Origin of the sequence: Mycobacterium sp. Aquia_216, from assembly GCF_026723865.1 — a bacterium.
In the GTDB taxonomy this organism is placed as follows: domain Bacteria; phylum Actinomycetota; class Actinomycetes; order Mycobacteriales; family Mycobacteriaceae; genus Mycobacterium.
In genome coordinates this window covers 4,936,921-5,164,664 of the sequence record NZ_CP113529.1, presented here as the reverse complement: position 1 = coordinate 5,164,664, position 227,744 = coordinate 4,936,921, and the positions used below count along the sequence as shown (strand labels likewise).

Annotated in this window: 214 protein-coding genes, 1 tRNA gene, 6 pseudogenes and 1 riboswitch (2 of these 222 only partly in view); of the genes and pseudogenes, 121 read left to right on the top strand and 100 right to left on the bottom strand. The window is 66.5% G+C overall.

The window, feature by feature from the left end:
• From kdpB to OK015_RS24040, 9 genes are all read right to left on the bottom strand, one after another.
• Window positions 1-709, bottom strand: the 5' portion of a protein-coding gene (gene kdpB / locus OK015_RS24080) for a potassium-transporting ATPase subunit KdpB (RefSeq protein WP_442791325.1). Its footprint begins 1,424 nt before the window's first position; 709 of the gene's 2,133 nt are visible here — the first part of the coding sequence; the start codon lies at window positions 707-709; the stop codon falls past the left edge of the window.
• Between the two features lie 14 nt (window positions 710-723).
• Window positions 724-2,394, bottom strand: a complete 1,671-nt coding sequence (kdpA, locus tag OK015_RS24075; RefSeq protein ID WP_268126789.1) for a potassium-transporting ATPase subunit KdpA — start codon at window positions 2,392-2,394, stop codon at window positions 724-726.
• On the bottom strand, window positions 2,394-2,483 hold the full coding sequence (locus OK015_RS24070) for a K+-transporting ATPase subunit F (protein ID WP_108924426.1): 90 nt from the start codon (window positions 2,481-2,483) through the stop codon (window positions 2,394-2,396). Before OK015_RS24070 ends, kdpA begins: the two co-directional genes overlap by 1 nt.
• Window positions 2,484-2,787: 304 nt before the next feature.
• The gene (locus OK015_RS24065) at window positions 2,788-4,296 is read right to left on the bottom strand and encodes a sensor histidine kinase (RefSeq protein WP_268126782.1); all 1,509 of its coding nucleotides are present in this window, start codon (window positions 4,294-4,296) and stop codon (window positions 2,788-2,790) included.
• On the bottom strand, window positions 4,293-5,066 hold the full coding sequence (locus OK015_RS24060) for a response regulator transcription factor (RefSeq protein WP_268126780.1): 774 nt from the start codon (window positions 5,064-5,066) through the stop codon (window positions 4,293-4,295). Before OK015_RS24060 ends, OK015_RS24065 begins: the two co-directional genes overlap by 4 nt.
• Before the next feature lie 281 nt (window positions 5,067-5,347).
• The gene (locus tag OK015_RS24055) at window positions 5,348-5,632 is read right to left on the bottom strand and encodes a WXG100 family type VII secretion target (protein ID WP_268124020.1); all 285 of its coding nucleotides are present in this window, start codon (window positions 5,630-5,632) and stop codon (window positions 5,348-5,350) included.
• Window positions 5,633-5,682: 50 nt separating this feature from the next.
• Window positions 5,683-5,979 carry a WXG100 family type VII secretion target gene (locus tag OK015_RS24050; protein ID WP_268126778.1) on the bottom strand — a complete coding sequence of 99 codons (297 nt, stop codon included), beginning with the start codon at window positions 5,977-5,979 and terminating at the stop codon, window positions 5,683-5,685.
• A 151-nt stretch (window positions 5,980-6,130) separates the two neighbouring features.
• On the bottom strand, window positions 6,131-7,312 hold the full coding sequence (locus OK015_RS24045; RefSeq protein ID WP_268126777.1) for a PPE family protein: 1,182 nt from the start codon (window positions 7,310-7,312) through the stop codon (window positions 6,131-6,133).
• Between the two features lie 60 nt (window positions 7,313-7,372).
• On the bottom strand, window positions 7,373-8,320 hold the full coding sequence (locus OK015_RS24040) for a PE family protein (protein WP_268126774.1): 948 nt from the start codon (window positions 8,318-8,320) through the stop codon (window positions 7,373-7,375).
• A 358-nt stretch (window positions 8,321-8,678) separates the two neighbouring features.
• Here OK015_RS24040 and OK015_RS24035 point away from each other — a divergent pair.
• A tRNA-Leu gene (locus tag OK015_RS24035) sits at window positions 8,679-8,752 on the top strand.
• Window positions 8,753-9,214: 462 nt separating this feature from the next.
• Here OK015_RS24035 and OK015_RS29335 read toward each other — a convergent pair.
• A pseudogene (locus OK015_RS29335) lies at window positions 9,215-9,457 on the bottom strand (hypothetical protein); the annotation flags it as partial.
• Window positions 9,458-9,518: 61 nt separating this feature from the next.
• Here OK015_RS29335 and OK015_RS24025 point away from each other — a divergent pair.
• Window positions 9,519-9,764 (top strand): hypothetical protein, encoded by a 246-nt coding sequence (locus OK015_RS24025; protein ID WP_268126769.1) that lies wholly within the window; start codon window positions 9,519-9,521, stop codon window positions 9,762-9,764.
• Window positions 9,765-9,827: 63 nt separating this feature from the next.
• On the opposite strand, the gene OK015_RS24020 is transcribed toward OK015_RS24025, so the two are convergent.
• Together OK015_RS24020 and OK015_RS24015 are read right to left on the bottom strand one after the other, a co-directional pair.
• Complete coding sequence (locus tag OK015_RS24020; RefSeq protein ID WP_268126768.1) at window positions 9,828-10,157, bottom strand: DUF732 domain-containing protein; 330 nt, start codon at window positions 10,155-10,157, stop codon at window positions 9,828-9,830.
• A 141-nt stretch (window positions 10,158-10,298) separates the two neighbouring features.
• On the bottom strand, window positions 10,299-11,531 hold the full coding sequence (locus OK015_RS24015; RefSeq protein ID WP_268126767.1) for a class I SAM-dependent methyltransferase: 1,233 nt from the start codon (window positions 11,529-11,531) through the stop codon (window positions 10,299-10,301).
• A 96-nt stretch (window positions 11,532-11,627) separates the two neighbouring features.
• On the opposite strand from OK015_RS24015, the gene OK015_RS24010 reads away from it, so the two are divergent.
• From OK015_RS24010 to OK015_RS23970, 9 genes are all read left to right on the top strand, one after another.
• Entirely contained in the window at window positions 11,628-12,419 is a 792-nt protein-coding gene (locus OK015_RS24010; protein WP_268126765.1) for a hypothetical protein, read from the top strand.
• A gap of 63 nt (window positions 12,420-12,482) precedes the next feature.
• Window positions 12,483-14,066, top strand: a complete 1,584-nt coding sequence (locus tag OK015_RS24005) for an esterase-like activity of phytase family protein (protein ID WP_268126762.1) — start codon at window positions 12,483-12,485, stop codon at window positions 14,064-14,066.
• Between the two features lie 101 nt (window positions 14,067-14,167).
• Entirely contained in the window at window positions 14,168-14,935 is a 768-nt protein-coding gene (locus OK015_RS24000) for a dienelactone hydrolase family protein (RefSeq protein ID WP_268126760.1), read from the top strand.
• A 12-nt stretch (window positions 14,936-14,947) separates the two neighbouring features.
• Window positions 14,948-15,220, top strand: coding sequence for a DUF6295 family protein (locus OK015_RS23995; protein WP_268126758.1), 273 nt, complete (start codon window positions 14,948-14,950; stop codon window positions 15,218-15,220).
• A gap of 7 nt (window positions 15,221-15,227) precedes the next feature.
• Window positions 15,228-15,998, top strand: a complete 771-nt coding sequence (locus OK015_RS23990) for a DUF427 domain-containing protein (protein ID WP_268126756.1) — start codon at window positions 15,228-15,230, stop codon at window positions 15,996-15,998.
• 409 nt (window positions 15,999-16,407) lie between these two features.
• Window positions 16,408-17,559, top strand: coding sequence for a YncE family protein (locus OK015_RS23985; protein WP_268126754.1), 1,152 nt, complete (start codon window positions 16,408-16,410; stop codon window positions 17,557-17,559).
• 127 nt (window positions 17,560-17,686) lie between these two features.
• A complete protein-coding gene (locus OK015_RS23980; protein WP_268126751.1) occupies window positions 17,687-19,318 on the top strand; it encodes a long-chain fatty acid--CoA ligase in 1,632 nt (543 codons plus the stop codon).
• Window positions 19,319-19,421: 103 nt separating this feature from the next.
• On the top strand, window positions 19,422-20,294 hold the full coding sequence (locus tag OK015_RS23975; protein WP_268126750.1) for a class II glutamine amidotransferase: 873 nt from the start codon (window positions 19,422-19,424) through the stop codon (window positions 20,292-20,294).
• 16 nt (window positions 20,295-20,310) lie between these two features.
• On the top strand, window positions 20,311-21,180 hold the full coding sequence (locus tag OK015_RS23970; protein ID WP_268133037.1) for a patatin-like phospholipase family protein: 870 nt from the start codon (window positions 20,311-20,313) through the stop codon (window positions 21,178-21,180).
• Window positions 21,181-21,246: 66 nt separating this feature from the next.
• Here OK015_RS23970 and OK015_RS23965 read toward each other — a convergent pair whose 3' ends face one another.
• A complete protein-coding gene (locus OK015_RS23965; RefSeq protein WP_268126748.1) occupies window positions 21,247-22,284 on the bottom strand; it encodes a patatin-like phospholipase family protein in 1,038 nt (345 codons plus the stop codon).
• Between the two features lie 103 nt (window positions 22,285-22,387).
• A complete protein-coding gene (locus OK015_RS23960; protein ID WP_442791154.1) occupies window positions 22,388-22,843 on the bottom strand; it encodes a lipoprotein LpqV in 456 nt (151 codons plus the stop codon).
• A 114-nt stretch (window positions 22,844-22,957) separates the two neighbouring features.
• Here OK015_RS23960 and OK015_RS23955 point away from each other — a divergent pair, with 114 nt between their 5' ends.
• Window positions 22,958-23,557 carry a cysteine dioxygenase gene (locus OK015_RS23955; protein WP_268126744.1) on the top strand — a complete coding sequence of 200 codons (600 nt, stop codon included), beginning with the start codon at window positions 22,958-22,960 and terminating at the stop codon, window positions 23,555-23,557.
• On the top strand, window positions 23,554-23,985 hold the full coding sequence (locus tag OK015_RS23950) for a rhodanese-like domain-containing protein (protein ID WP_268126742.1): 432 nt from the start codon (window positions 23,554-23,556) through the stop codon (window positions 23,983-23,985). The genes OK015_RS23955 and OK015_RS23950 overlap by 4 nt, the downstream gene beginning before the upstream one ends.
• On the opposite strand, the gene OK015_RS23945 is transcribed toward OK015_RS23950, so the two are convergent.
• The 3 genes from OK015_RS23945 to OK015_RS23935 form a co-directional block, all read right to left on the bottom strand.
• Window positions 23,986-25,659, bottom strand: a complete 1,674-nt coding sequence (locus OK015_RS23945; protein WP_442791324.1) for an alpha/beta hydrolase — start codon at window positions 25,657-25,659, stop codon at window positions 23,986-23,988. It lies immediately after the preceding gene.
• Window positions 25,660-25,777: 118 nt separating this feature from the next.
• Window positions 25,778-26,572: an enoyl-CoA hydratase gene (locus tag OK015_RS23940; RefSeq protein ID WP_268126738.1), complete on the bottom strand. Its 795-nt coding sequence runs from the start codon at window positions 26,570-26,572 to the stop codon at window positions 25,778-25,780.
• A 13-nt stretch (window positions 26,573-26,585) separates the two neighbouring features.
• Window positions 26,586-27,623: an enoyl-CoA hydratase/isomerase family protein gene (locus OK015_RS23935; protein ID WP_268126737.1), complete on the bottom strand. Its 1,038-nt coding sequence runs from the start codon at window positions 27,621-27,623 to the stop codon at window positions 26,586-26,588.
• 252 nt (window positions 27,624-27,875) lie between these two features.
• Here OK015_RS23935 and OK015_RS23930 point away from each other — a divergent pair, with 252 nt between their 5' ends.
• Window positions 27,876-28,736, top strand: a complete 861-nt coding sequence (locus OK015_RS23930) for a Bax inhibitor-1/YccA family protein (protein WP_268126736.1) — start codon at window positions 27,876-27,878, stop codon at window positions 28,734-28,736.
• A 148-nt stretch (window positions 28,737-28,884) separates the two neighbouring features.
• Here the strand turns inward: OK015_RS23930 and OK015_RS23925 are convergent, their stop codons facing one another.
• Together OK015_RS23925 and OK015_RS23920 are read right to left on the bottom strand one after the other, a co-directional pair.
• Window positions 28,885-30,102, bottom strand: coding sequence for an acetyl-CoA C-acetyltransferase (locus OK015_RS23925; protein ID WP_268126733.1), 1,218 nt, complete (start codon window positions 30,100-30,102; stop codon window positions 28,885-28,887).
• A gap of 90 nt (window positions 30,103-30,192) precedes the next feature.
• Window positions 30,193-31,140, bottom strand: a complete 948-nt coding sequence (locus OK015_RS23920; RefSeq protein WP_268133036.1) for an SGNH/GDSL hydrolase family protein — start codon at window positions 31,138-31,140, stop codon at window positions 30,193-30,195.
• A gap of 242 nt (window positions 31,141-31,382) precedes the next feature.
• On the opposite strand from OK015_RS23920, the gene OK015_RS23915 reads away from it, so the two are divergent.
• The 4 genes from OK015_RS23915 to OK015_RS23900 all read left to right on the top strand — a co-directional run bounded on the left by OK015_RS23915 (window position 31,383) and on the right by OK015_RS23900 (window position 35,990).
• Window positions 31,383-32,450: an alpha/beta hydrolase gene (locus OK015_RS23915; protein ID WP_268126730.1), complete on the top strand. Its 1,068-nt coding sequence runs from the start codon at window positions 31,383-31,385 to the stop codon at window positions 32,448-32,450.
• Window positions 32,451-32,536: 86 nt separating this feature from the next.
• A complete protein-coding gene (locus OK015_RS23910) occupies window positions 32,537-33,931 on the top strand; it encodes a cystathionine beta-synthase (protein WP_268126728.1) in 1,395 nt (464 codons plus the stop codon).
• Between the two features lie 99 nt (window positions 33,932-34,030).
• Window positions 34,031-34,708 (top strand): RDD family protein, encoded by a 678-nt coding sequence (locus tag OK015_RS23905; RefSeq protein ID WP_268126726.1) that lies wholly within the window; start codon window positions 34,031-34,033, stop codon window positions 34,706-34,708.
• 103 nt (window positions 34,709-34,811) lie between these two features.
• Window positions 34,812-35,990 carry a cystathionine gamma-synthase gene (locus tag OK015_RS23900; RefSeq protein WP_268126723.1) on the top strand — a complete coding sequence of 393 codons (1,179 nt, stop codon included), beginning with the start codon at window positions 34,812-34,814 and terminating at the stop codon, window positions 35,988-35,990.
• 7 nt (window positions 35,991-35,997) lie between these two features.
• Here the strand turns inward: OK015_RS23900 and greA are convergent, their stop codons facing one another.
• Both greA and OK015_RS23890 read right to left on the bottom strand, forming a co-directional pair.
• Window positions 35,998-36,492, bottom strand: coding sequence for a transcription elongation factor GreA (gene greA / locus OK015_RS23895; RefSeq protein ID WP_268126721.1), 495 nt, complete (start codon window positions 36,490-36,492; stop codon window positions 35,998-36,000).
• Between the two features lie 214 nt (window positions 36,493-36,706).
• Complete coding sequence (locus OK015_RS23890; protein WP_268126718.1) at window positions 36,707-37,141, bottom strand: DUF4307 domain-containing protein; 435 nt, start codon at window positions 37,139-37,141, stop codon at window positions 36,707-36,709.
• 124 nt (window positions 37,142-37,265) lie between these two features.
• Between OK015_RS23890 and mca the strand changes: the two genes are divergently transcribed.
• The 3 genes from mca to OK015_RS23875 are packed head-to-tail and all read left to right on the top strand — an operon-like array spanning window position 37,266 to window position 40,448.
• On the top strand, window positions 37,266-38,138 hold the full coding sequence (gene mca / locus OK015_RS23885; RefSeq protein ID WP_268126717.1) for a mycothiol conjugate amidase Mca: 873 nt from the start codon (window positions 37,266-37,268) through the stop codon (window positions 38,136-38,138).
• Window positions 38,135-38,437, top strand: coding sequence for a hypothetical protein (locus OK015_RS23880; protein ID WP_268126715.1), 303 nt, complete (start codon window positions 38,135-38,137; stop codon window positions 38,435-38,437). Before mca ends, OK015_RS23880 begins: the two co-directional genes overlap by 4 nt.
• Window positions 38,424-40,448: a thioredoxin domain-containing protein gene (locus tag OK015_RS23875; RefSeq protein WP_268126712.1), complete on the top strand. Its 2,025-nt coding sequence runs from the start codon at window positions 38,424-38,426 to the stop codon at window positions 40,446-40,448. Before OK015_RS23880 ends, OK015_RS23875 begins: the two co-directional genes overlap by 14 nt.
• A 7-nt stretch (window positions 40,449-40,455) precedes the next feature.
• On the opposite strand, the gene trhA is transcribed toward OK015_RS23875, so the two are convergent.
• Complete coding sequence (trhA, locus tag OK015_RS23870) at window positions 40,456-41,193, bottom strand: PAQR family membrane homeostasis protein TrhA (RefSeq protein ID WP_268126709.1); 738 nt, start codon at window positions 41,191-41,193, stop codon at window positions 40,456-40,458.
• A 155-nt stretch (window positions 41,194-41,348) separates the two neighbouring features.
• Here trhA and OK015_RS23865 point away from each other — a divergent pair, with 155 nt between their 5' ends.
• The 6 genes from OK015_RS23865 (at window position 41,349) to OK015_RS23840 (ending at window position 47,632) form a co-directional block, all read left to right on the top strand.
• Window positions 41,349-42,137 carry a (2Z,6E)-farnesyl diphosphate synthase gene (locus OK015_RS23865; RefSeq protein WP_268126706.1) on the top strand — a complete coding sequence of 263 codons (789 nt, stop codon included), beginning with the start codon at window positions 41,349-41,351 and terminating at the stop codon, window positions 42,135-42,137.
• Between the two features lie 86 nt (window positions 42,138-42,223).
• Complete coding sequence (locus OK015_RS23860) at window positions 42,224-43,594, top strand: hypothetical protein (RefSeq protein WP_268126705.1); 1,371 nt, start codon at window positions 42,224-42,226, stop codon at window positions 43,592-43,594.
• A gap of 169 nt (window positions 43,595-43,763) precedes the next feature.
• Entirely contained in the window at window positions 43,764-44,852 is a 1,089-nt protein-coding gene (locus tag OK015_RS23855; RefSeq protein WP_268126703.1) for a methyltransferase, read from the top strand.
• A 30-nt stretch (window positions 44,853-44,882) separates the two neighbouring features.
• The gene (locus OK015_RS23850) at window positions 44,883-45,971 is read left to right on the top strand and encodes a methyltransferase (protein WP_268126701.1); all 1,089 of its coding nucleotides are present in this window, start codon (window positions 44,883-44,885) and stop codon (window positions 45,969-45,971) included.
• A 23-nt stretch (window positions 45,972-45,994) separates the two neighbouring features.
• Entirely contained in the window at window positions 45,995-47,083 is a 1,089-nt protein-coding gene (locus OK015_RS23845) for a methyltransferase (RefSeq protein WP_268126699.1), read from the top strand.
• A gap of 153 nt (window positions 47,084-47,236) precedes the next feature.
• Complete coding sequence (locus OK015_RS23840) at window positions 47,237-47,632, top strand: hypothetical protein (RefSeq protein ID WP_268126696.1); 396 nt, start codon at window positions 47,237-47,239, stop codon at window positions 47,630-47,632.
• Between the two features lie 29 nt (window positions 47,633-47,661).
• On the opposite strand, the gene coaA is transcribed toward OK015_RS23840, so the two are convergent.
• Window positions 47,662-48,600 carry a type I pantothenate kinase gene (coaA, locus tag OK015_RS23835; protein ID WP_268126695.1) on the bottom strand — a complete coding sequence of 313 codons (939 nt, stop codon included), beginning with the start codon at window positions 48,598-48,600 and terminating at the stop codon, window positions 47,662-47,664.
• A 115-nt stretch (window positions 48,601-48,715) separates the two neighbouring features.
• Here coaA and glyA point away from each other — a divergent pair, with 115 nt between their 5' ends.
• From glyA to OK015_RS23810, 5 genes are all read left to right on the top strand, one after another.
• Window positions 48,716-50,005 carry a serine hydroxymethyltransferase gene (glyA, locus tag OK015_RS23830; protein ID WP_268133035.1) on the top strand — a complete coding sequence of 430 codons (1,290 nt, stop codon included), beginning with the start codon at window positions 48,716-48,718 and terminating at the stop codon, window positions 50,003-50,005.
• Between the two features lie 69 nt (window positions 50,006-50,074).
• Complete coding sequence (locus tag OK015_RS23825; RefSeq protein ID WP_268126693.1) at window positions 50,075-50,902, top strand: acyl-ACP desaturase; 828 nt, start codon at window positions 50,075-50,077, stop codon at window positions 50,900-50,902.
• Window positions 50,903-51,153: 251 nt separating this feature from the next.
• The gene (locus tag OK015_RS23820; RefSeq protein WP_268126691.1) at window positions 51,154-52,455 is read left to right on the top strand and encodes a PhoH family protein; all 1,302 of its coding nucleotides are present in this window, start codon (window positions 51,154-51,156) and stop codon (window positions 52,453-52,455) included.
• A 99-nt stretch (window positions 52,456-52,554) separates the two neighbouring features.
• Complete coding sequence (locus OK015_RS23815; protein WP_268126688.1) at window positions 52,555-53,430, top strand: polysaccharide deacetylase family protein; 876 nt, start codon at window positions 52,555-52,557, stop codon at window positions 53,428-53,430.
• 126 nt (window positions 53,431-53,556) lie between these two features.
• Window positions 53,557-55,017: an adenylate/guanylate cyclase domain-containing protein gene (locus tag OK015_RS23810; protein ID WP_268133033.1), complete on the top strand. Its 1,461-nt coding sequence runs from the start codon at window positions 53,557-53,559 to the stop codon at window positions 55,015-55,017.
• A 22-nt stretch (window positions 55,018-55,039) separates the two neighbouring features.
• Here OK015_RS23810 and OK015_RS23805 read toward each other — a convergent pair whose 3' ends face one another.
• Genes OK015_RS23805 through glpX form a run of 3 tightly spaced genes read right to left on the bottom strand, consistent with a single transcriptional unit; the run spans window position 55,040 to window position 58,591 of the window.
• Window positions 55,040-56,050, bottom strand: coding sequence for a hypothetical protein (locus OK015_RS23805; protein ID WP_268126685.1), 1,011 nt, complete (start codon window positions 56,048-56,050; stop codon window positions 55,040-55,042).
• Between the two features lie 16 nt (window positions 56,051-56,066).
• Window positions 56,067-57,470 carry a class II fumarate hydratase gene (locus tag OK015_RS23800; RefSeq protein ID WP_268126683.1) on the bottom strand — a complete coding sequence of 468 codons (1,404 nt, stop codon included), beginning with the start codon at window positions 57,468-57,470 and terminating at the stop codon, window positions 56,067-56,069.
• A 35-nt stretch (window positions 57,471-57,505) separates the two neighbouring features.
• On the bottom strand, window positions 57,506-58,591 hold the full coding sequence (gene glpX, locus OK015_RS23795) for a class II fructose-bisphosphatase (RefSeq protein ID WP_268126682.1): 1,086 nt from the start codon (window positions 58,589-58,591) through the stop codon (window positions 57,506-57,508).
• A 107-nt stretch (window positions 58,592-58,698) separates the two neighbouring features.
• Here glpX and OK015_RS23790 point away from each other — a divergent pair, with 107 nt between their 5' ends.
• On the top strand, window positions 58,699-59,343 hold the full coding sequence (locus tag OK015_RS23790; RefSeq protein WP_268133032.1) for a DUF4245 domain-containing protein: 645 nt from the start codon (window positions 58,699-58,701) through the stop codon (window positions 59,341-59,343).
• A gap of 11 nt (window positions 59,344-59,354) precedes the next feature.
• Window positions 59,355-60,152: a dienelactone hydrolase family protein gene (locus OK015_RS23785; protein ID WP_268126681.1), complete on the top strand. Its 798-nt coding sequence runs from the start codon at window positions 59,355-59,357 to the stop codon at window positions 60,150-60,152.
• Here the strand turns inward: OK015_RS23785 and OK015_RS23780 are convergent.
• From OK015_RS23780 to OK015_RS23755, 6 genes are all read right to left on the bottom strand, one after another.
• Window positions 60,133-61,284 carry an AI-2E family transporter gene (locus tag OK015_RS23780; RefSeq protein ID WP_268126679.1) on the bottom strand — a complete coding sequence of 384 codons (1,152 nt, stop codon included), beginning with the start codon at window positions 61,282-61,284 and terminating at the stop codon, window positions 60,133-60,135. The two genes, OK015_RS23785 and OK015_RS23780, sit on opposite strands and share 20 nt — an antisense overlap.
• Window positions 61,285-61,555: 271 nt before the next feature.
• Window positions 61,556-62,806 carry an HNH endonuclease signature motif containing protein gene (locus OK015_RS23775; RefSeq protein ID WP_268126676.1) on the bottom strand — a complete coding sequence of 417 codons (1,251 nt, stop codon included), beginning with the start codon at window positions 62,804-62,806 and terminating at the stop codon, window positions 61,556-61,558.
• Between the two features lie 413 nt (window positions 62,807-63,219).
• A complete protein-coding gene (locus OK015_RS23770; RefSeq protein WP_268126673.1) occupies window positions 63,220-64,320 on the bottom strand; it encodes a 3-beta-hydroxysteroid dehydrogenase in 1,101 nt (366 codons plus the stop codon).
• 62 nt (window positions 64,321-64,382) lie between these two features.
• Window positions 64,383-64,631, bottom strand: coding sequence for an exodeoxyribonuclease VII small subunit (locus OK015_RS23765; RefSeq protein WP_268126670.1), 249 nt, complete (start codon window positions 64,629-64,631; stop codon window positions 64,383-64,385).
• On the bottom strand, window positions 64,621-65,880 hold the full coding sequence (gene xseA, locus OK015_RS23760) for an exodeoxyribonuclease VII large subunit (RefSeq protein ID WP_268126669.1): 1,260 nt from the start codon (window positions 65,878-65,880) through the stop codon (window positions 64,621-64,623). The genes OK015_RS23765 and xseA overlap by 11 nt, the downstream gene beginning before the upstream one ends.
• Window positions 65,877-66,461 carry a lipid droplet-associated protein gene (locus OK015_RS23755; protein WP_268126667.1) on the bottom strand — a complete coding sequence of 195 codons (585 nt, stop codon included), beginning with the start codon at window positions 66,459-66,461 and terminating at the stop codon, window positions 65,877-65,879. Before OK015_RS23755 ends, xseA begins: the two co-directional genes overlap by 4 nt.
• An 89-nt stretch (window positions 66,462-66,550) precedes the next feature.
• On the opposite strand from OK015_RS23755, the gene OK015_RS23750 reads away from it, so the two are divergent.
• Window positions 66,551-67,558, top strand: coding sequence for a 4-hydroxy-3-methylbut-2-enyl diphosphate reductase (locus OK015_RS23750; RefSeq protein WP_268126666.1), 1,008 nt, complete (start codon window positions 66,551-66,553; stop codon window positions 67,556-67,558).
• Here OK015_RS23750 and OK015_RS29330 read toward each other — a convergent pair.
• The gene (locus OK015_RS29330; RefSeq protein ID WP_442791153.1) at window positions 67,555-69,216 is read right to left on the bottom strand and encodes a PPE domain-containing protein; all 1,662 of its coding nucleotides are present in this window, start codon (window positions 69,214-69,216) and stop codon (window positions 67,555-67,557) included. The two genes, OK015_RS23750 and OK015_RS29330, sit on opposite strands and share 4 nt — an antisense overlap.
• Window positions 69,217-69,998: 782 nt before the next feature.
• On the opposite strand from OK015_RS29330, the pseudogene OK015_RS29115 reads away from it, so the two are divergent.
• Window positions 69,999-70,094, top strand: a pseudogene (locus OK015_RS29115) (hypothetical protein); the annotation flags it as partial.
• A gap of 44 nt (window positions 70,095-70,138) precedes the next feature.
• Here the strand turns inward: OK015_RS29115 and OK015_RS29325 are convergent.
• Window positions 70,139-73,114 carry a PPE family protein gene (locus tag OK015_RS29325; protein ID WP_442791152.1) on the bottom strand — a complete coding sequence of 992 codons (2,976 nt, stop codon included), beginning with the start codon at window positions 73,112-73,114 and terminating at the stop codon, window positions 70,139-70,141.
• 831 nt (window positions 73,115-73,945) lie between these two features.
• Here OK015_RS29325 and OK015_RS23735 point away from each other — a divergent pair.
• On the top strand, window positions 73,946-74,428 hold the full coding sequence (locus OK015_RS23735; RefSeq protein ID WP_268126664.1) for a DUF6941 family protein: 483 nt from the start codon (window positions 73,946-73,948) through the stop codon (window positions 74,426-74,428).
• A 239-nt stretch (window positions 74,429-74,667) separates the two neighbouring features.
• Here OK015_RS23735 and OK015_RS23730 read toward each other — a convergent pair whose 3' ends face one another.
• Window positions 74,668-75,861 (bottom strand): DUF6542 domain-containing protein, encoded by a 1,194-nt coding sequence (locus OK015_RS23730; protein WP_268126662.1) that lies wholly within the window; start codon window positions 75,859-75,861, stop codon window positions 74,668-74,670.
• A 134-nt stretch (window positions 75,862-75,995) separates the two neighbouring features.
• On the opposite strand from OK015_RS23730, the gene ychF reads away from it, so the two are divergent.
• From ychF to OK015_RS23675, 11 genes are all read left to right on the top strand, one after another.
• Window positions 75,996-77,069 (top strand): redox-regulated ATPase YchF, encoded by a 1,074-nt coding sequence (gene ychF / locus OK015_RS23725; protein ID WP_268126660.1) that lies wholly within the window; start codon window positions 75,996-75,998, stop codon window positions 77,067-77,069.
• A 100-nt stretch (window positions 77,070-77,169) separates the two neighbouring features.
• Window positions 77,170-77,535 carry a nuclear transport factor 2 family protein gene (locus OK015_RS23720; RefSeq protein WP_268126658.1) on the top strand — a complete coding sequence of 122 codons (366 nt, stop codon included), beginning with the start codon at window positions 77,170-77,172 and terminating at the stop codon, window positions 77,533-77,535.
• Window positions 77,536-77,586: 51 nt separating this feature from the next.
• A complete protein-coding gene (locus tag OK015_RS23715; protein WP_268126656.1) occupies window positions 77,587-78,411 on the top strand; it encodes a MerR family transcriptional regulator in 825 nt (274 codons plus the stop codon).
• A gap of 20 nt (window positions 78,412-78,431) precedes the next feature.
• The gene (locus OK015_RS23710; protein ID WP_268126654.1) at window positions 78,432-79,235 is read left to right on the top strand and encodes an SDR family oxidoreductase; all 804 of its coding nucleotides are present in this window, start codon (window positions 78,432-78,434) and stop codon (window positions 79,233-79,235) included.
• A gap of 67 nt (window positions 79,236-79,302) precedes the next feature.
• Window positions 79,303-79,986 carry an O-methyltransferase gene (locus OK015_RS23705; protein WP_268126651.1) on the top strand — a complete coding sequence of 228 codons (684 nt, stop codon included), beginning with the start codon at window positions 79,303-79,305 and terminating at the stop codon, window positions 79,984-79,986.
• A gap of 116 nt (window positions 79,987-80,102) precedes the next feature.
• Window positions 80,103-80,501, top strand: a complete 399-nt coding sequence (locus OK015_RS23700) for a VOC family protein (RefSeq protein ID WP_268126648.1) — start codon at window positions 80,103-80,105, stop codon at window positions 80,499-80,501.
• A gap of 86 nt (window positions 80,502-80,587) precedes the next feature.
• Window positions 80,588-80,950 carry a hypothetical protein gene (locus OK015_RS23695; protein WP_268126647.1) on the top strand — a complete coding sequence of 121 codons (363 nt, stop codon included), beginning with the start codon at window positions 80,588-80,590 and terminating at the stop codon, window positions 80,948-80,950.
• 28 nt (window positions 80,951-80,978) lie between these two features.
• Complete coding sequence (locus OK015_RS23690) at window positions 80,979-81,407, top strand: hypothetical protein (protein ID WP_268126645.1); 429 nt, start codon at window positions 80,979-80,981, stop codon at window positions 81,405-81,407.
• 21 nt (window positions 81,408-81,428) lie between these two features.
• The gene (locus OK015_RS23685; protein ID WP_268126644.1) at window positions 81,429-81,938 is read left to right on the top strand and encodes a nitroreductase/quinone reductase family protein; all 510 of its coding nucleotides are present in this window, start codon (window positions 81,429-81,431) and stop codon (window positions 81,936-81,938) included.
• 97 nt (window positions 81,939-82,035) lie between these two features.
• Window positions 82,036-82,614: a peptidoglycan endopeptidase gene (locus OK015_RS23680; RefSeq protein ID WP_442791151.1), complete on the top strand. Its 579-nt coding sequence runs from the start codon at window positions 82,036-82,038 to the stop codon at window positions 82,612-82,614.
• Window positions 82,615-82,977: 363 nt separating this feature from the next.
• Window positions 82,978-83,301: a putative quinol monooxygenase gene (locus OK015_RS23675; protein WP_268126641.1), complete on the top strand. Its 324-nt coding sequence runs from the start codon at window positions 82,978-82,980 to the stop codon at window positions 83,299-83,301.
• On the opposite strand, the gene OK015_RS23670 is transcribed toward OK015_RS23675, so the two are convergent.
• Genes OK015_RS23670 through OK015_RS23660 form a run of 3 tightly spaced genes read right to left on the bottom strand, consistent with a single transcriptional unit; the run spans window position 83,298 to window position 84,560 of the window.
• Window positions 83,298-83,978 (bottom strand): guanylate cyclase, encoded by a 681-nt coding sequence (locus OK015_RS23670; protein ID WP_268126639.1) that lies wholly within the window; start codon window positions 83,976-83,978, stop codon window positions 83,298-83,300. The two genes, OK015_RS23675 and OK015_RS23670, sit on opposite strands and share 4 nt — an antisense overlap.
• 12 nt (window positions 83,979-83,990) lie before the next feature.
• Window positions 83,991-84,362 carry a carboxymuconolactone decarboxylase family protein gene (locus OK015_RS23665; RefSeq protein WP_268126638.1) on the bottom strand — a complete coding sequence of 124 codons (372 nt, stop codon included), beginning with the start codon at window positions 84,360-84,362 and terminating at the stop codon, window positions 83,991-83,993.
• 27 nt (window positions 84,363-84,389) lie between these two features.
• Complete coding sequence (locus OK015_RS23660) at window positions 84,390-84,560, bottom strand: hypothetical protein (protein WP_268126636.1); 171 nt, start codon at window positions 84,558-84,560, stop codon at window positions 84,390-84,392.
• A gap of 21 nt (window positions 84,561-84,581) precedes the next feature.
• On the opposite strand from OK015_RS23660, the gene OK015_RS23655 reads away from it, so the two are divergent.
• Window positions 84,582-84,752, top strand: coding sequence for a hypothetical protein (locus OK015_RS23655; RefSeq protein WP_268126634.1), 171 nt, complete (start codon window positions 84,582-84,584; stop codon window positions 84,750-84,752).
• On the opposite strand, the gene OK015_RS23650 is transcribed toward OK015_RS23655, so the two are convergent.
• A complete protein-coding gene (locus OK015_RS23650) occupies window positions 84,710-85,537 on the bottom strand; it encodes an adenylate/guanylate cyclase domain-containing protein (RefSeq protein WP_268126632.1) in 828 nt (275 codons plus the stop codon). The genes OK015_RS23655 and OK015_RS23650 overlap by 43 nt on opposite strands.
• Before the next feature lie 124 nt (window positions 85,538-85,661).
• Between OK015_RS23650 and OK015_RS23645 the strand changes: the two genes are divergently transcribed.
• Window positions 85,662-87,071 carry a glucose-6-phosphate dehydrogenase gene (locus OK015_RS23645; RefSeq protein ID WP_268126631.1) on the top strand — a complete coding sequence of 470 codons (1,410 nt, stop codon included), beginning with the start codon at window positions 85,662-85,664 and terminating at the stop codon, window positions 87,069-87,071.
• Between the two features lie 13 nt (window positions 87,072-87,084).
• Window positions 87,085-88,113 (top strand): phosphogluconate dehydrogenase (NAD(+)-dependent, decarboxylating), encoded by a 1,029-nt coding sequence (gnd, locus tag OK015_RS23640; RefSeq protein ID WP_268126628.1) that lies wholly within the window; start codon window positions 87,085-87,087, stop codon window positions 88,111-88,113.
• Here the strand turns inward: gnd and OK015_RS23635 are convergent, their stop codons facing one another.
• A complete protein-coding gene (locus OK015_RS23635; RefSeq protein WP_268126625.1) occupies window positions 88,114-88,983 on the bottom strand; it encodes an alpha/beta fold hydrolase in 870 nt (289 codons plus the stop codon). It lies immediately after the preceding gene.
• 130 nt (window positions 88,984-89,113) lie between these two features.
• On the opposite strand from OK015_RS23635, the gene OK015_RS23630 reads away from it, so the two are divergent.
• The 3 genes from OK015_RS23630 to OK015_RS23620 all read left to right on the top strand — a co-directional run bounded on the left by OK015_RS23630 (window position 89,114) and on the right by OK015_RS23620 (window position 91,865).
• The gene (locus OK015_RS23630) at window positions 89,114-89,602 is read left to right on the top strand and encodes a VOC family protein (protein WP_268126623.1); all 489 of its coding nucleotides are present in this window, start codon (window positions 89,114-89,116) and stop codon (window positions 89,600-89,602) included.
• A 114-nt stretch (window positions 89,603-89,716) separates the two neighbouring features.
• Entirely contained in the window at window positions 89,717-90,619 is a 903-nt protein-coding gene (locus OK015_RS23625) for an alpha/beta fold hydrolase (RefSeq protein WP_268126620.1), read from the top strand.
• A gap of 4 nt (window positions 90,620-90,623) precedes the next feature.
• Window positions 90,624-91,865, top strand: a complete 1,242-nt coding sequence (locus OK015_RS23620) for a WS/DGAT domain-containing protein (protein ID WP_268126618.1) — start codon at window positions 90,624-90,626, stop codon at window positions 91,863-91,865.
• 28 nt (window positions 91,866-91,893) lie between these two features.
• Here OK015_RS23620 and OK015_RS23615 read toward each other — a convergent pair.
• A pseudogene (locus OK015_RS23615) lies at window positions 91,894-92,112 on the bottom strand (pyruvate, phosphate dikinase); the annotation flags it as partial.
• Between the two features lie 37 nt (window positions 92,113-92,149).
• Between OK015_RS23615 and OK015_RS23610 the strand changes: the two are divergent.
• Window positions 92,150-92,662 carry a DoxX family protein gene (locus OK015_RS23610; RefSeq protein WP_268126615.1) on the top strand — a complete coding sequence of 171 codons (513 nt, stop codon included), beginning with the start codon at window positions 92,150-92,152 and terminating at the stop codon, window positions 92,660-92,662.
• On the opposite strand, the pseudogene OK015_RS23605 reads toward OK015_RS23610, so the two are convergent.
• From OK015_RS23605 to OK015_RS23595, 3 genes and pseudogenes are all read right to left on the bottom strand, one after another.
• A pseudogene (locus OK015_RS23605) lies at window positions 92,659-93,123 on the bottom strand (GGDEF domain-containing protein); the annotation flags it as partial. The gene OK015_RS23610 and the pseudogene OK015_RS23605 sit on opposite strands and share 4 nt — an antisense overlap.
• 134 nt (window positions 93,124-93,257) lie before the next feature.
• A complete protein-coding gene (locus OK015_RS23600) occupies window positions 93,258-94,622 on the bottom strand; it encodes a flavin monoamine oxidase family protein (protein WP_268126611.1) in 1,365 nt (454 codons plus the stop codon).
• Window positions 94,623-94,743: 121 nt separating this feature from the next.
• Window positions 94,744-96,168: a short-chain fatty acyl-CoA regulator family protein gene (locus OK015_RS23595; RefSeq protein WP_268133031.1), complete on the bottom strand. Its 1,425-nt coding sequence runs from the start codon at window positions 96,166-96,168 to the stop codon at window positions 94,744-94,746.
• A 110-nt stretch (window positions 96,169-96,278) separates the two neighbouring features.
• Here OK015_RS23595 and prpD point away from each other — a divergent pair, with 110 nt between their 5' ends.
• Genes prpD through OK015_RS23580 form a run of 3 tightly spaced genes read left to right on the top strand, consistent with a single transcriptional unit; the run spans window position 96,279 to window position 99,840 of the window.
• Window positions 96,279-97,796 (top strand): 2-methylcitrate dehydratase PrpD, encoded by a 1,518-nt coding sequence (gene prpD, locus OK015_RS23590; protein WP_268126608.1) that lies wholly within the window; start codon window positions 96,279-96,281, stop codon window positions 97,794-97,796.
• Complete coding sequence (prpB, locus tag OK015_RS23585) at window positions 97,796-98,710, top strand: methylisocitrate lyase (protein ID WP_268126606.1); 915 nt, start codon at window positions 97,796-97,798, stop codon at window positions 98,708-98,710. The genes prpD and prpB overlap by 1 nt, the downstream gene beginning before the upstream one ends.
• Window positions 98,707-99,840, top strand: coding sequence for a bifunctional 2-methylcitrate synthase/citrate synthase (locus tag OK015_RS23580; RefSeq protein WP_268126604.1), 1,134 nt, complete (start codon window positions 98,707-98,709; stop codon window positions 99,838-99,840). The genes prpB and OK015_RS23580 overlap by 4 nt, the downstream gene beginning before the upstream one ends.
• Before the next feature lie 6 nt (window positions 99,841-99,846).
• Here OK015_RS23580 and OK015_RS23575 read toward each other — a convergent pair whose 3' ends face one another.
• Entirely contained in the window at window positions 99,847-100,047 is a 201-nt protein-coding gene (locus tag OK015_RS23575; RefSeq protein ID WP_268126603.1) for a hypothetical protein, read from the bottom strand.
• A 121-nt stretch (window positions 100,048-100,168) separates the two neighbouring features.
• Here OK015_RS23575 and OK015_RS23570 point away from each other — a divergent pair, with 121 nt between their 5' ends.
• Window positions 100,169-101,962, top strand: a complete 1,794-nt coding sequence (locus tag OK015_RS23570) for a DUF3556 domain-containing protein (protein WP_268126601.1) — start codon at window positions 100,169-100,171, stop codon at window positions 101,960-101,962.
• 168 nt (window positions 101,963-102,130) lie between these two features.
• Here the strand turns inward: OK015_RS23570 and metE are convergent, their stop codons facing one another.
• From metE to OK015_RS23535, 7 genes are all read right to left on the bottom strand, one after another.
• Entirely contained in the window at window positions 102,131-104,401 is a 2,271-nt protein-coding gene (gene metE / locus OK015_RS23565) for a 5-methyltetrahydropteroyltriglutamate--homocysteine S-methyltransferase (protein WP_268126599.1), read from the bottom strand.
• A 143-nt stretch (window positions 104,402-104,544) separates the two neighbouring features.
• A riboswitch (cobalamin riboswitch) is annotated at window positions 104,545-104,761 on the bottom strand.
• A 49-nt stretch (window positions 104,762-104,810) separates the two neighbouring features.
• Window positions 104,811-105,452 (bottom strand): SDR family oxidoreductase, encoded by a 642-nt coding sequence (locus OK015_RS23560; RefSeq protein WP_268126597.1) that lies wholly within the window; start codon window positions 105,450-105,452, stop codon window positions 104,811-104,813.
• Between the two features lie 19 nt (window positions 105,453-105,471).
• Window positions 105,472-106,314 (bottom strand): SDR family oxidoreductase, encoded by an 843-nt coding sequence (locus OK015_RS23555; RefSeq protein WP_268126595.1) that lies wholly within the window; start codon window positions 106,312-106,314, stop codon window positions 105,472-105,474.
• A 112-nt stretch (window positions 106,315-106,426) separates the two neighbouring features.
• The gene (locus OK015_RS23550) at window positions 106,427-107,722 is read right to left on the bottom strand and encodes a TetR/AcrR family transcriptional regulator (protein WP_268126593.1); all 1,296 of its coding nucleotides are present in this window, start codon (window positions 107,720-107,722) and stop codon (window positions 106,427-106,429) included.
• Window positions 107,723-107,876: 154 nt separating this feature from the next.
• Window positions 107,877-108,986, bottom strand: a complete 1,110-nt coding sequence (locus OK015_RS23545) for an acyl-CoA dehydrogenase family protein (RefSeq protein WP_268126591.1) — start codon at window positions 108,984-108,986, stop codon at window positions 107,877-107,879.
• Entirely contained in the window at window positions 108,983-110,137 is a 1,155-nt protein-coding gene (locus OK015_RS23540) for an acyl-CoA dehydrogenase family protein (RefSeq protein WP_268126589.1), read from the bottom strand. Before OK015_RS23540 ends, OK015_RS23545 begins: the two co-directional genes overlap by 4 nt.
• A gap of 38 nt (window positions 110,138-110,175) precedes the next feature.
• The gene (locus OK015_RS23535; protein WP_268126586.1) at window positions 110,176-111,192 is read right to left on the bottom strand and encodes an SDR family NAD(P)-dependent oxidoreductase; all 1,017 of its coding nucleotides are present in this window, start codon (window positions 111,190-111,192) and stop codon (window positions 110,176-110,178) included.
• A 130-nt stretch (window positions 111,193-111,322) separates the two neighbouring features.
• On the opposite strand from OK015_RS23535, the gene OK015_RS23530 reads away from it, so the two are divergent.
• From OK015_RS23530 to OK015_RS23490, 9 genes are all read left to right on the top strand, one after another.
• Window positions 111,323-112,993: a nitric oxide reductase activation protein NorD gene (locus tag OK015_RS23530; protein ID WP_268133029.1), complete on the top strand. Its 1,671-nt coding sequence runs from the start codon at window positions 111,323-111,325 to the stop codon at window positions 112,991-112,993.
• A 133-nt stretch (window positions 112,994-113,126) separates the two neighbouring features.
• On the top strand, window positions 113,127-113,978 hold the full coding sequence (locus OK015_RS23525; protein WP_268126584.1) for a CbbQ/NirQ/NorQ/GpvN family protein: 852 nt from the start codon (window positions 113,127-113,129) through the stop codon (window positions 113,976-113,978).
• Window positions 113,979-114,072: 94 nt separating this feature from the next.
• The gene (locus tag OK015_RS23520) at window positions 114,073-115,191 is read left to right on the top strand and encodes an ABC transporter substrate-binding protein (protein ID WP_268126582.1); all 1,119 of its coding nucleotides are present in this window, start codon (window positions 114,073-114,075) and stop codon (window positions 115,189-115,191) included.
• Window positions 115,192-115,196: 5 nt separating this feature from the next.
• Window positions 115,197-116,333 carry a spirocyclase AveC family protein gene (locus OK015_RS23515; RefSeq protein ID WP_268126580.1) on the top strand — a complete coding sequence of 379 codons (1,137 nt, stop codon included), beginning with the start codon at window positions 115,197-115,199 and terminating at the stop codon, window positions 116,331-116,333.
• Window positions 116,326-117,324, top strand: a complete 999-nt coding sequence (locus OK015_RS23510) for an SDR family NAD(P)-dependent oxidoreductase (RefSeq protein WP_268126578.1) — start codon at window positions 116,326-116,328, stop codon at window positions 117,322-117,324. The genes OK015_RS23515 and OK015_RS23510 overlap by 8 nt, the downstream gene beginning before the upstream one ends.
• 2 nt (window positions 117,325-117,326) lie before the next feature.
• On the top strand, window positions 117,327-118,544 hold the full coding sequence (locus tag OK015_RS23505; protein ID WP_268126576.1) for a cytochrome P450: 1,218 nt from the start codon (window positions 117,327-117,329) through the stop codon (window positions 118,542-118,544).
• Between the two features lie 134 nt (window positions 118,545-118,678).
• Window positions 118,679-120,163 (top strand): aldehyde dehydrogenase family protein, encoded by a 1,485-nt coding sequence (locus OK015_RS23500; protein WP_268126573.1) that lies wholly within the window; start codon window positions 118,679-118,681, stop codon window positions 120,161-120,163.
• Window positions 120,164-120,363: 200 nt separating this feature from the next.
• Window positions 120,364-121,521, top strand: a complete 1,158-nt coding sequence (locus OK015_RS23495) for a thiolase family protein (RefSeq protein ID WP_268126571.1) — start codon at window positions 120,364-120,366, stop codon at window positions 121,519-121,521.
• The gene (locus tag OK015_RS23490) at window positions 121,518-122,321 is read left to right on the top strand and encodes a crotonase/enoyl-CoA hydratase family protein (RefSeq protein WP_268126569.1); all 804 of its coding nucleotides are present in this window, start codon (window positions 121,518-121,520) and stop codon (window positions 122,319-122,321) included. The genes OK015_RS23495 and OK015_RS23490 overlap by 4 nt, the downstream gene beginning before the upstream one ends.
• Before the next feature lie 2 nt (window positions 122,322-122,323).
• On the opposite strand, the gene OK015_RS23485 is transcribed toward OK015_RS23490, so the two are convergent.
• The 3 genes and pseudogenes from OK015_RS23485 to OK015_RS23475 form a co-directional block, all read right to left on the bottom strand.
• A complete protein-coding gene (locus tag OK015_RS23485; RefSeq protein ID WP_268126568.1) occupies window positions 122,324-123,343 on the bottom strand; it encodes an NAD(P)/FAD-dependent oxidoreductase in 1,020 nt (339 codons plus the stop codon).
• The gene (locus tag OK015_RS23480) at window positions 123,340-123,840 is read right to left on the bottom strand and encodes an isoprenylcysteine carboxyl methyltransferase family protein (protein WP_268126566.1); all 501 of its coding nucleotides are present in this window, start codon (window positions 123,838-123,840) and stop codon (window positions 123,340-123,342) included. Before OK015_RS23480 ends, OK015_RS23485 begins: the two co-directional genes overlap by 4 nt.
• A 24-nt stretch (window positions 123,841-123,864) precedes the next feature.
• Window positions 123,865-124,060 (bottom strand): annotated as a pseudogene (locus OK015_RS23475) (type III polyketide synthase); the annotation flags it as partial.
• 115 nt (window positions 124,061-124,175) lie between these two features.
• Here OK015_RS23475 and OK015_RS23470 point away from each other — a divergent pair.
• Together OK015_RS23470 and OK015_RS23465 are read left to right on the top strand one after the other, a co-directional pair.
• Window positions 124,176-125,324, top strand: coding sequence for an NAD(P)H-binding protein (locus OK015_RS23470; RefSeq protein ID WP_268126565.1), 1,149 nt, complete (start codon window positions 124,176-124,178; stop codon window positions 125,322-125,324).
• Window positions 125,321-126,043, top strand: a complete 723-nt coding sequence (locus tag OK015_RS23465; RefSeq protein WP_268126564.1) for a CPBP family intramembrane glutamic endopeptidase — start codon at window positions 125,321-125,323, stop codon at window positions 126,041-126,043. Before OK015_RS23470 ends, OK015_RS23465 begins: the two co-directional genes overlap by 4 nt.
• 7 nt (window positions 126,044-126,050) lie before the next feature.
• On the opposite strand, the gene OK015_RS23460 is transcribed toward OK015_RS23465, so the two are convergent.
• Window positions 126,051-127,388 carry a DUF2867 domain-containing protein gene (locus tag OK015_RS23460; protein WP_268126563.1) on the bottom strand — a complete coding sequence of 446 codons (1,338 nt, stop codon included), beginning with the start codon at window positions 127,386-127,388 and terminating at the stop codon, window positions 126,051-126,053.
• An 80-nt stretch (window positions 127,389-127,468) separates the two neighbouring features.
• On the bottom strand, window positions 127,469-128,275 hold the full coding sequence (locus OK015_RS23455; RefSeq protein ID WP_268126562.1) for an enoyl-CoA hydratase: 807 nt from the start codon (window positions 128,273-128,275) through the stop codon (window positions 127,469-127,471).
• A 114-nt stretch (window positions 128,276-128,389) separates the two neighbouring features.
• Here OK015_RS23455 and OK015_RS23450 point away from each other — a divergent pair, with 114 nt between their 5' ends.
• Together OK015_RS23450 and OK015_RS23445 are read left to right on the top strand one after the other, a co-directional pair.
• A complete protein-coding gene (locus OK015_RS23450; RefSeq protein ID WP_268126560.1) occupies window positions 128,390-129,469 on the top strand; it encodes a CaiB/BaiF CoA transferase family protein in 1,080 nt (359 codons plus the stop codon).
• Between the two features lie 49 nt (window positions 129,470-129,518).
• Window positions 129,519-130,283 (top strand): 3-hydroxyacyl-CoA dehydrogenase, encoded by a 765-nt coding sequence (locus OK015_RS23445; protein ID WP_268126558.1) that lies wholly within the window; start codon window positions 129,519-129,521, stop codon window positions 130,281-130,283.
• Between the two features lie 138 nt (window positions 130,284-130,421).
• Here OK015_RS23445 and OK015_RS23440 read toward each other — a convergent pair whose 3' ends face one another.
• The gene (locus OK015_RS23440; RefSeq protein WP_268133182.1) at window positions 130,422-130,577 is read right to left on the bottom strand and encodes a hypothetical protein; all 156 of its coding nucleotides are present in this window, start codon (window positions 130,575-130,577) and stop codon (window positions 130,422-130,424) included.
• Between the two features lie 279 nt (window positions 130,578-130,856).
• Here OK015_RS23440 and OK015_RS23435 point away from each other — a divergent pair, with 279 nt between their 5' ends.
• Together OK015_RS23435 and OK015_RS23430 are read left to right on the top strand one after the other, a co-directional pair.
• Window positions 130,857-133,181 (top strand): MMPL family transporter, encoded by a 2,325-nt coding sequence (locus OK015_RS23435; RefSeq protein ID WP_268126556.1) that lies wholly within the window; start codon window positions 130,857-130,859, stop codon window positions 133,179-133,181.
• Between the two features lie 107 nt (window positions 133,182-133,288).
• Window positions 133,289-133,930, top strand: a complete 642-nt coding sequence (locus OK015_RS23430; RefSeq protein ID WP_268126554.1) for a class I SAM-dependent methyltransferase — start codon at window positions 133,289-133,291, stop codon at window positions 133,928-133,930.
• Between the two features lie 9 nt (window positions 133,931-133,939).
• Here OK015_RS23430 and OK015_RS23425 read toward each other — a convergent pair whose 3' ends face one another.
• Complete coding sequence (locus tag OK015_RS23425; RefSeq protein WP_268126551.1) at window positions 133,940-134,656, bottom strand: SIR2 family NAD-dependent protein deacylase; 717 nt, start codon at window positions 134,654-134,656, stop codon at window positions 133,940-133,942.
• Window positions 134,657-134,694: 38 nt separating this feature from the next.
• Between OK015_RS23425 and OK015_RS23420 the strand changes: the two genes are divergently transcribed.
• Window positions 134,695-135,069 carry a GntR family transcriptional regulator gene (locus tag OK015_RS23420; RefSeq protein ID WP_036470905.1) on the top strand — a complete coding sequence of 125 codons (375 nt, stop codon included), beginning with the start codon at window positions 134,695-134,697 and terminating at the stop codon, window positions 135,067-135,069.
• Here the strand turns inward: OK015_RS23420 and OK015_RS23415 are convergent.
• On the bottom strand, window positions 135,066-135,902 hold the full coding sequence (locus OK015_RS23415; RefSeq protein WP_268126545.1) for a class I SAM-dependent methyltransferase: 837 nt from the start codon (window positions 135,900-135,902) through the stop codon (window positions 135,066-135,068). The two genes, OK015_RS23420 and OK015_RS23415, sit on opposite strands and share 4 nt — an antisense overlap.
• A gap of 33 nt (window positions 135,903-135,935) precedes the next feature.
• A complete protein-coding gene (locus tag OK015_RS23410) occupies window positions 135,936-136,469 on the bottom strand; it encodes a DUF1697 domain-containing protein (RefSeq protein WP_268126543.1) in 534 nt (177 codons plus the stop codon).
• Window positions 136,470-136,504: 35 nt separating this feature from the next.
• On the opposite strand from OK015_RS23410, the gene OK015_RS23405 reads away from it, so the two are divergent.
• Window positions 136,505-136,948 carry a PPOX class F420-dependent oxidoreductase gene (locus OK015_RS23405; protein WP_268126540.1) on the top strand — a complete coding sequence of 148 codons (444 nt, stop codon included), beginning with the start codon at window positions 136,505-136,507 and terminating at the stop codon, window positions 136,946-136,948.
• A gap of 18 nt (window positions 136,949-136,966) precedes the next feature.
• Window positions 136,967-137,167, top strand: coding sequence for a DUF5302 domain-containing protein (locus OK015_RS23400; protein ID WP_268126537.1), 201 nt, complete (start codon window positions 136,967-136,969; stop codon window positions 137,165-137,167).
• 20 nt (window positions 137,168-137,187) lie between these two features.
• Here the strand turns inward: OK015_RS23400 and OK015_RS23395 are convergent, their stop codons facing one another.
• A complete protein-coding gene (locus OK015_RS23395) occupies window positions 137,188-137,691 on the bottom strand; it encodes a nuclear transport factor 2 family protein (protein WP_326498558.1) in 504 nt (167 codons plus the stop codon).
• Between the two features lie 109 nt (window positions 137,692-137,800).
• Between OK015_RS23395 and OK015_RS23390 the strand changes: the two genes are divergently transcribed.
• Both OK015_RS23390 and OK015_RS23385 read left to right on the top strand, forming a co-directional pair.
• Window positions 137,801-138,382, top strand: a complete 582-nt coding sequence (locus tag OK015_RS23390; protein ID WP_268133028.1) for an HhH-GPD-type base excision DNA repair protein — start codon at window positions 137,801-137,803, stop codon at window positions 138,380-138,382.
• Between the two features lie 27 nt (window positions 138,383-138,409).
• Window positions 138,410-138,556 (top strand): DUF1059 domain-containing protein, encoded by a 147-nt coding sequence (locus tag OK015_RS23385; protein WP_268126531.1) that lies wholly within the window; start codon window positions 138,410-138,412, stop codon window positions 138,554-138,556.
• Between the two features lie 31 nt (window positions 138,557-138,587).
• Here OK015_RS23385 and OK015_RS23380 read toward each other — a convergent pair whose 3' ends face one another.
• The gene (locus tag OK015_RS23380) at window positions 138,588-139,691 is read right to left on the bottom strand and encodes an Rv1157c family protein (protein ID WP_268126528.1); all 1,104 of its coding nucleotides are present in this window, start codon (window positions 139,689-139,691) and stop codon (window positions 138,588-138,590) included.
• 45 nt (window positions 139,692-139,736) lie between these two features.
• Window positions 139,737-140,432: a hypothetical protein gene (locus tag OK015_RS23375; RefSeq protein ID WP_268126526.1), complete on the bottom strand. Its 696-nt coding sequence runs from the start codon at window positions 140,430-140,432 to the stop codon at window positions 139,737-139,739.
• A gap of 171 nt (window positions 140,433-140,603) precedes the next feature.
• Between OK015_RS23375 and OK015_RS23370 the strand changes: the two genes are divergently transcribed.
• Window positions 140,604-141,941 carry a mannosyltransferase gene (locus OK015_RS23370; RefSeq protein WP_268133026.1) on the top strand — a complete coding sequence of 446 codons (1,338 nt, stop codon included), beginning with the start codon at window positions 140,604-140,606 and terminating at the stop codon, window positions 141,939-141,941.
• Here the strand turns inward: OK015_RS23370 and OK015_RS23365 are convergent.
• Window positions 141,938-142,222, bottom strand: a complete 285-nt coding sequence (locus tag OK015_RS23365) for a 4a-hydroxytetrahydrobiopterin dehydratase (protein ID WP_268126523.1) — start codon at window positions 142,220-142,222, stop codon at window positions 141,938-141,940. The two genes, OK015_RS23370 and OK015_RS23365, sit on opposite strands and share 4 nt — an antisense overlap.
• 144 nt (window positions 142,223-142,366) lie before the next feature.
• Here OK015_RS23365 and OK015_RS23360 point away from each other — a divergent pair, with 144 nt between their 5' ends.
• From OK015_RS23360 to OK015_RS23340, 5 genes are all read left to right on the top strand, one after another.
• Complete coding sequence (locus OK015_RS23360; protein WP_268126521.1) at window positions 142,367-143,233, top strand: cyclopropane mycolic acid synthase family methyltransferase; 867 nt, start codon at window positions 142,367-142,369, stop codon at window positions 143,231-143,233.
• A 78-nt stretch (window positions 143,234-143,311) separates the two neighbouring features.
• The gene (locus OK015_RS23355; RefSeq protein WP_268126520.1) at window positions 143,312-144,244 is read left to right on the top strand and encodes a TIGR03619 family F420-dependent LLM class oxidoreductase; all 933 of its coding nucleotides are present in this window, start codon (window positions 143,312-143,314) and stop codon (window positions 144,242-144,244) included.
• 7 nt (window positions 144,245-144,251) lie between these two features.
• Window positions 144,252-144,656: a (deoxy)nucleoside triphosphate pyrophosphohydrolase gene (locus OK015_RS23350; RefSeq protein WP_268126518.1), complete on the top strand. Its 405-nt coding sequence runs from the start codon at window positions 144,252-144,254 to the stop codon at window positions 144,654-144,656.
• Between the two features lie 102 nt (window positions 144,657-144,758).
• A complete protein-coding gene (gene typA / locus OK015_RS23345; protein WP_268126516.1) occupies window positions 144,759-146,648 on the top strand; it encodes a translational GTPase TypA in 1,890 nt (629 codons plus the stop codon).
• 61 nt (window positions 146,649-146,709) lie between these two features.
• Entirely contained in the window at window positions 146,710-148,608 is a 1,899-nt protein-coding gene (locus OK015_RS23340) for an ABC transporter family substrate-binding protein (RefSeq protein WP_268133024.1), read from the top strand.
• Window positions 148,609-148,627: 19 nt separating this feature from the next.
• Here the strand turns inward: OK015_RS23340 and OK015_RS23335 are convergent, their stop codons facing one another.
• The gene (locus OK015_RS23335; RefSeq protein WP_268126514.1) at window positions 148,628-149,242 is read right to left on the bottom strand and encodes a TetR/AcrR family transcriptional regulator; all 615 of its coding nucleotides are present in this window, start codon (window positions 149,240-149,242) and stop codon (window positions 148,628-148,630) included.
• Between the two features lie 94 nt (window positions 149,243-149,336).
• On the opposite strand from OK015_RS23335, the gene mshB reads away from it, so the two are divergent.
• From mshB to OK015_RS23320, 3 genes are all read left to right on the top strand, one after another.
• Window positions 149,337-150,251, top strand: coding sequence for an N-acetyl-1-D-myo-inositol-2-amino-2-deoxy-alpha-D-glucopyranoside deacetylase (gene mshB / locus OK015_RS23330; RefSeq protein ID WP_268126511.1), 915 nt, complete (start codon window positions 149,337-149,339; stop codon window positions 150,249-150,251).
• 92 nt (window positions 150,252-150,343) lie between these two features.
• Complete coding sequence (locus tag OK015_RS23325) at window positions 150,344-150,808, top strand: hypothetical protein (RefSeq protein ID WP_268126509.1); 465 nt, start codon at window positions 150,344-150,346, stop codon at window positions 150,806-150,808.
• A 61-nt stretch (window positions 150,809-150,869) separates the two neighbouring features.
• Window positions 150,870-153,497: a bifunctional FO biosynthesis protein CofGH gene (locus tag OK015_RS23320; protein ID WP_268126507.1), complete on the top strand. Its 2,628-nt coding sequence runs from the start codon at window positions 150,870-150,872 to the stop codon at window positions 153,495-153,497.
• 82 nt (window positions 153,498-153,579) lie between these two features.
• On the opposite strand, the gene OK015_RS23315 is transcribed toward OK015_RS23320, so the two are convergent.
• The gene (locus OK015_RS23315; protein ID WP_268133022.1) at window positions 153,580-153,912 is read right to left on the bottom strand and encodes a hemophore-related protein; all 333 of its coding nucleotides are present in this window, start codon (window positions 153,910-153,912) and stop codon (window positions 153,580-153,582) included.
• A 436-nt stretch (window positions 153,913-154,348) separates the two neighbouring features.
• On the opposite strand from OK015_RS23315, the gene fdxA reads away from it, so the two are divergent.
• Genes fdxA through OK015_RS23295 form a run of 4 tightly spaced genes read left to right on the top strand, consistent with a single transcriptional unit; the run spans window position 154,349 to window position 159,560 of the window.
• Window positions 154,349-154,675 (top strand): ferredoxin, encoded by a 327-nt coding sequence (gene fdxA / locus OK015_RS23310; protein WP_268126505.1) that lies wholly within the window; start codon window positions 154,349-154,351, stop codon window positions 154,673-154,675.
• A gap of 42 nt (window positions 154,676-154,717) precedes the next feature.
• Complete coding sequence (gene dapC / locus OK015_RS23305; RefSeq protein WP_268133021.1) at window positions 154,718-155,818, top strand: succinyldiaminopimelate transaminase; 1,101 nt, start codon at window positions 154,718-154,720, stop codon at window positions 155,816-155,818.
• A 50-nt stretch (window positions 155,819-155,868) separates the two neighbouring features.
• On the top strand, window positions 155,869-158,307 hold the full coding sequence (locus tag OK015_RS23300) for an amino acid permease (protein WP_442791150.1): 2,439 nt from the start codon (window positions 155,869-155,871) through the stop codon (window positions 158,305-158,307).
• Window positions 158,304-159,560: an alpha/beta hydrolase gene (locus tag OK015_RS23295; RefSeq protein ID WP_268126501.1), complete on the top strand. Its 1,257-nt coding sequence runs from the start codon at window positions 158,304-158,306 to the stop codon at window positions 159,558-159,560. The genes OK015_RS23300 and OK015_RS23295 overlap by 4 nt, the downstream gene beginning before the upstream one ends.
• Window positions 159,561-159,581: 21 nt before the next feature.
• Here the strand turns inward: OK015_RS23295 and OK015_RS23290 are convergent, their stop codons facing one another.
• From OK015_RS23290 to OK015_RS23255, 8 genes are all read right to left on the bottom strand, one after another.
• On the bottom strand, window positions 159,582-160,274 hold the full coding sequence (locus OK015_RS23290) for a GAP family protein (protein WP_268126500.1): 693 nt from the start codon (window positions 160,272-160,274) through the stop codon (window positions 159,582-159,584).
• Window positions 160,275-160,371: 97 nt separating this feature from the next.
• Window positions 160,372-161,520 (bottom strand): YeiH family protein, encoded by a 1,149-nt coding sequence (locus OK015_RS23285; protein WP_268126498.1) that lies wholly within the window; start codon window positions 161,518-161,520, stop codon window positions 160,372-160,374.
• Window positions 161,495-161,617 (bottom strand): hypothetical protein, encoded by a 123-nt coding sequence (locus OK015_RS23280; RefSeq protein ID WP_268126497.1) that lies wholly within the window; start codon window positions 161,615-161,617, stop codon window positions 161,495-161,497. Before OK015_RS23280 ends, OK015_RS23285 begins: the two co-directional genes overlap by 26 nt.
• Before the next feature lie 55 nt (window positions 161,618-161,672).
• Window positions 161,673-163,592: an adenylyl-sulfate kinase gene (gene cysC / locus OK015_RS23275; protein ID WP_268126495.1), complete on the bottom strand. Its 1,920-nt coding sequence runs from the start codon at window positions 163,590-163,592 to the stop codon at window positions 161,673-161,675.
• The gene (gene cysD / locus OK015_RS23270) at window positions 163,592-164,506 is read right to left on the bottom strand and encodes a sulfate adenylyltransferase subunit CysD (RefSeq protein ID WP_268126493.1); all 915 of its coding nucleotides are present in this window, start codon (window positions 164,504-164,506) and stop codon (window positions 163,592-163,594) included. Before cysD ends, cysC begins: the two co-directional genes overlap by 1 nt.
• A gap of 52 nt (window positions 164,507-164,558) precedes the next feature.
• On the bottom strand, window positions 164,559-165,362 hold the full coding sequence (gene stf0 / locus OK015_RS23265) for a trehalose 2-sulfotransferase (RefSeq protein WP_268126492.1): 804 nt from the start codon (window positions 165,360-165,362) through the stop codon (window positions 164,559-164,561).
• A gap of 79 nt (window positions 165,363-165,441) precedes the next feature.
• Entirely contained in the window at window positions 165,442-166,947 is a 1,506-nt protein-coding gene (locus OK015_RS23260) for an HNH endonuclease signature motif containing protein (RefSeq protein WP_268126490.1), read from the bottom strand.
• Window positions 166,948-167,131: 184 nt separating this feature from the next.
• Entirely contained in the window at window positions 167,132-168,739 is a 1,608-nt protein-coding gene (locus tag OK015_RS23255; RefSeq protein WP_268133019.1) for a PucR family transcriptional regulator, read from the bottom strand.
• Between the two features lie 84 nt (window positions 168,740-168,823).
• On the opposite strand from OK015_RS23255, the gene pruA reads away from it, so the two are divergent.
• On the top strand, window positions 168,824-170,455 hold the full coding sequence (gene pruA, locus OK015_RS23250) for an L-glutamate gamma-semialdehyde dehydrogenase (RefSeq protein WP_268126488.1): 1,632 nt from the start codon (window positions 168,824-168,826) through the stop codon (window positions 170,453-170,455).
• Window positions 170,455-171,423, top strand: coding sequence for a proline dehydrogenase family protein (locus tag OK015_RS23245; RefSeq protein ID WP_268126487.1), 969 nt, complete (start codon window positions 170,455-170,457; stop codon window positions 171,421-171,423). The genes pruA and OK015_RS23245 overlap by 1 nt, the downstream gene beginning before the upstream one ends.
• Before the next feature lie 11 nt (window positions 171,424-171,434).
• Here OK015_RS23245 and OK015_RS23240 read toward each other — a convergent pair whose 3' ends face one another.
• From OK015_RS23240 to OK015_RS23210, 7 genes and pseudogenes are all read right to left on the bottom strand, one after another.
• Complete coding sequence (locus tag OK015_RS23240) at window positions 171,435-172,055, bottom strand: TetR/AcrR family transcriptional regulator (protein ID WP_268126486.1); 621 nt, start codon at window positions 172,053-172,055, stop codon at window positions 171,435-171,437.
• A 21-nt stretch (window positions 172,056-172,076) separates the two neighbouring features.
• Window positions 172,077-173,243 (bottom strand): lipid-transfer protein, encoded by a 1,167-nt coding sequence (locus tag OK015_RS23235; RefSeq protein ID WP_268126483.1) that lies wholly within the window; start codon window positions 173,241-173,243, stop codon window positions 172,077-172,079.
• Window positions 173,240-173,707: a MaoC family dehydratase gene (locus OK015_RS23230; RefSeq protein WP_268126481.1), complete on the bottom strand. Its 468-nt coding sequence runs from the start codon at window positions 173,705-173,707 to the stop codon at window positions 173,240-173,242. Before OK015_RS23230 ends, OK015_RS23235 begins: the two co-directional genes overlap by 4 nt.
• Complete coding sequence (locus OK015_RS23225; protein WP_268133181.1) at window positions 173,704-173,865, bottom strand: hypothetical protein; 162 nt, start codon at window positions 173,863-173,865, stop codon at window positions 173,704-173,706. The genes OK015_RS23230 and OK015_RS23225 overlap by 4 nt, the downstream gene beginning before the upstream one ends.
• A gap of 10 nt (window positions 173,866-173,875) precedes the next feature.
• Window positions 173,876-174,274: a Zn-ribbon domain-containing OB-fold protein gene (locus OK015_RS23220; protein WP_268126478.1), complete on the bottom strand. Its 399-nt coding sequence runs from the start codon at window positions 174,272-174,274 to the stop codon at window positions 173,876-173,878.
• On the bottom strand, window positions 174,274-174,822 hold the full coding sequence (locus OK015_RS23215; protein ID WP_268126476.1) for a MaoC family dehydratase: 549 nt from the start codon (window positions 174,820-174,822) through the stop codon (window positions 174,274-174,276). The genes OK015_RS23220 and OK015_RS23215 overlap by 1 nt, the downstream gene beginning before the upstream one ends.
• A 101-nt stretch (window positions 174,823-174,923) precedes the next feature.
• Window positions 174,924-176,138 (bottom strand): annotated as a pseudogene (locus OK015_RS23210) (cytochrome P450); the annotation flags it as partial.
• A gap of 169 nt (window positions 176,139-176,307) precedes the next feature.
• Between OK015_RS23210 and OK015_RS23205 the strand changes: the two are divergent.
• The 4 genes from OK015_RS23205 to OK015_RS23190 all read left to right on the top strand — a co-directional run bounded on the left by OK015_RS23205 (window position 176,308) and on the right by OK015_RS23190 (window position 181,719).
• On the top strand, window positions 176,308-177,777 hold the full coding sequence (locus OK015_RS23205) for an aldehyde dehydrogenase family protein (RefSeq protein ID WP_268126474.1): 1,470 nt from the start codon (window positions 176,308-176,310) through the stop codon (window positions 177,775-177,777).
• Between the two features lie 39 nt (window positions 177,778-177,816).
• The gene (locus OK015_RS23200; protein WP_268126472.1) at window positions 177,817-178,725 is read left to right on the top strand and encodes an alpha/beta fold hydrolase; all 909 of its coding nucleotides are present in this window, start codon (window positions 177,817-177,819) and stop codon (window positions 178,723-178,725) included.
• 36 nt (window positions 178,726-178,761) lie between these two features.
• Window positions 178,762-180,192: an acyl-CoA synthetase gene (locus OK015_RS23195; protein ID WP_268126469.1), complete on the top strand. Its 1,431-nt coding sequence runs from the start codon at window positions 178,762-178,764 to the stop codon at window positions 180,190-180,192.
• Between the two features lie 270 nt (window positions 180,193-180,462).
• Window positions 180,463-181,719, top strand: coding sequence for an MFS transporter (locus tag OK015_RS23190; RefSeq protein WP_268133017.1), 1,257 nt, complete (start codon window positions 180,463-180,465; stop codon window positions 181,717-181,719).
• An 8-nt stretch (window positions 181,720-181,727) separates the two neighbouring features.
• Here OK015_RS23190 and dapD read toward each other — a convergent pair whose 3' ends face one another.
• Window positions 181,728-182,681 carry a 2,3,4,5-tetrahydropyridine-2,6-dicarboxylate N-succinyltransferase gene (gene dapD, locus OK015_RS23185; RefSeq protein ID WP_268133015.1) on the bottom strand — a complete coding sequence of 318 codons (954 nt, stop codon included), beginning with the start codon at window positions 182,679-182,681 and terminating at the stop codon, window positions 181,728-181,730.
• A gap of 112 nt (window positions 182,682-182,793) precedes the next feature.
• Between dapD and dapE the strand changes: the two genes are divergently transcribed.
• A complete protein-coding gene (gene dapE, locus OK015_RS23180) occupies window positions 182,794-183,882 on the top strand; it encodes a succinyl-diaminopimelate desuccinylase (RefSeq protein WP_268126467.1) in 1,089 nt (362 codons plus the stop codon).
• On the opposite strand, the gene OK015_RS23175 is transcribed toward dapE, so the two are convergent.
• Window positions 183,855-186,014 (bottom strand): AAA family ATPase, encoded by a 2,160-nt coding sequence (locus OK015_RS23175; RefSeq protein ID WP_268126465.1) that lies wholly within the window; start codon window positions 186,012-186,014, stop codon window positions 183,855-183,857. The genes dapE and OK015_RS23175 overlap by 28 nt on opposite strands.
• 100 nt (window positions 186,015-186,114) lie before the next feature.
• Between OK015_RS23175 and OK015_RS23170 the strand changes: the two genes are divergently transcribed.
• From OK015_RS23170 to OK015_RS23140, 7 genes are all read left to right on the top strand, one after another.
• A complete protein-coding gene (locus OK015_RS23170; protein ID WP_268126462.1) occupies window positions 186,115-186,678 on the top strand; it encodes a TIGR00730 family Rossman fold protein in 564 nt (187 codons plus the stop codon).
• 33 nt (window positions 186,679-186,711) lie between these two features.
• Window positions 186,712-188,496 (top strand): long-chain-acyl-CoA synthetase FadD6, encoded by a 1,785-nt coding sequence (fadD6, locus tag OK015_RS23165; protein ID WP_268126459.1) that lies wholly within the window; start codon window positions 186,712-186,714, stop codon window positions 188,494-188,496.
• A gap of 255 nt (window positions 188,497-188,751) precedes the next feature.
• A complete protein-coding gene (folP, locus tag OK015_RS23160; protein WP_268126457.1) occupies window positions 188,752-189,576 on the top strand; it encodes a dihydropteroate synthase in 825 nt (274 codons plus the stop codon).
• Window positions 189,573-190,568: a glucosyl-3-phosphoglycerate synthase gene (locus tag OK015_RS23155; RefSeq protein ID WP_268126455.1), complete on the top strand. Its 996-nt coding sequence runs from the start codon at window positions 189,573-189,575 to the stop codon at window positions 190,566-190,568. The genes folP and OK015_RS23155 overlap by 4 nt, the downstream gene beginning before the upstream one ends.
• Before the next feature lie 47 nt (window positions 190,569-190,615).
• Window positions 190,616-190,981 carry a DivIVA domain-containing protein gene (locus OK015_RS23150; RefSeq protein ID WP_268126453.1) on the top strand — a complete coding sequence of 122 codons (366 nt, stop codon included), beginning with the start codon at window positions 190,616-190,618 and terminating at the stop codon, window positions 190,979-190,981.
• Complete coding sequence (locus tag OK015_RS23145) at window positions 190,978-191,556, top strand: DNA-3-methyladenine glycosylase I (protein WP_268126451.1); 579 nt, start codon at window positions 190,978-190,980, stop codon at window positions 191,554-191,556. The genes OK015_RS23150 and OK015_RS23145 overlap by 4 nt, the downstream gene beginning before the upstream one ends.
• A 214-nt stretch (window positions 191,557-191,770) precedes the next feature.
• Entirely contained in the window at window positions 191,771-191,938 is a 168-nt protein-coding gene (locus OK015_RS23140; RefSeq protein ID WP_003406247.1) for a DUF3117 domain-containing protein, read from the top strand.
• A 22-nt stretch (window positions 191,939-191,960) separates the two neighbouring features.
• On the opposite strand, the gene glgA is transcribed toward OK015_RS23140, so the two are convergent.
• Window positions 191,961-193,124: a glycogen synthase gene (gene glgA / locus OK015_RS23135; protein WP_268126449.1), complete on the bottom strand. Its 1,164-nt coding sequence runs from the start codon at window positions 193,122-193,124 to the stop codon at window positions 191,961-191,963.
• A gap of 216 nt (window positions 193,125-193,340) precedes the next feature.
• Here glgA and glgC point away from each other — a divergent pair, with 216 nt between their 5' ends.
• Entirely contained in the window at window positions 193,341-194,555 is a 1,215-nt protein-coding gene (glgC, locus tag OK015_RS23130; RefSeq protein ID WP_268126448.1) for a glucose-1-phosphate adenylyltransferase, read from the top strand.
• Here the strand turns inward: glgC and OK015_RS23125 are convergent.
• From OK015_RS23125 to OK015_RS23105, 5 genes are all read right to left on the bottom strand, one after another.
• Window positions 194,552-196,234, bottom strand: coding sequence for a CocE/NonD family hydrolase (locus OK015_RS23125; RefSeq protein WP_268126445.1), 1,683 nt, complete (start codon window positions 196,232-196,234; stop codon window positions 194,552-194,554). The genes glgC and OK015_RS23125 overlap by 4 nt on opposite strands.
• Before the next feature lie 128 nt (window positions 196,235-196,362).
• Complete coding sequence (locus OK015_RS23120; RefSeq protein ID WP_268126444.1) at window positions 196,363-198,003, bottom strand: ABC transporter permease; 1,641 nt, start codon at window positions 198,001-198,003, stop codon at window positions 196,363-196,365.
• Window positions 198,000-198,920, bottom strand: a complete 921-nt coding sequence (locus OK015_RS23115; RefSeq protein WP_268126443.1) for an ABC transporter ATP-binding protein — start codon at window positions 198,918-198,920, stop codon at window positions 198,000-198,002. Before OK015_RS23115 ends, OK015_RS23120 begins: the two co-directional genes overlap by 4 nt.
• Window positions 198,910-199,548, bottom strand: coding sequence for a TetR/AcrR family transcriptional regulator (locus tag OK015_RS23110; RefSeq protein WP_268126442.1), 639 nt, complete (start codon window positions 199,546-199,548; stop codon window positions 198,910-198,912). The genes OK015_RS23115 and OK015_RS23110 overlap by 11 nt, the downstream gene beginning before the upstream one ends.
• A gap of 102 nt (window positions 199,549-199,650) precedes the next feature.
• Window positions 199,651-200,319, bottom strand: coding sequence for an O-methyltransferase (locus OK015_RS23105; protein WP_268126441.1), 669 nt, complete (start codon window positions 200,317-200,319; stop codon window positions 199,651-199,653).
• Window positions 200,320-200,521: 202 nt separating this feature from the next.
• Here OK015_RS23105 and sigE point away from each other — a divergent pair, with 202 nt between their 5' ends.
• The 4 genes from sigE (at window position 200,522) to tatB (ending at window position 203,861) form a co-directional block, all read left to right on the top strand.
• The gene (sigE, locus tag OK015_RS23100; protein ID WP_268126439.1) at window positions 200,522-201,277 is read left to right on the top strand and encodes an RNA polymerase sigma factor SigE; all 756 of its coding nucleotides are present in this window, start codon (window positions 200,522-200,524) and stop codon (window positions 201,275-201,277) included.
• Window positions 201,278-201,395: 118 nt separating this feature from the next.
• Window positions 201,396-201,791, top strand: a complete 396-nt coding sequence (rseA, locus tag OK015_RS23095) for an anti-sigma E factor RseA (protein WP_268126436.1) — start codon at window positions 201,396-201,398, stop codon at window positions 201,789-201,791.
• Window positions 201,792-201,947: 156 nt separating this feature from the next.
• A complete protein-coding gene (gene htrA / locus OK015_RS23090; RefSeq protein ID WP_268126434.1) occupies window positions 201,948-203,474 on the top strand; it encodes a serine protease HtrA in 1,527 nt (508 codons plus the stop codon).
• A complete protein-coding gene (gene tatB, locus OK015_RS23085) occupies window positions 203,475-203,861 on the top strand; it encodes a Sec-independent protein translocase protein TatB (protein ID WP_268126432.1) in 387 nt (128 codons plus the stop codon).
• 59 nt (window positions 203,862-203,920) lie between these two features.
• On the opposite strand, the gene OK015_RS23080 is transcribed toward tatB, so the two are convergent.
• The 5 genes from OK015_RS23080 to OK015_RS23060 all read right to left on the bottom strand — a co-directional run bounded on the left by OK015_RS23080 (window position 203,921) and on the right by OK015_RS23060 (window position 209,075).
• On the bottom strand, window positions 203,921-205,066 hold the full coding sequence (locus OK015_RS23080) for an Mrp/NBP35 family ATP-binding protein (RefSeq protein WP_268126429.1): 1,146 nt from the start codon (window positions 205,064-205,066) through the stop codon (window positions 203,921-203,923).
• 45 nt (window positions 205,067-205,111) lie between these two features.
• A complete protein-coding gene (locus OK015_RS23075; protein WP_268126427.1) occupies window positions 205,112-206,449 on the bottom strand; it encodes a lytic transglycosylase domain-containing protein in 1,338 nt (445 codons plus the stop codon).
• Window positions 206,450-206,620: 171 nt separating this feature from the next.
• Complete coding sequence (locus OK015_RS23070) at window positions 206,621-207,130, bottom strand: DUF1003 domain-containing protein (RefSeq protein WP_268126426.1); 510 nt, start codon at window positions 207,128-207,130, stop codon at window positions 206,621-206,623.
• Window positions 207,127-208,437 (bottom strand): magnesium transporter MgtE N-terminal domain-containing protein, encoded by a 1,311-nt coding sequence (locus OK015_RS23065; protein WP_268126424.1) that lies wholly within the window; start codon window positions 208,435-208,437, stop codon window positions 207,127-207,129. Before OK015_RS23065 ends, OK015_RS23070 begins: the two co-directional genes overlap by 4 nt.
• A 59-nt stretch (window positions 208,438-208,496) precedes the next feature.
• A complete protein-coding gene (locus tag OK015_RS23060) occupies window positions 208,497-209,075 on the bottom strand; it encodes a DUF4190 domain-containing protein (protein WP_268126422.1) in 579 nt (192 codons plus the stop codon).
• Window positions 209,076-209,152: 77 nt separating this feature from the next.
• Here OK015_RS23060 and OK015_RS23055 point away from each other — a divergent pair, with 77 nt between their 5' ends.
• The 6 genes from OK015_RS23055 to OK015_RS23030 are packed head-to-tail and all read left to right on the top strand — an operon-like array spanning window position 209,153 to window position 214,624.
• A complete protein-coding gene (locus tag OK015_RS23055; RefSeq protein ID WP_268126421.1) occupies window positions 209,153-209,680 on the top strand; it encodes a general stress protein in 528 nt (175 codons plus the stop codon).
• Between the two features lie 15 nt (window positions 209,681-209,695).
• Complete coding sequence (locus tag OK015_RS23050; RefSeq protein WP_268126420.1) at window positions 209,696-211,108, top strand: extracellular solute-binding protein; 1,413 nt, start codon at window positions 209,696-209,698, stop codon at window positions 211,106-211,108.
• Window positions 211,105-212,007 carry a carbohydrate ABC transporter permease gene (locus OK015_RS23045; RefSeq protein ID WP_268126417.1) on the top strand — a complete coding sequence of 301 codons (903 nt, stop codon included), beginning with the start codon at window positions 211,105-211,107 and terminating at the stop codon, window positions 212,005-212,007. Before OK015_RS23050 ends, OK015_RS23045 begins: the two co-directional genes overlap by 4 nt.
• Window positions 211,997-212,836 (top strand): carbohydrate ABC transporter permease, encoded by an 840-nt coding sequence (locus OK015_RS23040; RefSeq protein WP_268126415.1) that lies wholly within the window; start codon window positions 211,997-211,999, stop codon window positions 212,834-212,836. Before OK015_RS23045 ends, OK015_RS23040 begins: the two co-directional genes overlap by 11 nt.
• Window positions 212,837-212,840: 4 nt before the next feature.
• Window positions 212,841-214,022 carry an ABC transporter ATP-binding protein gene (locus OK015_RS23035; protein WP_268126413.1) on the top strand — a complete coding sequence of 394 codons (1,182 nt, stop codon included), beginning with the start codon at window positions 212,841-212,843 and terminating at the stop codon, window positions 214,020-214,022.
• The gene (locus OK015_RS23030; RefSeq protein WP_268126411.1) at window positions 214,019-214,624 is read left to right on the top strand and encodes a suppressor of fused domain protein; all 606 of its coding nucleotides are present in this window, start codon (window positions 214,019-214,021) and stop codon (window positions 214,622-214,624) included. The genes OK015_RS23035 and OK015_RS23030 overlap by 4 nt, the downstream gene beginning before the upstream one ends.
• A 22-nt stretch (window positions 214,625-214,646) precedes the next feature.
• On the opposite strand, the gene corA is transcribed toward OK015_RS23030, so the two are convergent.
• On the bottom strand, window positions 214,647-215,744 hold the full coding sequence (corA, locus tag OK015_RS23025; protein WP_268126409.1) for a magnesium/cobalt transporter CorA: 1,098 nt from the start codon (window positions 215,742-215,744) through the stop codon (window positions 214,647-214,649).
• A 228-nt stretch (window positions 215,745-215,972) separates the two neighbouring features.
• On the opposite strand from corA, the gene OK015_RS23020 reads away from it, so the two are divergent.
• Genes OK015_RS23020 through OK015_RS23010 form a run of 3 tightly spaced genes read left to right on the top strand, consistent with a single transcriptional unit; the run spans window position 215,973 to window position 219,046 of the window.
• Window positions 215,973-216,962, top strand: a complete 990-nt coding sequence (locus tag OK015_RS23020) for a malate dehydrogenase (protein ID WP_268126407.1) — start codon at window positions 215,973-215,975, stop codon at window positions 216,960-216,962.
• A 36-nt stretch (window positions 216,963-216,998) separates the two neighbouring features.
• Entirely contained in the window at window positions 216,999-218,171 is a 1,173-nt protein-coding gene (locus OK015_RS23015; protein ID WP_268126405.1) for an NAD(P)-dependent malic enzyme, read from the top strand.
• Window positions 218,168-219,046: a glycine betaine ABC transporter substrate-binding protein gene (locus OK015_RS23010; RefSeq protein ID WP_268126403.1), complete on the top strand. Its 879-nt coding sequence runs from the start codon at window positions 218,168-218,170 to the stop codon at window positions 219,044-219,046. The genes OK015_RS23015 and OK015_RS23010 overlap by 4 nt, the downstream gene beginning before the upstream one ends.
• A gap of 4 nt (window positions 219,047-219,050) precedes the next feature.
• Here the strand turns inward: OK015_RS23010 and OK015_RS23005 are convergent, their stop codons facing one another.
• The 4 genes from OK015_RS23005 to OK015_RS22990 all read right to left on the bottom strand — a co-directional run bounded on the left by OK015_RS23005 (window position 219,051) and on the right by OK015_RS22990 (window position 225,633).
• Window positions 219,051-219,881: an SDR family NAD(P)-dependent oxidoreductase gene (locus tag OK015_RS23005; protein ID WP_268126402.1), complete on the bottom strand. Its 831-nt coding sequence runs from the start codon at window positions 219,879-219,881 to the stop codon at window positions 219,051-219,053.
• A gap of 100 nt (window positions 219,882-219,981) precedes the next feature.
• Window positions 219,982-220,848 (bottom strand): SDR family NAD(P)-dependent oxidoreductase, encoded by an 867-nt coding sequence (locus OK015_RS23000; protein WP_268126401.1) that lies wholly within the window; start codon window positions 220,846-220,848, stop codon window positions 219,982-219,984.
• A 78-nt stretch (window positions 220,849-220,926) separates the two neighbouring features.
• Window positions 220,927-224,661 (bottom strand): multifunctional oxoglutarate decarboxylase/oxoglutarate dehydrogenase thiamine pyrophosphate-binding subunit/dihydrolipoyllysine-residue succinyltransferase subunit, encoded by a 3,735-nt coding sequence (locus OK015_RS22995; protein ID WP_268126399.1) that lies wholly within the window; start codon window positions 224,659-224,661, stop codon window positions 220,927-220,929.
• 189 nt (window positions 224,662-224,850) lie between these two features.
• On the bottom strand, window positions 224,851-225,633 hold the full coding sequence (locus OK015_RS22990) for a hypothetical protein (RefSeq protein ID WP_268126398.1): 783 nt from the start codon (window positions 225,631-225,633) through the stop codon (window positions 224,851-224,853).
• Window positions 225,634-225,897: 264 nt separating this feature from the next.
• Here OK015_RS22990 and OK015_RS22985 point away from each other — a divergent pair, with 264 nt between their 5' ends.
• Window positions 225,898-227,744, top strand: the 5' portion of a protein-coding gene (locus OK015_RS22985; protein WP_268126396.1) for an MDR family MFS transporter. The gene runs 37 nt beyond the window's last position; the window shows 1,847 of its 1,884 coding nt (coding positions 1-1,847); it begins with the start codon at window positions 225,898-225,900; its stop codon lies beyond the right edge, outside the window.

Sequence of the window (227,744 nt, the reverse complement as noted above, 5' to 3'; positions counted from 1 at the left end):
TCAGCGCGGCCAGCAGGATGTTCAGCGCGATCTCGTTGGGCGTCTTCTGCCGGTTTGCGCCCTCGACGAGTGCGATCATCCGATCCACGAAGCTTTCGCCCGGTTTCTGGGTGATCTTGACCACGATGCGGTCGGAGAGCACGGTGGTGCCACCGGTCACCGCTGAGCGGTCGCCGCCGGACTCCCGGATCACCGGCGCCGATTCACCGGTGATGGCCGACTCGTCAACCGAGGCAATGCCTTCCACAACATCACCGTCACCGGGAATGACCTGACCGGCGATGACCACCACGACGTCGCCCTGCTGCAGTAGCGGCGCCGCGATCTCCTCGAACGTCCCTTCCGCGCCGGGCTTCCAATCCTTGAAGCGGTGGGCGACGGTGTCGGCTTTGGACTTGCGCAGCGCATCGGCCTGTGCCTTGCCACGCCCTTCGGCAACGGCCTCGGCGAGGTTCGCGAAAAGCACTGTCAGCCAGAGCCAGAACACGGTGAGCCAACTGAACCAGCTGCTCTCGCCGATCGCCAGCACCGTCGACCAGACGGCGCCGATCTCGACGATGAACATCACCGGGTTGCGCCACAGGGTGCGCGGATCAAGCTTGCGCAACGCGTCCGGCAGTGCCTTCAGCAGGAGGGCGGGGTCGAGCAACCCGCCTTGCAGCTTTTCGCCGGGTGCGTGGGCGGTATGCCGGCGGACGTGTGAATCCAAGGTAGTGGTCACTTTCAGTGAATCCCTTCGGCGAGTGGCCCGAGCGCGAGCGCGGGCAGGAAGGTGAGGGCTACCAGAATGACCGTCACACCCACTACAAGTCCCACGAACTGAGGCTTATGGGTGGGCAGCGTGCCACTCGACTCCGGTGTCATGCCCTGGCTTGCCAGCGAACCGGCAAGCGCGAGAACCAGAATCATCGGCAGGAATCGGCCGAAGACCATCGCCAGTCCCAAAGCGGTGTTCCACCAGACCGTGTTGGCCGAGAGGCCGGCGAAGGCCGAACCGTTGTTGTTGGCCGCCGACGTGAACGCGTACAGCACCTCGGACAGGCCGTGCGGGCCCGTGTTGGCCATGCCGGCGCGCTCGCCCGGCAGCGCCATCGCGGTCGCCGTGCCGAGCAGCACGATGAGCGGGGTGATCAGGAAATAACCTGAGGCCAGCTTCATCTCGCGCGGATTGATCTTCTTGCCGAGGTATTCCGGTGTCCGGCCGACCATCAAGCCGGCGACGAACACCGTGATCACCGCGAGAATCAAGATGCCGTACAGACCCGAGCCGGTACCGCCGGGTGCGACCTCACCGAGCTGCATGTTGAACATCGTCATCATGCCGCCCAGGCTGGTGTACGAGTCGTGGGTGGAATCGATTGCGCCCGTTGAGGTCAGCGTCGTCGCGTCGGCGAAGACCGCGGAGTCGGCGACACCGAAGCGCTGCTCGACCCCTTCGGACGCGGCGCCCACCGCCGAGGGCACGGTGCCGTGGTGCTGCAACTGGAACAGCATCATGAAACTCACGCTGAGCACGGCCAGGATGCTGACGATCGCGACGATCGCGTAGCCCTGCTTCTTACTGTTCACCATGCGGCCGAACGTGCGCGGCAGCGAGAAGCCGATGACCAGAAGGAGGAAGATCTCGATCCAGTTGGTCCACGCGGTCGCGTTCTCGAACGGGTGCGCCGAGTTGGCGTTGTAGAAGCCACCGCCGTTGGTGCCCAACAACTTGATCGCTTCTTGGCTGGCGACCGGACCACCGGGCAGGGTCTGCGGGGTGCCGGCCAGCGTCGTGACGACCTGGTCGTTGAGGTGGAAGTTCTGGACGACGCCCCCGGCCACCAGCAGCAGTGCGCCGATGATCGAGATCGGCAACAGGATGCGCAGCGTGCCGCGGGTCAGGTCCACCCAGAAGTTGCCCAGTTCGTTGGTGCGGTGACGGGCGAATCCGCGGACCAGCGCGACCGCGACCGCCATGCCCACCGCGGCGGACACGAAGTTCTGTACCGCCAGACCGGCCATCTGCACCAGATGGCCCATTGTCGACTCGCCGGCGTAGGCCTGCCAGTTGGTGTTTGTGACGAAGCTGATCGAGGTGTTCCACGCCAGCGCCGGTGTCATCGTCGTGCCCCGGTCGTGCAGATGCAGCGGCAGCTTGTCCTGCACCAGCTGCAAGACGAACAGGAACACGACGCTGACCGCCGAAAAGGCCAGCACGCTACGGGCATACGTTTTCCACGTCTGCTCCGAGTCCGGGTTGGCGCCGATCAATCGGTAAACGAATTTTTCGGTGCGCGAATGCTTTTGAGCACTGTAGACCCGATACATGTAGTCGCCCAGTGGTACATGGACGACTGCCAGCGCGACAATCATCAGGGCGAGGAACATCACACCCGCCGCGGTGCCGCTCATCAGAACCGCTCCGGAAACATCAGGGCAGCACCGAGTAACAGTGCAATCAGGACGGACAGAATGAGGCCCACCGTGTTGGCGGTGCTCACGATCCCAGCCTCAGCGTGAGGCCGAGCGCGGCGAACACTGCCACAGTCAGCAGGAGGTAAATCACCACAGACATTTTTTGTCTCTCGTTTGACGACCGAATTGATGCTGGTCGTTCTGGGGCAACAGTAACTTGACCTCGGGTGAGGAGGACAGGTTTGAGGCTAGGCCCGATCGCGGTCCACGACGTTCGCCCTTAACGTTTTCTTTACGACTTGACCGCCACTTTTGCGGTCTTCCTGACCTTTGCCGGCCTCGTCTGTGTCGCGTGTCTCACCAACCCCGGTTTGCACCGGGATGGGCGCGCTAGTCGACGCCCGGTTTGTCGATCATCGGCAGCCGCACCCGGAAGACCGTTCGGCCGTTCGCGTATTCGGCGCTGACCGAGCCGTGGTGGGCCTTGACGATCGAACTGACGATGGCCAGGCCCAGTCCGATGCCCGACCCGTCGGACCGGGAGGTGCTCGCGCGGACGAATCGCTCGAACAACCGGGGGAGCAGATCCGCGTCGATGCCGGGCCCGTCGTCGGCGACGGTCAGTTCGGCGTGCGGCACGTCGGGATCGCTGCGCTGACAGGTGATTGCGGTGGTGACCGTGACGCCGGGCGGCGTGTGCAACCGGGCATTGCTGTGCAGATTGCTGACCAGCTGATGCAACCGGGCATGATCCCCACGGACCCAGACCGGTTCGTCGGGCAGGTCTTTGACCCAATGGTGTGTCGGCGCCGCGGCCGCGGCGTCGTTCACCGCGTTGATGACCAGCTCGGCCAGGTCGACATCTTCGCTCTGCAGGTCCTCGCCCTCGCCCAGGCGCGAGAGCAGTAGCAGTTCCTCGACGAGCAAGGCCATCCTGCGTGCTTCCGATTCGATGCGCGCCAGCGCGTACTCGGTCGTCGGCGGTAACGCCGAACTGTCCTGGCGGGTCAGCTCCGCGTAGCCCTGAATCGCCGCCAGCGGGGTCCTCAGCTCGTGGCTGGCGTCGGTGAGGAATTGCCGCATCCGCATGTCGGAATCGACCCGATGCGCCAGCGCGCCATCCACGTTGTCCAGCAAGCGGTTCAGCGTGTGTCCGACGATCCCGACTTCGTTGTCCGGGTCGGTGTCTTCCTGCCGGACCCGGACGCTGATCCGGTGTTCGTCGCCGGTGAGGGGCATCGCCGCGACTTCCGCGGCGGTCGCGGCGACCCGGCGCAGCGGGCGAAGTGTGTAGCCGACCACCCACACCGTGAGTCCCGCGGTGATCATCAGCGCGGCCGCGACCAGCAGGCTGGTGGTGATGTACTTGCGGGCCATGATCTGGTCGGCCAGCTTCACCGACATGCCGACGATCAGCAGGTCGGATCCGTCGGCGCGGCTGTCGACGCGGTAGGCGCCGAGGCTGCCGAGCCGTACCGTGCGGGGCGGCGCATCGGCCCAGGACTGCGCTTCGATGGCGCGAATGACGTCGGGCGGCGCGGGTTTTGGTTGGTCCTCGGAGAACACCGCGGAGCCGATGACGACGCCGTTGTGCACAACGGCGATCAGGTTGCCCGGCGTCTGCCCGGTGAACTCGAGCATCGCCTCGGCTATCGGCGGAGTGCGGCGATGTGCCGAGGTGTGCTCGCCGTTGTGGTATCGCGTGTACGAGTTGTGCAATGCGTCAAGGGATTCGGCGACGTCGGCGTCGCTGAGCGCGGTGACGTAGCCGCGCAGGCTGAGTACCGAGACCACACCCACGGACACCAATACCACTGTGACAACGCCCAATACACCGATCAGCAATTGACGGCGAAGCGACCGGGGCAACCAGAAAGGGGTGTTGCGTTGGCCCGTCATTCCGAGGGCCGCAGCATGTATCCAACACCTCGGACGGTGTGGATCATCGGCTCGCGGCCGGAGTCGATTTTCTTTCGCAGGTACGAGATGTAGAGGTCGACGATGCTGGTGCGCCCGGCGAAGTCGTAGTTCCAGACCCGGTCGAGGATTTCGGTGCGGCTCAGGGCGCGGCGCGGGTTGCGCATCAGGAAGCGCAGCAACTCGAACTCGGTCGACGACAGCGATATCGGCGTGCCGTCTCGGGTGACTTCGCGGCTGGCGGTGTCGAGCCGAAGATCGCCGACCTTGAGTGCTTCGGCGGCCGGTGGCGACAGTTGGCTGGAGCGGCGCAGCAATCCGCGCAGGCGTGCGACCAGCTCTTCGAGACTGAACGGCTTGGTCATGTAGTCGTCGGCGCCCGCGGTGAGGCCGGTGACCCGGTCCATGACCGAATCGCGCGCGGTCAAAAACAGCGTGGGGGTGTAGACGTCGGATTCGCGGATCCGCTGCAGAATGCGCAGGCCATCCATGTCGGGCAGCATGATGTCGAGGACCAGCACGTCGGGCGTCACCCGGTCGAATTTGGCCAGCGCTTCGCGTCCGTTGTGGGCGATTTCCACCACCCAGCCCTCGTAGTGCAGGGCCATCTTGACCAGATTGGTCAGCGCCGGCTCATCGTCCACCAGCAAAACCCGGATCGGTGATCCGTCAGCACGATAGATCCTGGGCAGCTGCCCAAGAATGGCTTGGCGCGGTCGCTGGCTACCCGCGTATCCCGACATTGCGGTCATGTTCTTGAATTCTCGCAAAGCGCATATGCACTTGTCACGGGGTTCATAGAGTTCTCAAATCTTGCGAAGTCTTGAATCCCGTGCCGCGCGGCCTTGCTTGAAAATCATGTTGTCTACCAACGAGTCTCGCCGACAACCGGATTCGGCTCGCGAAAGAAGGCGCCCGGGCCCTCGTTGGGGTGCCCGTCGCCGGCGACCAGGTTGCGCCGGCTGGGGTGTGTCGCACAAACACCGGGGCCGCACACCAAGAGGTGTGCGGCCCCGGTTGAAACGAGGGGGTGTCAGGCCCAGCTGGACCCGACGGCGCTGTCAGTGCTGGCCATGTTGTTGCCGGCGCTCTGCACCTTCTGCCCGTGCTGGTTGGCCTGCTCGTAGATCACCTGGAAGTTACGACCCAACTGGGTGATGAACTCCTGGCAAGCCACCGAACCGGAACCGCCCCAAAAATCACCGGCAGCAAGCACATCGCGGACGATGGCCTGGTGCTCGGCCTCCAACGAAGCGGCCTGCGCGCGGATCAGCGCGCCGTGCGCATCGACGTCTCCGAACTGGTAATTGATCGACATTGTCTACTTCCTCCTGAGTTAAAAGTGTTGGGAAACTGCGAGTTTCGCGATTAGTGGCTGAGGGACTGCTGCGAGGCCTGCTCTTGCGTCTCGTAGTTGTTCGCGTCCCGGATGAGTCCGTCACGCACGCCGTGAAGCATGTTGACGATGTTGGTGAACGCCTGGTTCATCTGACCCATGGTGTCGTAGGACGTCGCCTGGGCCTGACCACTCCAGCCCGCGCCGGCGATGTTCATCGAGGACGCCCACATCTTGCGAGCCTCGTCGGACACCGTCTGGGCGTGCATCTCGAAGCGGCCTGCCATTGCCCGCATCGCGTGCGGGTCAGTCATGAAACGTGTAGCCATGGTGCTTTTCTCCTTTGTTGGTTGATGCCTTCGGACAGTGGAAGTTTTGGTGATTGGTCTCGGTGCGGTGGTAGCCGCGCAGCGGATAGATTACGGCTTAGCGGTTAACTGCCAGCCTCCAACGCGTGACATGTGACCCTTATTTTGCGCGTCACACGCAGACCTGCTTGGGCATGACAATCGGCTTGGTGCCGTACCGTGGCCCCGCACCGTAAGCGCCGGCGCCCTTGGCTCCTCCGACCATTCCCGGCATACCGGGTGCACCCATGCCCCCGGCCTCCTCGGTGGCGGCGGTCCAGCCCGAGCCCTCGAGCGGCGCGGTCGCCGCCGTCAACTCCGTCGCAGGGTTGGCGTTCGCCGCCCAGCTGGCCGGCACCGAAAGCTTGCTCACGGTGGACGCCCCACCGAGGCTCGCCGACGCCGCGGAGCCCAAGCCGCCCGCACCCATGCCCGCCGGGCTCACCGAGCTGACCACGGCGCCTTCGATGACGCCGCCCGCACCGGCCGGTACCACGTCACTGACCGCGGCCGCCGGGACCGCGGCGCTGGCAAGAGTGTGGCCCAGCGAGACTGCGGTCGGGATGGCGGTCATGACGAACCATGCCGAGGTGTTGACCGCGCCGTTGACGCCGTTGAAGAAGGCAGGAGTGCCGAGCAAGCCGTCGATCGACTGCAGGATGTTGTTGCTGGCAAACGGCGGCGCGATGGCTTGCAATGCGTCGGCCAACGAGCTCACGTCCAACGCCTGGACGTCGGCCGCCGGCTGCAGCGCGTCGTTGGCCGCGAGCAGAGCCGGGCCGCCCGGGTCGACGGTCGAGGCCAGCGGCGTGACCGGCTGTATCAGCCCGGCGGCCGCCTCGGACGCGGCCTGATACCCGCTCATGGCGGTGGCGTCCTGGACCCACATCTCGTTGTACTCGACCTCCAATTCCATGAGCTGCGGGAGGCTGAACGGGACCGCCGCGAGCGCGGCCGCGAACTCCGCGCGGTTGGTAAAGACGAGTGCTGGGTTTACCACCGCCGCGTGCGCCGCCTCGAAAGCGGCCGCCGATGCCGAGGCAGCGGAGCCCGCCTGCTCGAGTGCGGTCGCCGTGTCGGTCAGGTACGTCACGATCGGCTGGGCAGCGGCTGCCGCCGCTGACGCCCCACCACCCGTCCACTGGTCGGTCGTCAGCGACGAGATGATCGAATCCCACGAGGTTGCCGTGGTGCTCACCTCGGCGGCGAGGTTGGCGTACGCGGTTGCGGCAGCCATCAGTGGCGCCGAGCCCGGCCCGCTCCACACGAGCGTCGAGGTGATCTCCGGCGGTAGTGCTGCAAAGTCAAAAACCATTTCTTTTCCCGCTCCCTTTAGGTTCTGATGTCGCTTCTTCGTGGATGACCGTGACCGCGCCTAGACGGCCTTCAGCTTCGGCATGACGATCGGCTTGACGCCGTAGCGGGGTGCACCGAAGCCACTGGAGGCGCGTCCCGCGCCCGTGACCATGCCGGGCATGCCGGCCATCGGCGTGCCGGTTGCGGCCGGCGGCGCCGCTGAGGTCCAGCCCACGGTGTGCAGCGGGGCGGCGGTGGCACCGACCACCGGAGTCACCTGGCCGCCAACCCAGCTCGGCGGTACGGCCAGCTGGCCGACCAGGGTGCCCTGGCCAATGCCCGCGGCCACCGGCATCGCGCCTCCCATGCCTCCCATTCCTCCCATGCCGACCGGCATGGGGGACGTCGAGGCGGCGAGATCCGCGGCGCCGGCCGCGGCGGCGGCGTCGCCGATCGTGTCACTACCGGCGGGAAGCAGACCACCACCGGCCATACCGAGGAGGGCGGAAGCGGCGGAGGCATAGTTTCCGCCACCGATGTTCAGGATGTTGGCCCCGTTGCCCGACAGGCCGAAGATGCCGCCCAGCATTGTCGGGTTGGTGAAGTTTCCGGTTCCACCGAGGAGGTACTGGAGCCAGTCGAGGGCGGTGCTGCCGGGACCGGGAGCCGCGACCTGCGAAACCGGATCCGCCAGGAGGCTGACTTGTTGCGTCGGGTCGGCACTCTGCAGCAGTGCTGACGCCGCGTTGTTGGCCTCGGTGTCGCTGTAACTGGTGGAGCTGGTGCCCAGGTTGGTCGCATACGTTTCCAGCTGGGTCTGCGCCTCGCCGGCAGTCGTCTGGTACGTGGTGCCGAACGCCGAGAAGATCCCCGCCTGCTGGGCCGATACCGGATCGAGGGCCGCCGGCGCGACAACCGTGGTCGCCGCGGCGGCGCCCGCGTTTTGCGCCGCCAGGTTGGCATTGATCGTTTCCAGCTGACCCTGGGCGGCAAGCAACTCTTCAGTCACTGTTGTCAGGAATGACATCCATTGCTCCTCTGGTGTTCGAAACATGTCGACTCAATGTGCGGGGTCGACCCTGTGTGGTGGCGTACGAGCCCCTGTGTACTGGCGTAAGGCTAATTTCCTCACCGCTCAACTTCCCGATCGAAAGGGCGTGGGTGACGGGCGTTTACGGCGTTTTAACGCCTACGCCGGCAGTTTTAACAAGGTCCGATTGGCCGACATGGCCGTGTCATCTGTCGCTGAGGGCCGAACAGCGCTAAGGCGCGCGGCGCGCGGATCTTACGCGAAGTACGCCGCGCACGCACGCCCTGAACTCGGTCACATTTCGGCGGGACGCGGTGTCCCGGACCTCGATCCCGCGCGCTAGATTCGCCGCCGGGCCCCCATAGCCCAATTGGCAGAGGCAGCGGACTTAAAATCCGTCCAGTGTCGGTTCGAGTCCGACTGGGGGCACGGCACGTCGGCCGGTAGTTCGTCAGGCGCAATCGTGGGTGAAATTCCCGCCATCGCGCCCTGGTAGTAGGCGATGATGTCGGCCTCGGTGATCGAGGTCTCGCTCCTGCGGCCGAGGAAGAACACGCTGCTGGCACCGTCGATCGTGTGTCTCGGGTCGAGGAAGCGGTCGGTCCAGCTGAGCCAGAAGAAGCACAGCACAGCGAGTCTGCCGAGCCGGCGGGAACGGGTGAGGGCCCGGACGAAATAGTCGATCGACCACCGCAAAGCGGTGCCCGCGCCGGCCACACTCCCGGAGTCGATGCGTTCGAACCCGCGGAACAAGTAGCGCTGCCCGCTGTCGGTGAACCGCATCAAATCGTAAGGTCCCTCGGCGACCTGCTGGATGAATGGCGAGTCGGCGTAAACGATTCCCCGGCTACTCAGCACCCGGTGGATCTCCTTTGCCACCACCGTCGGTTCGAGCACGTACTGCAGCACCGCCTGGATGATCACGCCATCGACGGAGCCGTCGGCCAGCGGGATCGCATGCCCGTCGCCGACGAATTGGACCGACGGGCTGGCGTAGATGTCGAAGGAGATGAGGTCGACATCCGGGTCCGCGTAGAGCTCCGCCAAGCCGTCACCCTGCGAGCCGCCTCCGATCACCAGAATCCGGGGCCGCCACCCGACCGTGGCGGCGTCGGCCCGGAGTAGCTCCAGCATCCGAGCCACGCTGGCGGCAGCGGTGGTGTTCGCGGGGTGTACGAGCGCGGCCAGTGCGCGGTTGAGCCCCCACCGGGCGACCTCCGAGGCGCCCTCGGAACCCCGCAACCGGTCGGCGTTGACCACGCTGTGCTCGAAATCGATCAAGGCCGGTACCCCGGAGACGACCGGGAACGGATCGTCGGCGTACCGACAGGACTTATTGGTGCATCGCCAGGAACCGGTCTCGGAACGCACCGGAGCGGCGCAGCGCGGACAGATCAAGAGGTTTTCGCGGACCATCGTGTCCAGGGCGAGCACCAACTGACCTTAGCTCGCGGAGATCCGGCGGAAGCGGGATTGCGTCCTCGCGGATTTGCCGGCGTGGTCCCTACATCTTGCTGCGGTTCTCCGGGCAGTACGCCGCAACCGCCGCACCGACGATGCTGCCGGCGCCCATGTTGCTCACCCCGAGCGCTTTTTTCACATCGTCGACGGTTTGGGCCATCGTGTCGCCGGCGTCAAAGTCCTGACACACCGCGTGGCCGGCACTGATCATCATCTGGTCCTGGCCGTTGGGCCAGCCGAGCCCACGCTGCTGCAGCGTGTGCAGGAATGTGTCATCCGGCCCGTCGGCATTCGCGATCGGAGCGGCGGCGATGGCACAAAGACCGGTCACCACGGCAGCGATCGGGCCCGCCAACCATGCCGTGTTCTTCATCCGTGACTCCTTGGTGTGAATCGTGCAGGACCAGAATCCTAACGTTGTCCTCACATTATGTCTCGGCGACGAAATGAGCAGCATCCGCCGGTGGCGGGCTTGCGCCGGCTTTCGGTGCGAGATACGGCTCAGTGCAAACTGTTACGCTCCGTGGCCACTCGCGCCGATGGCCATCGAAAGGAAGTCCAAGCGCCACAGCTCCTGAAAAAGCTTGCGCGCGAAGTCCTCTGCCTCGCCCGTGCTGCCCGGGAGATCGCTGCCACCGCGCTGCGCGACGCCGGCAGCGATCTCCCGGATGCTGCGACGGCCGTCGACGAGTTGCGCGAAGGGCAGCTGAGCCGGGCCGAGCCGCAGCCGGTAGCCGGGTCCCAGCAGGTCAGCCTCGGACAACAGGCACGCGGTGCGCGACATCGGAACGTAGTCAAGAGCCTGGGCTGCCGTGAAATCGATCGTGTATTGCTCTTTCGGACGGTCCGGACGACAGGCCATGAAGAAGTGTGTCGCATTGCCAGTCTGCAGCCGCTCCATCACCGACCAGAGTTCGGCGTCGGGCAATTTCGCTAAGTGAGTTTTGAATTCCCCTGCCGGCGTGAGGGTTTCGTGCGGATAGTACGGCGACTTGTGAAACCATCCTTGAAACGTGAGGCCGGCGGAGGCGACCAGATCAAGGCAGTCGTCGACGGTGTAGCTGCGTTGGCGACCGTGCAGGAACGTATCGACGAGCGCACCGTCGGTCCGCAAATCGCGGGCCACCGTCAAATAACTCCGGACGGGATGATCGGCGGGCAGCACCGCGACGACGTCCTTGACCATCTGTACCGAGGCTTCGTCCTGGCCAAGGCCCACGTCATGAAAGACCGACTCGAGCAGCTCGACCCCGATCCGGCCGTACTTGGCGTAGAGCATGATCCCCATCGCGCCGTCACGGCGCAGTCGGCTCGCGAGCGCCGTCATGCCGGTCAGCGGATCCGCCATGTGATGCAGAACGCCGGTCGACACGATCAGGTCGAAGTCGCGGCCCAGCGCCGACACCTCTTCTATCGGGAGGAGGTGCAATTCCAGGTTGTGCAGGCCGTGCTTGTCTTTCAGGTACCGCTGATGGTCCAGTGCCGATTGGCTGACGTCGACCGCGACGACGCGGGCGTCGCGATTGGTGAAGGCGAATACCGCCGCCTGGTTGGCGCCGCATCCCGCGATCAGAATGTCCAGGTCGGGCCGGTATCCCCGGTCCGGCCACAACACCCGGTGGGCCCACAGCGGGTCGAACCACTCCCAGTTGTTCTTCGAGTAGGCCTCGAGGTCATCAATGGGGGGCGGGTACTGCCACCGATCGTATTGCCGGGAGACCACGTCGTTGCGCGGATCGTCGTTCACTACAGACGCAATCTAATGGCTTTGCTGGATGGCCGCACGACGCGATGCGGCGGTGCGCGCCGTCGTGGGAGGCGGCAACTCATACACTGACCCACCGTGGGCATGCTGTTTGGATTCGCGCCGTGGCTTATCTACTGGGTGCTGGTTGGCAACGTCCCCTTCAAGACCGCGGTGGTGGTCGCGCTCGCGATCGCCGTCGCCGCGTTTGCGATCGGACGCGCGCTGGGTAAGTCGGGCGGCACCCTCGAGATCGGGGCGGTAGCCACCTTCGCGGTGCTGACGATTCTGACGTTCACGCTGAGCGAGACGTTCATGCACCGGTGGATACAGCCGCTCAGCAGCGGCGGGATCTTCCTGGTGGCGCTCATCGGCCAGCTGGTCGGCAAGTCGTTCGTGCGGGAGTTCGCCGCGGCCGAGCAGCCTCCCGACGTGGTCAAGACCGACCTGTTCGACCGGATCACCGACGTCTTGTCCTGGATCTGGATCGCCGCGTTCGCCGGCATGACGGTGTCGTCCGCGATTCCGCCGGTGCTGGAGGAGTTCGGCGGACGCGAGGCCACGATCCTCGACACGAAGACCCCGCTGCTGTTCATCTGTTACTGGGTCATCCCGTACTCGTTGTTGGGTATGGCGGCGCTGGCGTCACGGTATGTGCCGGAGCGGATGCTCGTCGGGATCGACGACATGGCGCGGGAAACGTCGTTCGTCGCGTACGACGAAGCGACCATCGACGAGCTGTACTACCTGGCCCAGGAGCACGCGAATCGCGAGGTCGGCCCGGGCAAGGAGGCGTACAGCGTCAAGGTCGGGGGGATGGGGACTCCGCTGACCGGAGACGAGTCGCGTAAGTCGTGGCCGTCGTCGTACAAGGTGCGCGACAAGAAGTAGGGCGCGGCGTCTGCTCGCGCGAAATTCACCGGCGAGACAACTTCCACTTGTTAGGTCGACTGCATGGCATCCACCAGGGTCTGGTCCGTCGCTGCCGCCACTCTGCTCGTGATGGCCGCGGCCTGCTCGTCGGGCCACTCCGGGTCAGGCCTCAAGCCCGAACTGAAAACGGGTGCCGGCAAGGCGCTGACCATCACCCCGGCTCAGATGCTGGCCGCGACCGAGGGAGACACGCCGGTGGCGTACGCCAAACCCGAGCACGGCACCATCACCTACGGCGCCAGCGGCGCCATGATCTACACCCCCGATGCCGGGTTCACCGGCACCGACCAGCTCCACCTCACCAGCACCCCCAGCGTGAAGCTCTATGCCGAGAACCTGCCGCCGCTCGCCACTATCGGCGGCGTCGCGATCCAGGCCAACGCGCATGGTTCGGCTATCGCCCCGGTTCCCGGTAGCTCGAACGAGATCTTCGGCCTCACCGACCGCGGCCCCAACGTTGCGGGGCGTACGCCGAACGAAATCGTGTTTCCGATACCCGATTTCCACCCGCAGATAGCCAAGCTGAAGCTCGCCGACGGTCTGGCGTCGGTGGAGAAGATCATCACGCTGGCAGGCAAGGACGGGGCGCCCTTGGTCGGGCTGTCCCACCCGCAGGCCATCACCGGCGAGTCGGCGGTCGACATCAATGGCGCACCGTTAGCGCCGTCCGATCACGGTCTGGACGGTGAAGGCTTGGTCGCCTTGTCCGACGGTACGTTCTGGGTTTCCGATGAATACGGCCCGTTCATCGTCCATTTCGACGCCAATGGCAAAGAGCTGGAACGCCTTTCGCCATTCGATGCGACGTTGCCCAAGGAGCTGGCGCTGCGCAGCCCGAACCAGGGCATGGAGGGCCTGACTCTTACCCCCGACGGCACGACGCTGGTGGGCATCATGCAGTCGGCGCTACAAACCCCGGGACTCCTCGGCCCGTCGGTGTCGGTCCCGGTCACCCGGATCGTGACGATCAAACTCGCCAACCACACCGATGTGCACGAGTACCTGTACCCGTTGGCCAACCCGCAGCAGACCAAGGTCGCGGTCTCGGAAATCACGGCGGTCAGCAACACCACGTTCCTGGTCGACGAGCTGGACGGCGAGCCACAGCCCAACGGCAACAAGAAGATCTACCTGGCCGACATCTCCGGAGCCACCGACGTCGGCCCCCGCGCCAACGTGCCGGGGGCGAGCTATCAGGCCGACCGCGGCGGGCTGCTGATCAATGGTGCGCCGATCGAGACCTTTGTCGGGATCAGCGGGGTCGATGCGGCCACGAGCAAGCTCAGCGCCGCCGGGATCACGGTGGCCGGCAAGAAACTGAAGCTCGATCTCACCGACCTGCTCCGTTCGCTGTCGGCGGACGGCAACTTCTTCGGCCACGCCAAGATCGAGGGCGTCATCACTCCGGACGGCGGCAAGACAATAATCGTTGCCAACGACAGCGATTTCGGGCTGGACGCGCTGGCTTCCACCACTCCGCCGTTTGCGCTCAAGCCCAAGATGGCGCCCAACGGCGCTCAGGACAGCGGCGAGATTCTGACGGTTGACATGAAAATGCTGCCGCCCCGGATGGAAGCGGAGACGATCCCGATAAAAGTCGGCTGAGGCCTGAGCCGAAGTTCGGATACGTTGGTTTCCGGCGGGCGCACCACCCCGGACGAGCCGCACGCGCTCCGCTTGATTGTGGCCCAGCAAGGAGCATCTTGATGAATGTGGTTAGCCCAGATGCCATTCGCGCGGAGACGATCACCATCACCGGCCACGGCGGCGATCAGATCGAGGCCTATCGCGCTTGTCCAATTTCCGAGCCGCTCGCCGAAGGTTCGCGCGGCGGAATCGTCTGGATTCATCACATGCCGGGCTACGACCGGGAGACCAAAGAGTTCGTTCGCCGGCTGGCCGTCAGCGGCTACCACGCCGTGGCGCCGAATCTGTACTCCCGAGAGGCGCCGGGTGCCGCTCCCGACGACGCCGCCGCGACGGTGCGCGCCGCGGGCGGAGTGCCCGATGAGCGTCTCGTCGGCGACGTCGCCGGTGCCGTCGAGCACCTGCGCTCCCTGCCCGGCGCCAACGGGAAGTTCGGCGTCATCGGGCACTGTTCGGGCGGGCGGCACGCCTACCTGGCGGCCTGCTCACTGCCCTTCGATGCCGCGGTGGACTGTTACGGCGGGTACGTCGTCGAGGATGCCCGGGAGGGTCTGCCCAAGGCCATGAAACCGATCCTGCACCTGGCGCCGAACCTGAGTTGCCCGCTGCTGGGCCTGTTCGGGATCGACGACATGTTCCCGACGCCTGCCGCGGTGGCCACGCTGGACGCCGAGCTCACCAAGCTAAACAAGCCGCACGAGTTCCACTCTTACGACGGTGCGGGCCACGCGTTCTTCTCGGTCGATCGGCCTGCGTACCGGCCCGAGGCCGCGGTGGACGGCTGGCGTCGCATCGACGAGTTCTTCGCTACTCATCTGAAAGGCTAGGCGCGCCAAGCCATGTGCACACATCTGACCGAGCACGTCGAGATCGACGGCAGTGGCAAGGGCGCGCAGGGGTGGTTCGGCGCCCGGCGTGCGACCGTCTACGTCGACCACGCCGTTCACGCGCCCTACACCCACACGGTGAACATCGACGTGATCAATCCGGAGCTCGGCCCGTCGGCACGGGTCGCTCTGGAACTCACCGAGGAAAGTGCGCTGGCGTTGGCCGACGCCATCCGCACCGCGATCGCGAATGCACCGGCCGGTCTGGCGTCCAAGGACCAGTAGGCGACTCATGACGACCGACCACGACTACCCGCAGATGGCCGCGGACCGGGGACGCGTCGAGCCCGTGCCGCGACGGGTCCGGGGTTTCCTCGGCGACCAGCTGGTGTTCGACACGACCGCCGCTCGCTATGTGTGGGAAATCCCTTATTACCCCGCGTATTACGTGCCGCTGGCCGATGTGCGCCCCGGGTTCCTGCGCGACGAGAACCACGCACAAAGGGTGCAGTTCGGTGCGTCGCGGCTGCACTCCCTGGTCGGCGCCGGACAGACGCACGCGGGTGCCGCGCGGGTGTTCGACGCCGACAGCGACAGCCCCGTGGCGGGCACGGTGCGCTTTGAGTGGGATCTGCTGCGCTGGTTCGAGGAGGACGAGCCCATCTACGTCCATCCGCGCAACCCCTACTCGCGGGTCGATGCGTTGCGCTCGCATCGGCATGTCCGGGTTGAGCTGGATGGCGTCGTGCTGGCTGACAGCGGATCGCCGGTGTTGCTCTTCGAAACCGGTTTGCCGACACGGTATTACATTGATCCCACCGACGTTGCCTTCGCGCACTTGGAGCCCAGCCCGACGCAGACGCAGTGCCCATACAAGGGGGTGACGTCCGGTTACTGGTCGGTGCGCATCGGCGACACCGTGCATGCTGACCTTGCGTGGACGTATCACTTTCCGCTGCCGGCGGTGAGCCAGATCGCGGGACTGGTGGCGTTCTATAACGAGAAGCTCGACATCGCTGTGGACGGTGTCAGCCTTGGTCGGCCGAAAACCCAGTTCAGCTAAAATAATCCGGCGACATACCGGGCCCGGCAAATGTGATATTTGCCTCTTTTTGCCCGTGCGCCTAATGAATTCTTACCCTGTCATTCGCCAGTCGCCCGTTAGGTGGTTAGCTGGGATCCAGCATATCCCTAGTTGGAAGCATTATTCTTGTTCGCCGGGGGGTGACCGTGTATATACTCGGTGGCAATCACCTGAGCGGATCCTGAGGCCGCATGGTGATTTAGCCTACAGCGCCGATTTGAATTGCTTTTCGGCCGAAATTCGGCCAGTAAAATTTGTGCAGGCCAGCACATTTTTCAGGTGCTGAAACGCGGTTATCCCTTAGGCCGCCGGTGTCGCGCACGAGTTGCGGCGGCCGGTGCGCACGCCGGATGGCCGACACCAACAGCGAAGGCAAGGCGGTGCGAACGTGAGCGAACTGAACGGCCGGGAGGCCGCCCGCGAGATCGTCGAGGTCGACGCGACACCGATAGCCCCGGTGGCCGTCGAGATCGCCGTCGGCAACGGCCCCATCAGCGGCATCGCGATCAGTCGCGACGGCAGCCGGCTGCTAGCGACCAACTACGGAGCCGACAGCGTCTCGGTCATCGACACCGACACCTTTCGGGTCGTCGAGACGATCGAGGGCGTGGACGAGCCGTTTGCCATCGCGATCAGCGGCGGCCGGGCCTACGTCAGCACGGTGTCGGCGGCCTATGACTCGATCCAGGTCATCGACACCGATACGCACGGGGTGGTTGCGACGCATCCGGTGGCGCTGAGCGTGAGCGACCTGGCCGTCGATTCCGCGGGGCGGCATGTGTACGCCAGCCGCAACGCCGCCGGCATTGCCGACGTCGCCGTGCTGGACACCGTGACCGGGCGGGTCCAGGCGATCGACGTGGGCGCCGCCGCGGCCCCGGGGACCGCGACGGAATGCGTGCGCGTCAGCACCGACGGATCTCGGGTCTACGTGGGTGTCAACGGGCCCGCCGGCGGCCGGGTTGTCGTGATCGGCACGAAGGCGCCCGCCGACGTGGCCGGCGGTCGCGCGAGCTGGCGCAAGAAGCGCACCGCGGTCCAGCAGACCGCTATGCGGGTGATCGACACCGTGGAGATCGGTTTGCCCATCCGTGACGTCGCGCTGAGCCACAACGGGGCGATCGCCTACGTGGCGAGTTGTGCTCCCGAGGTGGGAGTCGTGGTCGATCTGATCGACACCCGGACCAACAAGATCACCCACACCCGCAAGGTCGGCGAGATCGGCGGCGTTCTCACGGGGATGACGCTGTCCGCCGACGGTGATCGCGTCTACCTGGTCAGCGACGACAGCGTCACCGTGCTGTGCACGCTGACCCATGACGTCATCGCCACTCTCGGGGCCGGTATGCAGCCGTCGTGCGTGGTGGAGAGCCCGGATGGAACGCGGCTGTACGTCGGCGGCTACTCCGGTGCCGTGAGCGTCACGCCGATCGCCTCGGCCTCCCCATTGGCCATCGAGGCCGCCGCGGCCGACAGCGAGCTGTCGACGGCCGGCTGGCTGCTAGCCGACCTGGTGCCGCACGAGCCGGTGCTCGCCTGAGTTTCGTCAGGTCCGGATACAACACGCCTTGTCGGGGGAATCCGTTTCCCGTGATGTAGCGCGGCGATACCATTCGCCCGACCGACCATGAGGCGGTGCTGCGCCGAGACCGTAAGGCGGTAGATCCATGGACAGCACAATGCAGGACTTTCCGCTGACAATCGGCGCAATCATGCGGCACGGCTGCGGTGTCCACGGGGCCCGGACGATCACCACCGCTACCGGCGACGGCTACCGCCAGACCACCTACCGCGAATTGGGCCAGCAGGCCGCCCAACTGGCGAACGCGTTGCGGCGCCTGGGTGTGACCGGGGACCAGCGCGTCGCGACGTTCATGTGGAACAACGCCGAACACCTGGCGACCTATCTCGCGGCGCCGTCGATGGGTGCCGTGCTGCACACCCTCAACATCCGGCTCTTCCCCGAGCAGGTCGCCTACGTCGCCAACGAAGCCGAAGATCAGGTCGTGTTTGTCGACATGTCACTGGCCAAACTGCTCGCCCCGATACTGCCGAACCTCGAAACGGTGCACACCGTGATCGCGGTCGGGGACGGGGACACCGCGGCGCTGCAGGAATCGGGCAAGACGGTGCTGCGGTACGCCGAGTTGATCGAGGGCGAGTCGACCGAATTCGAGTGGCCACAGATCGACGAGAATTCCGCGGCCGCGATGTGCTATACGAGCGGCACCACGGGAAATCCCAAAGGTGTTGTCTACAGCCATCGTTCGAGCTTCCTGCACACAATGGCCACGTGCAGTACCAACGGGATCGGGGTCGGGGCCTGTGACCGGGTGCTGCCGATTGTGCCGATGTTTCATGCCAATGCGTGGGGGTTGCCGTTCGCGGCGGTGATGGCTGGCGCCGACTTGGTGCTACCCGATCGCCACCTCGACGCCCGATCGGTGATCGACATGATCGAGACGCAGCGACCCACCCTGGCCGGCGCGGTGCCGACCATCTGGAACGACGTGATGCACCACCTGGAAAAAGACCCCGACCACGACATCTCGTCGCTGCGCTTGGTGGCCTGCGGCGGCTCGGCCGTTCCGGTGTCGATGATGCGCACCTTCGAAGACAAGTACGACGTCCAGATCCGGCAGCTGTGGGGCATGACCGAGACGTCGCCACTGGCCACCCTGGCCTGGCCGCCGGTCGGGACGCCGGAGGATCGGCACTGGGCCATCCGCGGGACCCAGGGCCAACCGATCTGCGGCGTAGAGATGCGCATCGTCGCCGACGACGGCAAAGTGCTTCCCAACGACGGCCAGGCCGTAGGTGAGGTGGAAGTCCGTGGCCCGTGGATCACCGGCTCCTACTACCTGGGGCGCGACGAGTCCAAATTCGACTCCGGCTGGTTGCGCACCGGCGATGTCGGCCGCATCGACGAAGAGGGCTTCCTCACCCTCACCGACCGCGCCAAAGACGTCATCAAGTCCGGCGGGGAGTGGATCTCCTCGGTCGAGTTGGAGAACTGCCTGATCGGTCACCCGGACGTGCTCGAGGCCGCGGTCGTCGGCGTTCCCGACGAACGTTGGCAGGAACGCCCATTGGCCGTCGTCGTCCTCAACGAAGGGGCGTCGGTCAGCGCGGGCGAGTTGCGAAAGTTCCTCTCGGACAAAGTCGTTCGTTGGTGGCTGCCCGAGCGTTGGGCCTTTGCCGACGAAATCCCGCGCACCAGCGTGGGCAAGTACGACAAGAAGACCATCCGATCCCGGCACGCGGACAACGAATACGAGGTCACCGAGGAGCGGGACTGAGCTGGCTCGTGGTGTGCGCCGCTCGTCACCGGCCGGGCCGCCCGCCACCTGCGTGCCGACGACGAAAAGTACCCCGCAACCGCATTCGGTACCGTCTTAACCCATGTGTCGACTCTTTGGGCTGCACGCCGGGACGCAAGCCTGCACCGCGACCTTCTGGCTACTGGACGCTCCAGACAGTTTGTCCGAACAGAGCAGGCGAAATCCCGACGGCACCGGTCTGGGTGTGTTCGACGCGGACGGCCAACCGCAGCTGTACAAGGAGCCGATAGCGGCTTGGCAGGACGCCGACTTCGCCACCGAAGCACACCGGCTGACCGGTACGACGTTCGTCGCCCACGTGCGCTACGCCACGACCGGGTCGCTCGACATCCGCAACACCCACCCGTTCTTGCAGGACGGTCGCGTCTTCGCGCACAACGGGGTGGTCGAAGGGCTCGACGTCATCGACGAACGGCTGCGCGAGGTCGGCACCGACCACCTGGTGCTGGGTCAAACCGACTCGGAGCGGGTGTTCGCCTTGATCACCGCCTCGATTCGCGCCCACGGCGACGACGTCCCGGCCGGTCTCGTCGATGCGGTGCGGTGGCTGGCCGCGAATGTGCCCATCTTTGCCGTCAACGTGCTGCTGACCACGGCCACCGACATGTGGGCGCTGCGCTACCCCGAGTCCAATCCGCTCTACGTCCTGCATCGACCCGACGACACCGCTGCGTCCAATCCGCAATTCGACTTGCGCACCAAGCGGATTCACGCGAAGTCAGAGCATCTGTGCAGTCGCGCATCGGTGGTGTTTGCCACCGAACGTATGGATGACGATCCGCGGTGGTCGCTGATCGAATCGGGTGAACTTGTCCACGTCGACGCGCCACTGCGGATCACCCGTAGCGTGGTACTACCCGATCCGCCCAAACAGCTGTTGCGCCAACAGGATCTGAGCCCAGTCGCGCAGCGGGCCCAGCACACGACGGCGTGAAGAGCGCACGGTGAACGTGACAACCAAACGCGCGCTTGTGCTGGCCGGCGGAGGAATCGCCGGAATCGCTTGGGAGACGGGCATTCTGCAGGGCATTGCCGATGAGGCGCCGGCCGCGGCGCGGCAGCTGCTGGATTCCGATGTGCTGGTGGGAACCTCGGCCGGTTCGGCGGTCGCCGCCCAAATCGGCACCGGCAGCACGCTAGAGGCGCTGTTCGATCGACAAGTCGCCGAGACGTCCGGCGAGATCGATTCCGGCGTCGACGTCGAGACCATCACCGAGCTGTTCCTGGCCGCCTTGGGCGAGCCGTACGACGACTCGCTCGCCAAGACGCGTCAGCAGATGCAGCGGATCGGGGCCGTGGCGCTGGGCACCAAGACGGTTCCCGAGGCCGTTCGCCGGCGGGTGATCGAGCAGCGTCTGCCGTCGCACGAATGGCCCGACCGCGCACTGCGCATCACCGCGATCGACACGGCCATCGGCGAATTGGTGGTCTTCGACTCCGAATCGGGAGTGGAGCTCGTCGACGCGGTCGCGGCCAGTTGCGCGGTGCCAGGGGCGTGGCCGCCGGTGACGATCACGGGCCGGCGGTATATGGACGGCGGCATCGCCAGCTCGGTGAACCTCGCTGTCGCCCGCGACTGCACCGCGGCGGTGGTGTTGGTGCCCTCGGCGCCCGACGCCCCGTCGCCGTTCGGCGCCGGGCCTGCCGCGGAGATCAAGGCATTCGACGGCACGACATTCGCGGTGTTCGCCGATCCCGGCTCGTTGAAAGCGTTCGGGCCCAACCTTTTAGATCCGCGCTGTCGCGTCGGCTCGGCCGTGGCAGGGCGCGAACAGGGCCGCCGCGAAGCGGCGAGGATCGCGCAGTTCTTGGGTGTCTGATCAGACCGTGAAGTTCTTTTCCCCCAATGACTCTCGCCGTGCGCATGTCATGGTTCGGGCGTGAACTCAACCTTCGATCGCGGGCGGCGCGGGTTCCTCGGCCGGACCATCCAGCTCGTCGAGGGCTCGCTCGGCCAGCACCCGGCCGACGTCGATCACCTCTGCGGCCCGGTGAAAATCCAGGCTCCGGCAGGTCGAACGCGGTACCTCGATCAGCAGATCGGGCGGGTAGGCCGACAGCATGTGCCGGGTGAGCGCCGACTGGGCGATGTCGAACGCGCGGTACATCACCTCGAAGCTGCCGAGCTTCGGAACCCCGGGCGCCTCCAGGAGACCGTCGGGGCCGCCCTCGCCCGATTCCTCTGACCAGGTGTCCGCGCCGAATCGGCTCAACACGGCTCGTGCGGTGGGCCGGTCGAGCAGCGACCGGACGGCCGAGGTGTCGAGCAGCGCGGAAGTGCTGCGAACCATGCGGTTCAGCAACTCGACGGTGGCGCCGGGCTCGGGCTCCCGCTTAGCGATCACCTCGCTGCCGCTGACCCCCACGGCGATCGTCAGGTCGGCGTTGACCGCGGCGAGGGGGGCCATCGGCAGCGGATCCAGGATGCCGCCGTCGGCGAGCAGGCGTCCGCCGACTTCGTGGGGCGGGATCACCCCCGGAATCGCGATCGATGCCCGGATCGCCTCGTCGAGCGGACCGTGCTGAAACCACACCGACTTGCCGGCCAGCAGGTCGGTCGCCACCGCGGTGTACGGGATCGGCAGCTCCTCGATCGTGACCGGGCCGAGGATGTCGCGCACCGCCTCCAGGATCTTCTCGGCCCGCATCACCCCCGCGGCGCTGATGGACGGGTCGAGCAGCCGCAGGATGGTGCGTTGCGTCAACGACTTCGCCCAGTCGGCGAACTCGTCGAGTCGCCCGGCCGCCTGCAGGCCGCCGATCATCGCGCCCATCGATGAGCCGGTGATCCCCACGATCTCGAAGCCGCGGCTCCGCAGTGCCTCGATCACCCCGATGTGGGCGTAGCCCCGCGCGCCGCCGCTCCCGAGTGCCACGGCGACCCGGGAACGTGAGGATCGACGCGCGACGGCTTCGCCAGACACCCCTACATTTTGCGTGTCGCAACGGTCCCTCGCCGGGGCGGGGCACCACTTTTTTCATCCGTGATCGCAATTGCGCAGGAGTGCGAAGCGCGGGGGACCGACGCTACCCGCATTCGTCGTCGGCGGCCGCCCGCGCGGCGGTGATCACCGCCGCCTGCCGGGCCGGTGTCAGGTCCGCCCATCGTGTGTTCCAGGTACCCGCGGTGCTCGAGGGCGAGGTCTGGACCATCGCCAAGTAGGGCTCGAACAGGGATTCACCGGTCTTGGGCCGTCCCTCCATCCACACTTTTGCGGCGTGACAGGCCTGGTAGTACTCCTCTTCGGTCGACTCCGCGGGGACATCGACCTTGGTTGTCACCCCCGCGGGGGAGAGGCCGATCACCCCCGGCGGTGTCGAACTCGGGCTATGCGGGCCGGCCGGGGAGGGCACCGGCGACGGCGTCGTCTTGGCCCCCGGGGGACCGCCCGGCGAGCACCCCGTCAGCCCGAACAAAACCGTGAACCCAGCCGCTACCACGAGCGCGCCCCATCGCCGGGGCCGATGACTACACCACCGCACCGTCTCAATCTATGCAACACTGGCGCCCGTGATGGAGCGCTTCGGATTTTGGGAGTGTTGTCGGCCTTAACCAGCCGCCGCTCACCCAATCCGATCTCTTCTGGAGCTCTCCCAATGTCCTCACCTGTCGCAAGTTCCGTTGCGTTGCGTTCACCGACCATCGCGTCGCCGGCCGCGGGGCCGACCCGGTTGCGGGTCCCCGACCTGCTGCACGCCACCGACCGGGCCGCCGACGATGTGCTCAGCGGCCGGTGCGACCACCTGCTGCCCGCCGGCGGCGTCCCGGACTCGCAGCGCTGGTTCACCCGCATCCACGGCGACGACGAACTCGACGTCTGGCTGATCAGCTGGGTTCCCGGCCACGCCACCGAACTGCACGACCATGGTGGGTCGTTGGGCGCGCTCACCGTGGTGTCCGGGTCGCTCAACGAATTCCGTTGGGACGGAAGGACATTACGGCGGCGCCGGCTCGATGCCGGCGATCAGGCCGGCTTCCCGTTGGGCTGGGTGCACGACGTGGTGTGGGCGCCCAGGCCCGTCCCAATCCCAATCCCGGGGCCCGCGGCCGCGATCAAGCGACCGGTTGCGCCGACGCTGAGCGTGCATGCGTACTCGCCGCCGCTGAGCGCGATGTCGTACTACGAGGTGACCGACCAGAGCAGGTTGCGCCGTCAGCGCACCGAACTGACCGACCAACCGGAGGGGACGGGATGAGCCGTATCGATGTTGTCTTGAGATCCGCCCGACGTCGTTTTCGGCGGCTTGCGCCCGCCGAGGTGCCCGATGCGGTCAGGCGCGGGGCAGTGCTCGTCGACATCCGGCCGCAGGCACAGCGGTTCCGCGAGGGCGAGGTCCCCGGCGCCCTGCTGATCGAACGCAACGTCCTGGAATGGCGCTGCGACCCGACCAGCGATGCCCGCCTGCCTGAAGCCGTCGGCGACGACGTCGAGTGGGTGATCGTGTGTTCGGAGGGCTACACCTCCAGCCTGGCCGCAGCCGCGCTGCTCGACATCGGCCTGCACCGCGCCACCGACGTCGTCGGCGGCTATCACGCGCTCGCCGGTGCCGGCGTGCTCGCCGAATTGGCCGGTGGTCCGGTGGTGCTGGCTAATGCCGGCGAGACCGGCCGCCGCTGGCTCTAGCTAATCGTTGGCGTGCAACAACGGTCGCAGCCGCTCGGTCTTCTCCGGCGTCCACCCGGGTGGTGACAACACCGCGGCCCACCCGTTGGCGACGTCGGCGACATAGCGGTGGCCGTGGCCGTCGGGTACATCCACGGCGACCGCCATGTCGGCCGACACTTGCAGGAAAGTCACCACCGGGATCCAACGTGTTTGCGGCAGCACGTCGTAGCCCCGCCGTTCGCGCAGCCAATCCGGTTCGCTGAACAGCAGATCGGGCGTCCACCAGGCGATCGGGTCGGAGGCGTGCTGCAAATACACCACCCGGGGCGAACCCCACGGGTCCTTGGGGCGGTCCAGATTGCCCGGGCGAGCGATGAATCGGACATTGCGACCGTCGTTGTAGATGGGCAGCCACTCCGGCGAACCGGAGTCTCGGGTGGAGGTCAGGTCCGTCCAGATGGTGTTGTTGAACGTCGGCCCGCTGAACAGGGCTCCGTCGGTACGAGCCAGCACGTTGTTGAGGCTCATGAAAGGCGCCTCGCCGCCGAACGAGCCCAGGCTCTCGCCGAACACGACGAGCTTGGGGCGCTGGCCCTCGGGCAATTGCCGGATCAGTTTGTCAACGGCCTCGAACAGGGCCTGGCCGGCGTGGCGGGCGTTCTCCTTGTCCACCAGAAACGACAGCCAGCTGGGCAAGAACGAGTACTGCATGCTGACTATCGCGGTGTTGCCGTTGTACATGTATTCCAGCGCCGAAGCTTCCGCCTCGTTGATCCACCCGGTCCCGGTGGTCGTCGCGACGGCGACGACGGCGCGCCGCAGCCCGCCGGTCCGCTGCAGTTCACGCGCGGCCAGCTCCGCGGTCGCCGTGATGCCGTCCGCGGAGTTCAGCCCGGCGTAGGCGCGGATCGGCTCGGTCGCGGGCGCGCCGTTGAATTTCGTCAGGTCGTCGGTTCGGGGGCCACCCTTGATGAAGATGCGCCCCTGATGGCCGAGCGATTCCCAGGACACCAGCGATTGCGGGCCACCGGATCGCAGCGGGGTGGTCGGTTGCGTGCTATCCGGGTTCATCTCGTTGTTGACCGAGGCGAAGGTGTTGTTCAGCGTGCGCATGGTGAACTTGACGACCACGCCGTTGAGCAGGGTGATGGTCAGGACCACCAACAGGACCACCACGATGGTGGCCGAGAGGCGAAACGGCACGATCCGATCGAGTTGTCCCACAAGGAATCTGACCAGCAGGCGGATGGCCTGGCCGATTTCGACCACCGTGAACAGCACGATGAACGACAGGATCGCGGTCAGCGGGTAGTCGTACCACTCCAGATGTGCCACGCCCATCAGGTTGCGCACGTCGTCCTGCCATACATGGAACCAGATGGCCATCAGCACCTGGCCCACCACGGCAACCGGGATAAGCACCTTCCACGCCCAGCGCGGCGGCGGCGGGCTGGACTTCTTCTCGCGCATGTACCGCACCAGCCAGACGGAGAAGACACCCAGCCCATAGCCGATGGCGCCGGAGAACCCGCTGACCAACGCCTGGAACAGCGGACCCCGGGGGAGTAGCGACGGGGTGAGCGAGAACCAGATGAAGATCAGGCCGACCGTGGTGCCGGTGAAGGTGTAGTGGCGTACCCAGAAAGGTTTGGTGGCGATTTCCGTGGCGTCGGCGGCATCCTGGTTTACCACGTCCGCTTCGGCGTCGGTGGTCAGGGGAGCGCCAGCGGAGGCCGCGAGTCTGTCTGCGCCGACGGCTGATTCGTCGTCGGTGCCGGTCGCAGTACCTGGTTCGCTCACTGCAGGGATCTTACCTATGCGTGAAGTTGGGAGGGCGCTTCTCGATGAAGGCCGCCATCCCTTCGGACTGATCGTCAGTCGCGAAAGTCGAATGGAACAACCGGCGTTCGTAAAGAAGTCCCTCGGCCAGGGTGGACTCGAAGGCACGGTTGACGGCTTCTTTGGCCATCCGGGCCGCCGAGAGCGACATCTGCGAAATCGCGGTGGCGACGGCCTTGGCCTCGCTGAGCAGGTCGTCGGCCGGCACCACCCGCGAAACCAGTCCGCTGCGTTCGGCTTCTTCGGCGCCGATGGTGCGGCCGGTCAGGATCAGGTCCATCGCCTTGGCCTTGCCGATGGCGCGAGTGAGACGCTGCGAGCCGCCCATGCCCGGCAGCACACCGAGTTTGATCTCCGGCTGGCCGAACTTCGCGGTGTCGGCCGCGATCAGCAGGTCACACATCATCGCGAGCTCGCAGCCGCCGCCGAGTGCATATCCGGCCACCGCGGCGATCGTCGGGGTGCGCACGGCGGCCAACTTGCCCCAGGTGGCGAAGAAGTCGGGGCCGAACGCATCGGCGAACGTCAACGCGGCCATCTCCTTGATGTCGGCGCCCGCCGCGAAGGCCTTGCCACCCGAACCGGTGATGATGATCGCCCCGATTCCCGGGTCGTTGTCGAATTCAGTTGCTGCACCGGTGACTTCGTTCATCACCTGGCTGTTGAGCGCGTTGAGCGCCTGCGGCCGGTTCAGCGTGATGGTCCCGACCCGCTCGTCGCGCTCGACCAGGATGGTTTCGTAGCTTTTCGGGGTGTCCTGGCTCATCCAAACCGCCTTTCTAGAAACTCAAGTCGTCGTCGACCGGCGCGAAATATGCGTCGATGTCGGCCGCGGAGACCGCGGCGAGATTCGCCGGCGACCACTTCGGATCGCGATCTTTGTCGATGATCTGTGCTCGAATGCCTTCCACCAGATCGTGTGAGCGCGCCGAGGCCGACGACACTCGATAGTCCTGGACCAGAACATCTTCCAGTGTTTCCATCTTCGCGGCCCGGCGCACCGCCTCCAGCGCCACCGACACCGCGATCGGGGATCGGGTCGCGATCAGGTCGGCGGCCTCTTGCGCCGGCCCCGCGCCATGCCCACGCAGCGCGGCGATGATGTCCTCCACGGTGTCGCCGGCGAAGCACTCGTCGATCCAATGACGTTGCGCGACAAGATCACTCGGCGGTGGCTCAATGGCGTGGGCGGCAAGTGCGCTCTCGACGCCGTCGTCGACGATCGCTTGCGTGAACGCCTCGAGTTGGGCGTGCGGGAGGTAGTGGTCGGCGAATCCCAGTGCGATGGCGTCGGCTCCGGAGAACGGCGCGCCGGTCAGTGCGGCGTGCAGACCGAGCGCGCCCGGCGACCGGGACAGCAGAAACGCCCCGCCGACATCGGGGATGAACCCGATGCCGACCTCTGGCATTGCCACCTTCGAGGTTTCGGTCACCACCCGCACGCTCCCGTGCGCGCTGACACCGACCCCGCCGCCCATCACGATCCCGTCCATCAACGACACGTATGGCTTGGGGAACCGGCCGACCTGACCGTCGAGCCGATACTCGTCGCGCCAGAATTTCCGTACCTCGACGCCATCCTTGCGGGCGCTGTGGTAGACCGCGACCACGTCGCCGCCGGCGCACAACCCGCGCTCGCCGGCTCCGGACAGCACCACCGCGCGCACCGCATCGTCGTTCTCCCAACGTGCGAGCAGCGGGCGCAGCACGTCGACCATCGTCTGGTTCAGCGAGTTGATTGCCTTGGGGCGGTTGAGCGTGATCAGGCCGACGCCGTTGTCGACACGAGTCAAAACCTCGTCGGATTCCTCAGCCACGCCCTAGCCTCTCATCGCCGGAATCTGTGCCCAGAGTGTCGCCGCGCCGACTTCCGGGCCTTGACCAGCAATCTAGATCGTGACAACCGACGCGATGTCCGCGGGTAAGGATTATGTTTGAGCCGACGACAGTCGCCTAGCCCGGAGATACCCTAGGAACACACCAGTCCCGCTGGGAACCTGGGAAGCCGACTGAACGTTGAGCAAGTGTTCGCACAGCTCGAACCCACAGTCTTAAGAGAGGATCCGACGGTGCGGGAGACTAGCAACCCGGTATTTCGTTCGCTGCCCAAGCAGAGCGGCGGATATGCGCAATTCGGCACTGGGGCTGCCCAGGTGCAGCAGGGGTATTACCAAACTGGCCCCTACCCGGCTCCGTATCAGGAGGCCAAGGCCACCCGTCCGCTGACCATCGACGACGTCGTCACCAAAACCGGCATCACGCTGGCCGTCTTGACGGCCTCTGCCGTGATCTCGTTCTACCTGGCGGCGAGCAACCTCGCGCTGGCGGCGCCGCTGACCCTGATCGGTGGCCTCGGCGGTCTGGTGCTGGTGCTGATCGCCACGTTCGGTCGCAAGCAGGACAGCCCGGCGATCGTGCTCAGCTACGCCGTTCTCGAAGGCCTGGCCCTCGGCGCGATATCGCTGCTTCTGACGTTCCAGGTTTCGGTCGGCGGAGGCCGGTCGGTTAACGCCGGGGCGATGATCGGCGAGGCCGTCTTGGGCACCCTCGGCGTGTTCTTCGGGATGCTCGTCGTCTACAAGACCGGCGCCATCCGCGTTACCCCCAAGTTCACCCGGATGGTGGTCGCCGCCCTGTTCGGAGCGGTGTTCCTGATGCTCGGCAACTTCGTGTTGGCGATGTTCGGGGTCGGCGGCGGCGCCGGCCTCGGCCTGCGCAGCGGCGGACCAATCGCGATCATCTTCTCGCTGGTGATGATCGGCATCGCGGCATTCAGCTTCCTGATCGATTTCGACGCGGCCGACCAGATGATCCGCGCTGGCGCACCGGAGAAGGCGGCGTGGGGTATCGCGCTGGGCCTGACGGTGACGCTGGTCTGGCTGTACCTCGAGATCCTGCGTCTGCTCAGCTATTTCCAGGGCGACAGGTAGTCGACTACACGGGAAAAGCCGGCACGCCATCGGGCGTGCCGGCTTTTTTGTGCGCTGACGAGGCCGTGTGCACTGAGGCCGTGTGCGCTGACGAGGCCGCAGCGCCTCGAGTGTGCGGTCACGGTGTCCTGGGCGCACACTCGACGAGCTAGCTGAGCCGCTCGAGCACCATCGCCATGCCTTGGCCGCCGCCGACGCACATGGTCTCCAGGCCGAACGTCTTGTCGTGCGTCTGCAGGTTGTTGATCAGCGTGGCGGCGATGCGGGCGCCCGTCATGCCGAACGGGTGGCCCAGGGCGATGGCGCCACCGGAGACGTTCAGCTTTTCCTCGTCCATGCCCAGCTCGCGGGCCGAGCCCAGCACCTGGACCGCGAAGGCCTCGTTGATCTCGTAGAGGTCGATGTCGTTGATCGACATGCCGGCCCGTGCCAGCGCCTTCTTTGACGCCTCGATCGGGCCCAGCCCCATGATCTCGGGCGAAAGGCCACTGACGCCGGTGGACACGATGCGGGCCAGCGGCGTCAGACCCAGCTCCTTGGCCTTGGTGTCGCTGGTGATCACCAGCGCGGCCGCGCCGTCGTTGAGCGGACACGCGTTGCCCGCGGTCACGGTGCCGTTGGGCCGGAACACCGGCTTGAGCTCGCTGATCTTCTCGTAGGTGGTGCCGGGACGCGGGCCGTCGTCGGTGCTCACCGTGGTGCCGTCGGGCAAAGTCACCGGCGAGATCTCACGCTCGAAGAACCCGCTCTTGATCGCTTCTTCGGCGCGGTTCTGGCTGCGTACTCCCCAGTGGTCCTGGTCTTCGCGGCTGACGCCGGTCAGCAGCGCGACGTTCTCCGCCGTCTGCCCCATCGCGATGTAGACGTCGGGCAGGTTCTCGTCGGCGCGGGGGTCGTGCCACTCGTCGGCGCCTCCGGCCGCGGCGGCGGACCGCTCCTGCGCCTCGTTGAACAGCGCGTTCTTGGTGTCCGGCCAGGAGTCGGAGCTGCCTTTGGCGAAGCGGGACACGGTTTCCACACCCGCCGAGATGAACACGTCACCCTCGCCCGCCTTGATCGCATGGAAAGCCATTCGGCTGGTCTGCAGCGACGACGAGCAGTACCGGTTGACGGTGGTGCCGGGCAGGAAGTCGTAGCCCAGTTCGACGGCAACGACGCGGGCCAAGTTGAAACCGGCCTCACCGCCCGGTTGGCCGCAGCCCAGCATCAGGTCGTCGATCTGGTGCGGGTTGAGCGCGGGGACCTTGTCGAGGGCGGCGCGAACCATCTGGACGGCCAGATCGTCGGGCCGCATGCTGACCAGCGATCCCTTCATGGCGCGCCCAATCGGCGAGCGGGCAGCGGAGACGATGACGGCTTCGGGCATGACAGTTCCCTCCAAGATGCGGGCTCGTGTGAAGAACGGGTGGCACACCCACCCCGACGGGCTAAGGCAAATCTAGTCGGTGCCGATTCGTCAGCCCGAGGACGGGGCGGCCGAGCTGGGCGCCGGGCGCCGCCACAGCCGCGACATGGCACTGAGCGGGGTGTGGCCCCCGCTGACCATGGGTGTCTCGGCGCGTGCGGCCAGATTCAGCACCGGGCTCTCGACCTCTTCGCCCAGCGCATCGCACAGCGCCACGAGCAGCTGCGCCGCCGCCAGCGCGTACGCGGTCGGCGAGGGGTGGAAGCCGTCGGCCGAGAACATCAGCTCGGGTATGGCCCGAAATTGCGGGGCCAGCAGGTTGGCCAGCGGCACCGGCACCCCGCCGGCGGATCGCACCGCCGCGGCCTGGGCGCGGGCGAGCTGCCTGGTCCGCGCATGTGCCAGGGAACGCAGCGGCTGAGGAATCGCGGAGATCACACCTAGATCCGGGCAGGTGCCGACGACCACGATGGCGCCGCGCGAACGCAGCTTGCGCACCGTGCGGGCCAGCCGCCGTGCGGACTGGCTGATCCCGTTCAGGGCAGTGACATCGTTGGCGCCGATCATCATCACGGCTGCATCCGGCGGCGACCCGGCGACGAACATCGCGTCGACCTGCCCGCTGACGCCCTTCGACGTCGCGCCGACAATGGCCTTGGTGCTCAACCGGATGCGTTTGCCGGTCTGCTCGGCCAGGCCCCGCGCGATCAGCACGCCCGGCACTTCTTCGGCGCTCGCGCATCCGTACCCGGTGGCGGTCGAGTCGCCGAAGATCATCAGGTGCAGGTCCGCGGACATGCCACGCTGCCAGCGTTCCACCGGCCCGCCGCCCGGGCTGTACACGCCGTCGGCACGCGGCGGAATGTCCCAGGCCTTGGGGATCACGGTGCGTGCGTGCGTCGCCTGGCCGACCAGCAGATTCCGCGCGCCCAGATAGGCCGTACCTGTCGAGGCGACTGCGCCCGCCGTGGCCAGGGCGATTGTCGAAAGACGCGGCACCCTCATGGTCACGGGATCATTTTAGATCGACTGTCGTGTTTGCGCGGACCCCCGACAAACAAAGCGATCACGTTGTGAATCAGATGTGGTATCAAATCAGACTCTTCAAACGTTCCTTTAAGAAATGCCTGCGAAGCTAAGTTTAACGGGTTGGCTGAACGGCTCGGCGCACGAATTGAACTGGGCGCTCGGCTCGCTCGTCACATGCTGTATAGGCCTACAAAGGCGTAGGAGTGTTGAGCATGACCGCACCGAGCAAGGTTTCCGGCGCACCCCGGAATGCCGCCCAACTTCGTGACCTGCTCAAGTCACGGCGGGCCGAGGCGCGCAAATTCGCCATCAGCGACGGCGCGCCGGTCGAGGTCCTCGAATCCGGGCCCAGCGTCCCGGCGCGCGTAGCCACACTGGCTTCACGCGTGACGATCCGGCCGATTCTGGCGGCCGGCAGCTATGCGCCGACGCTGCCCTGGCCATGGGGTTTGATCGACCTCGCGGCCCGGGCGTTGCTGCCCGCCTCCGCTACCGTGCGGCAGACCGTGAAGTTGCCGAATGCGTCGGCACAATTGGTCCGCGCCCCGGGCGTGCTGCCCGCGGACGGCACCCGGCGGATGGTGCTCTACTTCCACGGGGGTGCGTTCCTGACTTGTGGAGCAAACTCTCACGGCCGCGTGGTCGAGGCGATCTCGAAGTTTGCTGACACACCGGTCCTGGTGGTCAATTACCGACTGTTGCCCAAGCACTCGGTCGGCATGGCGCTGCAAGACTGTCACGACGCCTACCGGTGGTTGCGACGGCGAGGCTACGAGCCCGACCAGATCGTGCTGGCCGGCGATTCCGCGGGCGGGTATCTGGCCCTGTCCCTCGCGCTACGGCTGCAAGAGGAAGGCGAGGAGCCGGCGGCGCTGGTAGCAATCTCGCCACTGCTGCAGCTGGCAAAGGAATACAAACAATCGCATCCCAACATCAAGACCGATGCGATGTTCACGGCAAAGGCTTTCGACGCGCTCGTCGAATTGGTTGCTAGCGCGGCCGAGAAAAATGTCGTCGACGGCAAGGCCGAGAAGATTTACGAACCCCTGGAACACATCAAGCCGGGTCTTCCGCGCACCCTGATCCACGTTTCCGGGTCCGAGGTGCTGCTGCACGACGCGCGGTTAGCGGCGAGCAGACTGGCCGCGGTCGGGGTGCCGGCCGAAGTTCGGATTTGGCCCGGCCAGGTTCACGACTTCCAGCTGGCGGCGCCGCTGGTGCCCGAGGCCATCCGTTCGCTGCGCCAGATCGGGGACTACATCCGCGAAGCCACCGGTTAACCGGTCGGTTCTTCGCGTCGAGGCCGGATCACCGTCGCACCGAGAGTCGGTGTGCGCGGCCAGAAATCGCCTGAGACGATGAACGCATGCGAATTGCGCAGCACATCAGTGACATCATCGGCGGCACGCCTCTGGTTCGGCTGAACTCCGTCATCCCCGCCGGCGCTGGAACTGTTGCGGCAAAGGTCGAATACCTCAACCCGGGCGGCAGCTCAAAGGACCGCATCGCGGTGAAGATGATCGACGCCGCCGAGGCCGATGGGCTGCTCAAGCCGGGCGGCACCATCGTCGAGCCCACCTCGGGCAACACCGGGGTCGGTCTGGCTCTGGTTGCCCAGCACCGCGGCTACAAGTGCGTGTTCGTCTGCCCGGACAAGGTCAGCGAGGACAAGCGCAACGTGCTGATCGCGTACGGCGCGGACGTGGTGGTGTGCCCGACGGCGGTGCCGCCGGAGCATCCGGAGAGCTACTACAGCGTCTCCGACCGGCTGGTCGAGGAGATCGACGGCGCCTGGAAGCCCGATCAATACGCCAACCCGCAGGGCCCGGCCAGCCACTACGAGACCACTGGTCCCGAGATCTGGACCGACACCGACGGGAAGGTGACTCACTTCGTCGCCGGTATCGGTACCGGCGGGACGATTACCGGCGCGGGCCGCTACCTCAAGGAGGTGTCGGGCGGCGCGGTGCGCGTCATCGGCGCGGACCCCGAAGGGTCGGTGTATTCGGGCGGCAGCGGCCGGCCCTATCTGGTCGAGGGCGTCGGCGAGGACTTCTGGCCCGCGGCCTATGACCCCGCCGTGCCCGACCAGATCATCGCGGTGTCCGACTCCGACTCGTTCGACATGACCCGGCGACTGGCTCGTGAAGAGGCCATGCTGGTCGGCGGCTCGTGCGGCATGGCCGTGGTGGCCGCGGCGAAGGTGGCCGAGGAAGCCGGTCCCGACGCGCTGGTCGTCGTGCTGCTTCCCGACGGCGGCCGCGGCTACATGTCGAAGATCTTCAACGACGGGTGGATGTCCTCCTACGGCTTCCTGCGTACCCGCCTGGACGGCTCGACCGAGCAGCCCACGGTCGGTGACGTGCTGCGTGGGAAATCGGGGGCGCTGCCCGATCTGGTGCACACCCACCCGTCGGAGACGGTGCGCGACGCGATCGGCATTCTGCGGGAGTACGGAGTGTCGCAGATGCCCGTCGTCGGCGCCGAGCCGCCGGTGATGGCCGGTGAGGTCGCCGGCAGTGTCTCCGAGCGCGAACTGCTCTCGGCGGTCTTCGAAGGCCGAGCCAAATTGGCCGACGCCGTCTCCGTGCACATGAGTCCGCCGCTGCCGATTATCGGTGCCGGCGAGGTGGTCAGCGCCGCCGGAAAGGCACTGCGCGACTGGGATGCGTTGATGGTCGTCGAGGAGGGCAAACCCGTCGGGGTCATCACACGATACGACCTGTTGGGCTTTCTGTCGGACGGGTCGCGGCGGCGTTAGTAGAGACGCCGTCGGGCCGCGACCGGCGCCGCCGCGAAAGACGGCGGCTCAGGTACTGTAATGCGGCTAGTTCAGCTACCCGCAGTGGAAGGTTGCACCATGACCGATCAACCGCCGCCCTCCTCGTCGCCGGAACCATCCGGCGGCGATGCACCGGCCTCTGGCGGGTATGAACCCAGTTCTTCGGTGCCGGGTGCCTCGTACCCACCGCCGCCTCCTCCGCCCGTCGGTGGTTACCCCCCGCCTCCTCCGTCCGCCGGTGGATACGTCCCGCCGCCGCCCGGCCCGGCGGTCCGCGCGCTGCCGACCGACTCCTACACGCCGTGGATCACCCGGGTGCTGGCGCTGCTCATCGACTACCTTCCTTACGCGATCGTGCAGGGCATCGGCACGGGCATCATGTACGCGACCCAACAGTCGTCCTGCGTCACCGACATCACGCAGTACGACGTCAGCCAGTACTGCGCCAGTCAGCCCTCGACGTTCGGCCAGTTGACGCACTGGTTGGCGACGCTGCTGGGCTTGGCCTACTGGCTCTGGAACCGCGGCTACCGACAGGGCACCACCGGATCCAGCCTCGGCAAGACGGTGCTGAAGATCAAGGTGGTCAGCGAGACCACCGGGCAGCCGATCGGTTTCGGGTTGTCCGTCGTGCGCGACCTCGCCCACTTCGTCGACGCGGTCATCTGCTTCATCGGTTTCCTGTTTCCACTGTGGGACGCCAAACGACAGACGATCGCCGACAAGATCCTGACGACGGTGGTCCTGCCGATCTGAGGGCGCGCAGCGGCTCCCGGTGCGGTTACGCCTCAGGCTGATCCCATTCGCTGCGCCAGGCCGCAGCCGGCACAACCCGCCTGGCTCACTAGGCTGGTCGTCGATGAGCGAAAAGCGGAACGGACACCACAGAATCACCGGACTGGCCACCAAAGCCATCCATGCCGGCTACCCCCCGGATCCGGCAACCGGGGCGGTGAACGCGCCGATCTATGCCAGCAGCACGTTCGCCCAAGACGGCGTCGGGGGTCTGCGCGGCGGATTCGAGTACGCACGCACCGGCAACCCGACCCGGGCCGCGCTGGAGGCCTCGCTGGCGGCCGTCGAAGGCGGCGCTTTCGGGCGAGCGTTCGGTTCCGGCATGGCCGCAACCGACTGCGCCCTGCGGGCCATACTGCGCCCCGGCGACCATCTGGTCATCCCAAATGACGCCTACGGCGGCACATTTCGCTTGATCGACAAGGTCTTCACCCAGTGGAACGTCGGGTACACGCCGGTGGCGCTGTCCGACCTCGACGCGGTGCGGGCCGCGATCACGCCGCAGACCCGGCTGATCTGGGTGGAAACACCGACGAATCCGTTGCTGTCCGTCGCCGACATCGCCGCCATCGCTGAGCTAGCGGCGGAGCAGGCCGCCAAGAATGCAGTAAAAGTGTTGGTGGACAACACTTTCGCATCGCCTGCGCTGCAGCAGCCGTTGACGCTGGGCGCCGACGTGGTGCTGCACTCGACGACCAAATACATCGGTGGCCACTCCGACGTGGTGGGTGGCGCATTGGTCACCGACGACAAAGCGCTCGACGACGCATTCGCCTTTCTGCAGAACGGGGCCGGCGCGGTGCCGGGCCCGTTTGACGCTTACCTGACGATGCGCGGTCTGAAAACTCTGGTGCTACGGATGCAGCGGCACAGTGAAAACGCTTTGGCCGTAGCGGAATTCCTGGCCGGGCAGCCGTCGGTGAGCACGGTGCTGTATCCGGGTCTGCCCAGCCATCCCGGGCACGATGTCGCCGCGCGCCAGATGTCAGGCTTCGGCGGCATGGTGTCGGTGCGAATGCGCGGCGGACGCGCGGCCGCCGAAAAACTCTGCGCCGCAACCTTAGTGTTCATCCTGGCCGAATCGCTGGGTGGGGTCGAGTCGCTGATCGAGCATCCGAGCGCCATGACGCACGCGTCAACGGCCGGTTCGCAATTGGAAGTACCCGACGACCTGGTCCGGCTATCGGTGGGCATCGAGGACGTCAGCGATCTGCTCGCCGACCTCGAACAGGCCCTGGCCTAGCGCCGCCCTAGGAGTGGTACGGCTCCGCGCTGATCAGCGTGACCTTGACGGTGTTGCCGTTGGGCACGGTGTAGCTGCGGGTCTCGCCGACCTTGGCGTCGATCAGGGCCTCACCCAAAGGGGACTTGGGCGAGTACACCTCGAGCTTGCCGTCGTTGACGCCCTCCTGGCGGGTCGCGATCAGGAACGTCTCGGTGTCGGACTTGTCGCCGTCGTAGTAGACCTTGACGACGGACCCGGGTAGCGCCACGCCGGACTGCTTGGGCGCCTCGCCGACCTTGGCGTTGTTGAGCAGATCCTGCAGCTGGCGGATGCGGGCCTCCTGCTGGCCCTGCTCTTCACGGGCGGCGTGGTATCCGCCGTTCTCGCGCAGGTCGCCTTCCTCGCGGCGGTCGTTGATTTCCGCGGCGATGACGGGACGATTCGCGATCAGCTGATCGAGCTCGGTCTTCAGCCGGTCATGTGATTCCTGGGTCAGCCAGGTCACCTGAGTGTCCGTCATCTCGTCGTGCTCCTCGTCGTGTCGTTCCGCGTATCCGCGTAAGCCCCTGAACTCCGCTGAAGGGAGTGTCTGGGTCCCTCCCCTTGCTGCCGGTCCGCTGTGCTCACGGCCGCTAATGCAGCAATACACGGTCCCACCAGGAACCGTGCATTCATCCATGTTACCACCGTGCAAACAGCCGATGACGTCATTCGAGGTTCGCCTTTGTGACCAGTCAGGCTGCGCGCAGGTAGCCGGGCACGTCGGTGCCGCATCCGTAAATGTCTGCCATCACCGGCGGCTGCGAGGATTTTACCGTCGTCGTGACCTGCACCGTTGCCTGCGCGGACGGCGGGACCAGTACCTCGCGTCGGCCCGTCTCGCTGCCGTCTTTGGCCCGGACCCGCACGATGCAGTCCACCGGGCGCGACGGAACAGATCGCGTCACGCTGATCGTGACCGACGCCGTCTCGCTGTCGACCACCTCGTAGCCGGCCAGCGAACCCGAGACGGCGCTGGTGCCCAGCCGTTGGTAGCCGACAATCGCGACAGCGATGCCGGCCGCAAGGGCCAGCACACCCAGCGCGATGGCCGCTCGGCGCCGCGAAACGCGAGATAGTCGCGAACGCCCGTAGCGGGCCTCGGGGCGCGGAATGGAAGTCTCGGTCATGGCTGTTTCAGGTGTGGGCTTATGTGCCGCCGGAGCGCGGTCAGCAGCATGCGATATCGGGAAACTGAAATTATAGGGTCCTTATAGGCTCGAGGGGAGTCCAGCGGACCGACAAGGGGATACGTTGAGCGAACTGCGGTTGATGGCGGTGCACGCCCACCCCGACGACGAATCCAGCAAGGGTGCGGCCACACTCGCCCGATATGCCGACGAGGGGCATCGCGTGCTGGTCGTGACGTTGACCGGCGGTGAGCGCGGCGACATCCTCAACCCGGCGATGGATCTGCCCGATGTGCAAGAGCACATCGCCGAGATTCGGCGTGACGAGATGGCGAAAGCGGCCGAAATTCTCGGTGTCGAGCACACTTGGCTCGGCTTCGTCGATTCCGGGCTACCCAAGGGGGATCCGCCTCCGCCGCTGCCCGAGGGCTGCTTCGCGCTGGTGCCGTTGGAGGTGTCCGTCGAGGCGCTGGTGCGCGTGGTCCGCGAGTTCCGCCCGCACGTGATTACCACCTACGACGAGAACGGTGGCTACCCACATCCGGATCACATTGCCTGCCACCGGGTTTCGGTCGGTGCGTACGAAGCGGCCGGCGACTACGCGCGCTTCCCGGACGCCGGCGAGCCCTGGGAGGTGTCCAAGCTGTACTACGTCCACGGCTTCCTGCGGCAGCGGATGCAGTTGCTACAAGACGAATTCGTCAAGCATGGCGAAGAGGGCCCCTTCACCAAGTGGCTGCAGCATTGGAAGGCCGAACACGATCCCTTCGAGTCGAGGGTGACCACGCGCGTGGAATGTTCGGAATATTTCAGCCAGCGTGACGACGCGCTGCGCGCACACGCCACGCAGATCGATCCGAATGCCGAATTCTTCGCCGCCCCGATCGCCTGGCAGCAGCGCCTATGGCCGACTGAGGAATTCGAGTTGGCTCGCTCCCGCGTCCCTGTCCGCGAGCCCGAGGACGACCTGTTCGCCGGAATCGAGAACGGCGCGTGAGACACCTTTTACTCACGGTGATCGCTGATGGGACTCCGCACAACACCGGGCCCGATTTCGGCAAGGCCAGCCCGATCGGGCTACTGGTCGTCGTGCTGCTGTTGATCGCCACCTTGTTTCTGCTCCGCTCGATGAACCGGCAGTTGAAGAAGGTGCCCGAGTCGTTCGACCCCAAACATCCCGAGCCCGATCAGGCCGCCGACGAGGGCACCGATACGGTCGGACCACCCGATGACGAGGCCCCCGGGCAGACGAACGGGTCGACCCGGCCGTCAGGATCCGGCGATGCGCCCGGCTGAATCGTCGTCGACGAACACCCTCGGGCTGGCGACCAGCCCCTATCTGCGTCAACACGCCGACAACCCGGTGCACTGGCAGCAGTGGACGCCGCAGGCAATCCAAGACGCGGCGGCACGCGATGTGCCGATCCTGCTGTCGATCGGCTACGCCGCGTGTCACTGGTGCCACGTGATGGCCCACGAATCGTTCGAAGACGACGAGGTGGCCGCCGCGATGAACGCGGGATTCGTTTGCGTCAAGGTCGACCGCGAGGAACGGCCGGACATCGATGCGGTTTACATGAACGCCACCGTCGCGCTCACCGGGCATGGCGGCTGGCCCATGACGTGTTTCCTGACACCGGACGGACGCCCCTTCTTCTGCGGCACCTACTACCCGAAATCTGATTTCCTGCAACTTCTTTCAGCCGTCACCGAGACGTGGCGGGAGCGCCGGGGTGAGGTCGAGGAGGCGTCGGACCATATCGCCGGTGAGTTGCGCAAAATGACCTCTTCTTTCGGGGGACACCAGGCGGGCGGTCCGGACGTCGACCCGGCGCTATGTGATCACGCGGTCGCCGCGGTGCTGGCCGACCAGGACACGGTGCATGGCGGATTCGGTGACGCGCCCAAATTCCCGCCGTCGGCGGTTCTCGAAGCGCTGCTGCGCAACTACGAGCGCACCGGATCGCCGTCAGCGTTAGAGGCCGTGGAGCGCACCGGCAATGCGATGGCCCGCGGTGGCATCTACGACCAACTCGCCGGTGGCTTCGCCCGCTACAGTGTCGACAACGCTTGGGTCGTACCGCATTTCGAGAAGATGCTGTACGACAACGCGCTGCTGCTGCGCGCTTATGCGCACTGGGCGCGGCGTACCGGAGATCCGTTGGCCCGCCGGGTCACCGCGCAGACCGCGCGGTTCCTGCTCGACGAGCTGACCGACGGGGCCATGTTCACCTCATCGCTGGATGCCGACGCCGACGGCCGCGAGGGCTCGACCTACGTCTGGACGCCGGAACAGTTGTCCGAGGTGCTCGGTCCCGACGACGGTGCTTGGGCCGCTGAGGTTTTCGCGGTCACCGCGGCCGGCACCTTCGAACACGGGACGTCGGTGCTGCAATTGCCCGGCGATCCGGACGATCCGCAGCGGCTGGACCGGGTGCGGTCCGCGCTGCTGGCCGCCCGGCTCACCCGGACCCAGCCGGGACGCGACGACAAGGTCGTCACGTCGTGGAATGGGCTGGCGATCACGGCGCTGGTCGAGGCCAGCGTCGCCCTGGAAGAGCCCGACCTGGCACGTGCGGCGCGACGCTGCGCGACGGCGCTGCTGGACACCCACGTCGTCGCCGGCCGGTTGCGGCGGGCCAGCCTCGGCGGGGTCGTCGGCGACGGCGCCGCCATCCTGGAGGATCACGCGATGCTGGCCACCGGGCTGCTGGCGCTCTACCAGCTGACCGTCGAAGACGTCTGGCTGACCGCGGCGTGCGAACTGCTCGATACCGCGTGCGCGCATTTCGCCGACCCGCAGCGGCCCGGCTGCTGGTATGACACCGCCGACGATGCCGAGCGGCTGATGCTGCGGCCGGCCGACCCGCTGGACGGGGCCACCCCGTCGGGTGCGTCGACGATCACCGAAGCGCTGCTGACCGCGGCGCATCTGGTCGGCAGCGTCAAAGCGCCGCGTTACCTGCAAGCGGCGACCGAGGCGCTCACCGCGCATTCCGTACTGCTGGCGCGCGCCCCGCGGTCTGCCGGGCATTGGCTTGCCGTGGCCGAAGCCGCGATCCGCGGCCCGCTGCAGGTGGCGATCGCCTGCACGTCGCCGCGCTCGCCGCTGCTGACCGACGCCCGCCGCTGGGCGCCCGGCGGAGCGATCGTGATGGGCGGCAAGATGGATTCGTCAGCCCTGCTGGTCGGGCGGGATCGGGTGCGCAGTGCCGACGCGGCCTACGTGTGCCGGGGACGTCTGTGCGACCTGCCGGTGACTCGCTCGACGGAGCTGGCCGCCGCGCTGGGTGTGCCGTCGCGGTAGCGCCGAATCAGAAGACTACGAACCACATCGCGATGTAGTGGCAGATCGCCGCGATCGCGGTGCAGGCGTGGAAGAACTCGTGGTAGCCGAACGTCGAGGGCCAGGGGTCGGGCCAGCGCAGCGCGTAGAGAATGCCGCCGATGCTGTACAACGCGCCGCCGACGAACAGCAGCACCATCGCGGCCACGCCGGAGTTGTGCAGGATCTCGCCGGTGTACCAGACCGCCACCCACCCCAGCAGGATGTAGAGCGGCACACCCACCCAGCGTGGCGCCGACGGCCACAACATCTTGAGCAGGATCCCGGCCGCCGCGCCGCCCCACACAATCCACAGCACCACGTGCCCGTCGCGGCCCGGCAACGCCAGCAGGGCGAACGGGGTGTAGCTGCCGGCGATGAACACGAAGATCATCGAGTGGTCCGCCCGCTTCATCCACTTCTGGGCGGTCGCGGACGTCCAGTGCACGCGGTGATAGGTCGCGCTGACGGTGAACATGATGATGGTGGCGAAGGTGTACAGCAGTGTCGCCAGCCCGGCGCGGGTGGACGCCACCGCCCAGGACACCGCGACCAGGGAGGCACCCGCGACCACGGCGGTACCGGCGGAATAGACGTGAATCCAGCCACGGAACCGCGGCTTGGTCAGTACCCGGGTGACGCCGTCAACGAGATGCTGCGCGGCGTTGGCCGCGATCCCCTGCGGTTCGGGTTCCGGGTCGGTGACAGTGCTGGTCGGGCCGCTCATGTCTCCTGCTGCCTTCTTCGGATGGCGGTCAAAGTGCCAATGCCTGACATCGATAAACACTAGCTCGCGCCGGCCGGGTCCTGTCCGTACAGCGGCGGTGACATCCCCGGCAATCCGCCGGGAATTGGTTGCCGCCCACAGTAGTGTGGATCTTCGTGGAGATTATCCCGCCGCGGCTCAAAGACCCGTTGTATCGCGTCTACGAGCTGCGGCTGAGGCAGGGCCTGGCCGCTTCGAAGTCGCAACTTCCTCGGCATATCGCCGTGCTGTGCGACGGGAACCGGCGGTGGGCCCGCGACGCGGGATACGACGACGTCGGCTACGGCTACCGGATGGGTGCGGCCAAGATCGCCGAGATGCTGCGGTGGTGTCAGGAAGCCGGCGTCGAAATGACCACCGTCTATCTGTTGTCCACCGAAAACCTGCAACGCGATCCCGACGAGCTGGCCGGGCTGATCGAGGTCATCACCGACGTGGTCGAGGAGATCTGCGCGCCGGTCAATCGCTGGAGCGTGCGCACGGTGGGGGACCTGGAACTACTCGGCGGCGAGCCGGCCCGCCGGTTGCGGGGGGCGGTCGAATCCACGCCCAGCGTCGCGTCGTTCCACGTCAACGTGGCGGTCGGCTACGGCGGCCGGCAGGAGATCGTCGGCGCGGTGCGCGCGTTGTTGAGTAAGGAACTCGCCAACGGCGCCACCGGTGAGGAGCTCGTCGACGCGGTGACCGTCGACGCGATCTCCGAGAACCTGTACACGTCCGGGCAGCCCGACCCCGACCTGGTGATCCGCACCTCGGGCGAGCAACGGCTGTCCGGGTTTCTGCTCTGGCAGAGTGCCTATTCGGAGATGTGGTTCTGCGAAACGCACTGGCCGGCATTCCGCCGCGTCGACTTCCTGCGCGCGCTACGCGACTACAGCCAGCGGCATCGCCGGTACGGCAAGTAGCGCGCGTCGAGACAGCACAGTCGATCGCAAGCCTAGACCGCACAGCGGTCTTAAGCGGCAGGTCACGCCCGTGCCACACTGGATGCATGGCTGCGCTGTCGGCGGTGGTGTTCACGCTGAGCGCCTGGCTGGGCCTGTATCTGGCGGCTCGTGATCCGCGCAAACCCGTCCTCGTGCTGGCGGCGATCGGCCTGTGCGGTTTCGCGCTCGTGGTCGGCCTGGATGCGGTGCGGACCGCCAGCCCCGCGCACGCCCAGCTGCTCAGCCGGGTCGAGATCTACCCGGCGATCATCCCCGGCGTGGCGTGGTTCGCGGTGCTCGTCGAGCTGTCCCGGCCCAGCGACGGCTGGCAGGCGCGCACCCGCGAGCTGCTCCTCGTGGCCGGGGTCGCCGCGCTGACCCTGTTCGGGGCGATGCTGGCCGGCAGCGTCGACGGGCCGCTACGGGCGGGGCACTGGCTGATGTTCGCGGTGATCTCGGTGTCCACCCTCGGCGCGATGGCCGTCGCGTTGCGTCGGCCGCGCCGGCCGAGGCCGGCCGTCGGACTCGCCATCACCGCGACCCTGTTCTTCGCGCTGGGCAATGCCATCCTGATCATTCCGCTGGGCCTGGTGCCCAGCTGGGTGGCGCTGGCGTCGACGAGTTTCGACGTCCTCTCGCTCGGGATCGCCGTTGCCCTGTGGGACGCGTTCGACGAGGGCCAGGCACTGCGCGCCGACATGCTGCGCTCGTTCACCGGTTCGGTGCTGGTCGCGATGCTGTTCGGCGGTCAGGCGTTGATCGGGTTGGCAGTGACCCGCGACGATGCTGCCGCGCAGACGACGCTCACGGTGCTGCTGTTCACCAGCCTGGCGGTCGCGATCACCGTGCAGGTGCTCGCGGACCCGCTGGCCGGGGTGCTGGACCGGCTGGCGTTCTCGCGGTCGCCGCGCCTGCGCGCGGACCGTGCCGTGCTGCGGCATACCGGGGCTGCGCTGCCGCTGCGCCAGAAGGACCCGCTCGCCGACGTCGACGACGTGACCTTCGCCAGGCTCACCCGACGAGCGCTGGGCCACTACGGCGACCTGAGCAAGCTGGTGGCGAGCCCGCTGACCGCGTTGCCGTTGATCGACGAGCGGCTGGCCGCGCGCGGGGCTCCCGACCACCCGCTGGAGCGGGCTAACGAGCTCAAAGCTGTACTGGCGGAAGGTATTTCACGGCTGAAGCCGCGCGACGGCGGCGATTTCGGCACCACCGAAGAGTGGCGGTACTACAACTCGCTCTACTTCCCGTACGTCGTCGGGGTGCGCGCTTACGCGCAGAACGCCACCGCCTCGGGGCTGGATCCGACCGCGCGCCAGGCCTGGCAGTGGTTCGTCACGGAAGTTCCCCAGCGCTCGCTGCACAACTGGCAAAACGCCGCGGCTCGGCTGATCGCCGCCGATCTTCGCGGGCGCGTCGCCGTCCCCAGCGACTAGCCCGACGCCGGCACCGGCGCAGTCGTTTCCGGACAACCGGCTGCGTTATCTGGATGACAACGCTGGTTGTAATGGCGAGGCGGCCCATCTTCAGGTGGACTGGCAACGAATACGGGTATGTGCGATCGCCCGGTCTGCACGTGATATCCCGAGTCTGCCAGGGGGACTTATGTTTTCGCCGACACTTTCACCCGTCCAACTCGCGCGAGCTGTCGAGATCGTGCGGTACCGCGTCGGTCAGCTACACCAGCGGATGGTTCCGCCGCCGGCCGCGATGTTGGAGATGATCACGAACGCTTGGGCCGCGCAGGCGATTACCGCCGCCGCCGACCTGGGCATTGCCGATGCGCTGGCCAAGGGACCGCTGTCGGTCGACGAATTGGCGGACGCCGTCGATGCGGATGCCGACACCGTGAGTCGTCTGTTGCGGGCGTTGATCTCGCGAGGTGTTTTCCGCCGGCGCCGTGACGGGCGCTACGACCTCACCCCGCTCGCGGACACGCTGCGCAGCGATAGCGATGTCTCGCTGCGCGCATTCGCCCGGTTCGTGGGTTCACCGCAGGATCGCGAGCACTGGAGCCACGTCACGGACTCGATTCGCAGCGGCCGGGCCGTGGTCCCTGACTTGCGCGGTAAGTCGATGTTCGAGTTCCTGGCCGAAGAAAAAGAACTCGACGAGATTTTCAATGAGGCCATGACAAACATGACCGGGCTCGCGATCCCGCCGGTCATCGCCGGCTACGACTTCAGTCGGTATGGGACGATCGTCGACGTCGCCGGTGGGCACGGTCGATTCTTGGCTGAAATCTTAACCGCCACGCCACAAGCACGGGGCATTCTGTTCGACCAGCCGCACGTGGTGTCGGGCGCCTCGGCATTGCTCGACGAACACGGGGTGGCCGACCGGGTCAAGCTGGTCGAAGGTTCGTTCTTCGAGACCGTGGTCGAGGGCGGCGACGCGTACGTCCTCAAGCACATCATCCACGACTGGCCCGACGACGAGGCCATTCAGATTCTCGGAAATATCCGTAAGGCCGCCGGGGTCGGCAAGAATGTGTTGATCGTGGAATTCGTTATCCCGCAGCATAATCGGGAATCTCCCGGCAAGTGGCTGGACCTGGAAATGCACGTCGGAGCCGGCGCGCGCGAGCGCACCGCCGCCCAATACGGCCGCCTGCTGAGCCGCGCCGGCTTTCGGATGACGCGAGTGGTGGAAACGGTATCGCCGTACAGCATCGTCGAAGCGGTCGCCGTCTAACCCCGCATCTCCAATTATTCAGGAGTACTTATGTTTTCGACTAAAATTCCGTCTGCTCAGGTCGCGCGGATCGTCGAGCGTGTTCGCCATCGCATCGGTGCGCTGCACCGGAATATGGTTCCGCCGCCGGCCGCGATGTTGGAAATGATCTCGAATGCTTGGGCCGCGCAAGCGATCACCGCTGCGGCAGATCTCGGCATCGCCGACGCGCTGGCGAACGGGCCTTTGTCTGCCGACGAGCTGGCCGACGCGGTCGATGCGGACGCCGACACCGTCGGGCGCCTGCTGCGGGCGTTGATCGGCCGCGGTGTTTTCCGGCAACTGCGCGACGGGCGCTATGCCCTCAACCCGCTCGCGGACACGTTGCGCAGCGACGGCGATGTCTCGCTGCGAGCGATGGCTCGATATGTCGGTGCGCCCCAGCATCGGGAGCATTGGAGCAACATCACGACTGCCATCCGCACCCGTCGTTCCGTTGTTCCCGAAATGCGCGGCAAACCGATCTTCGAATACCTGTCCGGGGAAAAGGAACTCGACGAAAAGTTCAACGAAGCGATGACCAACATCTCGGAGTTGGCGATCCCTTCGGTCATCGCGGGCTACGACTTCAGCCGCTACGGGACGATCGTCGACGTCGCCGGCGGGCGCGGTCGGCTGCTGGCGGCAATCTTGAATGCCGCCCCGCAAGCCCGGGGGATTCTTTTCGACCAGCCCCATGTCGTTGCGGACGCACCACTGCTGCTCAAGCAGCAGCGGGTGGCCGACCGGGTCAAGCTGGTCGAGGGTTCGTTCTTCGAGAACGTGGTCGAGGGCGGCGACGCGTACGTCCTCAAGCACATCATCCACGACTGGCCCGACGACCAGGCGTTGCAGATTCTGCGCAACGTGCGCAGGGCGGCCGGGCTCGGCAAGCATGTGCTGCTGGTGGAAATGGTTCTTCCCGGTCACGATCGCGATTTCGTGGGCAACTGGCTCGACCTGGAGATACTCGTCGAATTCGACGCCCGCGAACGCACCGCCGCGGGATATGCGCAATTGCTGGGCCGCGCCGGATTCCGCATGACGAAAGTGGCGCAAACGGCATCGCCGTACAGCATCGTCGAGGCGGTCGCCGTCTAACGCTGAATCATCCAGGAGCACTTATGTTTTCGTCTAGAATTCCGGCCGCTCGAGTTGCTCGGATCGTCGAGATCGTCCGGCATCATTTCGGTCGGTTACAGCAGCGCATGGGTCCGCCGCCGATTGCGGTGATGGAGATGATCATGAATGCTTGGGCTGCCCAGGCGATTACCGCCGCAGCCGACCTCGGCATCGCCGACCAGCTCGCGAAGGGTCCGCTGCAAATTGACGAGCTGGCGAGTGCGGTCAGCGCCGATGCCGACGCCCTGAGCCGACTGCTGCGGGCCTTGACGAGCCGGGGCCTCTTCCGGCTACGCCGCGACGGCCGCTACGAACTCACCCCGCTGGGGGACTGCTTGCGCACTGACGCTGAGGTGTCGCTGCGCGGGTTGGCCCGGTTTCTGGGAGCACCCCAGCATCGCGAGCATTGGAGCCATCTCACCGATGTCATTCGCACCGGGCGTCCCGCCGTCCCGGCCTTGCGCGGTAAGCCGATGTTCGAATACCTGGCCGACGAGCCGGAATTCGCGGAAATCTTCAATGCCGCCATGACGAGCATGTCCGAACTGGCGATCGCGGCCGTGACCACGGAGTACGACTTCAGCCGCTACGACACCATCGTCGATGTGGGTGGCGGGCACGGACGGCTGTTGGCCGCGATTCTGCAAGCTACCCCGTCGGCGCATGGCGTCCTGTACGACCTGCCCCAAGTTGTGGCGGGCGCCCCGGCCGTGTTGGCGGAATGCGGCGTGCAGGATCGGGTGAAAATCGTTCCGGGTTCGTTCTTCGAGGCGATACCGGATAGCGGCGATGCCTATGTGCTCAAGCATGTGATCCACGACTGGTCCGACGACGAGGCCGTGCAGATTTTGCGCAACGTGCGGAAGGCGGCCGGCGCGGGTAAGCACGTGCTGCTCGTCGAATTCGTCCTTCCGGGACACGACCGCGAATTTGTGGGCAACTGGGGGGACCTGGAAATGCTCCTCGTAGTGGGTGCCCGCGAGCGCTCGGCTGCGGGATATGCCCGATTGCTGGGCCGCGCCGGATTCCGCATGACCCGGGTGGTGGAGACGGCGTCGCCGTACAGCGTCGTCGAGGCGGTCGCCGTGTAAACCCGCATGTAACGCCCAGCACGGGAATACCTGGAGGTAATCCCTGGTCATTTCTTCCGTGGCAGGAGTTGGCAGCACCACGCGTCGATATGGCAGTGCGCGGGCGGCACGCTCAAACAAGTTCGAACAATCGCCGTCGCAAGGAGAAATCAAATGTCCGTTGTCACTGGCATACCGAACAGACATATGTACGACTCGACCGACTCGTTATTGCGTTTCGGCATGCGGGCAGATGCCACGTTGACGGGGCTGTTCGGTGTCGCCATCGCCTTCATCGCCGACTTTGGTTCCAATCTGGAATACGTACTGGGCGCCTTTTTCGTGCTCTACGGCTTGGTGGTCTACAGCCTGACGGGATTGCCGGACCTGCGCAGTGTCGGCGTCTGGGTGGTGGTGGCCAACGTCGTGGTCACGCTGGGCGCCGTCGTCGCCGTCGACGCGGTGCCCATGACCGCGACCGGGGTGGCCGCCACGCTGGCCGTCGGCATCTACAGCGCGGCCTTCGCGTGGATGCAATACCTGGGAGTGCGCCGGCTGCAGACCGTCTAGCTCCCGCCGTCAAGGGAGCGGAGCGCGTCTTACAGCTTGCGCAGCCGGAGCCGGTTGATGGAGTGGTCGGCGTCCTTGCGCAGCACCAGGGTCGCGCGGGGCCGGGTCGGAAGAATGTTCTCGACCAGATTAGGCCGGTTGATCGATCGCCAGATCTCGCGCGCGGCGGCGGCCGCCTTGGTGTCGTTGAGGGCCGAGTAGTGGTGGAAGTGGGATTCCGGGTCGGCGAAGGCCGTGCCACGCATGGCCAGGAACCGCGAGACGTACCACTGTTCGATGTCTTCGATTCGGGCGTCCACGTACAGCGAGAAGTCGAACAGGTCCGACACCATCAGGGTCGGGCCGGTCTGCAAGACGTTGAGGCCCTCCAGGATCAGGATGTCCGGATGCCGGACCACGTGTTTGGCCCCGGAGATGATGTCGTAGCGCAGGTGCGAGTACACCGGCGCACATGCATAGTCGGAACCCGATTTGACCGAGGTGACGAACCGCATCAGTGCCCGGCGGTTATAGCTTTCCGGAAAGCCCTTGCGGTGCATGAGGTTTCGACGGTCCAGCTCGGCATTCGGGTAGAGGAAGCCATCGGTGGTCACCAGGTCGACCCGCGGGTGGTGATCCCAGCGGGCCAGCAACGCCTGCAGTACGCGGGCGGTGGTCGACTTCCCGACCGCCACGCTGCCGGCCACGCCGATGATGAACGGCACCGGCCGGTCCGGGTTCTGCTGCGGCTCACCGAGGAATTCCGAAGTGGCGGCGAACAATCGCTGCCGCGCCGCGACCTGAAGGTGGATGAGCCGGGCCAGCGGCAGATACACCTCTTCGACCTCGAGGAGGTCGATCTGCTCGCCGAGACCACGCAGACCGACAAGTTCCTCTTCAGTCAGGGCCAGCGGCGTCGACATGCGCAACGCGCGCCACTGCTTTCGGTCGAACTCCACATATGGGCTCGGCTCGCTCAGCCGGGGCATAGTGCCAGTGTGGCAGGGACGATCGCACGCCGGACGGCTGGGCTGGCTAAAAGCTCCGCTCGATAGACTGGCACCTGTGACTGCCGCACCTGATGCCCGTGTATCCACGTCCGTGATGTCCGCCCCGCTCGCCGAAGTCGACCCGGACATCGCCGAGCTGCTCGGCAAAGAGCTCGGCCGCCAACGCGACACGCTCGAGATGATCGCGTCGGAGAACTTCGTGCCCCGCTCGGTACTGCAGGCCCAGGGCAGCGTGCTCACCAATAAGTACGCGGAAGGGCTTCCCGGCCGGCGTTACTACGGCGGTTGCGAGTACGTCGATGTCGTGGAGAACATCGCCCGCGACCGCGCCAAGGCGTTATTCGGTGCCGATTTCGCCAATGTGCAGCCGCACTCCGGCGCCCAGGCCAACGCCGCGGTGCTGCACGCCCTGATGTCACCGGGGGAGCGGCTGCTGGGTCTGGACCTGGCCAACGGTGGGCATCTGACGCACGGGATGAAGCTCAACTTCTCCGGCAAGCTCTACGAGAACGGCTTCTACGGTGTCGACCCGACGACGCATCTCGTCGACATGGACGCGGTGCGCGCCCAAGCGCTCGAATTCCGGCCGAAGGTGATCGTCGCCGGCTGGTCGGCCTACCCGCGCATCCTCGACTTCGCGGCGTTCCGGTCGATCGCCGACGAAGTCGACGCCAAGCTCTGGGTGGACATGGCCCACTTCGCGGGCCTGGTTGCGGTCGGATTGCACCCTTCTCCGGTGCCGGACGCCGATGTCGTGTCCACCACCATCCACAAGACGCTCGGTGGCGGCCGCTCCGGGATGCTGCTCGGGAAGCAGGAGTACGCCAAGGCCGTCAACTCGGCGGTGTTCCCCGGCCAGCAGGGCGGACCGCTGATGCACGTGATCGCGGGTAAGGCGGTCGCGCTGAAGATCGCCGGCACCCCAGAATTCGCCGAGCGGCAGCAGCGCACGCTGTCCGGCGCCCGGATCCTGGCCGACCGGCTGTTGGCCGCCGATGTCGCCAAGGCCGGCGTCTCGGTGGTCAGCGGCGGCACCGACGTCCATCTGGTGCTGGTCGACCTGCGCAACTCTCCGCTCGACGGGCAGGCCGCCGAGGACCTGCTGCACGAGGTCGGCATCACGGTCAACCGCAACGCCGTGCCCAACGACCCGCGGCCGCCCATGGTGACGTCGGGCCTGCGGATCGGGACGCCGGCGCTGGCCACTCGCGGCTTCGGCGACGCCGAGTTCAGCGAGGTCGCCGACGTGATCGCGACCGCGCTGGCGGCCGGCACCTCGGCCTCCGAAGGGCAAGTGTCGGGTCTGCGGCAGCGCGTGACGCGGCTGGCCCGGGAGTTCCCGCTGTACGAGGGCCTCGAGGACTGGTCATTGGTCGGTCGGTAGGTCACGGAATGGCCGCGACACCGGCGATTGATTTCATGACACCTGTGTATGCGGGTTACAGTTACTTTTATGGCAACGAAACCTGTCGCTAATGCGCTGACCCTGGAACTCGAGCCGGTCGTCGAGGCCGAGATGGATCGCCACCTCTCCACCGACGACATTTGGTTCGCCCACGATTACGTGCCGTTCGACCGCGGCGAGAACTTCGCCTTCCTCGGCGGCCGCGACTGGGACCCGTCCAGCATGACGCTGCCACGGGCGTTCACCGACGCCTGCGAGATCCTGTTGCTGCTCAAGGACGACCTGGCCGCGCATCACCGCGAGCTCGTCGAGCACTTCATTCTCGAGGACTGGTGGGGCCGCTGGCTGGGCCGGTGGACCGCGGAGGAGCACCTGCACGCGATCGCGCTGCGGGAATACCTGGTGGTGACCCGCGAGGTGGACCCCACCGCCAACGAAGAAGCCCGCGTCCAGTACCTGATGCAGGGTTACCGCGCCGACACGTATACGCAGGTGGAAACCCTGGTATACATGGCGCTCACGGAGCGCACCCATGCCGTCTTCTGCCGCAACCTGGCCGCTCGGCTCGAGGAGCCCATCTTGGCCGGGCTTGTCGACCGCATCGCCCGCGACGAGGTGCGCCACGAGCTGTTCTTCTCGAATCTCGTCGCGCACTGCCTCACCTACGTTCGTGACGAGACGATCGCCGCGATCGCGACCCGCGCGGGCGACCTGCAGGTCGTCGGTGGCGACATCGCCGCGTACCAGGACAAGGTGCAAAACGTCGCCGACGCCGGGATTTTCGGTCCCGCCGAGCTGCGTCAGGCGATCTCCGACCGCGTCACCGCATGGGGCGTCGCCGACGAACCCCGACTGCGGCAGTTCGTCATCGGCTGAGCCGACCTCGCGAGCGATCACGCCGCTCGCCGTCTTCCTCGCCCATCGTCGGCGTCGGTGTCGGCGCGTCTGCGCTGCTGCAAAGCGGCGACGAGAGTAGCGTCGTTCTCGATGGTCAGCGTCTTGCTCAGCTGCCAGGGCGGCACCTCCCGTCACCGCGAGGGAAGGACCGGCCCCGGTCCTGGTGTCGCAGTTCCCGCCGACATGCCTGTGCGGGTCCGCGCGGGCCTATCCCGCTCGAGGAGCGCTCCGTGACCGATATCCGGACCTACGTGATCGACACTTCCGTACTGCTGTCCGACCCTTGGGCATGTAGTCGGTTCGCCGAACACGAGGTAGTGGTTCCCCTGGTCGTGATCAGCGAACTGGAGGCTAAACGCCACCACCACGAGCTGGGGTGGTTCGCGCGTCAGGCGTTGCGTCTGTTCGACGATCTGCGGTTGGAGCATGGGCGGCTGGATCAACCTATTCCCGTTGGTACACAGGGTGGTTCGCTGCACGTCGAGCTCAACCACACCGACCCGGCCGTGCTGCCCGCCGGTTTCCGCACCGACAGCAACGACTCCCGGATCTTGAGCTGTGCGGCCAACCTTGCCGCCGAAGGCAAGCGGGTTACGTTGGTTAGCAAGGACATTCCGCTGCGTGTCAAGGCCGCCGCGGTGGGCCTGGCCGCCGACGAGTACCACGCGCAGGATGTGGTGGCCTCCGGTTGGTCGGGAATGCAGGAGATCGAGACCGCCGCCGAGGACATCGACGCGCTCTTCGCCGACGGCGAGATCGACCTGGTCGAAGCCCGGGATCTACCCTGCCACACCGGAATTCGGCTGCTGGGCGGTAGCTCCCATGCGCTGGGCCGGGTGACCGCCGCCAAACGCGTCCAACTGGTTCGCGGTGACCGCGAGGTGTTCGGGCTGCGGGGCCGCTCCGCCGAGCAGCGCGTGGCGCTTGACCTGTTGCTCGACGAGTCGGTGGGCATCGTGTCGCTGGGCGGCAAGGCCGGCACCGGAAAGTCGGCGCTGGCCCTGTGTGCCGGTCTCGAGGCGGTGCTGGAACGGCGGACCCAGCGCAAAGTGGTGGTATTCCGTCCGCTCTACGCCGTCGGCGGCCAGGAGCTGGGCTACCTGCCCGGCAGCGAGAGCGAAAAGATGGGGCCCTGGGCGCAGGCGGTCTTCGACACCCTGGAAGGTCTGGCCAGCCCGGCCGTGCTGGAGGAAGTGCTGTCTCGCGGCATGCTCGAAGTGCTGCCGCTGACCCACATCCGGGGGCGCTCGCTGCACGACTCGTTCGTGATCGTCGACGAGGCGCAGTCGCTGGAGCGCAATGTCCTGCTGACCGTGTTGTCCAGGTTGGGCAGCGGATCGCGGGTGGTGCTGACCCACGACATCGCCCAGCGCGACAACCTGCGGGTCGGCCGTCATGACGGGGTTGCCGCGGTGATCGAAAAGCTCAAGGGTCATCCGCTGTTCGCGCACATCACTTTGTTGCGCAGCGAGCGCTCGCCGATCGCCGCACTCGTCACCGAGATGCTCGAGGAAATCGCCGGGCCGCACTGATTGCTTGCGCCGCGAAACTGCGTTCGAGCACGTTTTCGGGGCGGCTCCCTCGCGAAACGCGTCGCGAGCTGCAGTCTTCGCGGTGGGTAGGCTTTTACCGTGCGCAAACGACCCGACAACCAGGCCTGGCGCTATTGGCGGACCGTGTTCGGCGTCGTGGCCGCCGGCGCGGTGCTGGTGATCGGTGGCCTGACCGGTCATGTGACGCGCGCCGACAACCTGAGCTGCTCGGTGGTCAAGTGTGTTGCGCTGACGTTCGACGACGGGCCGGGCCCGTTCGACGAGCGGCTGCTGCAAATCTTGAAGGACAACGACGCCAAGGCCACCTTCTTCCTGATCGGCAACAAGGTGGCCGCCAACCCGGCCGGCGCCAAGCGCATCGCCGACGCCGGCATGGAGATCGGCAGTCACACCTGGGAACACCCCAACATGATGACGATCCCCGCCGAAGACGTCGCGGCCCAGTTCTCCAAGGCCAACGATGCGATCAACGCCGCAACCGGCCGGACCCCGACGCTGTATCGTCCCGCCGGCGGGCTGTCCACACCCGAGGTGCGCCAGACCGCCGCGCGCTATGGGATGGCCGAAATCCTCTGGGATGTAATCCCTTTCGATTGGGCAAATGATTCGAACACGGCGGCGACGCGGTACATGCTGATGACGTACATCAAGCCGGGTTCGGTGGTGTTGTTCCACGACACCTACTCGAGCACCGTTGACCTGGTGTACCAATTCATTCCGGTGCTCAAGGCCAACGGCTACCGCCTGGTGACGGTCAGCGAACTGCTGGGGCCGCGCGCGCCGGGCAGCAGCTACGGCAGCCGGGAAAACGGGCCACCGGTCAACGAACTTCACGACATCCCGCCCGGCGACATTCCGACGCTGCCCGATACGCCGTCACCCAAGCCGATGCCGAACTTCCCGATCACCGATATTCCGGGCCAGAACTCGGGTGGGCCGAACAATGGTGCGTAAGCGCCGCGCCGCTACCTTTATACGGTGATCAAAGCGGACGGCCTGCGCGGTCGGGGTGCGCGGTGTTCGCGCGAGCCGGCGGCGACATCCGCGACACCGCAGCGCAAGTCGGCCCGCCGGCTATCGATCGAATACGCGGTCGACCTTGCCCTGTCCTACATCATCGCCGTCATCGACGTCGCCGCCATTCTGATTCCGCTCCGGGGGCACACGTCCGCCGCCACCAGCGTCGTCTTCGCGGAAAAAGACACGGTCATAGTCGTCGCGCTGGTATTGCTGGGAATCATCGGCGTCGCGGTGTCGGGTTTGTTCAGCCTTGCTCCGACCCTGCGCTGGTATGCCGCCGGCCAAGAACCCACCACGGCGCAGCGGGAAACCGCGATGAAACTCGCGGGCCGCCAAACGGCGATCCTGCTCGTGGCCTGGGGCTTGGCCGGCGGCATCTTTGTGTTGCTCAATCTCGACGGCGGCGCCGCGCTGTTGTTGCCGATGGTGCTCGGTGTGCTGCTGGGTGGACCGGCGGCCGCGGGCACGGGAATGCTGCTCGCGCAACGCACCCTGCGTCCCATCATGGGTGAGGCGACCCGAGGGCTCGAGCCTCGGCTGTCAGTCCCGGGGGTATTCGCGCGGCTGGTCATGCTCTGGTTTCTGGTCAGCGCACTTCCGATCGGCGTCGTGGCAGCCCTGGTTACGCTGCGCTCGTACGGCTGGCTGATTCAGAAGTCCGCCTCGTTGGACGTGCCCATTCTGGTGGTCTCGCTGGCCGCGCTGCTGCTCGGGCTGCCCACGATGATCCTGACATCGCGCTCCATTTCGGATCCGATCGGCGAAGTCGTCGACGCGATGGCGCAGGTCGAACGCGGCCACATCGACACGACCGTCGGCGCCTACGAACGGTCCCAAATCGGGCGTCTGCAAACGGGATTCAACCGAATGGTGGCCGGGTTGGCCGAGCGCGACCGATTGCGCGACCTGTTCGGGCGCCATGTCGGTGCCGACGTTGCCCAGCGCGCCATCGAAGAAGGCGCATCGCTGTCCGGCGATGTCGTCGAGGCGGCGGTCCTGTTCATCGATTTGGTGGGCTCGACTCGGCTTGCGGAAAGCCGTCCGCCCCAAGAGGTTGCCGACGTGCTCAACGACTTCTTCCGGATCGTCGTCGAGGCCGTCGACGAACACCAAGGCCTGATCAACAAATTCGCGGGCGACGCCGCGCTGGCGATCTTCGGGGCGCCGCTGCGCACGGGCGAGCCGGCCTCGGCGGCGCTGGCCACCGCCCGCGCGCTGGGCACCCAACTGCGCCGGCTGCCCGTGGTTGATTTCGGGATCGGGGTTTCGGCGGGCCGTGTTTTCGCCGGCAACATCGGTGCCGAAAACCGCTATGAATACACGGTAATCGGCGACGCGGTCAACGAGGCCGCCCGGCTGGCGGACCTCGCCAAGACCTCGGATCGGCGGATCCTGTGCTCGGCAGGGGCCATCGACCGAGCCGACGAGACCGAGCGGGGGTACTGGGCGGGGTGCTATTCCACCGTGCTGCGTGGCCGCTCCGAAGCCACGCACGTCTCGGCGCCCGCGAGTCCGGCCTAGACCTGTCACGGCGCCGGCGGTGTTACTTGGAGACCTTCAGCGACCCGATCACCTGGTTGAGCAGTCCTGCCGAGGCCGCGTCGCCGATCGGCGTTGCGCCCAGGAAGATGGTGACCGGCTTGGTGTCGACCGCGATGATGACCACGGAGTCGCCCTTCACATTGCGGGCGGGGTCGGCGATCGTGACGTCGGCGTCCACCCGGGCGGCCTTGACTCCCTCAATCGTGATCGACGACTTCTTGATCGGGCCCAGCGTCGGTGAGGCGTTCGAATAGCCCGGGCCTTCGGCCACGCAATTCATCAACTTCGCTGCCTGCGCGGTGACGTCCATGCTGGGGACGAAGTTGCTGACGGCGACCTCGGCCTGCATCACCCACTGGTTGGCGCCCGGCACCTCCTGCGCCAGCCCCACCGCGCCAATAAGATTGGGGGTCTGGTCGTCCGAGAACGGCAGCCATCCGGGTGCCGCGTTGGCCGGGAACGACAACTTGCCCGCCCTGATCGGGGCGCCCCCCGCGGGCTTGTCGCCGCCGGACACATTGGGCGTGCAATCGCTTGCGGTCTGTCCCGAATCGCTGGGCTGCGACGTCGGTGCGCTCGAAGAGGAGGGGCCGGCCTTGGGGGACTTGGGTTCGTTGCCCAGGCTGAGTACCAGAATCACCACCAGCGCGATGACGCCGAGCACCGCGATACCGGCGACGATCAGCCATGGCATGTTCGACCGGGGCCCATTCGGCGGTGGTCCGGGCGGGTAGGAGCCGGGCGGCCACCCAGGGGGAAACTGCTGCCCCGGGTAGCCGGGTGCGGAGGGATCCGCACCGCCCGACGGGTTGGGGAACGGCCCGGTCGGCGGGTACGGGTACGGGCCGCTCTGCGGCCCCGAATAGGGACCACCCTGTGGCCCCGGGTAGGGACCGCCCTGCGGATACGGGGGTGGACCGCCTTGTGGCGGCCCACCCCAATAGGGGCCCTGCCCATACGGATTCGCTCCGTACGGATCCTGACCGTAGGGACCGCCCGGAGGAACCGTCATTACAGAACCACCCCACCTAATTCGTTGGTTTAACCTTGGCCATCGCCAGCACATCAAGCCGGCGGTCCAGCTCCTCGATCGACAACTTGTCGCCGATCAATCCGCGGTCGATGACGGTCTGACGGATCGTCTTCTTCTCTTTGAGCGCTTGCTTGGCCACGGCGGCGGCTTCTTCGTAGCCGATGGCCGAATTCAAGGGTGTCACGATCGACGGCGACGATTCGGCCAACTCGCGCAGGTGCTCGACATTGGCGGACAACCCGATAATGCAGCGCTCGGCGAACAGCTTTGAGACGTTGGTCAGTAGCTTGAACGATTCCAGGATGTTGCGCGCCATCATCGGGATGTAGACGTTGAGCTCGAACGCGCCCGACAAGCCGCCGACGGCGACCGCTGCGTCGTTGCCGATCACCTGCGCGGCGACCTGCGTAACTGCCTCTGGCAGAACCGGATTGACCTTGCCCGGCATGATTGAGCTACCCGGTTGCAGATCGGGGAGTTGGATCTCGGCCAGGCCGGTCAGCGGCCCGGAACCCATCCAGCGGACATCGTTGGCGATCTTGGTCAGCGACACGGCGATGGTGCGCAGCGCGCCGGACGCTTCCACCAGTCCGTCACGCGCGGCTTGTGCCTCGAAAGAGTTTGCTGCCGTGCTTAATTCGGATAGCCCGGTCGAAGCGATCAGCGCCTCTACCACCTTCGGGCCGAAGCCGTCGGGAGCGTTGAGCCCGGTGCCCACCGCGGTTCCGCCGATAGCCAGTTCGCCGAGCCGCGGCAGAGTGGCACGCACCCGCTCGATCCCGGCCTCGATCTGGCGGGCGTATCCGCTGAATTCCTGGCCGAGCGTCACCGGGACGGCGTCCATCAGGTGGGTGCGGCCCGACTTGACCACGGTGTGCCACTCGCCGGCTTTGGTTGCCAGCGCGTCGTGCAGTACCTCGAGCGCCGGGATCAGATGCCGGACAGCGGCTTCGGTGGCCGCGATGTGGGTTGCGGTCGGAAAGGTGTCATTGGACGACTGCGACATGTTGACGTCGTCGTTCGGGTGCACCGTGACGCCGTTGGCGGCCGCGATGGATGCGATCACCTCGTTGGTGTTCATGTTGGAGCTGGTGCCCGAGCCGGTCTGGAAGACGTCGATCGGGAACTGGTCATCGTGGAGTCCGTCGGCGATCTCGGCCGCCGCCGCGATGATCGCGTCGGCTTTCTCCGGCGCTAGCAGCCCGAGGTCGGCGTTCACCTTCGCGCAGGCGCCCTTCAGCAGTCCCAAAGCGCGGATCTGGGTGCGCTCGAGGCCCCGGCCCGAAATCGGAAAATTCTCCACCGCGCGCTGGGTTTGGGCTCGCCACAACGCTTTTGCGGGTACGCGTACCTCGCCCATAGTGTCGTGCTCGATGCGATATTCGCCGCTTTCGGCCATGAATCAGTTCCTCTTCGTTGGGGGTGCTATCGCGGTTACGGCAGGGGATAGGCAGCGGTGCTGTCGCCGGTGAAGTCGATCGCGGAGTATTCGTTGAGCTTCGAAAGGCGGTGGTAGGCCTCGATCATCCGGACGGTGCCCGACTTCGAGCGCATCACGATCGATTGCGTCGTGCAACCGCCGGGGGAGTAGTGCACACCCTGCAGCAGGTCACCGTCGGTCACCCCGGTCGCGCAGAAGAAGACGTTCTCGCCGGAGACCAGATCTCTGGTGGTCAGGATCTGGTCCAGGTCGTAACCGGCGTCGAGCGCCTTGCGGCGTTCGGCGTCATCGCGCGGCGCCAGTTGCGCCTGGATGGCCCCGCCCATACACCGGATCGCCGCGGCGGCGATGATGCCTTCCGGGGTACCGCCGATCCCGGCCAGCATGTCGGTGCCCGAGCCCGGCCGACACGTGGAGATCGCGCCGGCGACGTCGCCGTCGGTGATCAGCCGGATGCGCGCTCCGGTGTCGCGCACGTCCTGAATGAGCTGAGCGTGCCGGGGGCGGTCCAGGATGCACACGGTCATGTCCCGCACCGACAAGCTCTTGACCTTCGCGACCTCGCGGATGTTGTCGGCGATGGGCGCGGTGATGTCCAGCACGTGCGCGGCGTCGGGTCCGACGGCGATCTTGTTCATGTAGAACACCGCCGAGGGGTCGAACATCGCACCGCGATCGGCGACGGCCAGCACCGAAATGGCGTTGGGCATGCCCTTGCTCATCAGCGTGGTGCCATCCACCGGGTCGACGGCGAAATCGCACTCCGGCCCGTCGCCGTTGCCGACCTCCTCGCCGTTGAACAACATCGGAGCTTCGTCTTTCTCGCCCTCGCCGATCACGACCACACCGCGCATCGACACCGAGTTGACCAGCTCGCGGATCGCGTCGACGGCCGCGCCGTCGCCGCCCTCCTTGTCACCACGACCCACCCAGCGGCCGGCGGCCATCGCGCCGGCCTCGGTGACCCGTACCAGTTCCAGGGCCAGGTTGCGGTCTGGGGCTTCGCGGCGCGCCCGTACCTGCGGCTCGGGGCCCGAGGTCGCGGTGGACGACGAACCGGATCCGCCCGATGCTGTCATGGTTGCTGATTCTCCCAGAAGCAGATCGGTCCGCTGGATCTGGGCTGTGGCTGTTGACGGCGGACTGGGATACTCGAGGGGTGACCGACGAGCAGCCCCACGCCGACCTGGCCGGTGAGCCGTCACCGGCGCCCCGGCCGGCCAAACCGCGGCTGCTCCAGGACGGTCGCGACATGTTCTGGTCGCTGGCCCCGCTGGTGATCGGATGCATCCTGCTGGCCGGCATGGTCGGGATGTGTTCTTTCCGGCCGACCGGGGCGAACAAGGGCACAATCCCGTCCTACGACGCGGCGGCGGCGCTGCGCGCGGATGCTCAGACGCTGGGCTTTCCCATCCGGTTGCCCCAGTTGCCCGCCGGCTGGCAGCCCAACTCCGGCGGCCGCGGCGGTATCGAGAGTGGGCGGACGGCCAATGGTCAGCGGCTGAACGCGGCCACTTCGACCGTCGGGTACATCGGCCCGACCGGAATGTATGTGAGCCTCACGCAGAGCAACGCCGACGAGGACAAGCTGGTCCGTTCCATCCATCCGTCGGCGTATCCGACCGGAACGGTCGACGTCGCGGGCACCAACTGGATCGTCTATCGCGGTTCCGGTGACAGTGCTGCCGATGCCGAGCCGGTGTGGACCACCAAGCTGACCAGCCCGGGCGGCGTCACCCAGATCGCGATCACTGGTGCCGGAAATACCGATCAGTTCCGTACGCTGGCGGCGGCGACGCAGTTGCAGTCGCCCCTGCCGACCGGTCGATAGGAGCGACTCGCGTGACAGCACCCGAAGCAGACCTGTCCGGATGGGTGTCGGCACCGTTCACCGGTGACGGCTACACCCATGACGTCTATCGCAAGGGCAGCGGTCCGGGCGTGGTGCTGATACCCGAGATACCCGGAATCCATCCCGGCGTGCTGGGCCTGGGTAATCACCTGGTGGACAACGGCTTCACTGTCGCCATGCCGTCACTGTTCGGCGAGCCGGGCAAGCCGAAGACAGCCGGCTACACAACGGCGGTCGTCGCGCGAGCTTGTGTGGCAAAGGAATTCGCCGCCTTCGCGACGAACAAGCAGCGGCCGGTATCGCTATTCCTGCGTGCGTTGGCCCGTGACCTCAAGGCGTCGACGCCGGGCAAGGGCGTGGGCGTGATCGGCAACTGCTTCACCGGCGGTTTCGCGCTGGCGGCCGCGGTCGACGACAGCGTGCTGGCCCCGGTGCTCAGCCAGCCGTCGGTACCGTTGCCGCTCGGTGCGACCCGGCGCGGCGACACCGGGCTCAGTGAATCCGAAATCACCACGATCGCCAATCGCGCTGCCAGCGAAGGCTTGTGCGCCCTGGGTTTGCGATTCAGCGAGGACCGGATGTCCCCGCGTGACCGATTCAGCGCGCTCAAGGAGCGCCTTGGCGACGCGTTCGAGGTGATCGAGATCGATTCGCGCCCGGGCAACGCACACGGTTTCGGTAAGGCTGCGCACTCGGTGCTCACCGACGAGGTCCGCGAGGTCGACGGCCATCCTGCTTACGAGGCCCGCAAGCGGGTCGTCGAATTCCTCACTGAGCGGCTGACTTAACCTCTGACTCCTTCGCCTTCCGGCGCGGCAGCCAGGGGACGCGCGCAGGTGGTTTGTCGTCCGGCTTCACCAGCTCGACGCCCTTGTAGACCGCCAGGTATACGTCGATGGTCGTGACGATCAGGATCATCAGTACCGGCCCGATGACGATGCCCCAGGGGCCGAACATGGCGATGCCGGCGAAAACCGACAGCAGCATCAGCGCCGAATTCAGCCGGGCGTCCCGCGGTACCAGGACCGGGCGTAAGAAGTTGTCGATGTTGGTGACCACCAGCAGATGCCACAGAATCACGAACGCGCCGCCGAAGATGTTGCCGTAGAAGATCATTCCGATGCCGAATGGAATCGTCACGATCCCGCCGCCCAACGGAATGATCGACAGGGCCGTGAGCAGAATCGCGAAAATGAAGAATCCGTGGTGGAATCCGGCGACGTAGATCGACCCGGCTCCCGCGACACCTTGGCATAACGCGATGACGAACTGGCCGAACACGGTGCCGCGCACCATTGCACCGGTCTTCTTCAGGTATAGGTCTGTGACTTCTTCACCGAGCGGGTTGAGCTGACCGATCAACGTGCGCAACTTCTCCCGGTGCACCAGCAGCGCGAGAAAGACGTAGAGAAAGATGATCCCGTAGGCAATGGCGCCGAAGACGCTTCCCGCCGCGCCCTGTAAGGTTTGCAGGAGCCACTGCCCGACATCCTGCGCGCCGGTGATCATCGCTTTTCGCAGCATTTCCGCATTGATCGTGATGTGCAGGAAGGGAACTCGGGCCGCAAGGTCGTTGACGATGTGCAAGATCTTATCGCCGAGCCCGCTCAGGTCGGTGGTCTTGACCCACCCGGAAATGCTGTCGAGCATGCGGGAGATCTGGACGACGGCCAAGACGATAAAAAGGCCGACCGGCGCGATCACGGCGGCCAGTGCCGACAACAAGGTGCACGCGGCCGACAAGCCGGTGCCGAGGCGCCGGTTGAACCAATTGAACAACGGCGTGAACAGGTACGCGCCGACCGCGGCCACCACGATCAGCACGAAATAGTCGCGCAGGAAGTAAGCGCCGAACAACAGCGCGATCAGCGTCAAAACCGCGAGGGCACGTTTCTGAGTCAGCGTGAATTCGGTGTTCATACGACCGTGCCGCCCTCCGCGTCGCCGTTGAGCTTGAACCTTAGCCCTGCCTGATGGCGATCGCGCACGTATGGCCCTACCGAGACTGGTTGGCTGCCCGTTTGGCGCCGGCTTTGGCCATGACGGCATGGCTTTCCGTCTGCTGGTACATCGCCCGGCTTGGCTGACGTTAGGGGCATGTCGGCGCGAATGGCGCTGCGGGTGTTGCACGCATCGCGAACGAATTTCTTGATGCCCCAACGTGTTTGTGTGAGCGGTGGTGGTGAGCTATCTAGTTTTTTGTTGGTGGTGGTTGGGGTTGGAAGGGTTGGTACCACCACCAGTGGGCGCGTTCGCCGGTGGGCCCGGGCCATGGTGGGACCGCGGGCGGGGGACGGTTGGGTGGGCGCGCGAGTGATCCTGCTTCAAGGGGTTGCCCGGCGTTGTCGGTGACCATGAGATGGTCTGCGGGGCCGGTGATGGTGATGACGCCGCGGTGGTGCAACCGGTGGTGATAGGGGCAGACCAGCACCAGGTTGGCCAACTCGGTCAGGCCGCCGTCCTCCCAGTGCCGGATGTGGTGGGCGTGCAGACCGCGGGTCGCCCCACAGCCGGGGACCGCGCAGGTGGGGTGGCGGTGCTCGAGCGCGCGGCGAAGCCGCCGGTTGACGGTGCGGGTCACCCGCCCGGCGCCAACGGGCTCGCCGTCACGTTCGAACCAGACTTCACAGGTGGCATCACAGGTCAGGTATCGGCGTTCGGCGTCGGTGAGCAGCGGACCCAGATGCAACGCCGCAACGTGCCGGGCCACATCGACATGCACCACCACAGTGGTGTGCTGCCCGTGGGGGCGGCGGGCCGCCTCGGCATCCCACCCCGCCTCCACCAGACGCATAAACGCCTCCACAGTGCCCGGCAACGGCGGCGCAGCATCGCAGGCGCGCTCGCCATCGCCGTGGTCGTGTTTCCACTGGGCGATCAGCGCATCCCGATGCGACGCCAGCGCGGCCTCGAACTTCGCCGCATCCAGGTGCCCCAGTGTGATCCGCCAACAGCTGAACTGCTCGTCGGAGGTCATGGTGATCGAGGGCTGCGGTTCGGGCCGAGGACCGGGTTGGGGTCGCGGTTCCAGCTTGACCGCGGTGCGCAGCTGGCTGACCGTCGCGACCTCGGCCAGCTGCGCATAGTGCTCATCGGATCCCTCGCCGGCCCGCGCCGCGATCACCCCGACCTGATCCAGCGACAGCCGACCCTGGGCCATCGCCTGCACACAGCGCGGAAACTCCGCCATCCGGCGCGCCACCGTGGCGATCGTGTGCGCATTTGCCGACGACGAGCCAAGCTTCCACGCCACCAACGCCGCCACCGAGCGCGCACCCGTCGCGCCGCACAGCTCGTCGCGGTCGAGCTCGGCGACGATCTCCACGATGCGCCCATCGATCGCGTTTCGCTGACCAGCCAACTCCGCCAACTCCTCGAACAACACCTCAAGCCGCTCAGCAGGACTCACCACCACGGCGCCAGCGGATGCGATCGAAGACATAACCACATCATGACAGCCGGGTACGACAAATCTCGCCGCCCAAACCACGCCGGGAAGTGGCCGACATCCACGGCTAAGAATTGCTCACGAGAGCGGTCCACATCGCGAAAACCACACCACCCCGAAGCCCGGGCCCCGGACGAAACCAGGTCGCCACGGTTGTCAATGAAGTTAGCGCGGAAAATGCGATCGCCATCGAGGATGAAGGCGTTGGCGCGGGGCGTTCGCTTTTCGTGTCGGAAGTTTACGGAGCGCCACTTGTCAGGTTAGCGTCGCTCGCTGGTTATTGGTGTAGTGAATGTTGTTGTTTTGGACGGCTTTTGGGAGTTTGTCGTCGCGCGTTGGGTGGTGCGGTGCCGGGTTACTGTGCTTGAACCGTAGCCTCGCCCGACAGCGATCGCGCCCGTATCGCCTTACCGAGAACGCTTGGCGGCGGCCTTGGCCATCTCGTCCTGCCTCTTCATCTGGCCGAACATGTCCACGTAGTACGGCAGGCACTCGGTCAACGCCTTCTCGGTGGTGAACAGCGGCTGGTAGCCGAGGTCGCGGGAAGCCTTGCCAACCGAGAAGAAGTTGTCCAGGTACAGGCGTTCGACCGCCAGCGGCTCCAGCAGCGGCGCGGGAATCCCGAACCGGAAGTGCATCCGCTGCCAGCCGGTCATCGCCGCCCGCACGACCGGGCCGTTGACTCGTATTCGCGGCCACGGCTGCCCGCAGGCCTCCACCACCGGCCGGGCGAACTCGAACATGTTGATCGGGTCGTCGTCGTTGATGAAGTAAGCCTGACCGGGTGCCGTACCGCCGGGTACCAGATGTTGGGCGGCCAGGATGAAACCGTGAATCAAGTTGTGCACGTAGGAATTATCCAGCCGCGCGGACTTGCGGCCGATCAGGACTTTGACGTGACCGGCGATCACACTCTCGAACAGTTTACGGAACATCGTCTGGTCGCCACGGCCCCAGATGCCGCTGGGGCGGATCGCGCACGTCAGCATGCCATCAACACCGTTCTGCGACAACACGAATCGCTCGGCGATGACTTTCGTCTCGGTGTAGAGGTCGTTGAATCGAGTGGTGTAGGGCAGAGTTTCGTCGCCGCCGGCGATATTCTGGCCGCCCATCACCACGCTGTTGGATGACGTGTAGACGAATCGCTGCACACCTGCGGCATGCCCGGCGTCGACCAGATTCTGGGTGCCGCCGACGTTGATCGCAAAGCTGCGCTGGCGGTATTCGTCGGTCACCGACGCGCCGCCCATCAGCTCGATGATCGCCGCGGTGTGGAAAACCGTGTCGACGCCTTCCACTGCCTGCGCGCAGACGGCCTTGTCGGTGATGTCGCCTTGCAGCACCTGCAGTTGCGAATGCGGGGCGAGCGGGGACGGGGCGCGGTCGAAGGAGCGCACGGAATACCCGCGGTCGAGCAAGGTGGTCACCAGGTTGGCGCCGACGAACCCGGAGCCGCCGGTGACCAGCACGCGGCCGAGGTCGGTTGTCAGTGATGCATCACCCATGTCGCAAAGCCTAACTGAAACGTGTTCCAATTCTAGAAAGAATTGTGGATTGCTCGGTCGGTTCAGTCTTCCTCGTCCCGGCCGGCCGCCAGCGCATCCTCCACCCGTTTACGGGCGCCAGCTAAGTGCTCTTCGCACCGCTTTGCGAGCTGTTCGCCCCTTTCCCAGAGTTTCAGCGATGCATCGAGGTCAAGCCCCCCTTGTTCCAGGAGGCGCACGACCTCGATCAGCTCGTCGCGGCAGGCTTCATAGCCAAGTTGACTAATGGGCGTAGCCGACTCGGCTCCGCCGCCGTCTTTGTCAGTGACCATCGGTCAGCCCCTCACTTACCGCCGCGACGGCGCCGTCGGAAACGCGGACCCGCAGCCGGGCGCCGGCCGGCGCGTCGTCCACGGAGCGCAGTACGCGCATCGCTTCGCCAGCGCCGGCGGCGGGGACGGTCTGCACCACCGCGTAGCCCCGGGCCAAGGTCGCCGCCGGGCCCAGCGTAGCCAGCCGTGCGGCCAGGTGACCGACGCGTTCGGATTCGGCGCCGACCAGTCGGGTGATGTCGCGGCGCACCGCCGAGCGGGCGCGGTGGATCTCCTCGGCTCGGGCCGTCACCGCCGTCAACGGCTCGGCCAGCACCGGGCGGCTGCGCAACTGGGTCAGCGCCCGCTGTTCGCGAGACACCCAATTACGCAGCGCCTGCGCGCTACGTCGGCGCAGGTCATGGATTCCTCGCTGCTCCGCGGCCGTGTCCGGAACCATCTTTTTTGCCGCGTCGGTCGGGGTGGCCGCGCGCAGATCGGCGACCAGATCGCACAACGGATTGTCGGGTTCGTGCCCGACCGCGCTGATCACCGGTGTGCGACAGGCCGCGATTGCGCGGCACAACGTCTCGTCGGAGAACGGCAGCAGGTCCTCGACGCTGCCCCCGCCGCGGGCCAGCACGATTACGTCGACGGCCGGGTCGCGGTCGAGTTCGCCTAGGGCATCGACGATCTGGGCGACCGCGTTGGGCCCCTGCACGGCGGTGTTGCGCACCGCGAACCTCACCGCTGGCCACCGGGCGCCGGCCACCGTCGTCACGTCACGTTCGGCGGCGCTTGCCCGGCCGGTGATCAATCCAACCATGTTCGGCAGGAAGGGGATTGGCCGTTTGAGCCTCGGGTCGAATAGCCCTTCGGCTTCCAACAGGCGACGCAGCCGGTCAATACGCGCCAGCAGTTCGCCGACACCGACGGCACGAATCTCACTGAGCCGCAACGAGAATGTGCCACGCCCGGTGTAGAACGAGGGCTTACCGCAGACGACCACTTGGGTTCCCTCGACCAATTTCACCGGCGCGTTCAGCACCAGGTCTCGCGGGCACGTCACGGTCAACGACATGTCGGCGGCCGGGTCACGCAGCACCATGAACACGGTCTTGGAGTCGGCCCGAATGTTGATCTGCGCCAACTGCCCTTCGACCCAAACGGTTCCCAGCCGGTCGATCCAGCCCGCGACCCGGATCGCGACGGCGCGAACCGGGAACGGGTTCTCGGCCGAGTTCGCCTCCGAATTCGCCGCTCGGGTCACTTCGCGGTCGCGCGGGTGATCCTGTTGGCCAGCAACGTCTGAAACGGAGCGCGGGCCTTGGTGGCCTGCTCGTAGGCCAGCAGCGCCTCGAGCTCGTCGACGCTCAGCGATTGCACCCGGGCTCGCAGCTGGGCCAGCGTCAGCGTCGGGTAGTCGAGTTCGGCAGCCACCGACGGCTCCGGAACCGATTGCTTCGATTGCCCGGTCGGCTTACTCGGGGCGCCCGCGTCCAGCGCGGCATCGGCGACCGAATACAGCGCGAACCGCCCCTCGGCCCGGCGATCACCCCCGGCGCCGTCCGGCAATTCGGCGAAAGCGCTTTCGAGGGCCTCGGCCGTGTCCTCGTCGAACGTTGCCCACTCCGGCTTTTCGTCCTTGGGCGGAAAAATGGACTCCAGGGTGGAGTCACCCTTGATCACCAGCTCCGCCAGATTCTGCTGAAATCGCATCACGATGTGCGCCGCCTGACTGGCTACTGTCATCGGGTACATCAGGATCGTTTTCGGCAGTTTCATGGTCTCCTCGACGGCGAGGGTCGCCGCGCCGACCAGTAGTCGAACTCCATACGGTGCAGTCGCCATGGGTCCAAGATTGCCTTAAGCAGCGGCTAACGCCAAGCCCACCGGCGCGAGCTGGCGGCCCCGTGTCGGCAGAACGTACCCTGAAGGACATGGTGCCGACTGTCGACATGGGGATTCCCGGCGCGGCCAGCTCGGTAGCCAGCGATCCGATCAGCAAAAGGGTGCTCCTCGCGGAGCCGCGTGGCTACTGCGCAGGTGTGGATCGGGCGGTCGAAACGGTCGAGCGCGCGCTCGAGAAGCACGGCGCCCCGGTCTATGTGCGCCACGAGATCGTGCACAACCGGCACGTGGTGGACACGCTGCAAAAGGCCGGTGCGGTGTTCGTCCAGGAGACCAGCGAGGTGCCCGAGGGCGCCATCGTGGTGTTCTCGGCGCATGGCGTCGCGCCGACCGTGCACGTCGAGGCGGCCGAGCGGAATCTGCACACCATCGACGCCACCTGCCCGTTGGTCACCAAGGTGCACAACGAGGCCCGGCGGTTCGCCCGCAACGACTACGACATCCTGCTGATCGGCCACGAAGGGCACGAGGAGGTCATCGGCACCGCCGGCGAAGCGCCCGAGCACGTGCAGCTGGTCGACGGCGTCGCCGCCGTGGACAACGTGACGGTTCGCGACGAAGACAAGGTCATCTGGCTGTCGCAGACCACGCTGTCGGTCGACGAGACCATGGAGATCGTCGAGCGGCTGCGGCAGCGTTTCCCGAAGCTGCAGGACCCGCCGAGCGACGACATCTGCTATGCGACCCAGAACCGGCAGGTGGCGGTCAAGGCGATGGCACCGGAGTGCGAGCTGGTGATCGTCGTCGGGTCCCGCAATTCCTCGAATTCGGTGCGACTGGTGGAGGTGGCGCTGGGTGGCGGGGCGACCGCCGCTTACCTGGTCGACTGGGCCGACGACATCGACCCATCCTGGCTGCAGGGCGTGACTACGGTAGGGGTCACCTCCGGAGCATCCGTCCCCGAAGTCCTGGTGCGAGGCGTGCTGGAGCGGCTCGCCGAATGCGGCTACGACATGGTGCAACCGGTGACGACGGCGCAGGAGACACTGGTGTTCGCGCTGCCCCGCGAGATTCGCTCGCTGCTCAAATCGACTTAAGACAGCGCGTCCAACAGCGCATCGACATTTAACTGGGGTTGGATTCCTGAGGTTCCGGCCAGGCCTGGTGTACCCAGCAGGCTGCTGAGCCACGATGGAGCTCCCGGAGCCGGTGGAACTGCCGGAGCCACGGTGACGGGGCCGAGGTAGCCGCCGGGCCCCACCGAGCCCCCGGGGCCGACCGTGACGGTTTCGCCCGGGCCGATGATGACGGCGCCGTGGGTGCCGACATTGACCATGCCTCCGGGGCTGACGGCGAGCGAGCCACCGTCGATGGAGACGGTGCCGGCCGTGGGGCCTGACCCGATCGTGACGGTGGCGTTCGAGCCGACGGTGACAGTGCCACCGGGGTCGACACTGACGATGGCGCCGGGGCCGAGGACGTTGACGAAGCCGTGGGGGGCGACGGTGACCGTGCCGCCCGAGCCGACGGTGACGCTGCCGTTGACGGCGAAGCTGCCGGATGAGGCGACGTTGACCGCGCCCGTCACGCTGGTGGACCCAGTGACGGAGAACTGGGCGCCCCCGCCGACGGTGACGGTGGCGCCGGGGTCGACCGTGAGGGTGCCGCCGACGGTGAAGGTGGTGCTTGTGCCGAGCGTGACGGTGCCCCCCTTGGCGACGGTGGCCGTGCCGCCGGGGGCGATCGTGACTAAGCCCGGGTGCGGGGGCGGGGCGAGGACGACCCCGCTGACGTTGATGGCGCCGGCGTTGAAGAGGCTGCCCCCGGAGCCGATGGAGAGGGACCCGCCGTTGACGGTAAGGGTGCCGGCGTTGACCAGGGCGCCGTTAACTGTGGCAGATGCGCCGGGCCCGATGGTGAGGGTGGCGCCGGGTTGGATGGTCAGGGTGCCATTCACGGTGAGGGTGCCGTTGACGATGAGGGTGCCACCGGACTCGACGGTAAGGGAGCTGCCGGCGTCGATAGTCATGGTATCGCCGGCGCTGATGGTGACGGTGCCGCTGATGGTGACGTTGCCGCTGATGGTGGTGTTGTTGCCGCCGGGACCGATGGTGATGTTGCCGCCGGTGTTGACGGTCGAGTTGAGTTGCTGAGCCAGGGATTGGGTCTGGGCAGTCGTGGTGTTGCCGGCGGCCTGGGCCACGGCGCGGGCCTGCGCATTTTGGCCCGTCGAGTCGGTGGTCTGTGTCGGCTCGTCAAACGAGGCCAGGGTGCTGGCGACCTCCGAGTCGGCCGCGTAGCCGTACATCGCGGCGGCGTCTTGGACCCACATTTCCGCGTAGTGGGCTTCAGTGGCGGCGATCGCCGGGGTGTTCTGTCCGAGAAAATTGGTCGCGATCAACGCCATCAACTGCGCCCGGTTGGCCGCGACCACCGGCGGGGGCACAGTCATCGCGTAGGCCGCTTCGTAGGCCGCCGCGGCCGTGTAGGCCTGGGCAGCGGTTTGCCCGGCTTGGACAGCGCTGGCCTGCAGCCACGCCACATGGCGGGTGGCCGCAGCCGCCATCCTCATCGAGGAAACGCCGAACCAACGGCTGGTCAATCCCGCGAGCTCCGATGAGTAACCGCCGGCGGCGGATTCGAGCTCTGCGGCCAACGCTTCCCAGCCTGCCGCGGCTGAGAGCATCGGCCCTGGCCCGGGCCCGGCATAGATGCGCGCGGAGTTGATCTCGGGAGGCAACAACCCAAAGTCCATGGCGCGACTCGCTTTCCGGAGCAGAGCGGCGATTCTTGGACAGGAGTGTAATACGGCTGGGTGACGACCGCAGGGGAGGTTGCCCGAAGCAGGTGCAGCTCGTCGACGGAGTCGGCGGAGTAGCCGGAGCCATGTGACGGGGACCGCAGTCGTTCGTCGTGACCAGGAATGGAATCCCGGTCCGCGAGCTTTCCCGGCTGCGTCGGCGTCGATTCATCGATCCAACAACGGACTCAGCCGTAGCCGAGCGCCACTTGTCCACGCAAATTCGGCGGTCGCCGGGTCGCTGTTCGTTGCCGGAGCCCTCGACGGCGTCAGCGTGACGATATGGCAGGGCCACTTTGGTGTGCACTGAAACAGTCGGCCTCGTCGCCAATGTCAGGCTCGGCTAACCCACGCCGAGTCGGGGTGTGACCGACCGACGATACAAACCGACTATCGCTCCGACCGCGAGAATGCCGCTGGCCGAACAACTTCCGGAATCGGTGGCGTTCGCTGCTGATGAGTTCGTCATCGGTCCACCGTGTGACAACCCGTACCGCGTGGCGGACAGCTCCGCTCGCCGTTACACGACTGCCCACAGCGCATGCAGCGGCGCGCTGCCCGAGTTAAAGGTGAGGACTCTTCCGGATTGGACTTTGCGGACGGCCCGAGCTGATGGGAGGGGTTGCTCGGGCCGATGTGAGTGGATTGCTCGGCCAATGGTGTGCCGCCCACCTTTAGTCAACTGGGCCGCCGCATCGACCCAGCGTGGTTTGAAGCGGTTATCTGTGCTGTAGTCGCTCGCCCAGTCCGGCTTCGACGTGGTGTAACCCGCGACGACGGCGCAGGAAACGCTGGTGTTTGCGCTGCCCCGGGAGGTCCGTTCGCTGCTCTGAACGCTCAGCGCTCCTCTAGGAGAGTGCGTCCGATAGCGCCGCAGCTAGCTGATGATGTCTTCCAGTATCTCGAGCGATCTGTTGTCGCGGTCCAGGTCGTCGGGACCGTTGGAGAGTGCATCTAAAAGCGCGTCGGCATTGAGCTGGGGTTGGATTCCTGAGGTTCCCGACAGGCCTGGCGAAGCCAATAGCAGGCTGTCGGGGTCCAGCGGCGTCGGGGGAACCGGCGGCGTGCCCGGAGCGACAGTGACGGGGCCGATGTAGCCGCTCGGGCCGGCGGAGCCCCCGTGTCCGACGGTGACCATCTCACCCGGGCCGACGAACAGGGTGCCGCCGGATTGGACGGGGACGGTGCTGCTGGCGTTGACCGTGAGGTAGCCGCCAGTGTTGATGGAAAGGGTGCCGTCGGCGTTGACGGTGAGGATGGTGCCGTCGTTGAGGGTGACGGCGCCGCCCGTGTTGATGGTGAATGTGCCGTAGTCGTTGAGGGTGCTGCCGTCGAGAACCAGGGTGCCGCTGTCGGTCAGGGTGCCCCCGGTGTTGACGTTCAGGGTTCCGTAGTCGTCGAAGAAGCCGCCGGGGTCGACGGTGAGGGTGCCACCGTTGTTGATGGTGAGGACGCCGTAGTCGTCGAAATAGCCGCCGGGGTTGACGGTGAGGGTGCCGCCTGTGTCGACGCTGAGGGTGCTGTGGGGATTGAAGAGGAGATAGCCACCGTCGTTGACGGTGAGGGTTCCGTAGTCGTCGAGGATCCCGCCGCTGCCGACGGTGAGATAACTGCTTTGGTTGACGGTGAAGGTGCCGCCGTAGTTGACGGTGAGGGTTCCGTAGTCGTCCACGATACCGCCGTCGTTGACGGTGAGGGTGCCGCCGGTGTTGATGGTGAGGTTGCCGGTGTCGTTGAGGGTGCCGCCGGTGTTGACGGTGAGGGTGCCGGAGTCGGTGAGGGTGCCGGTGTCGTTGATGTTGAGGGTGCCGCTGTCGGTCAAGGTGCCGCTGGAGGTGACGTTGAGGGTGCCATGGACGCTGACGTTGAGGGTGCCGCCGGTGTTGATGGTGAGGGTGCCGCTGTCGGTGAGGGTGCCGCCGGTGTTGACGGCGATGGTGCCGGAGTCGGTGAGGGTGCCGCCGGGGTCGACGATCAGGGTGCCGCCGTTGACGTCTTGGAGCACGCCGCCGGTGTTGATGGTGAGCGTGCCGGTGTTGGGGGCACTGGTGGGGTTGATGGTGAGAGAGCCGGCGTCGGTGAGGACACCGCCGTCGTTGACGGTCAGGGTGCCGCTGTCGTTGAGGGTACCGCCGGTGTTGATGGTGAGCATGTCGGATTCGTTGAGGGTGCCCCCGGGGTTGATGGTGAGGGTACCGCCGTTCGGAGTGCCGGTGGGGTCGATGGTGAGGGTGCCGCCGTCGTTGAGGGTGCCGCCGGTGTTGATGGTGAGGGTGCCGCTGTTGTTGAGGATGCCGTTGTTGCTGGCGGTGGGGCCGGGGTCGATGGTGAGGGTACCGGTGTGGGTGGTGGAGGTAGCGATGTTGAGGGTGCCGCTGTTGTTGAGGATGGTGTTGGGGTTGAGGGCGGTGCCGGGGTTGATGGTAAGGGTGCCGGTGTCGTTGAGGGTGCCGTTGTTGGCGAGGGTGCCTTGGTCGATGGTGAGGGTGCCGGTGTCGTTGAGGGTGCCGCTGTTGGTGAGGGTACCGGTTTGATTGAGGGTGCTGTTGCCGATGGTGAGGTTGCCGGTGTCGTTGAGGGTGCCGCCGGTGTTGATGGTGAGTGTGCCGGTGTCGTTGAGGGTGCCCCCGGGGCCGATGGTGAGGTTGACGCTGCTGCCGGTGATGGCCCCATTGTTGGTAACGGTGATGGTGCCGCTGTTGGCGAGGGTGCCGCCGTTGACGGTGAGGTTGACGCTGCTGCCGGTGATGGCCCCATTGTTGGTAACGGTGATAGCGCCGCTGTTAATGAGTGTGCCGCCGTTGACGTTGAGGGCAACGTGGTAGGGGATACCGGTTAAGTTGCTACTGATGGCCAGGGTACCGGTGTTTGTGAGGGTGCCACTGTTGATGGTGAGGATGCCGCTGTCGCCGAGTACTACGATTGGGCCGTTGGCGATGGTGAGAGTGCCGGCATTGGTGAGGGTGCCGCCGTTAACGGTGATGGCGCCGAAGTCAGTGACGGTGCCCCCGGATTGAATGATCAGGCTTCCGCCGGATTCGATGTCGAGGGTGGTGCCGGCGGTGATGTTGAGGGTGCCTTCGACCGTCATCGATGTATACGTTTGGCCCGTGCCGAGGATCGTATTGCCGGACAGGGTGTAAGTCGTGCCGGCGGGGACATCGAAGGTGCTCCCGGCGTCCGCGGCGGCCTGTGGGGCGACGTTGGCTGCGCTGAGTTGTTGGCTGGTGTTGGTGGTGGCGGTTTGTACCAGGGTTTGGGTGCGGGCGGTGGTGGTGTTGCCGGTGGTTTGGGCGAGGGCGCGGGCTTGGTCGGTTTGGCTGTTGGGGTTGGTGGTTTGGGGTGGTTCGTTGAAGGGTGTGAGGGTGCTGGCGGTTTCGGCGGCGCCGGCGTAGCTGTACATGGCGGTGGTGTCTTGGATCCACATCTGCATGTACTGGGCTTCGGTAGCGGCGATCGCGGGGGTGTTTTGTCCGAGCCAGTTGGTGGCGATCAACGTCATGAGTTGGGCGCGGTTGGCGGCGATGACTGGTGGGGGCACGGTCATGGCGAATGCTGCTTCGTAGGCGGCTGCGGCGCCGTAGGCCTGGGTGGCGGTCTGGGCGGCAGCGGCGGCGCTGGTTTCTAGCCATTCCATGTAGGGGGTGGCTGCGGCGCTCATCGCCGTGGAGGCCGGGCCCGACCAGGCGATGCCGGTGAGTCCGGTGATTTGGGCGGAGTAGCCGGTGGCGGCGGATTCCAGTTCGGCGGCCAGGGCGTCCCAGCCCGCCGCGTTGGCCAGCATCGGGCCCGGGCCCGGGCCAGCGTAGATACGGGCGGAGTTGATCTCTGGTGGCAGCAACCCGAAATCCATCGCTTGGCCCCCTTTTCCCCGGGTTCGAAGCGCGCGACGCTGGCCGCAGACCCCCCGCATCCCGCTCAAACACACGTCAAATACGTTTCACATATAACACCACCGGCCACCAGCAGCGACCCGCTTGAAACGTGATGCAGAACACGTTGACAGAACGGTGTCTTATAAAAAAGTAAGTCAAATTATGCCCGAGCTGGGCTGTCACGCCGTCTGCCTTGATCTGGCGTTTGTTGCGCCCAAGATAATTTACGTCCACGTCACTGCACGCTTGGTCAGCGATCGGCCCAAAGCCACGCGGACTGGTCGCGCAATCGACAACTGCCGCGCGCTCAGCAGCCAAGGGCGTCGCGACGGATTTCGCCGCGGAGTCGACTAAATCAGCGCGGGCAACCAGTCTTGAGGCGGGCGGGTCACGACGATGAAGGATTCGGCAAGAGGGATTCAGCGATTGGTTGCGTGCGAGGAAGCCATCGGCGCGGTATCCGGCGCGTGATTGCGTGATCTCAACCCCCCTCCCTGAGTTGGGCATGGCGGATCACGTTCGATGCGGCTGAAGGTCGAACGTTGTGCCGGCCCGGTCGGCAAGGTCAGTGACCGCTGGCGCCCTGCCAGGAAAAGCAGTGTCATATCGGTCAGCGATCTGCCAAACCTTGTTGCAGTTCAACGGGTTTCGATTGCTCGATGGGTGGTGTGTCATCGTGGACGGATGTTGACCGGTCCGGTCCCGTCTGGATCGTGGTCAGTGTTCCAAGACGCTCCGTACAGCGTTCGCAGGGCCGCACGGATATGGTGAGTCGGCTATTCCAGCACCGGTCGGATTGGGAGTAATTCATGGAGTTAACAGCCGTCCTGTGTAATCATGCCGAGGCCCAGAACAATTTGTTATACGTACTGGGTGGCGGCATAGATCGCACTGTCATCCCTGCTGGACGGTCGGGACCCTTCGCTATCTCACTGGGCATCGGAATTGTCGTCGAGGTCCCGTGGTCGGCGACCGATGAGCAGCACACAGTCACCGTCGAGCTCGAGGACGCTGACGGGCATCAGGTGGAGATTCAAAGGGGCCCAGGCGAACGCGAGCCGTTTCGCGCGCAGTTCCATTTCAACGTCGGCCGGCCGCACCACCTCAAGGATGGCGACACTCAGTCGGTTGCTTTTGCACTCAACGTTCCCGTCCTTCCGTTCGAGGAAGTCGGGTCATACGTCTTCGCCATCGGCCTCGACGGCACCGTCGCGCGCCGTCTGCATTACCGGCTGATTGAGCAGGCCGAGGAGCCCGTCGCGGCGAATTGGCCAACGGGATTCAGAAGCTAGCTGCCGGTTGCGCGTCACGCATCCAGTAAGCCGAAATCCTTGTGCGGCAAGGCAATTACGTTACCGTCAAGACGCCATGAGCTGGCGCCCGACCGCCGGCCAGGCCCGACCAGGCGGTCGCTAAATTGCCGCCGCTACGGCAAGGCAAAACTGCACTCCGCGCGACGCCGGCCCAACATCTTCGGATTCGTCCCGCAGAATTGGGTCGACCTCGGCGCCGGGTAACGGTAAAACGCAGCTCAGGCGTCGTACTCCCAGGATTCTGCCGGCGGTCTTTCCGAAGGCCGGCCGTTCGAACGTAGTCGACTGCGGCGATCCCCGCGCGGCTCACCGCGGCGCTCATCCGACGGGCCCGATCCGCGGTAGCGGACCTGCGAGATCGGGTGGTGCGTGGAATCGGAGCCGTTCGTGCCGTTCGCTGCGGGGCGGCGGCGCCGAGGCTCGGCGGCGCCCGGGTAGGACTCGGACGGGTCGTAGGACTGGTATCTGCCGGGGGACGGTGGTTCGTACCTGTCGTAGCCGTCGTCGTGGCGGCTGCCGCGCGGAGCCGGACGCTCGTAGGGGTTGGGGCGGCCGCGCGGCTCGCGACGGCCTTCCCGCGGCGACTGGCCGCGGAGATCCGGATCGCTCTGCGGTCGCGGACGGCGTCCAGAGGACCGGCGCGGCGGGTCGGCGGGATCGAAGTCGCGGGACGGGGCCTGGCGCCGCCGGCGTGGCCGCTCGTCGACGGGTCCGTGCTCGTCTTCCGGCGACGGGCGGGCGTGCCGGGAGCGACTTCGGGCCGAACCCGTGGCGGACCGACCGCTGCGCGAGGTTCGGCTGGCTCTGGCGGAGGACCTCGCGGCGCGGGGTGCGTCGGTGGCTTCGTCGGCATCCTCTTCGGAGGACGCAATGCCCAGGAGCGAGTTCAGCTTCGCGCTGACGACCTGGACGAAGGACGACTTCGGCGCGGGACCGGCAGCAGCGGTGTCGCCAGTCGCGTCCGCGGCAGGCGTCCGCTGCGAGAGACCCGTGTACCACCTGATCAGGCCGATCAGTAGGACGCCACCGGCGGCGCCCAGCATCAGGGGGAACCGCTCGATGAGCGGATAGCCGCAGTTGATCAGCAGGTCTTTGAGGCTGCCGAGTTTGGCACCGTGGAACAGCCAGTAAGCCCCCGGCACCGCGCAGAAAAGTATCAGCGGCGGCTGGATAACCGCGGTGAACAGCCCGTCCTGACGCACGGCCAGCACAGCTGCCACGCAGCCCGCTATATAGAGGCCGGCGAAGATGCCGGTCAGCTCCTTGTGGCCGGATCCGGAGTCGATGCCATACCCAATGGCAGTCGCGGTGATCGCGATGAGCAGGGCTATCCACGACGGCACACCCGGAATGCCGGGGTGGATTGAGCGATGGGCAGCTTCTACTGCCGAGGTTGCCCGCTGCGCTGACACATGTAGACCGTACCGGCAATGGGCCAAAACCCCCGTAAATACCTCGTACAGATGCCGGGCGTGGCACGGGTTTTACGCGGGAATCGATGCGCGGCGCCAAGGCTGCGGGCGCGGAGCCCTAAACTTGGTTCCCCGTGAGCCTGAGCCTGGGAATCGTGGGCCTACCCAACGTGGGCAAGTCGACACTGTTTAATGCGCTGACCCGCAACAACGTGGTGGCGGCGAACTATCCGTTCGCGACGATCGAACCGAACGAGGGTGTGGTATCGCTGCCCGATCCGCGGCTCGACAAGCTGGCGGAACTATTCGGATCCGAGCGCATCGTTGCGGCGCCGGTCACCTTCGTCGACATCGCCGGAATCGTGAAAGGCGCCTCCGAGGGCGCCGGGCTCGGCAACAAGTTCCTGGCCAACATCCGCGAGTGCGACGCGATCTGCCAGGTGGTGCGGGTGTTCGCTGACGACGACGTCGTGCACGTCGACGGCAAGGTCGATCCGCGTTCCGACATCGAGGTGATCGAGACCGAGTTGATCCTCGCCGACATGCAGACGCTGGAGAAGGCCATCCCGAGGCTGGAGAAGGAAGCCCGCAACAACAAGGAGCGCAAGCCCGTGCACGAGGCGGCCGTCGCTGCCGAGGCCGTGCTGGACTCCGGCAAGACGCTCTTCGCGGCCGGTGTCGACGCGTCACTGCTGCGCGAGCTGAACCTGATGACCACCAAGCCGTTTCTGTACGTGTTTAACGCCGACGAGTCGGTGCTGACCGACGACGCCCGCAAGGCCGAGCTGAGCGCGATGGTCGCACCGGCCGACGCGGTGTTCCTCGACGCGAAGATTGAATCCGAGCTGGCCGAACTCGACGACGAGTCGGCGGCCGAGTTGCTTGAGTCCATCGGGCAAACCGAGCGTGGACTAGATGCGTTGGCGCGGGCGGGTTTTCACACTCTCAAGCTGCAGACCTACCTGACAGTAGGCCCAAAAGAGGCGCGCGCGTGGGTGATTCATCAAGGCGATACCGCGCCCAAGGCCGCCGGAGTGATCCACACCGACTTCGAGAAGGGCTTCATCAAAGCCGAAATCGTGTCGTATGACGACCTGATCGACGCCGGGTCGATGGCGGCGGCCAAGGCGGCCGGCAAGGTCCGGATGGAAGGCAAGGACTACGTGATGGCCGACGGTGACGTGGTCGAATTCCGGTTCAACGTCTAGCAGCAGCCACTTTGGCTCTTCAACGGCTTGACTCTCCCGTAACGGGAGGGCTCAGGCTGTGTCCGACGGTCATTCGACGTCAGGACGCAAGGAGGAAGCAATGACTACACAGCTCAGACTGGACACCGTGCTCACCGCGCACTTCGCCGCGATCAACAGCTTCGACGTGGACGCGATCATGGAGACCTTCGCGGACGATGCGCTCGTGAACGACTTCTCGCGGGAGTTCTGGGGCACCAACCGTATCCGCGCGTTCATGGCCAAAGAGTTTGTCGGCGACCGCGTCACGATCGAACCCGTCGAGGTCGTCGACAACGCCGGCATGTGGTGCGTTCGGTGCCGCTACGACGGTGACTACGACAAGACCGGTCTACCCGACCCGTTGGTCATGACGAACTACTTCCGCCTGCGTGACGGCAAGATCGTCAGCCTGTTCATCATCAAGAACACCGAACCGCAGTATTGACCAGAGGGGCCGCTTCCGAGCGGGGAGCGGCCCTCCTGACCCGGAGCCGCCATGAGCATCACCGTTTCTGTCGGGCAATTCGCCACGATGACCCACCTCAGCGTCAAGACGCTGCGCCACTACCACCATGTCGGACTACTCGAACCGGTACACGTCGATAGCGAGACCGGATACCGCTACTACTCTCTCGACCAACTGCCCACCGCTCAACTGATCCGACGACTACGTGACCTGCGGATGCCCGTCGCCGACGTCCGAGAAGTTCTTGTCGCTCAGCATGCCGGTGAGCGCGAATCCTTGATCGCAGCCCACATCGACCACCTCGAAGCCGAGCTGGCCCAGACAAAGGCCGCGGTCAATTCGCTTCGGGCCCTGCTGAATAACGCGGCGAGTCCGCAGCCCGTGCACCGACGTGCCGAGTCGACCATCCCAGCGGTCGCCATCACCGCCACCGTCGACCCCATCGACATCGAAATCTGGTGGCACGACGCCCTACACGATATTCGTGAGGCGGTGCGGACTGGTCGGCTTGACCAAACCGGGCCCGCGGGCGGGATATACGACGAGAGCCTGTTTCAACACGAACCAGGCCAAGCCACCGTGTTTATCCCCGTCACCACACCACGGCAACTGGGGCACGTCGAACCCATCCTGGTGCCCGCCGCGGAGGTCGCCGTGACGACCCACCACGGCGCCCCGGCCGATATCGACCTCGCCTACGCCGAGCTTGGCAGCTACATAGCCAGCCAAGGACTCGCCGTCGGACCACGCATCCGCGAGTACTACCACTGTGATCGCACGCACACGGCAGACGAAACCCAATGGAGAACCGAAGTCGCCTGGCCCATCATCGACGTCCTTACGCCCAGGGCATGAACTCGGCCACCAGGAGCGCCATGACACCCGTCACCGCCGCCACGATCACCCAAACGCCAGCGGAGCTGACCGGAAAGCGCGCCCTCGTCACCGGCGGTACGCGCGGCATCGGCAAGGGCATCGCCGATCGACTACGTGCTGCGGGCGCAACCGTCATCGTCGCGGCACGCACGACACCCGACGCGCCAACCGAAGGATTCGTCAAGGCTGACGTCTCCACTGTGGGCGGGACGTCGGCACTCGCCGAGCGCACATTGGAGCTACTCGGCGGCGGCCTGGACATCCTGATTCACAACGTCGGCGGTTCCGACATCAAACCCGGCGGGACCGTCTCCCTGACAAATGACGACTGGCAGCAGGCATTTGAGACGAACTTCTTCGGCGCAGTGCGACTGGACCGGGCACTGACGCCCACAATGATCGCGAACAAGCGTGGAGCGATCGTCCACATCACCTCAGTCCAGCGCCGCAGCCCAATGCCCGGCACAGCACCCTACGCGGCAGCGAAGGCAGCTCTCGCCAACTACAGCAAGTCGCTGTCGAATGATCTGGCGCAGCACGGCATTCGCGTCAACAGCGTCTCACCCGGATTCATCGAAACCGAGGCCGCGAGGGAGTTCACCAACCAGCACGCTGCGGCCCGCCAGATCAGCAGTGCCGCGGCGCGCGAAGAGATCATCGAATCGATCGGTGGAATCCCGCTCGGCCAACCCGGCACGCCGCACGATGTGGGGGATTTAGTTGCCTTTCTCGTCTCCGACAGAGCCGGCTACCTCACCGGCGCGGAATACCTCATCGACGGTGGCAGCACGCGCACTATGTGAGGCGCCGTCCTCGGCCTTGTTACGGGCAAACGCTGGGCCGAGTCCATAACTTAGGGTACCCTAAGTTATGGACTCACTCACTACGTCGCCGGTTGCCGACGTCCTTGACCGCCTTTTCCGCGAGGCGGAGATTGCCGATCGGCCCTTCATCGCGGACCTGCTCGCTAACGCCGAACCGGGAGTCGACCCGTTGGTCAGCGTGCTCGAAGCCGAAGCCCAGGACTACAAGGACCTCTACCGCCAAGCAGTAGGTAACTTCCTCAGCGTCTCACCGGAATTCGGGCGCCTGCTCTATATCTGTGCGCGTACCCGAAACGCCTCCCGCGTCGTCGAGTTCGGAACCTCCTTCGGCATTTCTACGATCCACCTGGCCTGCGCCCTTCGCGACAACGGAAGCGGCACGGTCGTCGGCACGGAACTAGAACCCGCCAAGGCGGCCCGAGCGCTGGAACATCTGGTCGCTGCGCGGGTAGCCGACCTCGTCGAAATTCGCGTCGGCGATGCCCTCGACACACTGCGCGAGGGCGTGGGCGGCCCCGTCGACCTGGTCCACCTCGACGGTGCGTTCAGTCTGTACCTGCCGGTGCTGCGGCTGTTGGAACCGCACCTACAGCCCAACGCGCTGATACTCGCCGAAAACGGCACGCCGAACTATCTCGACTACGTCCGCGACCCACGCAACGGATATGTCTCGCTCACACTCCCTTTCGAGCCGGCGCGGGGCAACGAACTGTCCCTGTTCACGCGTTGATCGGCGGCGGCCTTGAGCCGACCGTTCAAACGGCCGGCTGTCGGAGGAGGTGGCTAGCGTTCCCGTTCGAAGACGCTGTCCGCAGGCCGCGCCACCCGAGTATCCAAGGACGCCCCATGAAGTTCGTTTCGACCCGCATCATCACCGCAGACGTCAATCGGCTCGTTGCTTTCTACGAGATGGTCACCGAAACGGCCCCGGTCTGGGGCAACGAACTGTTCGCCGAGATTCCGACATCGGCCGGGACGCTGGCCATCGGAAGTGACAAGACCGTACCGCTGTTCGGGGCCGGTTCTGCCGAGGCGGCGGCCAACCGGAGCGCGATCCTGGAGTTCATCGTCGAGGACGTGGACGCCGAATATGAGCGACTCAGAGGGAGCGTCGGCGAGATCGTGACCGAGCCGACGACGATGCCGTGGGGTAACCGTGCCCTGCTTTTTCGAGACCCGGATGGAAACCTGGTCAACCTGTTCACGCCGGTGACGGAGGAGGCGCGCGCGAAGTTCAACGTGTAGCGGCGCGCACTGATGCATCGACCGGGAGGCGGGAGCCAGTTTGCCGAACACTAGCGGTGACGTCGCGGGCCGACCATTCTTAGGGGATGGCGAGGGAAAACCACACGAGACGGTGGATCCGGCTGTTGGCGGTCGGCGCCCTGGCGTTGTCTGCGGTGGGCCTGGCCGGCGGTGTCGCCCAGGCGGCCCCAGCTCCCGCGCCCGGCAATCACTGGTGTCCGGGTCAGCAATGGGACCCGGCTTGGGGGACCAACTATCACTGGGACTGGAATCAGTGCCACGACTGGCAAGGCCCGGCACCGGCGGGCTGGGGACCCTGGGGACCCCCGCCGCCGTGGGCGCCCCCGCAGCCACCTCCACCGGCGTGGGCGCCGCAGGCCCATTTGATGTGGAACCCGACTTCCGGAGCGTGGGGATTCTTCAACAACGGGATCTGGACTCCGGTCTAACCGGACTTCGAGTCGAAGGGATGCGGACGTGGGTGGTGTTCCCAGTCGTCAGGCGCGCCTCGCGCACGCGGGCAAGCATGCCGAATTGTGGAACGCGGGCAAGAAAGACGAGTGGGTGGCATCGTGGCGGACCATCTGCCCCGGCGAGGTCCGCATGTTCGATCCGGTCGGTACGGTGGAAAAGCATGGTTTCGAGGCCGCGACGTCGGACGCGTTCGACATGTTCCAGTCCATCCTCAAGATCAAGATGATCACCGTGCAGGTGAATGGCAACGAGATGGCTTGGGTGTGTGAGAACCACTTCGGAGCCGAACCGAACGTTCAAATGGCTTACAGCATAGAGACATTCGCCTGGGATGATGACGGCAACCTGCTGATCAAGACGTATTATCCGATGCCCGAATCGGTCGACTCCGAGACCGATCCCTACGCGCACCTGCTCGGAAACCAGCCGTAGATCAGACGGTAGGGTCGCCGCATGCCGCTGCACTACGTCGACCCGACCAAGGAGTACGGCCGGTGGTACCGGGCCCTGGAGCGCTTCGGCCGCTCGCGGACTGGAGGGTTCATGGCGCGGCATCTTTTCTGGCACATCGATCCGTGGCTGTACCGCGCAACCGGTGGGCGCTACCCGTCCATCCTTGGCGGGCTTTCCTCGGCTCCATTGATCAGCACGGGCGCGAAATCGGGTCAACCGCGCGAGCACCAACTCGCGTACTTCCACGACGGCGCCGACGCGATCCTGGTCGCCTCCTACTTGGGTGAACCCAAGAATCCGCAGTGGTACCACAACCTCAAGGCGCATCCCGAATGCAAGCTCGGCGACGAGCACTTCGTCGCGGAGGAGGTCACCGATCCCGACGACTACGAGCGCCTGTACGCGGTTGCTGAGCATGTCTGCGTCAACTACGGCGACTACCGCGTCAAGGCCGCTGCCGCCGGGCGCGGCATTCCGGTGTTCCGGCTCAGGCCCGCGTCGGCGGGATAACGCCTGGCCAACCGGCTGACAACTTCCGTTTCCTTAAATATGCATTCCCGTGACTTATTTGCTGTAAGGGCAGCGCAGGCCATTATTTAATCGCCACGTGACGCAGGCCACAAATTTTGTCTCGCTAACTACCTTGTTGCTAGTGTCCGTCGTCATGTTTGTTCTTGCATCGTTGGTGTCGCTGATCAATCAGGTCTCGGGGACGCCGTATATTGTGGGTGGAGATTCTCCCGCAGGTACCGATTGTTCGGGACTTGTCTCGTGGGTTGTCAATGCGGCAACCGATCGGCCGGTTTTTGGAGATCGATTTAATACAGGGAACGAAGAAGGCGCGTTATTGGCGCGTGGCTTTCAATATGGAACGGCCCCCAACGCGTTGGTTGTCGGCTGGAACGGTGGCCACACGGCAGTGACCCTGCCGGACGGCACCCCGGTGTCCAGCGGTGAGCGTGGTGGTGTGCACATCGGTGGTGCGGGCGCTTACCAGCCCGGATTCACGCATCACATGTTCTTGCCGATGCCGCCGGACGCTGAAGGGCCTCCGCTTCCGCCGCCGGATGCACCGCCTCCGCCGCCGGACGCGCCGCCCGTTTTGGTCGGTGCCGTGGCGCCGGCACCACCGGCTCCGCCGGCTCCGGAATTGCCGCCGCCCGGCGATGCCGGAATTCCAAATTGATAAAGAAATGGATGGTGCTCGCGTTATCTAATTCCGCGGATAGAATTGCGACGCGGATCGCGTTCATTGCATTACGCGCTTGGCGCCAGTGAGGTAGTCGCGAAAAGCGACCGGCCGTGAGCTACGCCACATTTATGTGGGTATCATTGCAAATTCGATAAGCACAGGATCAAAGCAAAGTCCGCGTGGGTGTCAACTAAGACATCCAAGCGGACTTTGCTGTAGCGCCGCGAGACAGGGTCGCACAAAGACCCGAAATGCCACATCGGACGCAAGCGAGGCGCGACAGGCCGATATCCTGGCGCTGCCCGTCGATGAGCGGGCAAGTGCACTGGTAGCTGCGAGCACAAGCGGGGACCGCAAATGATCTTCATCGTCGTCAAGTTCGAAACCAAACCCGACTGGACCGACCGCTGGCCGGACCTGGTCGCCTCGTTCACCGCGGCCACCCGCGCCGAGGCGGGCAACCTATGGTTCGAGTGGTCGCGCAGCCTGGACAACCCGGCAGAGTATGTGTTGGTCGAGGCGTTCCTCGACGGCGACGCCGGCGCCATCCACGTCAACAGCAATCACTTCAAGCGGGCGATGCAAGAGTTCCCGCAGGCGCTGAAGTCCACGCCGCGGATCATCAGTCAGACGATCGAGGCGACCGGCTGGTCGGAGATGGGGGAGATGTCGGTCGACTAGCCGACAGTCACCCCGATTTCTTCGCCCAGCTGATATCCGGGCGCCAACGGCAGCGTGTCACCGCTCCAGAACTTGCCCGGGTCGAACCAGTTGGTGTCCTTGTCGGTGACGAGCAGCCCCATCTCCTCGTAGGTGATCGCCACCGTCTCGGCGCAATACGCCGTGGCCAGGCTCACCTTGCGCTTTTCCCGACGCCGCCGGGTCTGCTCACGAACTTTCTTGTCCACCAACGGGATCCCGCGCACCCAGTCATAGGCGGTCGGGAGCCGGCCACGGAACCAGCGGGCGGTCAGCCGGGCGGTGGTGGGAAACGCGGTGCCGTCCATCCGCGCGATCACCCGCAGCAGTTTGTCCTCCTGTTCGCGGGTGGCATGCGGTGTCAGCTGGCGCAGCCAGCAGCGTTGGTGGTAGCGCTCACTCCACTGCAGGACGGCTTGGTGCATGTCGTTGAGCTGCACACCGCGATGGTTAGTCCCGGTCCACAAATCGACCAGCTTGTCGCCCAATTCGGCATGCCAGATCAGCGGTGGCAGGTCGTCGATGGCCACGGCCATGCCGACGTGGTTCACCGGACTGTTGGTCAAGGTCTGAATGGCACGATCGGGTCCCGAACCGCCCCGAAATAACCAAAGGTCGCCGGTCCGCGTCTCGTTCAGCGCTTGTTGCAGGGTCAGCATGCTGCGGCAAGCCTATTCGCCGACCAGAACGTCGCGCGCGACATTGCTTGCGGTGGTGGCCGCGGGATAGCCCGCGTAGCCCGTCATGTGGTAGATGACTTCTTCGATCTCGTCGATGGTCAGCCCGTTACGCAGCGCGATCGGAAAGTGCAGCCTCAGTTCCTCGGTGGCCCGCAGTGCGATCAGCGCGCCGAGGGTGACCAGGCTGCGCGAGCGACGATCCAATCCGGGGCGTGTCCACAGCGCGCCGAAGACGTGATCGAGGCTCAGTTCGCCCAGCTCGTCGGCGAACCCGCCGCGGCGCAGAGTGGTGGCGTCGTCGGGTATCAGGCCGGGCAGCATGTCCTTAAGCACCTCAAGGCCTTCGGCGCGAGAGTCGGTCATCGGGTGTCGCCTTTCATAGGGTATTGGTCAGCACCGGCCCGGGCGCAGTAAGGTGACGCCGATGTTCTTGGGCCGCAGGTAGATTGCCAGACCTTCGCTGGTCTGCACGATCGCGGCCTTGGTGGCCGCATACGGCATTCGGCCGATGCCGCTGGCCGACCCGGTAATGACGGCGACCTTGTGGTGAAGGGTGTCCATGGCGGTAATAGCGTGTCAATTATGCGCAACATTTGGAAGTGGATCGGCCTGGCCGGTGTCGCCGGCGTCGTCGCCGGGGGCGCGCTGGTCGTGCGTGATCAACGCAACCGGCGCGCGTACATCCCCGACGAGATCCGCTCGCGGCTCCATCAGCGGCTGGCGGAATCCGACTCCACCGCGAACAAGCGATAGCTGCCCGAAAAGCCTTTCAACTCGACGTCGCGGCCTGCGTCGAACCGGATGTCGGTACAGTCGCTCAGCGCATCTCGCACCGATTGGCTCACCAGGATCTCGCCACCGGCGGCCTGCGCGGCGACCCGCGCCGCCATCGCGACGTTGCGCCCGAACAGATCGTCGCCGCGGCGTACCGAGCGTCCCATGTGGATGCCGATGCGCACCCGAATCTCCTCGTGCCGCTTACGCTTTGCGTCCTTGTGCAATTCGCCCTGAAGGTCGATGCCACAGCGCACCGCCTGCTCGGCCCGCGCGAAGGCGATCATGAAGCCGTCGCCCTGGCTCTTGACCACATGGCCGGACCGGCGCTTCACGAGCCCGGAAACGAGCTTGTCGTGCGAGCTGATCAGCCGGACCCACGCCCGGTCGCCGATCCGCTCATTGAGGGCGGTGGACTCCTCGATGTCGGAGAACAGAATCACCACGCGTCCGTCGGGAGTGACCCGGGCCAGGTCGGGCCGTTCGACCTCGGCCCAGTCCGCGAGGTCTTCGATGGAGCTGCGCACGGCCGCGCCAAAACCCTCCTTGCGCATCACGGAGGCGGTGTTCCACACCGTCTTGACAGCCTCGCGGCCACCGGATATCAGCCAATTGCGAGTGTCGGCACGTTGCCTTAACTCCTCGGCCTCCTCGCGGCTACGAACGAGCAACCTCCACATCACGCCGAGTGCGCAAGCTTCGATCACGGCAACGCCGGCCAGGACGTAGACCGCGATATGCAGTGCATCACCCACGCCACGCATCCTTGCAAAGCGCGCGATGGCTTCCGGTTGTCGGCCCTATAAGCAGTGTCTAGGGTTGAGTTCGATCACCCCCGGGTAGTGCATGTCGAGTGGACCGATCCGGTGACTTTTGGGAGGTTCGGTCTTGGCCGACGACGGTGGTGGTTCGTCCAACCTGCTGGTGATCTTTGGAATTACCGGCGATCTGGCCCGCAAGATGACGTTCCGGGCGTTGTATCGGCTAGAGCGCCGCAACCTGCTGGACTGTCCGATCCTCGGTGTGGCGAGCGACGACATGAGTGTCCAGGACTTGATCGAGCGGGCGCGGGGCGCCATCAACGACGCCGGGGAGAAGATCGACGACGAGGTGTTCGACCGGCTGGCCAATCGGTTGGACTACGTCCACGGCGACGTGTCCGACGGCCAGCTCTATCACCGGCTGGCCGAGATGATCGGTTCGGACTACCGCCCGCTGTATTACCTCGAGATGCCGCCCGCGTTGTTCGCGCCGATTGTCGAGGGGCTCGCGAGGGAGGGTCTGCTGCAGCGCGCACGGGTCGCGGTGGAAAAGCCGTTCGGCCATGACCTGGCCTCCGCGTGCGAACTCAACGAACGGTTGCACGCGGTACTGGACGAAGACCAGATCCTGCGGGTGGACCACTTCCTGGGCAAACAGCCGGTGGTGGAACTCGAATGCCTCCGGTTCGCCAATCAGGCGCTGGCCGCGCTGTGGGACCGGCAGAGCGTGTCGGAGATCCAGATCACGATGGCCGAGAACTTCGGCGTGGAGGATCGGGGCAGGTTCTACGACGCCGTCGGCACCGTTCGCGACGTGGTGCAGAACCATCTGCTGCAGGTACTTGCGATGGTGGCGATGGAGCCTCCGGTCGGCGGCAGTGCCGACGACCTCAACGACAAGAAGTCCGAGGTGTTCCGTGCGATCCCGGCGCTGGATCCCGAACACTGCGTACGGGGTCAGTACCGCGGATACACCGATGTCCCCGGGGTGGCGAAGGATTCGGCGACCGAGACTTTCATCGCGCTACGCACCGAGATCGACAACTGGCGCTGGTCCGGGGTGCCGATCTTCCTGCGGGCCGGAAAGGCGCTGCCCGAGCGGGTCACCGAAGTGCGGCTGATTCTCCGTCGCGTTCCGCAGTTGGCTTTCCTGCGCCAGCGCAAGACGGCCGAGCCCAACCAGATCGTGCTGCGCATCGACCCCGACCCGGGCATGCGACTGCAGCTGGCCGCCCTCGCCGACGGCGAGTGGCGCGACGTGCACCTGGACTCGGTATTCGTCACGGACCTGGGCGAAGCGGAGGGACCGTATGAACTGCTGCTGCACGCCGCGCTGACCGGCGATCGTCAACTTTTCGCGCGGGAAGACAGCATCGAACAGACGTGGCGCATCGTCCAGCCGCTGCTGGACAAGCCGAGCGAAATCCACCCCTATGAGCCCGGATCCTGGGGACCCGAGGCCGCGCAGTCGCTAGTCCGTGGGCACCGCCATTGGCAGGACCCGTGGTTCTCTCCAAATACGCAGTCGGGACAGTAAGGAGACAACAGATATGCAGCTGGGAATGATCGGCCTCGGCCGAATGGGTGCCAACATCGCTCGCCGTGTGGCCGACAACGGGCACGAATGCGTTGTGTACGACCACAATTCCGACGCCGTCAAGGCGATGGCCGGCGAGCCAAACACCACTGGCGTGTACTCCCTGGAGGAGCTGAAGGAGAAAATGACCGCGCCGCGGGTCGTGTGGGTGATGGTCCCCGCGGGCACCATCACCCAGTCGGTGATCGAGGAGCTGGCCACGACGCTGGAGTCCGGCGACATCGTGATCGACGGCGGCAACTCCTACTACCGCGACGATCTCAAGCACTCAAAGCTGCTGTCCGAGAAGGGGATTCATCTGATCGACTGCGGCACCAGTGGCGGTGTGTGGGGCCGTGAACGCGGCTACTGTCTGATGATCGGCGGCGACGACTACGCCTTCGAGCACGCCGAACCGCTCTTCAAGACCATCGCACCCGGAGTCGACGCGGCGCCGCGTACCCCCGGCCGCGACGGCGAGGTTACGCAACCGGAGAAGGGCTACTTGCACTGTGGCCCGTCCGGGGCGGGGCACTTCGTGAAGATGGTCCACAACGGCATCGAGTACGGGATGATGGCCTCGCTCGCCGAGGGGCTGAACATCTTGCGCAATGCCGATATCGGTAAGCGTGTCGAGGCGGGGGACGCCGAAACCGCGCCACTGTCGAATCCCGAGTGCTACCAGTACAACTTCGACATCGCGGATGTCGCTGAGGTCTGGCGGCGAGGCAGCGTCGTCGGCTCCTGGCTGCTGGACCTGACCGCGATCGCACTCCACGAATCGCCCACGTTGTCGGAGTTCTCCGGACGGGTCTCCGACTCAGGTGAGGGCCGCTGGACCGCCATCGCGGCGATCGACGAGGGCGTGCCCGCACCGGTGCTCACCACCGCGCTGCAGTCCCGCTTCGCCTCGCGCAGCCTCGACGACTTCGCCAACAAGGCGCTGTCGGCGATGCGCAAGCAGTTCGGCGGGCACGCGGAGAAACCGGGAGTGGGTGGCTGATTAGTTTGTCAGCCGCTTGACGAACTCCACCACGACGTCGCTGAAGGCGTCGTTGTCGTCGCCGGCCGCGGTGTGTCCGGCGTCGGACAACTCGACGAACTCCGCACGCGGAACCGTCGCCAAGAAGTGCTGGACGCCTTCGGGGCTGACGACGTCGGAGAGCTTGCCGCGGATCAACAGCACCGGAACCTTCAGGTCCGCCGCGGCCTGCTCGAAATGCTCGGTGCGCAGCTCCGGGTCGTCCCCGGGTGCGGTCATGAACGCCGGATCCCAGTGCCAGTACCAGCGTCCGTCGCGCAGCCGGAGGTTCTTCCTCAGCCCTTCGGGGCTGCGCGGCTTTTCCCGGTACGGCAAATAGGCGGAGACGGCGTCGGCCGCCTCCTCGAGGGAGCCGAAGCCGTGCAGGTTGGTCAGCATGAAATCCCGGATACGGGCGCTGCCGGTCTTCTCGTACCGCGGCACCACGTCGACCAGCACCAATCCGGTCACCTTCGCCGGGCCCGCGCTGGCTGCGACCAGGATGCCGGTCAACCCACCCATGCTGGCCCCGATCAGCACGACGGGGCGGCCGATCGCGTCGAGGATGTGCAAGACGTCGGCGGTCAGGGTTTCGATGGCGTAGTCCGCGCCCGGCGCCCGGTCGCTGTCGCCGTGCCCGCGGCTGTCCAGCGCGACGACGTGGTAGCCCTCGTCCGCCAGGACCTGGCCGGTGTTCTTCCAGGAGAATCGGTTTTGGCCGCCGCCGTGCAACATCAGGATCGATGGTCGGCCCGCGACGGCGGCGTCGCGGTTCCATTCGTCGGCGACCAAGCCAATATCGCCCACACCTGCGAACTTGACCGTCTGGGGACTGCTGCTCACGGCGCTCACGGGCGTCCTCTCGTAGATCGTGCCTCGACGTTACCGAGGTCGTCTACACATTTGCGTGCGAGGGGGTGCGGCGGTGAGTTCCGGCGGTCGTTCGGGTCTATCAGGGAAACCAACGAAAGTAGGAGACCGCATGCCATCAATCACGCCCTCGCTGTGGTTCGACCACAACCTGGAGGAGGCGGCGACGTTCTACGCCTCGGTGTTCCCGAACTCGCGTATCGAGGACTTCAACCGGGCCACCGACGCCGGTCCCGGCGAGCCCGGCTCGGCGTTGTCGGGCACCTTTGTGCTGGACGGCACCCGGTTCATCGGGATCAACGGCGGCCCGCAGTTCCCGTTCAGCGAGGCGGTGTCGTTCACGATCGATTGCAAGGACCAGGACGAGGTGGACTACTACTGGAACAGGCTCACCGACGGTGGTGAGGAATCGCAGTGCGGCTGGTGCAAGGACCGCTACGGGCTGAGTTGGCAAATCGTCCCGAACCGGCTTTACCAGCTGGTGAGCCACCCCGATCCGGCCTGCGCGACGGCCGCCACCCGGGCGATGTACGGCATGCGCAAGATCGTCCTCGCCGACCTGGAACGGGCGGCGGCACGGGCGTCGAGTGAAAATGCTTGATGCCCTGAGGGTTTAGAGAATCTACCGCTCCGGTCGGTGTGGCCTGAACAGGCACGCGTTAGGTTGGTCCGTGCGGACGCGCCGAACAGGAGTGAATATGGCGGACTACCCGAGATGACCGAGCCGCGGTGGATCGACGTGCCGGGTCCCCCCGCGGACCTCAAGGCGCTGACCTGGGGCCCAGCCGACGCCCCGATCGCCTTGTGTCTGCACGGCTTCCCCGACACGGCCTACGGCTGGCGCAAGATGGCCCCGCTCCTCGCCGCAGCCGGCTGGCGCGTCGTCGCGCCTTTCATGCGGGGATATGCGCCCTCGTCGATACCGGACGACGGCAGCTACCACGTCGGCGCGATCATGGACGACGCGCTGCGCGTGCGGGCGGCCGCCGGAGGCACCGACCGCGATGTGGTGATCGGTCACGACTGGGGAGCACTGGCGGCCACCGGCCTCGCGGCGATGCCCAACAGCCCGTTCACCAAGGCCGTGATCATGTCGGTGCCGGTGTCGGCCGCATTCCGCGGCCAGGTGAGCGAGCGGGGGCGGCTGGCCCGTCTGGTGCCGCGCCAGCTGCTGCGCAGCTGGTACATGTTCTACTTCCAATTGCCTGTGCTGCCAGAGCGTTCCGCGGCCTGGATCCTGCCGCGGCTATGGCGGCGGTGGTCTCCGGGCTATCGCGGAGCCGACGAGGACCTGCGCCACGTCGATGCCGCGATCGGGACACCGGAAAGTTGGCGGGCGGCCCTGGGGACCTACCGGGCCACGTTGCGCAACACCCGCCCGCCGCAGCGGTATGCCGAACTTAACCAACTGTGGACCGAGGCGCCGATGCTGCCCAGCCTGTATCTGCATGGCCGCGACGACGGTTGCATGACTGCGGCTTTCGCGCACTGGACGGCAAAGGTGCTCCCCGCCGGTAGCGACGTGGCCATCGTCGACCATGCCGGGCATTTCCTGCAGCTCGAACAGCCCGACAAGGTCGCCGAGCGGGTGCTTGCCTTCGTCGGCTCACCCGGCTGACGCCGTGGCCGCGCGCCGAATGGCCGCCGTCGATGCGCAGTTCTACTGGATGTCGGCCAAACTCCACAATGACGACTTCATGGTCTACGCCTTCGACGGCGAGCCCGCCGATGTCGAGCGGGCCGTCGAGCAGGTCGTCCATCGGGCCCGCGCCTGCCCGGATCTGGGATTGCGGGTCCACGAGGGGTCGCCGCTGAGGTATCCGCAGTGGGTGCCGACCGCGGTTGGACCTGATTGGGTAGTCCACCACCCCCTGGCCGATCGCAGCTGGGACGGATTGCTGGAGGCAGTTGCCCGCCTCGCCGATGACCAGTTGGACATGCGCCGGATGTCCTGGCGCGTACACGTATTCACGCCGGTCTTCGGCATTCCGGGTACCGGTGGCTCGGGCAGTGTTGCGGTGATGCGGGTCCCGCACGCGCTGGCCGACGGCGTCCGTGCCTCGGCGTTGGCGGCCTGGCTTTTCGGTCGGGCTGTCCCGGTACCGGAGGTGCAACGGCCGCGGACAGGCTTTCTGCCCTGGCGTGCCGTCGACGCGGCCCGAAGCCATCGCCGGCTGGTTCGCGATACCCAGGCCGGGCTGGTGACGCCCGGAATCGGGTACCGGCCGCCGCTGCCCACCAACGCCCGCCCCGCTGGCGAACGCTCGTTGCGCACCCTGGTGCGGCACCGCTCACAGATATCGGGCTCGACGGTCACGGTCGGAGTGCTGGCCGCCGTGTCCTCGGCCCTGTCGCACCTGTTCGGCGCTGCGGCCGACGCGTTGGGGGCCGAAGTGCCGATGGCTAAACCTGGTGTGCGACAGGCGAATAACCATTTCGGAAACGTCGTCGTCGGGCTTTACCCGCAGCTCGATCGCGACGCCCGGGCGCAGCGGATCGCGACCGATCTAGCCAATGGTCGCCGTCGCTTCGAACATCCGGCTCCCCGCTCAACCGACCGGGCTTTCGCCGCGATGCCCGCGCCGCTACTGCGTTGGGGCGTTTCGCTGTTCGACCCGGATGCGCGGCCTGCGCAGGTGCTGGGCAATACCGTAGTCTCCAGCGTCAACCGTGGACCCGCCGATCTGCATTTCGGCGACGTGCCAGTGGTATTGGCGACCGGCTGCCCAACCCTAGGGCCTGCCATGGGTCTGACCCACGGTCTGCACGGCATTGGCGAGACCATCGCGATCAGCGTCCACGCGGCCGAATCGGCGATCCCCGACATCGACGCCTATCTAGAGCTTCTGAACGCGGCGCTCTAAATCATTGCGCATCACCGGATCTGGCCGCTTACTCGCGGGCACGGCCGCTGGGGCTGGTCCACCGCGCGATGTCGGCGAGTTCGCGCGGTTCCGGCCTATCGTCCGGCGACCACGCGGACGGGGCCAGATTGCCTTCGCGCCCTTCGCCTTCGTAGCCGTCGACGGTGATTTGCTTGCCGGCCAGTGTTGCCGACGCTCCGCGGCCCACCACCGCCACCCGGCCCAGTTCGCGGCTGACCACCGCTGCTGTTATCCGATCCGCGCGATGATCTAGGTTTGCACGTATGACTCCCTATGACGTCGGATTACTGATCCTGCGGCTGGTGCTGGGCGTGACATTGGCCGCGCACGGCTACAACAAGTTCTTCGGCGGCGGGCGGATACCGGGCACCGCGCGATGGTTCGAGAGCATCGGCATGAAGCCGGGCAAGTTCCACGCCACCGTGGCCGCCACCACCGAAATCGCCGCGGGCCTGGGGCTGGCCGCCGGGCTACTCACGCCGATCCCGGCCGCGGGCTTTGTCTCGTTGATGCTGGTCGCGGCCTGGACCGTCCACCGCCACAACGGGTTCTTCATCGTCAAAGAGGGCTGGGAGTACAACCTGGTCCTGGCGCTCAGCGCGGTCGCCGTGGCGACGCTGGGGCCCGGCAGGCTGAGCCTGGACTGGGTGATCTTCGGGATCAACGACCCGCTGATCGGCTGGAACGGGCTGCTGATCTCGGTGGTGCTCGGCCTCGCCGGCGCCGTCGGGCAGTTGCTGATCTTCTACCGGCCGCCGGCCAAGCAAGCCGGCTAGCTAGGCGACAGCGGGTCGACGCGCTGCCGAACCTTGTGCTTGGCGTCGTACAGCTCGGCGTCGGCGGCCGCATACAGCGAGCGGATGTCGGCGCTCGCACCGCGCTGCGATGCGGTGCCGATGCTGGTGTGGGGGGTGTGCAGCCGGACGTCGGCGACGAACTGTTCCGAATTGTGCGTCTGGTTTGTGTCGTCGGCGATACACACCGCGAATTCGTCACCACCGATCCTGGCCAGAACGGCGTTGGCGGGCACGAGATTTCGCCAGCAGTCGGCCCGGCTGACCAGATATTCGTCGCCGGCAAGATGCCCCTGGGTGTCGTTGATCGTCTTGAAGTTGTCGATGTCGAGCACGGTGACGGTGACCGCCGCCGAACGGGATCGCGCCAATAGGTCCGCGGTCGCGATCTCCCATCCCGCACGGTTGAGCAGGCGGGTCAGTGGGTCGGTGCACGCCGCTGACTCGCGGAAACCGCTTCCGGCTTGAGGATGCAGCCGAAGTCGGTGGCGCCGAATGGCTCGGTCGCCGAATCGGCTCGGGAGGCTAACACCCATGCAGTCAACTCTCCTGGTCAGGACCCCCGGGGGCGTTCTGCCTAGCCGACCGCGGCGGTTGCGGCGGCGATCACCTCTGACGCGGCGCGCTCGCCGGAACGAATCGCTCCATCGATCCACCCGCACATGACCGCCGAGCTTTCGGTGCCGGCCCAGTGGATCCGTCCGCAGGGTTGGCGCAGGGTATAGCCGAACTGGGTCAGCACACCGGTGGGGGCGTGGCTGATCATCCCGCCGCCGGAATAGCGTTCCACCGTCCAGTTCTGCTCGTGGAATTCCAACGGCGCGTTGGCCTTGCTGCCGAACCGATCAACGAGTTCGTCGATGACGACCGCCTTGCGCTCGGCCTCATCGAGTTCGCCCAGCCGGCGCGCCGCCGGTCCCTCACTGATGACACACATGATCCCCGGGTCCCCGGTATCCGTGCAGGCGTCGATGGTCAGGGCGGCCGGGGAATTCGGTGCGGCGGACTGACCGGAGAGTCCGTCGGCGCGCCAGAAGGGCTCGTCGTAGATGACCGAGATCTTGATGACCGCACCGCTGGGCATGCGCTGGTGCAGGAACGCGCGGTCCACCGGCAGCATCGGCTCGTAGTTGATCGAGGTGGCGATCGCCAGTGGTATCGCGACGACGACCCGACGTGCCCGCACCGTCACGTCGTCGGCGTCGACAGTGACCCCGTCGGCATCCTGGGTGATCTGTCGGACCGGCTGCGAAAGCTGCAGCGAGTCGCCCAGCGCGGCCACCATCGGGCGATGTAGGGCGCCCATCCCACCGACCGGGCGGGCATCCTGAGAGCCGCCCTTGCCGGAGATGGCGAAGGTGGGCCCGCCGGCGGAGCCCGTCTGCAGCAGCATCCACAGCAACGACGTCTCCGATCCTGCCGAGGTGTAGAGGCCGGCCAGGGCCATGTCCAACATCTCGCGGGCAGTCTTCGACATCGTGTTCTGCTCGATCCACTCGCCCAGGCTGATCCGATCCCATTCCTCGGCTTGAGTTGCCTCCCAAGGGGATTCGAGCGGAACGGCCTTGCACATCTTCTCCACGGCGCGCAAACCGAGACCCAGGTTGGCCACCGCCCACGGGCTCATCGTCCAGGGTATGGTGCCGCCGTAGCGGTGCTTCTTGCCGTCGACGATCATCATGGCGTCACCGTCGTTGTGCTGCTTGTATTCCGGCACGCCGAACTCGTTCATCAACGCGTAGATCCGGTCCTGGCCCGGCCCGATCCAGGCACCGCCGCGATCGATCCACGTCCCGTCGTCGCGAGTGACGGTGTAGGTGCGACCACCGACCCGGTCACGCGCCTCCAGCAATGCCACCGAGTGCCCCGCTTGCTTCAAGCGCAAGGCAGCCGTCAACCCCGCGAATCCCGCTCCGACCACGCAATAATCGACGTCCGCCACGGTGCGCTCCTCGGTTCCGGCTGGGTGTTGAGCAGCAAACTACACCGATCGCGGCACGGGGGCACTCCGTTCGCGTGGAATTGAAATTAAAAGTGTTGGCCGACGGGTATTTTGACCGTTCCTAGGACGGTATTGCCGGCGGATAGGGCAGATCGGTGCTGGAGTGGGGATCGACGTGCACGGGATGGCCCAGATAGGGAAAGGCGCGTTGCGGGCAGGCGGGACGGTCGCAGATCTTGCAGCCCGCACCGATCGGCACGATCGCTTCGACGCCGGTGATATCGATGCCGACGGAATAGACCAGCTTCTCGGCGTGGGCCAGGTCGCAGCCGAGCCCGATCGCAAAGCTCTTGTCCGGACCGAGATAACGGCTGGGCTCCGTCGAGGTGGTTCTGGCGATCCAAAAGTACGTGCGGCCGTCGGGCATCTGGGCGATCTGCGTCAAGAACTGGCCGGGTCGGGCAAAGGCGTGATGAACAACCCATAGCGGGCAATTTCCGCCTACGCGCGAGAAGTGAAAAGCGGTGGCGGACTGGCGTTTAGAGATGTTGCCCGCGCTGTCAGTCCGGACGAAGATGAAAGGCACTCCGCGCGCGCTCGACCGTTGCAGAGTGGACAAGCGATGGCAGACGGTTTCAAAGCCCACCTCGAAACGCCTTGCCAGCTGGTCGATGTCGTAGCGCACGCCTTCGGCGGCCTCGAGGAAGCGCTGGTAAGGCAGCAACAGGGCACCGGCGAAGTAGTTGGCCAGGCCGATGCGCGCCACGCCCCGCGCATCATCGCTGAGCTGGTCGTCGCCGGCGATGATGCCATCGATCAGCTCGGCTTGGGTAAGCAAGGCGATTTGGGTCGCCAACTGAAAGGCGCGTTGGCCCGGATGGAGCCACCGAGCCAGATACAGGGTCTTCGACTCGGTTTGAAACAGCCGCTTTGAGTTGGGTGTTAGGACCCGGCCGTCGTCGATGACGACCGTTACCCCGAGCTTGTCATGGACCAGCTCTGCCAGCTGGCTATCGAGTCCGCCTGTGTGCAAACGGTTTTGGTTGAACAACTCTTCGGCCGCGACGTCCAGATCTCCGATGTAGTTTTTGCGGTCGTAGAAGAAGTCTCGGACTTCTTCGAACGGCATCGGCTGCGAAGGGCCCGTGGACGTCTCGGAGTTGGCGCGACTGTGCAACGCTTCGAGGTCGGCCGTGGCGTCGTGTAGGCGCCGTTGCAGGTTGACCAGCGTCTGACCGACCTCCGGCATGCGGGCAACGAGCTCCTCGATCTGCCCGGCCGTCGCGGGTCCCTCGGCGAAGATTTCGCGCAGGTCCGCGACCAGTCGGGCATCGGAATCCGGCGCGAAGTACTGGGTCGGTAAGTCGAAGCGCTCGGCAAGGGTCAGCAGCACCGGCACGGTGATCGGACGCTGATCGTTTTCCAGCTGGTTCACGTAGCTCGTGGACAGTCCCAGCGCACGCGCCAGCGCGACCTGAGTCAGCCCGTGCTCCTCGCGTAGGCGTCGCAGCCGCGCGCCGGCGAACGTCTTCGCCACCTGCAACAGGGTACGCGCACCGGCTTCCACAACATTCGCAAAATCATCGGGACAAGGACACAAAGTTACGCTTGTTTAGGGGATTTACCCCGTTCGACCGGCTGCGTACTGTGCGGTTTATGCGCATTCATGACGTTCGAACGCGGCGTAGCGCCGACGACTTCCCCCGCAGTGAGCACCTGGCCTTCAAAATTGCCCAGATCGCGGCGGACCCGGTCGCCGTGCCCGCGGAGACCGAAGCGATGGTCATCAACCGCATCATCGACAACGCCGCGGTTTCCGCTGCCGCGCTGATCCGTCGTCCGGTGACCACCGCCCGGGCCCAGGCGCTGGCGCACCCCGTCCCGGCGCGGGGCGCGAAGGTCTTCGGCGTCGAGGGCGACTATGCGCCGGAGTGGGCGGCCTGGGCCAACGGTGTCGCGGTGCGCGAGTTGGACTTTCACGACACGTTCCTCGCCGCCGAGTACTCCCACCCGGGCGACAACATTCCCGCGCTGGTCGCCGTTGCACAGCACCTCGGTGTCGGCGGGGCCGATCTGATTCGCGGTTTGGCAACCGCGTATGAGGTCCAGGTTGATCTGGTCAAGGGGATCTCCCTGCACGAGTTCAAGATCGACCACGTCGCGCACCTCGGCCCGTCGGTGGCCGCCGGCCTGGGCACGATGCTTCGTCTGGACGAAGAGACCATCTACCAGGCCGTCGGGCAGGCCCTGCACCTGACCACCGCCACCCGCCAGTCCCGGAAAGGCCTGATCTCTAGCTGGAAGGCGTTCGCGCCGGCGTTCGCCGGCAAGATCGCCATCGAGGCGGTCGACCGTGCGATGCGCGGTGAAGGTGCTCCGGCGCCCATCTGGGAGGGCGAGGACGGCGTGATCGCCTGGCTGCTGGGCGGTGCGGAACGCGTCTACCAGGTGCCGTTGCCGGAGCCGGGCGAGCCGAAGCGCGCCATCCTGGACACCTACACCAAGGAGCACTCGGCGGAGTACCAGAGCCAGGCGCCGATCGACCTGGCCAGGCAGATGCGCGAGCGCTTGTCCGGTTTGGCAGGTGGCCTCACGCAGATCGCGACGATCGTGCTACACACCAGTCACCACACCCACTACGTGATCGGCACCGGCTCCGGGGACCCGCAGAAGTTCGACCCGGACGCATCGCGGGAGACGCTGGACCATTCGCTGCCGTACATCTTCGCCGTCGCCTTGCAGGACGGCACCTGGCATCACGAGCGCTCCTACGCACCCGAGCGAGCGCACCGGCCCGACACCGTCGTGCTCTGGCACAAGATCTCCACGGTCGAAGACCCCGAGTGGACCCGGCGCTATCACTCGGCCGATCCCGCCGAGAAGGCGTTCGGGGCGCGCGCCGAGGTGACGCTGAAGAGCGGCGAGGTGATCGTCGACGAACTGGCCGTCGCCGACGCACACCCGTTGGGGGCAAGGCCATTTGAGCGCAAGCAGTACGTTGGGAAGTTCACCGAGCTGGCCGAGGGCGTGGTCGCTGATGCCGAGCAGCATCGGTTCCTTGCGGCGGTGGAAGCTCTTCCCGAACTGCAGGCAGGCGCCCTGGGCGCGCTCAACATCACCGTCGGTCCGCTGGTGCTCGACAAGGCGCCGACAATTCCGCCGGGAATCTTCTGATGAGCGGCCTGATCGGCAGTGTACCCGCGGCACAGAAGCGGGCGAGGTTCCGTGCCGCGCTGGAAAGTGGTCGGCTGCAACGGTTTCCGGGCGCATTCTCGCCGCTGGTCGCCAAACTGATCGCCGAGACCGGCTTCGACGGGGTGTACGTTTCGGGCGCGGTGCTCTCCGCTGATCTCGGCCTGCCCGATATCGGCCTGACCACCCTGACCGAGGTCAGTTCGCGCGGCGCCCAGATCGCCGGCGTGACCGACCTGCCCACGCTGATCGACGCCGACACCGGCTTCGGTGAACCGATGAGCGCCGCGCGCACCGTGACCGTCTTGGAGGACGCCGGGCTGGCCGGCTGCCATCTGGAGGATCAGGTAAACCCGAAGCGGTGTGGGCACCTTGACGGCAAGGCCGTGGTGCCGACCAGCGAGATGGTCAAACGCCTGCGGGCCGCGGTATCCGTGCGCCGCGACCCGAACTTCATCATTTGTGCCCGCACCGACGCCGCGGGTATCGAAGGACTTCCCGCCGCGATCGACCGAGCCAAGGCCTACGCCGACGCGGGTGCCGATTTGATCTTCACCGAAGCCCTCTACACGCCGGCCGATTTCGAGCAATTCCGGGCCGCTGTGGATACACCGTTGCTCGCCAATATGACCGAGTTCGGTAAGTCAGAGCTGCTGACCGCCAAGCAGTTATCTGACATCGGCTACAACGTCGTGATCTACCCAGTGACCACCCTGCGGCTAGCCATGCGCGCCGTCGAGGTCGGCCTGCGTGAAATCGCAGACGCCGGAACGCAATCCGGCCTACTCGACCAAATGCAGCACCGCAGCAGCCTCTACGAGCTGCTCCGTTATGCCGATTACAACCAATTCGACTCCGACATCTACAACTTCGCCCTCGAAGGGAAAACCCCATGAGCAGCAACATCGAAGACAAGCCTCGCATCCACAAGGGCTTGGCCGGTGTCGTCGTCGACACCACGTCGATCTCCAAGGTCGTCCCGGAGACCAATTCGCTGACCTATCGCGGCTATGCGGTTCAGGACCTCGCCACGCAGCGCAGCTTCGAAGAGGTGGCGTACCTGCTGTGGCACGGCGAGCTGCCCAACGACCAGCAGCTGTCGCTGTTCACCCAGCGGGAACGCGCTGCCCGCCGGCTGAACCGGTCGATGATGGACCTGCTGCAGAAGCTGCCGAATAGCTGCCACCCGATGGACGTGGTGCGCACGCTGACCAGCTTCATGGGCGCCGAGGACCCCGACGAGGACGACAGCAGCGAGACAGCGAACTACGCCAAGTCGCTGCGGATGTTCGCGGTGCTGCCCACCATCGTCGCCGCCGACATGCGCCGGCGCCGGGGTCTGGCGCCCATCGCTCCGCACAGCCACATGAACTATGCGCAGAACTTCCTGCACATGTGCTTCGGCGACGTCCCGGAGAAGGTGGTCGTCGACGCTTTCGAGCAGTCCATGGTCCTGTACGCCGAGCACAGCTTCAACGCTTCGACATTCGCCGCGCGGGTGGTCACGTCCACGCAGTCCGACATCTACAGTGCGGTCACGGCCGCGATCGGTGCGCTGAAGGGTCCGCTGCACGGCGGGGCGAATGAAGCGGTCATGCGCGACATGATCGAGATCGGCCACGCCGACAAGGCGTCGGAGTGGTTGCAGGGCAAGCTGACTCGCAAGGACAAGATCATGGGCTTCGGCCACCGGGTGTACAAGAACGGTGACTCGCGGGTGCCGACCATGAAAGAGGCGCTGAAGCGGATCGCGGCCGTGCGCGACGGCCAGAAATGGCTCGACATCTACGAGGTGCTCGAGAAGGGCATGGCCGTCTCCAACGGGATCAAGCCGAACCTGGACTTCCCGACCGGGCCGGCCTACCACCTGATGGGCTTCGACATCGGGATGTTCACACCGATTTTCGTGATGAGCCGCATCACCGGATGGACGGCTCACATCATCGAGCAGACCGCGTCCAACGCGCTGATCCGTCCGCTGAGCGAGTATGTCGGCCCAGCGCAGCGGGCGCTGGTGGTCAGGTAAGGCGGGCTAGTCCGACGGCCCGCCGTATTGCCAAACCAGGTTGTGGTCGCCGGTCATCGTCGGATTGCACCACATGGTGCGGCCGTTAGTGTCCTGCGTGGTGGCATGCAAGGTCGTACAGGAATCACCCGGTGCGGGTGCCTGGGCATACCCGGCGGTGACCACTGCCAACGCGGTGGCTGAAATCAGGAACCGAAGTCTGCTCATGCGCGACATCTCCTAAGCGGGTGCCAAGACGTCACGCTATCCGGCGGAGAACCTGCGGGCAAAGGATGTCATCCGCGATCCTCAGCACGCTTAGCTAGAACAGGTTCTAGTCTGTGAAACCATGGGATTTCTCCAACCCGAACTGCCGCAGGTCGACATCGACGAGTGGAACAAGCTCAGCCGCAGCGAAAAGATCCGGCCGATGGCACGACACTGGGCCGAGGTGGGGTTTGGAACGCCGGTCGTGCTGCACTTGTTCTACGTCGGCAAGATCCTGCTCTACATCCTGTTCGCCTGGTTGTTGGCGGTGCCGACCACCCGCGGATTGGCGTTCACCAACGTCGTGTCGTGGTATTCCGAGCCGATCGTGTTCGAGAAGGTCGTGCTCTACACGATGCTCTTCGAGGTGATCGGGCTGGGCTGCGGCTTCGGGCCGCTGAACAACCGGTTCAATCCGCCGCTGGGTTCGATCTTGTATTGGCTGCGGCCCGACACCATCCGGCTGCCCCCGTGGCCCAAACGCGTCCCCGCGACCAAGGGCACCGCCCGCACCCTGGTGGATGTCGCGCTATACGGGCTGCTTTTATTGCTGACCTTCCTGACGCTGTTCGCCGACGGCACCGGCCCGGTGCCAGAGCTGGGCACTCAGGTCGGGTTGATACCCACGTGGCGGATCGTGCTGGTCCTGGTGCTCCTCGGCGTGCTGGGATTGCGTGACAAGGTCATCTTCCTGGCCGCCCGCGGTGAGGTCTACGCGACGCTGGCGGTGACGTTCCTGTTCGGCGGTCTCGACATGATCATCGCCGCCAAACTGGTGTTCCTGATCATCTGGATGGGCGCGGCGACGTCCAAGCTGAACAAGCACTTTCCGTTCGTGATCTCCACGATGATGTCCAACAATCCGTTGTTCCGGCCCCGGTTCATCAAGCGGATGTTCTTCGAGGAGTTCCCCGACGACCTGCGACCGGGACGTTTGTCGCGGCTGTTCGCCCACGTGAGCACCTTCGTCGAAATGTGTGTGCCCATCGCGCTGTTCGTCGCGCACGGCGGCTGGTGGACCGCCGTTCCCGCGGCGATCATGGTGATCTTCCACCTCGGCATCCTGACAGCCATCCCGATGGGGGTGCCGCTGGAATGGAACGTATTCATGATCTTCGGCGTGTTCGCCCTGTTCGTCGGCCATGCTCATACCGGTCTGACCGATCTGAAAAACCCTGTCCCGGTTGGGATTTTCATCGCGTTCATCGCCGGAATCGTGATCGCGGGCAACCTGTTTCCGCGCAAGATCTCGTTCTTGCCCGGCATGCGCTATTACGCCGGCAACTGGGACACCACGCTGTGGTGTATCAAGCCGTCAGCGGACAAGAAGATCAACCACAACCTGGTCTCGATCGCCAGCATGCCCGCGGCCCAGCTGGAGAAGGTGTACGGCAAGGAGCGCGCGCAGATCCCGATGTATCTCGGATATGCGTTCCGCGCCATGAACACTCACGGCAGGGCGTTGTTCACGCTGGCGCACCGGGCGATGGCCGGCGAGAACGAGGACGACTACGTCATCACCGACGGGGAGCGGATCTGCAGCACCGCCGTCGGCTGGAATTTCGGCGACGGCCACATGCACAACGAGCAGCTGATCGCCGCGATGCAGCAGCGCTGCGGCTTCTTGCCCGGTGAAGTGCGGGTCGTGCTACTCGACGCGCAGCCGATCCATCGGCAGACCCAGTCCTACCGGCTGGTGGACGCCGCGACCGGTGAATTCGAGCGCGGGATCGTCAAAGTCGCGGACATGGTCACCCGGCAGCCCTGGGCCGACGACGTGCCGGTCCAGGTGCTGTCGGACGCCATTGAAGAGCCAGTCGAGCCCGAGCCCGAGCCTCAGCCCGAGCCCGGGGCCGAGTCTCAGCCCGAGGAGTAGATCCGCGAGCGTAACGCCAGTGCGAAATCTGAGGTCTGAAAATCGCAGTGGCGTTACGCTCGGCGCAAATCAGGCCCCGAGGCGCCCCACGCTCGGCGCAAATCAGGCCCCGAGGCGCCCCACGCTCGGCGCAAATCAGGCCCCGAGGCGCCCCACGCTCGGCGCAAATCAGACTCCCGCGCGCACTTCCTGCGCGGCGGCGACCATGTTCTGCAGCGACGTGGTCACCTCGTCGGTCTTGCGGGTCTTCAGCCCGCAGTCCGGGTTGACCCACAACCGTTCCGCCGGAACGGCCCGCAGTGCGGCGCGCAGCGACTCGGCCATCTCGCCTGTGCTCGGCACCCGCGGCGAGTGGATGTCGTAGACGCCCGGGCCCACGCTGTTGGCGAAGCCGACCGCGTTCAGGTCGTCGAGCACCTCCATGTGTGAGCGTGCCGCCTCGATGGAAGTGACGTCGGCATCCAAATCGGAGATCGCGCCGATCACTTCACCGAACTCCGAGTAGCACAAGTGGGTGTGGATCTGGGTCGAGTCGGCGACGCCGGAGGTGGCCAGCCGGAACGCCCCGACCGCCCAGCGCAAGTAATCCTCCTGATCGGCCCGACGCAACGGCAGCAGCTCGCGCAACGCGGGCTCATCGACCTGGATGACCGCGATCCCGGCGGACTGCAGATCCACGGTCTCGTCGCGGATGGCCAGCGCCACCTGGTTGGCGGTGTCGGCCAACGGCTGGTCGTCACGGACGAACGACCAGGCCAGGATTGTCACCGGGCCGGTCAGCATGCCCTTGACCGGCTTTTCGGTCAGCGACTGCGCGTACTTCGCCCACTCCACGGTCATCGGGTGCTGGCGGATGACGTCGCCGTAGAGCACCGGCGGCCGCACGCAACGGCTGCCGTAGGACTGCACCCAGCCGTTCTTGGTCGCGAAGAAACCGTCCAGCTGCTCGGCGAAGTACTGCACCATGTCATTGCGTTCCGGCTCGCCGTGCACCAGCACGTCCAGGCCGAGTTGCTCCTGCAGCTTGATGACGTCGGCGATCTCCTGCTTCATCCGCCGGTCGTATTCGGCTTCGTCGATCTCACCGGCGACCAGCGCGGCGCGCGCCTTGCGGATCTCGACGGTCTGCGGAAACGATCCGATCGTCGTCGTGGGCAGCGGGGGCAGACGCAGCCGCTCGTCCTGGCTGGCGCGGCGATCGGCCGCGTCGCCCCGGTGCGTCCCCGCCGCGACGATCGAGTCGATACGGGACCGGAGCTGGTCGTTGTGCAGGCGCGGGTCCTTCTTGCGCGCTGCCACGGCGGCGTTGGAGGCCGCGATCGCCTCGGCGACCGTATCGCGTCCCTCATGCAACGCCCGGGCGAGCGTCACCACCTCGGCGACCTTCTCCTGCCCGAACGCCAGCCAGCTCCGTAGCGCATCATCCAGGCCGGTCTCCGGCTCCAGCGAGTACGGCACATGCAGCGTGGAGCACGACGTCGAGACCGCGACCGTGGCCGCCGACCCCAGCAGCGTCGCCAGCTTGCCCAGCGCCGCCTCCAGGTCGGTGCGCCAGATGTTGCGTCCGTCGACGACACCGGCCACCAGGGTCTTGTTCGCCAACTCGGGCACCGCGGCGATCGCGGTGTCGGCACCGTAAACCAGGTCGACGCCGATTGCCTCGACGGGTGTGCGGGCCAGCGCCCCCAACGAAGCGCCGGGGTTGCCGAAGTAGGTGGCGACGTAGATCGCGGGGCGGTTGCTCACTTTGCCCAGCGCGTTGTAGACCGCCTCGGCCAGGGCCGGCGCGTCGGGCGAGATGTCGGTCACCAGGGCCGGCTCGTCGATCTGCACCCACTGCGCGCCGTTGTCGGCCAGCAGCGACAGCAGCTCGGAGTAAATCGGCACCAGTTCCTGCAGCCGCTCGATCGGGGCGCCGCCACCGTTGACGGCTTTGCTCAGCAACAGGAAGGTGACCGGCCCGACGACGACCGGACGCGCGGGAATCCCTTGTTCAAGAGCCTCTTTCAGCTCGGAGAGCACCTTGTCCGGGTTCAGCGCGAACTTCGTCGCGGGCTCGATCTCGGGGACGATGTAGTGGTAATTGGTGTCGAACCACTTGGTCATTTCCAGTGGCGCGACGTCTTTGTTGCCGCGAGCCGCGGCGAAGTAGCGGTCCAGGTCGTCGGGAACCTGTGCCGCCCGGGCCGGCAGCGCGCCCAGCATGACCGCGGTGTCCAGGACCTGGTCGTAGTAGGAGAAGGTGTTCACCGGCACCGAGTCCAGGCCGGCGTCGAGCAGGCCCTTCCAGGTGTCGCGGCGCAAGGTGGCGGCGATGTTCTCGAGATCTGCTCGGCTGGTACGTCCTGCCCAGTAGCCCTCGGTCGCGCGCTTGAGTTCACGTTTCGGGCCAATGCGCGGAGAGCCGACAACCGTCGCGGTGAATGCTTGGGGGGTCACGGTATTCTTCGTCCTTCAATCGGCGTGGTGGTCACCGCCGGCGGACGTGCAGCCGATCCGGACGCGGTAAGCACCCCTAGGTACATAACCGCAACGGCTGCAGCGTAACGCCCATTCCACGAGGCGATGAGCCGCCGGACGCGGCGCGCCCGGCACGGCTGGCAGGTCTCCGGACTCGCAGGCGCGCACCGGGTGGTGCTCCTAATGGCCGTCGCTTCCCAGTCTTCGGGCGGACCCAGTGACCAGTGCTTGCCAAAAACTCTGACGGCGGTCGTTCCTGCATACCGTTGCGGGACAGTCCCGGATTCTCACCGGGTTCCCTCTTACGAAGCTTTACTAACGTTCCGCTTCGCTCGATGCGTACGCCGCGGTTGCGGCGCAAGCAGACCAGCTGCGAGATGCAGTTTAGTCAGCCTGCCAGCGCTTGCGCGATCGGGATGTCCCCATTGTTGAATTCGATGGTCCGCCGGATCGTCGAGTCGTCGGCCAGCACCGCGGCCGCGACGAGCGCGACGTCGGCGCGTGAGATCTCGCCCTTGCCCTGGCCGACGGCAATGCGGCCGGTCGCCGGTTCCGGTGTGAGCCTGCCGGGACCCAGCACCGTCCAGTCCAGTTCGCTGTCGCGCAGGTGGGCATCCGCGGCGGCCTTGGCCTCCGCGTAGGCGAAGAACGGATTATCTTGCGGTACGCCATGATCCGGACCCGCACCGAAGTAGGACACCATCACGAACCGCTTGATGCCCGCCCGCGCGGCGGCGTCGATCACCCGGATCGCGGCGTCGCGGTCGACGGCATAGGTCCGCTCCGGATTACCGCCGCCCGCACCTGCGGAGAAGACGACTGCGTCGTGCCCGGTCAGCAGTCCGGCCAGCGCCGTCGTGTCGAGCTGCTCGATGTCGGCCAGCACCGGTTTGGCGCCGGTGGCAGCGACGTCGTCGGAGTGGTCGGGGTTGCGGAACACCGAACTCACCTCGTCGCCCCGATCGGTCAGGATGCGGGCCAGTTGCAACGCGATCTTGCCGTGACCACCGATGAGGACGATGCGTGCCATGCCTGCGACGGTAGCGCGCCTAGAGCTTGACCTTGCCCATGATGATGTCGATGATCATCTTGCCGGGGGCGTAGGAGCCGGTCATCGAGGCCATGGTGTGGCCGGAGTCCACCAGCAGGGTGATCCCGCTGATGCCGCACGCGGCCTCGCTGTTGAGGAACGCCATGGTGTCACCCATCTGCTCGGGCGTGTGCACCTTGGAGCCGGTTTCGTCTCGATAGTCCTGGGCGAAGGACAGCCACAGGTCCGCGTTGGCCTGGGCCAGCGGGGTGTCCGTCGGGCCGGGGCAGATCGCGTTGATGCGGATACCCTTCTTCGCCAGCGGATAGCCCTGCATGGCCACGTACTGGTTGATGATCTTCTTGCTGGTGCCGTAGTGGATGATGCCCTCGGCCTCGTGGGCCTCGGACCAGGCCACGGCCGCCGCGTAGTCCGGCGTGGCCAGGAGCTCGTTGATCAGTTCCAGGTCGTTCTCCCAGCCCATGCCGGCGACCGAGGAGATGAAGCAGATGGCCGAGCCGTTGGGGAGCTGGTTGCGTTCCAGCAGCCGGTCGATGAGGTGGCGGTGGCCGATGAAGTTGATCTTCAACAGGTCGGTGGTTCCGTCGGCGACTCCGGCGGCCGAGAAGACGGCGTGGATGGGCCCGTCGATCTGCTCGAGGGCGGAGTCGATGGAGGCGGGGTCGCGCAGATCGACCTGGACGGACTGGGCGACGTCGTAGTCCACCGGCGCGTAGTCCAGCACGATGACTTCGGCTCCGAGCTCCGCGGCCGACTTGGCCGCGGCCGCGCCCATGCCGGTCGCGCCGCCGACAACGAGCGCGCGCTTACCGTCGTAGCGCAGCCGATCGACAATAGACATGGAAATCCCCTTCTCGGATAATGCCAACGCGGTTCTAATTGCTCAACTGTATGGGTAACAGTTATTTGGTTCAATACCGGGGCCGGATCGGTCGAGATCGAGCTAGGCGGTGTTACTTGCCGCGGACGGCGGCGCCACGCAGAACCGTGTCGCGAGCGTGCAGCAGGGACGCGCGTATGCCTATCGCGCGCAGAATGTTCTCCGGTATCCACTGAATTCCGATTACACAGCGCGCCAGCATGGCGGCCGACGGAGTTTCGATGCTGATCTCGCCGGAACGGATCCCCGCGGAGAGCAGCGATTTCATCTGCCGCAGCCGGGTGGGATACGACCAGCCGGGGTTGGTGGTCGGCGGCGACTGCCGCATCCATGCCAGCTGGATCCGGAATTCGTCGGAGAATTGGTCCAGCGCGTTGACGTTGACCCAGCTCAGTGCGTCCAACTTCTCGATCGGTGTGGCATCCGAGCGCAGCACGCTCACCCAGCCGGCCTCCACCTTCTGACCGAACGACCGCATGATGGAATCGAGCAGTTCGTCCTTGGAACCGATCACCCGGTAGACGGTTCCGGTGCCCAGACCGGCCGCCGACGCGATATCCCGGATCGTGGTGACCTCATAGCCTTTGCGACCGAACTCGCTTCGCGCCACCGCGCGCACATGGGCGGCCTTATCGCTGGGGTCGGCATCGCTGTCGTCGGCCCACGATTCGACGACGTCGCTGGCGGCCGCGAAGGCGTTGGAGCGGTCCAACGCCGAATCGGCCGGCGGTCGGGCTGCCAAGCCCTGCAAGATGATTCGGCACAGCAGCTCGGCCACCTGGTCGGTCGGCGAATTGTGGCGCATGACGTCGAGCCCGACCTGCATCATGGTCTGACAGATGCGGTCGGCCAGCGTCGGGAGATCGATATCGGCTTTGATGTAGCCGCTCCATCGGCCGGCGCGCAACGTTTGCACCATGGCCTCTTGAATCGCGACGGGCTGTTGACGAGTCAGTGTCATCAGCTCGGGGTCCGCGCTCGGTCCCTCGTAAAACGACATCTGCAGGGCAGCGCGGTGTCGTACGGCGCAGTGGGCGATCGCCGATCCCAGCTCGATGATCTTCTCGGCCGCCGGCCGCGCATCGGCTTCGTCCAGTTTGGCCTGGGCGTTGCGGCCGATGCGGTCCAGATCGTCCTGATACCGGCGGATCAGCTCGACGAGGATCGCTTCCTTGGACTCGAAATGGTGATACAGGCTGCCGGGCAGAATCCCCGCCGCGTCGGCGATCTCCTGCAACGAAGTCCGCAAACCGGAGGATGCGATCAAAGATGCCGCGGTTTGCAGGATCTCGGTGCGGCGGGTGCCGGAGTCGTCGGCCTGGTCGGCCACCACGCGCTTGCCTTTAGCCAAGGCTTCGGCTTTGGCCATGGCTAACGGTGCACAGGTCGAGAGGACTGCGACCGGGCAAACCTGCGCATTCGTCCTCCTGCCGAACCAAATCTTTGTTAAGGCTATCAGATTGCCCGCCCGGAAACCGGCTCAAATGCGCTGCTAACAGCGGTGACGGCCCCATTCTAGAGCCTTAGCCGCCGGGACCATCCCACCTGTGGGCAAGGCGCGCACCGACTTCGGTGAGATACCGGTCGGGACCTCCGAGAAGTGCGCTCCAGCTCAGCAGGCGCTTGAGGTAAAGATGTGCGTCGTGCTCCCAGGTGTAGCCGATACCTCCGAACACCTGGATGGCGGTGTCGCCCACGGTGGCCAGTCGCCCGGCGAACGCCTTCGCCCGTAGCGCGGCAAGATGCCGTTCGTCGGATGCAAGCTCGGCGTCGGCGGCCCAGAGCGCGTGGATCACTCCGCTGCGGGCCAGCTCGACTGTCTCGTACATGTCGACGCACAGGTGCTGGACCGCCTGGAACGCTCCGATGACCTGGCCGAATTGCTTTCTGACTTTTGCGTATTCGACGGCGAGGTCCATGACGGCCCGCGCGGCGCCGAGCGCGTCGGCGGCAGTGGCGATCAGCACGTCGTCGATCACCGCCGAAACGTCGGTCGGTGCGGCCGTGGCCAGCCGCTGCGCGGGCGTGCCGTCGAGCTCGACGCGAAACTGTTTGCGGGTCTGGTCGATACCGCGCGCGGGCCGCGCGGAAAACCCGGGGGAGTCGGTGTCCACCGCGAAAAGCCCGATGCCCTCTGAGTCTTCGGCGAAAACCAGCAGGACGTCGGCCGCCTCGGCATCGGACACCTCGCCGAGTTCGCCCCGCAGCACGATGCCCTCGCCCGCCGCCTCGGCCGCGACCTTCTCGAAGTCCAGTAAGCTGACGGTAGCGATCATCGTCCCGTCGGCGATTCCGGCTAAAAGCGTTGCGGCACTGTCGCTGTCGCAGATCTTTGCCAACGTGCGCGGCACGGCCACCGCGGTGGACAACCATGGCCCCGGGTGCAGCGCGGCGCCGAGCTCCTCGGCGACGACGCCGGCTTCGACCATGGTCATCCCGGCGCCACCGTGTTCCTCCGGCACCAACAGCCCGGTGGTACCGAGGTCGGCCAGGCCGCGCCAGACCGCGTCGTCGACGCCGGCCGGGTCGTCGAGCAATTCGCGCACGTGGCCCGAAATCGGTGCCTTGTCAGCGAGAAAGCGCCGCGTGGTGTCCCGCAGTGCGATCTGCTCGTCGGTGAGTTCGAGGTTCATTTGCGCGGCAATCCGAGTACGCGTTGGGCGGTGATGTTCTTGTTGATCTGTGTCGTACCGCCGGCGATGGTCAGCGAGCGTGAGGTGAGGCGGTAGTTGGCCCACGGCGCCTCGGTGCCGCGGGTACCCAGCACGTCGAAGGCCAGAGCGGCCAGGTCCTGTCCGATCTCACCCCATACGGTCTTGGCGAGGCTGGCCGATCCGAATGCTGCGCTTTCTGAACCGCCGTGCAGTGTGGCCGAGATCGATCGCTGGCAGAGCACTTCGAGATATTTGATGCGGACCGCGATTTCGCCCAGCCGGCGCAGCGTCACGGGGTCGTCGGCGGCGTCGCTGTGGGTGGCGATGTCGTCCACCAGTTCTTCCAGCCGCAACTGCATTTCGGCGTACAGCCGTGCCGCGCCGGCGCGCTCATGGCTCAGTGTGGTGGTGGCCACCTGCCAACCGCCGTTGAGCGGTCCGAGCAACGCGTCCGCCGGCACCCGCACGTCGTGAAAGAACACCTCGGCGAAATCGGTGTCGCCGTTGAGTGTGACGAGCGGACGGACCTCGATGCCCGGCAGCGTCATGTCGACGATCAGGCAGGAGATCCCTTTGTGCTTCGGGGCGTCGGGATCGGTGCGCACATAAAGCTGGCACCAGTGCGCCCGATGCCCCAGCGAGGTCCAGATCTTCTGGCCGTTGACGACGAAGTCTTCGCCGTCTCGCACCGCTCGGGTGCGCAGCGCGGCGAGGTCGGATCCCGCTTCGGGCTCCGACATACCCTGGCACCAGATGTCGTCGGCGCGCATCATTCGGCGCAGCAGCGTCTTCTTCTGGTCTTCGGTGCCGTACTGCATGATCGCGGGGGCGATGTTGTTCATCCCAATGACGTTGAGCGGCATCGGAGCCCGCGCGCGGGTGGTCTCCTCGGTGTAAACCAGCTGCTCGAGAACGGTGGCTCCGCGACCGCCGTATTCTTTCGGCCAAGAGACGGCGGCCCATCCCGCGTCGGACATCGTGGCGCTCCAGCCACGCAGCATCTCGAATGTCGCGCCGTCGCGCCCCGAGGCCCGGCGGGCGGCCACCAGCTCCTCGGTCAGGTTCGCTGACAGCCAGTCGCGCAGGTCTACGCGGAATTGTTCCAATTCCGCGGGGTAGGAGAAGTCCACTGTCCCTTTACTCTGGTCCCTGGTCGTTTAGCCGGACTCTACGGTTGAGCAGATTTTTGGTCAACGCGTTGCGGTTCGGGAAATGCGACTTGCGTTTCTCCAAGGGCTTGTCCTGGTATCGCGCTGACGCCGCGCCGCGCACAGACTTCGAGCACCTCGTCGACGATCGAGCCGGGCACCAGGAAACGCTCGGTGGCCGACATCTGCTCGATATTTGCCTCGATGTCTTCTGCCGCGGGCTCAGTCTCGGCGTCCGCCAGCCAGCCTTCGCTCAGCCCGACGAACACCCGCGCGTAGCGTCCGGCGGCGGCCGAATAGTTGCGGTGGGTGAACGTGCAGGTACGGCTGGCGAGGAAGGTCACCAGCGGCACCACGAGTTCAGGCCGAATGGCCTGCATGAAGCCGGATTCGGCGAGGAACTTCTCGTCGCGGACGGTCTCGGTGACCATTCGTGAGAATCCGGTTGGCATAACGGAATTGGCGAATATGCCGTGTGCTTCGCCTTCGATCGCGATCACGTTCGTCAAGCCCACCAAGCCGGCTTTGGCCGCGGCGTAGTGCGCCTCCATCGGCTGGCCGAAGATGCCGGCGGACGACGAGATGAAGACGAACCTGCCGCCGCCGTTGCGCTTCATCACGCGATACGCGGGCTGCGACAGGTAGAACGCGCCGTCGAGGTGCACCCGCAGCATCCGCGACCACTCGTCGACCGAGAGGTCCTCGAACGCCGCGCTGCCGAAGATTCCCGCATTGCTGACAACCGCGTCGACGCGTCCGAATGCGCGCACGGCCGCATCGACAATCGCCTGGCCGCCGTCTGGGCTGTCCACCGAATCGTAGGATGCGATCGCCCGGCCGCCCGCGTTCGTGATCTCGTCGACCACGACGTCGGCGATTTTCGAGTCGGCGGCCTCGTCTGGTAAGCCGCGCATTCCGCAGCCGAGGTCGTTGACAACCACCGCCGCGCCGCGCCGGGCGAGGTCCAGTGCGTACAGTCGGCCGAGCCCGCGACCGGCGCCGGTGACCACAGCCACTTGGCCGGTGAAGTCAATCATGGTGTGCTCCTGACTAACCGACGGCTGTTTGACTCCCGTGACGCCTGGACTTTACGGTGGAACAGATATTTGGTCAACAAGTCGGAGGGCGAGCGTGGGGCCTGGTGCCGAGCGGTTGCAGGCCCTGGGCATGCTCGCCTCCGCGCTGGCGGGCCGGGCCGTTGCGGTTGCCGGGCTGCCACCAGGTGGACCGACGTGGACGGACGGCCAGACGATTTACCTCGATGCCGCCGCACCCGCCCGCGCGCAACTCGAGGCCATTGCCGTGCAGGCGTCGATGATCGCTGCCGGCAGCCTGGACCGCGACATGGTGGGGTCCCTGGTTCGTCACCCCCGGGTGGCCAAGCGCTACCTGGCGATCGAAGGCAATCGCGCACTGGTCGCCAACGCGCATTTGCTCCCGACGATTTTGTCGGCGTTGGGCAATCGCGACATTGCGAGTCGCAGTGACTCGCCCGCGGCTTCGCTGGACATGGCCGCCGGACGGGCGCAGCTTGACGACCCGGCGCCGGGGTTTGGCGTGATTCGTGCGGCCAAGGTGATGGGCGCGGCTGCCCACGTGGCCAAACAAGACGACGGCGCCGAGCATGTGCCACGCAGCCGCGGCGCGCAGCAGCCGGAGGAGCTCGCGGAACTTGATGATGGCGAGGCCGACGATTCCGACCATCCCGATCTGTTCACCAGCCCGGTCGGCGGGGGCGGCTTCATCGGCAAGTGGCTGAGGAAGATGCTGTCGTCCGCGCGCAAGACCGGCAGCGGCGGCGGACCACCCGGCGCCGATGCCCCGACGCACCGCATCAGCTCGGGAATCCGTGCCCGCTATGCCATTTCGTCGCTGGCCGCCACCGTGAGCGAGGACGTCGACGACGACGAGGTCAAAACCGCGGCGGACGGTGTGCGGTATCCGGAATGGGATGTCACCCGGAAGCGCTACCGGCCCGGCTGGTGCACCGTGCGCGAAGTCGAGCCGAAGATCAAGGCCGTTTCTTCTGGGGCGACCTGGCCGCTCGGCGATGCCATCGGGGTGCGACGGCCGCTGTCGCGACTCGGCATGGGGCTGCATCGCCGACACCGCCAGGCGCAGGGCGACGACATCGATATCGACGCGGCCATCGAGGCCCGCGTCGAAGTGCGCGCCGGATCGGTGCCCGACGAGTCGGTCTACCTCGACAGCTTGCGGCGCCGGCGCGACCTGTCGGTACTGCTGCTGCTGGACGTATCGGGGTCGGCGGCCGAGCCCGGGACGGTGGGGCGCACGGTGCACGAGCAACAGCGCGCGGCCGTCGTCGACCTGACCGTCGCGCTGCACGACCTCGGGGACCGGGTCTCGCTCTACGCCTACTACTCGCAGGGGCGCGCGGCGGTGACGATGGTGCCCGTCAAGCGGTTCGACGACCACCTCGACGCCCGCATCATCCGGCGGCTGAACAGCCTGGAACCCGGCGCGTACTCCCGCCTCGGTGCGGCCATCCGGCACGGCTCGTCGGTGCTGGAGGCCCGCGGCGGCACGTCGCGGCGGCTCCTGGTGGTGCTGTCCGACGGCCTTGCCTACGACCACGGGTACGAGCGGGCGTACGGTGCCGCGGACGCGCGTCGCGCGTTGACCGAGGCCCGGCGCCGGGGGACCGGCTGCGTCTGCCTGACCGTCGGGGCGGGCACCGACGTGGTATCGCTGCGCCGGGTGTTCGGCAGCACCGCGCATGCCACGATCGCGCGTCCGGATCAGCTCGCCGGGGTGATCGGGCCCCTGTTCCGATCCGCGCTGCGCTCGGCAGAGGTTCGCCGGAGGGCGAGCGCCTGATCGCGCGGTATTGACGCTGATGCCATGTCCCCGAATGCAGTTCGTGTATGCGTTCCGGATCCAAAGCCGCTCGTCAGCGCTCTTGAAACAAACATCTGTTCCGGTTAGGCTCCAATCACACGGAAGGGACGTTATGACCAACGAGTCCGGGATCGCTTGTCGCAATGGGGCGGATCCCGACCCGCAAGCCGGCGTTGCCGGGGTGCGGCCCTATTACCAGGCGGTCGGCGGCGAAGAGGCCATCTTCAAAGCCGCCTACCGGCAGGGCCTTGCGCTCGTCTTGAAGGGTCCGACGGGTTGCGGCAAGACCCGGTTCGTCGAGGCGATGGCCCACGACCTGGGCCGGCCGCTGATCACCGTTGCCTGCCACGACGACCTCACCACGGCCGACCTGGTCGGGCGGCATCTGCTGCGCGGCGACGAGACGGTGTGGGTGGACGGGCCGTTGACCCGCGCGGTGCGCGACGGCGCGATCTGCTACCTGGACGAAGTCGTGGAGGCTCGGCAGGACACGACGGTGGTGCTGCATCCGCTCGCCGATCACCGGCGGCAGCTGCCGATCGAACGGCTCGGCATCACGCTGGACGCCGCGCCCGGATTCGGGCTGGTGGTGTCCTACAACCCCGGCTATCAAAGTGTGCTCAAGGATCTCAAGGATTCGACACGCCAGCGCATGGTCGCGATCGAATTCGGGTTTCCCGCAGCCGATGTCGAAGAAGGAATCGTCGCCCACGAAGCTGGCGTGGACGCTACGGCCGCCGCTGAACTGGTCCGCTTCGGCCAGGCCATCCGCCGCCTGGAAACCGGTGGCCTTCGTGAAGTCGCGTCGACTCGCGTGCTGATCGCGGCAGGCCGGCTCGTCTCCGAGGGCCTGAGCATGCAGGAGGCGGCGATAGCCGCGATCGCCGGACCGCTCACCGACGATGTCGCGGTGGGCAGGGCGCTGGGCGAAATGGTCGAGGTCTATCTGGGCGGCGGCGGATAGATGATTGACGCTGCATAACGCCCCCGCTACCGTCTGAACAAATATTAGGTCAGAAATGGATTGTGGCGAGTGAGCGGATCACCCGGGAGGTCAGATGTCCTACGAAAGCAGCGCTGAGCCGATCAAGGTCGGCTATTTGATGGACTTCAAGCTGCCGCAGGGCTTTCCGGAGGAGCTGTTCGCCTCTTTCACCCGGACATTCGACCTCATTTTCGACGAGGCGGTCGCGCGGGGCCTGATGGACCGTCCCGTGCAGATGATCTATCGCGAAGTGGAGGGTCTGCCCAAGGGTTCGGTCAAAGCGGTGATCGACGCGTACGGCGAACTAGTCGACGAGGGTTGCCTGGTGGTCTTCGGTCCGAACATCACCGACAACTGCGTCCCGTTGCGGGAAGCGATCGAGGAACGATTCAAGGTTCCGGCGATCAGCGTGACCGGCACCGACGACTGGTTAGGGGAGTGGACCTTCGCATTCCCCCAGGGATCGATGACCGATGAGCCGATCTTCCTGGCCGACCTCATTGCCAAGCGCGGACTCGCCGAGATCGGTGTGCTCGTCGAACAGAGCCTCATCGGTGAGAGCTACCTGAAGAACCTGCGAAGTGCCTGTCGGCGCAAGGGCATTCGGATCGCGGCGGAAGTTGCCATCGCCCAGACGGCCCAGGACATCAACGCGGCAGTGCAGACCCTGCATGAGGCAAAGGCCGAGGCGATCGTGCACTTGGGATTCGGGTTCGGCATCGTCTTCATCAACCCGGCGCTCGAGTCCCTCGGCTGGGACCCGCCCCGCTTCACCACCACCGCATGGCAGAACGCGTGGGTCAACCCGATCATGTGGAACGCGTTCATGGGTTGGACCGGTGTCGACCAGTACGACGAAGCGAATCAGATCGGGCAGGACTTCCTCGACACCTACGCGAAGAAATACAACGGCAGTCGTCCCGAATTCTGCGTGACCGTCGTGAACCGCGATGTCGCCGCCACCCTCGTGCGGGCGTTCACGGACGCTCACCCGCTCAGCCCGCGCGGCGTCAAAGAGGCGCTGGAGCGGGTCAAGATGATGCCCGCCGCATCCGGCGCTCCCGGCACTCGGGTGTCGTTCGGCAAATGGACCCGCCGGGCCTGGATGGGGGCGGGCTATCTGGTGGCACGCACCCTGGACGCCGACGGCATCAACTCGCATCTGGTCGATCGGTTCGGAGAGGAAGCCTGACACACATGAGTACCGACCAATCCACATCGCCTGCCGCGGAAGCGAAGCCGGCGTCCCCGCAGCAGAGCGCAAAGCGTGGTTGGGGCGGCTGGATCGCCGGCGCCGCGCTGGCGGCTTTCGCGCTCTTCTTCATCGTGAATTGCCGCACCGCCCTTGACCCGCGCGTCGCCAACCCCAACGTGCAAGGGCGGCCCCGTCCGGTGAAGTTCCTCTTCGGGCTGGACTACATCACCTTCCTGCACGTCTCCACCGTCATCATGCTGCTCGTGCTGCTCGCCGTGTTCATCAGGGGCTGGCGCCGAAATCCCGGCAGCCCGGTGATGCTGATGTTCTTGTGCACCACGCTGATCGTGTGGCAGGACCCGATCATGAACTGGTCGCCTTTCGCCGTGTACAACCCCGACCTCATCCACTGGCCGGAATCCTGGCCGCTGGTGTCGCTCTCGCCGACCGTCGAGCCGTTCGTCGTATTCGGTTACGTCACTTTCTATTTCGGGCCCTATTTTCCGGCGATCTGGATCCTGCGCAAACTGCAGGCCAGATACGGGCCAGAGTCCTTAGTGTCGCGGCACCCGTTGTGGAGCCTGGGTCTACTGGCCTGTGCGATCGGTTTCGTGTTCGACGCATGGCTGGAGATTCAGCTGGTGCACGCCGGCATGTACATCTACTCCCAGGTGATTCCGTGGGGCTCGGTATTCACCGGCACGACCTTCCAGTTCCCGCTCATCTGGGAGTCATTCTCCGTCACCTTCGTGATGGTCCCCGCGGCGATTCTCTGCTACCGCGACGACACCGGTAAATCGGTGGCCGAGAAGCTGACCGCGAAAGCCAAGATCTTCCCCGGCCGGCCGGTGCTCGGCACCTTCCTGGTGATGTTCGCGATCATGAACGTGTCGTACTTCGCCTACGGCGCCTGGTTCTGGGCCATCAAGGCCAGCCACGCTGCTACCTCCGTGGCCTGCCCGTGGCCGTACCCGGAAGCCAAAGTGTATGACCCGCAAGGATATTACGAGAAGGCGGGCGCGAAAGGCCCGTACTCGGTCGGTATCTGGTCGACTTGGGCGAGCGGGGAGCCCAACGGGCGACCGCACGTCGATCCGCCGCCGCCGGGTCAGGGTGCATGTGCGAGTAACAATGGCTGAACCACGCGCGGTTGTGATCACCGGCGCGTCCCGCGGATTGGGATTCGCCTCGGCGGTCCGCCTCTACCGCGAGGGGTGGCGCGTGGTCGCGGCCATGCGCACTCCCGATCGGGGGATGCCGCGGCTGCGTGAAGCCACCGGGGCCGGTGTGGACGACGACCGGTTGGTCGGTGTCCAGCTCGACCTGTTGGATGCCGAGTCGATCGCAGCGGCCGCCAAGGCCATCGAAGAGGCCGTCGGCGCTCCCTACGCGCTGGTACACAACGCCGGTATCTCAGCCGCGGGAATGGTGGAGGAGACGGATATGACGTTGTGGCAGAACATGTTCGCCACCAGCGTTCTGGGGCCTATCGCGCTGACCCAGGCGCTGCTGCCGTCGATGCGGGCGGCCGGCGAGGGGCGGATCGTGCTGGTGTCCAGCGCGGCCGGGGTGCGCGGCCAGCCGGGCACCGCGCCGTACTCGGCGGCCAAGGGAGCGCTGGAGCGTTGGGGCGAGTCGATGGCGTGCGAGATCGCGCCGTTCGGTCTCGGGGTCACCGTATTGGTGGCCGGCACCTACGACACCGAGATGATCACCGACGCGGGGACCACCGACAATCGCAATCTCGAGGGACCGTACGCCCGGCTACACAACACCATGAACAGCCGCGGCCGGTTCGCGATGAAGTTGGCGCGGTCAGCCGAACGGTTCACCGGGGGATTGCTCAAGGCGCTGGACGACACCGTGTCGTTTCGGCGTCGGGGTGTGGGCCCGGATGCGTCGATGTTGTTGGTATTCAACCGGATTCTTCCGGCATCGGGGATGCATCACATGTCGCGGGTCATCCTGGGCATACCCAAACAGGGGTCCATGCGCGGCGGGGCATGGCCGCTGACGGTCGACCAGAAGGCAATGGTGTTGGTCGCACGCATTCTTCCGCAGCCGGTACTGCAACGCTTGGCATCCCTGGCGGCAACGCGGAGTAAGGACCTGACGGGGAGTAAGGGGTAGTTATGGAACAGCTTTTCGACGACCTGGAGGATTTCGGATCCTTCGACGACGCGATCTCCGGTGACGTGCGTGATCCGTACACCGAGCTCGCACGGCTGCGCCACGAGGAGCCGGTGCAGCGGCTCGAAACGTCGGGGGCGCTTCCGCACGAGGAGTCGCTGCCGATGTTCATCGTGTATCGCCATGAGGACATCCAGCAGATGCTGCGCGACAACGAGACGTTCTCCTCGGCGGCCGTCATCGCCGCGTTCGGCCCGGTGCTGGGTGAGGGCGTGATGCTCGGCATGGACGAGCCCGTGCACGGCCGGCTGCGTTCCCTGGTATCGAAGGCGTTCTCCCAGAAGTCGTTGGCGCGCTGGCAGGACGAGTTGGTCGGCCGGGTGGCGAACAGCCTGATCGACAACTTCGCACCTAACGGCAAAGCGGATCTGGTGAAGGAGTTCACCTTCGACTATCCGAGCCAGATCATCGCGGGCCTGCTGGGCCTGCCGGAAAAGGACTACCCGCAGTTCCAGCGGTGGTCGATTTCGCTGCTGAGTTGGCTGATGAACCCCGAACGCGGGCTTGCCGCCTCGGCTGCCCTGTGCGACTACTTCGCCCCGATTCTTCAGGCTCGCCGCGTCGAGCCGAAGGACGACCTGATCAGCGCGCTCGGTGCGGCCGAGATCGACGGGGAAAAGCTCGCGGACGAGGAGATCTTCTCCTTCCTTCGGCTGCTGCTGCCCGCCGGCGTCGAGACGACCTATCGATCCTTGGGCAGCCTGCTTTTGGCGCTGCTGTCCGACCCCGCACAGTTGGATGCGATCCGTGCGGATCGGTCGCTGCTTCCGCAGGCCATCGAGGAGGGCGTGCGGTGGGAATCGCCGCTGCTGACCATTACTCGGGTGGCGACCCGCGACACCGAACTCGGCGGCGTGCCGATCCCGGCCGGGGCGACGGTGATGCCGATGCTTGGATCGGCCAACCGGCAAGAGGATCGATATCCCGATCCGAACACGTTCAATATCCACCGCGAGGCCCGGGCGAATCTGGGCTGGGGGCACGGCGTGCACGTGTGCCTCGGCATGCACCTGGCGCGCCTCGAGATGCGCACCGCCCTCAACCTGTTGCTCGACCGGCTGCCGAATCTCCGGCTGGATCCCGACGGCGACGACCCGCACATCCGCGGGCAGGTTTTCCGATCGCCGACGTCGGTACCGGTGCTGTTCGACGCCCAGTAGCGGGCCCGTAATGGTGAGTGCTTGCCAATCGGCTAGTTTCCAGTAAGGCTCACCGTAGGGTGAGCCCCACTGGCGATGTCATTCCACGTCCCGGCGCTCTAACCAGCGCCTCGTCTAAAGAGAGCTGAACAAGTATGGCTGACACTGTAAAGGTCCGCTTCGAGCCGAAGATGATGATCGACGGCAAGCTGGTTGACGGCCAGGCCGGTACCTTCACCAACATCAACCCGGCGACCGAGGAATCGCTCGGCGAAGTGTCCGACGCGTCGATCCAGGACATGCACCGGGCCATCGACGCCGCCCGCCGCGCGTTCGACGAGACCGACTGGTCGACCAACAAGGAGCTGCGCAAGCGCTGCCTACTGCAGCTGCACGAGGCGATCGAGTCCGAGATCGACGAGCTGCGCGAGGAACTGATCCTCGAGGTCGGCTCGCCCCGGGCCATTACCTTCGGGCCCCAGCTGGATGCGCCGTTGGAAGACGGGCTGAAGTACCCCGCCCGGCTGATCGACGAGTACGCCTGGGAGACCGACCTGGGCGACAAGGTGGTCAGCCTGACCGGCACCCTGACCACCCGCAAGGTCTGGCGCGAGCCGGTCGGCGTGGTGGGCGCGATCGTGCCGTGGAACTTCCCGTTCGAGGTCACTGTCAACAAGCTCGGCCAGGCGCTGGGCACGGGCAACACCGTGGTGCTCAAGCCGGCGCCGAACACCCCGTTCAATGCGAACCGGCTCGGCCGGCTCATCGCGGAAAAGACTGACATCCCCGCCGGTGTGGTCAACGTCGTCACCGCATCCGATCACTTCGTGGGTGAGGAACTGACCCTGTCGCCCAAGGTCGACCTGATCTCGTTCACCGGCTCGACGGTGGTCGGCAAGCGGATCATGGAGAAGGGCGCGGCCACCATGAAGCGGCTGTTCTTGGAACTGGGCGGCAAGTCGGCCACCATCGTGCTCGAGGACGCCGACTTCGGCACGGCCTGCCTGGTCGGCATCGCGCCGTGCATGCACGCCGGCCAGGGCTGCGCCAACCCGACCCGGCTGCTGTTGCCGCGGTCCCGCTACGACGAGGGTGTCGAGATCCTGAAGAACATCTACGAGAACGTGACGTGCGGCGACCCGCAGGACCCCGCAACGCTGTGCGGCCCGGTGATCTCGCAGCGGCAGTACGAGCGGGTGACGGGATACATCCAGAAGGGCGTGGACGAGGGCGCCACGGCGCTGGTCGGCGGCCCCGGCGCGGCCACCGGTTTCGACAAGGGATATTACGTTCGCCCAACGCTTTTCATCAACGTCGACAACAAGATGACCATCGCCCAGGAGGAGATTTTCGGGCCGGTGCTCTCGGTCATCCCGTTCGACGACGAGGAGGACGCGATCCGGATCGCCAACGACAGCGTGTACGGGTTGGCCGGCAACGTGTTTGCGGGTTCCCTCGAGCGTGCGCTGTCGGTGACCCGCCGCATCAAGGCCGGCTTCATGGGTGTCAACGGGGGCGCCCCGTACGGTGCGGACACACCGTTCGGCGGATACAAGGAAAGCGGCGTCGGCCGCCAGAACGGCATCGCCGGATTCGACCAGTACACCGAGGTCAAGTCGGTCGCGTATCCCGCGGTGTAAGTACCGAGTCGGATAGCGCCACGGCCGCCGCCTGTGTCTTGGTACACGGTGGCGGCCATGGCGCCTGGTGATTCCCTCGCGATACCGGTGTGGCCAGTGTGGCGTCGAGCCCGCGCGGACTCTCCGGACACCCCGCCACCCGGTCGTCCAACCCCTTGGTTGACAATCGACGCAAGACCGGAGTCAAAGGAGACACAACAATGCCTGAAGCTGTCATCGTCGAGGCCGTGCGCTCGCCCGTCGGCAAGCGCAACGGAGGCCTTTCCGGGGTGCACCCCGCCGAGCTGTCCGCGCAGGTGCTCAACGGGCTGGCCACCAGGGCCGGCATCGACCCCGCGATCGTCGACGACGTCATCTGGGGCTGCGTGATGCAGGCCGGCGAACAAGCCCTCGACATCGGCCGCACCGCGCTGTTGACCGCGGGCTGGCCGGAGACCGTCCCGGGCGTGACCGTCGACCGGCAGTGCGGATCGAGCCAGCAGTCCGTCCATTTCGCCGCGGCCGGCGTGGTGGCCGGGCACTACGATGTCGTCGTCGCCGGCGGGGTGGAGTCGATGTCGCGTACGCCGATGGGAGCATCGCTGGCCAACGGCGGCCGGCCCTACCCGGAAGCATTCATCTCGCGCTATGACGGCAAGATTCCCAACCAGGGCCTGGGCGCCGAGATGATCGCCGAGCAGTGGGGCTTCGACCGCACCGCTCTCGACCAGTTCTCCCTCGATTCGCACGAAAAGGCTGCTGCCGCACAGGATTCCGGCGCTTTTGACGACCAGATCGTGGGCATCACGGTAACGGACGGCTCGGAAAAATCAGTCGTGCTCAAGGACGAAGGCATTCGGCGCGGCACACCGATGGAGAAGATGGCCTCGCTGAAGCCGGCGTTCAAGGAGGACGGCGTGATCCACGCCGGAAACTCCTCGCAGATCTCCGACGGTGCGGCGGCGCTGCTGTTCATGTCGGCGGAGAAGGCAAAGGACCTCGGGCTGAAGCCAATTGCCAAGGTGCACACCGCCACCCTGGCCGGAGCCGACCCGGTCATCATGCTGAGCGCGCCGATCCCGGCCACCCAGAAAGCGCTGAAGCGCTCCGGGCTGAGCATCGACGACATCGGAGCATACGAGGTCAATGAGGCGTTCGCTCCGGTTCCGCTCGCGTGGCTGAAAGACATCGGCGCTGACGAGAAGAAGCTCAATCCCAACGGCGGCGCGATCGCGCTCGGCCACCCGCTCGGCGGCTCCGGCGCGCGGATCATGACCACCCTGCTCTACCACATGCGGGACAAGGGAATTCGCTACGGCTTGCAGACCATGTGTGAGGGTGGTGGCCAGGCCAACGCGACCATCGTGGAACTGCTGTGACGGACACCGACGGCGCCGCACCGGCAGTGCTGGTTGAGCGCCGCGGCAACGTGCTGGTGATTACCATCAACCGGCCCGAAGCGCGCAACGCCATCAACGCGGCAGTCAGCATCGGCGTTGGGAACGCCCTGGAAGAGGCCCAGCACGATCCCGACGTACGGGCAGTGGTGCTCACCGGCGCCGGCGACAAATCGTTTTGCGCCGGAGCCGATCTCAAGGCGATCGCTCGCCGGGAGAACCTGTATCACCCCGACCACGGTGAATGGGGCTTCGCCGGTTATGTGCACCACTTCATCGACAAGCCCACCATCGCCGCGGTCAACGGCACCGCGTTGGGCGGCGGTACCGAGCTGGCGCTGGCCAGCGACCTGGTCGTCGCGGACGAGCTCGCCAAATTCGGTCTGCCCGAAGTCAAACGCGGGCTGATCGCCGCTGCCGGCGGCGTCTTCCGCATCGTCGATCAGCTGCCCCGCAAGGTGGCGATGGAACTGCTGTTGACGGGTGAACCGATGACGGCGTCCGACGCCTGGGAGTGGGGCCTGGTCAACCAGGTCGTCAAGGAAGGCTCGGTGCTGGACGCGGCACTGGCGATGGCGGCGCGGGTCACCGTGAACGCGCCGCTGTCGGTGCAGGCCAGCAAGCGCATCGCGTTAGGCGTCGACGACGGCGTCATTGCCGGTGACGAAGCGGGCTGGGAGCGCACCGTGAACGAGATGCGCACCTTGATCAGGTCCGAGGACGCCAAGGAGGGGCCGTTGGCGTTCGCCGAGAAGCGGGAGCCGGTCTGGAAGGCGCGCTAGCGCTAGCTCGCCAGGACGTTGACCCCGAAGCGAAACACCCCGGGCAGCCGCTCGCACGTCGCCACGATCGCGGGGCGCGTCACGCGCGGCGTGCTTGCCAGCACCACTGCCCGGGTGAGCAGCCGGTAGTTGCGCGTAACCCGGTGCCAGGACGCCTCATACGACGCCGGCGTCCCGTTGACGATGGCGTCGACCGCGGCCCCGGCCTGTTTGACGGCCAGGCTGACGCCTTCGCCGGTCAGCGCGTCCTCGTAACCCGCCGCGTCGCCCACCAACAGCACTCGGCCCGCGACGCGGCGCGAGACGACTTGCCGCAACGGGCCGCAGCCGCGTGCATGTCCACGGCCGGCACCCTCCAGGTGCTTGGCTAGCCGCGGGAACCAGCCCAGCTCGGGCCGTCCCTGGGGAGACAGGATCGCCACCCCGACCAGGTCCGGCTCCACCGGCGTCACATACGCCTCACCCCACCGCGACCAGTACACCTCGACGAACTCCGACCAGGCCGGCACCGTGAAATGCCAACGCACGCCGTAACGTCGCGGTCTACCGGCCGTGGCCTTGATGCCTACGCAGCGCCGGACCGCCGAGTGCAGTCCGTCTGCGCCCACCAAGAACTTCGCCCGGACGCCGGCGGCGGTCACGCCGTGCGCATCCTGCACGACACTGGTCACCTTGGTCCGAATCCATTCGGTTTCTTGCTCTTTGGCCCGCGCCTGCAGCGCGGCATGCAGGGTGGTGCGCCGCACGCCGCGGCCCGGTCCGGTGCGAAACAGGGCCTCGGCGCGGCGTTTTTCGCTCAGATAGGCGATCCCGCGAAACGGCATCCCGGCCGGGTCGACACCAAGCGACGTCAGTTCGGCCAGGCCGCCGGGCATCAACCCCTCGCCACACGCCTTGTCGATGGGGTCCTCGCGCGGCTCGGCCACGATCACCGAGAGCCCATGCCGGCGCGCCTGTAACGCGGTGGCCAGACCACCCGGGCCGCCGCCGACGATCAGCAGGTCGGCGTCGTAGCCGCTCATGTGTACCCCAACGCGGAGTTCTCCACCCGGATCCGCACACTGAGCAGGATCGCGTTGGCGACCGTGAACGTGGCCGCGGTCAGCCATGCCGTGTGCACGAGTGGCAATGCGAACCCTTCGGCCACCACCGCAACATAGTTCGGGTGGTGCAGCCACCGGTAAGGTCCCCGCCGAACCAGGGGCGCCTCCGGTAGCACGATCACGCGGGTGTTCCAGCGCCGGCCCAGCGTGGTGATGCACCACCAGCGCAGCACCTGACCGGCCGCGGCGATCGCCAGCATCGGCCAGCCCAGCCATGGGATGAACGGCCGGTGCAATGCCCACGGTTCGACGAGGCAGCCGACCAGCAGGGCGGTGTGAATGATGACCATCACGACGTAGTGCGGCCGGCCAAACTCCTTGGCGCCCTGGGTGAAAGACCACTGCGCATTCCGCTTGGACAGCACCAGCTCCGCGATGCGTTCGAGTCCGACCGCGAGGATCAGCAGGTAGTACATGTCACTACTATCCCGTGTCCGGGGCTACCGGGCCAGCAGAACGGGCTCGGAGCAGAAGGGCGGCCCCATCGCGATCATCAGGCCGAGCAAACCAGCCGGTGGCGGATCGGCCAAGTTGGCAGCCAAGCACAATGAGCACCGCGACCGACGACAAATTCCCATTGTCGCGCAACGAGTTTCGGGTGCGATCCAGAGTGTCGCCGGGTAGTTTCGGCACGGTTGCCGCCTTTGGCACCGTAAGTTGGTTAGTTCACCCCAACTAAACTGCGATTATGACCACTGGTCATTCCTGGCATCTGGTTTAGACGGGCCCCGTCCGGGATAGGGTCAAGGATATGCGAATTCTGGTCACCGGCGCGACGGGCTACGTGGGATCGCGGCTGGTCACAGCGCTGCTCGCGGACCAACACCAGGTGCTTGCCGCCACACGAAACCCGAAGCGTCTCAAGCGGTTCGGCTGGTACGACGACGTTGCGCCGGTCCGCCTCGATGCGTCCGACCCCGTCTCGGCCCAGGCGGCGATGGACGCCGCGGGCCCGGTCGACGTCATCTATTACCTGGTGCACGCGATCGGCCAGCCCGACTTCCGCGACGCCGATCGGGCCGCGGCCGCCAATGTCGCGGCCGCCGCCAGGGACGCCGGGGTGCGGCGCATCGTCTACCTGGGCGGGTTCGTGCCCGCCGGCGGGGGACTGTCCGACCATCTGGCCAGCCGGGCCGAGGTCGCCGAGGCCCTGACGGTGCCCGACGGTCCGGAACTGGTGTGGCTGGGCGCGGCGATCATCATCGGCGCCGGATCGACGTCGTTCGAGATGATGCGCTACGTGGGAGACCGGTTTCCGTTCGTTCCGATCCCGGAATGGCTGGAGAACCCGATCGATCCGATCTCGATCCGGGACGTGCTGCACTACCTGGTGGCCGCGGCCGATCCGGACCGGGTCCCGGCCGGGGCCTACGACATCCATGGGACCGACACCACGTCGTATCGGGATCTGCTGAAGACCTATGCGCGTATCGCCGGCAGGTGGCATGCGTCGGTATGGGTGCCGTGGGTCAACCCGGCGCTGGCGTCGTTGATCACGGGCTTCGCGCTTCCGGTGCCGCAAGGATTGGCCTCAGACTTGGTCGAGTCACTGGATCATCCGATGGTGGCCTCCGCGAGCGACCTGCGCAGTCGGGTGCCCGACCCGCCCGGCGGACTGCTGGGCGTCGAGGATGCCATCGAGCTGGCATTGCGGGGTCTGGCCCGCCGCGCGCCGCGACCCGTCAACGGGCTGGCCGATCCCCACGACCTCGCCGACACCGATCCGGCGTGGGCCGGCGGTGATGCGCTGCGGATCCAGCGGGTCGCCTGGGCGGTGACCCTGCCCATCGCGCGGCCCTCCCTGGGACTGGTGAATTTGGTGCCGGGCCCGATCGCGGGAGCACTGCGGACCGGGCTCGACCTTTTGATCGCGTGGACCCCGAAGGTACGGATCGCATGAGCGAGGTCACCACTCCATACCACACCAGCGTGTACTCGGAGCTGCGTCGCGCCGTTACCAACGTCGCTGTGCCACACCATGAATCGCCTTCCACGGTGCGGCGGCGCCGCGTCGTCGTCGCGCTCACCCTGGTAATCGGCGCTGTGGTGCTTGGCTTTTCGCTGCGACGCGCTCCGGGTGACTCGAACTTCTATTGGCTGACCCTGGTGTTGGCGGCCGTGTGGATCGCGGGTGCGTTTCTCTCCGGCCCGCTGCATCTGGGCGGTATCTGCTGGCGCGGCCGCAATCAGCGCCCGGTGATCAGCGGTACGGCCATCGGTCTGGTCCTCGGCGGAGTCTTCGTGGTCGGTGGCCTGGTCGCCAGGGAGATTCCGGCCGTGGCGTCCCTGATCGCCCGCGTCCTTCAATATGCCCATCAAGGGTCGTTTTGGCTGGTCGTGGCGATCACTCTGATCAACGGCGTCGCCGAGGAGGCGTTCTTTCGTGGCGCGCTGTATACCGCGCTGGGTCGGCATGCGCCAGTGGCGATTTCGACCGTGCTGTACCTCTGCGCGACCCTGGCCAGCGGCAACCCGATGCTCGGATTCGCCGCGGTCATTCTCGGCACCGTGTGTGCCTTGGAGCGCCGGGCCAGCGGCGGGATCCTGGCGCCGATGCTGACCCACTTCTTCTGGGGGCTGATCATGGTGCTGGTGTTGCCGCCGATGTTCGGCGTCTAGCCGTCGGCTACTGGGCGGCACCAATCACGTTGCGGGCCAGCGCACTCAGGGTAACGGCATGCAGCGGCCGGGCGAGGAACCAGTACGCACGCCCCGGGAGGCCGGCCGGGACAAAGGTCGCCCGCTGCGTGTATATGCTGCCGCCGCCGTCTTGCGGCGTGACCGTCAATTCCAGCCACGCCGTACCCCTGGCGCGCATCCGGGAGCGCAGCCGCAACGTGGTCCCGGGTTCGCGCTCCGCCACGGTCCACCGTCGGTTGTGAGGGGCGGCCTTTTCCGCTGCCGTCCAGACTTCTTCGGGCCCTGCAGTTGTCGATGCCGTTCGCTCGTCGGTATAAACGACTTCGCCCGCCCAGTCCGGATCGCTGGGCAGCGATTCGGCCGGTTCGGAGTGCGACGAGTCCCAGCTGGCCTCGGGCAGACCCCGCGCGGCCCGGTTGAGCGCCAACTCGACGGCCCGGCGGTAACCGGTCAGGCCACCCGGCGGTGGCGCGATGATCGTGTCGATCTCCGAATTACGCATCACCGCATCGCATTCCAGCGATTCGATCAGCGGGCGCGCTAAACCGGAGGGAATCGGGGTCACCGTCCCCACCCAGAGGCTGGCGATCGACGGCGTCAAAAACGGCAGCACGAACAGGTAGCGCCGGCGCAGGCCCGCGACGTCGGCGTAGACGCGCATCATGTCGCCGTATTCCAACACGTCGGGGCCGCCCACATCCCAGGTTCGCGAGGACGGCACCGGTGCGGTGGCCGCGGCGACCAGGTAGTAGAGCACGTCGCGCACCGCGATGGGCTGGATTCTGTTGCGCACCCACTTCGGCGTGGTCATTACCGGCAACCGGTCGGTGAGGTGCCGGATCATCTCGAACGATGCCGACCCCGACCCGATGACCACGCCGGCCTGCAGCACCACCGCCTCGACGCCTGAGTCGATCAGCGCATCGCCGACAGCCTTGCGCGATTCGAGGTGCGGCGAGAGCCCGGTGCCGTCGGGATGCAGCCCGCTCAGGTACACCACTCGACGCACTCCGGTGCGACGCGCCGCCGTCACGACGTTGCGAACCGAGCGGCTCTCTTCGTCGGCGAAATTCTTCGACGTCCCCATCGAGTGGACCAGGTAGTAGACGACGTCGATGCGGGCGAACGCTTCGATCAACGATTCGACGTCGGCCAGGTCACCGCGTGCCACCTCGGCCTGCTCGCGCCACGGCACGTCCGTCAGCTTGCCCGGGTCGCGGGCCAGCGCGCGCACGCGGTGACCTTCGTCGAGCAAGCGAGGCACCAATCGAGCGCCGATGTAGCCGGTCGCCCCGGTCACCAGACAGCGCAGCTGTTCGGCCATTGTTTCCCTTCGTTATGTCAGTTATTCGGAACTGACATCACGAGGATTGCCGGTTCGGCCGAAAGTAAGCGCCTGGCTACCTAGCGGTCGCTGAAGCTGGGAGTGCGGCGCTGCTGGAACGCCGTTGCGCCCTCTTTGAAGTCGTGTGAGCGCAGCAATCCGGCCTGACCCTGGAATTCGCGCTCCAGGGCGGCGTCCAACTCGGTCAGGGTGGCGGCGTTGATCGAGTCCTTCGTCTTGGCGTAGGCCACCGCGGGGCCGGCCACCAGTTGCGCGATCACCTTGTCGACTTCGGCTTGGAAGTCCGCGGCCGGGTAGACCGCGGAGACCAGGCCGGCCGACAACGCCTCGGCTGCCGGCAACCGTTCAGCCAGCAGCGCCATGCGCATCGCGCGGATTCGGCCGATCGCCGCAGCGACCAAAGCCGAGGCGCCGCCGTCGGGCATCAACCCGATCTTGGTAAACGCGAGCATGAAAAATGCCTTCTCCGAAGCCAGTACGACGTCACAGGCCAGCGCCAGGGAAACGCCGATGCCGGCCGCCGGACCCTGGACGATCGCGACGACCGGTCGGGGCAAGGCGGTGATGGCCCGAATGGCGCGGTTGGCTTGCGTGATGATCTCGGTGCCCGGGCCACCGCCGGCGAGGTCGTCGGCGCCCATGCCCGCACCGGAGCAGAAGCCGCGACCCGCGCCGCCGAGGCGCACCACCTTGACATCCGGATCGGTGGCCGCGTGTTCCATCGCGTCGGCGATCCCTGCCAATATCGGCGTGTTCACCGAGTTGAGGCTGTCCGGCCGGTCGATCGTCACCGACAGCACGCCGTCGGAGACGGCGACGTCGAGGCCCGTGACGGGAGTGAGGCTTTCGATGGCGGATTCCGGCATGAACTCACCCTAACGACCGCGGAACCGACCGGGTTGCGCGGCCGCAACGGGCGGCTGCGAAGATCTCAACGACCGGGTTGACGCGCGTCAGAGCAGACGAAAGGTGGGTGGATCATGTCGGGACCACTCAATGGATTGCGGGTCGTGGAGCTGGCGGGCATCGGGCCGGGGCCCCATGCCGCGATGATTCTGGGAGATCTGGGGGCCGACGTGGTGCGCGTCGATCGGCCCGGGAGCGCCGGCGGGGTTGTGAAGGACGCGATGAGCCGCAACCGCCGGATCGTGGCCGCCGACCTCAAGTCCGGTGAAGGACACCAACTTGTCCTGGACCTGATCGCCAAGGCCGACGTCTTGATCGAGGGCTATCGCCCCGGCGTCACCGAGCGGCTGGGCCTGGGCCCCGAGGACTGCGCGAAGGTCAACGACCGCCTGATCTACGCCCGAATGACCGGATGGGGCCAGGCCGGCCCGCGCAGCCAGCAGGCGGGCCATGACATCAACTACATCTCGCTGAACGGGATCCTGCACGCCATCGGCCGGGCGGGCGAGCGGCCGGTGCCGCCGCTGAACCTGGTCGGCGACTTCGGCGGCGGCTCAATGTTCCTGCTGGTCGGGATCCTGTCCGCGCTGTGGGAGCGGCAGAGCTCCGGCAAGGGTCAGGTGGTCGACGCGGCGATGGTGGACGGCTCCAGCGTGCTGGTTCAGATGATGTGGCAGATGCGCAGCTCCGGGATGTGGTCCGACGAACGCGGCACCAACATGCTGGACAGCGGCGCGCCCTACTATGACACCTACGAGTGCGCCGACGGGCGCTACGTCGCGGTCGGTGCCATCGAACCGCAGTTCTACGCGGCCATGCTGGCCGGGCTGGGCCTGGACGCCGCCGACCTGCCGCCGCAGAACGATGTCGGTCGCTGGCCCGAGCTGCGGGCGGTGTTCACCGACACCTTCGCCCGCCACGACCGGGACCACTGGGCCAAGGTGTTCGCCGACTCCGACGCCTGCGTCACGCCGGTGCTGGCCTTCGGCGAGGTGCAGACGGAGCCGCACATCACCGAGCGAAACACCTTCTATGAAGTCAATGGTGGTCTGCAGCCCCGGGCGGCCCCGCGGTTTTCCCGGACCGCGCCCGATACACCGCGCCAGGCGGTGCCGGTGGCCGACGTCCAGGACGTCCTCAACGACTGGGTATAGTCCCCGACCAACAAGTTGGTCGGCAGGATCGCAGCACGAAAGGACTCGGATGGAGATCAAGGACGCGGTTGCCGTCGTCACCGGAGGCGCGTCAGGCCTGGGCCTGGCCACCACCAAACGGCTCCTCGACGCGGGCGCACAAGTGGTGGTGATCGATCTGCGGGGCGAAGACGCCGTCCGCGAACTGGGCGACCGCGCCCGCTTCGTCGAGAGCGACGTCACCGATGAGGCCGGCGTCGGCAGCGCGCTCGACGTGGCCGAGTCGCTGGGCCCGCTGCGGATCAACGTCAACTGCGCGGGCATCGGTAACGCCATCAAGACGCTGTCCAAGGACGGCCCGTTCCCGCTGGACGCGTTCAAGAAGGTGGTCGGGGTCAACCTGATCGGCACCTTCAACGTGCTGCGGTTGGCCGCCGAGCGCATCGCCAAGACCGAGCCCGTCGGCCCCTCGGACAAACAAGAGCGGGGCGTCATCATCAACACCGCCTCGGTCGCCGCGTTCGACGGTCAGATCGGCCAGGCCGCCTACTCGGCGTCCAAGGGCGGCGTGGTCGGCATGACCCTGCCGATCGCCCGGGACCTGTCGCGCGAGCTCATTCGCGTGGTGACCATCGCGCCGGGATTGTTCAAGACCCCGTTGCTGGGTTCGCTGCCCGAGGAGGCGCAGAAGTCGCTGGGCAAGCAGGTGCCGCACCCCGCCCGGCTGGGCGATCCCGACGAGTACGGCGCGCTGGCCGTGCACATCGTGGAGAACCCGATGCTCAACGGCGAGGTCATCCGCCTCGATGGCGCCATCCGCATGGCGCCGCGCTGAGACCCGTTTTCGGATCGGTACACAAAAACCCCCGCCGAGGCGGGGGTTTTTGTTGGCAACAAGATCAATGAGATCGTCGGAACCAACGAGAGACTGAGGGTTCGGCCATCAGAAGCCGCGCGAGCAAGCTCATGATGGTCAGCTTGCGTTAGGTAGCGGTTGCCATTCGTCAAACTGCTCCGAGGTCTCGCCTTCCACCAACACGTCGCCGTGGTAGAGAGCCTCGAAGTCAACCTTGATGACGTCCGCACTCGAGTCGTCGATCCACATGACACTGAGCTTAAGAGCAACCATTAAGGAATCTTTGAGTCACGATTCGGAAAATCGTGGCAATTTACTCGCCAGTAGGTTCGCCAGGCGTGTAGTGCCGGATTTGGTCCGTGAGCAGCTTAGGTAGCGCCCATTTTTCTTGCCGGACTCTTAATGTTGGCGGGTTTGAAACCGCGTCGAACCATTCGGGCGCTCATCCCGTACCTCGGTATGGAGTTGTTTGACACCTGTCTCTTACCGCGGCTAGGTTACCGCGAATATGGTGCGCCCCCCGCGGGATCGCCACCGGGGGAGGAAGCATAGATGCTGCCAAGGATCGCTCGGTTCGCCATCGCCGCGCCGCGCCGAATCGGCGCGGTCGGGGTCCTGGTCTTCATCGCCGCGGCGGTCTTCGGCATCCCGGTCGCCAAGAGCTTGGCCCCCGGCGGTTTCCAGGACCCGAACTCCGAGTCCGCGCACGCCATCGCGGTGTTGGGTGACAAGTTCGGGCAGAGCGGTCAGCAGATGCTGATCTTGGTCACCGCGCCCGCGGGCGCCAACAGCGATCCGGCCCGCAAGGTGGGCACCGACCTCGTTGACCAGCTGCAGCACTCGCCCCTGGTCTACAACGTGTCCTCGGCCTGGACCGCACCGCCGCAGGCCGCCGCCGATCTGATGAGCAAAGACGGCAAGTCCGGGTTGATCGTGGTCAACCTCAAAGGCGGCGAGAACGACGCGCAGAAAAACGCCCAGACCCTGGGCGACCAGTTCGTGCACGATCGTGACGGCGTCACCGTCCGGGCCGGGGGCTCGGCGATGGAATATGCCCAGATCAACTCGCAGAACCAAGAAGACCTCTTACTGATGGAGATCATCGCGATACCGCTGAGCTTCCTGGTGCTGGTCTGGGTGTTCGGCGGGGTGCTGGCGGCGGTGTTGCCGATGGCGCTCGGCGCGCTGGCCGTCGTCGGCTCGATGACGGTACTGCGGCTCGTCACGTACACCACCGAAGTATCGATCTTCGCGCTCAACCTGAGCACCGCCTTGGGCCTGGCATTGGCCATCGACTACACGCTGTTGATCCTCAGTCGCTATCGCGACGAGCTGGCCGAGGGCAGCGACCGAGACGAGGCACTAATCCGGACCATGGCCACCTCCGGGCGCACCGTGCTGTTCTCCGCGGTCACCGTGGCGTTGTCGATGTCGGCGACGGCGCTGTTCCCGATGTATTTCCTGAAGTCGTTTGCCTACGCCGGGGTGGCCACGGTGGCCTTCGTCGCGACCGCGTCCATCGTGCTGACCCCGGCCGCAATCGTGCTGCTGGGTCCCCGGCTGGATGCCTGGGACGTGCGCCGGCTGGTACGGCGAATGCTGGGCCGCGCCGAACCCGTGCACAAGCCGGTCGAGCAGCTGTTCTGGTACCGGTCGAGCAAGTTCGTGATGCGCCGTTGGCTGCCGGTCGGGCTGGCTGTCGTCGCCCTTCTGCTGCTGCTCGGGCTTCCGTTCCTGTCGGTGAAGTGGGGCTTTCCCGACGATCGGGTGCTGCCCACTTCGTCGTCGTCGCATCAAGTCGGTGATCGACTGCGCACCGGCTTCGCGCACGATTCCGCAACGGTGGTGCCCATCGCCGTGCCCGATGCCCGCGGCCTGAGCCCGGCGGATCTCGACAAGTATGCTGCCGAATTGTCGCGGGTGCCCGATGTGTCGGCGGTAACCGACCCGACCGGGACGTTCGTGGGCGGCGATCGGGTGGGCCCGCCGGTCGCGGCGACCGGGCTGGTCGATGGCACTGCTTTGCTGACCGTGAGCAGCACGGCGCCGCTGTTCTCGCAAGCGAACGACACCCAGCTCAGCCGGTTGCACCAGGTGCCCGGACCGGGCGGCCGCGCCGTGGAGATGGCCGGCGTAGCGCAGGTGAACCGCGACAGCGTCGATGCGGTGACGGATCGCCTTCCGATGGTGCTGGGCGTGATGGCCGTGATCACCTTCATCCTGCTGTTCTTGCTGACCGGCAGCGTGGTGTTGCCGCTGAAGGCGCTGATATGCAATGTGCTCTCGCTGACCGCGGCGTTCGGCGCGCTGGTGTGGATCTTCCAGGACGGCCATCTCGGCGCGCTGGGAACGACGCCGAGCGGCACCCTGGTGGCGAACATGCCGGTGCTGTTGTTCTGCATCGCATTCGGCTTGTCGATGGACTACGAGGTGTTCCTGATCTCCCGGATCCGCGAGTACTGGCTGCAGTTGCGGCCGGCGAAGTCGACCGCCAAAGAGGCGCACGCCGCCAACGACGAGGCGGTGGCGCACGGCGTGGCGCGCACGGGCCGGGTGATCACCGCGGCCGCATTGGTGATGTCGATGTCGTTCGCGGCGCTGATCGCCGCCCACGTGTCGTTCATGCGGATGTTCGGTCTGGGCCTGACCCTGGCCGTGTTGGTGGACGCGACCCTGGTTCGGATGGTCCTGGTTCCGGCCTTCATGCATGTGATGGGCCGCTGGAACTGGTGGGCGCCCAGGCCGTTGGTGTGGCTGCACGAGCGGTTCGGCATCAGCGAGGGAGCGGCCGAACCGGCCGCGCCGATCGAACCGATCGCGATTTCGGTGGAGCACAACGGGTATCCGGTCGGCGACACGGTGACGAAAATCGGCTAGGCGTGGCGCATGCCGGGGGGCAATGTTGGTAGCCAAGCTACGGATCGACAGTCGCGGATTTCGTCGGACCTTATGCTGATGCCCGTTCGGGTTCGGAAGGTGGGGATGTGACAACAGCAGTAACAGCACCGTGCGACAACCCTTTTTTCGCGCGGGTCTGGCCGGTTGCCGCAGCTCACGAGACGGAGGCGGTCCGGGCGTTGCGCCGGGAGAACGTGGCCGGATTGTCGGGCCGGGTGCTTGAAGTCGGGGCGGGTATCGGAACGAACTTCCCCAACTACCCCTCGTCCGTCGTACAGGTGGTGGCGATGGAGCCCGAGCCGCGACTGGCAGCGCGGGCGCAGGCCGCCGCCGCGGCGGCGCACGTTCCGGTGGTCCTGACCAACGAGACGGTGGAGGAGTTCCGCGGCGGTCAGGCGTTCGACGCGGTGGTGTGCTCCCTGGTGCTGTGCTCGGTGCGCGACCCCGCGATGGTGCTGCGGCGGCTGTACTCGCTACTTCGGCCGGGCGGGGAGTTGCGCTACCTCGAGCACGTGGCCAGCGCCGGGATGCGGGGGCGGCTGCAACGGTTCGCCGACGCGACGGTCTGGCCCCGGTTCCTGGGGAATTGCCACACCCATCGCGATACCGAACGGACGATTGTCGCTGCCGGGTTCGAAGTGAACGCGTCCCGGCGGGAGTGGACGCTGCCCGCCTGGTCGCCGATGCCGGTCTCGGAGCTGTTGCTCGGGCGGGCGCGCAGGCCGTAACACCGGGCGTTACTTCAGCAGGGCGGGCAGCCGCTGCAGCAGGCCCGGCAATGCCCGACCCGCCGGCTCGCGGATGCTGAGGGTGACACTGTCGGACAGCGGTGTGGGCTCGGGATTGACCTCGATCACGGCGGTGCCGCGCGACAACGCAAGATCGGCGAGGCCGGCGGCCGGATAGACGATTGCCGAGGTCCCCACGACGACCATCACGTCGGCCCCCTCGGTTGCCTGCACCGCCCGCCGCCACGGTTCTTCAGGCAGCTGCTCGCCGAACCACACGATGTCGGGCCGGATCAGCCCGCCGCAGCGGGGACACCGCGGCGGTTGCACCTCGAGTGCCGGTTCGGGCATCTCGGGCAGGGCGTCGGTGTAGGGCGAACCGCAACTCGCGCAACGGAATTCGAAAAGACTGCCGTGGAGGTGGTGCACCGTGGTGCTTCCTGCGCGTTCGTGCAAGTCGTCGACGTTCTGGGTGACGACGCTGACCTCGGCGTAGTCCTGCCACGCGGCGATGGCCCGATGACCGTCATTGGGTTCGACGGTGCCCACCAGGTAGTGCCGCCACAGATACCATCCCCACACCCGCTCGGGATTATCGAGCCAGCCCTGGGTGCTGGACAGTTCGTAGGGGTCGAAACGGGCCCACAATCCATTCTTGTCGTCGCGAAAAGTCGGCACTCCGCTTTCGGCGGAAATCCCTGCGCCGCTGAGCACCGTCACTCGCATGCCACCAAGATAGCGGTGGGTGGGGTAATACTGGATACGTGGAGCTGGGCGAATGGCTACGGGTCGACCTCAAGGGCGGCCGGCCGCTGTTCGACCAGCTCCGGACGCAGGTCATCGATGGCGTGCGGGAAGGCGCGTTGCCGCCCGGCTCCCGCTTGCCGACGGTGCGCGAGCTGGCCGGGCAACTCGGAGTGGCCGTCAATACGGTCGCGCGCGCCTACCGTGAGCTGGAGACAGCGGCCATTGTCGAAACTCGCGGCCGCTTCGGCACTTTCATTGCCCGCTACGACCCGACCGACGCGGCGATGGCCGCCGCGGCCCGCGAGTACGTCCACGTTGCCCGCGGACTCGGGCTGGGGAAGGCCGACGCGCTGCGCTACATCGAGGCAGTGCCCGACGAGGACTCCCGCTAGCCGAATTCCAGCAGCGTCAAGCACGGCCGCAGCGCGTCCAAAAGACGTGTGCGATAGACGAGCGATACCGCGGCGTTGAACACCCGACCGCGTCCCGGTGGCAGCCGCAGCGAGTGCACCGCGCGCACACCCGGCACGGTGTTCACCAGGTCGGCCGCCTGGGCAACCGACAGGCCGAACGGCAACGGCGGCCCCTTGTAGCGTCGCGAGGTTCGCATACCGCGCTGGCTCACCTTGACGAACCAGGCCGGAGGCAGGTCGAAGATCATCCGTCCGCCGGGAAATCGGCTGGCGCACTGTGCAATCAGCGCCATCGCCTGCTCGGGTTCCAGATACATCAGCAGCCCCTCGGCGGTGATGAACACCCCGCCGGACGGGTCCACCGAGTCCATCCAGCTGTAGTCCAGGGCCGACTGGGCGCAGACCGATACCCGCGGCGAGGCCGGCAGCAGGCGAGTCCGAACATCGATGACTTCGGGTAAATCGATTGTCAGCCAACGGAATTGGCCCTCCGGAAGAGCAGCGTCCAATCGCCAGAAGCTGGTTTGCAGGCCCTCGGCCAGCGCTACCACGGTGGCGGCCGGGTGCTGCGCCAGGTACGTCACCGCCTGGGTGTCGAAGAGCCGCGCGCGCAGCGCGATGTCCTGGCGGGGCCGGCCGAATTTTGCGAAGTCGTAGTCAATCGAGTCGACCAGCGCGATCGCCATCGGATCATCGAGCAGCGCATCGGGGCGGCGCGCTTCGGTGGCCCGCGCGCTCAGCGTCAGCAGCGCAGTCTCGGAGACGCCTTCGAGGGAGACCTTCTCTTTTCCAGGTTCTTGGGCAGAGGTCATCGAGGCAAACCTTACCGACGTCTGGCACGAGCATCAGCGCAATAGTTTGCCCAGCGTGCGCAGGTTGCGCGTCGTGGTCGACGATTTGTACCGCGGCTTGCCCATCGTCTTGCCGATCGTGCTGTCCAGCGTGCTGCCCTTGGGCACCTGCCAGTAGATGACGCCGTCACCGCGGCTGATGTTCTCGTCGGGTCCGGCGTCGGCGGCCAGCGCGGTGAGCTCGTCGAGCACGGCGGTCCCGCCGTCGGGCGAGGCGACGAACGTGACATAGGACTGGTACCCGTCGACCTCCGGCTCGAACGGATAGGCCTCGACGAGGGCACGCAGCGCATCGACGTCGTAGGCGAGCACCCACGCGTCGTAACCGAACCGTTCGCGCAGGGCGGTTTCGGCTTCCTTGCGCACTGCGGGAGCTTTGGCGGACGACTCCAGCAAGACGTTGCCGCTGGCCAGGATGGTGTGCACGGCGGAGAAGCCCGCGTCAGTCAGGGCCGTGGCCACCTCGGCCATTTTGAGATTGACGCCGCCGACGTTGGCGCCGCGCAGGAGAACCGCGTACTTGGTCACCATCCGATTGCACCAGAGCGACGTAGTCTTTGGGCATGGGACGCCAAGTCTTCGATGACAAGCTGCTGGCACTGATCAAAGGGAACTCCCTCGGGGTGCTGGCCACGATCAAAGGCGACGGGCGCCCGCAACTGTCGAATGTGAGTTACCACTTCGACCCGCGGGAGTTGGTGATTCGGGTGTCGATCACCGAGCCGCGCGCCAAGACCCGCAACTTGCGCCGCGACCCCAGGGCGTCGATCCTGGTCGACTCCGACGACGGCTGGTCGTATGCCGTGGCCGAGGGCACCGCCGAACTGACGCCCCCGGCCGCCGCGCCCGACGACGACACCGTCGAAGCGCTGATTGCGTTGTATCGCAATATCGCCGGTGAGCATCCGGATTGGGACGAGTACCGGCAGGCGATGGTCACCGATCGTCGGGTGGTGCTTGCGCTGCCGATCTCCCACCTGTACGGCATGCCGCCGGGTAAGCGGTAGTCGGGCTAGGCTGCCGGTATGGCTGAATCGAACTCCGGAAAAGACGCTACGCCCGCGGAGGCGGAGGACGAGACCAAGCGCAAGTTCCGCGAAGCCCTGGAGCGCAAGACGGCCAAGTCGTCGGGCGGAGCCGACCACAGAGACGGTGGCGGCAAGCAATCGCGGGCGCAGGGCGCCGCGGGCAACCGTCGGGAATTCCGTCGTAAGAGCGGCGGATAATCATTGTCCGACAAGGTATTTCAGCCTTGAGACGGGGCGAATAGGCCAACCGACGGGTCTGCCTGGCCCGGTTTGCCGCGCAGGCTCCCTCGGGTGCTGGGATGTCCGAAGTCCACTTGGGACGGGTCGTTTTGGTATGCCCAATCCGCCACGATGGTCCGTTGGAGGAACTTCCAGTGGCCGTCGTACTTGATGTAGGTGTCCAGGTACCGGCCGCCGATGATGACGTCGATGTCGTGCTCGGGCCCGGCGAAGGTGTGGAACACCAGGCAGTAGATCTCGCCGCGGGCCCCGTCGCCCTCGACCACGAAGTTCGTGGTGGTGATGTTGTGTTGGGAGACACGCACATACGGTTGTGCCGCCTGTAGTTGTGCGATGAACGCTTCGATGCCGCCGGTCGAGAAGGAGCCGTGCGAGTCGGTTGCCTCCGGGTGGTACAGGCCGCGCAGCGCTGCATAATCGGCGCGGTCGACGGCCCGGCAATACGCAGTGACGAGCTGATGCAGTTCGTCGCGGGCCAGCATCAGTGCCAACTTCGCCTCATCCACCACCCCGCCACGATAACCCGACGGTTAGTCTCTGAACTGATGCGTCATCCCCGTAGGGCGTTCAGCGAAAGGTTGGTCGTTGACAGTGAAACTTTGCCTCGCCCAAGATCCTGAGGCCGACAAGCTGCTGGCCGACGATCCGCTGGCCCTGCTCATCGGGATGGTGCTGGACCAGCAAGTCACATTTGAGACCGCATTCGCGGGACCGAAGAAGATCGCGGACCGGATGGGCAGCTTCCCGACCCTTTCAGCCGCCGAAATCGCCGACTACGATCCGGACAAGTTCGCCGCGCTGTGTTCGGAAAAGCCTGCGATCCACCGCTTTCCGGGGTCGATGGCCAAGCGGATCCAAACGCTGGCGCAGATCATCGTGGAGCGCTACGACGGCGACGCGGCCGGACTGTGGACCGCCGGTGACCCCGACGGCGACGAGCTGCTGCGGCGGATCAAGGGATTGCCCGGCTTCGGCGACGTGAAGGCGCAGATCTTTTTGGCCTTGCTGGGCAAGCAGTACGGCGTGACCCCGAAGGGTTGGCGCGCCGCCGCCGGCGACTTCGGTCAGGCCGGTTCGCACATCTCCGTCGCCGATATCGTCGACGACCAATCGATGGGGAAAGTGCGAGCGTATAAAAAGCAGATGAAAGCAGCAGCCAAGGCGGCGAAGTAGAAGGTCGTCAGAAGGGAAGGCGCCATCGTGAAGACACACATCACGTGTCCGTGTGGAGAAGCCATCGTCGGCAAGGACGAGGATGAGCTGGTCGAGCTGACCCAGTCTCATCTTTCCAGTGTTCATCCGGGCCTGGAGTACGACCGCGACGCAATTCTGTTCATGGCGTACTAGCCGACCCCGCAGATACGGGTGCCGGTTGGCGTTACGGCACCACGGTTGAGCCGATGGTGGGCAGGAACTGGCACTGCTTTTCTTTGGTGGTGACCTGACCGAAGATCGTCGACATGATGCTGCCCGAACCGGTGTCGGCGATCCCGGTCAATGTCGTTGGCCCGTCGGGATTGATGTCGGTGCGCGGTTTCAGCGTCACCGTGCCCGACTTGCCTGTCGTCAGGTTCACCCACGTGACATTCAGCGGCAGCTTCTGTACCTCGGCGGGTCCTGGCGTGCCGACCGCGGTGAACACGTAGGCGGTCTGCCCGGCTTGGGGGCCGGGCAGCGGAATCGTGGCAGGCCCGGCCACCGACAGCGCTGCCGCTATTGAGCTACTGCCGTCGGCGAGGCAGTTGCTGCCGATCGAGGGATACATGAAGTCCTGCGTAATCGGGGAGCCTGGGGCGTAGCCCGGCGCCGGCGCGCCGGGCGAAGGGGCCGGTGCCGGCGCGGCTGCGGCAGCCGGCGCGGGTGCCGGGGCGGCAACCGGAGCGGGCGCCGGGCCCGGTGCGGGTGCGGCCTCAGGAGCAGGAGCAGGGCCCGGACCGGGTGCGGCCTCAGGAGCAGGAGCAGGGCCCGGACCGGGTGCGGCCGCCGGTGCGGCAGCATGCGGCGTGCCGGCCGGGGGAGCGGCCACCGGGGCCGGGCCAGCGGCGTGGGCCGGGTCGATGCCGGTCGGCAGGTGTGCCTGGGCGCCCGGTACGACGCCGACCCCGGGTACGTGCTCGGAGGGCGCGGCGTCAGGCGCCGGGGCCGGGGCACCGGGAACCGGGGCACCCGGTTCCTGAACGAATTGATTCACCGACGCGGCCACGTTCTTCGATTCGGTGGGCGCCGACTGGTTATGGGTAAACGCCTGCGCGGCGGCCATCAGCAGCTGGGTCGCTTGGGCCGGATCGCCCGCCGCTTGCTGAATGATGGGACTCAGCTGCGACAACGCGGGCAGGCCGGGTAGCCCCGGGGCCACGTTGGGTTGGGGTGTCGGCTGCGGTGCCGCCGGATCGGCCGCCGCGCTCGGGCAGAACCCGAACGCGGCAGCCGATGCCGTGACGACGGCTGCCAAACCTTTGGACAGATTCCAGGTGCTTGCCACGATGTCCTCGTCCTTCGGTAGTGGATTAGCCGTTTAACAGACTGCTCAGGGCAGGGCGGAGAACAGCGACGGCGGCGTCAGCGGCGCCGGCGCAGGTGCGGCCGCAGCCGCCGCTGCCCCCGGGACGGCGCCGGTGGCCAGCGCCGGCAGGTCGCCCGGAAGCGACAGCTTCGGCGGCACATTCAATGGCAGGCCGGGCAGCGCCGGCATGTTCACGTTGGCCACCTGGGACAGCGGTGACGAGGCCGGTGCGGCGGATGCGGGTGCCGTCGGCGCCGTCAGGCCCGGGATCGAACTCAGCCCGGGGATGCCGGAACTCGCCGGAGCCGCGGGAGCGGCCGGTGTCGTCTGTCCCAATCCGGGGATCGAGCCGAGTCCGGGGATCGTCGGGCTGGCCGCCGACGGGGCGGTCGGTGCGGTCGCGGCCGGCGTGAGTCCCGGAATCGACGGGATACCCGCCGGGGCAGACGCCGCGGGTGCCTGTGCGGCCGAGCTCAGGCCCGGGAAGGTGATACCGGGCTGGGCCGGTGCCTGCGGCGGCTGTGCGCCGAGGGCGGTGGCCAGGTTTTGCAGAATCTGCGGAGCGTTGGCCGCCGAGGCGATCAACTGCTGCGGGATGTTCTGCAGGCCGGGGTCGGGGACCGGCGCGGGGTCGGCGTGGGCGATTCCGCCCGTCAGTAGGGCGGCGGACGAACCGACGACAACGGCGGCGGCTTTCGCATAAGTCCAGATGGTTGGCATTGCTCCCCCAAGGGATCGACAACAGGTGACGGAGCCGAAGCTACTTTGATGCTGATGGGACTCAAGTGACACGTGTGGCATTTATTTGATCGTTACCGATACGAGTGGCGGCGGTGACCAGACGGTTGCGCAGTCGCCACCAAGTGCGGATCGTGGGCAAAGTCCGTGACTATGCGCGCGGCGGCGGTGACGACGGACAACACCACAGCGCCCGTCGTGATCGCTAAAGTCAGCCGGGTAGACACCAATCCGGCCGCCCCGGCGGCACCCCTGTCCCGGCGGCTGGCGAGTCTGATCAGCTCCGCCGCGCCGCTGCTGTTGGTCGCGAGCATCGCCGCGCGACTCGCCGTGACGTACCTGGGGCCGAACGGCGCAAACTTCGTCGACCTGCATGTCTATCTCGGCGGCGCGGCCGCGCTCGACCACCCCGGCACCCTGTACAGCTTCGTGTACGACGAGCACACGCCGGACTTCCCGCTGCCGTTCACATATCCGCCGTTCGCGGCGATCGTCTTCTACCCGTTGCACCTGCTGCCGTTCGGCCTGGCCGGATTTCTGTGGCAGGTCGCCATGCTGGCGGCGTTGTACGGCTCGATTCGGATCAGCCAGCGCTTGCTCGGTGTCCCCGCCGGCACCGGTCACCGGGTCGCGATGGCGTGGACGGCGGTCACCATCTGGATCGAGCCGCTGCGCAACAACTTCGACTACGGGCAGATCAACGTGTTTCTGATGTTGGCGGTGCTCTGGGCGATCTACACCACGCGCTGGTGGCTGTCGGGGCTGTTGGTCGGCGTGGCGTCGGGGATCAAGCTGACTCCCGCCATCGCGGGTGTCTATCTCGTCGGCGTCCGGCGGTTCGGCGCGGCGGCCTTTTCGGCAGTCGTCTTCTTTGCCACCGTCGCGGTATCGACGTTGATCGTCGGCGATCAGACTCGCTACTACTTCACCGACCTACTCGGCGACGCTCATCGGGTGGGACCCATCGCGACGTCGATCAATCAGTCGTGGCGCGGCGGCATTTCCCGGATCCTGGGCCACGACGCCGGCTTCGGCCCGCCGGTCGTGGTCGCCATCGCCGTCACGGCGGTATTGGCGGTGCTGGCGTGGCGCGCCCTGGGCTCCTCGGATCGGCTCGGCAAGTTGCTGGTAGTCGAGTTGTTCGGGCTGCTGATGTCGCCCATCTCGTGGACCCATCACTGGGTGTGGCTGGTGCCGCTGATGATGTGGTTGATTCACGGACCGTTGCGCGAGCGACCCGGCGTGCGGAGTGCGGGCTGGGGCTGGCTGGCGCTGACCATCGTCGGCGTGCCGTGGTTGCTGCTCTTCGCTCAGCCCAACATCTGGCAGATCGGCCGGCCCTGGTATCTGGCCTGGGCCGGGCTGGTTTACACGGTGGCGGCAGTGGCAACGCTGATTGTCATTGCGGCCTCTGGCAAACGAGGTGTCGCCGGGTCCGATCCGGCGGCCGCCCGGCAATCGCAAACGCCTGCGGCGTCGTCACTGGGCTAGCCCGCGACTATCCCGTTGATCTCGCGCGCCATCTCGACGTCGTTCTTGGTGATACCGCCTTCGGAGTGCGTGACCAGCGCGAAAGTCACTGTCCGCCAACGGATATCGATATCTGGATGATGGTCCTTGCTCTCGGCGTGCTCGGCCACCCGGCGCACCGCGTCGATGCCGGCGAGGAAGCTTTCGAACTTGATCGAGCGGCGCAATGCCCCGTCGGTACGCTCCCAGCCGTCGAGGTCGGGCAGGGCGGCATCCACTTGTTCATCCGTTAACACAGCCATACCTCTTAACGTACCGCCGCGCGTCGGGCCGGCGCCTTGACGACGCTGACACGAGCGTTTACACCGAAGCCGTGGTGAACCAGCGCGACGGCCACCTCGTGAACCCCTAAAATGGCTCAAAGTCTAGAAAGGCGGGGAGCCGCCATGCCTGAGAAGCTGACGCCGCACTTCGAGGAAGTGCAGGCACACTACGACTTGTCCGACGACTTCTTCCGGCTGTTCCTCGACCCCACGATGACCTACAGCTGCGCCTATTTCGATCGGCTGCGCGACATCACCCTCGAAGAGGCGCAGATCCGCAAGGTGGACCTGTCACTGGGCAAGCTGGGTCTGCGGCCCGGTATGACTTTGCTCGAGGTCGGCTGCGGCTGGGGCAGCACGATTCGCCGCGCGGTCGACAAGTACGACGTGAACGTCATCGGCTTGACGTTGTCGGAGCACCAGGCCGCCCACGTGCGAAAGCTCCTCGACGACATGGACACCACGCGCAGCAGGCGAGTGCTGCTGCAAGGCTGGGAGCAGTTCGACGAACCCGTCGACCGGATCGTCTCCATCGGGGCGTTCGAGCATTTCGGCTACGACCGTTACGACGATTTCTTCGAGCTGGCCTACCGCATCCTGCCCGGCGACGGGGTGATGATGCTGCACACGATCACCATGCTGACGCCGCAGCAGATGGTCGAACGCGGCCTGCCGATGACCGAAGAGTTGAGCAGCTTCACCGAGTTCATCGGCACCGAGATCTTCCCCGGCGGCCAGTTGCCGCCGATCGAGATGGTCGAGTTCCACGCCTCGAAGGCCGGATTCAACCTGAGCCGTCGGCAGTCGCTACAGCTGCATTACGCGAGGACGCTCGACCGCTGGGCCCTGGCCTTGGAAGAACACCACAGTGAGGCCGTCAGGATTCAGTCCGAAGAGGTCTACCAGCGATACATGAAGTACCTGACCGGCTGCGCCCGAGCATTCCGGGCAGGCTACATCGACGTCAACCAGTTCACGCTGCGCAAGTAGCTTTCGCGTCACCGATCGCGGGTTGTCGACCGTCGACGCGGTCGGCGGCCGGCAGGTGCCGATCGGTTAACCTGCCGCATGGCCCCGATACAGCTCTCGATGGGAATCCCCTCGTTTTCGGCCGAGGCGCCGGCCAGCTGGGAGCACCTCACCGACTGGGCGCACGTGCTGGAGGGCAGCGGGTTCGACCGCGTGCTCGTTTCCGAGCACATCGCGTTCGGCATGCACATGGACGCGTACGCCGACCCCGGGGTGGGAGGAACGGCCGGCGGCCGCCAGCCCACCGGGCCGGACGGGCACTGGTTGGAGCCGCTCACCGTGCTGACCTACCTCGCGGCGCGCACCGAACGCATCCGGTTGGGCACCAACATCCTGCTCGCTGCGCTGCGCCCCGCCGCCGTTCTCGCGAAAACCGTTGCCACGCTGGATGTTTTATCGGGTGGCCGGGTCGACCTCGGGGTGGGCGTCGGCTGGCAGCGCGAGGAATACGACGTGGTAGGAGTCGATTTCGGCAAGCGCGGGGCCATCCTGGATCAAACGCTCGAGGTGTGCACCCGGTTGTGGCGGGAGGACGAGGTCAGCTACGCCTCGCCAGGGCTGACCTTCGATCGGATCCACATGATGCCCAAACCGCTGCAGCCCGGGGGAGTGCCGATTTGGGTGAGTGGGACGGTCAATCGTGCGGTCGCCCGCAGGCTGGCGCAGTTCGGAAAGTATTGGATCCCTTGGGGTCAGGACGCCCGCGACATCGCCGACGGAATCGGCCGGATGCGCGCGGCGGTCGAAAGTGCCGGCGGGGACCCGCATGGGTTCGGCATCACCGGCTCACTGCGAGTACCGGCCGACGCCGACGACCGACCGGATCTGGCTGCTGTTGCCGCGGACGCGGCCGCTCAGGCGAAAGCAGGCGTCACGGACTTGAGGTTGACGCGCTGGCCGGCGCGCTTCGGGAACGCAGAACGCGATCTGCGCGCGTTCGTCGAAGCGGTTCGGGGCGCAGTGGGCGGCTGACCCAGCCATGCCGACCCAGTTCGTCGTCGCCGGGGCCGTCATCCGTGATTCCACCGTCTTGGTCGCGCAACGCGTCCGGCCGCCGGAGTTGGCCGGCCGCTGGGAACTCCCCGGCGGTAAGGTCGCGCCCGGCGAAACCGAGCCGGAGGCTCTGGCCCGCGAACTGGCCGAGGAGTTGGGTCTCGACGTCGGTGACGTCGCGGTGCGGGATCGGCTCGGCGATGACATATCGCTGAACGACACCACGACGCTGCGGGCGTACCGGGTGCAGCTGATCCGCGGCGAGCCCCACCCGCACGACCATCGGGCGCTGCGCTGGGTGACGGCGGAAGAACTGGCCGACATCGACTGGGTGCCCGCAGATCGCGGGTGGCTGGCAGATCTGGCTGCAACGCTTTCGACGGCCTCGTAAAGACCTTCGTCGCACCGTTGTCCGCGGGCTCCTAGCGGCGCTGTCCTCCCGGTGAACTGCTCAGTTCGCCATTGGTGGGTCCCCACTGCCACAATCACCGTCGTGCCATTCCGCAATGTCGCCATCGTCGCGCACGTCGACCACGGCAAAACCACCCTTGTCGACGCCATGCTGCGGCAGTCCGGCGCCCTGACTCACCGCGGCGACGACACCCAGGAACGCATCATGGACAGCGGCGACCTGGAAAAGGAAAAAGGCATCACCATCCTGGCCAAGAACACCGCCGTGCACCGGCACAACCCCGACGGCACGGTGACGGTCATCAATGTGATCGACACCCCCGGGCACGCCGACTTCGGCGGCGAGGTGGAGCGCGGGCTGTCCATGGTGGACGGGGTGTTGCTGCTGGTCGACGCGTCCGAAGGCCCACTGCCGCAGACCCGCTTCGTGCTGCGCAAGGCTTTGACCGCGCATCTTCCGGTGATCCTCGTCGTCAATAAGACAGATCGGCCCGACGCGCGCATCGCCGAAGTCGTCGAGGCCAGCCACGACCTGCTGCTCGACGTCGCGTCAGATCTCGACGACGAGGCGGCCGCGGCCGCCGAGCACGCGCTGGGCCTGCCGACGCTGTATGCGTCCGGGCGCGCCGGCATCGCCAGCACCGAACAGCCCGCCGACGGTGAGGTGCCCGCGGGCGACAACCTGGACCCGCTGTTCGACGTGCTGATGGAGCACATCCCGCCGCCGCTCGGGGACCCCGAGGCGCCGCTGCAGGCGCTGGTGACCAACCTGGACGCGTCGGCGTTCCTCGGCCGGCTCGCGCTGATCCGCATCTACAACGGCAAGCTGCGCAAGGGCCAGCAGGTCGCCTGGATGCGCGAGGTCGACGCGGTGCCCGTCATCACCAACGCCAAGATCACCGAGCTGCTGGCCACCGAAGGCGTCGACCGCACTCCCACCGACGAGGCGATCGCCGGCGACATCGTGGCCGTTGCGGGGTTACCCGAGATCATGATCGGCGACACGCTGGCCGACCCCGATCACGCCCATGCGCTGCCGCGCATCCACGTCGACGAACCCGCCATCTCGGTAACCATCGGCACCAACACCTCACCGCTGGCGGGCAAGGTGTCCGGTCACAAACTGACCGCGCGAATGGTGCGCAACCGGCTGGACACCGAGTTGGTCGGCAACGTGTCGATCCGAGTGGTCGACATCGGCCGGCCGGATGCCTGGGAGGTGCAAGGCCGCGGCGAGCTCGCCCTGGCCGTGCTGGTCGAACAGATGCGCCGGGAAGGCTTCGAGCTCACGGTCGGAAAACCGCAAGTGGTCACCAAGACCATCGACGGCAAGCTGCATGAGCCGTTCGAGGCGATAACCATCGACTGCCCCGACGAATTCGTCGGCGCCATCACCCAATTGATGGCCGGCCGCAAGGGCCGCATGGAGGAAATGGCCAACCACGCGGCCGGCTGGGTGCGGATGGACTTCATCGTTCCCAGCCGCGGCCTGATCGGCTTCCGCACCGACTTCCTCACCCTGACCCGCGGCACGGGCATCGCCAATGCGGTGTTCGACGGTTACCGGCCGTGGGCCGGCGAGATCCGGGCGCGGCACACCGGGTCGCTGGTGTCCGACCGGGCCGGCAGCATCACGCCGTTCGCGATGATCCAGCTCGCCGACCGCGGCCAGTTCTTCGTCGAGCCCGGCCAGGACACTTACGAGGGGATGGTCGTCGGCATCAACCCGCGTGCCGAGGATCTCGACATCAACATCACGCGGGAGAAGAAGCTGACCAATATGCGCTCCTCGACCGCTGACGTCATCGAGACGCTGGCTCGTCCGCTGGAACTCGACCTGGAGCAGGCCATGGAGTTCTGCGCATCCGACGAGTGCGTCGAGGTGACTCCGGAGATCGTCCGGGTCCGCAAGGTCGAGCTGGATGCCACCTCCCGAGCGCGGAGTAAGGCGCGAGAAAAGGCCCGGGGTTAGCTAGGTGGCCCGCGTCGCCCGCGGGATTGGCCGAGCCACCGGACAGGCGGTCGATACCCTGATGGTCGTGCTGCACCGAGCCCGCCACGTTCTGCTGATGGTCGGCGTGGTGCTCGCACTGGTGGGGCTGACGCTGGCGGCCTGCACCGTCAGCCCGCCGCCGGCGCCGCAAAGCACCGATACGCCGCACAACGCGCCACCGCCACCGCAGCGCATCACCCAGATCATCATGGGCATCGACTCGATCGGCGCGGGGTTCAACCCGCATCTGCTTTCCGATCTGTCTCCGGTCAACGCGGCGATCAGTGCTCTGGTGTTGCCCAGCGCATTTCGGCCGGTGCCGGATCCCGGCACGCCCACGGGATCGCGGTGGGAGCTGGACCCGACCCTGCTGGTGTCCGCCGAGGTGACCAACCAGAACCCGTTCACGGTGATCTACAAGATCCGGCCCGAGGCGCAGTGGACCGACAACGCTCCGATCGGCGCCGACGACTTCTGGTACCTGTGGCATCAAATGGTCACTCAGCCCGGGGTGGTCGATCCGGCCGGCTACGACCTGATCACCGGCGTGCAGTCGCTCGAGGGCGGTAAGCAGGCCGTCGTCACGTTCGCGCAGCCGTATCCGGCGTGGAAGGAACTGTTCAGCAATCTGCTGCCGGCGCACATCGTCAAGGACGTGCCGGGTGGTTTCGCCGCCGGCCTGGTCCGATCGCTGACGGTCACCGGCGGGCAGTTCCGGGTGGAAAACATCGATCCGCAGCGCGACGAGATCCTGATCGCCCGCAACGACCGCTATTGGGGGCCGCCCGCCAAACCCGCCCTGATCCAGTTCCGTCGTGCCGGTGCGCCGGCGGCGCTGGCCGACTCGGTACGTAACGGCGATACCCAGGTGGCCCAGGTCCACGGTGGCTCGGCATCTTTCGCTCAGCTGTCGGCGATCCCCGACGTGCGGACCGCTCGCATCATGGCACCGCGCGTCATGCAGCTCACACTGCGCGCCAATCAGCCCAAGCTGGCCGACACCCAGGTCCGGAAAGCCATCTTGGGTTTGCTCGACGTCGACCTGCTCGCCGCCGTGGGCGCCGGCAGCGACAACACCATCTCGCTGGACCAGGCACAGATCAGGGCACCCAGCGACCCCGGTTATGAACCCACCGCGCCGCCCGCGATGACCAAACAGGCTGCCCTGGCGTTGTTTTCGGCGGCCGGCTACCAGGTCGAGAACAGCGTGTCGGCGTCACCGACGCCCGATTCCACGCCGCCGCCGACGACAACCGGGCCGCCGGAAGTGATCCGCGGCCGGATCAGCAAGGACGGCAAGCAGCTGTCGCTGGTGATCGGCGTGGCGTCGAACGACCCGACCTCGGTGGCGGTGGCCAACACCGCGGCCGACCAGTTGCGCAACGTCGGCATCGCGGCGTCGGTGGCGGCGCTGGACCCGGTGACGCTGTATCGCGACGCGCTGAACAACAACCAGGTGGACGCCATCGTCGGCTGGCACCAGGCCGGCGGAAACCTTGGCACGCTGCTGGCATCGCGGTACGGCTGCCCCGCATTGGAGGCGACGGCGGTTCCGACCGCCAGTGCGCCGCCGACGACCACATCCGTCGGCACGACCTCATCGGCCGTGCCGGCCAGCACCCCGGTGGCACCCACGCCGACGACGCCCAGCCGTCCGTCTGAGCCCGGCGCGCTGGTGCAGGCGCCGTCGAACCTGACCGGGATCTGCGATCGCAGCATCCAGTCCAACATCGACGCCGCCCTCAACGGCACCAAGAGCATCAACGACGTGATCACCGCGGTGGAGCCGCGGCTGTGGAACATGTCGACCGTGTTGCCGATCCTGCAGGACACCACGATCGTCGGGGCGGGCCCGAGCGTGCAGAACGTCAGCCTCTCGGGTGCCGTGCCGGTCGGCATTGTTGGCGATGCCGGCCAATGGGTGAAAACCGGGCCTTAAAACAGGCCTCGGCGGGGTATCAATCGGCCGCTGTGTCCGATGCTCTGGGCGGGATCACGGTGTCGACGATCAGTGCCAGCTCGCGCCGATTCGGTGGTTCGCCGGTCAACAGGAAGTGGTGGTTGATCAGGGCGGGGCCGATACGCGCGGACAGCGGCGTCAGCGTGGCCGGGTCGATGTCGCCGGCCTCGACGGCGGCGTGCAGGATCGAATCGACGATCGTGAGCCGCGGACCTACTACCGCGTCGGCGAAGATGGCGCGCATCTCGGGTTCGTGCAGCAGCTGGTGAATGATGTCCAGGCGGGGAAAAGCGGTCTTGCCCGCCAACAGGTCGCGGTGAGCGGTGAACACCGTCAGGAGGGTGTCGCGCGCCGAGCGGCCGGACCGCGGTTCGGGCAGCGACGGCAGCGCGAAGACCAGCGCGGCATGTACCAGGTCGTGCTTGCTGCACCAGCGCCGGTACAGCGCGGCCTTGCCGGTCTGGGCGCGGGCCGCGATTCCTTCCATCGTCACCCCGCCGTAGCCGACCTCGGCCAGCTCGGCCAACGTCGCCTGGTAGAGCGCGCGCTCGAGCACCTCGCCCCGCCGACGGCTGCGGATACCGCTCGCCGTTGTTTCGGTGGCGTGCGGCATCTGTCGATAGTAGGCGTCGGCGTTCCTATTTGGCGCACCCCGGCGCGACCTGACGCCCGAGATTGCCGGGTGGGCTGCGGGTAGGGTGCCGACCATGCCCGAGACTGCCCGGCTGTTGTTCGTCCACGCGCATCCCGATGACGAGAGCCTCAGCAACGGCGCCACGATCGCGTATTACGCCGGGCGCGGGGCCCAGGTGAGCGTCGTTACCTGCACGCTCGGCGAGGAGGGCGAGATCATCGGCGACCGCTGGGCCGGGCTCGCGTTCGATCAGGCCGACCAGCTCGGTGGCTACCGAATCGGCGAACTCACCGCGGCATTGCAGGCCTTGGGCATCGGCGCACCGATCTATCTCGGCGGCGCGGGACGCTGGCGCGACTCGGGCATGGTCGGCACCGAGAAGCGGCGCCGGGAGCGATTCATCGACGCCGACGAACGCGAGGCCGTCGGGGCGCTGGTCGCCATCATTCGCCGGCTGCGCCCGCACGTCGTCGTCACCTACGACCCCAACGGCGGATACGGGCATCCCGACCACATCCAGGCTCACACCGTCACCACCGCCGCGGTCGCGGCGGCCGGCTCCGAATCCGCCGCCGACGACTACCCCGGCGAGCCGTGGGCGGTGCCGAAGTTCTATTGGACGGTGCTCGCAGCCAACGCGTTCCTGGCCGGATGGCAGGCCCTGGACCGCGACGACCTCCTGCCCGGCTGGGCGATCCCGTCCCAAGCGGAATTCGGCTTTGGGTACTCCGACGACGCTATCGACGCTGTCGTGGCGACTGGACCGGATGCGTTGGCCGCCAAGGTGTCAGCGCTGGCCGCGCACGCCACGCAGGTGGTCGTCGGTCCGACCGGGCGGGCCTGCGCCCTGTCGAACAACATGGCGCTGCCGATTCTCGGCGAGGAGCACTACGTGTTGGTCGCCGGCTCCGCCGGGGATCGCGATGGGCGTGGCTGGGAAACCGATCTGCTCGCGGGACTAGATCTAGGCGGCGCCTCGACGCGGTAGGCTGCCGAAGAGGCAGCCACGGAAGGAATTCACATGGACCCCGACCTGGACCCTAACCTGCAGCACTGGCAGGACCGACTCGACAGCCTGCAGTGGGTTATCGGCTCCATTCTGTCCAACGTCGACAGCGTCCCGACCTGACTGAAACGAAGCCACGCGCCGCGTTTGTCGAGGATGCCGGCGCGACAGACCCCGCTATTCGCGTCGTGGTGTTGGCACTGTTGGCGGTCGACGGGGTCATATCCGCACTAGCCGGGGCTCTGCTGCTGCCTTTCTATATCGGCACGATTCCGTTTCCGATCAGCGGATTGATCAGTGGATTGGTCAACGCGGCCCTGGTCTGGGCCGCCGGCCGATGGACGCGGTCGGCGCGAGTGGCGGCGCTGCCGCTGTGGACGTGGCTGCTCACCGTGGCGGTAATCAGCATGGGTGGTCCCGCCGACGACATCATCTTGGGAGGTAGCGGGCTGATGGCCTACGGCGCCCTGGTGCTGATCGCACTGGGGGTGACACCGCCGTTATTGGTGATGTGGCGGCGCGGCCACCACCACGGCTGACGCCTACCGGCCTGGCGCTACTGTTGCGCATGAGCCACCCGCTATGGACGCCGAAATTTAGATGTTGGGACACGCGGATGAAATTCGATCGTGGGGAAGTTACACCAAGGTGCCAGTGACACCGAGGCCTCCGGGCCAGGAGCCCACCGCTCTGCCGAATCCTGTCGTTGCGCCTAAGGCAAGCGCGTCTGCCTTGCGGCGCGTACTGCGCCGGGCCCGTGACGGTGTCGCCCTCAACGTCGACGAGGCGGCTCTGGCGATGACCGCGCGCGGTGCCGACCTCGCCGACTTGTGTGCGAGCGCGGCGCGGGTGCGCGATGCGGGACTGGAGTCGGCAGGCAGGCGCGGCGCCGGTGGACGGTTGCCGATCGCCTATTCGCGCAAGGTATTCATCCCCGTCACCCATCTCTGCCGGGACAACTGCCATTACTGCACGTTTGTCACCGTGCCGGGCAAACTTCGTGCCCGGGGCGCCGGCATGTATCTGGAGCCCGACGAGATCCTCGACATCGCCCGGCGGGGCGCCGAACTCGGTTGCAAGGAAGCGCTATTCACCCTGGGCGATCGGCCGGAGGACCGTTGGCCCGAGGCCCGCGAATGGCTGGGTGAGCGCGGCTACGACTCGACACTGGCCTATGTGCGCGCGATGGCGATCCGGGTGCTGGAGGAAACCGGGCTGTTGCCGCACCTGAATCCGGGCGTGATGAGCTGGTCGGAAATGTCGCTACTCAAGCCGGTGGCGCCTTCGATGGGCATGATGCTGGAGACGACGTCGCGGCGGCTTTTCGAGACGAAAGGGCTTGCGCACTACGGCAGCCCGGACAAAGACCCGGCGGTGCGGCTGCGAGCGCTGACCGATGCGGGCCGGCTGTCGATTCCGTTCACCACCGGTCTGCTGGTCGGCATCGGGGAGACACTCGCCGAACGCGCCGATACCTTGCACGCGATTCGCAAGTCGCACAAGGAATTCGGTCATGTTCAAGAAGTGATCGTGCAGAACTTCCGGGCCAAGCAACACACCGCGATGGCCAGCGTCCCCGACGCCGGGATCGACGATTACCTGGCGACGATCGCGGTGGCGCGCTTGGTGCTCGGTCCGGGCATGCGTATCCAGGCGCCGCCGAATCTGGTTTCCCGCGAGGAGTGCCTGGCGCTGGTCGCCGCGGGAGTCGATGACTGGGGCGGGGTTTCACCGCTGACGCCCGACCACGTCAACCCGGAACGGCCGTGGCCTGCGTTGGATGAGCTGGCCGCCGTGACCCGCGAGGCGGGATTCGACTTGGTGCAGCGGTTGACCGCGCAGCCCAAATACGTGCAAGCGGGTGCGGCGTGGATCGACCCGCGGGTGCGCGGTCATGTGATGGCGCTGGCTGATCCGGCGAGCGGCCTGGCTCGCGACGTCGACCCCACCGGCATGCCGTGGCAGGAGCCCGACGACGCGCAGTCGACCGGTCGGGTCGATCTCAATGCCGCGATCGACACCCAGGGGCGCAACAGCGAAGCGCGCAGCGATCTCGACAGTGCTTTCGGCGACTGGGAATCCATCCGCTCGCGCGTGCACGAGCTGGCTGCCGCGGCCCCCGAACGCATCGATACCGACGTGCTGGCCGCACTGCGCTCGGCCGAACGCGACCCCGCCGGCTGCACCGACGACGAGTACCTGGCGTTGGCGACGGCCGACGGCCCGGCATTGGAAGCGGTTGCCGCACTGGCAGATTCACTGCGTCGCGACACCGTCGGTGACGACGTGACCTTCGTGGTGAACCGCAACATCAACTTCACCAACATCTGTTACACGGGATGCCGATTCTGCGCTTTCGCGCAGCGCAAGGGTGACGCAGACGCGTATTCGCTGTCCGCGGCCGAGGTGGCCGAGCGCGCCTGGGAGGCGCACGTCGAAGGCGCCACCGAGGTGTGCATGCAGGGCGGCATCGACCCCGAGCTGCCGGTCACCGGTTACGCCGACCTGGTGCGCGCCGTCAAGGCCCGGGTCCCGTCGATGCACGTGCATGCGTTTTCCCCGATGGAGATCGCCAACGGCGTGACCAAGAGCGGGTTAAGCGTTCGCGAATGGCTGATCAGCCTGCGCGAGGCCGGGCTGGGAACCATTCCGGGCACCGCCGCCGAGATCCTCGACGACGAGGTGCGCTGGGTCCTCACCAAGGGCAAGTTGCCCACGTCGATGTGGATCGACATCGTCAGCACCGCGCACGAGGTGGGGCTGCGGTCGTCATCGACGATGATGTACGGGCACGTCGACAGTCCGCGGCACTGGGTCGGCCATCTCAACGTGCTGCGCGAAATCCAGGACCGCACTGGCGGTTTCACCGAATTCGTGCCATTGCCGTTCGTGCACCAGAGCTCGCCGTTGTATCTGGCCGGCGCGGCCCGTCCGGGTCCTACCCATCGCGACAACCGGGCCGTACACGCGTTGGCTCGAATCATGTTGCACGGGCGCATCTCCCAGATTCAGACCAGCTGGGTCAAGCTCGGCATCGAGCGCACCCAGGTGATGCTCAACGGCGGCGCCAACGACCTGGGTGGCACGCTGATGGAGGAGACCATCTCGCGGATGGCCGGCTCCGAGCACGGGTCGGCGAAGACGGTGGCCGAGCTGATCGCGATCGCCGAGGGCATCGGCCGCCCGGCGCGTCAACGCAGTACCGACTACAGCCCGCTGGCCGCGTAACCGCGCTTGTCTGTCGGAGGCCTCGCGTATCGCCCGCCGCCGACGCGGCTCAGCTCAGCGGTTACTGAGCTGAGCCGTTGGCTCAGTAGTTGTTACAGACAACCGCGACTTGCTGGATGGTGTTGAAGTACTTCGCGGCCACGGGCGATTGCTGCATCTCCGCGGCCATCTGTGCGCGCTTGGGCGGCGGCGAGGCGAGGAACCGCTGAATGTAGCTCTGCGCGAATGGCGAACTGTTCAACTGCTGGGCGGTTGCCGGATCCGTCGCATTGAGTGCCGCCATCACCTGCCCGTAGTTGCAGGTGGTGTTGACGATCGGATCCAGCGGGTCTGCCGAGGCAACCCCCGCCGCGGCGCTGAGCGCCACTGCCGCACCACCGACCGCGGCTGCCAGTTTGCTTAGCGACAGCGTCATCATGCTTGGACACCTTCCCCGGATTTATGCACCGCCAACGACGGCTACGTGGTCAGCCCGAACGGCTGCCGTCTCGGACGAGATTACCAGCCGCTGCGGGCGTTCTTTTGTTTCACGGTTATTCGTAGCCGCCGCCCCAGATGTAACTATCGGCAGATCAACGCATGGGTGATGTTCGTCACATGGACACGACGTTGGGCGAATACCGCTCGGCGATCTCGTCGACGCCTTCGAATGGTGGGTGCGGCGACCTGCGCGACTGCGAGACTGACCGTATGAAACCTGGCAATCATCCGGGCGTGCCAGTGGTTGACGTGTATGTGCAACGTCTAGTATCAGTAACCGAAAGCTTTGCTTACGCGGCCGGGAGCGCCGCGGCGAGGCGAACAGCAGCCCACACTGAGCAGTCAAAAGAGAAAACGTTGAGGAGACGTCCGTGACGTACACGATCGCCCAACCCTGCGTCGACATCAAGGACAAGGCGTGCATCGAGGAGTGCCCCGTCGACTGCATCTACGAGGGCGCGCGGATGCTGTTCATCCACCCCGACGAATGCGTGGACTGCGGGGCCTGCGAACCGGTATGCCCAGTGGAAGCGATCTACTACGAAGACGATGTGCCGGAACAGTGGAGCCAGTACACACAGATCAACGCCGACTTTTTTGTCGACCTGGGTTCGCCCGGGGGCGCGGCCAAGGTCGGGATGACCGAGAATGATCCGCAAGCGGTCAAGGATCTGCCGCCGCAGGGCGAAGGAGACTAAGGGGGAGCAGTGCTGCAGGAGCCCAGGCGGGGCCGACCTGCCGTGTCGGCATCCCTGCCGGAGTTTCCCTGGGACACCCTGGCCGAGGCGAAAGCGCTGGCCGGGAGTCATCCGGACGGCGTCGTCGACCTGTCCATCGGTACCCCGGTAGATCCGGTCGCGCCGGTGATCCAAGAGGCGCTGGCGGCCGCCAGCGCCTCGCCTGGATATCCCGCCACCCACGGCACTCCCCAGCTGCGTGAATCGGCGGTCGCGGCGCTGGGCCGCCGGTTCGGCATCACCGGGCTCGCCGAGGCTGCGGTGTTGCCCGTGCTCGGCAGCAAGGAACTCATCGCCTGGCTACCGACCCTGCTGGGGCTTGGCCCCGCGGACGCCGTCGTGGTTCCCGAGCTGGCCTATCCCACCTACGACGTCGGCGCCCGGCTGGCCGGTGCGCAGGTGGTCCGCGCGGATTCACTGACCCAACTGGGTCCGCAATCGCCGGCACTGGTCTACCTGAACTCGCCGAGCAATCCCACCGGACGGGTCCTGGGCCTCGATCATCTGCGCAAGGTCATCGGGTGGGCGCGGGAACGCGGTGTCGTGGTGGCTTCCGACGAGTGCTATCTGGGGCTGGGCTGGGAGGCCGAGCCGCTGTCGGTGTTGCATCCGGCGGTCTGCGGCGGCGACCACACCGGACTACTGGCCGTGCATTCGCTGTCGAAGAGTTCGTCGCTGGCGGGGTACCGGGCCGGCTTCGTCGCCGGAGACCCCGGCCTGGTCGCCGAGTTGCTGGCGGTGCGCAAGCACGCCGGCATGATCGTGCCGACACCGGTGCAGTCCGCCATGGTCGCGGCACTCGACGACGACGATCACGAGAAGGTGCAGCGCGAGTGCTACGCGCGCCGCCGGGCCGTCCTCGCTCCGGCGCTGCGCGCGGCGGGTTTCGCCATCGACGATTCCGAAGCCGGACTGTATCTGTGGGCGACCCGCGGTGAGCCCTCGCGCGACAGCGTCGGGTGGTTGGCCGGCCGGGGCATCCTGGTGGCGCCCGGCGAGTTCTACGGGCCGCGCGGCGGGCAGCATGTGCGAGTCGCCCTGACCGCGACCGACGAGCGCATCGAAGCTGCGGTGCGGCGGCTTACCCCGCCGCCCGCGCGCTGATTTCGGGAAATCCAGCATCCGGTCGGCCCCGCAGTGGCTGAACCGGCAGAATGCATCGAAGGCATCACCCAACCGCTCGCTCTCGGGTAAGGAATGTTGTCGTGACAACTTCGGCTAGCAAACTGCGCATCCCGCTGTCGCTCGAGGACATCGCCAAGCGCCTCTTTCTGGGTAAGCCGCTGATCACCGAGAGCCTGTCGAGCGAAAGATTGTCGAATCCGGTTGCGCTGGGTGCGCTTTCGCCCGACGCGATCTCGTCGACGGCCTACGGTCCCGAGCAGATCCTGATCGAGCTGTTGCCGGCGGCGGGGCTGGCAGCCTTTGCCTTGTTGCTTCCGATCACCGGCGTCATCCTGCTGATCCTGGTGTTGGTGACCGCGTCGTATCGGCAGGTCGTGATGACCTACACCCGCGCCGGCGGGTCTTACATCGTGGCGCGGGAAAATTTCGGACCGCGGGTAGCCCAGGTCGCCGCGGCCGCGTTGTTGATCGACTACGTGGTCACGGTCGCGGTGCAGTCGGCGGCCGGGACGGTGGCGGTGGTGTCGGCCATCCCGGCGTTGGGGCCGCACAGCCTGCAAATCACGGTGGGCGTCGTGCTGTTCATCTGCTTTGCGAACCTGCGCGGACTGAAGGAAGCGGGATTGCCGTTCGCGCTGGCCACTTACTTCTTCATCGTCATGGTCGGTCTGACCATCGTGGTCGGCGTCGTACGGGTGATCATGGGCGATCTACCCGTCTACGACCCCGCGCACATGCCCGGAGCGGTGCCGGTGCACAAGGCCGATGGCTTGGTGATGGGCGCGACGGTTTTGACGTTGCTGCGCTCCTTTGCCAACGGGGGTTCGTCGCTGACCGGGGTCGAGGCGATTTCCAATACCGTCGACGTATTCCGAAAGCCACAGGGCGTCAACGCGCGCCGAGTACTCACGACGATGGCGACCGTCCTTGGACTCCTGCTGGCCGGAGTCGCTTATCTGGCGTATGCCACCCACGCAACGCCGTACGAGAGTGAGTATCCGTCGGTGCTGTCACAGATCGCCCGCGCGGTCTTCGGCGGCGGCACAGTCGGCAACGTCTTCTACATTCTGGTCCAGGCGGCAACAGCGGCAATTCTTTTCACGGGTGCGAATACCAGTTTCAACGGTTTCCCGGCGTTGGCGAGTTTCGTTGCCGAAGACCGCTTTCTGCCCCGGCAGCTGATGAAACGTGGTCACCGCCTGGTGTTTTCGAATGGCATCATCGCGCTGACCGCACTGTCGGTGGTGTTGCTGCTGACCACGGGCGGCTCGGTCAACGCGCTGGTGCCGTTCTATGCGATCGGCGTGTTCACCGGATTTTCGATGGCCGGTTACGGCATGACCAAACATCATCTGACCCACCGGGAACCCGGCTGGCAAGGCCGGTTGGCGATCAATCTCTCCGCGGGAATCCTGTCCACGGTCGTGGTCGCCATCTTCGCGGTGGCGAAGTTCACCGAGGGGGCATGGCTGGTCGTCGTCGTCTTTCCGATACTGGTGTTCCTGCTGATCCGGCTGAATCGCGAATACCGGGCCGAGGCCGCAATTCTCGAGATGTTCCGCACTGACCGGCCCGATTTGGTGAAGTATGCCCGGCACAAGGTGTTTGTGTTCGTGAACTCGGTGGACCTCGCGGTTGTCGAAGCGCTGCGCTACGGAAAAGGACTGCGGGCCGACGAAATGATCGCGGTGCACTTCATGGTCGACGCGGCCCTGGCCGGACAGATACGAAAGCGTTGGGATCACTTCGAACTCGACACCCGGCTGCGGGTGGTGGACTGCCCGGACCGGCGAATCATCCGGGCCGCGCAACTGTTTGTCGCCAGGGCGCGCGACGAACATCGGGACACCAACGTGACGGTGCTGTTGCCACGCCGCACGTATAACCCGTTGATGAGCCGGCTGCTGCACGACCGCACTGCGGACAAGATAGCCCGGGCGGTCAGCATGATTCCGGATGCCGCGGCGACGATCGTTCCTTACGACGTCCAAACGCGAATCGAGGAGGCATACCCGGAACGCTTCGAGCAACGGATCGCGCGCGAACTCGAGAAATTTGGCGAACGGGTTACCCGGGGTGAAGACCAGGACCTCGAAGCCTACGAGCATCCCGATCCGTCGCGTTCGGTGATCACCGTCGCGGGGCTGATTCCGGGCACCCGCGCCACCTTCGAAGGACGGGTCAACGAGGTCGAGGACATCACCAGGGGCAAGCGCACCCTGCGGGCGATCGTCGTCGGCGACCACAGCGGCGAGATCGCCATAACGTTCCGGCCCGGCCACGGTGGCGCCGACATCCAGCCCGGTCAGCTGCTGCGGATCATCGGCAAGCCCAAGCAGACCGGCAACCGGCCGCTATCGATGTTGGACCCGGCCTATCACATCATCGAAGACCCGGCGAAGGCCGCCAGGCCCGGGCCGGCACAACCAGCAACACCTAACTTTGGCCAACGGAAGGGACAGCAGTGAAGCGATTGGCAGCCGTCTTGGCGTCCATAGCGAGTGTCGCTTTCACCGCCAACGGCTACCGGCCGTTGTCCAAGGGTGGATACGGCTCGGTGTTCGCATTCATCTACGGCGTGTTCGCTTCGGAACTTCCACTCCAAAGCCTCGGCGTCCAGCTCACCGCGCTGGCTGCGCTGTCGCGTCGGCTGCCGGCACGAATCCGCGGATTTAGCTGGCTGCTGACGGCGGTGTCCGGCCTGGGGCTGCTCGGCCTGCGCCAGTTCGGGCATCGGGCCAACGAACCGCTCACCGCTGCGCTGGACGCGGACCTGGGTCCCGACCGCCGCAAGGAATCGGGTGACCTGTGGAAGCGTCCGGCACCCGGCGGCGCCACCGCGAAGAAGCCCGGTGTGGCGCGCATGCTCCGGGTCTACCGCGACTACACCCACGACGGTGACATCAGCTACGGGGAGTACGGCTCGCGCAATTATCTCGACATCTGGCGGCGGCCCGACCTCGACCGCAACGGCCGGGCTCCGGTGTTGCTGCAGATTCCCGGCGGTGCCTGGATGGTGGGAAACAAACGCGGACAGGCGCATCCGTTGATGAGCCACTTGGCCGAGCTGGGCTGGATCTGCGTGGCGATCAACTACCGGCTGAGTCCCCGCTCTACCTGGCCCGATCACATCGTCGACGTGAAACGCGCGATCGCCTGGACGAAGGAGCACATCGCGGAGTACGGCGGTGATCCGGACTGGATTGCGATCACCGGGGGCTCGGCGGGCGGTCATCTGACGTCGCTGGCCGCACTGACTCCCAACGATCCGCAGTTTCAGCCGGGCTTCGAAGACGCCGACACCCAGGTGGACGTGGCGGTGCCGTTTTACGGCGTCTACGACTTCACCGCGACCGGTGACGCGATACAGCCGCTGATGGTACCGGTGGTGGCCAAGAACGTCTTCAAGCTGAGTCGCGGTGACATCGCCGAGCCGTTCCGTCAGGCCTCGCCGATCACCCACGTCCATCGCGACGCCCCACCGTTCTTCGTGTTGCACGGCACCAACGACTCGTTGGTTCCGGTCGGACAGGCCCGCAGCTTCACGGCCCGACTTCGCGAGGTCAGTCGCCAGCCGGTGGTCTATGCCGAGTTGCCATGGGCGCAGCACGCTTTCGACATTTTCGGGTCCGCCCGCGCGGCACATGCCGCGGTCGCGGTCGAGCAGTTCCTCGCCGAGATGTATGTGCGTCGCCACTCGCTGCGCCAAACCGCGGGCTAGGCCGGTCGCCGCGCGAGAACCTCAAAGACTTCGCATGCCGACGAACACCAGGAAACACCCGGCAGCGGCCAGCAGGCTGGCGACCTCGACGCGCCGGCGCGACCGGATCCAGATCTGCAGCGCGACCATCCACGCACGCGTCTGCTGTGGCGCCAGCAAGTAGGCCAGCAGCGGGATCTCCACGAGCGCGAACGCCACGACATGAAACATCAACAGCGCGCTGAACTGTGTCGTGGCGGCGGTGCCGGAAGCCACGATGGCGGCCAGCGCCGCCAGGTAATCCACGGACGGTAGCGCGATCCCGAGACCAGCCACCCCCGCCACCCACAACGAGCGCCCGTGCAGCAGCCGCCTCGAAAACCTGCCCAAGCCGTGATGCTCGCGAACGTCCGACGCGTTCGCGTTTCGCTGGGTGAAGCGGCCGACCTTGCCCCTGACGGCGACCTGTGCCGTTAGCACGACGGCGACAACGAGCGCCATCGCGCCAATCAGGATTTGAAGTTTCGGCAGCGTGATGTGCGAGGAGTTGAGCAGCCTGCGCTGGAGTCCGAACACGACGCCCAGGCCCACGGTCATGCCCATCGCAAATCCGCCGCACAGGAATGCGAACAGCTGCAGCATCGGTCTGGGCCGGTTCAGCATCAGCACGGTCATGCCGATCCGGAACGGCTCGACGCTCATCGCGAAGGCCATAACCAGGAGGGTGATCCACATATCAGGACTCGGCTGCCTCGACGGACGAGTGCTGCATGAGCGTCACGTTACCGGCCGGCGTGCAGACCGGCGTGTTGCGCCTCGCCAGATGCTCTGGCTAGGTGGTTACGCCCCAATGCAATACGCGCGATGTGAGCAGGACAATTCCGAGCGAGACCGTCGCGACGACTGTGAGTCCTATCACAGCCACCACCAGCGGACGCCATCCGGTGCGGGCGATCTGCCGGAAATCGGTGTTGAGCCCGACACCGGCGAAGGTGAGCAGGAACGCCCACTTCGACACGTTCGCCAGGTTGGCGGTCTGGCCCTTCGTCAGCCAGCCGGCGGTCGCGATCGCCGACACCGCCAGGAACCCCAGCACGAACTTCGGGAACTTCTGCCAGATGAACGCCGCCTTGGCTTTTGCGCCGGGCGCGATCTCGTCGGCCTGTCCGCGCGCGGCCCAATACAGCGCGAAACCCAGGACGACAAACCCGATCAGCGCGTTGCGGGTCGACTTGACCAGCACCGCGATCTTGCCGGCGTGATCGGAGAACAGGTAGCCCGTGGCGGTGGTTTCGGCGGTGTTGTCCACCGAAAGACCTGCCCACAGGCCGAATTCGTGGTCGGTGAGCCCGATCGCGTGTCCCAGCGGCGGCAACACGAACAGCGACACCGCGCCCAGCGCCAGGATTGCCGCGATGGCGTAGCTGACGTCGGAGTTGCGGGCCCGGATCGCACCTTTGGCCGCGATGATCGCCGACACCCCGCAAATGGATGTGCCGATCGCCAGCAGCGAGCCCAGCTTGCCGGATAACCCGAAAGCCCGCGCGACGACGATGATGACGGTTCCGGCGATCGTCATGTCTACCAGAATCTGGACCAGGCTGATCGCGCCGAGCTTGGCGATGTCGCCGAGCACAAATCGCGCGCCCAACACCACGATCCCGACCTTGAGCCAGAACTCATAGGTCTGCACACCGGGACGAAATATCCGGTGCAGGCCGATGGTGTTGGTGATCAGCAGCCCAATCACGATGGCCCACAACACGTATTCGATGTCGGGCACCCGCCAGTGTTCGTGCTTGGCCAGCGTGTTCCACCAGATCTGGGCGTACTTGCCCAGCAGACCGACGCCGATCAGCAATAAAATCCCCGGCACGTAGTCCAGCGGTTGCCTGCTGGTAAAGGTCGGTTCGTCCAGCGTTTCTTCCGGCTCGACGCGAGTGGTGCTCACGCGATCACCACGGAATCTTCGGCAGCGCATTGGCCACTGCCAACACGACGATCACACCGGCGACCAGCGTCGCCCACCAGTCCAGCGACACCGAGCCGACCCGCTCGCGCCAACCACTATCACTCACGCACGCATAGTGGCGTGCCCCGCGTCGCGGACCAAGTGATTAGATCGCGCTGAATCTAGGTGGCGGCCGGTTTCGGGCTGCGCTCATCGAGCAACGCGATGACCCGAGCGGCGAGTTCGTCGATGTCGGCGTTGGTGTTCTCGAGCACCAGGTCCGGGTTTTCGGGTGGTTCATAGGGTGCGTCGACGCCGGTCAAACCCTTGAGCTCGCCCTTGCGTGCTCGTGCGTAAAGGCCTTTGGGGTCCCGTCTTTCGCATTCGGCCAGCGAGGTGGCCACGTGCACCTCGATGAACGGCAGCTTGGCGGCGTCGTTGAGCGCCCGGGCGGTCTCGCGGTCCGACTTCAGCGGTGACACCAGCGAGGCCAGTGCGATCACACCCGCGTCGGCCAGCAGTCGAGTCAAATGGCCGACGCGCCTGATGTTTTCGGTGCGGTCGCCGGGGGAGAAGCCCAAATCGTCGGACAGGCCATGGCGCAGGTTGTCGCCGTCCAGCAGGTAGGCCACTCGCCCGGATTCGACGAGTGCCCGTTCCACGGCCACCGCGATTGTCGACTTGCCGGATGCGGGCAGGCCGGTGAACCAGATCGTCGCCCCGGCCTGTCCGGTGGCCTGCCACCGGTGGGTACGGTCCAGCGCCGAGGGATGCCAGCGAATGTCCGTGCGCGCCTGGGTACCCGGCTTGACCTCCCGCGCCTCGATGATGGTGCCGGCGCCGACGGTGTCGTTGGTGGTCTCGTCGATCAGGATGAACGCGCCGGTATCGCGATTGTCCGCATACGGGTCGGCGATGATGATCGAGCTGGTCCGCAATGTCACGGTGCCGATATCGTTGAGCGTCAACTCAACCGGCTGGTCGAGTTCGTCGAGTGTCTCCGGGTCCAGCCGCGAGTGCAGCTCCTGGACGGTTGTTCGCACGGTCCTGGTGGTCTGCTTGAGTGCCAGCCGGTCCCCGGCCCGTAGCGGGGTGTCGATGAACCAGCACACGGTCGCGTCGAGTTCTCGGGCCAGCACCGGCAGAACCGCATCCTCAGCTCCGCTGACGAAGACATCGCCGCGACCCACGTCGATGTCATCGGCCAGTTCGATCGAAACCGACAGCGGCGCAACACCTGTCGCGCGCTCGTCGTCGAGGGTGTCCAGCGCGGTGACCGTCGAGCTGGTGCCGGCAGGCAGCGACACCACCGGGTCGCCGACACTGAGCGTGCCCGCCGCGAGCCGTCCGGTGTACCGGCGGCGCTGGTCTTCGGTAGGCCGCGACACCCACTGCACCGGCAGGCGCAGCCGCGAAGCCTCGGCGTTCGGCGCGGCCAGCTCGATGCCCTCCAGATACTCGAGCAGCGTGGGGCCCTCGTACCAGGGCGTGTTCTCGGAGCGGTGCACGACATTGTCGCCGTGCTTGGCCGCGATCGGGATCACCGCGATGTCCACGTTGCCCAGGCGCGCCGCCAGCTGACCAAGCTCGTCTTCCACTTTGGTGAACCCGGCCTGGTCGAAGTCGATCAGGTCGATCTTGTTGACGGTCGCGACAAAGTGTTTGATGCCCAACAGCTTTGCGATGCGGGCGTGCCGTCGGGTCTGCCGCAGCACTCCGGCACGCGCGTCGACCAGCAGGATCGCCACGTGGGCATTTGACGCGCCGGTGAACATATTGCGGGTGTAGCGCTCGTGGCCGGGGGTGTCGGCCAGGATGTAGCTGCGCGCCTCGGTGGAGAAGAAGCGGTACGCGACGTCGATCGTGATGCCCTGTTCGCGCTCGGCACGCAGACCGTCGGACAGCGCCGCGAGGTCGGCCACGCCCTCCTCGTCGGTCACTGCTTCGAGGTGATCCAACGGCAGGCTGTCGGTGTCGTGCATAAGCCGACCGATCAGGGTGCTCTTGCCGTCGTCCACCGAGCCCGCGGTGGTGATGCGCAGCAGCTGACGCGTTATTCCCTTGGAATGTACGGTCTTTTCCGCGTTGTCGGTGGCGGTCATCAGAAGTAGCCCTCTCGCTTGCGGTCTTCCATGGCGGCGGCCGACGTGCGGTCGTCGGCGCGGGTCTCGCCGCGCTCGGACACCGTTGCCGCCGAGATCTCGGTGATGACACCGGCGATGTCGGTGGCTTCGGAGCGCACCGCCCCGGTGATGGTCAGGTCGCCGACGGTGCGGTACCGCACCCATTCCGTCGCCGCGGTTTCGCCGTCTTGCGGACTGGCGTATTCCGACACCGCCAGCAGGATGCCGTCGCGCGCGAAGACCTCGCGTTCGTGCGCGTAGTAAATCGACGGTATTTCAAGGTCTTCCAGCTCGATGTAGCGCCAGACGTCGAGCTCGGTCCAGTTGCTCAGCGGGAACACCCGCACCTGCTCGCCCTTTTTGATCCGGCCGTTGTAGAGCGTCCAGGGCTCCGGGCGCTGCGCCCGGGGATCCCACTGGCCGAACTCGTCGCGGAAGCTCAGGATCCTTTCCTTGGCGCGGGCCCGCTCCTCGTCGCGGCGGGCACCGCCGAAGGCCGCGTCGAACTCGCCGGCTTCCAGCGCGTCGAGCAGCGTGCGGGTCTGCGCCCGGTTGCGCGACGCACCGGGGCCCGGGTCGGGTACCCGGCCGTTGTCGATGGATTCCTGCACCGACGCAACGATCAGTTTGTGCCCTTCACCGGTGACCCTGCGGTCACGAAACTCGATGACCTCCGGGAAGTTGTGACCGGTATCGACGTGCATCACCGGGATCGGCAGTGGTAGTGGCCGAAATGCCTTTTCCGCCAGCCGAAGTAGCACGATCGAGTCTTTACCCGCCGAGAACAGCAGAACGGGCCGCTCCAGTTCGGCGACGACCTCACGGATGATGTGCACCGCTTCTGCTTCCAGCAGCCGCAGTTCGTCGACGCGCCGCTCTTCGGTTGTGGTCATTGGCGCCACTCCTCCTCATCGCTTCTTCGCTCTGCATCGTCGCCGGCGCGGGTCATGTCGGTAGCCCCTCTCGTTCGGCATCGACCCGGTATCTGTCTACCCAATCGTCGGACCGTTTGTCGGCCTGACGCTCCAGCACCGGTTCGGGCGCAAGGTTGGGGTCCAACCCCAGCGACTCGAGAATGGTGCCCACCACCTGAGTTAGGTTGCGCCACAACACCGGATACGGAATTTCTATTGGCTTGACGTCTTCTTCGGCAAACCAATTCCGCCAACCTTGCTCCTGGCCCTGCAGCATCGTGATGACGTGGGCGATCGCTCCGGCGTGATAGGTGGCGCGCGCGTCGCGAACCGGGTCGGGCCTGCCCCGCCACACCCGGGTCTGCACCGCCCGCCAGAACGACACCGCCTGCGACACCACGTCGGGCCGGTACACATAGACCAGCAGTGGGTCCTCGCCGACGACATCGCGGATCGCGGACAGCAGGCCGGTGCCTGATCGGTCGGGCAGGCCGCTGGCGCGCTCTAAGAGCAGCGGCGTCTGGTTCCACATCAGCTTGCCGCCCCACACGCCGTTCGGGGTTCGTCCGACCGTGCGGATGTAGTCACGCCAGATCTCGGCCGGCGCCAGGTCGGGCTTCCCTGCGTCCAGCGGATCGAGCAGGCTCAAGATCGACTCGTCCTCGACGCCGGCGAACCACTCGCGCGGCTGCGGGGACTGGCTGGTGGTCGGCAGATACTGGAAGAACTCCTGAGGCTCGCCGGCCACGCCGGTAGCGCGCAGCGATTCGACGAGCAGAGTGCTGCCACTGCGTTGCGAAGCCAGCACCAAATAGGACGACGGATTTTCTGCCACCAGCAAAGCCTAGCCGTCCGAAAATCCGCTGCAACATTGGAATTTCGATTCATGCTGAGCATAACTCGTGCGCCCGGTCTTAGAACGGCGGCGGCTGATTACGCTCGGCGACGTGCGCGGCGTTCAGCGCTCGTTCGGCATCGATGCGCCGGACGCGATCTTGCTGTCGGGTTCGGCGGCGGATCGGCATCATGACGCCGCGAATGCCGCTAGGCCGGTATGGGCTTGGGGGAGAGGCCAATTCGCCCGTCGGCAGACACAGCGCGGGAAACAGCAGGAGACTGCCCGGACGGGTGGTGTAGGTCTGCCCGGTCGGCGAGGTCCAGACGACAGTTCCGTCTGGCCGTTGTTCGTCGTGCCAACCCGTCCAGAAAGTCTTCAGAAGGTGGTGCTTTCGGCATAGGCATTTAAGGTTCGACGGGTGCGTCGGACCCAGCGGGTAGGGGACCGTGTGGTCCACGTCGCAGCACTGCGCAGGGCGGTCGCAGCCCGGAAATCGACAGGACAAATCTCGGCATCGGACGAAGCGCTGCAGTGCCGTAGACGGGCGATAGGCCGACTCGGGCGGGGACGCACCGGGGTGCCGTAACGGCCGGACCTTGGCGCCATCGCGGATCAGCTCGGCCAGCCGCGGGGCCGGGACTGTGCCGCCGCCGATCACACGGGCGGCGGGCAGCCTGGCGGGCGCGGGCGGTTCGGGGTCTGGGGCCAAAGCCTCCGACAGGGCGGTGTCGGGCGTGAGCGGTCGCGGTGCGGGCTCGCCCGATGCGTAGGGATCGGGCGCACTCTCGAGGCTTCCGCTTTCGGCGATCACGTGGACCACTACCGCGCCGGCTCGCGGGTCGGTGTCGAGAGCGGCCGGACAATCCGATGCTCCGCATGCACACGCCAGTTGCTCGGCACCGGCGGCCAGTGCACCGAGCGCGTCGGCACGGCGTTGTGCCACGGTACGTGGGTCGCTCTCACACACCTGGTGGGCCATCTGGGCCAGCCGCCGGTCCAACACGGCCGCGTCAGTGGCGAACAGGGAGCCCCACAAGGACGCCGTGCCGGATCGGCCATCGGCAGCCGCGATCACCACGTCGCGTCCGCGCGCGTTGGCCCGTGCGCGACGTACCGCCGCGGGGTCGTGACGGTCGACGACGGCGTCGATGGCCTGGGCGGTCTTGGTCACCGACAGCGGGCCGAATTTCGTCGCGTCGCCGGCCAGCGTGGCGTCGACGGTCTGCACGATCTCCGGATCTTTGATGAGGTCGGTGTGCCACACGATCGTCGCAGCCACCCGCGCACTGATAGAGCCCTCGGCGAACAGCGCCGCTACCCTTGGCAGCCGGTCTCGCAACGCTACCGCCAGGTACATCTGGCCCGACGCCATGCCGTGGCTAATGCCCTGCGCGGCAGCAACTTCGGCGGCGATCGCGTCCCAGTTGTCGCACCACCAGCTGCCGTGGTCCACGAGGCCGTCGGCCCGCCGGTGCACCAACTCGGCGACGGCCTGCAATCGGCGCGCCGCGGCCGCCGACTCGGCCCGGGCGAAATCGGCGATTGCGGCCACCACCGCGGCGTCGTCCGCACATTCGAACATGCATTCGATTCTAGTAGCGACCGCCGGCCCGCCGCACTGCCGAAACGGGCCGTTGTGGATAACCGCCCGACTGTGGACAAAGCGCATTGGGGATCCAGTGTGCCGGTGGGCGTCGCGATCGCGGGTACTCCCGCGGGAATCATTGCCCCCGGCAGACACTCGCGTGCGCCCGACAGCGATCGGGCTATGCCCGCTCCAATGCCCGCAGTCCCAGCGAAAACAGCAGCCGCACTTCGGGATCCACCAGCGAGGTCGACAACAGCTTCTCGATCCGACGCACCCGATAGCGGACCGTGTTGGGATGTACCCGCAACCACTGTGCGGCGGCACCGATGTCGCCGAAGCTGTCCAGGTAGACCCGCAGCGTCTCCGCCAGTACCGGGTCCCGGGCCCGCAGGTCGCGCACTCGCGGATCGACCAGCCGCTCGTCGCTTCCGATCGTGGTGACGATCTCGTCAAGCAAAACGGTGGTGCGCGCCTCGGCCAGCGATGTCACCTGTCCGATCGAAATCGGATGCCGCTCAGCACTATCGAGTACACGATCGACCTCACTGCGCGCCCCCGCGATCCCGGCCAGGCCGGCGACCGGCGCCGCGATGGCGGCCCGCAGCTCGACACCGAGTTCGGTGCGCAACGCGCTGATCGTGCCGCGGACCCACGACGTGACCGACCGGCCCGTCGACGTCTGGGGCAGCAGCACATACATTCGCGAACCCCGCGAAGCGATTTGAGCGTCTCGACGAAAAGCGCTGGCACTCAACGCCAAAACGTCGGAGAGCCGGGCGTGACGGGACCCGGTGCCCGTAGTGTCCCAGGCGATCAGCGCGGCCGTACCGTCGGCGGCCAGGCCGAGTTCGCGGGCGATCCCGGCCACGTCGGCCGGCGCTGTGGTTGCGTCCGGGTCGGTCAGGCCGAGCAACTGCTGCACTCGCCGCACGTGCATGGACGGCCGGGCCGCCAGCCGGAACATGATCCGCGCCGCCAGCACGGCCGCGCCGTGCAGGATTTCCTCCGCATCGTCGGCCAGCGGCGCCGATCCCTGTTGCACCCAGATGGTGCCCGCGAACACCGGCGGACGGCGCGGCCCGGCCGGGCGCTGATAGATCCCGATCGCCAGCCGCGGACGCAAGCCCAATTCCGGACGCTCCTCGACCCGCACCACCTCGTCGCCGGCCCGCAGGGCGTCGAAGATGCCCCACTGGCCGATCCACTCCAGATGCTCGGGCGGTCCGGCTCGGCCCAGGATGGAAAGCCGGCGCAGCTCGTCGGCTTCGTCGTTGGAGGCCGAGTAGGCGAGCACGTGGGACTGGGCATTCTCGATGCTGACCATGCCGTGGATGCGGTCGGCCAGCGACTGTGCCAAGCCGAACAGATCGGTGCCGGAGTCTTCCATCGGATCGGCGCGATCCCCGTGGTGCTCCAAGACGTGGTTGACCAATTGGTAGAGCCGCTCCCAGCGGGCCCGCGGTTCGACGGCGACCACCGCCGACCCGACCGCGACGGCGTTGGCCACCAGCGCGGTCGACGGTTCCTTGGCGAAGATCGCCACCGGGGCGCGCTCGCGCGCTTGCTTGTCGATCCAGCGCAACGCCTCGTCGTCGCCGACGCCCAGCAGGAAGAACACATCTGCGGAACCCGTGGCCGCCGCCAGACCCAGCCGGACGTCGTCGGAATCGATCAGCGCTGCCGATAACACCGGCAGGTCCAGGCCGCGCGGGGCGTCTACCAGGCTGACCAGCGTCGCATCCAGGGCGAGCAGTAGCTCGCCCAATCCAACGCCGGGCACCCGCATGTTGTCCGATCTTACTGCGCTCAAGCGCATATCTTGTCCGATCGGCTAACAGAATGAGCGGCCACGCCGAGGACCCTGGGCAGCATGGATGCGATCACCCAGGTGCCGGCCCCGGTCAACGAGCCGGTCCACGACTACGCCCCGCAGTCGCCCGAACGCGCCCGCCTGCATATCGAACTGGCCAAGCTGGCCGATCACCCGATCGATCTCCCGCACGTCATCGGCGGTAAGCACCGGATGGGCGACGGTGAACGCATCGACGTCGTCGCGCCGCACCGGCACGCCGCCACGCTGGGCACCCTGACCAACGCCGGGCACGTCGACGCGACGGCGGCCATCGAGGCCGCGATGGCCGCGAAGAACGATTGGGCCGCAATGCCTTTCGACGAGCGCGCCGCGGTGTTCCTGCGGGCCGCGGACCTGCTGGCCGGTCCGTGGCGGGAGAAGATCGCCGCCGCGACGATGCTCGGCCAGTCCAAGTCCGTCTACCAGGCCGAGATCGATTCTCCGTGCGAGCAGATCGACTTCTGGCGGTTCAACGTGGCGTTTGCCCGTCAGATCCTGGCGCAACAGCCGGTCAGCGGACCGGGGGAATGGAACCGCAGCGAATACCGCCCGCTGGACGGCTTCGTCTACGCGATCACGCCGTTCAACTTCACCTCGATCGCGGGCAACCTGCCGACGGCGCCCGCGCTGATGGGCAACACCGTGGTGTGGAAGCCGTCGGTCACCCAGACGCTGTCGGCGTATCTGACAATGCAACTGCTCGAGGCCGCCGGATTACCGCCCGGGGTGATCAACCTGGTCACCGGAGATGGCCTTGCGGTTTCCGATGTGGCACTGGCCGATCCACGCCTGGCTGGTATCCACTTCACCGGATCGACGGCCACCTTCCAGCACCTGTGGCAGCAGGTGGGCACCAATATCGGCCGCTACCATAGCTATCCGCGGCTGGTCGGCGAGACCGGCGGCAAGGACTTCGTGGTCGCGCACGCCTCGGCGCGCCCGGATGTGTTATGCACGGCGCTGATTCGCGGGGCATTCGACTACCAGGGCCAGAAGTGCTCTGCCGCGTCGCGGGCCTTCATTCCGCATTCGGTGTGGCAGCGCATGGGCGACGACTTCCTCGGCGCGACAGCCGGACTGAGCTACGGCGACGTCACCGACCTCACCAACTATGGGGGAGCGCTGATCGATAGCAGGGCCTTCATCAAGAACGTCACCGCCATCGAGCGCGCCAAGAGCGCGGCCGGTGTCACCGTGGCGGCCGGTGGCGAATACGACGACAGTGTCGGCTATTTCGTCCGACCGACCGTGCTGCTGTCCGACGACCCCACCGACGAAGCGTTTTCAACCGAATACTTCGGCCCGCTGCTCTCGGTACATGTCTACCCCGACGACTCCTACGAACGCATCCTCGACGTGATCGACACCGGGTCGCGCTACGCGCTGACCGGCGCGGTGATCGCCGACGATCGCCAGGCCGTGCTCACCGCGCAGGACCGGTTGCGCTTCGCGGCCGGCAACTTCTACGTCAACGACAAGCCGACCGGTGCCGTCGTCGGGCGCCAGCCGTTCGGCGGTTCACGCGGCTCGGGTACCAACGACAAGGCCGGGTCGATACTGAATCTGTTGCGCTGGACGTCGGCCCGCACCATCAAGGAGACGTTCGTCCCGGCCACGCAGTACACCTACCCGCACATGGGGTCCGACTGATGGCCCGCGTGTTCGCCAACACCCTGCGGCCGGCGATCATGGCCGCCAGCCGTCGTCAAGGGTTGCGCCGCGCCGCCGAAGGGATGCCGGTCACCCGGCGGGTGGTGCACCGATTCGTGCCCGGCGAGACGATCGACTCCGCGCTGAATAGCGTTGCCGCCCTGCGTAATTCGAGCCATTTCGTCAGCGTCGACTATCTGGGCGAGGACGTCGCCGACGCTGACGGCGCCGACGCCGCCGTACAGATCTACCTCGACCTGATCGAGAAGTTGGGCCGGCTGGGCGAGCCCTCGATCGAGGATATCCGCCCGCTGGAGGTCTCGGTCAAGTTGTCGGCGCTGGGGCAGTCGCTGGAGCGCGACGGTGACAAGATCGCCCGGCAGAACGCGTGGTCGATCTGCGAGGCCGCGCAGCGGGCCGGTGTGTGGGTGACGATAGACGCCGAGAACCACACCACCACCGATTCGACGCTGTCCATCGTGCGCGATCTGCGATCCGAATTTCCTTGGCTGGGCACGGTTTTGCAGGCGTACCTGAAGCGCACGCTGGGCGATTGCCGGGAATTCGCCGCTTCCGGGGCCCGAATCCGGCTCTGCAAGGGTGCTTACGACGAGCCGGCATCGGTGGCCTACCGGGGCCGAGACGAGGTCACCGATTCCTATCTGGCCTGCCTGCGGGTGCTGATGGTCGGTTCGGGATATCCGATGGTCGCCTCGCACGATCCCGCGATTATCGAGGCGGTGCCGGCCATGCTCGGCGAATCAGGCCGTCGTACCGGCGATTTCGAGTACCAGATGCTGTACGGTATCCGAGACGACGAGCAGCGCCGACTGGCCGACGCCGGTAACCAGGTTCGGGTATACGTGCCGTTCGGCACCCAGTGGTACGGCTACTTCATGCGCCGGCTCGCCGAACGCCCGGCCAACCTGACGTTCTTCCTGCGGGCGTTGGCGCAACGCGGGCACTGACTGTGCGCCGGCTACTGGGCGCGGCGCGGCCGCGGGCGTTCGCTGGCGAACCCGCGCACCACGTGCGCACGCACGAATTCCGCTGCGACTTCGGGATTGTCCATATCCAGGGTCGAGGACGGCGTGCTGAACAGTGAGAACAGGATGCGCGCGAACCATTCACCGGCGGCCTCGACGTCGAGGTCTTTGCGGACCTCGCCCGTCAGCTTGGCGGCGGACAAGTGTGGGGCGAAGAAATCGACACATTCGCGCAGCAGCACCGCGGCGTCCTTGGTCAGCAGCAGGCTGACGGCATCCTCGTCGAAGTACTTCTCGGATGCCATGACCTGCCGCGCCTGGGTCACGAATACCGCTGCCGAACAAAGCTTGTCCTCGAGGGTGTTGTCCCGACCCATCGCCTTGGTCATCTCGAGATAGAACCGCCGCGACGCGTGTTCGGCGCAGGCCTCCACGACGGAGGCCTTGTCGCTGAAGTATTCGTAGATGGTGCTGCGGGACACCCCGGCCCGCTTGGCGATGTCGACGATCGTCGCCTTCTGCATGCCCTGTTTACCGAAACAGGCGATCGCGGACTCGACGATCAGGTCGCGGGTGTCGGTCGCCTGGGTCAGCGCGGAAGCCTGCGTCACCATGTCCTCCCCTCTACGACGCGCCTACCCCGCCGGCGCGAGAATCAAGCCACTGGTGGGCACTCCGGTGCCGGAGGTGACCAACACGTGTTCGACGTTGTCGACTTGGTTGCACGACGTGCCGCGGACCTGGCGCACGCCCTCGGTAATGCCGTTCATACCGTGGATGTAGGCCTCGCCGAGCAACCCGCCATTGGTGTTGATCGGGAATTCCCCACCCAGCGACAGCCGCTCGACGGTGGCGAAGTCTTTGGCTTCGCCACGCCCGCAGAACCCGAGCTCTTCGAGCTGGGTGAACACGAAGGGCGTGAAATGGTCGTAGATGAAGGCTGTTTGGATATCCTGAGGTTTGAGACCCGAGTCGCGCCACAGCCGGTCGGCTACCACGCCCATCTCCGGAAGCCCGGTGATGTCGTCGCGGTAGTAGCTGGTCATCATCTCCCCGTTCGCGGCGGCGCCCTGCGCGGCGGCGGTGATGATCGCGGGCGGTTGGCGTAGGTCGCGAGCGCGTTCGGCGCTGGTCACTACCACTGCGACTCCGCCGTCACTTTCCTGACAGCAATCCAGCAGTCGCAGTACGGGTTCGACGATCCAGCGGGAATTCTGGTGGTCTTCCAAGGTGATCGGGCGCTGGTAGAACCAGGCGTCGGGGTTGGTGGCCGCGTGGGTGCGGTCGACGACGGCGATACGGCCGAAATCCTCGTTGGTGACGCCGTAGGTCGACATGTACCGCTGGGCGTGCATCGCGACCCACGCTGCGGGAGTGAGCAATCCGAATGGCGCGTAGTGCGCCATGAACAGCGGGGTCTCTGCCATGCTGCGTCCGCTACCGCCGAACCGAAACCCGGAACGCTCGTTGAAGGCGCGCCAGCACACCACCACGTCGGCGACGCCGCTCGCGACGGCCATGGCCGCATGCACCACCGTGCCGGCTGCCGCGCCACCGCCGTGATGGACGCGAGAAAAAAAGCTGAGGTCGCCGATGCCCACATTTCGAGCGATGTCGATCTCGTCGCTGGAGTCCATCGTGAAGGTGACCATGCCGTCGACGTCGCTGGGCGCCAGGCCCGCATCGTCGAGCGCCGCGCTGACCGCCTCGCACGCCAATTGCAGCTCGCTGCGCCCGGATTCCTTGGAGAACTCGGTCTGGCCGATCCCGACGATCGCGCAGCTACCGGGTAGCGGACTCATGCTCGGGCCTTTTTGAAGGCTTCGTCGAGCAGGCTGAGAATCGCGGTGCCCGAGACATGATCGCCAAGGCTGTTGGAGCCCTTGAAGGTGACCTCGACGAAGTTCTCACCGCCGGTCCCTTCGGTCTTGCCGGTCACGCTGCCGGTGAAATGCAGCGGGTCGTCCGGGAAGCACGGAACGCCAAGCCGAATCGAGAGATTCTTGACCATTGTTTCGGGACCGGCCCAGTCGGTGAGGAAGCGCACGCAATACCCATTGGTGGTCAGGATGTTCATGAACAGGTTGGGCGAGCCTTGCTTCTTGGCGTACTCGACGTCGTGGTGCACCGGCATGAAGTCACGCGAGGCGATCGCACCGGCCACGATCATCGTTGTGGTGATCGGGATTTCGAGCGGAGCGACCGCGTCGCCTATCGCGATGTCGGCCCACTTCAGGGTGGTGGTGCGGTTTGCGGTCGTCGTCATCGATGTCCTCCCGAGGTGTAGGTGCAGCCGATACCGGCCAGCTGCGCGGCGGCGCAGGCTTCGAGTTCGGTGAGTAGCTCAGGGGTGGTGCGGCGCTCGAACAGTTCGCGGGCCAGCTTGCCGATGGTGTCTCGTTCTTCGGTGAAGGTGAGGTCCATGACCCATCGCCTAGGTGCTCGGCCGGAACTGGTGCAGCACGAGGTCGTTATCGAAAGCCCGGTAGAAAACCTCGACCGCCATCCCGACCGTGACGTCCGCGGGGTCGATCTCGCACAGGTTCGACACCAGCCGCACCCCTTCGGCGAGTTCCACCAGCACGACGATGTAGGGATACTCGAAGAACGGGAACTTTGGTTCGTGCGGCATAACGTAGCTGTAAACCGTGCCACGGCCCGAGGATTCGATGGCCTCCCACTCCAGCGAACGGCAGTTGGGACACATGGGCCGCGCCGGATTGCGCAGCGTTCCGCATCCCTTGCAGCGCTGGATCAGCAGCTTGTGCTCGCGCAGCCCGCTCCAGAAGAATTCGGTGTCCGCACTGATGGCCGGTGCCAGTCGGGCGGTCATCAGCTCTCCGGCCTGAAGCGCAGCACCCGGAATCGCTGCCGGCCGAGCACTTCGCCGTTCTGGTCGGTGTAGGTGATGACCCAGGTCAGGAAGAAGCCGGATCCCTTGGCCGTCTTCTTCTCTTCGGAGACTTCCTCGAACACCGATGTCGCGCTGATCACGTCGCCAAGGCGGGGATAGCGTTCGATCTCGAACTCCGAGTTGGTCGCTACGGTGCTGCTGTAACCGGCCTCGTCGAGGAACGCCGTGGGGTTGTCCTTGATCTCCATCGGCGCCCCGCCCCGTTCCCCGATCCCCTCCAGCTTGGGCGAGGGCATCGTCCAGGTTTGCAGCATGACGGGCGGTGACACGATGCCGCCGAACCGCGACGCGGCCGCGAACTCCGGATCGAGGTAGACCGGGTTCATGTCGTCGAGCGCGTAAGCCCAATGCCGGATCATCGGCTGGTTCACCGGATCCGGTGCCACCGTTGGCTTTTCGGAGCCGCCGGTGGGCTGGTCGACAAGCCCACGCAACTTGGCGAGGAACTCGGTGTCTTGGTCGGTCACTTGCTCGATCCTCCTGACTTTTCCTGATCTTGTTGGGCAGCCTGAAGGGCACGAGGTGCTCGCGGCAGGCCCAAACCCGCCATGGCGATGCTGTCACGTTGTGCCCCGAGTCGCACCGGCATGCGTTTCACCCCGGGCACCATCGTGGCCCGCATTCGGTCCACCGCACCGGCGAGCTCGATCGTCGGGAAGCGTCGCAGCAGTTCCTCGAACATGACCGTGGCCTCCAGGCGCGCCAGTTGCGCACCGATGCAGGAATGTTCACCGCAACCGAATGCGATGTGCGGGTTCGGGTGCCTGGTCACTTTGAATTCTTCTGAGTCGGAACCGAATACGTCCTCGTCCCGGTTCGCCGAGCCATACAGCATCACCACCACCTCGCCTTCCTTGATCCGTTGATCACGAATCTCGACGTCGGCGGTGGCGGTGCGTGCCATATGGACCACCGGGCTATTCCACCGCAACATCTCTTCGACGGCAGCCGGGATCAGCATCGGGTCCTCGACCAGCAGGCGACGCTGGTCGGGATGTGTGATCAGCGCGAGGGTGCCGAGCGCGATCAGATTGCGGGTGGTTTCGTTCCCGGCGACCAGCAGCAGGAACGCGAAGTTGAGCAGGTCTTCGTCGGTGAGGCTCCGCTCATCGATCTCGGCGCCGGCCAACACCGACAGTAGATCGTCACGCGGCTCGCCGCGCCGCACGGCGATCAGCTTCTGGAAGTAGTCGTAGAGTTGCCCCGCCGCGACCAACGGGTCGAGTTCGATCTCCGGATCGGCCGTTCCGGTGGCCGCGTCCGACCAGGCCCGGAATTGCTCCCAGTCATCGGGCGGGGCACCGATCAGCTCGGCGATCATCCGGGTGGGCAGCCCAGCGGCGATCTCTTCGGCGAACTCGTGGACGGAACCGGGCTCGATGTCGTCGAGAATGCCCGCCACGATCTCGCGGATCTTCGGCTCGAGCACCGAAACCCGGCGCCGGGTGAATCCCGAGTTGATCAGCTTGCGCATCTGCCGGTGCCGCGGCGGGTCGGTGAAGATGAGACTGCCCTCTTGTACCGGGTTCGGCACCTGCGGATCCGGAATGGTGATGCCCCGGGTGGAGGTGAACAGGGCTGGATTGCTCGACACGAAGCGGATGTCTTCGTATTTCAGCAGCGCCCAGAATTTGGTGACGTCGTTCCAGCACACCGGCGCGCTCGCGCGCAGCTCCCGGTACGCCGGGTAGGGATCGCCCGCATAGAAGTCGGGGGAGTGCAGTGGAAAAGCGGTCTGCACGGCCAGCCTCCTCAGGGCTCCAGCGTGATCGCCATCCGACATATTGCCACAATGTGTCCTGCGACGTTGTGTCTACTCTGGGCCGCGTGGCCCTGTCAATACACCTGCAACGCGGTGTAATAGCGGGGAATTCACGAGGTTGGTGATTGACCTCACATGGGCATGGGTGTACACCAGGTGTTTGGATGACCGACTTTCGGTGAGGATGCAGATGGCCGAGCTACGAACTCCGAAAACCCTTGTCGACACGTACCAGCTCTACATCGACGGCAACTGGGTCGAGCCGGGCGACGGTCGCTACGACGACATCTCCCCGGCCAGTGAGCAGACCATCGCGACGGCACCCGACGCGAGCGTGGCCCAGGTCGATGCGGCGATCGGCGCCGCGCGGCGGGCCTTCGACAGCGGGCCGTGGACCACGATGAGCGCCGAGCGGCGCGGCGGTTGTCTCAACCAGCTGGGCGACGCGCTGCGCAAGCACGCCGACGACTTCTACGCACTGTCCCAGGTGGAGTGGGGCTGCGTCGCGAATGAGCGCACGATGCAAATCGACGGCGCGGCGTTCATGTCGATGCATGCCGCCCAGCTCGCCACCCAGCTGACCGATCAAGAGGTCCGGGGGATGGGCGCCGGAACCACGTTGCTGCGTCATGAGCCGCTGGGCGTGGTGTCGGTACTGACGCCGTGGAACTTTCCGCACTGTCTCAACGTCATGAAACTGAATCACGCGTTGGCCGCGGGCAATACGGTCGTGCTCAAACCCTCTCCCTTGACGCCGCTGGCCGGGCTGGCGCTGGCGCGGATCATCGACGAGCACACCGACATCCCGCCCGGCGTGGTCAATGTCGTCACCCCGTCGGGAGTCGAGGCGGCCAAGCTGCTCACCACCGATCCGCGGATCGACATGGTGAGCTTCACCGGCAGCTCGGTGGTCGGCCGGCAGGTCATGTCCGCCGCCGGCGACACGATGAAGCGGATCCTGCTGGAATTGGGTGGTAAGTCGGCGAGCATCGTCCTCGACGACGCCGAAGTCACCGACGAAATGCTGCAGCAGATGCTGTTCCAGTCCTGTTCGCTGCACGCCGGACAGGCCTGCGTCCTGCACAGCCGGCTGCTGCTTCCCGATTCGCTGCACGACGACGTCGTCGATCGACTCGTCGCACTGGCCCGCGCGGTCAAGGTGGGCGACCCCGCCGATCCCGAGGCGCAGATGGGTCCGCTGATCAGCGCGGCGCAGCGGGAGCGGGTCGAGGCGCACGTCGCCGGCGCCCTGCGCGACGGTGCGAAGCTGGCGACCGGCGGCGGCCGTCCGCCCGGGTTGGACGTCGGATTCTACTTCGAGCCAACGATTCTCACCGACGTCGAGCCGAATTCGACGATCGCACAGGAGGAAGTCTTCGGCCCGGTGTTGGCGGTGCTGCGCTATCGCGACGACGACGACGCCGTCGCGATCGCCAACAACTCCCGGTACGGCCTTTCGGGCGCGGTGTGGGGCGCCGACGTGGACCGCGCCGTCAGCGTGGCGCGCCGCATCCGTACCGGCCAGATCGCCGTCAACGGCGCTACTCCGGGGGGCGCGCCGTTCGGCGGCTTCAAACTCAGCGGATTGGGCCGCGAGGGCGGTGGAATCGGCGGAATACACCAGTACATGGAGCCGATGGCCATCGGTCTTCCAGCGTGAGCCTTTGGTAAACAGTTCGTCACATGCCAAGCTGCTGACATGGTCTTCGAAATCGCCCGGCCCAAGCTAGAAGGAAACGTCGCGGTCGGCGAAGACCGTCAGATCGGGTTCGCCGAATTCGGTGACCCGCAAGGGCGGGCGGTGTTCTGGCTGCACGGCACACCAGGCGCCCGCCGCCAGATTCCGACCGAGGCCCGCGTCTACGCCGAAGATCACGGCATCCGGCTCATCGGCCTGGACCGCCCCGGGATCGGCTCGTCGACGCCGCACCGCTACGAGAACATCCGGGCGTTCGCTGACGACTTGCGGACGATCGCGGACACGCTCGGTATCGACAAGATGGCTGTCATCGGCCTGTCCGGCGGCGGTCCCTACGCACTTGCCTGCGCTGCGGTGCTGTCCGACCGCGTCGTGGCTGCCGGGGTGCTCGGTGGGGTCGCGCCGTTCGTCGGTGACGAAGGGATCACCAGCGGTCTGATGAACCTGGGCAAGCGGATGGCGCCGCTGCTGCAGCTGGGCGGTGACCCGCTGCGGATCGGCGCGAGCCTGCTGGTCCGGGCGATCCGTCCGGTCGCGAATTCCGCGTTGTTCCTGTATGCGGCGATCTCGCCGGAAGCCGACCGACGCCTGCTGACCCGCCCCGAGTTCGGGGCAATGTTCCTCGACGACCTGCTCAACGGCAGCCGCAAGCAGCTGGCGGCTCCCTTCAACGACGTGATCCTGTTCACCCGAGACTGGGGATTTCGTCTCGACGAGGTCAAGGTCCCGGTCCGCTGGTGGCACGGCGACCACGACCACATCGTGCCCTTCGCCCACGGACAGCACGTGGTGTCCAAGCTGGCCGACGGCGAGCTGTTCGTGCTGCCCGGCGAAAGCCATCTGGCCGGCTTGGGCCGCGGCGAGGAGATCCTGTCCACGCTGATGAAGCTCTGGGACGAGCAGGCCTGACGCTCCGTCGCCGCGGTGTCTGGGTAGCCTGCTGAAATGCTGCTGGAATCGCTGAACCCCGCTGCTGTCACCGCCACCGACATTGCCGATGCGGTCAGGATCGACGGCACGGCACTGAGCCGAAGCGACCTGGTCGGTGGTGCGACGGCGGTCGCCGAACGTGTCGGTGGCGCGGGCCTGGTCGCGGTCCTGGCCACCCCCAGCGTGTCGACCGTGCTGGCGGTCACCGGCTGCCTGGTCGCCGGCGTGCCGTTCGTGCCGGTGCCCTCCGATGTGGGCGCGGCCGAACGACGGCACATGCTGACGGACTCGGGAGCGCAGGCCTGGCTCGGGGCAGAGCCCCCGCAAGACTCGGCGTCCGAAGGCTTGCCGCACATCCCGGTGCGGCTACACGCCCGCTCCTGGCACCGCTATCCCGAGCCGGCGCCCGAGGCCACCGCGATGGTCATGTACACCTCGGGCACCACGGGAGCACCCAAGGGCGTGGTGGTGAGCCGCTCCGCCATCGCCGCCGACATCGATGCCCTGGCGCAGGCCTGGCAGTGGACGGCCGACGACGTGCTGGTGCACGGATTGCCGCTGTTTCATATCCACGGCCTGGTGCTGGGTCTGCTCGGGTCGTTGCGGGTCGGAAACCGCTTCGTGCACACCGGAAAGCCCACACCGGCCGGCTATGCCCAGGCTCGTTCGGAATCCGGCGGCACCCTCTACTTCGCGGTGCCGACGGTGTGGTCGCGCGTGGCGGCTGATCAGGCCGCCGCCGAGGCACTGCGTTCGGCCCGGCTCCTGGTGTCCGGTAGCGCGGCGCTGCCGGTACCGGTGTTCGACCGGCTGGAACAGCTGACCGGGCACCGGCCTATCGAACGGTACGGCGCCTCGGAGTCGTTGATCACGGTGTCGACGCGAGCCGACGGCGAGCGCCGCCCGGGCTGGGTCGGCCTGCCGCTGGCCGGAATTGAGACCAGACTGCTCGACGACGCCGGCGACCCCGTCCCGCATGACGGCGAAACCGTTGGAAAGCTTCAGGTTCGGGGGCCGACGCTGTTCGACGGGTATTTGAATCGGCCGGAGGCCACCGCCGAGGTTTTCGACGCCGGCGGTTGGTACCGCACCGGCGATGTCGCGGTCGTCGACGCCGAGGGCATGCATCGGATCGTGGGCCGCGAGTCGGTCGACTTGATCAAATCGGGCGGATATCGCATTGGCGCAGGCGAAATCGAAACGTCGTTACTCGGCCATCCTGGTGTGCAGGAAGCGGCCGTTGTCGGCATGCCCGACGAGGACCTGGGCCAGCGCATCGTCGCGTTCATCGTCGGTTCCGCCGATCTCAACGCAGACGAGCTGATTAACTTTGTCGCCCAAGATCTTTCGATTCACAAGCGACCACGTGAGGTGCGGCTGGTGGATGCGTTGCCGCGAAACGCGATGGGCAAGGTCGTCAAGAAGCAGTTGCTGTCCGAGGGATGAGACGCCACGCCGTTTCTGGTATGCAGGTTTAGAGCTGTCATACCGGTCGGGTAACCAACAGATCACAAGATGGGTTGCCAGCTGGAACTTTAAGTGACACGCAGGATATTGCCAGGCTTTCGGACGAGCGAGAGTTCACAGCTTCGCATAATTTCGTTTGTGGACATGCAGGCATACACGCCAAGGGGACAGTAGGGATGTGCCATGGGTGAGTCGATGCGCCCAGCCGGCGCTGTGACGACGATCGCGGACCAGCCGCGCGCCACACCGATGACGCGGGTCGCGATCTCGTGCCTGGTCGGTTCGGCAATCGAGTTCTATGACTTCCTGATCTACGGCACCGCGGCGGCGTTGGTGTTTCCCGCCGTGTTCTTCCCGAACCTCACTCCTGGCGTGGCCATGGTCGCCTCGATGGGAACTTTCGCCACCGCATTCCTCTCCCGCCCCATCGGCGCGGCCGTCTTCGGGTACTTCGGCGACCGGCTGGGCCGCAAGAAGACGCTCGTCACCACGCTGATGATCATGGCCGTGGCCACCGTGAGCGTGGGCCTGGTTCCCAGCACCGCATCCATCGGGATGGCAGCGCCGTTGATCCTGATGGGCCTGCGGCTGTTGCAGGGGTTTGCGGTGGGCGGCGAATGGGCCGGGTCGGCCCTGCTGAGCGCCGAATATGCGCCCGGCGGCAGGCGGGGCCGGTACGGCATGTTCACCCTGCTCGGCGGCGGTGTCGCCGGGGTGCTGAGCAGCCTCACCTTCCTGGGCGTGAACGTCACGATCGGCGAATACAGCCCCGAGTTCCTGCAGTGGGGCTGGCGGGTGCCGTTCCTGATCAGCGCGGTGTTGATCGCGCTGGCCTTGTACGTGCGACTCAACATCGACGAGACGCCGGTGTTCGCCGAGGAGAAGGCCCGCGACCTGGTGCCCAAAGCGCCGCTGTCCGAGGTGTTTCGCCTGCAGGGCCGGGAGATCTTCTTGGCCGCCGGCGCCATGCTGGGCACGATGGCGTTCTGCTACATGGGCAACACCTATCTGGCCATGTACGCCCACACCCACCTGGGCTATACCCGTAGCTTCATCTGGTCGGTCGGCGTGCTCAGCGGTGTGGTGAGCATTGCGTCCGTGGTGATCTCGGCGAGCCTGTGTGATCGAGTCGGCCGGCGCCGGATCATGCTGGTGGGCTGGGCGGCCTCGGTGCCGTGGGCATTCGTGGTGGTCCCGTTGATCGACACCGGCAAACCCGCGTTGTATGCGGTCGCCATTGTCGGCACCTTCGCCGTCACCGGGATCGGTAGCGGACCAACCGGAGCCTTCATCCCGGAACTCTTCGCCACCCGCTACCGCTACAGCGGCTCGGCGCTGGCGGTGAACTTGGCCGGCGTCATTGGTGGGGCCTTGCCGCCGCTGATCGCCGGAACGCTGCTGGCGACCTACGGCGGCTGGTCGATCGGCGCCATGCTCGCCGGCCTCGCGTTGACCAGCCTGGTCTGCACGTACCTGCTGCCGGAAACCCGCGGGACAGCGCTGTAGGCGCTGACTCAGTTGGCGTGTAGGTCCTCGTTCAGCGCGATGCCCTGACCGCCCCGGGCCACCACTTCCACGGCCCCACTGACCGAATTGCGGCGGAACAACAGGTTGTTGCCGCCGGAGAGTTCGAGTGCCTTCATCGTTTTGCCCTCGGGCGTGATCACCTTGGTGCCCGCGGTGACATACAACCCGGCTTCGACGACGCAGTCATCGCCCAGCGAGATGCCCAGGCCCGAGTTGGCGCCGAGCAGACACCGCTTGCCTATCGAAATGACCTCGGTGCCGCCGCCGGACAGTGTGCCCATGATCGACGCTCCGCCGCCGATGTCCGAGCCGTCGCCGACCACCACGCCGGCCGAGATGCGGCCTTCCACCATCGACGCGCCCAGGGTGCCGGCGTTGTAGTTGACGAAGCCTTCGTGCATCACGGTGGTGCCGGTGGCCAGGTGTGCGCCGAGGCGCACCCGGTCGGCGTCGGCGATGCGAACACCGGTCGGCACGACGTAGTCGACCATCCGCGGGAACTTGTCGACGCCGTAGACGGTCACCGGTCCCTTGCGGCGCAGCCGGGCACGTATCGCTTCGAAACCGTCGACCGCACAGGGTCCGTGATTAGTCCACACCACGTTGGTCAATACCCCGAACAAGCCGCCGGCGTTCAGCCCATGCGGCGCGACCAGGCGGTGAGACAGCAAATGCAGCCGCAGGTAGGCGTCGTAGGCGTCGGCGGCCACATCGTCGAGTGAGCCGATGACGGTGCGGACGGCCACGGTGTCGGTATTACGGTCGTCGTCTCGTCCCACCAGCGCGGCCAGTTCCGGCGGAACGTCGGACAGCGCGAGGCGCGACGTGGCGCTGGTTGCCGATTCCGTCAGTTCCGGTGCGGGAAACCACGTGTCGAGGATCGATCCGTCGGACGCGAGCGTCGCCAGCCCGATACCTGCAGCTCCAGTCACGGCGGCCAGGTTACTTTCCCGCCGAGTGGACAGCAAAAGGCCCCCGGTTCGGTTAACTAACGATCGCGTTATTCAGTTGCCGATCTCAGTCGAGCGCACGGCCGGCCACTACGCTGGTCACGTGCTGGATTTGCATGGGGACCCGATCGAGTTGACCGCGGCGCTGGTCGACATCCCCAGCGAGTCGCGAGCCGAAGCGCGCATCGCCGACGAGGTCGAGGCCGCGCTGCGGGCTCAGACATCCGGCTTCGAGATCGTCCGCAACGGCAACGCCGTCCTGGCGCGCACCCGGCGAAACCGGCCGTCGCGGGTGCTGCTGGCCGGTCATCTCGACACCGTTCCGATCGCCGAAAACCTGCCCAGCCGTCGCTCGGCCGACGAAGAAGGCGACGTGCTTTACGGCTGCGGCACCGCGGACATGAAGTCCGGCGACGCCGTCTTTCTGCACCTGGCTGCCACGGTGGTCGAACCCCTGCACGACCTGACGCTGGTGCTCTACGACTGCGAGGAGATCGACGCGGCCGCAAACGGTTTGGGCCGCATCGAGCGCGAGCTGCCGGACTGGTTGGCCGCCGACGTCGCCATCCTGGGCGAGCCCACCGCGGGCTACATCGAGGCCGGCTGCCAGGGCACCCTGCGAGTCGTGGTCAGCGCCACCGGAACCCGCGCACACTCGGCGCGTTCCTGGCTGGGCGACAACGCGATTCACAAACTCGGTGCTGTGCTGGATCGGCTGGCCCGATACCAGGCCCGCACCGTCGACATCGACGGATGTGAGTACCGCGAAGGCCTGTCGGCCGTGCGGGTAGAGGGCGGGGTGGCCGGCAACGTCATTCCCGACGCCGCGTCGGTCACCGTCAATTACCGCTTCGCGCCCGACCGCTCGCCGGCCGAGGCGCTGCAACACGTGCACGACCTGTTCGACGGGATCGACGTGGGCATCGAGCAGACCGACGGCGCGGCGGGTGCGCTACCCGGCTTGTCGCAGCCGGCCGCCAAGGCGCTGGTCGAGGCCGCCGGTGGGCAAGTGCGGGCCAAATACGGCTGGACCGATGTGTCCCGGTTCGCGGCTTTGGGCATCCCGGCGGTCAACTTCGGGCCCGGTGACCCCAACCTCGCGCACACCCGCGACGAGCGGGTGCCCGTTGCCGCGATCACCGCCGCGGTGGACATGCTCCGGCCCTACCTAGGTGGTTTAGCAGGCGGCTGAGCGCACTGCTGCGCCTGCGCGGCCGCACTGGCAGCCGCTGCCTGCATCCCGGCCGTCGTCAGCTCATCGGTCACCGCACGCAGCGCCGCCTCGTCGCGCGTCGCCAACGCTTTGGCGTGAGCCAGGGCGAGCTGTCCCGCCACGCAGTCGACCTCGTCGCACAGCCGGGCCAGCGGATCCACCGCGCGGATGTCCCCGAGCCGGACGGCCTCGTGCCAGACGCGCAGCGCCACGGCTGACTGGCCGCGGCGTTCTGCCATCCGGGCCGCGTCGCGGGCCGCGGCCACCGCCCCGTGCGAGTCGCGTTCGGACGCCAGCCGCCAGGCACGCGCCACCCCTAGCTCGGGACTGAACAGAGCCGATTTGGTTCCATGCCGGGATTCCGCTCTGCTCAAGGCTTTTGCCGCGCCGGCGATGTCGCCTTGCTGGGCCAGCGCGGTGGCCAGCAGCATCAGCGACAGCGGCCCCCAGGAATAGCCGGTGCGTTCCAGGGCCGCGGCCGCCGGGACCAGCACCGCGGCGGCCTCTGCGAATCTGCCGGCGGCAATCAGCACGTGTGCCAGCAGCACCTCGCCGATCGCCCGGCCCGGCTGCTGCAATTCGGCGAAATCGGTGAACTGCTGCGCTAATTCGGTCGCTGTCTCGAGCCGGCCCGTCATCAGCAGGGTCGTCGTCTCACCCAGGCCGACCGTGAAGCGCAGCAGGCCGGGGTGCTCGGCGCCCAGGGCGCGCTGCGCCAGCCGCTCGACGTCGGTGAACCGGCCTTGGCGCGCCGAGCACAGCGTGGCAGCGCTGGCCGCCCAGGCCACCGCCTGGTCGTCGGCGGCTGGTGAGTTCAGCACCGCATGCGCGATCTCGACGGCACGCTCGATGTTGCCCGCGTTCATCGCGAAGGTCGAACTCAGTGCGTCAAGCGTGAGGCGCGGGCCGACATCGGGTACGCGATTGCGGATGGTCTGCAGGAATGCGGCGGCCCGCTCCGGCTCGCTGAGCATGAAGAACTGATTGGCCGCCCGCAGCAGGGTCCATGTCATCAGCTCTTCTTCGGACAACGCCGCGGAGTCGACGGCGGCCAGCAACGCCTCCGCTTCGCGGCCGCGGCCCTGAAACGCCAGCGAATTGGCCAGCGGCAGCCGCGCCCCGAGTGCCTGAGCGTCTGCGGACCGTTCCAGCGCGGAGCGGGCCAGTCGCTCGCCGAGCGCGAGATCGCCGAGGCGCAGCGCCTGCTGTGCCGCATCGACGACCTCGGGCACCGGTTGCGGCGCGTCGCTGTCCAGCGCCAGGGACGCCAGCCGGAGCCGGTCGGACAGGTGCTCCGACGGACGCCGGGACCGCAGCGTGACCAACTCGGTGCGCCGCTTTCGGGCCCCGTCGGCGCCCAGTGCGGCACGCGCGCGTGCGGAGAACAGCGGGTGGGCGGTGTACACCACCGGATCTTCGGCATGCTCGTCGCGCACCCGGGTTTCCGCCGCGCCCCAGTCCTGCGCCTCCCTGACCGCGCCGTCACCCGCCAGCACGGTGAGATCGGCCAGCGACAGCGGCTCCTCGATGGCGAGATAGTCGAGCACCGCCCGCGCCGCAGTCGGCAACTCGGCGATGAAGGTGTCGACCTCGCCCACGGTGGTCGCCTCGCCGGGCGCGTCGACGTCGATCCGGTCCAGCAGGCCGTCCGTCCACAGCGCCGCGATGGCCTCGGGCGCCGCGTCCGCGCGGGCGGTGACGATCATCCGGGCGGTGCCGGCCAGCGCCAACTGGTAGACGAGGGTGCCCGACAGGATGTCCAGGTCGTGGGCGTCGTCGGCGATCAGCAGCAGCTCGCCCTGCCGATCCCGGCTCAGCGATGCCCGGGCCGCGCGCAGCAGCGCCGCCGGCTTTCCGATGTCGGCGATGTCCACAAGGTGGCTGAAGGCGCCGAACGGCACCACGCGCTCGGTCGGGGTGCCGGTGACCCAGCGGATGAACGTGCTCGGATGCCGGCTCGAGAAATGCTCGGCGGCCAACCGCGCCAGCGTGGACTTGCCCACCCCGTCGGGACCGAGCACCACCGCACCGCGCCGCGCCGGGTCACCCAGGGCCGCATCCAGCTGTTCCAACGCGGACCCGTGTTGCGGGACGTTCCATCGAATCGGCACCGAACAGAGTTTATTGCCGCGCGGTGTCCTGCTGATGACTAGCTAGCGCGAAAGCTCTATATGTGCTCGCTCCGGGCGGCTTTGGTCTACCTTGGCGGTTATGCGCCCCGACGGCGATTCACCCAGCGGATGGGCGGTATGTGTGTACTGCGCGTCGGGACCGACGCATCCCGAATTGCTTGACGTGGCCAGCGAACTCGGCGAAGCGATCGCCGAGCGCGGCTGGACGTTGGTGTGGGGTGGCGGCCACGTTTCGGCGATGGGAGCGGTGGCCAGTGCGGCGCGGGCACGCGGCGGCCGGACCGTCGGGGTGATCCCCCAACAGCTGGTGCGCCGCGAGCTGGCCGACAAGAATGCCGACGAGCTGATCGTCACCGACACGATGCGTGAGCGGAAGCGGATCATGGAAGACCGCTCCGACGCGTTCATCGTGCTGCCCGGCGGTGTCGGCACCCTGGACGAGTTGTTCGAGGCGTGGACGACGGGCTATCTGGGTATGCACGACAAACCCGTGGTGATGCTGGATCCGTGGGGGCACTACGAGGGCTTGTGGCTGTGGTTGAACAACTTGCTCGACAGCGGCTACATCTCCCAGGTGGCGATGGACCGGCTGGTGCTGGTCGATAAGGTGGGTGCCGCAATCGAGGCGTGTGCCCCTGTCTGAGGTCGTCTGCGTCGAGGGGAATCGAGGGATCACGTGTCCGACCACGGTGGGGGAGCACGTAGCCGGATCGGCCTGACCGATATCGCCTCAGGGGTGCCGGGCGTGCTGGCCGACCTGCCGGTGATCGTGCGCGGCGCGGTGACCGGGCTGCTGGTTCAGCCCAACTCCAACAAGTCCATCGGCAGCGTGTTTCAGGATCGTGCCGCTCGCTACGGGGATCGCGTCTTCCTGCGGTTCGGCGATCAGCAACTGACCTACCGCGAGGCCAACGCGGTCGCCAACCGGTATGCCGCCGTGTTGGCGGCGCGTGGTGTCGGCCACGGCGACGTCGTCGCGATCATGCTGCGGAATTCGCCGAACGCGGTGCTGGCGATGCTGGCCACGGTCAAGTGCGGCGCCGTCGCCGGCATGCTCAACTACCACCAGCGCGGCGAGGTGCTGGCGCACAGCCTGGGCCTGCTCGACGCCAAGGTGCTGATCGCGGAGACCGATCTGGTCAGCGCCGTCACCGAGTCCGGTACCTCGGGCACCGCCAACACCCTGACCATCGAAGACCTGGAGCGCTTCTCGCTGGGCGCGGTGGCCACCAACCCCGATTCGGTGGCGACCGTGCACGCCCGCGACACCGCCTTCTACATCTTCACGTCGGGCACGACCGGCTTCCCCAAGGCCAGTGTGATGACGCATCTGCGGTGGCTCAAGGCGCTGGCGGCGTTCGGCGGGCTGGGGCTGCGGCTGAAGAGCTCCGACACCCTGTACAGCTGCCTGCCGCTTTATCACAACAACGCGCTGACGGTGGCGCTGTCGTCGGTGATCAACTCCGGCGCGACGCTGGCGCTGGGCAAGTCGTTTTCGGCGTCGAAGTTCTGGGACGAGGTCATCGAGAGCCGGGCCACCGCGTTCATCTACATCGGCGAGATCTGCCGCTACCTGCTCAACCAGCCGCCCAAAGACACCGACCGCAAACACAAGGTTCGCCTGATCGCCGGCAACGGACTGCGGCCGGAGATCTGGAAGGAGTTCACCAAGCGGTTCGGCATCGCGCGGGTGTGTGAGTTCTACGCCTCCAGCGAGGGCAACACGGCGTTCATCAACATCTTCAACGTGCCGGGGTCGACGGGCATCGCGCCGACGCCGCTGGTGTACGTCGAATACGACCCGGACACCGGTGCTCCGCTGCGTGACGACAAAAGCCGGGTGCGCCGGGTGCCGGCCGGTGAGCCCGGTCTGTTGCTCAGCCCGGTCAACCGGCTGCAGCCGTTTGACGGCTACACCGACAAGGCGTCGAGCGAGAAGAAGTTGGTGCGCAACGCGTTCCGCGACGGTGACTGTTTCTTCAACTCCGGCGACGTGATGAGCCCGCAGGGCATGCGGCACGCCGCGTTCGTCGACCGGCTCGGCGACACCTTCCGCTGGAAGGGCGAGAACGTCGCCACCACCCAGGTCGAGGCGGCGCTGGCGTCGGACAAGGCCGTCGAGGAGTGCACCGTCTTCGGCGTCGAGGTGCCAGACACCGGCGGACGGGCGGGGATGGCTGCGGTCCAGCTGCGCGACGGAGCGAAGTTCGACGGCGAGTCGCTGGCCCGCGCGGTATATGGCCAGCTGCCCGCGTACGCGCTGCCGCTGTTCGTGCGGGTGGTGAAGTCGCTGGAGCACACCACGACGTTCAAGAGCCGCAAGGTGGAGCTGCGCGAGCAGGCCTACGGGCCGGACGTGACGGACCCGCTGTACGTGCTGGCCGGCCGCGACGACGGCTATGTGCCGTACTACGACGAGTATCCCGAAGAGGTAGCGGCCGGTAAGCGACCGCAAGGTTGAAGCCTTGGGGGAGCGCGCCGGCCCATCAGGTCGAGTCGGTAAGCGACCGCAAGGTTGAAGCCTTGGGGGAGCGCGCCGGCCCATCAGGTCGAGCCGGTAAGCGACCGCAAGGTTGAAGCCTTGGGGGAGCGCGCCGGCCCATCAGGTCGAGTCGGTAAGCGACCGCAAGGCTGAAGCCCCGCGGTGAACGGGCACTATGGACGTGTGCAGTCAACTCTGTGCGGCCGGCCCGTTGCGGGGGATCGTGCGCTGGTCATGGCGATTGTCAACCGCACCCCGGACTCGTTCTACGACAAAGGCGCGACCTTCAGCGACGAAGCCGCCAGGGACGCCGTCCACCGGGCCGTCGCGGACGGCGCCGACATCATCGACGTGGGCGGCGTCAAGGCGGGCCCGGGCGAGAACGTCGACGCCGACATGGAGACCGCCCGGCTGGTGCCGTTCGTCGAATGGCTCCGTGGCGCCTACCCGGACCAGCTGATCAGCGTCGACACCTGGCGCTCCGAGGTGGCCAGACTGGCCTGCGCGGCCGGTGCGGACTTGATCAACGACACCTGGGGTGGCTTCGACCCGGCTTTGCCGGAGGTGGCCGTCGAGTTCGGGGCCGGCCTGGTGTGTTCGCACACCGGCGGGGCGCTGCCGCGCACACGTCCGTTCCGGGTGAGTTACGGTACGACCACCCGCGGTGTGGTCGACGACGTGATTTGCCAGGTCACCGCCGCCGCCGAGCGGGCGGTCGCGGCCGGCGTCGCCCCCGACCGGGTGCTGATCGACCCGGCCCACGATTTTGGGAAGAACACCTTCCACGGGCTGGTCCTGTTGCGCCACGTGAGCGAACTTGTTAATACCGGGTGGCCCGTGCTCATGGCTTTGAGCAACAAGGACTTCGTCGGGGAGACTCTGGGTGTGGAATTGACCGAACGGCTTGAGGGGACGCTGGCAGCGACCGCGCTGGCGGCGGCCGCCGGGGTGCGGGTGTTTCGGGTGCATCAGGTCGCGGCGACCCGGCGGGTGCTGGAAATGGTCGCCTCGATCCAGGGCACCCGCGCGCCGGCGCGCACGGTGAGAGGACTGGCATGACGGCATCGGAGTTGGTGGCCCGCGATCTCGCCACCGGGGCCGTCGCGGCCCGGCCCGGCGACGTCTGGCTGTCCAACCACTGCTCGAGTCGCCCTGGCCGGACGCTGGGACAACTGGAGGAGGCGAAGGCGGGGCGCACGATCTCGGTGGTGCTGCCGGCGCTCAACGAGGAAGCAACTATCGCCTCCGTGGTCGACAGCATTTCACCGCTGGTCGACGGGCTGGTCGACGAGCTGATCGTGCTCGACTCCGGCTCGACGGACGAGACCGAGATCCGTGCCATCGCCGCCGGCGCCCGCGTCGTCAGCCGGGAGCAGGCGCTGCCCGAGGTTCCGACCCGGTCCGGCAAGGGTGAGGCGTTGTGGCGCTCGCTCGCGGTGACCAGCGGCGACATCGTCGTGTTCGTCGACTCCGACCTGGTCGACCCGCATCCGATGTTCGTGCCCTGGCTGGTCGACCCGCTGCTGACAGGCGACGGAATTCACCTGGTCAAAAGCTTCTACCGGCGGCCCCTGATGGTCCGCGAGGCCGACGGCGTCGACGACGCGGATGGCAGTGCACCCTCTACCGGTGGGGGGCGGGTGACCGAGCTGGCTGCCCGGCCGTTGCTGGCGGCGCTGCGGCCAGAGCTGGGCTGCATATTGCAGCCGCTGGGCGGCGAGTACGCGGCCACCCGGGAATTGTTGACCTCGCTGCCGTTCGCTCCGGGGTACGGGGTGGAGATCGGCCTGCTGATCGACACCTTCGACCGATTGGGCGTGGGCGCGATCGCACAGGTCAACATGGGTGTGCGGGCCCACCGCAACCGGCCGCTGGCCGAGCTGGGCGCGATGAGCCGCCAGGTGATCGCGACCCTGCTCTCGCGCTGTGGCATCCCCGACTCCGGGGTCGGGTTGACGCAGTTCTTCGCCGACGGCGAGGGCTACACCCGGCACACCTGGCCGGTGTCGCTGGCCGACCGGCCGCCGATGAACGGGGTTAGGCCCCGATAGGGCCCACGCTCGCCGTCCTGTCGGCGGTATAGGGCACTATCGATTCCGTGGCGTTGGTCTTGCTGTATCTCGTGGTGTTGGTGCTGGTGGCGATCGTGCTTTTCGGCGCGGCGAGCCTGCTGTTCGGCCGCGGTGAGCAGTTGCCGCCGCTGCCGCGGGGGACGACGGCGACGGTGCTGCCCGCATACGGCGTCACGGGCACCGACGTCGACGCGGTCAAGTTCACCCAGGTGTTGCGCGGATACAAGACCAGCGAGGTGGACTGGGTGCTGGACCGGCTGGCGCGCGAGCTCGAGGCGCTACGGGGTCAGCTTGCTGCGGTCAACGCCGCTCCGGCCGCCAAAGATGCAGCCAACGACGTCGCCGAGGCGGCGAACAGCGAGGGCGCGCCGAAGGACGAGGATCCGGCGTGACGGATGACGGGCTGATTCGCTGCGGCTGGGCGATGGGCAGGCCCGGTCCCGACTTCGACCTGTACCGCGACTATCACGACAAGGAGTGGGGCCGCCCACTGCGCGGCCGGGTCGCACTGTTCGAGCGGATGAGCCTGGAGGCCTTTCAGAGCGGCCTGTCGTGGTTGACGATCCTGCGCAAGCGGGAGAATTTCCGAAGAGCCTTCTCCGGGTTCGACATCGAAAAGGTTGCTCGCTTCACCGACGCCGATGTGCAACGGCTGATGGCCGACGCCGGGATCGTTCGCAACCGTGCCAAGATCGACGCGACCATTGCCAACGCGCGCGCGGCGGCGGATCTGGCTACGTCAGAAGACCTGTCCGACCTGCTGTGGTCGTTCGCGCCGCCGCCGCGGCCCCGTCCCGCCGACGGATCCCAAATCCCTTCCGCTACTGATGAATCCAAGGCCATGGCGAAGGAACTCAAACGCCGCGGATTTCGCTTCGTCGGCCCTACCACCGCTTACGCGCTGATGCAGGCGACCGGAATGGTCGACGACCACGTGCGTGATTGCTGGGTCCCCTCGCCTCGGTGAGGGCCCGGGCGGCGGGCCCGGCAAACCAGGCCTCCCCGGCCCCGAAGAGGGCCCTACGGACGGGTGTTGTGCATTTAGCGGCAGCAATAGGGAACAATGGAGGGGTGATTTGGCAGTTCAATGTCGGGTATGGCTGGAAATCTGCTGGCGGGGCTAGCTCGCCGCCGTCCAGGCTCGCGAGGACGAGTCAACTCGAATCTGGAGGGAGCACTCGATGGCGGCGATGAAGCCCCGGACCGGAGACGGTCCTCTGGAAGCAACTAAGGAGGGGCGCGGCATCGTAATGCGGGTACCACTTGAAGGTGGTGGCCGCCTCGTCGTGGAGCTCACACCCGACGAAGCCGCTGCCCTGGGCGACGAGCTCAAGGGCGTCACCAGCTGAGTCCGCCCTGGGTCTGGGACTGCTAAGAACACACCTTCCGGTAGATCTCTAGCGTCTGCTCGGCGATGTGCGCCCAGGAGAATTCCTCGATGCACCGCTGGCGTCCGGCGCGTCCGTAGCGCTCGGCTTTCGCCGGGTCCGCGACAAGTTCATTGACCGCTTCAGCCAATTTCGCCTGGTAACCCGCCGCGTCGTCGGCGTCGTAATGCACCAGCGAGCCCGTGATTCCGTCGACGACCACCTCCGGTATTCCGCCCACATCGGAGGCCACCACCGCGGTTGCGCACGCCATCGCTTCCAGGTTCACGATGCCCAGCGGCTCGTACACCGACGAACACACGAAAACTGTCGCTGCCGAGAGTATTTCGCGTAATTCCCCGACGGGAAGCATTTCCCGGATCCAAAAGACCCCGGTGCGAGCGCGGGCGAGTTCATCTACGGCGGCGCGTACTTCGTCGGCGATCTCCGGGGTGTCGGGAGCGCCCGCGCACAGCACCAACTGCACCTCCGGGCTGAATTGGTGTGCGGCAGCGACCAGGTGGCCGACGCCCTTCTGCCGGGTGATGCGCCCGACGAATGCCACCATCGGCCGGTTCGGATCGACGCCGAGCTCGGCCAGCACCGATCCCGCGCTCACCGGTCCGGCCGGATACCACACATCGCTGTCTACCCCGTTGCGGATGACGTGCACCTGGCTCGGATCCAGCGTGGGGTAAACGCGCAGCACGTCCTCGCGCATGCCGGCGCTCACCGCGATCACCGCATCGGCCGCCAGCACTGCGGTGCGCTCCACCCACGACGACACCCGGTAGCCGCCGCCGAGTTGCTCGGCCTTCCACGGCCGCAGCGGTTCCAGTGAGTGGGCGGTCAGAACGTGGGGAATGTCGTAGAGCAATGCGGTCAGGTGCCCGGCCATCCCGGTGTACCAGGTGTGTGAATGCACCACGGTGGCCTCGGCCGCGGCATTGGCCATCACCAGATCCGTGGACAGGGTGGACAGGGCGGCGTTGGCGTTTTGGATCCGCGGGTCGGGTTGATGCGCGACGGCGCCCGGCCGGGGTTCACCCATACAGTGCACGTCCACCGTGCACAGCCGACGCAGCTGGGAGACGAGTTCGGTGACGTGTACGCCGGCCCCCCCGTACACGTCTGGTGGGTACTCCCGAGTCATCATCGCCACCCGCATACACCGCACCGTAGTTTGCTTGTCACGCCGTTCGCGAGTCGGATGCAAAAGCGGCTGGTGAATTCGGCGGCGATGCCGCCGCGCGCCCGGCACAATGATCGATTACGGTGAGCGGCGCGTCACGTTTGCCAAATACCTTGACGGACAGCCCGTCAGAACGGTGGCCCGGGGGATTCCCCCTGGCAGCGGTTCGCGACGGCCGATAGGTTTGGAGCCATGAGGGAAGCACCACACGTGCTGGGCATCGTCCTGGCCGGCGGTGAGGGCAAGCGGCTGTATCCGCTGACCGCGGACCGGGCCAAGCCCGCGGTTCCCTTCGGCGGCGCCTATCGGCTGATCGACTTCGTGCTTTCCAACCTCGTCAATGCCCGCTATCTCAGGATCTGTGTTCTCACGCAATACAAATCGCATTCACTTGACCGTCACATTTCGCAGAACTGGCGATTGTCCGGTCTGGCTGGCGAGTACATCACCCCGGTGCCGGCGCAGCAGCGCCTCGGCCCGCGCTGGTACACCGGCTCCGCCGACGCGATCTACCAGTCCCTGAACCTGATCTACGACGAAGACCCGGACTACATAGTGGTTTTCGGTGCCGACCACGTGTACCGGATGGACCCCGAGCAGATGGTCCAGTTCCACATCGACAGTGGGGCCGGCGCGACCGTGGCCGGCATCCGGGTGCCGCGCAGCGAGGCCAGCGCGTTCGGCTGCATTGACTCCGACGAGTCCGGCCGGATCCGCAATTTCATGGAGAAGCCGCTGGAGCCGCCGGGCACCCCCGACGACCCGGAGACGACGTTCGTCTCGATGGGCAATTACATCTTCACCACCAAGGTGCTCATCGACGCGATTCGTGCCGACGCCGACGACGACCGCTCCGATCACGACATGGGTGGCGACATCATTCCGCGGTTGGTGGGCGACGGGATGGCCGCGGTCTACGACTTCAACGACAACGAGGTGCCCGGCGCCACCGACCGCGACCGCGCCTACTGGCGCGATGTCGGGACGCTGGACGCGTTCTACGACGCGCACATGGATCTGGTGTCGGTGCACCCGGTGTTCAATCTGTACAACCAGCGCTGGCCGATTCGCGGCGCGACCGAGAATCTGGCGCCGGCGAAGTTCGTCAACGGCGGCTCCGCCCAGGAGTCGGTGGTCGGCGCGGGCAGCATCATCTCCGCGGCCTCGGTGCGCAATTCGGTGCTGTCGTCGAACGTCGTGGTCGATGACGGAGCGATCGTCGAGGGCAGTGTGATCATGCCGGGCGTCCGGGTTGGCCGCGGCGCGGTGGTGCGCCACGCGATCCTGGACAAGAACGTCGTGATCGGGCCCGGCGAAATGGTCGGGGTGGATCTGGAAAAGGACCGGGAACGCTTCGCGATCAGCTCCGGCGGCGTGGTCGCGGTGGGCAAGGGCGTCTGGGTCTAGCCGGGAATCTCCGGAATCAACACATGAGCGTCATAACGCGGGCCCCAGTGCAGGGTCAGGCGACCGCGCGGCGAGCTGCGATAGGCCGCGGGTAGCTGGCCGAAGAGCGGATTGCGCGGACACAACCAGCGCCCGGCGACCACTACGCGCAGCTGCTCCCCGGCGCGAAAAAACGTCGCCGACGGGCCCAGCGCAATGTCGACCGGGACCACGTCACCGGCGGACACCGGCTGCGGCTGAGTGCATGTCGCGACCGGCTGCCACGGTTGCGAAAGCTCGGGGTCCAGCGCGCGCAGCGCGACCCGCTGCCAGCCGGTGCTGACCCGGTCGCGCCCATAGCCGTAGGAACCCTCGAATTCGATGAACCGCCCGTCACGCCACTTCTCCACGCCGACGAAGAGGTTCGCATCGTCGCAGCCGTCCAGTTCCACCCACAGCCGTACGGCCATCGGACCGGTCAGCTCCATGTCCACCGGGATCGTCCAACTGAATGATGTTGCCCGAGAACGTGTTCCGACGGTGATGCTGCCGTCCGTCGGTGGTCGATCGGGCGCCAGAGTTCCGGCATCAGCGAGATATATCGGCCGCCAACGCGTACGGGCCAGTGGCCATTCGGATTCTTCGCGCACGGCGGTGACGGTGTCGCGGTCCTCGCGCACCTCGAGGCGCACGCTGCGCGAACCGGGCGCGCCGGTCAACACGTCGCGGAAGAACGTCAACTGCTCGGCACGCGCGGTGTCGGAGTAAAAGGTCGCCCATTTGCCGGCGCGGTGGGTGTAGAGGCGGGCGTGGGTGGACCCGCCGTCGGTGAACGCGCGGATCGAGCCGCGGGTGTGCAAGTTGTTGTCCGAGAAGCTGCCGCACACCAGCATCGGCACCTTGATCGCCGAGAGGTCGGGCGCCAGCGAACGCCAGAAGTCGTCGCGCAGCGGGCGATCCTCCTGCATCTGGGCGAGGCTGTAGCTCTGCCGGGTCGACCGGTACACGGTGCGTCCCCACAATCGGGCGAAGCCGATTTCCCGAATCCCGCCCGGGAACATCAGGTCGCGGTACACGTCGGTGAAGCCTTCCCAGGGGCAGATCGCCCGCAAGGCCGGCGGCTGTATTGCGGCGGCTGCGTACTGGCTGACGGCCAGGTATGACACCCCCAGCATCACGACATTGCCGTCGCACCAGGGCTGACCGGCGAGCCACTGCACGAGATCGTAGGTGTCCTCGGCTTCTTGGCGGGACAGCAGCTTTCCGGTGCCATCGGAATGACCACAGCCGCGCGCGTCGGCGTTCACCACGGTGAAGCCTTGCGCGGTCCACCAGGCCGGGTCCGGGGCCTCCCAACCGGTGAGGGCGGAAAACGTCACCGGTTGCGGCTGGCGCATGGCGCGGTATTGCACCGAGAACGTCCATCGCTTGCCGCGCCGGGTCGCCAGTTTGTCCTTGCCGTAGGGATGGATACTCAGGATGACTGGCCGGGCTTGCTCGCCTTTCCGAAAGACGTTGATCCGCAAGATGGTTCCATCGCGGGTTGGGACGTCGACGTCGCGATCGATCACGATGTCGGCCGGTGGGTCGGTAACACTGACCGGAGGACTGGCGACGCCGCGAATTCGTTCGAGCGCATACCGCAGGGCGCCACGGCGTCGCCATGGCAGGTCGAGGAGAGGTGCCGGGATTTGGGCCACGTCGCCACCCTAAGCCTGCTACCAGACGTAGCGCAGCAGCCGATAGCGTACGCGCTGCGGGTACTCGCCGTACCCGGCCAATTCCTGGGCGAACATCGATTCGTCGAGCTCGGCGAAAGCGCCGGTCATCACGATCGCAGGTCCCGCCGACGGAATGCCATGGTTCCCAACGCGATCAGCACCGCATCGATGGCCAGCAGCCACAGCACCGGCACGACGGTGAAGCTGCTGCCGACCCGCGGAACATGCGCGAAGGGCTCGAGGTCGAGCACCCACTGCGGGAAACGCGCCAACGACCCGATCAGGTACAAGGCGATGAACCCGATCAGTACGCCCCACGCCACCGGCGTGAACCGCGGTGCGAGACCGAACAATCCGACGGTCACGGCCGACGTCAGCCAGACGGCCGGCAACTGCACGGCCGCGGTGCCCAGCACTACGGCCAACTTGCCGCCGACATCGCCGGCCGCGACGCCGTAGACCAGCCCGCCCGTTACCCCGGCGACCAGCATCGCTGCCGCGGACCCGAGCAGGGCGGTCACCAAATGGCTCGCCAGCCAACGGGTTCGCGACACCGCGCCGGCCAGCGTCGTCTCGGCGCGCAAGCCGGATTCCTCCTGGTGCAGTCGCGAGGTGAGCGAGATGGCGAATGCGGAAGCCACCATGCCCATCATCGAGAACGCCACCGCGATGAAGGCCTCCTCCAACACGGTGGTCCCGCCCATCCGCGCGACGATGTCACGCGCCACGCCGCTGCCGACCTCGTCTCCGATGCCGTGCGCCACGCTGCCCATCACCAGGCCGTACAGACACAGGCTCACCGTCCACAGCAGCAGCGCGCCGCGGTCCAGCCGCCACGCCAGCCCGAAGACGTTGCTCAGCGCCGGTGCCGCGCTGGCCGGACCGGCACGCTCGGCGACGAGTCCGGCGCCGACGTCGCGGCCCGCCAGCAGTCGATACGCCACGGTGGCCAGGGCGATCACCGTGACCAGATGCAGCAGCAGCACCCACCAGCGATCGCCCGCGTAGGGCCGCACCTGCAGCGACCAGCCCAGCGGTGAAAGCCACGACAGCGCACCGGAGCTGGCATCGCCGATGGCGCGCAGCGTGAACGCGGCGCCCAGCGCGGCGAAAGCGGCGCCGCGCGCGAATCGTGCGCTCGCCGACAACTGCGCGGTCACCGCGGCCACCGCCGTGAACACCGCGCCCGAGGCGCCCAGCGCGGCGCCGAAGGCCACCGACCCGCCGGGCGGGACCTTGGTGGTGAGCAATCCCGCCGCACCGATCGCGCCGGTGGCAATCGAGGCCCCGAAGGACAGGATCAGCGCCGCGGTGAGACTGGCGTACCGTCCGACCCCGGTCGAGTCCACCAGTTCGGTCCGGCCGCTTTCCTCGTCGGCGCGGGTGTGCCGGATCATCGTGAGAATGACGGCGACCGCGATCAGCACGTGGAACATCCCGGCCTTCCAAATGCCCACCGCGCCAAGGCTGTCGTTGTAGACCTGCCCGTAGAGGGCGCGCTGCGCCGGGCTGGCCATGATGGTCGCCGCGAACCCGGCGCGGCCGGCTTGGGTGGGGTAGAGGTTTTCGATGCTTCCCACATACACGGTCGCCAACGGCAGCGACAGCAGCAGAATCCACAACGGCGCCGAGACCCGGTCGCGGCGCAGATAGAGGCGCAGCATCGAAAGCGTTCCGGTGAAATTCGAACTTCGTTGTGGGGCAGAGTGTCCCGGGTGGCCCGGCCGATCGAGTGTTGCGGTGCTCATGATGCCGACACCTTCTTCTCGCTGCGCCCGGTGTCGTAGTGCCGCAGGAAGAGCTCCTCGAGTGTCGGTGGCTGGCTGACCAGGCTGCGCACCCCGGCGTCGCCCAGCACCCGGATGAGTTCCCCGAGGCTGTCGCCGTCGACCTGTGCGCGCAGGGTGTTGCCCTCGACGCTGACGTCCTCGACTCCCTTGATTCGACTGAGATCGCCAGGATCGCCGGTCATTTCCGCCCTGATCGACGTGCGGCTGAGGTGCCGCATCGAGTCGAGCGAACCGCTCTCGATGGTCTTACCGGCCCGGATGATGGTCACCGTTTGGCACAGAGCTTCGGTTTCGGCCAGGATGTGGCTGGACAGCAACACCGTCACACCACGGTCGCGGGCCTCGGCGACGCATTGCTGAAATATGTTCTCCATCAACGGGTCCAGCCCGCTGCTCGGTTCGTCCAGCAGTAGCAAGCTGGCTCGGGACGAGAAGGCCGAAATCAGCGAGACCTTTTGCCGGTTGCCCTTGGAGTAGGTGCGCGACTTCTTGGTCGGGTCGAGGTCGAAGCGCTCGATCAGCTCGCGGCGCCGTTGGTCGTCGATGCCGCCGCGCATACGGGCCAGCAGATCGATCGTTTCGCCGCCGCTCAGTGCCGGCCAGAGCGTGACATCACCTGGTACGTAAGCGATATGGCGGTGCAATTCGACGGCATCAGTCCACGGGTCACCACCCAGCAGTCGCACGCTTCCGCTGTCGGCTTTGACCAGGCCCAACAGGATGCGGATCGTGGTCGACTTGCCGGCGCCGTTGGGGCCGAGAAAGCCGTGCACTTCACCCTGACGCACCGTCAGGTCGAGGCCGTCCAGCGCCCGTGCCGCACCGAAGTTCTTGGTGAGATTGCGGATTTCGATGGGTGCGATATCAGCTGCCATGGGATTCTCCTTGATCTTCTGCGGCCAGGAATGTGTCATACATGGTGCGGTCGGCCATCAACCCCTCGGTGTAGATCTCCAGTGCGGGCAGCACCATATCGCGGGCGTAGTCGCGCAGGACCGCCCGCAAATCTGTTGGGGTTGGATGCATTTGGATATAGAGCAGCAGGCCGCCGCCCGAGCTGATGGCCAGAAACTTGGCCCTGGCGTGGGGATCGCGACTGGGCTTGATCGTCCCGGCCCGCACGCCGTCGGCAAAGTATTGCTCGGCATTGTCAATCATTCGCTGCCACAACATCTTCGCCAGCTCGCCGCCGGTCTGCAGGCTGCGCACCACGTAACCGGTGAGCGCCGCGTAGGACTCGATCTCCGCCATCTGTCCCAGCCAGCCGGCTGGATCGTTGGATGTGAGCGCTTCCGACTTGGTATCGCGGATCTCCTCGGCGACGTAGTCGTCGCACGCCTTGCGCAGGCCTTCCTTCGAGCCGAAGTGGTGAATGACCAATGCCGCGCTCACACCCGCGGCCTCGGCGATGGCACGCAGCCCGACGGCGAAACCGTGCTGGGCGAATTGCTCGATCGCCGCATCGCGGATCCGAGCGGCGGTGGTCAGGTCGTCTGAACGCATGTTCAGTAGATTAAACAGACGTTCAGCCGAAGGTCAAGGAGGCCGCCCCGAGGGATCTCGCGAAGGAAGGTCGTCTATTGGCTCGTCGAGCTGGCAGGTCGGCTAGTCGCGGACCGCTGCCAAGACCCCGTCACCGAGCGGCACCAGCGCGGGCGTCAGCCGCTCATCTTCGGCGATCAACCGGGCCGCCTCCCGGACCGCGATCACCTCAGCGTCGCGCGCCGCGGGATCGCCGGCCCGTCCGCCCAGCGCCGAGCCGTGCACGACGATGATGCCGCCGGATCGCAGCAGCCGCACGCCCTCGACGACATAGTCGGGCTGGTCGATCGGGTCGGCGTCGACGAACACCAGATCGTAGGACTCGTCGGCGAGTCGGGTGAGCACCTCTTGGGCGCGGCCGCTGATCAGCCGGGTGCGCGACGGGCCGATGCCGGCTTCGGAGAAGGCCTGCTTGGCCAGCCGCAGATACTCGGGCTCGATATCGATCGTGGTCAACACCCCGTCATCGCTCATCCCCGACAACAACCAGAGTCCGCTGACCCCGGCGCCCGTTCCGACCTCCGCGACCGCCTTGCCGCCGCTGAGCTTGGTCAGCAGGCTCAGCAGCGCGCCGACCGCGGGCGTCACGGCCCGAGCACCGATATCGACGGAGCGTTCGCGGGCGCCTGCCAGGATCGCGTCCTCCGATATCGACCCCTCCGCGTGCGCGGAGAGCGATTCTGCCCGACTGGGGACCGCCTGGCCGGGGGTTTCTTCGTCGGTGCCGTCCATGCCCGCAGCGTATTGCATGTCGGCGCCCGGACCGTCAGGCGCGCCTGCGCGGGATCGTTTCCGACACGCCCGGGAACGCCGGCGCGGCCTAAGTCACTCTGACCGGAATATGCCCTGCTTACGCCAGGTAACAAAAAGGTTTCTCAGCCAAACCTCAGATTGCTCCTATGCCGCCCATACGCCGGTGCGCGACGGTGACGGTATGGAACGTGGAGGACGTTGGGTGGGGAATATGGACTGGGAACTTCGTGTTGGCGCAGGTGATGGACTGCCGTCAACAGGCAGGGCGAGTTATTCGGAGGAATCGATCAACACCACTCTCTTGAGCCCGAGCACGATGTCGCACGCCCAGGAATGCCCCGACGACGAATGGGTCGAACCGGCTGACGGGCTGCAGGGCACCGCCGTGTTCGACGCGACCGGGGACAAGACGACGATGCCGTCCTGGGATGAATTGGTGCGTCAGCACGCGGATCGGGTGTACCGGCTGGCCTACCGGCTGTCGGGTAATCAGCAAGACGCCGAGGATCTGACCCAGGAGACGTTCATCCGGGTGTTCCGGTCGGTGCAGAACTATCAGCCGGGAACCTTCGAGGGCTGGCTGCACCGCATCACCACGAATTTGTTCCTTGACATGGTGCGCAGGCGCGCCCGCATCCGGATGGAAGCATTGCCGGAGGACTACGACCGGGTTCCGGCCGACGAGCCCAACCCCGAGCAGATCTATCACGATGCCCACCTCGGGCCCGACCTGCAGGCTGCCCTGGATTCGCTGCCGCCGGAGTTTCGTGCCGCCGTGGTGCTGTGCGACATCGAAGGCCTGTCCTACGAGGAGATCGGCGCCACGCTGGGCGTCAAGCTGGGCACCGTCCGCAGCCGGATACACCGCGGACGTCAGGCTTTGCGCGACTACCTGGCCGCGCACTCCGAGCCGGAAACCCACGCCAAATCGGCTTAGGCCGGGCGCAAGCACGGCTTTCGGGCCGATAATCATGCGATTTCGCGAGATGCATAGCGGTGCCGGGCACCTTGTCGCGCTACATTCGAGGGGTACGTGGCAGCGAAAGGAACTGGTGATGGCCGACCGGGGACATGTGTTCCGTCGCGCGTTCTCCTGGCTCCCCGCCCAGTTCGCCTCCCAAAGTGATGCCCCGGTGGGCGCGCCGCGTCAATTCGGTTCGACCGAGCATCTGTCCGTCGAGGCGATCGCCGCGTTTGTCGACGGTGAGCTGCGGATGAACGCCCACTTGCGGGCCGCCCATCACCTCTCGCTATGCCCGCAATGCGCGGCCGAAGTCGATGACCAGAGCCGGGCGCGTGCCGCGCTGCGCGACTCCCACCCGATCCGCATCCCCAGCACCCTGCTCGGCCTGCTGTCGGAGATCCCGCACTACCCGCCCGACGACACGCCCTCGCGGGCGCCCGACGGTTTCGCTGATCGCGATGTGCGCGACCAGCGTAAGCGCCGGTAGCAGCCGGGTCGCCCCAGCACGTGGGTTCAAGCCGACCGGTGAGCAACCGTGGATACTAGGGTGGACGCAAACAGTGCCGTGCCTGGGCTTGCCCTGGACAAGGGTCCGGTGCGAGGCCTGTTTCGAGCACTCAAGCAGCGGATCTAAAGGGGTAACGTGACCTCCGACCAAGGCTTCGATCCTGGGCAGGACAGCGGCAATAACGGAGGCAACCGCCTGGCGCCGCGCCCCATCTCCCGGCCACCGGTCGACCCCGCGTCGCGTCAGGCGTTCAGTCGTCCCGCTGGGTTGCAGGGGTCTTTTGTCGCGGAGCGGGTGCGCCCGTCGAAGTACCGGGACCAGACCGAGTTCAATCCGCACGATGAACGCCGCGACCCGGTGCTCGAAGAGGCGTTCAGCAAGCCGGTCGGCGGCACCGAGTCGCTGCAGCGCCACCCCGTCGACGCCACCGCGCTGGCGGCCGAGCAGAACGGATTCGACGAGGACGAGTCGGACGATCCGTGGCGGGACCCGGGCGCCGCGGCGGCACTGGGAAGCCCGGCAGTAGCTCAGTCGACATCGCACACCCCGTCGGGGTACGGCGGCAAGCTCGGCGTGCGTGATGTCCTGTTCGGCCGGAAGGTCTCCTACCTCGCGCTGGCCGTCCTGCTCGCGATCGCGCTGGTCATCGGCGCCGTCGGCGGGCTGATCGGCCGCAAGACGGCCGAGGTCGTCGACGCCTTCACCACCTCGAAGGTGACGTTGTCCACCAACGGCAGCACCGAGGAGCCCGCGGGCCGCTTCGCCAAGGTGGCGGCCGCGACCGCCAACTCGGTGGTGACCATCGAGTCGAAGAGCGACCAAGAGGGCATGCAGGGCTCCGGCGTCGTCATCGACGGCCGCGGTTACATCGTCACCAACAACCACGTGATCTCCGAGGCCGCGAACAACCCCAGCCAGTTCAAGACGACGGTGGTGTTCAACGACGGCAAGGAAGTGCCGGCCAACCTGGTCGGTCGCGACCCCAAGACCGACTTGGCCGTGCTCAAGGTCGATAACGTCGACAACCTGAGCGTGGCGCGCCTCGGCGATTCCGACAAGGTGCGCGTCGGTGACGAGGTTCTTGCGGCGGGTGCGCCGCTGGGGCTGCGCAGCACCGTGACGCACGGCATCATCAGCGCGCTGCACCGCCCCGTCCCATTGTCGGGGGAGGGGTCCGACACCGATACCGTCATCGACGGGGTCCAAACGGACGCGTCGATCAACCACGGCAACTCCGGCGGCCCGCTGATCGACATGGATTCCCAGGTGATCGGCATCAACACCGCTGGAAAGTCGTTGTCCGACAGCGCAAGTGGGCTGGGCTTCGCGATCCCGGTCAACGAGGCGAAGGAAGTCGCCCAGACGCTGATCAAAGACGGAAAGATCGTGCACCCGACGCTCGGGGTCAGCACCCGGTCGGTGAGCAACTCGATCGCCGCCGGTGCCCAGGTCGCCAACGTCAAGGCGGGCAGTCCCGCGCAAAAGGGCGGAATCCTGGAAAACGACGTGATCGTCAAGGTCGGAAACCGCAAGGTCGCCGACGCCGACGAGTTCGTCGTCGCCGTGCGGCAGCTGACCATCGGGCAGGACGCCCCGATCGAGGTGGTCCGTGATGGCCGCAACGTCACCCTGACCGTCAAACCCGACCCAGATAACGGCTAGATGTTCGGGAACCTGAGCTGGGAGCACATCCTGGTCCTCGTGGTGGTCGGGCTGGTGATCCTTGGGCCGGAGCGGCTTCCGGGTGCGATCCGCTGGACGTCGACCTCGCTGCGGCAGGCCCGCGACTACCTCAGCGGTATGACCAGCCAACTGCGCCAGGACCTCGGGCCCGAGTTCGACGATCTGCGCGGACCGCTGAGCGAGCTGCAGAAATTGCGGGGGATGACGCCGCGCGCCGCGCTGACCAAGCATCTGCTGGACGGCGACGACTCATTCCTCACCGGAAACTTCGACCGCCCGGCGGCCAACGGCACGCCGAACGGGGTGCAAAACGCAGCCCAGCAGCATGCGCCCGGCCCGGTGCCGTACGACACCGACGCAACCTAGCCGGTGACGATGCGGGCCGTGTCGGCCCGCCGCGGAGGCGGGCCATCGGGCCTGAGCGGCTAGCGCCGGGTCGGATCGAGTCCCAGCGACACGCCTGCCAATCCACGCTTTCGTGCCGACAGCTTGTCGGCCACGCTGCGCAGCTCCTTTCCCACCGGCGAATCGGGTGCGCTCAGCACGATCGGGACCCCCGAATCACCGGCAGCCACCAGCGCCGGGTCCAGCGGGATCTGACCCAGCAGCGGCACCTCGGCGCCCACCGCGCGAGAGAGCCGCTCGGCCACCTGCACGCCGCCCCCCTCGCCGAACACCTGCATGGTCGAGCCGTCCGGCAGGACGAGCCCGGACATGTTCTCCACGACGCCGACGATGCGCTGGCGGGTTTGCAGCGCGATGCTGCCGGCCCGCTCGGCGACCTCGGCGGCGGCCAACTGCGGCGTGGTCACGACCAGGATCTCCGCGTTGGGGATCAGCTGAGCCACCGAGATCGCGATGTCGCCGGTACCGGGCGGCAGATCGAGCAGCAGCACGTCCAGGTCGCCCCAGTACACGTCGGCCAGGAACTGCTGCAACGCCCGGTGCAGCATCGGTCCGCGCCACACCACCGGGGTGTTGCCCTCGGTGAACTGCGCGATCGAGATGACCTTCACCTCGTGGGCGATCGGCGGCAGGATCATCGACTCGACCTGCGTGGGCCGGTCGGTGGTGCCCATCATCCGGGGGATGGAATGGCCGTGGATATCGGCGTCGAGCACGCCGACCGACAGGCCGCGGGCGGCCATCGCGGCGGCCAGATTGACCGTGACGCTCGACTTCCCCACGCCGCCCTTGCCGGATGCGACCGCATAGACCCGGGTCAGCGAGCTGGGCTGGGCGAACGGGATGACGGGCTCGCGGGCGTCGCCGCGCAACTGCTTGCGCAGCTCGGTGCGCTGCTCGTCGTTCATCACGTCCAGGCTGACTTTCACCGCCCCGGTGCCGGGGACGTCGGAGACGGCCTGGCCGACGCGGTCGGTGATTTCGGTCTTTTTCGGGCAGCTCTCGGTAGTCAGGTAGATCGCGACGTGCACGCCGCCGTCGGAGTCGACATCGATGCTCTTGACCATCCCCAGTTCGGTGATGGGACGCCGCAATTCGGGGTCGATCACCTTGCCCAGGGCGGTGCGGATAGCTGCGTTCAACTCGCCAGTCTCATGACGGGACATCACCGCCGAGTGTAGGCGGCTCGGCTTTCGCGCCGCTGGCAGGCGTCAGCCGGGCGGAGCGGGCGCCTGCGCCGCTGGTGCGATCGGCGGGGCCGGGTTCGCTGGTGGCGGCGGGGCTTGCGGTGCGAACGGTGCCGGGGCCTGCGGTGCGAACGGTGCCGGGGCCTGCGGTGCGAACGGCGGCGGGGCCTGCGGTGCGAACGGCGGCGGGGCTTGCGGGGCAAAGCCCTGCGGCCCGAGTTGCGGTCCTCCGGTCGGCGGGGTCTGCGAGCTGATGCAGATCACCGTGCACCCGGGCATGTGCCCCGTTGTCGGCGCTTGGCTTGGCGGTGGCGTCATCCACGGGAACATCGGCGGCGGCGCGACGCTCGCCTGCGGCGGCAGGCCGGTCAGGTCGATCAACGGCATCCGCGCCAGCGGGTCGTCCTGCGGCAGGCCGATCATGTTGATCGGCAGGCCGGGCCCCAGCCCCTCCGGATGCTCGTCATGTGCGTTTCCGAGCGGCGGTGGGGGTCCGGTGATCGGCGGGAGATCGACCGGGACCACGCCGGTGGCGTAGGCCGCGGCCCAGCCCAGCACGTTCTGGGCGTAGGCCGTCGAGTTGTTGTAGCGCAGGATCGCGGCCATGACCTGCGCCGGGTCGCGCAGGTTCAGCGCGCCGCTGCAGAGGTAGCGGGCGGCCGTCAGCGTCGAGTCGAACAGATTTTGCGGGTCGGCCACACCGTCGCCGTCGCCGTCGGCCGCATAACGCGCCCACGTGCCCGGCAGGAACTGCATGGGCCCCAGCGCGCGGGCGTAGGTGACGCGGTTGCCGGCGCTGCTCGAGATAATCACCTCGTTGCCGGGCAACGTGCCGTCCAGGGAGGGGCCGTAGATCGGGGTCACCGCGGTGCCGCGTGAGTCGACGGCGCCGCCGCTCGCGTGGCCCGACTCGATGCGCCCGATGCCGGCCAGCAAGTTCCAGCTGACGCCGCAGGCCGGATCGGAGACGGCCATCTTCTGTTCCGCGTTGCGGTAGGCGGTCAGCGCCATCATCGGAATTCCCAGCGCACCGGGCGCACTCACCACCCTGGGTGGCGGCGGAGCCGATGCGGCGCCCGCCGCGACGTGGAAGGCCGTCGGCGCCCGGTCGATGGCGATGACAACCGGCCCGGACAGGTCGGGAACCGTCGGGGACACGGCGGCGACGGGAGTGATGACGGCATGCACCGACGGGATAGGACTCTTGCCGTGGATGGGCTCTGGCGTCGCGCCCACGGCACCCGCGAACACCAGCGGGCTGATCACCGCCACGCTGAATGCCTGTGCCCGAGTTACGGGAAGCCCCCACTTCCGCACCGCCGCGACGGCCGGGCGTGCACCCAAGCGACCCCCTATGCGCACTCCACCGTCCTAGGTATGCGGGTCGCCGGAGACACTGTGAGCTGCCGGAAACCTGTTCTTAGCCTCGTGAACTAGATCACCATACATAACTCTTGTGACGGGAGTGGCGCAATGGTGGATCCGGTATTCACGGGGATTCCTTACTAGTCCGCAGTGGCCCGAGCCAGGTCGTCACCGGCGTGCCGGGGGCTCCTCCACCGGGACTTTCAGGTCCGGGCGGGTCAGCAGGGTGCGCAGTTCTTCCAGCTCGTCGCGCAGGTATTCGCGGGTGACCACCTCGCCGATAGCCAGCCGCAGCGCGGCCAGCTCGCGGGACAAGTACTCGGTGTCGGCTTTGGTCTGGGCCGCGCGGCGACGGTCCTCTTCGAGCGTGACCCGGTCCCGGTTCTCCTGACGGTTCTGGGCCAGCAAAATGAGCGGCGCGGCATAGGCGGCCTGCGTGGAGAAGGCCAGATTGAGCAGGATGAACGGGTAGGGGTCAAAGCGCAGACTCACCGCGGCGAGGTTCACCGCGATCCACGCGATCACGATGACCGTCTGTATCAGCAGGTAGCGGCCGGTGCCGAAGAAACGCGCGATGGCCTCGGTGCTCTGCCCGACCGTCTCGGGGTCCAACCGCAGGGAGATCCCGCGCGATGTCCGCGGGGTGTACAGCCGCCGCGGGGCCGTCGGTTTGCTCACGAAGCCCCCTCGGTTGCGTCGCCGCGTCCGATAGCGCCGGTCAGCTCTTGGGCATCCGCGCGCCAGTCGTGTGGCAGCAGGTGGTCGAGCAGGTCGTCGACGGTGACGGCGCCCAGCAGGTGGTTTGCGGCGTCGACGACGGGACCGCACACCAGGTTGTAGGCGGCGAAGTAGCGCGTCACGGCGGCCAGCGTGGTCTCCGGGGTCAGGGTGTAGAGGTCACTATCGACGATTCCGCCGATCAGCTCGCTCGGCGGTTCGCGAAGCAGCCGCTGTAGCGGAACACAGCCCAGGTATCGACCGGTGGGTGTGGCGGTCGGCGGGCGCGCCACGAACACCATCGACGACAGTGCGGGGGTGAGGTCGGGGTCGCGGGCCAGTGCCAGTGCCTCGGCCACCGTGGTGTCGGCGGTCAGCACCACCGGATCGGACGTCATCAATCCACCCGCGGTGTCGGGGGAGTGCTTCAAAAGCCTTCGCACCGGGGCGGATTCGTCCGGGTCCATCCGGGCCAGCAGCAGCTCGGCATCCGTCGGATTCAGCTCGCCGAGCAGGTCGGCGGCATCGTCGGGGTCCATCTCTTCCAGCACGTCGGCCGCGCGTTCGGTGCCCAGCTGCGACAGTGCGTCGGCCTGCTCCGACTCGGGCAACTCCTGCAGGATGTCGGCCAGCCGCTCGTCTGTCAGGGCCTTGAACACCTCGGTACGCCGCTTGGCCGGCAGCCCGCGGATGGCGTCGGCCACGTCGACCGCGCGCCGTCCCTCGAATTGATTGAGCAGTTGAGCCACCGCCTGGCCCGGCATCGCCAACGCCGAGGGCGTCAATCCGTGCACGCTCTGCCAGTCGACCACATGCACCGGCCCGCGCCGTCCGAGTCGACGCGTGCTTCGCACGGCGATCCTGGTCACCAGCCAGTCGCGGGTGCGGGACTGCTCGATGCCCAGGTCGGTGATCACGACGTCACGGCCGACCAGCTCCGGGAGTTCGGGGTCGTTGACCGTGACCGCAGTGTCGAGGATCTGACCGCTCGCCAGCACCTCGCCCGGACGCTGTTCGAAGTGGCGCAGCGAGACGCTTCCGGTGTTGAGCGTCACGGCGTTGGGCTCGATCGCGGCGACCCGCAGCATCGGGATGAAAATGCTGCGGCGGGTCGCCAGATCGACGACCAGCCCCAACACCCGCGGTTGCTGGCGGACGATGCTGATGTTGATCACGACATCGCGGATGCGCCCGAAGTTTTCGCCCATCGGCCCCAGCACCAACATCCGTGCCAGCCGCGCCACGTACACCCTGTTGACCGATGCCATGGAAGAGAGCCTAGGCAGCCGGTTGCGCGATGGCAGCGAACCGGCTCTGGCGAGCCCTACTAATGGGAATGCACCGCAAAAATCATCACGATCAGAGTCACGATCAGTGTCGCGATGCCGATCACGATGCCGGCGACCGCCAGGCCGTAACCGTCTTGGCGCGTCCTCTTGATCTGGTCGAGCGCGATCGTGCCCAGCACGATGCCCACGATCCCGCCGATGCAGCAGAGCAACCCGGTGAACGACGAGATCAGCGCCGCGATCGCCATCCCGTTCGTCCCGGTCCGGACGGCCTCGGGGGACCAGTAATCCCCGTATCCCGGCGCCGGGTAATAGCCGCCGGGATACGGCGGCGAGCCGTGGCCGGGGGGCGGCCCGCTGAACTGCGGCGGGCCCGGCGGGTAGGACGGGCCGTAACCGGGTGGCTGCTGGTCGCTGAAGGGTGGGGTGACCTGCGGGTAGTCGACGGCATATCCGGGTGGCGGGTACGCCGGGGGCGGGTAACCCGCTGGTGGTGGCGATGCCGGGGAGTCGCCGGGCGCTGCCCATCCCGGCTGCTGCGGGTGCTGCGCACCGGCCGCGTGCGGATCGGCGGCGTCTTCGCCGCTGGCACCGCCGGGAGCTGTCATGTTGTTCAACCTAGCCTGCAGGCTGCATCGATAGGGTGGGAGGGCCGAGGTGAAACTATGGCCCCGGCAGAGGAGAATGAGCCGCCATGACTAGTCCTTTCCAGCCTGGCCAAGTCCCGGGCCCGACGCCCGGTGGCGCGGCGGCGGGGCGGCGCGGTGTGCCGCAGTTGCCGACTCCGCCCAAAGGCTGGCCGGTGGGTTCTTATCCCACCTATGCCGAGGCGCAGCGTTCCGTCGACTATCTCTCCGAACATCAGTTCCCGGTCCAGCAGGTCACCATCGTCGGTGTCGACCTGATGCAGGTGGAACGGGTCACCGGCCGGCTGACCTGGCCGAAAGTGCTCGGCGGTGGCGTGCTCAGTGGGGCCTGGTTGGGCCTGTTCATCGGCTTAGTGCTCGGCTTCTTCAGTCCCAGCCCATGGGGCGCACTGGCTACCGGTTTGATTGCCGGGGTGTTCTTCGGCTTGATCACCTCCGCCGTTCCGTACGCAATGGCCCGTGGCACAAGGGATTTCAGCTCGACCATGCAACTGGTCGCCGGCCGTTACGACGTGCTCTGCGAACCGCAGAACGCCGAGAAGGCTCGGGATTTGCTTGCGCGCCTGGCGATCTGACGGCCGGATGATTTGGTGGTGAGCCGCCGCGGGCGCGGGCGCCGAGCGGGTGCAACCGTGCTGGCGATTTTGACCACCGTGTCGGTGCTGTCCGCCTGTGGGTCAGGCCACAACGGGCTGGTGATCACCTTCTACACCCCGGCCGCCGACGGCGCGACATTCGCCGAAGTCGCCCGGCGCTGCAGCCAGGACTCCGGCGGCCGGTACACCGTCGCGCACGTCAGCCTGCCCAGGGAGCCCGGTGCGCAACGGTTGCAATACGCCCGCCGGCTTACCAGTCATGACCGCACGCTGGACGTGCTGTCGCTCGACGTCATCTGGACCGCGGAGTTCGCCGAAGCCGGCTGGGTGCTGCCGCTGTCCGACGATCCGGCCGGGCTGGCCGAGGCCGACGCGACCGTCGATACCCTGCCGGGCCCGCTGGCGACGGCCGGCTGGAAGCACCGCCTCTACGCCGCGCCGATTGCCACAAATACCCAATTACTTTGGTATAGACCAGATTTGGTGCATCAGCCGCCGCATGACTGGAACGGCATGGTGGCCGAGGCGACCCGGCTGCACGCGGCCGGGCTGCCCAGCTGGATCGCCGTGCAGGCCCACGAGGACGAGGGTCTGGTGGTGTGGTTCAACACGCTACTGGTCAGCGCCGGCGGTCAGGTGCTCTCCGAAGATGGCCAACACGTCACCCTGACGGACACCCCCGCACACCGGGCCGCCACCATCAGCGCGCTGCGGATCCTCAAGTCGGTGGCCACCGCGCCGGGAGCCGACCCGTCGATCACCCGCACCGACGCAAGCACGGCGCGGTTGGCGGTCGAAGAGGGCAATGCCGCACTGGAAGTCAACTGGCCCTACGTGCTGGCCTCGATGCTGGAGAACGCGGTCAAGGGCGGCGTGAGTTTCCTTCCGCTCAACCGGGATCCGGCGTTGGCCGGCAGCATCAACCGATACGGCACCTTCGTGCCCAACGACGAGCAATTCCACATTGCCTATCAGGCCAGCCAGCACGTGTTCGGCTTCGCGCCCTATCCCGGCGTGGTCCCGGGCCGCCCGGCAAAGGTGACGATCGGTGGGCTGAACCTGGCGGTGGCCAGCACGACGCGGCATAAAGCCGAAGCGTTCGAAACCATTCGATGCCTGCGCAGCCTGGCGAATCAGAAGTACATCTCGATGGCAGGCGGTCTGCCGGCGGTCCGGACGTCGCTGTACTCCGACCCGCAATTCCAGACCAAGTATCCGACGTACACCGTGATCCGCCAGCAGCTGACCGACGCCGCGGTGCGTCCCGCGACGCCGGTCTATCAAGCCGTATCCATTCGGCTGGCGGCGGCGCTGAGTCCGATCACCGCGATCGAGCCGGACCGTACGGCCGACGAGCTCGCCACGCAGGTGCAGAAGGCCATCGACGGCAAGGGGCTGTTGCCATGACCCGACCCGGCGTGATCCAACTCTGGAATCGCCCGCCCGAACAGCGACTGGCCTTCCTGCTCGTTGCTCCCGCGGCGACTCTGATGCTGGCGGTGACGGCCTATCCGATCGGTTACGCGGTCTGGCTGAGCCTGCAACGCAACAATCTGACCACCCCGAATGATTCCAAGTTCATCGGCCTGAGCAATTACCACACGATCCTCACCGATCGGTATTGGTGGACCGCGCTGGCGGTGACGTTGGCCATCACGGTGGTTTCGGTGTCGCTCGAGTTCGTGCTGGGCCTGGCGCTGGCGCTGGTAATGCACCACACCGTGATCGGCAGGGGGCTGGTGCGCACCGCGGTGCTCATCCCGTACGGCATCGTCACGGTGGTCGCTTCCTACAGCTGGTACTACGCCTGGACGCCGGGCACCGGCTATCTGGCCAACCTGCTGCCACACGGCAGTGCGCCGCTGACCGAACAGATCCCGTCGCTGGGCATCGTCGTCGTCGCCGAGGTCTGGAAGACAACACCCTTCATGGCGCTGTTATTGCTGGCCGGATTGGCGCTGGTACCGGAGGATTTGCTGAAAGCCGCCCAGGTCGATGGTGCCGGCGCCTGGCGGCGGCTGACCAGGATCATGCTGCCGATCATCAAGCCGGCGGTCGTCGTCGCGCTGTTGTTCCGGACCCTGGACGCCTTCCGCATCTTCGACAACATCTACGTGCTGACCGAGGGCAACAACAACACCGGATCGGTGTCGATCCTGGGCTACGACAACCTTTTTGAAGGCTTCAACGTCGGCCTGGGCTCGGCGATCAGCGTACTGATCTTCGTGTGCGTGGGCATCATCGCGCTGATCTTCATCAAAGTTTTCGGCGCCGCGGCCCCGGGTGGTGCCGTCGATGGGCGCTGAGTTGGCGGGTGCGCGGCGCACCGCGATGTGGGCCGTCATCGATACGTTAGTCGTGGTGTACGCGCTGCTTCCGGTGCTCTGGATTCTGAGTCTTTCGCTCAAACCGACGTCAACTGTCAAGGACGGCAAGCTGATTCCGTCGTCGGTAACCCTGGAAAATTATCGCGGCATCTTCCGCGGCGACTTGTTCACCTCGGCGCTGACCAACTCGATCGGGATCGCGTTGATCGCCACCGCGATCGCGGTGCTGCTGGGTGCGATGGCGGCCTACGCGATCGCCCGGCTGAACTTTCCCGGCAAGCGACTGCTGATCGGATCCGCCTTGCTGAGCACCATGTTCCCGGCGATCTCCCTGGTCACACCGTTGTTCGAAATCGAACGCGTCGTAGGGCTTTTCGACACCTGGCCCGGGCTGATTCTGCCCTACATCGCCTTCGCGTTACCGCTTGCCATCTACACCTTGTCGGCCTTCTTCCGGGAGATCCCCTGGGATCTGGAGAAGGCGGCCAAGATGGACGGCGCCACGCCGGGGCAGGCCTTCCGCAAGGTCATCGTCCCGCTGGCAACGCCCGGATTGGTGACCGCGGCGATTCTGGTCTTCATCTTCGCCTGGAACGACCTGCTGCTGGCGTTGTCGCTGACCGCTACCAAGGCCGCGATCACCGCGCCCGTGGCGATTGCGAATTTCGGAGGCAGTTCGCAATTCGAGGAACCAACGGGATCAATCGCGGCCGGCGCCATCGTCATTACCGTTCCGATCATCGTGTTTGTTCTAATCTTCCAACGACGGATTGTCGCCGGGTTGACCTCAGGCGCCGTGAAGGGATAGCGCGATGGCCGAGATTGTGCTGGAGCACGTCAACAAGAGTTACCCCGACGGGCACACGGCGGTGCGGGACTTGAGCCTCACCATCGCCGACGGCGAATTCCTGATCCTGGTCGGCCCGTCCGGCTGCGGCAAGACCACCACGCTGAATATGATTGCCGGCCTTGAGGATATCTCGTCGGGCGAGCTGCGTATCGGCGGCGAACGGGTCAACGACAAGGCGCCGAAGGATCGCGACATCGCCATGGTGTTCCAGTCCTACGCGCTGTACCCGCACATGACCGTTCGGCAGAACATCGCCTTCCCGCTGACCCTGGCCAAGATGAAGAAGGCCGACATCGCGCAGAAAGTCTCCGAGACAGCGAAAATCCTTGACCTGAGCGAGCTTCTGGACCGCAAGCCCTCCCAGCTGTCGGGTGGCCAACGGCAGCGGGTTGCGATGGGGCGGGCCATCGTGCGCCATCCGAAGGCGTTCTTGATGGACGAGCCGCTGTCCAACCTGGACGCCAAGCTGCGGGTGCAGATGCGCGGGGAGATTGCCCGGCTGCAGCGCCGACTGGGTACCACCACCGTCTACGTCACCCACGACCAGACCGAGGCGATGACGCTGGGCGACCGCGTGGTGGTGATGCATGGCGGTGTCGCGCAGCAGATCGGCACCCCCGAGGAGGTCTACGAGCGTCCCGCGAATCTTTTCGTCGCGGGATTCATCGGGTCGCCTCCGATGAATTTCTTTCCCGGCACGTTGACGCCGACCGGGCTGACGCTGCCCTTCGGTGAGGTGATGCTGGCGCCGGAAGTCCAGGATGTGATCGCCGGGCATCCGAGACCGGAGACCGTCATCGTCGGGGTGCGGCCCGAGCACCTGCTGGACGCCGCGTTGATCGACGGCTACCAGCGCATCACGGCGGCGACCTTCGAGGTGAAGGTGGACCTGGTCGAATCGCTGGGGGCCGACAAATACGTGTACTTCACCACCACGGGGTGCGACGTGCATTCGACGCAACTCGACGAGCTGGCCGCCGAGTCGGAGGTTGTCGAAAACGAGTTCGTGGCAAGGGTTCCCGCAGCGTCGAAAGTCGTCGTCGGCCAATCGGTCCAATTGGCGTTCGACGCCGCGAAACTCGCCGTCTTCGATGCCGATTCCGGGGCGAATCTCACCGTCGCCGCTGTCCCCGCAGGGCAGTGAGCCAGATCCTGGACCAGGCACGGGGACACCTGCGCGAACACTTCGCGAAGGCGGGGGCCTGGGGCGAGCCCGATTCGGCGAGCGTGACATTTCTGGGTACCGAACCCATCGAGGTGCTCCGATTCCGGTCCGCAGCGGGGTTGGTGCAGTACGTGTCGCTGGGCTGCTCGCGCCACCCGATGGGCGACCCCACCGACATCGTCGTCGACCCGTTGCACGGTCCGCGCGCCGAGGTGGCGCTGCGTCTGCGAGATCCCGGACCGGCCACCGGAATTGCCCGCAGCCTAGCGATACTGGCGGCTTCGCCGGCCGTCGACGGTATGGTGCTCGTTCCCGACGCGCTGATCGATCTCGGCTCGCCGCTGTGGGCATGGCCGTCGCGACGGGTGCCCTTCACCGCTGTCCTGTTGGGCCGCAGTGACATTGCTGATCTGCCGCTGGAGCCACCGCGCAGCCCGGTGGTGTTTCTCTCGGCGACGCCGATCACCGCGACCGAGGCGGCGTGGGTACGGCTCAAAGGTGCCGAGGCCATGCGGCAAGCCTGGCAGAGCGACGGCGTCGACGTCCTGGACCCGAATCGTCGCGCGGCACAACCGAATTGAGGCGGCCCTGGATGCGGGCGAGTTAAAGCCAGTTGTTCCGCCGGAATTGGAAGTACAGGATCAGGCAGGCGGCCGTCATCAAGCCCATCACACCCGGATAACCCCACGTCCAGTCCAGCTCGGGCATGAAATGGAAGTTCATCCCGTAGATCGCCGCGACCATGGTGGGCACCGCCAAGATACCGGCCCAGGCCGCCATCTTGCGCATGTCGTTGTTCTGCTGCATGCCGACACGGGCCAGCGCCGCCTGCACCAGCGAGTTGAGCATGTCGTCGTAGCTGGCGATCTGGTCGGCGGCCTCGGAGTGGTGATCGCCGACGTCGCGCAGATAGCGCCGTACCTCTTTGGAAATCAGGTCCTTGTTCTCCAACTGGATGCGGTGGAAGGCGGCTGACAGCGGGTTGACGCACCGGCGCAGCTCGACGACCTCGCGCTTGAGCATGTAAATCGGCTCGATGTCCAACTTGCGGCCGGGGGCGAACGCGACCTCCTCGATGCTGTCGATATCGGCTTCCATCAGCTGGGTCACTTCGAGGTAGTGGTCCACGACGTAGTCCGCGATCGCGTGCATGACCGCATACGGCCCCAGCTGCAGCTGTTCTCCGTCGGCTTCCAACTTCTTGCGCACGTCGGCCAGCCCGCTGTGTTCGCCGTGGCGGACCGTGACCACGAAATCCTTGCCGACGAAGACCATCACCTCGCCGCTCTGCACGATCTCGCGGGCCAGTGCCACCGACTCGTGCGGGACGTACTGGATCGTCTTGAGCACCAACACCAGCGTGTCGTCGTAGCGCTCCAGCTTGGGTCGCTGATGTGCGCACACCGCATCTTCGACGGCCAGCGGGTGCAACCCGAAAACGTCGGCCACTTCCGTCATCTGGGTCTCGTTCGGCTCGTGCAAGCCGACCCAGACGAATGCCTCGTGTCCCAGCATCTCGATCTGGTGCACCTTGCTGCACGCGGCCGCGTAGGTGAACTTGCCGGGCAGCCGGTGGCCCCCCACGTAGACGGCGCAGTCGACCAGGGCTTCGTGCGGCGGGGGTGGGGAAGTGGGTTCTGGCTGCGGCTCGTGCGCGATCGTCCGAAGCACTTCCGGCAGTGCGTCAAAACCCTCGAACACCTCAACCTCCTATCGCAGCGCAGGTCTGGCGGAGCGGTGCTCCATGCTACGCGTACTGGTAAAACGCGGGATGAAACGGCACGCGGTGGCCGCGGGCGCGGGCCGGCCGCCCGACGGTCAGCGGCGAACTGGCCGCGGCGTCGGACCGGAGGTTCCGGGCTGGCAGGGGTGCGCTAGTTTCGACGCGAAGCCAAACGACCGAACTTTCTCCATAAGGAGCCAATCGACGTGAGCGCAACTCCTCTGAAGGTAGCCGTCACCGGCGCTGCCGGCCAGATCGGCTACAGCCTGTTGTTCCGCCTGGCTAGCGGCTCGCTGCTGGGCCCGGACCGCCCGATCGAACTGCGGCTGCTCGAGATCGAGCCCGCGCTCAAGGCGCTCGAGGGCGTCGTGATGGAGCTCGACGACTGCGCGTTCCCATTGCTGGCGGGCGTCGAGATCGGCGCGGACGCGAACAAGATCTTCGACGGCGTGAACCTGGCCCTGCTGGTCGGCGCGCGGCCGCGCGGCCCGGGCATGGAGCGCAGCGACCTGCTGGAGGCCAACGGCGCGATCTTCACCGCGCAGGGCAAGGCGCTCAACTCCGTCGCCGCCGACGACGTCCGCATCGGGGTGACCGGCAACCCGGCCAACACCAACGCGCTGATCGCGTTGAGCAACGCCCCCGACATCCCCAAGGAGCGGTTCTCTGCGCTGACCCGCCTGGACCACAACCGGGCGATCTCGCAGCTGGCCAAGAAGACCGGCGCCGCCGTCACCCACATCAAGAAGGTGACCATCTGGGGCAACCACTCGGCCACCCAATACCCCGACATCTTCCACGCCGAGGTCGGCGGCAAGAACGCCGCAGAGGTCGTGAACGACCAGAATTGGATCGAGAACGACTTCATCCCGACCGTCGCCAAGCGCGGCGCGGCGATCATCGACGCGCGCGGCGCCTCCTCGGCCGCCTCGGCCGCGTCGGCCACCGTCGACGCAGCCCGCTCCTGGCTGTTGGGCAGCCCGGACGGTGACTGGGTGTCGATGGCCGTCTTCTCTGACGGCTCTTACGGCGTGCCCGAGGGAATCGTCTCGTCGTTCCCGGTGACCACCAAGGATGGCAACTGGTCGATCGTGCAGGGGCTGGAGATCGACGAGTTCTCCCGCGGCCGCATCGACAAGACCACCGCCGAGCTGGTCGACGAACGCGCCGCGGTCACCGAGCTGAAGCTGATCTGATTAGGGCTACTAATGGGTAGTCAGTACCCTGGGCCCGTGTCCGAAATCGTGCCCTCACACATCGTCATCGGCGACGACGAGATCTTCGAGGCTCACGTAGGCGGCAAGCTTTCGGTGGAGATGAAATCCCCGCTGGACACGCAGCGTGCATTGTCGATCGCCTACACCCCGGGCGTCGCGCAGGTCAGTCGGGCGATTGCCGCCGACCACACCCTGGCCGACCGCTACACCTGGGCGAACCGGCTGGTGGCCGTCGTCAGCGACGGCAGCGCTGTGCTCGGTCTCGGCGACATCGGGCCCGCGGCTGCGCTGCCGGTGATGGAGGGCAAGAGCGCGCTGTTCAAGCAATTCGCCGACCTGGACGCGATCCCGATCGTGCTGGACACCAAGGAACCCGACGAGATCGTCGAAACCCTGGTGCGGTTGCGGCCGACGTTCGGTGCGGTGAACCTCGAGGACATCTCCGCGCCCCGCTGCTTCGAGATCGAACGACGGCTCGTCGAAGCGCTGGACTGCCCGGTGATGCACGACGACCAGCACGGCACGGCGATCGTCGTGCTGGCGGCGCTCATGGGCGCCAGCAAGTTGCTGGGCCGCGACATGGGCTCGATGCGGGTCGTGGTCTCAGGCGCCGGGGCAGCGGGTGTTGCGTGCTCGAAACTGCTTCTCGCAATGGGTGTTTCGGACATCACCGTGCTCGACTCGCGCGGCATCCTGCACACTGGCCGCGACGACATGAACATCGTCAAGACCGATCTGGCGCGCAGCAGCAATCCCCGCGGTCTGCACGGCGGCATGGTCGAAGCGCTCAAGGAAGCCGACGTGTTTCTCGGGGTGTCGGCCGGTGTGGTGCCCGAGGAGCTCATCGCCACCATGGCGTCCGATTCCGTGGTGTTCGCGCTGTCGAACCCCGACCCCGAGATTCAACCCGACGTCGCGGCCAAATACGCCGCGGTGGTGGCCACCGGCCGCAGCGACTTCCCCAACCAGATCAACAACGTGCTGGCATTCCCCGGGGTGTTCCGCGGCGCGCTGGATGCCGGGGCGCGGCGGATCACGGAAAAGATGATGGTGGCCGCGGCCGAGGCGATCTTCTCCGTCGTGAGCGACGACCTCGCGCCCGACCGGATCGTGCCGAGCCCGCTGGACCTGCGCGTCGGTGCGGCAGTGGCACAGGCCGTGGCGCAGGCTGCAGACGCCTCGGAGTGAAAATCGGCAAGCTGGCGGCGTTTCTGGTCGCCGCTGCGCTCGCTGTCCCGTTCGGCGCCGGCTGCACGGCCGGACCCGGCGACCATCACACCGTGCCTGCGCTGGTGGTCGGTTCCAAGAATGACGCCATGTCCAGGCTGCTGGCCGGCGTGTACCTCGCGGCGCTGCGGTCCTACGGATTCGCCGCGCAAGCCGAGACCGCCGACGACCCGATGGCGCAGCTGGACTCCGGCGCCGTCACCGTCACGCCGGCTTTCACCGGCCAGACGCTGCTGGCCTTGCAACCCGGCGCCATGGCGCTCTCCGACGAGCAGGTCTACCGCGCGATGGTGTCGGCGCTGCCCGAGGGCATCGCCGCGGGTGACTACACCACGGCCGCCGAGGACAAACCCGTGCTGCTGGTGACGCAATCCACCGCCAAGGCGTGGGGCGGCCAGGACCGCAGCGCGGACCTGAGCGCGCTGGGCAAACACTGCGACGGGCTGGTCGCCGGGATCGTCGCCGGCCACCGGGCGCCATCGGTAGTCGGTGGCTGCCGGCTGGTCGCCCCGCGTGAATTCCCAGATGTTGCAACGATGTTCGCGGCGCTGCGGGCCGGGCAGCTGACCGCGGGGTGGACCACCACCGCCGACCCCGCCATTCCGGGCGACCTGGTGCCACTGGCCGACGGCAAACCCGCGCTGATCCGGGCGGAGAACGTGGTGCCGCTGTATCGCCGCAACGTGCTCACCGACCGGCAGGTGCTGGCGATCAACGAAGTGGCCGGCGTACTGGACACCGCGGCCCTGGCCGAGATGCGCCGCCAGGTCGACGGCGGTGCCGACCCACAGGCGGTCGCCGGCGGCTGGCTCGTCGATCACCCGCTCGGGCGCTGAGGACCTATCGCTTGGTCGAAGTGAAGCGGCTCGAGACGGGTCCGAACAGCCGCTGATATCCCGGACCGGTCAGCCGCACCAGCGCGTCCAGGACCTTGGCGTCCGTGCCGACCAGCACCCGGGCCTTGTTCTTGCGAACCGCCGCCAAGATGATCCGTGCGGCTTTCTCCGGGCTGGTGCTGGCCATCCGCTTGTCGAATACCTTGGCCAGTTCGGCCGCGTCGAGTCCCTCGGCGGCGGTGGCGTTGCGTGCGATCCCGGTCTTGATGCCGCCCGGGTGTACCGTCGTCACCCCGACCGGGCGGCCGGTCACCAGCATCTCCTGCCGCAGCGCCTCGGTGAAGCCGCGCACAGCAAACTTGGCCGAGTTGTACGCCGCCTGACTAGGCACGGCGAACAACCCGAACACACTCGAGACGTTGATGACGTGGCCGTCCCCGGAGGCGATCAGGTGCGGCAGAAAGGCCTTGGTGCCGTTGACGACACCCCAGAAGTCGACGTCCATCACCCGTTCGATGTCCTTGAACTGGCTGACCTCGATGTCGCCGGTGAACGCGATGCCGGCGTTGTTGTAGATCTGGTTGACCTTGCCGAAGTGCGCGTTGACCGCGTCGGCGTAGGCGAGGAAGGCCTCGCGCTCGGTGACATCGAGTCGATCGGTTTTGACCGGGGCGCCGATGGCCTTCAGCTGTTGCTCGGTCTGCGCCAGTCCCTCGGTGTTGACATCGCTGATCGCCACGCTGGCACCCGAGCGGCCGAGTTCAACGGCCAGTGCCTGGCCGATCCCCGATCCCGCGCCAGTGACGACCGCGACCTTGCCCGCGAAACCCTGCATGCGCACCCCTCCCTCGTGTCCACACTCGCCTCGAGATTACTGGTACCAGCGGTCCCGGGTAGCAGTGGGTGGCCGGGCGGGCTGCCCGGGTGGCCGGGCGTCAGCTCTTGCGCGCCATCAGCCGGCGCACGAAGGTCGCCAACCGGCCCAGCAGCGTCGGGCCGCCGAACATCAGCTCGCCGTATCGCGCGCCGAACAGCCGCGTCATCAGGTCCGCGCCTCTGGCATCAGGGCCGATCAGCACCCGGGCTTTGTTGCTGTCCACCGCGGCCAGGATGGCGCGGGCGGCCTGCTCCGCAGTGGTCTTGGCCACCTGCTGGTCGAAGTTCGCGAGTACCTCGTCCTGGGAGAGTCCCATGCCGTCGGCGATCTCGGCGTTGCTGCCGAAAGAGGTCTTGATGCCGCCCGGGTGCACCGTGGTGACTCCGACCGGGTGGCCGGCCACCACCATCTCTTGGCGCAGCGCCTCGGTGAAGCCGCGGACGGCGAACTTGGCCGAGACGTAGCCAACCTGACCCGGCAGCGCCATCACCCCTAGCACGCTGGAGATATTGATGACGTGGCCGTCCCCCGACGCGATCAGGTGGGGGAGGAAGGCCTTGGTGCCGTTGACGACACCCCAGAAGTCGACGTCCATCACCCGTTCGATGTCCTTGAATCCGCTGACCTCGAGGGTGCCGATGTGGGTGAGCCCCGCATTGTTGTAGATCTGGTTGACCTTGCCGAAGTGATCGTTGACCGCGTCGGCGTAGGCGAGGAAGGCCTCGCGCTCGGTGACGTCGAGTCGATCGGCTTTGACCGGGGCGCCGATGGCGGTCAGCAGTTGTTCGGTCTCGGCTAGCCCGTCCACATTGACGTCACTGATCGCCACGCTGGCACCCGAGCGGGCGAGCTCGACGGCCAGCGCCTGGCCGATACCCGAACCCGCACCGGTCACCACGGCGACCTTGCCGGCGAACTTCTGCATGTGAGCCCTTTCCCAAGTCCGCCCCATGCGTCGAGGCTAGCCGGTATTCACCAAGGCCCGGCCGGTGACTAAGGAAACTCAGGCGAAGGCGGTGTCGAGAATCTCCTGCTGTTCGACGGCGTGCACCTTGGACGAACCCGAGGACGGCGCCGACATCGCCCGACGTGAGATGCGCTTGATCCCGGTCAACTTGTCCGGCAGCAACTCGGGCAGCTCCAGGCCGAAACGCGGCCACGCACCCTGGTTGGCCGGCTCCTCCTGCACCCAGAAGAATTCGCCGGCATTGGGGTAGCGGTCCAGCGTTTCGGCCAGCCGCCGCTTGGGGAGCGGCGCGAGCTGCTCGATCCGCACAATCGCGATGTCGTCGCGGTTCTCCTTGGCTTTGCGGGCCACCAGCTCGTAGTAGATCTTGCCGCTGGTCAGCAGAATTCTGCGGACCGAGCCGCGATCGCCGATTCCTTCTTCGTAGGTGGGTTCCTCCAGCACCGAGCGGAACTTGATCTCGGTGAAGTCCCTGATGTCGCTGACCGCCGCCTTGTTGCGCAGCATGGACTTCGGGGTGAATACGATCAGCGGGCGCTGAACGCCGTCCAACGCGTGCCGGCGCAGCAGATGGAAGTAGTTGGACGGGGTCGACGGCACCGCGATCGTCATCGAACCCTCGGCCCACAGTTGCAGGAAGCGTTCGATGCGGCCGGAGGTGTGGTCCGGTCCCTGCCCCTCATGGCCGTGCGGCAGCAGCAGCACCACGTTGGACAACTGCCCCCACTTGGCCTCACCGGAGCTGATGAACTCGTCGATGATCGACTGCGCGCCGTTGACGAAGTCGCCGAACTGCCCCTCCCACAACACAAGTGCGTCCGGGTTGCCGACGGTGTAGCCGTATTCGAAGCCGACGGCGGCGTACTCGGACAGCGGTGAGTCGTACACCAGGAACTTGCCGCCGGTCGGGGTGCCGTCTTTGTTGGTCGCCAGCAGCTGCAACGGGGTGAATTCGGCGCAGGTGTTGCGATCGATGATTACCGAATGCCGCTGGGAGAACGTGCCGCGACGGGTGTCTTGCCCGGACAGCCGGATCAGCTTGCCTTCGGCCACCAGAGATCCCAGGGCCAGCAGCTCGCCGAAGGCCCAGTCGATCTTGCCTTCGTAGGCCATCTCCCGGCGCTTCTCCAGCACCGGTCGCACGCGCGGGTGCACGGTGAACCCCTCCGGGACGGCCAAGAACGCATCACCGATGCGGGCCAGCAGCGATTTGTCCACCGCGGTGGCGAGCCCGGCGGGCACTATCTGGTCTGCCTCGACGGATTCGCTTGGCAGCGCGCCGTGCTTCTCCACCTCACGGACTTCGTTGAACACCTGCTCCAGTTGACCCTGGTAGTCGCGCAGTGCGTCCTCGGCTTCCTTCAGCGAGATGTCGCCGCGGCCGATCAGGGCTTCGGTGTAGCTCTTGCGGGCCCCACGCTTGGTGTCGACGACGTCGTACATGTAGGGGTTGGTCATCGACGGGTCGTCGCCCTCGTTGTGTCCGCGCCGCCGGTAGCACAGCATGTCGATGATGACGTCTTTCCGGAACGTCTGCCGGAAGTCCACGGCCAGCCGCGCCACCCACACGCAGGCTTCCGGGTCGTCGCCGTTGACGTGGAAGATCGGCGCGCCGATCATCTTGGCCACGTCGGTGCAGTACTCGCTCGACCTGGAGTACTCCGGCGCGGTGGTGAAGCCGATCTGGTTGTTGACGATCACGTGGATGGTGCCGCCGACGCGATAGCCGGGCAACAGTGCCAAGTTCAACGTCTCGGCGACCACGCCCTGACCGGCGAAGGCGGCGTCTCCGTGCAACATCAGCGGCACGACCGAGAAGGCCCGTTCTTCTTCGCCGTCGACGTGCCCGAGTTCCAGCAGGTCCTGCTTGGCCCGGACCAATCCCTCCAGCACCGGGTCGACGGCTTCCAGGTGCGACGGGTTGGCGGTCAGCGATACCGCAATGTCGTTGTCGCCGAACATCTGTAGGTACACGCCGGTGGCGCCGAGGTGGTACTTGACGTCGCCGGACCCGTGCGCCTGCGACGGGTTCAGGTTGCCCTCGAACTCGCTGAAGATCTGCGAGTAGGGCTTGCCCACGATGTTGGCCAGCACGTTGAGCCGGCCCCGGTGCGGCATCGCGATGACCACCTCGTCGAGGCCGTGCTCGGCGCACTGGTCGATCACCGCGTCCATCAGTGGGATCTGGCTTTCGGCACCTTCCAGCGAGAATCGCTTCTGCCCAACGTATTTAGTCTGTAGGAAGGTTTCGAATGCCTCGGCGGCGTTGAGCCTGCTCAGAATGTACTTCTGTTCGGCCACCGTGGGTTTGACGTGCTTGGTCTCGACCCGCTCTTCCAGCCATCGCTGTTGCTCGGGCTCGAGGATGTGGGTGTATTCGACGCCGATGTGGCGGCAGTACGCGTCGCGCAGCAGGCCCAGCACATCGCGCAGCTTCTTGTACTCGCACCCGGCAAAGCCGTTGACCTTGAACTCCCGATCGAGATCCCACAGCGTCAAGCCGTGATTGAGGATTTCGAGGTCGGGGTGGCTACGGAACCGGCCGGTGTCCAGACGCAGCGGGTCGATGTCGGCCATCAGATGCCCGCGATTGCGGTAGGCCGCGATCAACTCCAACACGCGGGGGTTCTTGTCGACGATCGAGTCCGGGTTGTCGGTGCTCCACCGCACCGGCAGGTACGGGTTGCCCAGCTCACGGAAGATGTCGTCCCAGAACGCATCCGAGAGCAACATCTCGTGGATGGTGCGCAGGAAATCGCCGGATTCCGCACCCTGGATGATGCGGTGGTCGTAGGTCGAGGTCAGGGTGATCAGCTTGCCGATACCCAGCTCGGCGATGCGCTCCTCGCTGGCGCCCTGGAACTCGGCGGGATATTCCATCGCACCCACACCGATGATGGCGCCCTGGCCGGCCATCAGTCGCGGCACCGAGTGCACGGTGCCGATAGTGCCGGGGTTGGTCAACGAAATCGTCACTCCGGCAAAGTCTTCGGCGGTCAGCTTGCCGTCGCGGGCCCGGCGCACGATGTCTTCATAGGCGGAGACGAATTCCGCGAACCGCATCGTCTCGCAGCCCCTGATGCCGGCGACCACCAGCGAGCGTTTACCGTCTTTGCCCTGCAGGTCGATGGCCAGACCCAGGTTGGTGTGCGCCGGCGTGACCGCGGTGGGCCTGCCGTCGACCTCGGCATAGTGCCGGTTCATGTTGGGGAACTTCTTGACCGCCTGCACCAGCGCATAGCCCAGCAGGTGGGTGAAGGAGATCTTGCCGCCGCGAGTGCGCTTGAGCTGGTTGTTGATGACGATACGGTTGTCGATCATCAGCTTCGCCGGGACGGCACGGACGCTGGTCGCCGTCGGCACGTCCAGTGACGCGGACATGTTCTTGACGACGGCCGCGGCAGCGCCGCGCAGTATCTGCACCTCGTCGCCTTCGGCGGGCGGGGGCAGGGGGGGCTTCGGGGCGGACGCGGTGGGAGCGGGCGCAGCGGGCGGCGGCGTGGCGGCGCCGTTGCCGGCCGAAGCGGTGCGGGCGGGCTGGGGGGGCGCGGCGGCCGGCGGCTCGGCGACGACGACGGGCTTGGGCGCCGCCGCCTGGCCGTCACCCGGGCTCGGGGTTTCCTGGGCCGTCGCGCCGGTTGGCTCGGGGTTGTAGTCCACCAGGAACTCGTGCCAGCTCGGATCCACCGAAGAGGGGTCGTCGCGGAACTTGCGGTACATCTCCTCGACCAGCCATTCGTTCTGCCCGAATGGTGAACTGACGTTGCTCACGGCCGCTGTTCGCCTCAATTCTCGTGTCCTGCAGGCTCTGTACGCGCTATTGCGCGGCGCCTGCGACTCTGCGCACCCCGATTGACGAGGTACCTCATACCCGCGGCGGTCTGCTACGTTTCCGCCTCATAAAGGCTAACCCTTTGCCGGTAATTCGCCAGCGAGACCGTGGAACCGGGGGCCGGACGGCTACTGGCGCACTTCGCGCACCGTCGGCAACACGAGCAAGGTGTTCGGCCACCGGGGCGGCGGGGGGCCGAATGCCCGGCGGGCATTACCGACGATCTTCTTGGCCACCATGCGATTGCCGACGCCACCGATCGCGGCGCCGATGCCCACCGGCAGCATTTTGCCGAACATCAACGCGCCACGGCGCAGGGCGTAGCGCTTGACGAAGTACTTGAGCATCCGTGTGTTGAGCCGCCCCAAACTCGACAGCGGCAATGACGCCATGCCCTCGGCCAGCCAGCCCCCGTTGGTGCGCGCGGGACCGATCAGCTCGCCGATCGCACGCTTGCTGTCGTCGCCCACCAGGACGGATAGCACCAGCGCCTGACGCCGCTCGTGGTGATCGGCGGGGATGCCGTAGACCAGGGCGGTCGACAGGACGAAGACCGCGGTCGCTTCGAGGAAGAACACGGTCTCGCCGGCACCCGCCGACATCGCCGTCAGCGTTCCGATCCCGGGGAAGGTCGCCGCGGAACCGACCGCGGCACCGCTGGCCATCAAGACGGTCAGGTAGCGGTTTTCCAGCTTGGTAACGATCTCGGCGGGACTCGCGCCGGGATATGCCCGCCGCAGCCGGGCCACGTAGGCCTCCGCGGCAGGGGCCTGGACACGTGAACTCCGCTCGATGACCTGCGCCAATGCGCGCGTCGAACGCTTCGGGCGACCGGAGCTTCCGGACGCCGCGTCATCCGGCAATTGCTCGGATCGTTTCAGGGACCGTGACCTAGTACGTCGCGCGCTCATAGTGCTTCTCCTGCCAATGGCGTTCCTCCCAGGCTAACGCGGGTTTGCTGAACGCGGGGCCAGCCGCAGCGCGTGCGCGAACCCGGCCGCGGATGGCAGGGGGTGCGCAGCCCGTCGGCCAACCCGGGATAATGCACGCTGGACACTGGTCGGTGGCGATGCGGGCCGTTTGCCGGTTGCGGTCGGGTGGATTCGCTGCGTGCGGGCGGTATCGCAGCTGCTCCGCGGTAAGCCGATCGTCGGGCACTGAAGCGAGGTGAGTGCATGACCACGCCGACGTCCGGGGCGTCCGGCGGAGCCCGGCGCGCGGGGACGAGTCGCGCCGACTTGGCCAAGGACCGCAAGTTCCTGGCGCCTTCCGGCGCTCTGAGGAGCGGGAACCCGTGGCACGCGCTCTGGGCGATGATGATCGGGTTCTTCATGATCATGGTCGACTCGACCATCGTCGCGATCGCGAACCCGACCATCATGGCCGACCTGCATATCGGGTACGACGCCGTGGTCTGGGTGACGAGCGCCTACCTGCTGGGATACGCGGTGGTGTTGCTGGTGGCCGGCCGGCTCGGTGACCGGTTCGGCTCGAAGAACCTCTATCTGATCGGTCTGGTGGCGTTCACCGCCGCCTCGATGTGGTGCGGGCTGGCGGGTAGTGCCGCCATGCTGATCGCCGCCCGGGTCGTGCAGGGGATCGGCGCCGGGGTGCTCACGCCGCAGACCTTGTCGACCATCACCCGGATCTTCCCGCCCCAGCGGCGCGGGGTGGCGGTCAGCGTGTGGGGAGCCACCGCCGGCGTCGCCAGCCTGGTCGGCCCGTTGGCCGGTGGCGTGCTGGTGGACGGGCTGGGTTGGGAGTGGATTTTCTTCGTCAACGTCCCGATCGGCATCGCCGGGCTGGCGTTGGCGGTGTGGCTGGTTCCGGAGCTGCCCACCCAGGCGCACCGGTTCGATTTGGTCGGCGTGGGCTTGTCGGCGGTGGGCGTGTTTCTGATCGTGTTCGGTCTGCAGCAGGGCCAGGCCGCCGGATGGCAGCCGTGGATCTGGGCGACGATCGTCGCGGGCGCCGGGTTCGTTTCGGCGTTCGTCTACTGGCAGTCGGTGAACACCCGGGAGCCGCTGATCCCGCTGGACGTGTTCGCCGACCGCGATTTCACCCTGTGCAGCGTCGGGGTGGCCATCACCTCGTTCGCCTCCACGGCGATGATGCTGCCGCTGACCTTCTATACGCAGACGGTGTGCGGGCTGTCGCCGACGCGTTCGGCCCTTTTGATCGCGCCGATGGCAATCGCCAACGGTGTGCTCGCGCCGTTTGTCGGCCGCATCGTGGACCGATACCACCCGCGGCCCGTCCTCGGGTTCGGGTTCTCGGTGCTGGCGATCTCGCTGACGTGGCTGTCGTTCGAGATGGGCCCGGATACCCCGATCTGGCGGCTCGTGTTGCCGTTCACCGCGATTGGTGTCGGGATGGCGTTTGTGTGGTCGCCGCTGACGGCCACCGCCACCCGCAACTTGCCGCCGCAGCTGGCCGGCACCGGCTCTGCTGTCTACAACTCGGTCCGACAGCTCGGTGCGGTGCTCGGCAGCGCCGCGATGGCCGCGTTCATGACGTGGCGGATCGGTGCCGAGATGCCGCGGGGCGCGTCCAGCCAAGACGCGGGGGATGGGGCTATTCCGTTGCAACTGCCCGAATTCCTGCGCGAGCCGTTCTCGGCCGCGATGTCGCAATCGGTGCTCTTGCCCGCGTTCATCGCGTTGTTCGGGATCGGCACCGCGCTGTTCCTGGTCGGCTTCGCGCCCTCGGTGATGTCTCGCGCGGGCATCGGCGGCGTGGCGTCCGGACCCGACGAACCCGATGATGACGACGACTATGTCGAAGTCATCTTGCGGCGCGAGCCGAGCAGCGAGCCCGGGACCGCTGCCAAGATCGCCCCAGTCGAGGCGCGACCCGCACCGATTGGATTTGCCCACAACGGCTCTCGCGTCGAGCGCGAGAAGCGCATCCGGCCCGTCGTCGAGCTTCCGCCGCACCTGTCCGGTCCGGCCAGCCGCAATCGTCGGGGCGCGCCATCGCCGGGCCGGCGGACAACCGGCTCGCCGCGACGTCGGCTCGATCC

Excerpts from the sequence above, each read along its gene's own strand:
- kdpA (WP_268126789.1), bottom strand. The coding sequence starts at position 2,394 with ATGAGCGGCACCGCGGCGGGTGTGATGTTCCTCGCCCTGATGATTGTC.
- OK015_RS24065 (WP_268126782.1), bottom strand. The coding sequence starts at position 4,296 with ATGACGGGCCAACGCAACACCCCTTTCTGGTTGCCCCGGTCGCTTCGC.
- OK015_RS24060 (WP_268126780.1), bottom strand. The coding sequence starts at position 5,066 with ATGACCGCAATGTCGGGATACGCGGGTAGCCAGCGACCGCGCCAAGCC.
- OK015_RS24055 (WP_268124020.1), bottom strand. The coding sequence starts at position 5,632 with ATGTCGATCAATTACCAGTTCGGAGACGTCGATGCGCACGGCGCGCTG.
- OK015_RS24050 (WP_268126778.1), bottom strand. The coding sequence starts at position 5,979 with ATGGCTACACGTTTCATGACTGACCCGCACGCGATGCGGGCAATGGCA.
- OK015_RS24045 (WP_268126777.1), bottom strand. The coding sequence starts at position 7,312 with ATGGTTTTTGACTTTGCAGCACTACCGCCGGAGATCACCTCGACGCTC.
- OK015_RS24040 (WP_268126774.1), bottom strand. The coding sequence starts at position 8,320 with ATGTCATTCCTGACAACAGTGACTGAAGAGTTGCTTGCCGCCCAGGGT.
- OK015_RS24020 (WP_268126768.1), bottom strand. The coding sequence starts at position 10,157 with ATGAAGAACACGGCATGGTTGGCGGGCCCGATCGCTGCCGTGGTGACC.
- OK015_RS24005 (WP_268126762.1), top strand. The coding sequence starts at position 12,483 with ATGGCATCCACCAGGGTCTGGTCCGTCGCTGCCGCCACTCTGCTCGTG.
- OK015_RS24000 (WP_268126760.1), top strand. The coding sequence starts at position 14,168 with ATGAATGTGGTTAGCCCAGATGCCATTCGCGCGGAGACGATCACCATC.
- OK015_RS23995 (WP_268126758.1), top strand. The coding sequence starts at position 14,948 with ATGTGCACACATCTGACCGAGCACGTCGAGATCGACGGCAGTGGCAAG.
- OK015_RS23990 (WP_268126756.1), top strand. The coding sequence starts at position 15,228 with ATGACGACCGACCACGACTACCCGCAGATGGCCGCGGACCGGGGACGC.
- OK015_RS23980 (WP_268126751.1), top strand. The coding sequence starts at position 17,687 with ATGGACAGCACAATGCAGGACTTTCCGCTGACAATCGGCGCAATCATG.
- OK015_RS23975 (WP_268126750.1), top strand. The coding sequence starts at position 19,422 with ATGTGTCGACTCTTTGGGCTGCACGCCGGGACGCAAGCCTGCACCGCG.
- OK015_RS23955 (WP_268126744.1), top strand. The coding sequence starts at position 22,958 with ATGTCCTCACCTGTCGCAAGTTCCGTTGCGTTGCGTTCACCGACCATC.
- OK015_RS23950 (WP_268126742.1), top strand. The coding sequence starts at position 23,554 with ATGAGCCGTATCGATGTTGTCTTGAGATCCGCCCGACGTCGTTTTCGG.
- OK015_RS23940 (WP_268126738.1), bottom strand. The coding sequence starts at position 26,572 with ATGAGCCAGGACACCCCGAAAAGCTACGAAACCATCCTGGTCGAGCGC.
- OK015_RS23925 (WP_268126733.1), bottom strand. The coding sequence starts at position 30,102 with ATGCCCGAAGCCGTCATCGTCTCCGCTGCCCGCTCGCCGATTGGGCGC.
- OK015_RS23915 (WP_268126730.1), top strand. The coding sequence starts at position 31,383 with ATGACCGCACCGAGCAAGGTTTCCGGCGCACCCCGGAATGCCGCCCAA.
- OK015_RS23910 (WP_268126728.1), top strand. The coding sequence starts at position 32,537 with ATGCGAATTGCGCAGCACATCAGTGACATCATCGGCGGCACGCCTCTG.
- OK015_RS23905 (WP_268126726.1), top strand. The coding sequence starts at position 34,031 with ATGACCGATCAACCGCCGCCCTCCTCGTCGCCGGAACCATCCGGCGGC.
- OK015_RS23900 (WP_268126723.1), top strand. The coding sequence starts at position 34,812 with ATGAGCGAAAAGCGGAACGGACACCACAGAATCACCGGACTGGCCACC.
- greA (WP_268126721.1), bottom strand. The coding sequence starts at position 36,492 with ATGACGGACACTCAGGTGACCTGGCTGACCCAGGAATCACATGACCGG.
- OK015_RS23890 (WP_268126718.1), bottom strand. The coding sequence starts at position 37,141 with ATGACCGAGACTTCCATTCCGCGCCCCGAGGCCCGCTACGGGCGTTCG.
- OK015_RS23875 (WP_268126712.1), top strand. The coding sequence starts at position 38,424 with ATGCGCCCGGCTGAATCGTCGTCGACGAACACCCTCGGGCTGGCGACC.
- trhA (WP_268126709.1), bottom strand. The coding sequence starts at position 41,193 with ATGAGCGGCCCGACCAGCACTGTCACCGACCCGGAACCCGAACCGCAG.
- OK015_RS23860 (WP_268126705.1), top strand. The coding sequence starts at position 42,224 with ATGGCTGCGCTGTCGGCGGTGGTGTTCACGCTGAGCGCCTGGCTGGGC.
- OK015_RS23855 (WP_268126703.1), top strand. The coding sequence starts at position 43,764 with ATGTTTTCGCCGACACTTTCACCCGTCCAACTCGCGCGAGCTGTCGAG.
- OK015_RS23850 (WP_268126701.1), top strand. The coding sequence starts at position 44,883 with ATGTTTTCGACTAAAATTCCGTCTGCTCAGGTCGCGCGGATCGTCGAG.
- OK015_RS23845 (WP_268126699.1), top strand. The coding sequence starts at position 45,995 with ATGTTTTCGTCTAGAATTCCGGCCGCTCGAGTTGCTCGGATCGTCGAG.
- OK015_RS23840 (WP_268126696.1), top strand. The coding sequence starts at position 47,237 with ATGTCCGTTGTCACTGGCATACCGAACAGACATATGTACGACTCGACC.
- coaA (WP_268126695.1), bottom strand. The coding sequence starts at position 48,600 with ATGCCCCGGCTGAGCGAGCCGAGCCCATATGTGGAGTTCGACCGAAAG.
- glyA (WP_268133035.1), top strand. The coding sequence starts at position 48,716 with ATGTCCGCCCCGCTCGCCGAAGTCGACCCGGACATCGCCGAGCTGCTC.
- OK015_RS23825 (WP_268126693.1), top strand. The coding sequence starts at position 50,075 with ATGGCAACGAAACCTGTCGCTAATGCGCTGACCCTGGAACTCGAGCCG.
- OK015_RS23805 (WP_268126685.1), bottom strand. The coding sequence starts at position 56,050 with ATGACGGTTCCTCCGGGCGGTCCCTACGGTCAGGATCCGTACGGAGCG.
- OK015_RS23800 (WP_268126683.1), bottom strand. The coding sequence starts at position 57,470 with ATGGCCGAAAGCGGCGAATATCGCATCGAGCACGACACTATGGGCGAG.
- glpX (WP_268126682.1), bottom strand. The coding sequence starts at position 58,591 with ATGACAGCATCGGGCGGATCCGGTTCGTCGTCCACCGCGACCTCGGGC.
- OK015_RS23780 (WP_268126679.1), bottom strand. The coding sequence starts at position 61,284 with ATGAACACCGAATTCACGCTGACTCAGAAACGTGCCCTCGCGGTTTTG.
- OK015_RS23775 (WP_268126676.1), bottom strand. The coding sequence starts at position 62,806 with ATGTCTTCGATCGCATCCGCTGGCGCCGTGGTGGTGAGTCCTGCTGAG.
- OK015_RS23770 (WP_268126673.1), bottom strand. The coding sequence starts at position 64,320 with ATGGGTGATGCATCACTGACAACCGACCTCGGCCGCGTGCTGGTCACC.
- OK015_RS23765 (WP_268126670.1), bottom strand. The coding sequence starts at position 64,631 with ATGGTCACTGACAAAGACGGCGGCGGAGCCGAGTCGGCTACGCCCATT.
- OK015_RS23755 (WP_268126667.1), bottom strand. The coding sequence starts at position 66,461 with ATGGCGACTGCACCGTATGGAGTTCGACTACTGGTCGGCGCGGCGACC.
- OK015_RS23750 (WP_268126666.1), top strand. The coding sequence starts at position 66,551 with ATGGTGCCGACTGTCGACATGGGGATTCCCGGCGCGGCCAGCTCGGTA.
- OK015_RS29330 (WP_442791153.1), bottom strand. The coding sequence starts at position 69,216 with ATGGACTTTGGGTTGTTGCCTCCCGAGATCAACTCCGCGCGCATCTAT.
- OK015_RS29325 (WP_442791152.1), bottom strand. The coding sequence starts at position 73,114 with ATGGATTTCGGGTTGCTGCCACCAGAGATCAACTCCGCCCGTATCTAC.
- OK015_RS23735 (WP_268126664.1), top strand. The coding sequence starts at position 73,946 with ATGGAGTTAACAGCCGTCCTGTGTAATCATGCCGAGGCCCAGAACAAT.
- OK015_RS23720 (WP_268126658.1), top strand. The coding sequence starts at position 77,170 with ATGACTACACAGCTCAGACTGGACACCGTGCTCACCGCGCACTTCGCC.
- OK015_RS23715 (WP_268126656.1), top strand. The coding sequence starts at position 77,587 with ATGAGCATCACCGTTTCTGTCGGGCAATTCGCCACGATGACCCACCTC.
- OK015_RS23710 (WP_268126654.1), top strand. The coding sequence starts at position 78,432 with ATGACACCCGTCACCGCCGCCACGATCACCCAAACGCCAGCGGAGCTG.
- OK015_RS23705 (WP_268126651.1), top strand. The coding sequence starts at position 79,303 with ATGGACTCACTCACTACGTCGCCGGTTGCCGACGTCCTTGACCGCCTT.
- OK015_RS23700 (WP_268126648.1), top strand. The coding sequence starts at position 80,103 with ATGAAGTTCGTTTCGACCCGCATCATCACCGCAGACGTCAATCGGCTC.
- OK015_RS23695 (WP_268126647.1), top strand. The coding sequence starts at position 80,588 with ATGGCGAGGGAAAACCACACGAGACGGTGGATCCGGCTGTTGGCGGTC.
- OK015_RS23685 (WP_268126644.1), top strand. The coding sequence starts at position 81,429 with ATGCCGCTGCACTACGTCGACCCGACCAAGGAGTACGGCCGGTGGTAC.
- OK015_RS23675 (WP_268126641.1), top strand. The coding sequence starts at position 82,978 with ATGATCTTCATCGTCGTCAAGTTCGAAACCAAACCCGACTGGACCGAC.
- OK015_RS23670 (WP_268126639.1), bottom strand. The coding sequence starts at position 83,978 with ATGCTGACCCTGCAACAAGCGCTGAACGAGACGCGGACCGGCGACCTT.
- OK015_RS23665 (WP_268126638.1), bottom strand. The coding sequence starts at position 84,362 with ATGACCGACTCTCGCGCCGAAGGCCTTGAGGTGCTTAAGGACATGCTG.
- OK015_RS23660 (WP_268126636.1), bottom strand. The coding sequence starts at position 84,560 with ATGGACACCCTTCACCACAAGGTCGCCGTCATTACCGGGTCGGCCAGC.
- OK015_RS23655 (WP_268126634.1), top strand. The coding sequence starts at position 84,582 with ATGCGCAACATTTGGAAGTGGATCGGCCTGGCCGGTGTCGCCGGCGTC.
- OK015_RS23650 (WP_268126632.1), bottom strand. The coding sequence starts at position 85,537 with ATGCGTGGCGTGGGTGATGCACTGCATATCGCGGTCTACGTCCTGGCC.
- gnd (WP_268126628.1), top strand. The coding sequence starts at position 87,085 with ATGCAGCTGGGAATGATCGGCCTCGGCCGAATGGGTGCCAACATCGCT.
- OK015_RS23630 (WP_268126623.1), top strand. The coding sequence starts at position 89,114 with ATGCCATCAATCACGCCCTCGCTGTGGTTCGACCACAACCTGGAGGAG.
- OK015_RS23625 (WP_268126620.1), top strand. The coding sequence starts at position 89,717 with ATGACCGAGCCGCGGTGGATCGACGTGCCGGGTCCCCCCGCGGACCTC.
- OK015_RS23610 (WP_268126615.1), top strand. The coding sequence starts at position 92,150 with ATGACTCCCTATGACGTCGGATTACTGATCCTGCGGCTGGTGCTGGGC.
- prpD (WP_268126608.1), top strand. The coding sequence starts at position 96,279 with ATGCGCATTCATGACGTTCGAACGCGGCGTAGCGCCGACGACTTCCCC.
- prpB (WP_268126606.1), top strand. The coding sequence starts at position 97,796 with ATGAGCGGCCTGATCGGCAGTGTACCCGCGGCACAGAAGCGGGCGAGG.
- OK015_RS23580 (WP_268126604.1), top strand. The coding sequence starts at position 98,707 with ATGAGCAGCAACATCGAAGACAAGCCTCGCATCCACAAGGGCTTGGCC.
- OK015_RS23575 (WP_268126603.1), bottom strand. The coding sequence starts at position 100,047 with ATGAGCAGACTTCGGTTCCTGATTTCAGCCACCGCGTTGGCAGTGGTC.
- OK015_RS23570 (WP_268126601.1), top strand. The coding sequence starts at position 100,169 with ATGGGATTTCTCCAACCCGAACTGCCGCAGGTCGACATCGACGAGTGG.
- OK015_RS23560 (WP_268126597.1), bottom strand. The coding sequence starts at position 105,452 with ATGGCACGCATCGTCCTCATCGGTGGTCACGGCAAGATCGCGTTGCAA.
- OK015_RS23555 (WP_268126595.1), bottom strand. The coding sequence starts at position 106,314 with ATGTCTATTGTCGATCGGCTGCGCTACGACGGTAAGCGCGCGCTCGTT.
- OK015_RS23550 (WP_268126593.1), bottom strand. The coding sequence starts at position 107,722 with ATGGCCAAAGCCGAAGCCTTGGCTAAAGGCAAGCGCGTGGTGGCCGAC.
- OK015_RS23545 (WP_268126591.1), bottom strand. The coding sequence starts at position 108,986 with ATGAACCTCGAACTCACCGACGAGCAGATCGCACTGCGGGACACCACG.
- OK015_RS23535 (WP_268126586.1), bottom strand. The coding sequence starts at position 111,192 with ATGATTGACTTCACCGGCCAAGTGGCTGTGGTCACCGGCGCCGGTCGC.
- OK015_RS23530 (WP_268133029.1), top strand. The coding sequence starts at position 111,323 with ATGCTCGCCTCCGCGCTGGCGGGCCGGGCCGTTGCGGTTGCCGGGCTG.
- OK015_RS23525 (WP_268126584.1), top strand. The coding sequence starts at position 113,127 with ATGACCAACGAGTCCGGGATCGCTTGTCGCAATGGGGCGGATCCCGAC.
- OK015_RS23520 (WP_268126582.1), top strand. The coding sequence starts at position 114,073 with ATGTCCTACGAAAGCAGCGCTGAGCCGATCAAGGTCGGCTATTTGATG.
- OK015_RS23515 (WP_268126580.1), top strand. The coding sequence starts at position 115,197 with ATGAGTACCGACCAATCCACATCGCCTGCCGCGGAAGCGAAGCCGGCG.
- OK015_RS23510 (WP_268126578.1), top strand. The coding sequence starts at position 116,326 with ATGGCTGAACCACGCGCGGTTGTGATCACCGGCGCGTCCCGCGGATTG.
- OK015_RS23505 (WP_268126576.1), top strand. The coding sequence starts at position 117,327 with ATGGAACAGCTTTTCGACGACCTGGAGGATTTCGGATCCTTCGACGAC.
- OK015_RS23500 (WP_268126573.1), top strand. The coding sequence starts at position 118,679 with ATGGCTGACACTGTAAAGGTCCGCTTCGAGCCGAAGATGATGATCGAC.
- OK015_RS23495 (WP_268126571.1), top strand. The coding sequence starts at position 120,364 with ATGCCTGAAGCTGTCATCGTCGAGGCCGTGCGCTCGCCCGTCGGCAAG.
- OK015_RS23485 (WP_268126568.1), bottom strand. The coding sequence starts at position 123,343 with ATGAGCGGCTACGACGCCGACCTGCTGATCGTCGGCGGCGGCCCGGGT.
- OK015_RS23480 (WP_268126566.1), bottom strand. The coding sequence starts at position 123,840 with ATGTACTACCTGCTGATCCTCGCGGTCGGACTCGAACGCATCGCGGAG.
- OK015_RS23470 (WP_268126565.1), top strand. The coding sequence starts at position 124,176 with ATGCGAATTCTGGTCACCGGCGCGACGGGCTACGTGGGATCGCGGCTG.
- OK015_RS23465 (WP_268126564.1), top strand. The coding sequence starts at position 125,321 with ATGAGCGAGGTCACCACTCCATACCACACCAGCGTGTACTCGGAGCTG.
- OK015_RS23460 (WP_268126563.1), bottom strand. The coding sequence starts at position 127,388 with ATGGCCGAACAGCTGCGCTGTCTGGTGACCGGGGCGACCGGCTACATC.
- OK015_RS23455 (WP_268126562.1), bottom strand. The coding sequence starts at position 128,275 with ATGCCGGAATCCGCCATCGAAAGCCTCACTCCCGTCACGGGCCTCGAC.
- OK015_RS23450 (WP_268126560.1), top strand. The coding sequence starts at position 128,390 with ATGTCGGGACCACTCAATGGATTGCGGGTCGTGGAGCTGGCGGGCATC.
- OK015_RS23445 (WP_268126558.1), top strand. The coding sequence starts at position 129,519 with ATGGAGATCAAGGACGCGGTTGCCGTCGTCACCGGAGGCGCGTCAGGC.
- OK015_RS23440 (WP_268133182.1), bottom strand. The coding sequence starts at position 130,577 with ATGGTTGCTCTTAAGCTCAGTGTCATGTGGATCGACGACTCGAGTGCG.
- OK015_RS23435 (WP_268126556.1), top strand. The coding sequence starts at position 130,857 with ATGCTGCCAAGGATCGCTCGGTTCGCCATCGCCGCGCCGCGCCGAATC.
- OK015_RS23425 (WP_268126551.1), bottom strand. The coding sequence starts at position 134,656 with ATGCGAGTGACGGTGCTCAGCGGCGCAGGGATTTCCGCCGAAAGCGGA.
- OK015_RS23415 (WP_268126545.1), bottom strand. The coding sequence starts at position 135,902 with ATGACCTCTGCCCAAGAACCTGGAAAAGAGAAGGTCTCCCTCGAAGGC.
- OK015_RS23405 (WP_268126540.1), top strand. The coding sequence starts at position 136,505 with ATGGGACGCCAAGTCTTCGATGACAAGCTGCTGGCACTGATCAAAGGG.
- OK015_RS23400 (WP_268126537.1), top strand. The coding sequence starts at position 136,967 with ATGGCTGAATCGAACTCCGGAAAAGACGCTACGCCCGCGGAGGCGGAG.
- OK015_RS23395 (WP_326498558.1), bottom strand. The coding sequence starts at position 137,691 with ATGCTGGCCCGCGACGAACTGCATCAGCTCGTCACTGCGTATTGCCGG.
- OK015_RS23375 (WP_268126526.1), bottom strand. The coding sequence starts at position 140,432 with ATGCCAACCATCTGGACTTATGCGAAAGCCGCCGCCGTTGTCGTCGGT.
- OK015_RS23370 (WP_268133026.1), top strand. The coding sequence starts at position 140,604 with ATGCGCGCGGCGGCGGTGACGACGGACAACACCACAGCGCCCGTCGTG.
- OK015_RS23365 (WP_268126523.1), bottom strand. The coding sequence starts at position 142,222 with ATGGCTGTGTTAACGGATGAACAAGTGGATGCCGCCCTGCCCGACCTC.
- OK015_RS23360 (WP_268126521.1), top strand. The coding sequence starts at position 142,367 with ATGCCTGAGAAGCTGACGCCGCACTTCGAGGAAGTGCAGGCACACTAC.
- OK015_RS23355 (WP_268126520.1), top strand. The coding sequence starts at position 143,312 with ATGGCCCCGATACAGCTCTCGATGGGAATCCCCTCGTTTTCGGCCGAG.
- OK015_RS23350 (WP_268126518.1), top strand. The coding sequence starts at position 144,252 with ATGCCGACCCAGTTCGTCGTCGCCGGGGCCGTCATCCGTGATTCCACC.
- OK015_RS23340 (WP_268133024.1), top strand. The coding sequence starts at position 146,710 with ATGGTCGTGCTGCACCGAGCCCGCCACGTTCTGCTGATGGTCGGCGTG.
- OK015_RS23335 (WP_268126514.1), bottom strand. The coding sequence starts at position 149,242 with ATGCCGCACGCCACCGAAACAACGGCGAGCGGTATCCGCAGCCGTCGG.
- mshB (WP_268126511.1), top strand. The coding sequence starts at position 149,337 with ATGCCCGAGACTGCCCGGCTGTTGTTCGTCCACGCGCATCCCGATGAC.
- OK015_RS23320 (WP_268126507.1), top strand. The coding sequence starts at position 150,870 with ATGTTGGGACACGCGGATGAAATTCGATCGTGGGGAAGTTACACCAAG.
- OK015_RS23315 (WP_268133022.1), bottom strand. The coding sequence starts at position 153,912 with ATGACGCTGTCGCTAAGCAAACTGGCAGCCGCGGTCGGTGGTGCGGCA.
- OK015_RS23300 (WP_442791150.1), top strand. The coding sequence starts at position 155,869 with ATGCATCGAAGGCATCACCCAACCGCTCGCTCTCGGGTAAGGAATGTT.
- OK015_RS23290 (WP_268126500.1), bottom strand. The coding sequence starts at position 160,274 with ATGTGGATCACCCTCCTGGTTATGGCCTTCGCGATGAGCGTCGAGCCG.
- OK015_RS23285 (WP_268126498.1), bottom strand. The coding sequence starts at position 161,520 with ATGCGCTGCCGAAGATTCCGTGGTGATCGCGTGAGCACCACTCGCGTC.
- cysC (WP_268126495.1), bottom strand. The coding sequence starts at position 163,592 with ATGACCGCCACCGACAACGCGGAAAAGACCGTACATTCCAAGGGAATA.
- cysD (WP_268126493.1), bottom strand. The coding sequence starts at position 164,506 with ATGACCACAACCGAAGAGCGGCGCGTCGACGAACTGCGGCTGCTGGAA.
- OK015_RS23260 (WP_268126490.1), bottom strand. The coding sequence starts at position 166,947 with ATGTTCGAATGTGCGGACGACGCCGCGGTGGTGGCCGCAATCGCCGAT.
- OK015_RS23255 (WP_268133019.1), bottom strand. The coding sequence starts at position 168,739 with ATGCGGGTGCCCGGCGTTGGATTGGGCGAGCTACTGCTCGCCCTGGAT.
- pruA (WP_268126488.1), top strand. The coding sequence starts at position 168,824 with ATGGATGCGATCACCCAGGTGCCGGCCCCGGTCAACGAGCCGGTCCAC.
- OK015_RS23245 (WP_268126487.1), top strand. The coding sequence starts at position 170,455 with ATGGCCCGCGTGTTCGCCAACACCCTGCGGCCGGCGATCATGGCCGCC.
- OK015_RS23240 (WP_268126486.1), bottom strand. The coding sequence starts at position 172,055 with ATGGTGACGCAGGCTTCCGCGCTGACCCAGGCGACCGACACCCGCGAC.
- OK015_RS23235 (WP_268126483.1), bottom strand. The coding sequence starts at position 173,243 with ATGAGTCCGCTACCCGGTAGCTGCGCGATCGTCGGGATCGGCCAGACC.
- OK015_RS23230 (WP_268126481.1), bottom strand. The coding sequence starts at position 173,707 with ATGACGACGACCGCAAACCGCACCACCACCCTGAAGTGGGCCGACATC.
- OK015_RS23225 (WP_268133181.1), bottom strand. The coding sequence starts at position 173,865 with ATGGACCTCACCTTCACCGAAGAACGAGACACCATCGGCAAGCTGGCC.
- OK015_RS23220 (WP_268126478.1), bottom strand. The coding sequence starts at position 174,274 with ATGACCGCCCGACTGGCACCGGCCATCAGTGCGGACACCGAATTCTTC.
- OK015_RS23205 (WP_268126474.1), top strand. The coding sequence starts at position 176,308 with ATGGCCGAGCTACGAACTCCGAAAACCCTTGTCGACACGTACCAGCTC.
- OK015_RS23200 (WP_268126472.1), top strand. The coding sequence starts at position 177,817 with ATGGTCTTCGAAATCGCCCGGCCCAAGCTAGAAGGAAACGTCGCGGTC.
- OK015_RS23195 (WP_268126469.1), top strand. The coding sequence starts at position 178,762 with ATGCTGCTGGAATCGCTGAACCCCGCTGCTGTCACCGCCACCGACATT.
- OK015_RS23190 (WP_268133017.1), top strand. The coding sequence starts at position 180,463 with ATGACGCGGGTCGCGATCTCGTGCCTGGTCGGTTCGGCAATCGAGTTC.
- OK015_RS23170 (WP_268126462.1), top strand. The coding sequence starts at position 186,115 with ATGCGCCCCGACGGCGATTCACCCAGCGGATGGGCGGTATGTGTGTAC.
- folP (WP_268126457.1), top strand. The coding sequence starts at position 188,752 with ATGGCGATTGTCAACCGCACCCCGGACTCGTTCTACGACAAAGGCGCG.
- OK015_RS23155 (WP_268126455.1), top strand. The coding sequence starts at position 189,573 with ATGACGGCATCGGAGTTGGTGGCCCGCGATCTCGCCACCGGGGCCGTC.
- OK015_RS23140 (WP_003406247.1), top strand. The coding sequence starts at position 191,771 with ATGGCGGCGATGAAGCCCCGGACCGGAGACGGTCCTCTGGAAGCAACT.
- glgA (WP_268126449.1), bottom strand. The coding sequence starts at position 193,124 with ATGCGGGTGGCGATGATGACTCGGGAGTACCCACCAGACGTGTACGGG.
- glgC (WP_268126448.1), top strand. The coding sequence starts at position 193,341 with ATGAGGGAAGCACCACACGTGCTGGGCATCGTCCTGGCCGGCGGTGAG.
- OK015_RS23120 (WP_268126444.1), bottom strand. The coding sequence starts at position 198,003 with ATGAGCACCGCAACACTCGATCGGCCGGGCCACCCGGGACACTCTGCC.
- OK015_RS23115 (WP_268126443.1), bottom strand. The coding sequence starts at position 198,920 with ATGGCAGCTGATATCGCACCCATCGAAATCCGCAATCTCACCAAGAAC.
- OK015_RS23110 (WP_268126442.1), bottom strand. The coding sequence starts at position 199,548 with ATGCGTTCAGACGACCTGACCACCGCCGCTCGGATCCGCGATGCGGCG.
- OK015_RS23105 (WP_268126441.1), bottom strand. The coding sequence starts at position 200,319 with ATGGACGGCACCGACGAAGAAACCCCCGGCCAGGCGGTCCCCAGTCGG.
- sigE (WP_268126439.1), top strand. The coding sequence starts at position 200,522 with ATGGAACGTGGAGGACGTTGGGTGGGGAATATGGACTGGGAACTTCGT.
- rseA (WP_268126436.1), top strand. The coding sequence starts at position 201,396 with ATGGCCGACCGGGGACATGTGTTCCGTCGCGCGTTCTCCTGGCTCCCC.
- tatB (WP_268126432.1), top strand. The coding sequence starts at position 203,475 with ATGTTCGGGAACCTGAGCTGGGAGCACATCCTGGTCCTCGTGGTGGTC.
- OK015_RS23080 (WP_268126429.1), bottom strand. The coding sequence starts at position 205,066 with ATGTCCCGTCATGAGACTGGCGAGTTGAACGCAGCTATCCGCACCGCC.
- OK015_RS23065 (WP_268126424.1), bottom strand. The coding sequence starts at position 208,437 with ATGGCATCGGTCAACAGGGTGTACGTGGCGCGGCTGGCACGGATGTTG.
- OK015_RS23055 (WP_268126421.1), top strand. The coding sequence starts at position 209,153 with ATGACTAGTCCTTTCCAGCCTGGCCAAGTCCCGGGCCCGACGCCCGGT.
- OK015_RS23045 (WP_268126417.1), top strand. The coding sequence starts at position 211,105 with ATGACCCGACCCGGCGTGATCCAACTCTGGAATCGCCCGCCCGAACAG.
- OK015_RS23040 (WP_268126415.1), top strand. The coding sequence starts at position 211,997 with ATGGGCGCTGAGTTGGCGGGTGCGCGGCGCACCGCGATGTGGGCCGTC.
- OK015_RS23035 (WP_268126413.1), top strand. The coding sequence starts at position 212,841 with ATGGCCGAGATTGTGCTGGAGCACGTCAACAAGAGTTACCCCGACGGG.
- OK015_RS23005 (WP_268126402.1), bottom strand. The coding sequence starts at position 219,881 with ATGCAGGGTTTCGCGGGCAAGGTCGCGGTCGTCACTGGCGCGGGATCG.
- OK015_RS23000 (WP_268126401.1), bottom strand. The coding sequence starts at position 220,848 with ATGCAGAAGTTCGCCGGCAAGGTCGCCGTGGTGACCGGTGCGGGTTCG.
- OK015_RS22990 (WP_268126398.1), bottom strand. The coding sequence starts at position 225,633 with ATGAGCGCGCGACGTACTAGGTCACGGTCCCTGAAACGATCCGAGCAA.